We start from the raw sequence: 230686 nt of genomic DNA, 5'->3' as shown, positions 1-230686 counted from the left end.
CGTGCCACCAGCACCTGCGCGGCGGCCAGAGAGCGCTCCATCCGCGGCAGAAGGAACGGGATCAGCCGGTCGGAAATCTTCACTTGCCGATCGGCAAAGAGCTTTTCCAGAACGCCCGCAAGCAGCGCGTCATCGGGGGGGGTGAGCGCGACATGCTGCGCGGCCTGAAGGCGCGAGAGCAGATCGGGCAGGCGCAGGCCCCAGTCGCGTACCGGCCCCCGCGCTGCCAGCAACAGCCGCCCGCCGCGTTCGGCGAGCATGTTGTGCAGATGGAAGGCGGCGGTTTCCAGCGCCGGGGATGCGGCAAGCACATCGGCATTATCGAGCGCGACGGCCCCGGTTTCGGCGAGATCCGTGAGATCGGCGTCTGTGAGATCGGGGGCTGTCAGGTAACGCGCTCCTGTGGCCTTGGCCCAGATATGCAGCAGATGGGTCTTGCCAGACCCCTGCGGGCCAGTCAGCACCAGCTTGCCTGCGGGCCATGCTGCCCCGCTCCAGCCCTCTGCGCCGAGGGTGATCAGTGCCTGAGCGTTGCACGGAGCCGCGATGAAACTCTCACGCGCAAGATCGGCGGGCAGGGCCATCGGAATGGGCATCTGGCGCGGGTTGCGGGTCATGGTTTCGGGTCGTCCTGTGGCTCTGCTGCCGGGGGGGGCGGGCCGTAAAGTGCGCTGCTTTGGTATTGCTCCAGCCCGAAGCGCACCAGCACGCCCACCGAGGCCGCGACCGGAACCGCGACCAGCATGCCGGTAAAGCCGAACAGCATTCCAAAGGCCGAGACTGCAAAGAGAAGCCAGACTGGGTGCAGGCGCACGGAATTGCCGACGATGCGCGGCACGAGGATATTGCCTTCAAGTATCTGGCCAATGGCAAAGATCACCACCACTGCGCCGATGCTGGCGGGCATGCCCCAGAATTGCCAGAGCGCCACACCTATGGCGAGCGCCCCGCCCACGATCGCACCGATATAGGGGATGAAGGAGATCAGACCTGCGACAACCCCGATGGCCAGTCCGAATTGCAATCCGACCAGCCCCAGCGCTGTGGCATAATAGGCCGCAAGGATCAGGCAGACCGTGACCTGCCCGCGCACGAAACCGGCAATCGCGCGGTCGATATCTGCGGCCAGGCCGCGGATGGTCGGGGCGTGCTGGCGTGGCAGCAGGTCATCCGCGCCGGCAACGACGCGTGGCCAGTCGAGCATCAGATAGAATGCCACAACCGGGGTGATGATCAGAAACACGATCACGCTGACCAGACCCGAGACCGAGCGCCAGACGCCTTCGGCAAGCACCGCTCCGCGGTCGCGGATCGTCTCGCCCAGGGCGGCCAGAGACGTCTCAAGCGTATTGTCGAAGGCGGCGATTTCCGGAAAACGGCGGCTCAGGGTTTCCTGCAGGTCGCGCAGCAGTTCCGGGACGGTTTCAGTGAACTGCACCGCCTGAGAGATAACAGCCGGCACGATCAGCAGGAAGGCCAGCACGATCAATCCCAGAACAGAGGCCATGAGTGCTGTCACGGCAAGCGGGCGTGGCAGGCCCAGCGCGGTCAGCCGCAGGACCAGCGGGTTGAGGAAATAGGCGATGGCCGCGCCGGTGACAAAGGGCAGCAGTGCCGGGCCCAGCGCCCAGAGGATGAGTGCGAGGACAAGGGCCGCTATCGCCCAATATCGCAATTGCACCTCCGGGGACAGGACCATCTGCTTGCCTTTGTTCAGGATTCATTCAGAAGCGTGCGCGGTTACAACTGCATATGCCGTGCTCGCGCCCCGCGTTCAATGGCTGCCGCGTGCAAACGGTCGATTTGCAGTTCATGGCGGATTTCTTCGAGCAGGCGCAATTCGCTTTGTGCGAGTTTGCCGTCTGCCGCAGCCACATCACAGGCAAGCGCATAGGCGGTTTCGGTCAGCTTCTCGGGCAGGCTTTCGCGGATCAGGCCGAACAGGGCGTCAAGACCGTCTTCTTCTTCAAGCAGATCGAAAACTGTCTGCGCGATGGTTCTGATCCGGTCGGCGTCGTACTCGCCGAAAATGGGCAGATGATTGACCAGCGCCTGAATTGCGACCAATTCGGCGGTGCGGATCTGCATATCGGCGGCCGATACAGCGATCATCACGGCAACAAGGCTGTCCTGCGGAGAGAGAGGGTGTGGCAGAGGGGCCATCTGTATATCCTTCGGATGTGTTTGCGCGCGAGATTATTGACGGCACAGGGCGGGGGCAATAGGAAGCGAGCCTTATATCAACCCTCCACAGAGAAGTGACCCAAACCCATGTCCCGACTGCGTGACGCCGCCCAAAGCTCGAAAGCCTGGCCTTTTGAGGAAGCCCGCAAGCTGGTGGCGCGCTACAAGGGCAAGGTGCCGGAGAAGGGCTATGTTCTGTTCGAGACCGGCTATGGCCCCTCTGGTCTGCCGCATATCGGCACATTCGGCGAGGTGGCGCGCACGACGATGATCCGGCGCGCGTTCGAGGAATTGTGTGATATTCCCACCCGGCTGATCTGTTTCTCGGATGATGTGGATGGGATGCGCAAGGTGCCCGACAATGTGCCGGACCCTGTGGCGCTGCGCGAGCATTTGCAAAAGCCGCTGACCTCGGTGCCTGATCCGTTCGGCAAATATGAGAGCTTTGGGCATCATAACAACGCGATGCTGCGGCGGTTTCTGGATACGTTCGGGTTTCAGTATGAGTTCATCTCGGCGACCGAGTTCTACAAATCGGGCCAGTTTGACGAGATCCTGTTGCGCGCGGCGGAACGCTATGACGCGCTGATGAAGGTGATGCTGGCATCCTTGCGTGAAGAGCGGCAGCAGACCTATTCGATCTTCCTGCCGATCCACCCGGAAACCGGTCGCGTGCTCTATGTGCCGATGAAGCATGTGGATGGAGAGAAGGGCGAGATCACCTTCGACGACGAGGACGGCCGCGAATGGACGCTGCCTGTGACCGGCGGCAATGTGAAGCTGCAATGGAAGCCCGATTTCGGCGCGCGCTGGGCCGCGCTCGATGTGGATTTCGAGATGTATGGCAAGGATCACTCGACCAACACGCCGATCTATGACCGGATTTGCGAGATCCTTGGCGGCAAGAAGCCCGAGCATTTCGTCTATGAATTGTTTCTGGACGAGAATGGCGAGAAGATTTCGAAATCCAAGGGCAACGGGCTGACGATTGACGAATGGCTGACCTATGCCTCGACGGAATCGCTGTCCTATTACATGTATCTGAAGCCCAAGACCGCGAAGCGCCTGTCCTGGGATGTGATCCCGAAAGCGGTGGATGAGTATCACCAGCAATTGCGGGCCTATCCTGACCAGACACCAGAGCAACAGGCGGCCAATCCGGTCTGGCATATCCATGGCGGCGATGTGCCCGCGAGCGGGATGGTGGTCAGCTTCTCGCTTCTGCTGAATCTGGTGTCAGTCGCGCGGGCCGATGACAAGGCGACGCTCTGGGGGTTCATCCGCGCCTATGCGCCGGAAGCGGCCCCCGAGACGCATCCGGATCTGGATCAGGCCGCAGGATTTGCGGTGCGCTATTTCAAGGATTTCGTGGCGCCCAACCTGTCCTATCGTGCGCCGAGCGAGGCCGAGCGGGCCGCGCTGGAAGACTTGGCCGCGAAGCTGCGCGGGATTGCCGCGGATGGGCAGGTGCCTGCGGAATATGCGGCTGAGTTCAGCGCGTTGAGTGAGGAAGTCTTCATGTCGGTGGTGCGCGATACCGGCAAGGCGCATGGCTTCTCTTCGCTGCGCGACTGGTTCAAGGTGCTCTATGAGGTGCTGCTGGGGGCCGAACAGGGGCCGCGCTGGGGCAGTTTCATCGCGCTTTATGGCGTGGCTGAAACCGTCGCGCTGATCGAGAAAGGTCTGGCGGGCGAGTTGCGCTAGCCCTTGCGCCAGCGCTGCCACCAGCCGCGCCATTCGCCTGCCAGTGCATCGGCGGGCCTGCCCATGATCGGGCGGGCCTGATCAAGGGCCGCGCGCGCCAGCTTGTAGCGCCGCGCGGTGGCATGGCGGCGGAACAACTCGCGGGCATAGGCGTCATCGGGGGACAGGTCGGGCTGCGCATCGAGAAAAGCGATCAGCACATCAAGATCATTGTGATCGCCCAGTGTCTCGGTCAGCGCGTCGATCCGCGCGATATGGCGGGCCATGGATTTGGGTCTGATCTGCGCGAGAAACCGGGCCTGATACCAGTGGCGCTTGAGTGCCTTGCGCCAATCATGGAACGGCGCTGCGGTATATTCGTGGCCGAAGCTGGCTCTGGCTTTTTGCCATGCGTTGCGTGCCTGCCCCCATGTCCGGTGCAGACCATTCCAGACGACAAGATTGGCCTTGTCGGAGAGGGAAATCTGGGCAAGTTCGCGTTGCAGGGTCGTAAGGACTTCGGCCAACTGCTTCAGGGCCGCGCCCTCGATCTCCATGCGCCGTTGTTGCTGCGTTTCTATCAGCCGCCTACGCAGGCCATCGAAACGGGCGGGCTCGCGCAGCACTGCGGTGATGGCGTCGAAACCTGCCAGCATCGCCTCGGCGTCGCGCGCGGGCGCAAGCTGCTGTGCCGCGTCGCGCAGGGCCGCGTTCAATGGTCTGAACGCGGGTAAGCCCGGTCGCAACAGCTGCAACAGCCCGCGCAGCTCCTTGCTGCGCTTGCGCAGGTCATGCAGCGAGGCATCAGTACCCTGTTCGGAAATCTCGGTCAGCGCGTCCTGCAGGCATGTCTGCAGGACGCGTTCCAGCGCGGCTTTGGTCGACCTGTCGGTGCGGCGCGCGGCAAGATCTGTCATGGTTTGAGGATAGGAGAGGCAAGGCGGGCAGACAAGCCGGTTGCATCTGATCCGGTTTGCGGCTCTCTGCGTAGAGGTTGAGGGAGGACCGATCATGCGACGTGCAATCCTGTCTTTCATCGCCGCTTTCAGTCTGGGCCTGCCCGGACTTGCGCAGGATGGTCTTGCGCAGGGCAACCCGATCGCGCAGGTCATCGCGGATCAGATCGCGGCTTTGCGGGTAGATGATTTCGAGACAGCTTTCAGCTATGCCAGCCCCGGCATAAAGCACATCTTCGGCACGCCCGAGCGCTTTGGCCGGATGGTGCGCGAGGGCTATCCGATGGTGCACCGGCCCGCCGAGGTGGTGATGCTGGACCAGACCGCCCGCGGATCTGAGGTCATCCAGCGGGTGATGATGCGCGATGCGGGCGGTCGTCTGCATATTCTCGCCTATGCCATGGTGGAAACCCCTGAGGGCTGGCGCATCAATGGTGTGCAGATCCTGCAGGCGCCCGAGGTCGGTGCATAGGGGAGCGCGCGCTGACCTCAGCCGGGTTTAACCGCTCATTGGTACATCTTGTCCGATCCGGAAGGCCGGGCGCATGGCGCTGTCTGGCCGATCCCTGGGCTCAGATCGAAGGACAAGAGGGTTTTTCCATGAACATGGCCGTTACGCACGGGCTGGCGATCATGCCGCCGCCTTTCTCTGCCGGGCTGGATGTCTGGTCGCAATCAACGGGCCGCCCCGGCACGCCGACCTATGACAGCGCTGGCTTCGCGGCCTTCGTCCCGACCGATCCTGATTATGGCGGGTGTCTGGAAATCCAGAAGATCTCGGCCACCACCCGGTTGCGCTGGATGGGCGCGGCTCCGATCATGCCGGGCTGCTATCTGCGTATCCGCGCGCGGATCAAGGCAATGGGTGGTGTCCTGCCCAATGTGGCGATTGCGGCCTGGGCGGGGACAGCGGCAGGGGTGCAGGTGGGTGGTCTCACTACCACGGGCCCGGTGACCAGCCTGACCAGCTACGGCACGATTGTCGAGGTGTCGGCCATTGTCGGCACCGGCGTGCGGCCGGGTGTCGATATGGTCTGGCCGACAACTGTCGAAATTGCCCATTTCGGTATTGATCTGACCGGTCCCACCGGCGGCGTGGTGCGTGTCGATGATATCCTGATCGAGGATGTGACAAGCTACTACGCGGGCGAACTCCTGGGCGTGGTCGATGTGCGCGATTTTGGGGCTGTCGGGAATGGCAGTGCCGATGACCGACCCGCCTTTGTGGCGGCGATTGCGGCGGCGGGTATGCGGCGTCTGCTGGTGCCGGAGGGGGTCTTTCACATCGGCTCTGACCTGACGATCCCCAACCCCGTGACCTTTCGGGGCACGCTGAGCATGCCCGAAAGCGCGGTGCTCATCCTGCAGCAGGATTTCGATTTTCCGGCCTATGAGGCGGCCTTCGGCAATGGCGAGACCGGGTTTCGCAAGGGGTTGCAGGCGCTGTTTCATTCCTCGCAGCATATCATCTTCGATCTGAAAGGGCGTCGCATCGTCCTGAATGCGCCAATCGACATGCGCGCTTTGGTGGGGTTTGACGATATCTCCTCGCGCCGCGTTCTGGCCAATGGCCTGCTGGATGCCGCAGAGAGCACAGCCTGGAATACGGTCACGGTCACACGCACTGCCACCTACAATGTTTCAAACGCGCACCGGCTGGACGGGATCAGCAATGTGGCTGGCGTGCCGGTGGGCGCGCGTGTGTCCGGGGTCGGGGTCGGGCGCGAGGTCTATGTGCGCAGCCGCAGCATCTCGAACAATCGGGTGACGCTCAGCCAGCCATTGCATGGCGGGTCGGGGACGCAGAGCTACACCTTCGAGCGCTTTCAGTACATGCTGGATTTCTCGGGCTTTTCCAGCCTGCGCAATTTCGAGATGCGCAATGTCGAGCTGCGCGGTCGCGGGCGGTGTTCGGCGGTCATGCTGCCCGAAGGCGGGCGCATCTTCCGCTTTCTGGGCTGCCAGTTCGAGCGGCCGCGGGATCGTGCCATCACCTCTATCGGCGGGGGATGTCAGGGCATGTGGATCGAATCTTGCCAGTTCGAAAGCTCGCAGCAACCCTTCAATGCGCAGGACCGCACGGTGATTGCCTTCAATGTCAACGCGAATGACACCAAGATTCGCAACAACCGCGCCGTGCTCTGGGCGCATTTCGGCATTCTTGCCGGGTCCGGCCACCTGATCTCGGGCAATCATTTCTTTCAGGGCGACACCCAGAATCTGGGGATACGGCAGGCTGGTCTGATCCTGACCAACAAGAATTGCTCGACCAGCGTCACCGGCAATTATGTGGATAACTGTTTCCTGGAACTGACCAATGAGTATGACCCCCAGCCCGAGCATAGTTCCGGATTTTCCTTTGGCGGGCTGAGTGTCGAGGGCAATATCTTCTTTGCTATCAATGTGGCGAGTTCGTTCAATTTCATCGTGGTCAGACCGTTCGGGCCGGGGCATTTCCTGCAGGGGCTGCATGTCAGCGGCAATGTATTCCGCACTGTCGGGACGCGTATCGACCGGGCCGAAAGGATCGATACGACCTTTGCCACACTGGCATTCAACCGGTTCCGGAACGTCATTTTCGACAACAATGCCTATAACGGGATTGATTTCCCTGCGGAAAGTCCGGCCGTCATCGTGCATGATCAGAATTCCGAGGCGACCAACTGGACTGTGGGTACGGGCGACAAACTGCCCTTTGGCGGCTTTGCCCGGACCGTGACATCGGTTGTGATGGAAGGCCCGGCGCGCGACAGCAGCAACGCGACGCGTTATGACATGCCGTTTACCGAGGTGCAGCAAGGCGTCAACAACAACCAGGTCCGGTTGCGCTGGCCGCAGGCCGTGCGGGGCCGCGCGCTGGTCACAGTCAGGGTCGACCGACCGCTCTGAGTGCAATTCCGTTTCAGAAACGCAGACGCGCCATCATTCCCGATGGCGCGTTTTTCTGTCTGCGGGTCGCGTCTGCGTGATCGCGGTTCTTGGGTGCGCAGATGCGGGCCGGACCGGCAGTTTTTCTCAGGGTATGGGGGGCATCGGCAAGCGGTGCGAATCAGTTTGTGTCGCAGACCCGCATTCGCGCTTTACGAAAGTTTCGCGCGATGTTTGCGCTGTCACAGGTTTTCGCCTTTCGGGGCTTCTGCACAATGAACCCGCCGAGGGTTATACCGTAACGAGTCACAAAACCCCTGATTTTTCACAAGCTCTGCACCGCAGCGAAAATGTTTTGACCAAATTTACACCGACTTTGTGAATAAATTTACAGAAAAATCGTTATTTTAAAAAATGTTACCCATTTCTTGACGATTGTGTTACAAGGCCGCAGGGGAAGTGTGACGCTGCGTAATTCTGCGTCGGGAAATCTTGGGGGATGGCCGGGCGTCAGGCATTGATGCGCCCTCCCCTGCTACTGGAGGAGTATTCATGTCCGATCTTTATCCTGCATCTGATGAATTTGTCGTCAAGGCGCATGCCGATGCTGAGAAATACGAGGAGATGTATGCCGCATCCGTTGCTGACCCGGAAGCATTCTGGGCGGAGCAGGGCAAGCGGATCGACTGGATCAAGCCCTACAGCAAGGTCAAGAATACCTCTTTCGCGCCCGGCAATATCAGCATCAAATGGTTTGAAGATGGCACGCTGAATGTCTCGGCCAATTGCATTGACCGGCATATCCCGACCCGCGGTGATCAGACCGCAATCATCTGGGAGCCGGACGAGCCCACGACCCCGGCGCAGCATATCACCTATCGCGAATTGCTGGAGCAGACCTGCCGCATGGCCAATGTGCTGAAAGCGCAGGGTGTGGGCAAGGGCGACCGCGTGGTGCTTTATCTGCCGATGATCCCAGAGGCCGCTTATGCGATGCTGGCCTGTGCGCGGATCGGCGCGATTCATTCCATCGTTTTCGCCGGGTTCTCGCCGGATGCGCTGGCAGACCGGATCAATGGGTCCGAGGCCAAGGCCGTGATCACCGCCGATTTCGCACCGCGGGGCGGGCGTCGCACACCGCTCAAGAGCAATACCGACAAGGCGTTGCAGCATTGCTCGGACAAGGTGAAGTGCCTTGTTGTCAAGCATACCGGTGCGCAGACCACCTGGGTTGACGGGCGCGATGTGGATGTGAAGGCCGAAATGGCTGCCGCGAGCACGGACTGCGCGCCGGTCGAGATGGGCGCGGAAGATCCGCTGTTCATCCTCTATACCTCGGGGTCGACCGGCAAGCCGAAGGGCGTGGTGCACACATCGGGCGGCTATCTGGTCTATGCCGCGATGACGCAGCAATACACGTTCGACTATCACGATGGGGATATCTTCTGGTGCACCGCCGATGTGGGCTGGGTCACCGGGCACAGCTACATCATCTACGGCCCGCTTGCGAATGGCGCGACGACGCTCATGTTCGAGGGCGTGCCCACCTATCCCGATGCAGGGCGCTTCTGGGAAGTCTGCGCCAAGCACAAGGTCAATCAGTTCTATACTGCCCCCACCGCGATCCGCGCGCTGATGGGGCAGGGAACGGAATGGGTCGAGAAGCACGATCTGTCGTCGCTGAAACTCCTGGGCTCGGTCGGGGAGCCGATCAACCCGGAAGCCTGGAACTGGTACAACGCCCATGTCGGCAAGGGCAAATGCCCGATTGTCGATACGTTCTGGCAGACCGAGACCGGCGGGCATATGATCACCTCGCTGCCCGGCGCCATCCCTGCCAAGCCCGGTTCGGCCACGAAGCCCTTCTTCGGGGTGCAGCCGGAAATACTGGATGCCGCGACGGCTGAAGTGCAGACGGAAACCAAGGCCGAAGGTGTCTTGTGCATCAAGGATAGCTGGCCGGGACAGATGCGCACGCTCTGGGGTGATCATGCGCGGTTCGAGGAAGCCTATTTCAGCCAGTACAAGGGCTATTACTTCACCGGCGACGGCTGCCGCCGGGATGAGGATGGCTATTACTGGATCACGGGCCGCGTGGATGACGTGATCAATGTCTCGGGCCATCGTATGGGCACGGCGGAAGTGGAATCGGCGCTGGTGGCGCATGAAGCCGTCGCAGAGGCTGCTGTCGTAGGCTACCCGCACGACATCAAGGGGCAGGGGATCTATGCCTATGTCACGCTGATGAACGACGTTGAGCCCACAGACGAGTTGCGCAAGGAGCTTGTGAAATGGGTGCGGCAGGAAATCGGCCCGATTGCCAGCCCCGATCTGATCCAATGGGCGCCGGGCCTGCCCAAGACGCGCTCGGGCAAGATCATGCGCCGGATCCTGCGCAAGATTGCCGAGAATGATTTCGGCGCGCTGGGCGATACCTCGACGCTGGCGGAACCGGCGGTGGTTGATGACCTGATCGAAAACCGCATGAACCGGGCCTGAACGGGATGAGCGAGACGATGACGAAATCCGCTGTTCTGATTCTGCTCGGCCCTCCGGGGGCGGGCAAGGGCACGCAAGCGCGCATGCTGGAAGAGAAATTCGGTCTGGTGCAGCTTTCGACCGGCGATCTGTTGCGCGCGGCGGTCGCTGCCGGGACCGACGCAGGCAAGGCGGCGCAGGCGGTCATGTCCGCCGGTGGTCTGGTCAGCGACGAGATCGTGCTTGCGATCCTCAAGGACCGCATGGCCGAGCCCGATACCGCTAAGGGGGTCATCCTTGACGGGTTTCCCCGCACCGAGGGGCAGGCGGCGGCACTTGACGATCTGCTTGCTGCACAGGGCCAGAGCATCGGCGCGGCGATTTCTCTGGACGTCGATGATGCGGCGATGGTCGAGCGTGTCTCGGGGCGCTATACCTGCGCCAATTGTGGCGAAGGCTATCACGACAGTTTCAAGCAACCGGCCGTCGCCGGTGTGTGTGACAAATGTGGCAGCACCGAGTTCAAGCGCCGGGCAGATGACAATGCCGAAACCGTCACGGCGCGGCTGGAAGCCTATCACAAACAGACCGCACCATTGATCACTTACTATGAGGGCAAAGCCGTGCTGAGCCGCGTGGATGCCATGGGCGAGATCGACCGCGTTGCGGCCGATCTGGCCGCAATCGTCACGCGAGTGACAGGCTAGAGTTCCGGGCAACCGGTTTGGCACCAGCCGGTGCCCGAATGCAGACCTGCGCATAGCAGGGCTGCAAACATCCCCGGCTTGCGTCGCGGGGGACAAGGAGAGGAAGCTGCCCCGTTCCGGGGTGGCACAGGAGGAAAACTGGGAGACGTCACATGTCAGACAAGTCGACAGACGCCTACTGGAAGGCCAACGTGCGCATCATCACCATCTCCATGGTGATCTGGGCGCTGGTGTCCTTCGGGTTCGGCATCGTATTCCGCCCGCTTTTGGCGGGCATTCCGGTCGGGGGCACCGATCTTGGGTTCTGGTTCGCGCAGCAAGGCTCGATTCTGACCTTCATCGTGCTGATCTTTTTTTACCGCTCTTACATGAACAAACTCGACAAAGAGTTTGGCGTGGAAGAGTGAGGGAGGCTGCGTAATGGATCAGTTTATCATCAACCTCATCTTCGTGGGTGGCTCTTTCGCGCTCTATATCGGGATCGCGATCTGGGCGCGCGCCGGGACGACCTCGGATTTCTACGCCGCGTCGCGCGGCGTCAACCCGGTCGTGAACGGCGCGGCCACCGCTGCTGACTGGATGTCGGCGGCGTCCTTCATTTCGATGGCCGGTCTGATCGCCGCTGTCGGCTATGGCAACTCGACCTTCCTCATGGGCTGGACGGGCGGCTATGTGCTTCTGGCCATGCTTCTGGCGCCCTATCTGCGCAAGTTCGGCCGTTTCACCGTGCCTGACTTCATCGGCGACCGTTTCTACAGCCAGACCGCGCGCGTCGTGGCCGTGATCTCGCTGCTGGTCATGTCGATCACCTATGTGATCGGGCAGATGACCGGGGCGGGCGTGGCGTTTTCACGCTTCCTGGAAGTGGATAACACCACGGGCCTCTTCATCGCTTCGGGCGTCGTGTTCTGCTACGCCGTTCTGGGCGGGATGAAGGGCATCACCTATACCCAGCTTGCACAATATTGCGTGCTGATCGTTGCCTACACCATTCCGGCTGTGTTCATCTCGCTGCAACTGACCGGGAACCCGATTCCGCAGCTTGGTCTGTTCTCGACCCATACCGGTTCCGGCGAACCGCTTTTGCAGACGCTGAACAGCGTGCTGATGGATCTGGGCTTCAACGACTATACCGGAAACCACGGCTCGACCTTCAACATGGTGCTGTTCACCATGTCGCTGATGATCGGTACTGCCGGTCTGCCCCACGTCATCATCCGCTTCTTCACAGTGCCGCGCGTGGCCGATGCCCGTACTTCGGCCGGCTGGGCGCTGGTCTTCATCGCGCTGCTCTACACGGTTGCTCCGGCTGTCGGTGCAATGGCGCGTCTGAACATCATCACCACACTCTGGCCGCAAGGGATCGAAGGCGAACCGCTGGCCTTTGAAAACAAGCCCGACTGGATGCTGAACTGGGAACGCACGGGTCTCTTGCGCTTCGAGGACAAGAATGGCGATGGCCTGATCCAGTACTACAATGAGGCAAACCCGCCCGCCCGCGCGATCGAGGAAGGCTGGGAAGGCAATGAGATGGTGCTGTTCAACAACGACATCCTTGTTCTGGCCAACCCTGAAATTGCACAGCTTCCGGGCTGGGTGATCGGCCTGATCGCGGCTGGTGGTCTGGCAGCGGCACTCTCAACTGCGGCAGGTCTGCTTCTGGCCATTTCTTCGGCCATCAGTCATGACCTGATCAAATCGGTGATCAATCCGGCCATTTCGGAAAAAGGCGAGCTTCTGGCCGCCCGTATCTCGATGGCCTTTGCGATTGCCCTGGCGACCTATCTGGGTCTGAACCCGCCGGGCTTTGCCGCGCAGGTGGTGGCTTTAGCCTTCGGTCTGGCGGCTGCATCGCTCTTCCCGGCGATCATGATGGGCATCTTCTCGAAGAAGATGAACTCGACAGGTGCGATTGTGGGGATGCTGGTCGGTCTGCTGTCGACCGTGCTCTACATCTTCACCTATCTGGGCTGGTTCTTCATCCCCGGTACCAACATGCTGCCCAACACCCAGGATAACTGGATCCTCGGCATCTCGCCGCTGTCCTTCGGGACTGTGGGGGCGATCCTGAACTTCGCAGCTGCCTACATCACGCTGGCGCTGACCAAGGAAGCGCCTGCGGAAATCCAGGAGCTGGTCGAGTCGATCCGTGTGCCGAAAGGTGCAGGTGCGGCGGTCGATCACTGATCTGGCACGATGAAACTGGCCTGTCCCCGTGTTATGTCGGGGGCAGGCCGCCAATCCCAGCGGTGCAGTCAGGATGGATCAGATGACCCGGAGCGCCGAAAAGATCATGGATTTCCTGCACTCGGTGCACCCTTATGATACACTGCCGCAGGACGAACTGGTGCGTGTCGCCGGTTGCTTCAGCCGCAGTGAAGTGCCTGCGGGCACTGTCGTCTATTCCGAAGGCGATCCGATCGAGCATGTCTGGCTGATCAAATCCGGGACTGTCGAAGTGACCGATGCCAATGGCGCGCTGGTCTCGATGCTCAGCCCGCGCAATTCTTTCGGCGAGCGGGGGCTGTTGCGCGAGGGGCGGGCCGTGACCACGGCCACCACCTCCTCCGATGCGGTGCTGCTGGCCTTGCCGGGGGGGGAGTTGCGGCACATGATCGCGAATTTCCCTGCCTTCGAGCGGTTTTTCAGCCGTGGTCAGGGTCTGGGCGGCAAGCATGGGCGCCAGAACGATCTGGCGACGCTGAAAGTGGCCGACTTGATGGCGCGTAAACCCGTGATCGGCGCCTTGAACACTACGGCGAAAGAGGCCGCGCGGCTGATGCGGGACAACCGGATTTCCTGTGTGCCGGTCGTGAAGGACGGGGTGCTGCTGGGCATCGTCACGACGCGCGATCTCTCGGCGCGGGTGCTGGCGGAGGGGCGGTCGGTGGACACGCCGCTTTCCGAGATCATGACCCCGGACCCGCTCGCGTTGTCGCCGCAGGCGCTCGGCTCGGATATCCTGCATATGATGCTGGAGAACCGGATCGGGCATCTGCCGGTCGTGCGCGATGGCAGGCTTCTGGGCATGATCACCCAGACCGATCTGACGCGGTTTCAGGCGATCAGTTCGGGCCAGTTGGTGCGCGACGCGGCGGTGGCGAAATCCTACGAGGATCTGGCCCCTGTCACCGGGCGCATCCCGCAGCTTCTGGTGCAGCTTGTCGGCGCGCATAACGCCCATGATGTTGTCACGCGGCTGATCACCGATATCGCCGACACAGTGACGCGGCGCCTGCTGAAACTGGCAGAGGAAAAGCTTGGCCCCCCGCCCGCGCCCTATCTCTGGGCGGCCTGCGGCTCGCAGGGGCGGCAGGAACAGACCGGGGTCAGTGATCAGGACAATTGCATCATCATCGATGACAGCGTGTCGCCCGATGACATGGCCTATTACGCGGAACTGGCGCGGTTTGTCTCCGACGGGCTGGATGCCGCAGGGTATTTCTACTGCCCCGGCGACATGATGGCGACCAATCCGCGCTGGTGTCAGCCGCTCCAGGTCTGGCGGCGCTATTTCAGCGGCTGGATCAATACGCCATCGCCCGAGGCGCAGATGCTGGCCTCGGTGATGTTCGATCTGCGCCCTATCGGCGGGCAGGTCAGCCTGTTTAGGGATCTGCAGGAAGAGACACTTGCCGCCGCCAGCAGGAATTCGATCTTTGTGGCGCATATGATCTCGAACTCGGTCAAGCACACCCCGCCTCTGGGGCTGTTGCGCAGCTTTGCCACCATCCGGTCGGGCGAGCACAAGAATCATGTGGATATGAAGCTCGGCGGGGTGGTGCCGGTGACGGATCTGGCGCGCGTCTATGCGCTGCGCGGGCGGATAACGGCTGCGAATACCCGCGCGCGGCTGCTGGCGGCGGAAGAAAAGGGCATCATCTCGGTTTCGGGCGCGCGCGATCTGATCGAAGCCTATGACCTGATCGCCAATCTGCGGCTGGAAAATCAGGCCAATCTGGTCCGGATGGGCCGCAAGCCGGACAATTTCCTCGCGCCCTCCGACCTGTCGGATTTCGAGCGCAGCCATCTGCGCGACGCTTTCGTTGTCGTGCGCACCATGCAATCTGCGGTCGGCCAGATGGCCGGCACTCTGGGCTGAAAGGAACGCGCGTGCTACTGGAATTTCTGGCGGTCATTGTGGCGGGGTTTGGCGGTGGCGGCACGGCCATGATCCTGCGGCGTCTGAGCGGGCGGCGGCTGCCCGAATGGCTGACCCCGGCGGGGGCGGCGGCAGGGATGATCGCCATGGTCATCTATCTTGAATATTCCTGGGCCGCGCGCTTCGAGGCCGGGCTGCCCGAGGAGGTGGTGGTGGTCAGTCGCAACCAGCACCAGTCCTGGATGCGCCCCTGGACCTATGCCGTCCCGCTGACCAATCGCATCATCGCCGTGGATAACCGCGTGCGCCAGCGCAACAGGATCAATCCCGATCTGGTGCTGACCGGCGTGATCCTACAGGAGCGCTGGGCGCTGACCATGGGGTTCTCGTCGCTCTTTGATTGCGCCAATGCCCGCCGCGCCGATCTGACCGAAGCGACCGTGCTGGATGATCAGGGCTTGCCTGTAGACGCTGAATGGTACGCGCTGTCCCCTGATGACAGATTTCTGACGACTGCTTGTGAAGGAGGAGCACATGGAGGACACGTCCCGAACGGCTGAAATTCTGGTGGTCGAGGATGAGGATAACATCGCCATCGCCCTCAATTACCTTCTGACCCGCGAGGGCTATAATCAGACCCGTATCGCGACCGGGGAGGGCGCGGTGGATCTGATCCGCGAGAGCAAGCCCGATCTGGTGTTGCTTGATGTGATGCTGCCGGGGGTCTCGGGCTATGAAATATGCCAATCCGTGCGCGCGGATCCCGAATGCCAGTCCGTGCGCATCCTGATGATGACCGCGCGCGGCTCTGCCATGGAGCGGCGCAAGGGATTGGCGATGGGCGCGGACGGGTTCATCTCGAAACCCTTTGAGCTGAAGGAATTGCGCGAAGAGGTGCGCAAGATCCTTGCCGGAACGCCGGGCGCGCTGCCACAGACGGGCGCTGCGGATGCTTGACCGCCTCAGCCTGCGCATCCGCATCCTGCTGTTTTTTGCGATGCTTGCTGCAGGCGCGGTTCTGGCCATGGGGCTGGGCGGCTGGCTGGTGCTGTCGCGTGCCGACCAGCCTGAACTGGCAGGGCCGATGCTGCAGGCAGGCATCTTGGGCGGGTTCCTGATCCTGTTTCTGGTGACTGGAATCTGGTATCTTTTTGACGCCAATGTCGCCCGTGCGATTGATGCGCTGGCCAATGCGATCCGCACGCGCGCGGTGACCGATGTAACGGATGATATCGCCGCCGAGCGCGAGAAGGCGCGCTATCTGGGGGATCTTGCGCCTGCGGCTGCGGCGATCACGCGCTCGCTGGCCGAAACCCGTTCGGCACTGGCCGAGTCGGTGGCGCGCGAGACCTCGCGCCTTTCGGCCGAGAAATCTCGGCTTGAGAAGCTGCTTGCCGATGTGCCCGTGGCGGTCCTGCTGTGCACGGCGGAGTATCAGCTTGTGTTCTATAACGGGCAGGCAGTGACGGTGCTGGAAGCGGGCGGGGCGCCGGGGCTGGACCGCAATCTGCTGGACTATCTGCGCGAAGGCCCTGTGCGCCACGCCTATGAGCGGCTGAGCAAGCTCAATGACCCCGAGGCGGCCTCGGATCTGATCTGCGCGACCACCGGAACCGGGCGTCTGCTCTCGGGGCGGATGCGGGTGCTGCGCCGCACCGACAGCACCCGCCGCCCCGGCTTCGTGCTGACGCTGCGCGATGTGACGACCGATCTGGCCGCCCATGCTGCGCGCGAGGCCCTGCTGGCGGAAGTGTTCGACCGCGTGCGCCGTCCGGCCGCCAATCTGCAAACCGTGATCGGTGTTCTGTCCGAAGACAGCACGATGGCGCAGAATGACGAACTGACAAGCGCCATGATGGCAGAGGTGCGCATATTGTCCGCCGCGATCACCGAACTGGGCGCGCGCTATGACGCGGGTCGCAGTGACTGGCGCCCGCAAAGCCAGATCCGCGCGGCGGACCTGATGGATGCGGTCAGCGCGCAATTCGATGCCTCCGATCTCGCGCTGGAGGCCGATGGCCCCGACCTGATCCTGACCTGCGACGGGTTCGAACTGGCGCTGTTCTTTCGCTGGCTGGGCGAGAAACTGGCGGCGAGCGGTCATGCGCGCGCCTTCCGCTTGTGCCTGAGCGAAGAGGAGGGTCCGGGCGCGGTGTTTGACCTGCTCTGGCACGGTGCCGCGCTCCCCGTCGGCGAGTTCGATGCCTGGCTGGGCGAACAGATGGATCCCGATATTCCCGACCTGACCCCGCGCGCGGTCCTGAACGCGCATGCGACCGAGGCCTGGACCGAAGCGCGCCCCGATGGCATGGCCTCGGTGCGCCTGCCGATCCCTAATGCCCGTCGTGCCACCAGCCGCCCCGCGCCGATCCAGCGCGAGGTGGTCTATGATTTCGAGCTGCTGTCCAAGGAGCGCAACGCCGGAGTGCTGGAAAGCCGGCTGGAGGATCTGACCTATGTGGTCTTTGACACCGAGACGACGGGCCTGATGCCGTCCAGCGACGAGATCGTGCAGATCGCCGCCGTGCGCGTGGTCAATGGTCGTCGCGTGCAGCGCGAAGTCTTCGACACGCTGGTCGATCCGCAGCGCCCGATCCCGCAAAGCTCGACCGATGTGCATGGCATCACGCAAGACATGATCCGGGGAGCGCCGACCATTTCACAGGCGGGGAAGCGGTTTCACGAATTTGCGCGCGGAGCGGTGCTGGTGGCGCATAATGCGCCTTTCGACATGGAATTTCTGCGCCGTCACGAAGCGGATATCGGCGCCAGCTTCGATCACCCGGTGTTGGATACGGTGCTTTTGTCGGCGGTCGTTTACGGCCAGTTGGAGCAGCATTCGCTTGACGCGTTGACCGCCCGGCTGGGAATTACCATTCCCGAAGAGGCGCGGCACACCGCCATCGGCGATACGGTGGCGACGGCTGACGCCTTTCTGAAACTGATCCCGATCCTGAAATCCCGCGGGCTGGAAACATTCGGTGATGTGCTGAGCGAAGTGCGCAGGCATGGGCGGCTGCTCAAGGATCTGAACTGAGTTTGATCCGCATCTCTTAACACAAGCTTAACCAAAGCCTGCGAAGCTGTCCTCATGCATCTATGCGGCGAGGAGCTTGCGCATGTCGGACGCGATCTTGTTGAGCCTGACGATCGTGACCTCGGCCAGTCTGGTCGTGCTTGGATGTCTGGCAATATTCGCAGCCATGTCGCGCGAACATGCACATCCCGAAATCGCGTTCGGCCAGGGTGATCAGGATGCTGTTTTCATCTTTCGCGAGAGTGAAATGATCGATTGTTCGGATCAGGGGAGAAAGCTGCTCGACATGCTGGGCGAAGCAGGAGCAACCACCCGCAGGTCCGCAATCTGGGCGCGTCTGCGCGCCTATCTTGATCCACGGTTTCCGGAACTGGAGCAGGCGCTGAAGGGGCTGGCGGGAACCGGGCAGGCAGAGCTTCAGTCGAGCATGGATGACGGGCTGGTTCTCGGGCTGCGCTACCGCAGTGGGCTGACCCATCTGCGCCTGACCGATACTTCTGCCGAAGGGGCGCTCGTCGCCATCGACCGACTGAGTTTCAATGCCCTTCAGAATGAACTCAGGACATTGCGCCATGTCGCGCGCAACGTGCCCAGCCTGATCTGGAAGACCGAGGCTGACGGGCGCGTGGTCTGGGCCAATTCGGCCTATCTCAAGACGCTGGAGCAGATACGGCCTAAAGATGCGGAATTGACATGGCCCTTGCCGGATCTGTTCGGAGAAGACGACAGCGCCGACAAGGTCCGGCTTGCCTTGCGGCAGGATGAAGTTGTGCGCTGGTTCGCCCATTCCGAGGCCGCATGCGATGACCAGATCCTGCATTTTGCGGTCCCGATCGATTCGGCCGTGCAATCCGAGGCATCGAGACGTGAAACCCTTCAGACCTTGACCCGTACATTCGCCTGTCTTCCGATTGGTCTTGCCCTGTTTGATGCCGAGCGCCGATTGCAGGTTTTCAACCCGGCGCTTATTGATCTGACCGGGCTGGAGCCTCTGTTTCTGGCGGCGCGACCGAGTTTCGAGCAGGTTCTCTATGCCTTGCGCGAGACGCGGATGCTGCCGGAACCCAAGGATTTCCAGAACTGGCGTCGCGAGATCATCGAGATGGAGAAAGCCGCCGAGACCGGAGAATATGCGGAAGAATGGTGTCTGGACGGGGGGCGTATCTTCTATGTTACCGGGCGCCCGCAACCCAATGGCGCGATTGCGCTTTTCATCGAGGATGTGACGACCGAAGCCGCCCTGACGCGCAATTTCCGCAACGAGATCGAGACCGCGCATCATGTCCTGGATGCGCTGATTGACGGAATTGTCGTGTTTGGTCTGGCGGGGCAGGCGCTCCTGGCAAATGACGGATACAGGCAGCTTTGGAAAACGGATCCCTGCGCTGATCTTGCCGATGGGGGGCTGGCTCAGGCAATGGCACTGTGGTCGGATGCCTGTGTTCCGACAACCTTCTGGGCGCGGCTGGCGGAATTCGTGACCCGATCCGACGCGCGTGAGGAAATCAGCGGATCCGCTGCCTTGCGCACGGGTATCCCGCTGGCGCTGCGCGCGCGGCGGCTTGCCGGCGGGGCGGTGATGGTGATGTTTCAGCCGCTGGCGCAAGGGCTTTCGTTGCAGCGCCCAGATCTGGGCCTGCAGGGCGAGTTGATCCGCAGGCCTGATCAGGCCGGGCTATCGTCTGACCGGGCTGAACAGAGCAAGGCATCCGAGACTGCGGCGCAAATGCTGACCCCGCGCAAGCCGCGCAGCGCGCGACATTCCGGCAGCCGTATCCGCGTCTGAACAGGGTGTTGCTTCGCACTGGCGCAGACGCGGCAGTCGTGGCACAGTCCGCGCATGAATGATGCTTTCCACCTGACCGTCGATACCTTCGCACCGGACCAGACCGCGGAACTTGCGATACGGCTCGGGGCTGCGCTTGGGCCGGGCGACACGGTGTTGCTGGATGGTCCGGTCGGGGCAGGCAAGAGCCATTTCTCGCGCGCGCTGATCCAGTCGCGTCTGGCAGCCTTGGGCCGGATGGAGGATGTCCCGTCTCCGAGTTTCACCCTGGTCCAGACCTATGATCTGGAGGCGGTAGAGATATGGCATGCTGATCTCTACCGCCTCTCCGATCCGCAGGAAATAGTCGAACTTGGTCTGGAAGAGGCGTTCTCGACCGCGATCTGCCTTGTGGAATGGGCCGGGCACTTAGGTGACATGGCCCCAGCGGCAGCCTTGCATGTGAGCATCCTGCCGGGGGCCGCGCCCGAGGCGCGTCAGATCAGCTTCAGCGGCCCTGCCTCGTGGCAGGACCGGCTGAGTGCCGTTCTCGCCGCAGTCTGAGTGCACCGCATGTTCGCGCAGGATCCTGCTCCGCCCCGCCTGTTTGCCCTGCCGCCGGGAGTGGATTTTCCGCAGGCTTTTGCGCAGGGCTGCGCCGCCCGTCTGGCGGGGCTGCCGCCTGAAGTGCGCGCGCGTGTGACAGTGCTGGCCAATTCCGCCCGGATGCGTACCCGGCTGCGCGCAGAATTCGCCGCACAGGGGCCGGGTCTGCAGCCGCGCATCCGCCTGATCACGGACCCGCTGCTGTTCGAGGGGGCTGCGGCGCTTCCCACCGCGATTTCCCCGCTGCGGCGCAGGCTGGAACTTGCGCAACTGGTCGATCGGCTGTTGCGGGCCGCGCCCGATCTGGCCCCGCGCAGTGCGCTTTTTGACCTGTCGGACAGTCTGGCGCGCCTTTTCGCCGAAATGCAGGCCGAAGGCGTGCCGCCAGAGCGGCTGCGCGATCTTGATGTCAGTCGCCATTCCGGCCATTGGGCGCGCGCGCTTGCTTTTATCACATTGGCCGAACAGGTCGTGCATGCCGATGCCCCTGATGCGGAGGGCCGGTTGCGCGCACAGGCCGAGGCGCTGATCGCGCGCTGGCAGGACAGCCCGCCGCAAGACCCGATCCTGATTGCCGGATCGACCGGATCGCGCGGGACGACGGCGCTCCTGATGCAGGCGGTGGCGCGTCTGCCCTTGGGCGCCGTCGTGCTGCCGGGGTTTGATTTCGACATGCCAGCCGAGACATGGGCGGCGCTGCCCGATGGGGCCGCACCCGAGGATCACCCGCAATTCCGGTTCCTTCGATTGTGTCAGGCGCTCGATATCGCGCCTGGGCAGGTCCGGCCATGGGCCGAGGACGGTGCGCCCGAACCTGCACGCAATGCGCTGATCTCGCTTGCGCTGCGCCCCGCGCCGGTGACGGATCAGTGGATGCAGGATGGCCCGCGCCTGCGCGATCTGGACCGCGCCTGCGCCGGGATGACCCTGATCGAGGCACCATCGCCACGGTTGGAGGCACAGGCCATCGCGCTGCGTCTGCGCCATGCTGCCGAAGCCGGGCAGAGTGCGGCGCTGATCACGCCGGATCGCGACCTGACGCGGCGGGTGACGGCGGTGCTGGATCAGTGGCGCATCACGCCGGATGACAGTGCAGGCCGTCCGCTGGCGCTGTCGGCACCGGGGCGGTTCCTGCGCCATGTGGCGGGACTGATGGCGCAGCGGATGGACGGGCAGGCATTGCTGACGCTGCTGAAACATCCGCTGACCCATAGCGCGGGCGAGCGCGGCCCGCATCTGCTGCATACGCGTGATCTGGAATTGCGGATCCGGCGCAAGGGAGTGGCCTATCCCGAGCCGGATTTCCTGCGCGATTTTGCACAGAACAGTGATCGCGGCGACTGGATTGAATGGCTTTGTGCGACCCTGCCTTTCACACCGGACCCGGACCCGCGCCCGCTCAGCGAGCTTGTCACCGCCCATCTGGCGCTTTCCGAGGCGCTGGCAGCAGGACCAGATGGCGGCGAAAGTGAATTGTGGCAGGCCGCCGCCGGTGCAAAAGCGCTCGCGGCGGTGCGCGCGCTTGCGCGCGAGGCAGAGCACGGCGGGGCGCTTTCGCCGCGCGATTACGAGGCTTTCGTCACTTCCTATCTGCAGGGATTCGAGGTGCGCGAGCCGGTTTCCGCGCATCCCGGCATCATGATCTGGGGCACGCTGGAAGCGCGCGTGCAGGGGGCGGATCTGGTGATCCTTGCCGGGCTGAACGAAGGCGTCTGGCCCAAATCGCCCGACCCGGACCCATGGCTGAACCGCCGGATGCGCGCCGATGCAGGGCTTTTGTTGCCCGAACGCCAGATCGGTCTGTCCGCGCATGATTTCCAGCAGGCGATTGCGGCGCGCGAGGTGGTGCTGAGCCGCGCCGTGCGTGACGCCGAAGCGCAGACTGTGCCCTCGCGCTGGCTGAACCGACTGACCAACCTGCTGAACGGGTTGCCCGATCAGGGGGCCGGGGCATTGCAAGACATGCGTGTGCGCGGCAAGCACTGGCTGGCCATGGCCGAGGCATTTGACGCGCATTTTAACCATCTGCCTGTTGACCCGCCTGCCGCGCGCCCTGCGCCTGCGCCGCCGGTCGCGGCGCGTCCTCGCGAATTGCCGGTGACGGCGATCAGCCGCCTGATCCGTGACCCTTACGAGATTTACGCGAAATATGTGCTGGGGTTGCGCAAGCTGAATTCGCTGCACCCCTCGCCCGATGCGCTGTTACGCGGGACCGTGCTGCACAAGGTGCTTGAAGTCTTCACCAAAGCCGCGCCAGAGCCGGACCCGTTGGCACAACTCATGCAGATCGGTGCAGAAGTCTTGCAGAACGAAGTGCCCTGGCCTGCGGCGCGCGCGCTGTTTCAGGCGCGGCTGGCGCGTTCGGCGCAGGCTTTCCTGCAGTTTCATCTGGATCAGCCGGGCCGGGTACTGATGCTGGAGAAACGCGGCGCGATGAATTTTCGAGACCCGGCCTTCACCCTGATCGCCAAGCCCGACCGGGTGGATGAATGGCCGGACGGGCGGGTGCATATCATTGATTACAAGACCGGCACCCCGCCCACGAAAGCGCAGCAGCAGCATTTCGACAAGCAGCTTCTGTTGCAGGCGATGATGGCCGAGGAAGCGGCCTTCGAGGCGCTGGGACTGCGCGAGGTGGCGCGGATCACCTATCTGGGGCTTGGAGCAAAACCGAAGATCGAGGCGACCGAGATCACGCCCGCGCTTCTGGCGGAAACGCGGGATCAGTTCGAGCGGCTGATCCGTGCCTATCTGTCGCCGGATCGCGGCTTTGCCGCGCGGCGCTATCTGCTGAAAGAGCAGGAGGTTTCGGATTACGACCACCTGTCGCGTTTTGGCGAATGGGTGATGCAGGATGAACCCGTGACCCTGCCCGTGGGAGATGCGGATGCAGTTTGACGAGGCCACCCTGGCGCAGAACCGCGCGTCCAGCCCGCGCGACTCGACCTGGCTTTCGGCCAATGCGGGCTCGGGCAAGACCAAGGTTCTGACGGACCGCGTGGCGCGGCTGTTGCTGCGCGGGGTAGAGCCGCAGCGCATCCTGTGCCTGACCTATACCAAGGCGGCGGCCAGCGAGATGCAGAACCGGCTGTTTGCGCTTCTGGGCAAATGGGCGATGCTGCCCGAGGCTGGTTTGCGTGCGGAACTGGCAAAGATCGACGCGGAACCCGCGGGTGGGTTGGCAGAGGCGCGGCGTCTCTTTGCCCGCGCCATCGAGGCGCCGGGTGGGCTGAAGATCCAGACCATCCATTCTTTCTGCGCGGCGCTGCTGCGACGATTCCCGCTGGAAGCCGGGCTTTCCCCGGCCTTCACCGAGATGGATGACCGTTCGGCCCGCATCCTGCGCGCGGATGTGCTGGACAGGCTCGCGGAAGGCGAGGGGCGCGATGCGCTCGATGCCTTGGCAGCGGTGTTCACCGGGGCCGATCTGGACGAGTTGCTGCGCGATATCTGCGGGCAGGCGCAGGCATTCGAGGGGCCATTACCGCAAGCGGATTTGCTGGCGGCGCTGGATTTGCCGGAGGGCTATGATGCTACGACGCTCTTGGCCGATGTGTTCCTTGGCAGCGAATTTGCGCTGTTTGACGCGCTGGCGCCGATCCTCGCCGCAGGCAGCGTGACCGATGCGAAGAACGCGGAAAAGCTGCGTGCGATCGCGCAGGCCGCGCCGGACATAGCCGCGCTGGAGGCGCTGGAAGGGCTGTTTCTGACCGGCCCCGGCGCCAAGGAACCCTTCACGGCGAAAATCGGCAGTTTCCCGACCAAGGCCACGCAAAAAGCCCTCGGTCCGCTTCTTGACCCGCTCAATCACCTGATGGCGCGGGTGGAAAGCGCGCGCGCGCGCAGGCTGGCGCTGGCCTGTTTCACGCGCAGCCGGGCGCTGCATCAGTTTGCCCGCGCCTTTCTGCCCGCCTATGCCGAGGCCAAATCCGCGCGCGGATGGCTGGATTTCGACGATCTGATCGCGCGCGCGGGTCAGTTGCTGACCGACCCTTCGGTCGCGCAATGGGTGCTGTTCAAGCTGGATGGCGGGGTCGATCATATTCTGGTCGATGAGGCGCAGGACACCTCGCCCGGACAATGGCGGGTGATCGAGCATCTGGCGCAGGAATTCACCGCAGGGCTGGGCGCGCGCGATGCCAGCCGCACGCTCTTCGTGGTGGGGGACAAGAAACAGTCGATCTATTCCTTTCAGGGGGCCGATCTGCAGGTTTTCGACGCGATGCAGGCGCAGTTTCGCGACAAACTCGCCCATGTCGATCTGCGCCTGAATGAAGCCCTTCTCGCCCATTCCTTCCGCTCCTCCGACGCGATCCTGCGCATGGTCGATGCGACCTTTCGCCCGCCGCGCGATCGGGGGCTGGGGGGCGTGCCGCAGCATATCGCCTTCAATGCCGACCTGCCGGGGCGGGTGGATCTCTGGCCGGTGATCGAGAGCGGCGAGACCCCGAAGCCCCCCGAATGGTATGATCCGGTCGATGTGCTGCCCGAAGAACACCATTCGCGCCAGTTGGCCCGCGCGATTGCGCGCGAGTTGCGCCGGATGATCGACGCGCGGGTGATGATCCCGCATCGCGGTGGCGCGAAACCCCTGCATGAGGGGGATGTGCTGATCCTTGTGCGCCGCCGCAACGCGCTGTTTCACGAGATCATCGCCGCCTGCAAGGCCGAAGGCTTGCAGATGGCGGGCGCGGACCGGCTGCGGCTGGGGGGCGAAATGGCGGTGCGCGATCTGACTGCGCTGCTGGCCTTTCTTGCCACGCCCGAGGATGATCTGTCGCTGGCGGCTTGCCTGCGCTCGCCGCTTTTTGGCTGGTCCGAGGATCGCCTGTTCAGGCTGGCGCAGGGGCGTGCAGGGGCGTTCTTGTGGACGCGGCTGCGCGAAAGCGGCGAGGCGGCGACGCTGGAGATCATCAACGATCTGCGGCGTCAGACCGATTTCCTGCGTCCTTTCGATCTGATCGAACGGATGCTCACCCGCCATGACGGGCGCCGCCGCCTGATCGCGCGACTGGGACCAGAGGCCGAGGACGGGATCGACGCCTTTCTCGCGCAAGCGCTGGCCTATGAGCCGCTTGAAACCCCCAGCCTGACCGGGTTTCTGGCCTGGCTGGAACAGGGAGATGTGCAGATCAAGCGCGAGCTGGGCCGCGCGGATGGGCGGTTGCGGGTGATGACCGTGCATGGCGCGAAGGGGCTGGAAGCGCCGGTCGTGATCCTGCCGGACACGGCTGACCGCAACGCGCGCGACAGCGGGCAGATTGTGGATGTGGGCGGGCTGCCGCTCTGGCGGGCGTCCAAGGATGATGCGCCGGAGCGCCTGCGCGACAGTCTGGACGCCCGAGCGGTACGGAATGCCGAAGAAGATGCGCGGCTCCTCTATGTCGCGATGACGCGGGCCGAGCATTGGCTGATCGTGGCAGGCGCGGGCAAGGTGAACCAGCCGGAATGCTGGTATAATCGCATGGCCGAGGGGCTGGGGCAGATCGGTGCACTGCCCTGTGACATGCCCACCGGCCGCGGCTTGCGCTACCAGCATCTCGACTGGCCCGAGCAGGAGGATGCCGGATACGAGCCCGTGACCACGAGGGCGAGGGATCTGCCGGAGATGCTCTGGCAGGTGGTACCTGCCTCGGATCCCGCACCGGCGGTTTTGTCCCCTTCGGGGCTGGGCGGGGCCAAGGCGCTGCCGGGCGAGGCGGGTGCGCCTGCAGAAGTCGCATTGGCGCGCGGCACGCAGTTGCATCTTCTGCTGGAGCATCTGCCGCTCTGGCCCGAGGAACTCTGGCACGACCGCGCGCGCGATCTTCTGGCCAGCCATGAGGCCGGTCTGCCCGCAGATTTTGAGCAGCTTCTGGCTGAGGCCATGCGCGTTCTGGCGGCACCGGATCTAGCGCATCTCTTCGGGCCGGACAGTCTGGCCGAGGTCGAGATCACCGCCGAGCTTTTCGACCGTCCACTGTCAGGCACCATCGACCGGCTGCAGGTCGCGGCTGATCATGTGCTGGCTGTGGATTTCAAATCGAACCGCATCGTGCCTGCGCGGGTTGAAGAGGTGCCGGAAGGATTGCTGCGCCAGATGGGGGCCTACCGCGCAGCGCTTGCGCAGGTTTTTCCCGGACGCGAAATCCGGGTCGCACTCTTGTGGACAACGGTCGCCGAACTGATGGTCCTGCCCGCGCCGCTTGTCGATGCCGCAGTTGCGCGCGCGGCGCTTGAATCCCGCGCGCCACAGGCTTAGGTAAGTCGCAACATAACCCAGATTGGAGGGGCCGATGCCCACTGTTGCTGTCACCGATGCCACTTTTGACGCCGAAGTGCGCCAGTCCGATATTCCTGTTGTGGTCGATTTCTGGGCCGAATGGTGTGGCCCCTGCAAGCAGATCGGCCCGGCACTGGAAGAGCTGTCGGCCGAGTTCAATGGCCGGGTGAAGATCGCCAAGGTCAATGTGGATGAAAACCCGAATACGGCGGCCTCGATGGGGATTCGCGGGATCCCCGCATTGTTCCTGTTCAAGGATGGTCAGGTCGTGTCCAACAAGGTCGGCGCGGCGCCGAAATCGGCATTGCAAAGCTGGATCAGCGAGTCTGTCTGATCGGAGATAGGGCGCGAGCGGATCGCGCCCTTTTCCTATGGCACTCCGGGCCGAGAGATGCGCCTCCGGCGGGAGTATTTTCCGGCAAGAAAATGAGGCTGCGATGAGTGATTTTCCGGGCTGGCATGGCACCACAATTCTGGCCGTGCGGCGCGGCGGAGAAGTGGTCGTCGCAGGTGATGGTCAGGTCTCGCTGGGCCAGACCGTGATCAAGGGCACAGCGCGCAAGGTGCGCAGGCTTTCGCCGGGTGGCTATGATGTCGTGGCCGGCTTTGCCGGATCGACCGCCGATGCCTTCACTCTGCTGGAGCGGCTGGAGGCGAAGCTGGAGGCGACGCCGGGGCAGTTGGCGCGCGCATCAGTGGAGCTAGCGAAGGATTGGCGCACCGACAAATACTTGCAGAAGCTGGAAGCGATGCTGATCGTGACCGACGGGCGCGATCTGTTCGTGATCACCGGCGCGGGCGATGTGCTGGAGCCGGAACATGACGCGGCAGCGATCGGCTCGGGCGGGAATTTCGCTTTGGCGGCAGCACGCGGGTTGATGGCGAGCGAGATGTCCGCCGAAGAGGTGGCGCGGCGCGCGATGGCGATTGCGGCCGATATCTGCGTCTATACCAACGGAAACCTGACTGTGGAGAAGATCAGCGCATGACCGACCTGACCCCGCGCGAGATTGTCAGCGAACTTGATCGTTTCATCATCGGCCAGAGGGATGCCAAGCGCGCTGTGGCGGTCGCGTTGCGCAATCGCTGGCGGCGCAAGCAACTGCCGGCCGATCTGCAGGAAGAGGTCTATCCCAAGAATATCCTGATGATCGGCCCCACAGGTGTGGGCAAGACCGAGATCAGCCGCCGTCTGGCCAAGCTCGCGCGTGCGCCGTTTCTAAAGGTCGAAGCCACGAAATTCACCGAAGTGGGCTATGTCGGGCGCGATGTCGAGCAGATCATCCGTGATCTGGTGGACAGTGCCATCCTGATGACCCGCGAGCATATGCGCGAAGATGTGAAGGCGCGCGCCCAAGCTGCGGCCGAGGAACGGGTGATCGCGGCACTGGCGGGGGAGGGGGCACGCGAGGGCACGCGCGAGATGTTCCGCCGCAAGCTCTTGGCGGGAGAGCTGGACGACACGGTGATCGAGATCGAGGTGGCGGATAGTTCGAACCCGATGGGCGGCATGTTCGACATTCCGGGCCAGCCGGGCGGGCAGATGATCCACCTGGGCGAATTGTTCGGCAAGGCGCTGGGCGGGCGCATGACGCGCAAGAAAGTGACGGTTGCGGAAAGCCATGATCTGCTGGTTGCCGAAGAGGCCGACAAGCTTCTGGATGACGAGGCTGTGAAAGCCGCAGCGCTGGAAGCGGTCGAGCAGAACGGGATCGTGTTTCTGGACGAGATCGACAAGGTTTGCGCGCGCTCCGACATGCGCGGCGGTGATGTGAGCCGCGAAGGGGTGCAGCGCGACCTGTTGCCGCTGATCGAGGGCACGACCGTCAGCACCAAGCACGGGCCGGTCAAGACCGATCATATCCTGTTCATCGCCTCGGGCGCGTTTCATATTGCCAAGCCCTCGGACCTGCTGCCGGAATTGCAGGGGCGTTTGCCGATCCGGGTGGAGCTGCGCGCGCTGACCGAGGGCGATTTCGTGCGCATCCTGTCCGAGACCGACAATGCGCTGACCCGGCAATACACCGCGCTGATGGCGACTGAAGAGGTGACTGTCAGCTTCACCGAGGACGGGATTGCCGCGCTGGCGAAGATCGCGGCTGATGTGAATCAGTCGGTCGAAAACATCGGCGCGCGCAGGCTCTATACGGTCATGGAGCGGGTGTTCGAGGAACTGTCCTTTCATGCGCCGGATCGCGCGGGGCAGGCGGTCACGGTTGATGCCGCTTTTGTCGAGACGAATCTGGGCGATCTGGCGCGTTCGGCTGATCTGAGTCGTTATGTGTTGTAAGCCTGCCACTGGACGCGCGGGTTTCTTTTCTTATATAAGTTCTCAGGAATAGGCGGCTCGGAGGGCGCAAGGTATGAGCACGGCACAGAGTGAAGGGGATCTGCTGATCAAGCCCTCGACCACGGATCATGCGCTCTACGAGCCTGTGGTTGAAGCCTGCAAGACCGTGTTTGACCCGGAAATCCCGGTGAACATCTATGATCTGGGGCTGATCTACACGGTCACGATTTCAGAGGCGGGCGAGGTCGGGATCATCATGACCCTGACAGCGCCGGGCTGCCCGGTGGCCGGGGAAATGCCCGGCTGGGTGTCGGATGCTGTCGGCGCGGTTCCGGGGGTGCAGTCGGTCGAGGTCGAAATGACCTTCGATCCGCAATGGGGCATGGACATGATGTCCGATGAGGCACGGCTTGAGCTGGGGTTCATGTAAGTGTCGTATTCCTGCCGGATAAGCCGATGCACAGACGCAAGGTAGATTGAGATGTTCGCGATTCCTGGAAAATCTCCGGTCAGCATGACCCCTGCCGCCGTGCGCCAGATCCGGCGCCTGATGGAGCGCGAGGGGGCGTCCGGCCTGCGCGTGGGTGTCAAGAAGGGCGGCTGTGCGGGCATGGAATACACGATGGAAAGCGCGCAGGATATCCGCGAGCATGAAGAAGTGGTCGAGCAGGATGGTGCCCGCGTCATCATCGCGCCCATGGCGCAGATGTTCCTGTTCGGTACCGAGATTGATTATGAAACCGGATTGATCGAAAGCGCGTTCCGGTTCCGCAATCCGAATGTGACCGAAGCCTGCGGCTGCGGTGAGTCGATCAAGTTCGAGGATGTCGAGACCTTGACGGCCCGTCTGAACAGCGTGAAATCAACGGGCTGATTGCATCTGTAGGGCAGGCCGCGTATCCCTTGGCTCTGAAAGGGAGGACGCCATGACACAAGCCTGCAAACTTGCTGCCGGAAATTGGAAGATGAACGGGCTGCGCGCCGATATGGCAGAGGCGCGGGCACTGGCTACTGCGCTGACGGCCCCGAGTTGTGGCGTGTTGCTGTGTCCACCCGCGACGCTTGTCGCTGCAATGGCCGACGCATTGAGCGGCAGCGCCGTCATGGTGGGCGGACAGGATTGCCACGCCGCGGCGTCAGGCGCGCATACGGGTGATATCTCCGCGCAGATGCTGGCCGATAGCGGGGCAAGCTATGTCATCCTTGGCCATTCCGAGCGCCGCGCGGATCATGGCGAAAGCTCGGGCGATGTCGCGGCGAAGGCGCGGGCCGCCCATGCGGCGGGGCTGATCGCGATCATCTGCCTGGGCGAAACCGAAGCCGAGCGTGACGCCGGGCAGACGCTGGATGTTGTCTTGCGGCAACTGGCCGAGTCTGTCCCCGAGGGGGCAACTGCCGCCAATACCGTGATTGCTTACGAGCCTGTCTGGGCGATCGGGACAGGGCGCACACCGACGCTGGAGCAGATCAGCGAAGTGCATGATGCCCTGCGCGCCAACCTGCCGGACAGCGCGATCTCCTTGCTCTATGGGGGGTCGGTGAAACCCGGCAATGCCGCCGAGATTTTCGCGATTGCCAATGTCGATGGGGCGCTGGTCGGCGGGGCGTCGTTGAAAGCGGCAGATTTCGGGGCGATTGTTGCTGCACTGGATGCGGCTTAAGCGTTTCGGCTTTTCGTTGAATCGCCGAAACGCTTCAGCTTCTTGTCTTGTCACAATTTCGAACCGAACCGAAGGTCCGCGCGAGCGAAAAAGTCTATCAACTTTTTCTGAAATTGTTTCAGACGCGGTAGCGCAGCGTCGGGGTGACAATCGCGGCAAAGAGGACGCCGGCGACAAAGCCCCCCAGATGTGCCTCCCAGGCGACAAGCCCCGACAGGGCCAGCCACAGGATGAGATTGAGCAACACCAGCCCCAGAAGCGACCGCCACAGGGGGCGCATGGAACTGCGCAGATGCTGGCGAAGCTGCCATTCCCAGAATTTCCAGGCCCCGATCAGACCGAACACAGCCCCAGAGGCCCCCACCATCGGCGCCTCTGACCCTGACAGCAGCGCAAAACCTGCGCCGCCGCCAATCGCCGAGAGCGCATAAAGCAAGAGGAACCCCTTTTGCCCGACCCGCGCGACCGCGATACCGCCAAGGGCGAGCACCGCGATCATGTTGCCGATCAGATGCAACAGCCCGCCATGCAGAAAGGCGTAGGTCAGGAACATCGTTTCGCGCTGGAAGGGATATATTGGCTGCCAGCCTGACAAAAGACCGTTCCAGAACGCGCCATGCAGCAACATCTGTCGCCGCAATTCGCCGCCCCCGAACAGGCTGGATTCGAACAATGTCAGCAGGATTTCAGGCAGGCAGGTCAACCCGACAACCCAGATCACGGCTGGCGCATTGGCGCGGGTTGGAAGTGGTATATGCTGTGGACCCATGCGCGAGGAAGTGACACTCTCATCGACCCCATGCAAGCCCCGCGCATGACGCCCTCCCGAGCGGGCGGGCGGGCGCGACTTTTCGGTCACTTAATACCCCGTGCTGTACAGAACTGTACGCAAGGTTTTCCCGACCAGGCGCAGATCCGTCGCAAAGGAAAGATTGCGCGCGTATTCGATATCGAGTTCGGCACGACGCAGGAAATGTGAGTCGTTGCGCTCTGACACTTGCCATACACCGGAGATGCCGGGGCGCAGCGATGTGTAGACAGGCAGGGCAGGGCCGTAGAGATGCTGCTGTTCAGGCATCATGGGCCGCGGGCCAAGCAGACTCATCTGGCCGACAAGAACATTCCAAAGCTGCGGGAGCTCGTCGATTGAGGTCTTGCGCAGAAACAGACCGAAGGCGGTCACGCGGGGGTCATGCTTCAGCTTCTGCGTGGCTTCCCATTCTGCGCGCATGGACGGATCCGTGTCGAGAATATTCTGCAACAGCCTGTCCGCATCGGGATGCATGGTGCGGAATTTCCAGATCCTGAAAGTCGACCCATCCTTGCCGATCCGCGCTTGCGAGTAGAACGGGGCGACACCTTGTACAAGAAGGACGAGGGTCACGGCTATGATGAGAGGCAGAACGATAGGTGCGATCAGTACAACCAGGAACAGGTCGAACAAACGCTTGCCGAAGATACGATAGAATCCCCGAGGGGCGGCTTGCTGGCTTGACGGAGCGTCGTGATCCGCCGGGCACCCTGTGGTGCGCTCACCGTGATACAAAGCGCGTGTTGGCATGAAAAATCCCCCGAGACGTGCGAGTTGGTGCACCTACTGATAACAAGAAGTCCCCATTGGCAGCTACGGGACGTCCAGCGGCCAACTCTCCGCTGCACTATGGTTGTCATACCTTTAACCATTCTGGGTCGCAGTAAAATTCCGCCTTGTGACTCCGCGTTTTGCAAACTGCATCGGAATCTGTCTGCGAAATGTGAACAAATTGCGGTCTGGTTATGGTTTGTTTCTGTTGGGCGTGAGTCGGGAGCATTCATGAATGCGAATGTGGCGTTTCCGCCACAAGTTGGCGAATCACCGGATTGCCATCGCGCGTCAGATGCCACGACTTGGGCTTAATTTGGCTTGAATCCTGCCATCTCGCAGCAGTAACCACCTTTGCAGCGGGAAAAGTATCTTCCTGCTCTGTGGAATGAGGTCATGACCCAGGCATTCAACTCATATCTGGAGCATTTTGGCTTCAGGCAGCGTCCGTTTTCGCTGACGCCGGATCCGGAATTCCTGTTCTGGTCCGATGCGACCCGCGGAGCCTATACGATGCTGCAATACGGGTTGGCCACGCGCGCCCCGATTACCCTGATCACGGGCGAAATCGGTGCCGGAAAGACGGTCCTGCTGCAGCATTTCATCGAAGAGATCGAGGAAGATGACAGCCTTTCGATCGCGCTCGTGACCAATACGCGCCCCAATACGCGCGAAATCCTGCAATGGCTGCTGCCGGAACTGACCAAATCCGACATCAGCGAAGAAGCCAAATTCCTGCGCGTTCAGGAATTTCTGGTGCAGGAATACAATGAGGGGCGGCGCGTGCTTCTGGTCATCGACGAGGCGCAGAACCTGTCGCTTGAGGCGCTGGAAGAATTGCGGATGCTGACCAATATCAATCTGGGCAAGGAAGAGGTCTTGCAACTCTTCCTCATTGGACAGCCGGAGCTGCGTGACAATGTGCGCAGGCCGGAACTTGTGCAATTCGCGCAGCGGGTCGCGGCGAATTATCATCTGCCCTATATGGAATCGCAAACCGTGCTGAAATATATCGCGCATCGGTTGCGGGTGGCAGGCGGGACGCCGGGGACATTCAGCAAACAGGCCGCAGAACTGGTGCATGAGGCGACGGGAGGAATCCCGCGCCTGATCAACCAGCTTTGCGACATGTCGCTGACCTATGCCTTTGCCCAGCAGGAGAAGATGGTCAAACGCAGCACCGTTCAGGCCGTGATTGACGATGGCATCTTCTTTGCGCCGTTTCCGCGCAAGCTCTGATCTGCTTCACCAGTGACCGGTGCTCTCCATGCTGACCCATGGCTCTGCCGGGGGCAGGGCGCTGCCTTTTTGCAGCAACTCGATCGAGACATTATCCGGCGAGCGCACGAAAGCCATGTGCCCGTCGCGCGGCGGGCGGTTGATAGTGACACCGGCGGCCTGCAATTCTGCGCATTTTGCATAAATATCCTCGACCTCATAGGCGAGATGGCCGAAATGGCGGCTGTCCGAGGGCAGGCCGTCATCACCGTCCCAGTTATAGGTCAGCTCGACCGGGCATTCCGGTTGCCCCGGTGGCGCCATGAAGACCAGTGTGAACCGTCCGCCCTCGCTTTCATGGCGGCGGGTTTCTTCCAGTCCCAGCAGTTTGTAAAAGGCGATTGAGGCGTCGAGATCCTTCACCCGGACCATAGTGTGCAGATAGCGCATCCTGTTGCTCCTTGTTCTTGCGCTCAGAAGATAAGGACTTCCACGCGCGCTGCAATGGGGGTTTCAGAATCAATCCTATCCGTTCTATGCTGCGCGACACAGCATGTTGTATCGCGGGCAGGGCATGAAACAGTATCTGGACGGTTTGCGCTATATCCTTGAACATGGCACGTCGTCGGATGACCGCACGGGCACCGGCACGCTGTCGGTTTTCGGCATGCAGATGCGCTATGATCTGGCAGAGGGGTTCCCCTTGGTCACAACCAAGCGCGTACATCTGAAATCTGTCATTCATGAGCTGCTCTGGTTCCTTTCCGGCGATACAAATGTTGAATATCTGCAAGCGAACGGGGTCAGCATCTGGGACGAATGGGCGGATGAGACAGGGGATCTAGGGCCTGTCTATGGTCGCCAGTGGCGCGATTTCGGTGGCGTGGACCAGATCGCAGATCTGGTGTCACAGATCCGCAACGCCCCGGACAGCCGCCGCCTGATCGTCTCGGCCTGGAATCCGGTGGATGTGCCGCAGATGGCGCTGCCGCCCTGTCATACGCTCTGGCAGGTGCGCGTGCTCGGGGGCAAGCTGCATCTGCAGCTTTATCAGCGGTCGGCGGACATGTTTCTTGGCGTGCCGTTCAACATCGCGTCTTATGCGCTGCTGCAGATGATGCTGGCCAAGGTCACGGGCTTGGAGCCGGGAAGTTTCGTGCATACGCTGGGCGATGCGCATATCTACTCGAACCATATGGAACAGGTGCAGACCCAGCTTGCCCGCGACCCGCGCCCGCTGCCGCGCATGGAAATCCTGCGCGCTCCCGACACGATCTTCGACTTCACCTATGAGGATTTCCGCATCCATGACTATGACCCGCATCCCGCGATCAAGGCACCGGTGGCAGTCTGAATGCTGAGCCTGATTGTTGCGCGCGCACGGAACGGTGCCATTGGCCGGGACGGTACGATTCCCTGGCATGCGCCTGAAGATCTTGCCTTTTTCCAGCGTGAAACTCTGGGCGGGGCCATCATCATGGGGCGCAGGACCTGGGACAGCCTGCCGAAGCGTCCCTTGCCGCGTCGGCTGAACATCGTCGTGACCTCGACGCCGCGCGCCGCAGAGGATTCGACATTGTTTGTCTCGCTGGAAAACGCGCTTGATGCGGCCCGCGCGGCGGGGCATTTGCGTCTCTATGCGATTGGAGGTGCCGGGATCTATCGGGCGTTCCTGCCGCAGGCTGACCGGCTTCTGATCACCGAGGTCGATATTGACGTGCCGGATGCCGACACGTTTTTTCCGCCGATCATGCCGGAAGAGTGGCGGCTGGCGGCCAGCCTGCCCTTGCGGCAAGACAATCCGCGCTGCGTGCTGACCGAGTATCTTCGGCGCTGACAAAAGCGTCATTGTGATGCCGCGCCCCGCGACCTACATCTGCTGAAGTGTCAGATGGAGAGAGCGATGCATATTCAGGTCAATACTGACAACACGATTGCCGGGCGCGAGGATGTCATAACTTTTGTCGAGGGGGTAATCACCTCGAAACTGGGCGCGGTGTCGGGTTCGGTCACACGTGTCGAGGTGCATTTGCAGGACCAGAATGCCGAGAAGAAAGGCCCTGATGACAAGCGCTGCATGATCGAAGTGCGGCTTGAAGGGCGCCAGCCGGTCAGCACGACCCATATGGCCGACAATCTGCAATCTGCTGTGACGGGGGCGGTGGACAAGATGCGCAATCTGCTTGATCGCGAGCTTGGCAAGGCCCGCGCCCGCCGCTGAACCGCTGCGGATGCCCCGCAATGTGTCTTATCGGACACATTGCGCTCGCACGCTATTCTATGCGCCATTTGTGCTCGCGGCCAAAGCTATAGCAACATGTTGTGCGTTTTCGCGAAAGCTGTCCTACAGTTCCCGCTCTGATTGAGGCCTGGCCCGTCCGGTCGCGCCTTTTGCGCAATCAGGGCCTATGAATGCGCGCTGTCGTGCAGGAATGATTGTCAAATCGCTTTAATTTCAGTAAAGTTTGAGTGTTAATCCTGAAAACAGGAAACAAATGACCCTCCGGGAAAAAGAGAGGGCATTGAACAGAGGCATAGGCAAGATGGGCTGGTCTTTCGACCATCGCTTGAAGGATATGTCGTGCGAAGCCATAGGCTTGGCGCGCGATCTTCATGCGAGACATGCCCGAAGGGCGGATCATGGGCTTTGAGAACCAGCTGTTTCGGAACATCGTGGACTCCGCGCTCGTGCGCATGTCAACCGGCCTGCGCCTGGTGGCGGGTATCGCGCTGGCTGTCGGGGTAAGCGCCTGTCAGATGACCTCGCAAGGCGGGCAGAGCAGCCGTACCGAACTGGCAGAGGCGTTGTCAGAATACCGGATCGTACCGGCGGGGCGCGCTTTCATCACTGTACCCGACGCAATTCTGGTGATGGAACGCGACCTTGGCGTCGCGCTTGAGCAGCGCATTACCTTGCCGAACGCGACCACGCTTGCCGGGGAAAACACCATTCAGCTGCGGGCACAGACCAGCCGGTCCTCCAGCCCGACCCGGCTGCAACTGACCGAAGTCCTCGCGCAGTTCGGCGGCGTTCCATCGCCTTTCCGTGCATTGGACGACTCTGGGCTTAGCTCCAGCAGCGACCAGCATGGCGATGTGACCTATACGGTTCTGCGCCCCGGCGGGGATGTGACCTGCGTGCTGGCCTTTCGTCGCTCGCGTATCGGAGCGCGCCCCTTGCCGCGGGGCTCTTCGGCGCTGGACATGATGATGCGAAACTGCGTGGCGGGTTCCGTTCAGGATGCCCTTGCGCCGCTCGGGCCGCAGGCCTTCTCGCTTGGAGTGGCGCGATGATCGTGATTTTGAAAAAAGGCATGTTTCCATGAGTTTTCTGATTGCGACACGCAAGCTTCGCCTTGGCGAAATTGGCTTGTTCCTGCTTTGGGCAGCTTTGGTGGTGCCGCTTGCCATTCTGGCCAGCATACCGACCTCCACCGCCGTACAAGGGGCGCTGGGGCTCTTCGCCGTTCTGGTGGTCGCGCTGCTCAAGCCCTTTACCATGAAGAACATCGTGGCGCGCTTCGCGCTCCTGGCCGTCGCAAGCGCAATCGTGATGCGTTACTGGTCCTGGCGCGCGACGGAAACGCTGCCCCCGCTTGACAATCCGGTCTCTTTCGCGGTCGCGCTGGGTCTTTTCGCAGTCGAAACCTACGCGATCTGTGTCTTTTTCATCAGTTCCTTCATTACCGCCGATCCGATCAACCGCAACCTGCCGCCCAAGGTGGCCGCCGCCGATCTGCCGACTGTCGATATTCTGGTGCCCAGCTATAACGAGCCGACCGAGATGCTTGCGGTGACTCTCTCCGCCGCGAAGAACATGCATTATCCCGCCCATAAACGCACCGTGGTTCTGTGCGATGATGGCGGGACCGACCAACGCTGCAACCATGAAGACCCCGCCATCTCTGAAAAGGCGCGTAAGCGGCGGGCAGAGTTGCAGAATCTGTGTGCGGAGCTGGGGATCGTCTATTCGACCCGGCCGAAGAATGAGCATGCCAAGGCCGGGAACATGTCCGCCGCGCTGGAGCGGCTGAATGGGGATCTGGTGGTGGTTTTTGATGCCGACCATGTGCCCAGCCGTGACTTTCTCGCTCGGACGGTGGGGTATTTCGTCGAGGATCCGAAGCTGTTTTTGGTCCAGACGCCGCATTTCTTTCTCAATCCCGATCCGGTTGAACGCAATGTCGGCTTTCGCGCCGATTGCCCGCCGGAGAACGAGATGTTCTACCATTTGGGACATCGGGGGCTCGACCGCTGGGGTGGGGCCTTTTTCTGTGGTTCTGCGGCCCTGCTCCGGCGCGCTGCGCTGGATGATGTGGGGGGATTTGCTGGCGAGACCATTACCGAGGATGCCGAGACCGCGCTGGAGATCCATAGTCGGGGCTGGAAGAGCCTCTATGTCGATCATGCGATGATTGCGGGGCTGCAGCCCGAAACCTTTGTGTCATTCATCGAGCAGCGCGGACGCTGGGCGGCGGGGATGATGCAGCTTCTGCGTCTGAAAAACCCGTTGCGCCGCAAGGGGATGAGCCTGACACAGCGCCTGTGCTATCTGAACTCCATGACCTTCTGGCTGTTTCCGCTGGTGCGCATGGTCTTTCTGCTGGCGCCGCTGTCCTATCTTTTCTTCGGGATGCAGATCTTTGTCGCGACCATCGAGGAGGTGATGGTCTATATGGGCGCCTATATGGCCATCAGCTTCATGGTGCAGAACGCGCTTTATGCCCGGGTGCGCTGGCCCCTCATGTCCGAGATCTACGAGACAGCGCAGGCGCCTTACCTGTCGGGCGTTGTCCTCAAGACCCTGGTCAAACCGCGCGGCGCGAAATTCAACGTGACTGCCAAGGATGAGGTTCTGGAGGAAGATTACATCTCGCCGATCTTCAAGCCGCTCCTGGCGCTCTGGGTGATCGGTGCGCTGGGTGTTGCGGCGGCAGGTGTGCGCTGGGTGCTCTATCCGGGGGATCATACGATCCTGATGATCGTCGGCGGCTGGGCGGTGTTCAATTTCATCATCCTGTCGGCATCCTTGCGGGCGATTGCCGAGCGGCAGCAGCGTCGTGGCGTGCCACGGGTCGACATGAAGGTGCCTGCGGTCGCGGCCATCGGGCGCGATGGTCGGTTCAGCTTCACGGCGGCCACGATACTCAACTCATCGACCAGCGGGGCGCGGCTTCGGCTGGTGGCTGGTCCCGAAACGGATCCGGCGGAACTTGCCGCGATCGCACCGGGTTATGTGCTCTATTTTACGCCGGAATTCCCGAAATCGCCGCATCTGGAAAATGCCGTGCGGGTTCAGGTCAAGAATGTCGAGCGCACCAATACAGGCGTCATCGTCGGCGTGCGCTACGACCCCGACCAGCCGATGCTGGCGCGCGAGACGATTGCGCATCTGATCTTTGGCGACAGTGCGACATGGGAAACGGTGCGCGCGGGCAAGAACAAGCCCATGCCGATGCTCAAGGGCATGCTCTATGTTGCCGGTCTGGCCTGCAGCTCTGTCTATCATACAATGCGCGCGCTGGCTGCAGAACCCGCCCGCAGGCGGGCCGCAGAGGAACGCGCCCGCATGAACGAGATCATGGATCTGGAGCCCGCGCATATTCTGGCCTTCGGCGAGGCGTTCGACCCCGATATCGCCAATCCCGATTTTTCGTTCGAGCAGTATGGCGCGGGCGTGCCGGGGATAACGACGGCTGCCGCCGCCAATCGCCACGCCCGGATCCTCGCGCGCGGTCTGGAGACGAAGCCATGAGCTGCACAAAGCAGATGCGGCGGGCAGGGCCCCGGCTGCTTGCCGGTTTGCTTGCGCTTGCGATGCAATTCGCACCTGTTGCCGCGCAGGATGCCTCCGACAGTCTGATCCCCATGCCGGAGGGGGCGGGACCGGAACTGCCGACCGATGTTTCGCCCATTGATCTGCAGGAGCGCATTGATCCGACCCGCCGTGTCGTCGCGGCGCAGGATGCCACGGATGCTGATCGGCAGAGCTGGGTATCGCCTTTGCGCCTTCTGGATCTGGGATATCCGATGCGTGGCAGCGTGGCGCGTATCTCTGGCGAGCGCGAATGGGTCGCCTTCGATGTCTATGCCAGCGCGGGCGCGGATCAGCAGATTCTGCGCCTGACGACCGTTTCGGGGATCAACAATCTGCCCGAACGCTCTTATCTTCGCATCTCGCTCAACGGCACGGATCTCGGCAGGCGCAATCTGGAGCATGTCGAGTCTTTCGGGGCGATTGATTTTACGCTGCCGCCTGATGTCCTTGTGCCGGGACGCAATCGCGTTCAGATCGAGTTGCGTCAGCAGCACAGGATCTATTGCGGGCCTGAAGCCGCTTTCGATCTGTGGACCGATATTGACCTGTCGAAAAGCGGCCTGCTTATCCGCCGCGACTCTGAGAGTGTCGGTGTCGAGACCTTTCTGATGGCCTTGGCCGCGCAGGCAACCGGGGTGCGTCCGGTCGAAATCCGCGGGCTGGAGTCGCTGGGCGCAGATGCGGAGAACTGGCGGAAGTTCCTTGTCAGCCGACTCAATCAGGTGCTTTCAGGGGCGCCGGTGGCCTTCCGTTTCGAGGATTACTGGACCGCCGATCCTGGGGAGCGCGCGCATGCGCGCATCACGGTACTGCCCGCAGCGCAGAGCCGGATGCGTTTTGCCACCGGCGGAGATGGCGCGGTCGTTATGGTGCTGGAAGTGGCGCAGGGGGAAAATCCCGAAGATCTTCTGGCAGCGATCCCGCAATTCGAAAGGCGCTATCAGGATGCGCTTGCGCCCCTGGTGATGCCGGAGCGAAACATCCCCTTCGCGGAACTCGGGGCGAGAACCGAGGATTTTTCGCAGCATTATGCCATGCGCAACCATGTTTTCAGGTTGCCGCATGACTGGCTTGTACTGACCGCCGCCAAAGCCCGGATCGAACTGGATTATGCCTTCGCCACCAATCTGCCGGAAGGGGCCATGCTGCTTCTGAGCATGAATGGCACCGCGATCCGGCTACTGCCGCTGTGGCATGGTGGCGGTGCGCCGATTGAAGCCTTCCCCATCGATTTCGAAGCGCGACTGATGCATCCGGGGACGAATGTTCTTACGCTGCAGATGTTTGTGCCGGGCAATCCGCCCGATCTGCCCTGCCCGTCGGGGGAAAGCCCGGTGCTTCAGATATCGGAGAGCTCGACGCTGCATGTGCCTTACAGTCCTGCGATGGCCATTCCGGATATGGATCTGGCCTTTGCCACGCTTGGCGCAGACAGTCTGCGCAGGAATGAGCTTAGCGCGCGGGCCTTTTCCGATGCGGATGTTCTGACGCTTTCGGCGGCGCTGAGCCGTTCGCGTGAAACCCAGCATGCTTCGGTTCTGCATCTGATCGCGATTGACGATCTGGCCTCGATCCCGACCGGGCATCACCGCGCGGACCGCCGCCTGCTGGAAGATACGGTCCTGAGCGGACCGGGCGAGGCGGCTCTGTTCAACGAGAATACAGCGAGCATGGCGCAGGATCCGTTCATGGCCCGGCGGCCTGCATCCCAGCCTTTCACCGCGATGTTGACTGCGGGCTGGGACGAAGCTCTGGGCCGCGCGCGCTGGCTGCGCGACAGGGTTTTCCCGCATAGCGGCGATCAGCTTAATGCCTGGCTGGCCGAGCAGCGCGGTCACGCGGTCCTGTTCCAGCTTGACGCGGAGCGTCCGGGGGAAATCTGGATGCTGCGCAGCCCCGAGAGTGATATCCATACGATTGCCCTGGCAATCGCGGGCGCGCGTGCTTTTGGCGGTGGGCCGAAGGGGCAGGTTTCGGTGCTGACCGAAGAAGGTCACTGGAATAACTGGTTCGCGCCGGATCGCCGGCCTGTTCTGCTGGAGCCGTGGTCGCGGCAGAATTTCCGCGCCGCGATGGGCAATTTGGTCTCTGCACGACCGATCTTCTACACCATCCTGATGCTGGGGATTGCCCTGCTATCGGCGCTGGTCGCGCTGCGACTGGTCATCTCGACGAGGGAGCATAAGACATGAACAGGCGGGATTTCCTTGCCAGTGCCGGGGCGCTTGGACTGATGGGCTTGTCCCTGCCCGCGCAGGGCAGCATTCAGGGCGATCTGGCGCAGACCGGACGGGGCGTCTGGGAGAGCTGGAAAGCCGCGTTCCTGTCCGCCGACGGGCGCGTGATCGACGGGTTGCAGCAGCAGTCGAGCCATTCCGAAGGGCAGGGCTATGGCATGTTCCTGGCCACGGTCTTTGACGATGCGGCGAGTTTTCGCCAGATGTTCCAATGGACCGAGCGCCATCTTGCGATTCGACCGGATGCCTTGCTGGCCTGGCGCTGGCTGCCGGGACAGGCCAATCCGGTGCCCGACCGCAACAATGCATCGGATGGTGATCTGTTCTACGCCTGGGCACTGGTGCGGGCTGCTGCGCGTTTTCGGGATCGAACCTATCTGGAGCGCGCACAGGAGATCGCGGCGGCGCTGGCCGAGACCTGTATCCTGCCCATGCCGGGGCGCAGTGACCAGCTTGTGCTGTTGCCTGCGACCTATGGCTTCCAGCATGAGACACATCTGTCGCTGAACCCGTCCTATTACATGCCGCTTGCCATGCGAGAGGTGGCAGCAGCCACCGGAACCCCTGCACTGGCTGCCTGCGCGCTTTCCGGCGAGGCGCTGCTGCACGAGATTGCCAGCGAGGGGCTTGTGCCGGACTGGGTGGACGTCACGCAATCGGGGCTTCGCGCCTCGGAGGTGCTTTCGGCCAATGCAGGCTATGAGGCGTTGCGCGTGCCCCTGTTCCTGATCTGGTCGCGCGTTCCCGATCACATCGCCGTCCGACGCATGGCCGCAGTCTATGAGCGCACCGTCCAGCCGGGCATTGCGGTTCCCACTGTTATCGAGCCGCTGTCCGGGGTGGTGCTCGAAAGCAGTGCCGACCCCGGCTATCAGGCGCTGGCCGGGTTGACGATCTGCTCCAGCCAGCGCGGGCTGGGGGCCACGATCCCCCCGTTCTCGCCCGACCAGCCCTATTATCCTGCGACCCTGCAGCTGTTCGCGATGGTCGCGGTTCATGAAACCTTGCCCGAATGTGTGCCTCTATGACGATTGCAAAGACCCTGCCCTATGCATTGGGAGCGTTTTGCCTTGCCTTGACTTTGGGTGTCGGTGCGTCGCTTGCGCAGACGGCCTCGCATGAGGATCTGCGTGCGCTGCGCTATTATCTGCAACAGAATGATCAAGCCGCCGCGCAGGCCGAATTGCGGCGTTTGCGGGTGGCTTTTCCGGACTGGCGCCCGCCCGCCAATCTGAGTGAGCTACTGGCGGTCGAGACGACTGTGGGTGTCGATGAAGGGGCGATATGGCGCCTGATCGAGCGGCGCGACTATGCGGCTGCCCGGCAGGCGATCGAGCAGGGGCGGGGGCGCGTTGCGGGCTGGACACCCCCCTCCGACATGCTGCGGGTGCTTGAGACCAATGAGGCGCAGGACAATTTCAGCGCTGCCGTTTCCGCGCGGGACGCGACCAGAGCCATTTCGATTGCACGGGGTGCGCCGCAGCTGATGAGTTGCGACCGGATCAACAATGCCTGGCTGCTTGCGGATATGTATATCCTGTCCGGGCAGAACGGACATGCGCTGACGACCTATCGCAATACCGTGCAGTCCTGCCCGAGCTACAGCCAGATGCAGACCACATTGGAGAAATCCTCGGTCATCGCGTCGCAGGCGGAATTGCGCGATCTTTTCGGCGTGGCGCATCGTGCCAATCCGGGCGCGAAAGGGCAGCTTGACCAGCTTGCAGCGCGGCTGCTTGGCGGCGGTACAGCCCCCGCCACCAGCACCGCCGCCGCAGCGCCAGCGCGACCGGCCCCGGCGGCGGCACCTGCGCCTGCGATTGTTCCGGCCCCGGCGCCGGTTGCCGCAGCGCCCGCCAGCCCTGTGCGCGGCGCTTTGCCCCTGCGCGGCGATGGCCGGGTCGCAGAAGCGCGGCGTCTGAAGGAGCAGGAGCAATATGCGCGCTGTCTGGCAGCCTCGCAATCGCCGCGCTCGCTGGATCTGCTCTATGAGCGCTCATGGTGCGCCTTCAGTCACCAGCGCCCCACCGAGGCGCTGACGGGTTTTCAGGCGGCTGCGCAGGCAGGCGATTCGCTGGGTGCGAATGTGCGGCGTGATGCATATTTCGGGATGGCGCTGGCCTATCTGGCGATGAATATGACCGAGCAAGGCGCCGCAACCGCCGCGCAGGTGCGTCTGAGCGACGCGCAGCACAAGGAAATCGAGACCATTGTGCTGGATCAACGCGGGGTGAGAGCTTACCGCGCGGGGGATTACCGTCAGGCGATCGGGTATTTCGATGCGCTGGAGCGGCTCAGCGGCTCGTTGCGTCGCGATCTGGCGATCCTGCGGGCCTATGCCTATCTCAATACCGGCCAGCGCCCGACTGCGCGCGCAGAATTCGAGCGGTTGCATGCCCAACTGGCGACGGCCGAGACCCGGCAGGGGCTGAACGCGGCGCGCTAGGCTGCAGGGTTCGCGACATTAGCGAGCTGCCCTCAAGGGCGCGTGTCATTGGCACGCGCCCTTTCTGCATTCCATGGTGTGTTCGTTCATTCAATTGAAATATTTGCATTTTTCTTCATCCGGCGAGGCATAGATCCGGCTTTGATATCCGATAACACGCGCCCTGCAATCGCGTAGCGGTGCCCTGATATTGCTTGGCCGAACAGACCGGCAGCAGGTTGGCTCTGCGGATCACCCGCATCACACCACACACCACATGCACCACCATCGGGACAGTCCCGACATCACATACCAACCAGATCAACAGGAGTTCCTGATATGACCTTTTCTCTTCCCAGCACCTTGACCGGTACGGCACTCGCGCTTGTTGTGACCCTTGTTTCTCTGCCCGCGGATGCCGGATCGAACCGGGTCCAGGTCAATCAGTGGGGGCGTGACAACGGGGCCGCTGTCGCACAGACCGGCCACCGCCAGCGTGTTTCGGTCACGCAAAGCGGTCGCAGCAATCTGTCGCTGAACACGCAGGACGGTGCGCGCAACCGCGTTGTCGTGGGCCAGGTCGGCTGCAACAATGTGGCGGACACTGCTCAGAGCGGTCGGCGCAATATCGTCGGCGTCTCGCAGGTCGGCTGCCGCAATGACGCGACCGTGACCCAGACCGGAAGCCGCAATGCGGTCGGGGTTATCCAGACCGGCAATGGCAACACCGCCAACACCACGCAGCACGGCAACGGCAATGTGGTCCTGATCATCCAGGACTGATCCCGCCTTTTTTGCCGGGAGCAACCGCTCCCGGCGACAATCCCGAGAAAGGAGCCTTCTCATGTCCGCGATGACTTACACGATTGCTGCCCTTGTCATTACCGGTGCGGCCTGCACCGCCAGCCTTGCCACTTCGCAAAACGATGCATCCGCCAGCGAAGCTCTGGTCTGCGAGCTGCGCCTGACCGAGACCAACCGTCAGGTGACGATCGCTGCGGAAGCCAAGGCGCGTCAGGCCATGCGTGGCACTTACGAGCTGAATATCGACCAGCGCAGCGCTGCGGGCCGGTCCACAATCCGTCAGGGCGGCGAGTTCGACCTCAAGGCGGGTGAACGCAGCACGCTCGGTCAGGCCAGCTTCTCGGGCCGGGCGCGCGATTTCAATGCCGAACTGACGGTCAAGGCCAATGGCCAGACCAGAACCTGCCGCTCTGCGGCCTTGTAGAGGGGCCGCTCTCACTTTCACCCCACGCTTTCAGAAAGGAATACTGCCATGTTCCGCGTCACCGCCACGACCAGGCCCGCCCGTTTCTCAGCGCTTGCGGCCCTTGTGCTCACGCTTTCCCTGCCCGCTGCCGCTCTCGATGCGAAAACATTGTCACTTTCGATCAATGCCCGGAACGCCGATGAGGCCCGCGCCCTGAACACCGCGATCACGCTCTATTCCATTCACCGCGATATCCGCGCCGGTGCAGATGTGCGGCAGGTGGGGCGCAACCATGCTGCCCGCGTCCACCAGTCGGGCGGCGGCAATCAGGGCATCATCCGCCAGCGCGGGCAGGGGCATAGTGCCAATCTCACTCAGAAAGGCGGCAATAACGGGCAGGTGATCCTGCAATACGGCAACGGCGCGCATGCCAATGTGCATCAGAGTGGCGGACAGGCCGGTATCCTGATCCAGTTAGCCCCCTGATTTGCGGGCTTTCACTGACCAGCCAAACCCGGTAAGTCACGCCTCAGGATGCAAGGCCGTATGGACCAGTTTTGTCGGATAACACACAGACCCAACGCAAGACCCTGACGCGCAACGACCGGATCGTTGCGCGTTGGCTTTGGGACGGTTTCGTGCGCCACCGGATGAAGTTCATTTGGCTGGCAGTGGTGCTGATGATCATCGAGGCGCTGATGCTGGGCGCCTTCAGCTATCTCGTGCAGCCGATGTTCGATCAGGTCTTTATCGAGGGCGAAAGCGCGCGGGTCTATCTGGTAGCGCTCGCCATGGCGGGGGTGTTTTTCGGCCGCGGTCTGGCGCGGCTGGGCCACAAGGCGCTGATGGTCTGGCAGGCGGAATCCGCGACAGCCGATCTGCAGACCATGCTTCTGGCGCATCTGACACGGCTTGATCAGGGGTTTTTCAAACTGAACGCGCCGGGTGTGCTGATCGAGCGGGTGCGTGGCGATTCCGAGGCGCTGCGGCGCGTCTTTACCGGGTTGATTACCGGGGTAGGGCGCGACGGGGCGGCTGTGATCGTGCTGTTCGGGGTCGCGCTCTGGACCGACTGGCAATGGACGCTGGTGGCGATGGTCGGCATTCCGACACTTGCGCTGCCGCTTCTGGCGATCCAGCGGCTGATCCGGCGGCGCAGTCGCGATGCGCGGGTTGCGGCCGCGCAAAGTTCGAACCGGCTGGACGAGGCGTTTCACGGCATCGCCACCTTGCAACTGACCGGAACCGAAGCGCGCGAAGTGGGCCGCTTCCGCGACATCACCCGCCGCTATGTGCAGAAGGCAACGCGCGCGGCGATTGGCCATGCCGCTGTGCCCACGGTGATGGATTTCGGCGCCGCGATCGGGTTCGCGCTGGTGCTGATCTATGGCGGCTTCCAGATCATAGAAGGCACGCGCACCGTGGGGCAGTTCATGTCCTTTTTCACCGCGCTGGGGCTGCTTTTTGACCCGATGCGCCGGTTTACGGCCCTGACCGCGGAATGGCAGGCAGTTCTGGCCTCGTTGGAACGCACGCATGCGCTGTTGCAGGTGCAGGCAAAAGTGACCAATCCGGCCCCTCCGCATGCGCCTGTACCCGCGCGCGATCAGGCCAGTGTCGAATTGCGCAATGTGGATTTCGCCTATGGCAGCGAGCCGGTGTTGCGCAATCTGAGCTTCATCGCCCCGGCGGGCAAGACGACGGCCATCGTGGGCCCATCGGGCGCAGGCAAGACGACCGTGTTCGGCTTGCTGACGCGGCTTGCGGATGTCAATGCAGGTAGCGTGCTGATCGGCGGGCAGGATGTGCGCGCGATGGATCTGGGCGCGCTGCGCGGCCTTTTTGCCGTGGTCAGTCAGGATACGGCGCTGTTTGATGAATCGATCCGCGACAATATCCTGATGGGGGCCGAGAATGTCACGCCCGAGGCGTTGCAGGCGGCCCTGCACGCGGCGCATGTCGATGATTTCCTGCCGCTTCTGTCTGACGGGCTGGACAGTCTGGCCGGGCCGCGCGGATCGGCGCTCTCGGGTGGCCAGCGCCAGCGGGTTGCGATTGCGCGCGCGCTGTTGCGCGATGCGCCGATTCTGCTGCTGGATGAAGCCACAAGCGCGCTCGATGCGAAATCCGAATCCGTGGTGCAGGATGCGCTGGAGAAGCTCGCAAAGGGTCGCACGACACTGGTGATCGCGCATCGGCTGTCCACCGTGCGCAATGCCGATCAGATCATCGTCATGGATCACGGCACTGTGGTCGAGCAGGGCAGCCATGACGCGCTTCTGGCGCAGGGCGGGGTCTATGCCCGGCTGCATGCGCTGCAGTTCAAGGATAGCGCGCACGCGAAGTCGCCCTGACCGCATCCGCAATCGCCTCAGGCCAGGCAACAGCCCCGACCGCGCGCCCTGTGTGGTCAGCGAAAGTGCGCGACGGAACCTCGACCGGTTTTTCGCGCGATGGTCAGAATCGGGTCCATCGGCAGACCAGTGCCCGGTCCCGCGCCTGACCCGATTGCAAATTGGCCCGTCCTCGCGCATAAGCCCCTGCAAGTACCGAGGGAGCGTCCTGATGAACTATCTCGAATTCGAAAAGCCCTTGGCCGAGATCGAAGGCAAGGCGGCAGAGTTGCGCGCGATGGGCGCGGCCAACCCGGATATGGATGTCGAAAAGGAAGCCTCTGCGCTGGATGCGAAAGCGCAGAAGATGCTGGTCGATCTGTATCGCAATTTGTCGCCGTGGCGGAAATGTCAGGTGGCACGCCATCCCGACCGCCCGCATTGCCGCGATTATATTTCGGCGCTGTTTGACGAATTCACACCGCTGGCCGGGGATCGCGGCTTTGCCGAGGATGAGGCCGTCATCGGGGGGTTGGGGCGGCTGCGGGACCGGTCGGTCATGGTGATCGGTCAGGAAAAGGGCCATGACACGCAATCGCGCCTGCGGCGCAATTTCGGCATGGCGCGGCCTGAAGGCTATCGCAAGGCGATCCGGCTGATGGAAATGGCCGACCGCTTCGGCCTGCCGGTGATCACGCTGGTGGATACGCCCGGCGCTTATCCGGGAAAGGGCGCGGAAGAGCGCGGGCAGGCCGAGGCCATCGCGCGTTGCACACAGAAATGCCTCAGCCTTGGTGTCCCGCTGCTTTCGGTCATTATTGGCGAGGGCGGCTCGGGCGGGGCGGTGGCTTTTGCCACGGCGAACCGGATCGCGATGCTGGAGCATTCGGTCTATTCGGTGATCTCGCCCGAGGGCTGTGCCTCGATCCTGTGGAAGGATGCCGAGAAGATGCGCGAAGCCGCCGAGGCACTGCGCCTGACAGCGCAGGATCTGAAGAAACTGGAGGTGATCGACCGGATCATCCCCGAGCCGCTGGGCGGGGCGCAGCGTGACCCTGCGGTGATGATCAAGGCGGTCGGTGCGGCGCTGGGGGCGATGCTGGCGGAACTGGACGGCACGAGCCCGGATGCCCTGCGCAAGGCGCGGCGGCAGAAATTCCTCGATATGGGCTCCAAGGGACTTGCGGCCTGAGCAGCGGTGATCGCGCGGCGCGCGCCGCGCAGGTTACAGGCCGCAGGCTAATTTGCGGAGCGCCCCTGGCCGTGGTGGCGAAGGGGAGGCAAAGTCTGGTCAGGGACGTTGCAAATCGGCCATGTTGCCTGCAACAGATTGTCGGTCGGTGGCCTTTCGCCTTCGATGGCGGCAAGCAAATCTGCACAAATCGCCCATGTCGGCCGGTCCGAGGACAGGATGATCGCGTCATGATCCGGGCGCTGTTCGCGGCGGTTGCGGCGCAGGGCGGCGTCGAATCCGGCCGAGCCGGGCTTGTGGCCGATCGAATTGCGCGCGGCCAGTCGATCCGCGATCACCCGGTCCGGCGCGGTCAGGTGGAACGCCTGCCGGAAGGCATGACGATAGGGCGCCAGCGCCGCACCGAAACCGCCAATGACAAAGACCGCGGCTTTTTTCCTGCGCGCCGCCGCAAAGCACGCGCGCGCCCGTATCTCTGGCCAAAGCCAGCGGATATCGGCTTCGGCCTGAGGGAAGGCGCGCAGCAGGTCATAGCGAACGTCGCTGAACCGCCGCCCCAGACAGAAACTGGCGATTTCGGTATCGGCATCGATGATCGCATAGCCCATCGCCTGCAGGAACTGCCCGAGGGTTGATTTGCCGGTGCCGTTATTGCCACAGATGATGTAGAGCCCCGCAGCGAGCGTGGGGCGCGGTTTGCGCAGCATCTGGACGCCTGCACGGGCCATGTGCTTGCGCAATCTTTCAGCCTGTCTCTCAATCAACGCCTGTGCCGCGTCATGCTGCCCGCACAGGCGCAGGCAGGCCAATCGGCGCAGGATCGCATAGGGTCCCTGAACCCGGTGCTGGTCGAGCAGGATCTGCCAGACCTGTCCTGCCAGAGAATAGTCCCTGGCCAGCATGGCGAGTTCCGCCTGCATGCGTCGCAAGGCCAGATCCCCCGGCCAACGAAGCAGGGGTTCCTGCAACTGACACAGCGCCTCGCGATAGGCCCGGCAGCGCATCTGCATCTGCGCCTGCATCAGCGCGGTCGCGGGATCGGGCGCATCCGCCATCATGCGGCTCAGATAGACCACCGCCGCGCGAAAATCGCCGCGCTTGACGCGCTGCCGGAGCGCCTTCTCCAGCCCGGGTCGGTCCAGCAGCGCCGCCTGCCTGCGGTGCCAAGTCAGATCACGCTCCGGCAAGGGTCTGGCCTGATCCGGCATCCATCTGCCCTTTCGATTCCCCGGCGCCACCCTAGCGCTGACAGATTGCCAAATCGCTAATAGGACCGGCCCGGCGCGATAAACCTCTCGTTAATCTCACTGCGCGACAAGGGAGCAGAGGAGAACCAGCGAGGCGCGCGGCAATGGCAAGATTCGATCATCCGGAAGAGGGCTATGTTTTCGTCGTGACCTATGGGCGTTCGGGCTCGACCTTGCTGCAGAATCTGCTGAATGCGATTCCCGGCTATCAGATTCGCGGCGAGAACAACAATGCGCTCTTTGGTCTGTTCAAAAGCTGGCGGGCCATTGCGACAAGCCCGGATATTGCCTGCATGCAGCGCGAGGGGACAATCTCCGACGCCACGCATCCCTGGTTCGGGGCCGAGGATATTGATGCTGCGGCCTATCGCGCAGCCCTGTGCAAGCTGTTTTCGCGCCAGATCCTGCGCCCGGAGCCCGGTATTCGCGTCAGCGGGTTCAAGGAAATCCGCACGATTGCCGATCCTGATCTTTTCAAAGCCTATCTGGCTTTCCTTCAGGACGGTTTCCCCAAGGCGCGGCTGGTGTTCAACACGCGCGATCCCGAGGCCGTGTGCCGGTCATCCTGGTGGCGAAAGCATGACCAGCAGCAGGTCAGGGCGATGATCCGCTCTGCCGAATCCGTCTTTCAGGCCCATGTTGCCGCGCATCCTGCGCGTGCCGTGCTGCTGCGCCACGATGACTATGTGGCGGATCATGCCGCGCTGGACCCGCTCTTCGATCTGCTGGGCGCACGGCCCACGGCAGAGGCGTTGGGGCGCGTCATGCGCACAAGGCTCACCCATGCCACATGAGCCGCTGTCAGCGCGCAAGGGCGCAGCAAGGATGCCTGTGACCACAGGTGCGGAGCGCCCGCCCGAATTGCTCGCAGAGGCCGGGGCGCTGGCGATATCGGCGCCAGCGACACTCCTGCTGGAGGTTGATCTGCGCGCCCAGGCCGTCGTCAATCTGGATTTCCGCGATCACGCACAGGAGAGGATCCCGTTGCACCTGTCCTTGCGCCGCGATGCGGGCCGGGTTGTCGCGAATCGCTGGTGTGCCAGTGGCTGGCGGCGGGAGGTGAGTTTCCCTGCACCCCTGCGGCGCGCAGCGCATATGTTGCAACTGGACTTTCGCCGCAGCCTGGGGCGGGGCATCTGCGTGGCCCTGTCGCTGGATGGGTCGCGCCTGGGATCTCTCGATGCGCTGCCACGTCGTGATCCGGCTGGCCGTTTTGGCCTGCGGCGCGGCTTTCCCGGTCTTGGCGATATCGGGGCAATCACATGGCCTGAGGGGCTTTGCGCCCTGCGCGTGGTGCCGGGGAGTGGGGCCGGGGGAGCGCATCTGAATGCGCGGCTGGAACTGGTGCTGGAGAATCCGGGGATGGAGGCCGTGTTCGATCCCGGCAATGACATGACCGCGCGTCCGTTCATTCCGCTGCAGTCCGGAACTGGCGGCTGTAGCGCCGCCCTTGTGCCGGGTCGGGTCTGGCAGGGGCGCGAAGGCTCGCAGGTGATGCTTCTCGCGCGTGACCGGACGGGCCATGTGATTGCGCGCCACAAGCTGACCAAGGCGCATATTCTGGGGCTGCTGGTGCAGCCAGCGGTGCTCTGGCAGATACGCCATGACACGCTGGCACGGTTGCAGATGCTGGAGCATGTGCATTTCGCCGGTCTCTGGTCTGACCTACCGTCCGAGGCGCTGGAAGTGCTGGCGGCTGAAGCACAACGCCATCCCGCGGCCGGTTTTGCGCCCCCGCCAGAGATTGCCATGCCTGTCCTCGCCCCCCTCAGGCATTCCCCCGCTGCTGCTGCCTGCGATGCGTTTCATCGCAGCCGCGTTCTGCCGCGCCCGCGTGATCCCGTGGAGCAATTGCGCTTCCTGGTGCAGAGCGAAAAGCTTGATCCTGGGCAGATCCGCCAGCTTGGCTTGCTTCTGTCGGAATGGTTCTGCGTGAATGGCGATCCCTATGCGCTGGCGCGAAGCTTGCGCGATCTGGGCGTTCAGGACTGGGCGGATATTCAGGATGCGTGGGGCCGGATTGCGGCCTTGCCGCTGCTCTGGGCCGCTGGCGATTGGCAAACCTGCCTGCAAACCCTCAAATCCGCCCGCAATCAGCGCCCCGCCTGGGTTGTTACCCCGGCTCTGGCCTGGCTCGCCTCCGCTCTGGCCAGAGACATGCCGGACCTCGCGGGCAACAGGCCCGACTTGGCGCAGCGCGCTGCCATCTCGCTTGCGCTCCTTGAACTGATCGCAGCACTTGCTCCGGCGCATATGTCGCAAATGGGATGCCAGCGCCTGATTTCCGGGGTGCTGGACTTGCTCGCGGCAGCTTGCGCACTGCCAGACTGGTGTCAGCCGCGCTTTACTGATCTCGCGCTGCAAGCTTACGGGCTGAACATGGATTTCTGGCGGCGCGATCCCGCGCGCATGCCCGCGGCCTTGTTGCCATGGCGCAGTGCTTTTGCCAAGCTTCACGCAGCGGCGATGGAGGGTGACTGGCTGGCGCTGGGCCGCAGAGCACGTCCGTTCTTGACGCGGCCCATCGCCGGTGGCGACATGCTGCGCCGCCTTGCTCTGTCGCCCGAGGCATGGGGTCGCAATAGCGTCGGCCTGCCCGAAATGCGCGCATTGACCGGCATCGCGACGCCCCAGCAGGCCGGGGAAGCCGCGCTGCGCTGGCTGGCCTTTCCACGCAGTGCTGTGGCAAAGGCGGCGCTGCCGCTGGATACCTCCAGCGCGGTTCACCGTGCGGCCTGTTCCGCTATGCCGGTCGCCACCCCGGATGTGGAGCGCCCGCCAATGTCGCGTGCGCAACGTGCTCTAGGCAAGCAGGTGCAGAGCGTGCTCAAACCACTGCGCGAAGGCGCGCCCCTTGCGCGGGCGCAGTTGCTGGCTGCCGTAAGTGCCGCGCGCGGACTGATCCGGCCAGAGGCGGGGTTTCTGGGCGTCGCGGCCTTGCTGGCTCTGGCCGAGGCACTGGCCCGCCGTGGCTATCCCAAGGCCGCGCGGAGCTGCGTCGGATTTGTGACCGAAGCCACAGAACGTTTCCCCCCCGAGAGCATGCTGGCATGTCCCGCAGTGCCGCTTGCTCTCGCCCGTTTTGACGCCGCCAGCCCGGACCCGGCCTTGCGCGCCGAATTGCGGGCGCATTTGCCATATGACGCGCAGATGCGGCCCGGCCTTGCCGAGAATCCGCAGGCTGCGGCGCTGCGCGCGGCGTCCAGCCCTTTTGCGGATACCGTCGTGATGCTGATTTCCTGCCATGCAAACCTGGCCAGCCGCGTGCCCGAGATACGGGCGGCATGGGGAGAGCGGTTGGCGGAATGGGGGATTCCCCTGATCGTGGTGACCGGGCGCGCGCCTGGGCAGAAACCGGGCGCAGGGCCGCGTTTCGACGGGCAGTATCTGCAGCTCGATGCGCCCGACGATTATGAGGGACTGCCGCAGAAGATCCTCGCTTTGGCCGAATGGGCGCTGGCGCAGACCGGGTTTTCGCGCATCTACAAGATCGATGATGATTGCTTTCTGGATGTGGACGCCTTTTTCTCCGATCCGGCCTATCTGACACGCCCCTATTACGGGCGGCCCTTGCACCGCGCCCCCGGTGAGATGGATCGCGCCTGGCATATGGGCCGTGCGCAGACGGCGCGCGGGCGGCACGAACTCGACAAATCGCCAGAGCCGTCACGCTATGCTGATGGCGGATCGGGATATGTTCTGAACCGTCAGGCACTTGCAGCCCTTTGTGCGGCGCAGGCCACGCCGCAGGGGCGCGCGCTGGAGCAGCTGTCCTTTATGGAAGACAAGCTGGTGGGCGACCTGCTGGCCCGGTCGGGGATCGAGGTCGCGGGGCCGAATTACGATATCGCGATCTTTCGCGACACAGCGCGCGGACTGGCCGCTTTGCCACGCTATCACAGCGGGTTTCTGCCCTTCGCCGGTAGCCCGGTAAAGCTGGCGCATCTCGATTCCGGCGCGGCGCCGCGCAAGGCGCGCGATGCTTTGGCTTCCCCCTGGCCGATGCCGATGACGATCTGGCCGTGCCACCGTCCGGCGGGGTTGGGTTGGGCGCAGCATGGCCTGTCGCTGGTCAGCCCGCCCGAGCGGCTGGAGCAGGCGAAGGCCGCCGAGCTTGTGGTGATTTCGGTCATGCGCAATGAACGCGCTCTGCTGGATCATTTCCTGACCCATTACCGGCAATTGGGCGTGGGCGCGTTCCTGATCGTGGATAACGGGTCGGATGACGGCACGCTGGAGCATCTGGTCGCAGAACCCGATGTTTCGGTCTTCACCACGGATACGCCCTATCGTCAGTCGGCCTATGGTGTGATGTGGCAAGAGGCGCTGATGGCACAATTCCGGCTGGGGCGCTGGTCGCTTCTGGCCGATGCGGATGAGCTGGCCTTCTGGACGCTTCCCGATGCGGCGGGCGCGGTGCGGGCCGATCTGCCGCAATTGCTGCGCGGTGCCGATTTCCGGACCTGTGAGGCCGTGCGCCTGCTGATGTTCGATCTCTATCCGAAAGGCCCCTTGTCGGGCGCGCGTTTCGCTCTGTCGCCCTTCCTTGAGGCAAGCCATGTCGATCACGAGCCGTTCCGCGAGGACTGGCAGGGGCTTGGTCCTTGGTCGAATGGCAAGACCCTGACCAGCGCCTTGCGTCACCGTCTGATGGCAGAAGCGGGGCTGCCTGCGCGCGCCAATCTCTTCGTGGCCCAGAAACACGCGCTGCTGCGCTATCACCCGTTCATGCAGCTTTCGACGGGACTGCATTATATCGCCGGGGCCAGGGTCGCGGCGCGCGATCTGGCCTTCGGGCATTTCAAATATCATGCCGGATTTCATGCGAAGGCCCGGCGCGAGGCCGCGCGGGGGCAGCATTTCAACAATGCCGAGGAGTATCGCAGCTACCTCACGCTGCAGGCCGAAGGGCGAGAGCTGCTCTACCGTCCGGGCGTGTCGGTGCCGCTGGCCGCCTGTCCACACCTGCGCCGGATATGCGGCCTGCCCGAGACGCCGGATTTTGCGGCCCTGCGCGCAGCTATTCCGCCGGTGGTGGTCCGGCGGGTTCCGCGCCGCCGGTTTCCGGTTCGCGGGGCCCCGCCTGCGCCGCGCGCCGAAATCAGGGCGTCGTGAGGCGAAAGCCCTCGGGGATGGCGTCGCGCCCGTCGAGCACCAGATCGGCCATGATCGCAGCCAGCGCCGGGGCCATCGCAAAGCCGATCTTGAAGCCGCCATTGAACACGAAATGTCCTGCGCGCCCCGGCCATGCGCCCATCAGCGGCGCGCGGCTTTTTGCGCGTGGCCGGACACCGGCCCAGCGGCTGACCTCGGACGCGTCGCACAGGGCGGGGCAGATCCTCCGGGCTTGCGCGACCAATGCATCGCAGGCCGCATCGGTGCCGGACGGGTCATCGAAGGCGCGTTCGCTCGTCGATCCGATGGCCACGGTCCCGTCGGTATGGGGCACGATATGCAGCCCGTCGGCGAATATCTGCGGTGCATCCGGGCATGACAAGGCGAGGGCCACGGACTGGCCCTTGACGCCCGCCCCGAGATCCGCACCCAGATCGCGCGACAGATCCTGCAAGCCCTCGTAACCGGTCGCCCAGACCACCACGCCATCGGGGGCCGTGTCGCCGGTCTCGACCGATGCGCCCAGATGCTGCAAGGCGCCGACCAGCGCCGCGCCCGCCTTGCGCGGCTGCAGCCGCGCGCTGAGCGTGTCATGCACCACCCAGCCCGAGGGCGCATCAAGCGGAAGGCCCGGTGCTTCCGTCACGGGCAAGACCCGCCATTCTGCAAAGCCCTGCCACAGATCGCGCGCCTGCGCGGCGCGGCTATGGGCCAGATCGAGCTTGTCTGAGGCCAAAGGCTGCACGCGCCCCAGCCGTGCATAACCCGGATCGCGACCCGAAACTGCGGCCACCTCTGCCCAGAACCCACCAGCCATGCGCAACGCCTCGAACTGGAACGCTTTCTTGGTGTTCCAGTTTTCCGGCACATGCGGGGCCAAGGCCCCCACCAGCCCCCCGCTGGAGCCCGCGCCCGGGGCGCGTTTCTCGATCACCCGCACTCTGGCCCCGCGCTGTGCACAACTATAGGCCAGCGCAAGACCAAAGATGCCCGCGCCCATGATCGTCAGATCGGCCATTGTCATTTCCCCTGCGCCGCGACACAACTGCTGAACATGTGACATAAAGCAGAGTGCGATGCAGGACCAGCTTGCAGAATTGGCGTGGCGCGAGGGCCGCATCCCGGTCTCGACCCGGTTCGACGACCCGTATTTCTCGTTGCAAAGCGGACTGGAGGAGACGCGCCATGTCTTCCTGTCTGGCAATGGCTTGCCAGAGCGCCTTCGTCCGGGTTTCCGGATCGCCGAACTGGGCTTCGGCACCGGGCTGAACCTGCTGGCGACAGCGGCCATCGTGACCGAAGGTCCGGTATTCTACACCAGTTTCGAGGCCTTTCCGATGGCGCCCGACGACATGGCGCGCGCGCTTGCAGCCTTTCCAGAGCTTGACGCATCAGAGTTGATCGCGGCATGGGCGCGCGGTGCGCGGCAATTCTCGCTCGGGGCGCTGGAGGTCGACATCATTGTCGGCGATGCGCGCCAGACCTTGCCCGAGTGGCAGGGCAGGGCGGATGCCTGGTATCTCGACGGCTTCTCGCCCGCCAAGAACCCGGAACTCTGGTCCGAGGCGCTGATGGCGCAGGTCGGCGCCCATACCGCAGCGGGGGGGACATTCGCGACCTACACGGCAGCGGGTCATGTCCGGCGGGCATTGTCGCAGGCCGGATTCGCCGTGACGCGCAGCCCCGGCTACGGGCGCAAGCGGCATATGAGCCGGGGGGTCATGGCATGACACCGCAGAACAACACGCTGGGCATCTGGCTGATGATCGCCACCGCCTTTGTCTTTGCCATGCAGGACGGGCTGTCGCGCCATCTGGCGGGGGAATACAATGTCTTCATGATCATCATGATCCGCTACTGGTTCTTCGCCAGTTTCGTGATTGTGGTCGCCGCGCGCAAGGCAGGCGGTCTGCGGCAGGCCGTTGCGACGAAACAGCCTCTGCTCCAGATTTTCAGAGGCGTGCTTCTGGCGCTCGAAGTCTGCGTGATGGTCACGGCCTTCGTTCTGCTGGGGCTGGTTGAAAGTCATGCTGTGTTCGCCGTCTATCCGTTGCTGGTCGCGGCGCTGTCCGGTCCGATTCTGGGCGAGAAGGTCGGCTGGCGGCGCTGGGCGGCCATCGGCATCGGGTTTGTCGGTGTGATCATCATCCTGCAACCGGGCTTTGGCGTGTTCCAGCCTGCAGCACTGCTGGCTTTTCTGGCGTCCTTCATGTTCGCGCTCTACAGTCTGCTGACCCGCTATGCGGCGCGCAAGGACAGCGCCGCGGTCAGCTTTTTCTGGACCGGTACGACCGGTGCCATCACCATGACGCTGATCGGCATCTGGTTCTGGGAGCCGATGGTCTCGGGCGACTGGCTGTGGATGGCTCTTCTCTGCATGACATCGGCTTTCAGCCATTTTCTGCTGATCCGCGCCTATGAACTGGCCGAGGCAAGCGCGGTCCAGCCCTTCGCCTATCTGCAGCTGCCCTTCGCCGCAGCGCTGGGGGTGCTGGTGTTCAACGAGACGCTGCGCAGCAATGTGGTGATCGGCACCTGTGTGGTGGTGGGCGCAGGGCTGTTCACGCTCTGGCGCGCAAGGGTGAAAGCGGGCTGAGCGCATTGCGCCGGTCCCTGTGCCGCCCTAGAGTGATGCAAAAATCAGGGGAGGGGACATGCACAGGCTTTGGGTTTTGGTCGCGATTCAGGCCACAGTTGCTGCAGCCTCGCTGGTGGTCGAAATCGTGGCCGGGCGGATGCTGGCACCCTATGTCGGCATGTCGCTCTATACCTGGACATCGGTGATCGCGGTGGTTCTGGCAGGGTTTTCCGCCGGGCACTGGGTTGGCGGACGTCTGGCGGAATGGCCTTCGGACCGCGCGCTTCGGGCCAATGGCTGGGCCATGGTGCTGGCGGCCGTGACGACGGCGGGGGCGGTGTTCCTGCTGCGCGGCGTGGCCGGGCCGGTGATCACCGCCTTGCAGGATCCGGTCGCGGCCATCGTGGCGCTGACCATGCTGGTGTTTTTCCTGCCGTCCTTCTTCGCGGGCATTCCGGCACCGATCCTGTCGCAGATCGCGGTCCAGCGGCACCCGGAGCATTCGGGCCGTGCGCTTGGTGCGATGTTTGCCGCCGGGGCCTGGGGGGCCATCATCGGCACATTGGCTGCGGGGTTCCTGTTCATCTCGTGGCTGGGCTCGGTTGGCACGCTGACCGTGGTCACGGTGGTCTATGTCGCCGTCGCGCTCTACAGCTTTGTTGCCGCGCGCGCGACACGGCGCTGGGTGATCGAGGGGGCACTGGTGTCGCTGATCCCGATGATGCTGGCGGGCGCGGCGCTCTATCGCCCGGATCCCTGCACGCGCGAGAGCGATTATTTCTGCATTCGGGTGGTCGATATCTCGCCCGGCCCGGCGGAACCTGTGCGCCTGATGGTGCTGGATCATCTGGTGCATGGCATTTCCGATGGCATTGATGCTTCGGCTATGCTGACCCCGCATGGCATGATGCAGGACGGGCTGTCGCGGATGCGCATGGCCGGGCGCGAGCATTGGGACGGGTTCATCATCGGCGGCGGCACCTATACGGTGCCGCGCGCCTGGGTCGAGATGGGCGAGCCGGTCGCGGTGACTGTGGCCGAGGTCGACCCGGTGGTGACCGAGGTTGCCGCCGAAAGCTTCTGGTTCGATCCCGACAGCGTGCGTGTTGTCCATGCAGATGCGCGGATCGTTCTGGCGCGTGAAGACAGAAGCTATGACCTGATCCTTGGCGATGCCTTCACCGATATCGCGGCGCCGCCACATCTGATCACGCGCGAGTTCTTTGAACTGGCAGCATCGCGGCTGAACCCGGACGGGTCTTTCCTGATGACGATCATCGATCATATCGACCGGTTGGATGTGCTGGCCTCGCTGACACTCACCGCGCGCGAGGTTTTTGATGTGGTCGAAATCTGGGCCGATCCCAGCCATGATGAGAGCCAGTCGCGCCGGGTCTTCCTGATGGTGGCGGGCAATGCGCGCTCGCCGGTCAGCCGGATCCATCATGACGGGCCAGAGCCCCGGCAGGCGGTGCGGGTGTCCTCTGCCTCGCTGCAGGCGATCATCGATGAGCGCCGCGCGATCGTGCTGACGGATGACTACGCCCCGATCGACCGGTTGCTGGGCACGGGCGGGTAGGTTCTATAGCGGGTTGCATTCATTGGCATTCATGCACCCCGCTATAACTTATTGTGGTCGCATGTTTTGATGCGCAAAACCGGAGGCCACTTTTGCGCAACATGCTCTATCAGCCCCTTTTGTCGCCCTGGCCCGGTTCTCCGCCGCAAAATATCCGGGCACGCGCAAAACCGGCGACAGAAAAAGGGGCGGCGCATCCGCACCGCCCCTGTTTGTTGACGCAGGCAGGGCCTCAGCCGAAAATATCGGCCACGATCCCGTTATACCAGCCGATGCTCTCCTCATAGGTCTGGCGGCGCAGGTCGGCATCCTCTCCGGTCTGGCTGATGAAGCTTGACACGCTGGCGATCTTCTCGTCGGTCGGCTCGTAATTCGCGCCCACTTTCACACCGTCATCGGTGGCGATCAGCGACCAGCAGGTGTTGGAATAGCGCGCCGGGAAGATGCGGCTGCCGGTCAATTCGCCGCGGATCACATTGGCGACGACCTTGGCCTGCGAATTGGCCGAGAAACCCGATTTCGGCATATCGCCCTGTGCGCTGGCATCGCCCAGCACAAAGACATTCTCATCCACCCGCGAGCGCATGTCGGCAGGCATCACCGGGGCCCAGCCCGAATCGTTGGTCAGCCCTGCCAGTTCCGCGATCCTGCCGGCTTTCTGCGCCGGGATGACATTGCAGACATCAGCCTGTTCGACCTCGCCGTCGATAACGACTTCCATCGACTCGGGGCGTACTTCGAAATCGTCTCCGCCCATGTCGGGGCCGATGCGCGTGACCATGCCGGGATAGTGGCGTTCCCAGCCTTCCTCGAACAGGGCCTGTTTCGAGTAATTCTCTTTCGGGTCCACGATCAGGATTTTCGCCGTCGGGTTGGATTGCGTGAGCATATGCGCGACCATCGAAACCCGCTCGCCCGGTCCCGGCGGGCAGCGATAGGGGTTCGGCGGCGCGACCATGACGAACAGACCGCCTTCGCGCATGGTCTCGATCTGATGCTTCAGAAGCTGAACCTGCGTGCCGGATTTGTAGGCGTGCGGCATCAGGCTTTGCTGGCTGACATTCCAGCCCGGCACCGAGCCTTCGACGAAATCGATCCCCGGCGCGACCACCAACCGGTCATAGGATACCGAGTCACCCGAGGCCAAAGCGACGGTTTTCACGTCGCGGTCCACCCCCACGGCCCAGTCATGGATCACATTGACACCGGTGCGCGCGATAGTGCCATAGCCATGCCCCAGCGCGTCATAGTCCCAGAACCCGCCCAGATAGAGGTTCGAGAAATAGCAGGTGTAATAGCGTCGCGTGGGTTCGATCAGGGTGACATCGACGGCGCCGTTGCTGTCCTTTGCAATATAGCGCGCGACCGTGCCGCCGCCGGAACCGCCGCCGATCACCACAACCCGCGGGCGTGTCTGGCCCAGCACCGCCGGGGCGGACAGCGCGGCGGTGGCGAGCGTCGCAGTGCCCAGAAATCTGCGTCTGTTGAGTTTCATGGTGTTGTCTCTCCCAGTTGTGCCTCGAAAGGCAGGTGTCGCGCCATTCCTCCCACCTTGTCCAGATCCTTCTTGCGCAACGGGTTGATCCGGACGAAATACTGTTCCACGCGGCGCGAAACCTGCGAAACAGAGGTAGCCTTGCCCTGGCGCAGTCGTGCAGTCTGGCGTCGCCGGAGCATGTGGGACGCGACAGGGTTCTTATTCGCGCGCGAGTGCATGGAAATAGGCGGCCAGCGCCGCGATTTCCTCGTCATCCAGCCGCGCGGCCACGGATTGCATCACGGCATGGGGGCGCAGTTTCTGCTTATAGGCATGCATGGCGACGACGAAATCCTCTTCCGGCCAGCCGACAATGCCCGGAATACCTGCGTCAGAGCCGGTGCGCTGGTGGCAGGTCGTGCATTCGCTGCTCAGGAATTCACCATATTCGACATCGCCTTCGATTGCGAGCACAGACTCCGGCAGGTCAACCTCTCGGATGACAGCGGTGGGCGAGGCTTCGGGAATGTTCTGCGGCTGGTCGGAATAGACGCGCAGATATGCGATCAGATCAGCGCGGCGCTGGGCATCCTTCAGGCCGCGATAGGACATGCGGGTGCCAGAAACCAGCGCACGTGGATTCTCGATATAGGCATCAAGGCGACGCAGATCCCATTTCAGCCCGTCACGGCCCTGCCGAAGAAGCGCGTCGGAATAGCGGAAATCGCTGTGGCTGCCTGCGCCACGGTCGAATATGCGATTCAGATGCGGCCCGATCCGATGGACCGCGCCCTCCCCGATCTGGTGGCAACTCGCGCATTCGCGCCGGTAAACCTCTGCCCCGGTGGTCGCATCGCCGATCGGAGATGCCTGTGAGAGCGCCTCCATCGGGATCAGGGCGAGGCCGAGGCAGAAGGTCAGAACAAGACGCGGTTTCACCATCACTCCGATCAGTCTGAATGCGAGGCCAGATAGGCGATCAGCGCCGCCCGCTCGTCCACGCTGCGCACCCCCCGGAAGGACATGCGGTTGCGTGGGATCTTACCTGCCGGATTTTCAAGGAAGGCGTCAAGTGCTTCTTCGGTCCAGATCAGACCAGCGGCTGCTGCTTCGGTAATGGCCGGGGAATAGCGGAACCCATCGACCTGACCGGCAGCGGCACCAACAATCCCGTTCAGTTGCGGGCCGGTGCCATTGCGTGCGCCATCGCCAAGCTGGTGACAGGTCCGGCATTGGCGCCATGCAGTTTCGCCAGCCGCTACCAGCGCGGGATCGAGTGACGCGACCTGCACGTCTTCAGCAGCAGTTTCGGGCGCAGCAGCTTCCTCGACGGCCTCTGCGGCGCTGGCTTCGGTTGCCTCGATCACTGGTGCAGACCCGTCCGAATAGTGAAAGCGGATCACCGGGAATTCCGGGGTCACGTCAATATCGGTGGCACGCGCAGAAATCGACACGGCGTCACGGCAATCGCTCATGCAGGGCTCTTGCTGGAACGTCGGGAATTCCACCTCTGCACGGTCATCGAGATAGAAGCCGCCTTCGTTTGGAAGCCGGATCTCGGTGAAATTCTCGTGGCTGAGTTCGAAATCATCATCCACCAGCCCAGCCGAATAGAGGATATAGGCGGTGATCGCATAGACTTCGTCCGTTTCGAGCGTCTGTGCCGCACCGAAAGGCATCGAGCGGTTGATGTAATCCCAGACTGTCGAGAGATAGGGCCAGTAGGATTCGACCGTCTTCAGGGGGCGTTCGGCAGTCAGCGTGCCACGCCCGCCGACAATCGCGGGCCAAGCCCCGGCTCCTTCGGCGAAATCGCCGTGGCAGACCGCGCAACGGTCGATCCAGTGATCCTCGCCATCCATCACATTGCCGCGCCCTTCGGGCAGGCCGCGCCCATCCGGCATGACGGCCACATCCCAGGCGGCGATCTCTTCGGGCAGGGCCAGCCGCCCGATGCCCAGAGACTCGGCCAGCACAGGCGGGGCGATGAGCGTCAGCAGGGCGGTCCCTGCCAGCAGATTACGACACTTCGACATTTTCAGCGTCCCCGTTCTCATTGACATACCAGGTCTGGATGGCGTTGTTGTGATAGATCGAGTTCAGCCCGCGAATGGCGCGGAGCTGTTCCTTTGTGGGCTGGACATAGCCGGTTTCATCCATCGCGCGCGACTGCACGAACATGGGCTGCCCGTCCCAGACATGATCCAGATAGAAGCGCGTCACGGCCTTGTCGCCCGGTTCCGTGGCCAGGCGCGCGGTCTGCCAATTGACACCACCATCAAGCGAGACATCCACGCGCGCGATCTTGCCCAGACCTGACCATGCCAGCCCGGTAATCACCATCGGCCCCGGACCGTGGCCGATGGGCATTTGCGGCGAGGGCGAGGTGACGACGGATTTCGCATGCATGGCCCAGGTCCATTTGCGCGCGCGCCCGTCGGGCATGAGATCGGTGTATTTCGAGGTCTCTTCGCGGCTCTGCACCGGGCCATCCATCACGGCAATCCGGCGCAGCCATTTGACCCAGAGATTGCCCTCCCAGCCCGGCACGACCAGCCGCACTGGATAGCCATGCTCCATGCGCAATGCCTCGCCATTGGCGAAGAAGGCGATCATGCAGTCATCAAGCGCCTTTTCCATCGGGATCGAGCGGCCATTCGATGACGCATCATGCCCCTCGACATAGATCCACGATCCTTCAGGCTTCACGCCCGCCTCATTCAGCAGCGTGCGCAGGGTGACGCCGGTGTATTCCATATTATGGATCATACCATGGGTGAATTGCGCGCCATTGAGCTGCGCGCCGCCCCATTCCATGCCGCTATTGGCGGCGCATTCGCAGAAATGCACGCGGGTTTCGCGCGGCAGGCGCATCAGGTCGCCAAAGGTAAAGACCAGCGGACGCTCGACCAGCCCGTTGATCATCAGCCGGTATTCGTCCTTGCTGATCTCGATGGCGCCGGAATGGTGGCGCTCAAACGCGCAGCCCTGCGGCGTGATCGTGCCATCCAGCGCATGGATCGGGGTGAAATTGATCGAACTGATCGGATCTGCTGTCAGCCATTCCACATTGCGCCGCACCACATGATCCTCGAAACGGATCGGCATTCCGTAAGGCGTGGCATCCACCCCCTCACCGAGGAAAGAGGCGAAAGGCTGAACTTCCGTGATCAGCGGGTCCGGGGTCGAGGCGCTGGCCCCGACCCCGACCACAGCGCCCCCGGCGGCCAGACCAGCCGTGCGCAGAAAATCGCGGCGGGAGGGGCCGCGTGGCGTGTCGGGGGCGTCATTTGATGTATCTGACATGACGACGGTTCCTCTGGTTGTTCTTGTGGCTTACAGGCCGCTGACCTGAACCGAAGTGTTCGGCTCAAGGCTTACACGGCCAATCTTGCGGATATGGTTTTCAACGACATCCCAGATCTGGGGGCCTTCGGTTTCGGGGTTCACGGAGGCCCAACCGGCGACGACATAGTTGCGCGCAGGATCAATCGTCTCGCCTGTGCTCAGAAGCGTCATATTCGAGATGCGCGCATTCACCGGAGCCGAGACATCGACATGATAGCCAAGCCCGCCGATGCGCACCATATCGCCGCCCTGCTGGAAATAGGGATCGGGGTTGAAGATATTGTCGGCCACGTCTTCGAGGACAACCTTCAGGAACTCGCCGGTCATCTCGGTGCGGTAGCACTGGCCATAGGTCATCGAGGTGACATTGTGGATATCCTCGCGGGTGATCGCATCCCCCGGCAGAAGGCTCGCGCCCCAGCGCACCCCCGGCGACATGGCGATTTCGGCGTCGCGCTCCTCGATCATCGCCTCGCAGATCAGATCGTCCCAGGTGCCGTTGAAATTGCCGCGGCGATAGAGCAGTGAATCCGTATGACCGATGACCTCTTCAAGCTGGTCCTTGAAGGGCGCGCGCTCGGCCTCGATCAGGGTAGCCATATCGGCGTCAGGCGTGATCACATCGGCGAAGATCGGGATCAGCTTGTGGCGGAAGCCCATCATGCGCCCGTCACGCACATCCAGATCCAGCCGGGTTACGAACTTGCCATGGCTGCCCGAGGCGATCAGAAGTGTCTCGCCCACGATCACGGGTTCAGGCAGCGCGTCATGGGTATGGCCGGTCAGCACCACGTCAATGCCCTGAACGCGGCCCGCCATCTGGCGGTCCACATCGAAACCGTTATGCGACAGCACCACGACCAGTTCCGCACCCTGATCGCGCACCTCATTGACCATTTCCTGCATCCGGCTCTCGCGGATGCCGAAGCTGAAATCGGGGAACTTCCAGCCCGGATTGGCAATCGGCATATAGGGGAAAGCTTGCCCGATCACGGCGATCTTCACCCCACCGCGTTCAAACCAAGTATATGGTTCGAATTCTTCCGAGGGTTCATTCCATTCATTGTCAAAGATATTCTGGCCCAGGAAGGGGAAGGGCAGATCGGCCACGATCTCGCGGACGCGGTCCTGACCCAAGGTCCATTCCCAATGCGAGGTCATGGCCTCGACGCCGAGCGCGTTCATCACATTGACCACATCCTGCCCTTTGGTCAGGTAGCTGGTCATCGAGCCATGCCATGTATCGCCGCCATCAAGCAGCAGCGCATCAGGACGGTCGGCGCGGATCGCCTTGACCACGGTCGCCACACGGTCCATGCCGCCCATGCGCCCGTAGGTGCGTCCAAGGGCCTCGAAATCGACATAGGTCAGCGCATAGGCATCGGCGGAACCGGGGGTAAGATTGAACATCTCGATGAACTCTTTGCCCACGACATGCGGCGGCTTGCCCTTCACGCCGCCCACGCCGATATTCCACTCGGGTTCGCGGAACCAGATCGGTTTCAGCTGGGCATGAATATCGGTTATGTGGATCAGCGAGACATTCCCGAAAGTGTCGAAACGCAGCAGATCCTCCTGCGTCAATGCCTGCTGTGCGGCCAGTTTCGACCAGTTCCCGAAACCGGAAATGCCGTAAAGCGCCGAGGCCGCGATGGAGGCTTGCAGGAATTCGCGCCGGGATATCATGAGAGCTTCTCCTTGTGAGAGATGGCAGGGCGCGGGAGGGTGTTGCCACATGCCAATCTTCGAAAGTTTGAATATTCTAGGGCCAAAAAAAAGCCAGCCCGCTACGGGGCGCTGCCTCTGGCAGCGCCCCGTCAGACAGTTACTGACGCACTGATACACCCTCGATGGGCAGGCCGAGGCCGCGCGAGGATACATAGAGTTCCAGCGCGATGAACTCGGGCGAGCCTTCGCGGAAGGTTTCGCCGCGCGTGTCGCGGATACAGCCGCGGAAGCGCTGGTGCAGCGGCACGATGGTTGCGTTCTTCAGGCGATAGGTCGGAAAGCCGTTCGACATGCCCTGTGACAGATGGTCGGCGCGGATCATCCGGCCCCAGTTATCCTCGTGGCAATTGGCGCAGGACATCTCCAGCTGACCGAAGCGCGTGTAATACATCTCACGCCCTTGTTCCCAGAAGGGGGCATACTCGCCATCCATCTGAACCGCGACAGGCATCCCGCGCGATTGCAGCGAGATCAGCGCGGTCATATCCTTCATCGGCTCGCTGTTCCAGCCCCAGGCATCGGCCTCCATGCGCGCGGTGCGGCAGTTATTGATGTAATTCTCCAATGCCCAGAGTTCACCATCTTCGTTGATCTTGGGCATCACCGCCCGGACACCGGCCATCGACTCGATATCGCCGTGGCAATCCGCGCAGGATTGTCCGGCATTGCCATCGGCAGCGTCCCACCGATCCTGCCCGCGTTCAGTGAACAGAATGCCGGGATTATCGAAATCATCCATTTGCAGCGCACGGGTTTCATCCGTGCGGAACAGCCAGCCCGAATAGATCTCGGGAAACACGCCGCCCAGATGCTCTGCCGGTGCGGCGCGGGTCGCAAGGTGCAATTCACCCTCGATGATCAGTTCAGCATCGGGATGCGGGTCTGCCTGAGCCATGCCGGAAAGCATGGCCCCGCAGATGGCCGCAGTCGCCCAAAGCTTGGTGATGGTCTTCATGCGTGTCTCCTCCCAGACTGGCTGCGACCTAGAATATTACCCGACCTCGAAAGCCTGGGTTTCGGAATAGACCGAGCCGTCGTCATCGTACCAGGTGAAGACAAACTCTGCCGATTCCTCGACTTTCACATCGAATTCGACATAGGGGTTGGCCGAGATGGCCGGGTGCATTTCCATATCCACCACCATCTTGCCTGCATATTCGCAGGTGAAACGGTTGATGATCTGGCGCGGGATCACATTGCCCGAACCATCGCGGCGCTGGCCGGTTTCCATATTGTGGCTGATCAGGGTTTTCACCTCGACCACGTCGCCCGCTTTGGCGGAACGTGGCAGGCGGATGCGGGGTCTGACGTCAGACATAAGATGTCTCCTCGATTGAGTATTGGAAGGTCAGGGCAGGCCGGATCAGCCGCCACAGCCGCCGATGGTCACTTTCACTTCGACCGCGCCGCGCGCGAAGCTGCCATCCGCCAGTCTGGCGATGGCGATCACGTCCTGGGTGCCACCCAGACGAATGCGGGTCGCCGCGCGTGAGGTGCCTGCGCCTTCGCCGAAATTGAATGTCGCCACGCCCGGCGTCGGGTTGCCCGCGGCGAGCATCATGATCGACACGGCGCCTGCGGCCTCGACCTCGATCGGAACCGTGTTGCCATTCTCGGCGATCTCGGGGGCGTTGATGGTCACGCCGCCATCGGTCACGGCGGCGCCACCTGTGAATGCGGAAATCGCGTCCTCGATAGCCGAGGCGCTTGCCACGCCCGGAACCATCGCGACAGCAGCCACGCCAAGGCCAAGTGCCATGGTATCGCGTCTTGTCAGCATCTTGTCATCCTCTCATATGCTTGCATTTCAGGTCTCTTTCTACGCCGTGATCCTATGGCTCACCAATCGGTCAAGGTCGTCAGATAGGCCACGATATCTTCAATCTGCTGTGCTGACAGCAATGTGGAGAAAGTGTCGGGATCGTATGCATTGCCGGTATAGGCATCGCCCGGCCGCACATAATCCGCCGGATTGTCATGGTAGAATACCGGCATCATGGAATCGGGAAACACGCGCTTGGCATTCGCCACGATCCCGCGCAATTCTGCTTCACTCCAGCGCGCTCCTGCACCGTCAAGCGATGGGCCGATATTTCCCTGAAAATCATGTTCGGGCATCGCCGTGTTCTCATGGCAGGACAGGCAATTGCCGATGGACCGGCTGGAGAGGGCATTCGCGCCGGCAACCGGATCGCCGGGCGTGCCGCTCAGCGACACGGGGATGGCAATCTCGTCTTCCCAGACCACATCTGCGGGCGCGATTTCCGCGCCCGGGGCGCTGGCCCAGAGGGCAACCGAAACAGTGCAGGCTGCAGTAAGTGAACGTCGTGTCATGAATGCCCTCCCAGACGGTTTGACGGTGATGCGCTCTCCCAAGCTCACCGTGACCGCGACCATAGACCACAGTGTACGATTGCTGCAAATGAAAATTCGTTTTTTTGCATATTGTTTTTTGTGCATGTTCTGATAGCGGAAACCTGACCTTAAAAATATGAGGGCAGCCCATTGAATTTCCCAGAGAAACTTTCTCAGTTCGCGTTGTCACGCAGCATCCGCGCGACATAATGCTGGAAATGTTCCTCGCCATCATAGCCTTTTTCAAGCACCCATCGCAGCATCAGCCGGGTGGTTCCGCGCTCGAAGGCGCCGGGCATGATCATCACCGCCGCGTCGCGCATCGTGCCTGCGTCCGGGGGCGATTCGGGGGCGAAGATCAGGGTTGGCGTGAACACGACGCCCCAGCGGCGGGCCATGTCGCGCTCGTCCAGCGTAGTGCCGTCGAAATCCGTGATCGGGACATTGCCAAAGAGATTGATCTGGATGACCATGTAATCCTCGGTCAGCATCCGGGTGATTTCGGGATCGGGATAGACGTTTTCGTGCATCCGCGTGCAATAGATGCAGCCGCGTTGCTCGAACATCAGCAGCAGGCGTTTGCCTTGGGCGGCCGCGTCTTCGAGATCGTCGCGCATGTCGCGAAAGGTCTCTACGATCCAGTCAGGTTTGTGCAGACCGTCATCACCGACAGGCGTTGCATGGGCGGGCAGGGCCAGGAGCAGAGCGACAAGGGCCGCTTTCACTTTAGTCCGAAACATCACATCATCCTCCCATTGGTGTCAAAACTATCCGATGTTGCTGAAGGCGGGGAACGTCTCCAGCATCCATTCCGCAATATAGGCCACGCTGTCCGTCGCGATCAGCACCGCAAAGAGTACCAGCATCCCGCCCATGAGTATCTCGATATGCGCGAGCTTGCTGCGATGGCGGGCGACCCAGTTCAGGAAGGGCCGTGCAAACAGCGCGGCAATCACGAAGGGCAAGCTCATGGCCAGACCGTAGACGGCCAGTAGTGCTGCACCTTTCCAGATATCCCCCATGCCCGAAGCGATCATAAGAATCGCCGCCAGCGCCGGGCCGACACAGGGCGTCCAGCCAAAGCCGAAGGCCAGTCCCATGACATAGGAACCCAGCACCGATTTCGGCGCGGCCGAGGTTTCGATCCGTGCCTGTCGATAGAGCAGCGAGATCCGCAGCACGCCCAGAAAATGCAGCCCGAACACGAAGAGAACCGCCGCCGCGACCCATTTCAGCGTGTCGCGGTAAGCGATGAATGTCTGTCCCAGCGCCGTAGCCCCCATGCCAAGAAGCATGAAAATCGTCGTTACCCCCAGCGCAAAGGCAATCGAGGCGAGGACCAGACGTGTCTGCGCGCCCGGTGCCAGCCCCTGTTCGTCGCGCAGCTCCGCCATCGACAATCCCGCCATATAGCACAGGTAGAACGGGACGATCGGCAGGATACAGGGCGAGAGGAAGGACAGAAGCCCCGCCAGCGCTGCGCCACCGAAACTGATATCGAACATGCGGGGTAATCCTTGAAATCGAGCGCCGCCTGATATGCATGATGTTGCGTCGCCTGCACAAACATATTACATTGTTCATATGTTTATATGCTCCCGTCAATCCCTCGTCTTCGCCGCAGCGCAGCAGCTGCGCAGGCCGCTGATCGCGCTCTCGGTTCTTCTGGCCATGGCGGGCGGGGCGGGGGCGCAGGAGTTGCGGTTGCTGATGATCGAGCAGGCCGGGTGCTATTACTGCCGCATCTTCAATCGCGATATCGCGCCGGTCTATGAAGCCTCGCAGGAAGGTCAGATCGCGCCGCTGATCCATGCGCAGTTGCGCGGTCCGCTGCCAGAGGGGATCACGCTTTCCAGCACGCCCTTTGTGACGCCCACTTTCATCCTGATCGGGGCGGATGGTGTCGAAATCGAACGCCTGACAGGGTTTCCGGGAGAGGATTTCTTCTGGCCCTATATCGGTGACATGATCGCTGCGGCGCAGGGCGAGGCCCGCCAGGATGCAGGGCAGTAACACCACACTGAACCGGCGTTTCATCCGCGCGGCGCTATGTTTCGTTCGCAGCCTGTGGTATCGTCCCCGCAAAACGGGGGCGGTCGGCGTTCACGCATCCCTGCGTGACAGAGAGAACATTCATGCCGGACGGACAAAATCGCGAAACTGACCGGTCCGAGGAGGAGGAGGTCAGACTGTCAGTGCGGCCCGAGGGGGGCCGCGCTGCGAGTGTTGACGTGCCGCTGGAAGATTTGCAGGCCGAAGCGCGCGAGGCGTCCGATTTTCTGAAGGCGCTGGGCCATGAGGGCCGCCTGCTGATGCTGTATTTCCTGTGTGAACGCGATCATTCCGTGACAGAGTTGGAGCGGCTGATCATGTCGCGGCAGGCGGCGGTCAGTCAGCAACTGGCCCGGTTGCGCCACGAAAAACTCGTGACGACCCGGCGCGAAGGCAATCAGATCTTCTACTCGCTGGCGGATGAGCGTGTCCGCGAGGCGGTACTCTTGATGCAACGACTGTTCCGCGCCGCCCCGCCGGGGTGATCCAGATCAAGGCAGGTATATTCAAATCCCGGCATGTGAATGGCTGCAGCGCAGCTACTCAGTGAGGGCCGGGTGGATTTCTACGATATCATCGAGGCTTTGGGCGAAGGCAATATCGAAGCCCTGATGGGGCTGACGGTCGGACTGATTTTCGGGGTCGCGGCGCAGCGCTCTGGCTTCTGCCTGCGCGCGGCGACGGTCGAATTTGCCCGTGGCCGGGTGGGGCCGCGTCTGGCGATCTGGCTGCTGACTTTCTCGACCGCTGTGGTCTGGGTGCAAGGCGCGCAATATCTGGGCCTGTTCCGTGTCAGCGACGCGCGGATGATGGCCGTGCCCGGCTCGTGGTCCGGCGCCATCATCGGCGGGCTGACCTTCGGCGTCGGCATGGTGCTGGCGCGCGGCTGTTCCGGGCGGTTGCTGGTGCTGGCGGCGACGGGCAATCTGCGCTCGGTGATCGGCGGCATGGTTTTCGCCATCTTCGCGCAGATGAGCCTTTATGGCTGGCTTGCGCCGCTGCGCAACTGGCTGGCCGCGCTCTGGATCACGCCCGGGGGGCGCAATCTGCATCTGCTGGACATGCTGGGCCTGCCGCAGGGTGTCGCGCTCTGGATCGGGCTGGCGCTTGCGGGCTTCGCGATTGCCTTGGCCCTGCGCAACCGTCTTGGCCTGCGCCCGCTGGTCTTTGCCTCGGGCGTGGGCTTTGCCGTGGCGCTGGGCTGGGTCATGACCTGGACCCTGGCGCAGGCGAGTTTCGATCCGGTCAATGTGACCTCGGCCACCTTCACCGGCCCTTCGGCCAATACGCTGATGTTCTTTCTCAACCCCAATCCGGCGCTGCGCTTCGATGTGGGGCTGGTGCCCGGCGTTGTGCTCGGGGCCTTCCTCGCCGCACTGGTCTCGCGTGAGTTGAAATGGCAGGGCTATGACGGGGCCGATGCGATGCGACGCTCGTTGATCGGGGCGGCGCTGATGGGCTTTGGCGGTATGCTCGCGGGGGGCTGCGCGATCGGGGCCGGGGTCACGGGCGGGTCGATCTTTGCCGCAACGGCGCTCCTGGCCCTGACCTGCATGTGGATCGGCGCGGTTCTCACCGATCATCTCATGGATCAGCGCCGCCCGCGTCCCGCTCAGGCCTGAGCGGGCAAGGGTAGGGTGCGTGGTCACCACGCACCCTACGCCACCCCCGGCGCGACTTACGCGTCCAGATTCTCCACGCTCAGCGCATTGCGCTGGATGAACTCGCGACGCGGTTCCACCACATCGCCCATCAGCTTGGTGAAGATGTCATCGGCCTCGGCCAGATCGTCGATCTTGACCTGCAACAGCGTGCGCGCTTCCGGATCCAGCGTGGTTTCCCACAGCTGATCGGGGTTCATCTCGCCCAGACCCTTGTAGCGTTGCAGCGAGAGGCCCTTTTCCCCTTCGGTCAGAATCGCATTCAGCAGGTCGACCGGGCCGTAGATCTTCTGCTTGCGGTCGCGCCGCACCAGGTCCGCGGGCTGGCCATAGACTTCCTGCAGGCTCTGGGTATGCGACGCCAGCCGGCGCGCTTCGCCCGAGCGCAGCACGCCCCCATCCAGTCTGCGCACCTCCTCGACCCCGCGCAGCAGGCGCGAGAGCCGCAGCCCGCCATCCTGTGTGGGCCGCCCCTGCCAGCCGCGCTCATATTCGGCGGCGATCAGGTCCAGACGCTGCGCCACCGAATCCGCCAGTTCCTGCGGATGGGCGGCCAGCGCCTCGGTCAGCAAGGCACCTGCAATCGCGGCCTGTTCCAGAATATGCTGCGGGTAATGCGTCGGAAAGGCTTGCAGCGAGCGGCGCACTGCGCGCGCTTCGGTCACGATCCGGGCCAGATCGGCGCCCACGATCTCCTCACCTGTCGCAAGGCGCAACACCGCGCCTTCGACGCCCTGTTCGATCAGGTAATCCTCCAGCGCGGGCTTGTCTTTCAGATAGACCTCGGACTTTCCGCGCGCGACCTTGTAGAGCGGGGGCTCGGCGATATAGAGATGCCCCGCCTCGATCAGATCCGGCATCTGCCGGAAGAAGAAGGTCAAGAGCAGCGTGCGGATATGCGCGCCATCCACATCGGCATCGGTCATGATGACGATCTTGTGGTAGCGCAGCTTCGCGATGTCGAACTCATCGCGGCCGATGCCGGTGCCGAGTGCCGTGATCAGCGTGCCGATTTCCTGGCTCGACAGCATCCGGTCAAACCGCGCGCGCTCCACATTCAGGATTTTCCCGCGCAACGGCAGCACGGCCTGATTCTGCCGCGACCGGCCCTGCTTGGCCGATCCGCCCGCCGAGTCGCCCTCAACCAGAAACAGTTCTGACTTCGCCGGGTCACGTTCCTGGCAATCCGCCAGCTTGCCGGGCAGCGAGGCCACATCGAGCGCAGTCTTGCGCCGCGTCAGTTCGCGCGCCTTGCGCGCCGCTTCGCGGGCCAATGCGGCTTCGATGATCTTGCCGACAATGCTCTTGGCGTGAACCGGGTTCTCCTCGAACCATTCTGCCAGTTTCTCGTTCACTAGTGACTCGACCGCCGGACGCACTTCACTGGACACAAGCTTGTCCTTGGTCTGGCTGGAGAATTTCGGATCCGGCACTTTGACCGACAGCACGCAGGTCAGCCCTTCGCGGGCATCATCGCCGGTGAAATTCACTTTCTCTTTCTTGGCGATTCCCGAAGACTGCGCATAAGCATTGATCGTCCGGGTCAGCGCGCCGCGAAACCCCGCCATATGCGTGCCGCCATCGCGCTGGGGAATGTTGTTGGTGAAGGGCAGCACCGTCTCGTGGTAGCTGTCATTCCACCACATCGCGATCTCGACCCCGATCCCGTCGCGCTCGCCGTTGATATAGATCGGCTCGACCATGACCGGGGTCTTGGACCGGTCCAGATGGCGCACGAATTCGCGCACACCGCCCTCGTAGAACAGTTCAGATCTCAACATTTCGGCGGGGCGGTGGTCTTCGAGAATGATCCGCACCCCGGAATTCAGAAAAGCCAGTTCTCTCAGTCGGTTCTCAAGCGTCTTGAAGCTGTAGTCCAAGTTCGAGAACGTGTCTGTCGATGCCAGAAACCGAACCTCGGTGCCTTTCTTGCCATGCGCGTCGCCGACCACTTCCAGAGGCCGTACGGTGTCGCCGCGCTCAAACCGCGCCACATGTTCCTTGCCGTTTCGCCAGATGCGCAACTCCAGCCAGTCCGACAGGGCATTGACCACCGACACGCCCACACCATGCAAGCCGCCCGAAACCTTGTAACTGTTCTGGTCGAATTTGCCGCCGGCATGAAGCTGGGTCATGATGACCTCGGCTGCGGATACGCCTTCTTCGGCATGGATATCAGTGGGAATCCCGCGCCCGTTATCCATGACCGAAACCGAGTTATCTGCATGGATTGTGACACTCACGAAATCCGCATGGCCTGCAAGCGCCTCGTCGATCCCGTTATCGACCACTTCATAGACCATGTGATGCAGGCCGGAGCCGTCATCCGTATCGCCGATATACATGCCGGGACGCTTGCGAACAGCATCCAACCCCTTGAGAACCTTGATCGAATCCGCGCCATATTCTTCGCGCTTCAAAGCTTCAGCCGACATGCAGACCATTCCTCGTTTGACTGCCGATCTTATAGGCAGTTCTGGCAGGTTTGTCACGCGCCAGACACAATATTTAGCGGTTCCCCGCGCGATCAGTCTCCGCAGATTCAACCCGCGACTCGCGGTTGATGCTGTGTTAAGCTTTGTTAAGGGCGTAGTGCAATGGGACAGACCTAATATGCGACTTATGCGTGCCGCAGGCGGTTCAATCCTGGCTCTCGTCCTCTTCAGCGCCCATGCGTCGGCTTCGCCTCTTGCCGGTGCAAACAGCTTCACGCTGCATTTGCAATCGATCGACAGCTCTTTTTTCCGGGTTCAGCAGCGATGCTGCAAGATCTGCTCCAAGGGCAAGGCGTGCGGAGACAGCTGTATCTCCGCCACAAAGACCTGTCGTGCCGGGCTGGGATGCGCCTGCAACAAATAGGGCCGGTCAGCGCGTGTTTTCCAGCGCGATCCCCATCAGCGCATAGGTCAGTTGCGCGGCGGTGAAGTTCCACACATCCCAGCCGTTGATCGGCGCGAGTTCCACCACGTCGATGCCGACACAGCGCCGCCCCTTCAGGCCCGAACGCACAAGCGCCAGCGCCTGATAATACCCAAGCCCGCCCGGAACCGGTGTTCCCGTTGCAGGCATGATGGCCGCGTCCAGCCCGTCCACATCGAAGCTGACATAGACATCTTCGGGGAAATCCTCGGGCAGGGTGATGTCATGGATATTGCCCGTCACCAGATCTTCGGCATCAATGAAGATGACCTTGTTGCGCGCACGGCATTCAGCTTCTTCCTGACAAAGCGCCCGGACGCCGTATTGCGCGAGCGCGCAGCCTTCTTCCTCGACCAGCAACTGCATGACCGAAGCATGGCTGTGCCGGAAGTCCTGATAGGCGCGGCGCAGATCGGCATGTGCGTCGATCTGGATAATCCCGACCGGGCGACCAAGCGCGCGCTTCACGCCCCGCACTGCGCCCCATGTCAGGCTGTGCTCGCCCCCCAGCGTGACCGGGATATGGCCTGTGCGCACAATGCTTTCAGTACGCGCGGCCAGACTGTCCAGCGCGTATTCCAGCGGCACCGAGCAATCAATCGCCGGTGTGGTGTAGATCCCCGCGGCACAGGGCTCGAACCCGCGCCAGAGCCGTTCCAGCTGGTCCGACGCTTCGATCAGCGCCGCGGGGCCTGCCGCTGCGCCCGAGCCGTAGGAAACCGTTTTTTCCAGCGGCATCGGCACGATCTGGAAATGTGCATCCGGGCCGCGCTCGGCATTGGTCAGTTCGGAATTGAGAAAGATCACGAGAGACGCCCCTTGAAGTCCTGATAGTCGAATTGGCGGATCACGCGCAGCGCGTCCGTGTCGCTGTTCCACACTGCCAGCGCGGGCAGGCGGACGCCGTTGAAGGTGGTGGTCTTGACCATCGAGTAATGCGCCTGATCGAGGAAGGCGATGCGCTGGCCGATGGCGGGCGTTTCCGCGAAAGCATAGCGCCCGATCACATCCCCCGCGAGGCAGGATGGCCCGCCAAGCCGGACCTGCACGGGGCCATCTTCGCCCAGCAGGGCGGGGCGGTAAGGGGCTTCGATCACATCCGGCATGTGGCAGGTGGCCGAGATATCAAGGATCGCGTTGGGCCCGTCATTCTCGACCAGATCCAGCACTTCGCCCACGAGGATGCCGGAATCGAGTGCCACGGCTTCGCCGGGTTCGAGATAGCATTGCAGGTCGGTCTCGCTGCGCACGCGCTGAAGAAAGGCGATCAGCCCCTCGCGGTCGTAATCGGCCCGGGTGATATGATGGCCGCCGCCGAAATTGATCCATTTCAGATGCGGGGCCAGCGCCTTGATGCGCGGCGCGATATGATCCCAGATCGCCAGCAGCGGACCAAGATCCTGTTCGCAGAGCGTGTGCATATGCAGCCCGTCGACGCCTGCAAGCGCAGCCTCGTCGATCTGCTCCAGTGGCGTGCCCAGCCGAGAGCCCGGCGCGGCGGGGTCGTATTTCGCGTCTTCGCCCATCGGCAAGCCGGGGTTGAAGCGCAGGCCGACATGCACATCCTTGCCACTCTCGCGGATCAGGGGCAGGAAGCGATCCTTGGCGGCAGTTGTGTTGAACACGATATGGTCGGACAGGCGGATGATCTCGCCCATCTCATCGGCTTTATAGCCTGCCGCGAAGGTTTCCACGATCCCGCCATAATGCTCACGCCCAAGCCGCGCTTCCCAGAGGCCAGAGGCGCAGACCCCTGACAGGTAGCGGCTGACCAGCGGCGCAAGTTCCCACATCGAGAACGCCTTGAGCGCACAGAGAACGGTCGCGCCCGAGCGTTCCTGAATATCAGCCAGCACGCGCAGGTTCTGCTCCAGCCGCGCTTCATCCACCACGAAACAGGGTGACGGCACGCGCGACAGGTCGAACCGGGCAAAGGCGCCCGGATCGCCCGCATGGGTCTGCATCGCCATCAGAAATCAGCCGGGGCCGAGAGTTCCGTGATATTCCACGGCAATCCGTGCTGGTTCAGCAGATCCATGAATGCGTCAGGGTCAAGCTGTTCGGTGTTGAACACGCCCGCGCCCGACCATGTGCCATTCAGCATCAGCGCCGCGCCGATGAAGGCGGGCACCCCGGTCGTATAGCTGACCGCCTGACTGCCCACCTCGCGGAAGCATTCCTCATGATCGCAGATATTGTTGATGTAATAGGTCTTTTCGCCCGATCCATCCTTGGCAGGTCCGGTGATGATATCGCCGATATTGGTCTTGCCCTTGGTGCGCTCGCCCAAGTCCCCGGGATTGGGCAGCACCGCTTTCAGGAATTGCAGCGGGATGATCTGATGGCCTTCATATTCGACCGGCTCGATCGAGGTCATACCGACATTCTGCAGCACGGTGACATGGTTGATATAGGCATCGCCAAAGGTCATCCAGAAGCGCGCGCGCTCGATCTCGGGGAAATGGGTCACAAGCGACTCCAGTTCCTCGTGATACATCAGATACATGTTCTTGGGGCCGACCTGGTCGAAATCGAACTCGACCTTGGTGGACATCGCAGGCGATGTCACCCAGCCGCCATTCTCCCAGTGCCGCACTTCGGCGGTGACTTCGCGGATATTGATCTCCGGGTTGAAATTGGTCGCAAACGGGTGGCCGTGATCGCCGCCATTGCAGTCCAGAATGTCGATCAACCGGATGCCCGACAGGTAATGCTTGCGCACATAGGCTGCGAAAATGCTGGTCACACCGGGGTCAAAACCCACACCGAGCGCAGCCATCAGACCGGCCTCGCGGAACTGGTCATGAAGTTTCCACTGATGGGAATATTCGAACTTGGCTTCTTCCGGCGGCTCGTAATTCGCCGTGTCCAGATAATGCACGCCGGTTTTCAGGCAGGCTTCCATCAGCGCCAGATCCTGATAGGGCAGGGCGAGGTTCACCAGCAGCGCAGGCTTCACGGTTTCGATCAGCGCAACCGTCTGCGCCACATCATCGGCATCGACCTGATAGGTCTCGATCACCTGACCGGTGCGCGCTTTCACCGAAGCGGCAATCGCTTCGCATTTCGACAGCGTGCGGCTGGCAACAGCGATACGCCCCGGAAACAGGTCGCGATTCATCGCCATCTTGTGCAGCGTGACCGAGGCCACCCCGCCCGCGCCGATTACCAGAACATCCTTGTTAGCCATTCGTATGCTCCTCATGTTCGTAATAGGTGTAGCCGCCAAGCGCATGGCGGTAGGTTTCCATCAACATGCGCCGCTGCGAAGGGTTCAGGCTCCCCTCCTGCACGCCACGTTCGACAATGCGCTTGAAAGCGTCAAGGCATTGTTTCGGCTCGTATTCCACATAGGCCATGACTTCGGCCACAGTGTCGCCTTCAACCTCGTGCTGAATCTCCAGAACGCCATCCTCGTTGAAATCGACCGTCACGATATTGGTGTCGCCAAACAGGTTGTGCAGATCGCCCAAGGTTTCCTGATAGGCCCCGACCAGAAAGATGCCGATGAAATAGCGCTCGCCTTGGCGCAGCTCGTGAATGGGCAGCGCATTGCCCACGCCTTCGCCCAGCACGAACTGGTCAATCTTGCCGTCGCTGTCGCAGGTGATGTCCGACAGGACCGCGCGCCGCCCCGGCTGTTCATTCAGGCGCTGCAAGGGGGCAATCGGCACAAGCTGGTCGATCGCCCAGACATCGGGCAGGGACTGGAAGAGCGAGAAATTCGCCCGGTAGATATCGCGATGGGCCGAAAGCTCTTCGAGCACCTCTTGCGGCACATCCGGCGTCTGGGCGACCAGATCCTTGATGCGGCCCACGACATAGAGGAAAATCTGCTCGGCGCGGGCGACTTCCTCGATCCCGATCACACCACGGCGGAAGAGCGCGCGCAATTCCTCGCGGTAATATTCCGCGTCGTTCAGACATTCCTGCAGCCGCTTCGGCGTCAGGTAATCGACAATCGCGGCCATGTCCGACAGCATGTGGTGGTCATCGGCTTCCGGCGTGATCGGCGCGGAGCGGTCGAAATAGCTGGCTTCCAGAATGTCCGAGAGCAGCATCGAGGAATAGGCGACAATCGCGCGGCCCGATTCCGTGACCAGCGTGGGATGGGGCACTTCGGCCTCGTCCATCTGGTATTTCACGGTTTCCACGACATTGGCACAATATTCGTCCATCGTGTAATTGACCGAGTTTTCGCTCGCGCGCGCCTCGCCGGTATAGTCGATGCCCAGACCCCCGCCCAGATCCAGATATTCCAGCGGCACCCCAAGGCGGCGCAATTCGGTGTAAAAGCGGCAGGCTTCGTCCACGGCCTGACGGATATCCATCATCTGCGGCACCTGGCTGCCCAGATGGGCATGCTGCAGCACCAGACAATCCAGCATGTCGGCGTCGCGCAGCTTGTCGATCAGATCCACCACTTCCTTGGTGGTCAGGCCGAATGTCGAGCGGTCGCCGGAACTGTCCGCCCAGTTGCCGGTCACACGCCGCGTCAGCTTGATGCGCACGCCGAGCGCGGGTTTCTCGCCCAGACGCTTGGCTTCGGCGATCACAGTATCGGCCTCGGCAGGGGATTCGATGACAAGAACGCAGTTGATCCCGGCCTTGCGCGCGAGAATCCCAAGGCGGATGAATTCCGCATCCTTGATCCCGTTGCAGATCAGAAGCGCGCCTTTGGGCAGGTCGCGCGACAGCGCAAGGATCAGCTCGGGTTTTGACCCGGCCTCCAGTCCGAACTGGAAGGGGCGGCCATAATCCACGATCCGGTCGATCACCTCGGCCTGCTGGTTGACCTTGATCGGAAAGACGCCGCGATAGGGCGCGCGATAGTCATTGGCCTCGATGGCCTTGGCGAAGGCATGGTTCAGGGCTTCCAGCTGGCGCCTGAGGAACGCGCCCACACGGACCAGAACCGGCGTGTGGATGCCGCGTGCGTCAAGATCGTGCAAAAGCGCGGGCAGGCTTGCGGGGCGCGCGTCGGGGCGCGCGGGGTTGACCAGCCCCATATCGCCATTGGGAAGGCGGGCGAACATGCCCGCGCCCCAACGATGGATCCCGTAAGACTGGAAAATCTGATCCGGCATGTGGCGCTCCTGCTTCGTGTCCCCATGACATGAGGCGCCCGCATATGAAATCCATATGACAAACGCAAGAATAACCGTAGGGTTCCGCAGTATCCTGTCCGGCAGGGCAGACTGGCCACAGAGTATGTCAGCACGGAGAAATCCCGCATCCGGCGGATTGTGACGCAAGGTTTCGAGGCTACGCCGCGTAACGTCAGGACTTGCCCAATCAGGCAGGCTGGGGAATGGTGAAAGCCGGAGGCCCGCGCGAGAAGCGGGTATGGGAGGTAGCTTGTGACACATGATTTTCCCCGCCCCTGGCAGGCGGCCTACGGCTCAGAGATTGCGGTTGATCTTGCGCCCTCCGCGCATCGCTCACTCGCGCATCTGGTTGCGGCAAGTACGCAGAATTTCGGCAAGCGGCGTGCGTTTACCTGCGTCGTACCCAATGGCATGAACGGCTCGCTGAGCTATGCGCAGGTGGGCGCGATGTCGGATGCTTTTGCGTCCTTCCTGCGCCATCACTGCAAGCTTGCGCCGGGGGCGCGGGTTGCGGTGCAACTGCCGAACGGTCTGGCCTATCCGGTTGCCGTATTCGGGGCCTTCAAGGCGGGCTGCGTGCTGGTCAATACCAACCCGCTCTATACGCCTGACGAGATGATCCACCAGTTCCGCGACAGCGGGGCAGAGGTTCTCGTGATCTCGGATATGTTCGTCGACAAGCTGGCCGAGGTGATCCCCCAGACGCAAATCCGCCATGTGGTTCTGGCAGGCGTGCCCGAATTCTTCCCGCGCGTGCCCGAAGCCGTGGTGCGCGGGGTGCAGAAGGTCTGGACCCGTAGCCTGCCGCCGGTGCCGGAACTGAAGGTGCCGGTGCTGCGCATCCGCGCGGCGCTGAAGCTGGGGCGTGATTTGCCCAAGGTCACGGATTGGGACGCGCTGCGCCCCGATGATCTGGCACTGTTGCAATATACGGGGGGCACGACCGGGGTGGCCAAGGGGGCGATGCTGACGCATGGCAATATTCTGGCCAATATCGATCAGGTCAAGGCGATGGGCGCGCGCTACATGACCGGCGAGGATGTCATCCTCACGGCCTTGCCGCTCTATCACATCTTCGCCTTCACCGCGAATCTGATGGTGTTCTATGATCTGGGCGCGCGCAATATCCTCGTACCCTCGCCGCGCCCGGTGCAGAATATCCAACGCGCGCTGGAGAATTACCCGGTCACTTGGATCACCGGCGTCAACACATTGTTCAACGGGCTGATGAACGAGGAATGGTTCGCGGCCTATCCGCCGAAGCATCTGAAAGCCGCGATTGCGGGGGGGACGGCCCTGCACGAAGCCGTGGCCGAGAGATGGCAGGCGATCACCGGCACGCGCATCGCCGAAGGCTATGGTCTGACCGAAACCGCGCCGCTGGTCAGTTTCAACCCGCTTGACCAGCCGGTGCGGGTGGGCTCGATCGGCATTCCGGCGCCGGGAACCGATGTGGTGCTGGTCAATGATCAGGCCGAACCCGTCGCGCAGGGCGAGCCGGGTGAGTTGATCGTGCGCGGCCCGCAGGTGATGCGTGGCTACTGGAACCGGCCCGACGAGACGGAAAAGACGCTGCAGAACGGCTGGGTCTTTACCGGCGATGTCGCGGTGATGGATGCCGAGGGCTATCTCAGGATCGTGGATCGCAAGAAGGACATGGTTCTGGTCTCGGGCTTCAATGTCTATCCCAACGAGGTCGAGGATTGCCTGTCGAAGTTGGAGGCTGTGCTGGAAGCGGCCGTCATCGGAGTGCCGGACAAGGGCACAGGCGAGGCGGTGCGCGCTTATGTGGTGCAGAACCCGGATGTGAGCGCGCAGATCACGAAGGAGGATGTGATCGCGCATTGCCGCAAGCATCTGGCGGCCTACAAGGTGCCGCGCTCGGTGATCATTCGCGAGGAATTGCCGAAATCCCCCATCGGAAAGATCCTGCGCAAGGATCTGAAAGCCGAGGCGCGGACTGAATTTGCGAAAGGGGCATAAGCGATGCTGACCGAACTGGAGACGACGCTTCTGGGCGTCATGATGATGGTGATCATGCTGGGCATGGGGGCCTCGATGACGCCGCGCGATTTCCGCATCGCCTTTCGCAAGCCCAAGGGGATCCTGGTGGGGCTCTTGAGTCAGTTTGCGGTCATGCCTTTCCTCGGTTTCCTGCTGGCCGTGGGGCTTGGCCTGCCGCCCGCGCTGGTGGTGGGGCTTTTGTTGATCGCCTGTATGCCGGGGGGGACGACCTCGAATATCTTTGCCTATTTCTCGAAAGGCGTGCTGGCGCTGTCGATCATGATGACAGTGGTTTCGACGCTTGTGGCAGTGGTCATGGTGCCGCTCTTGCTCAGCTTTTATGGTGGGCTTGCCGGTGTGACCGGAGATTTCGCCATCCCGCCAGCCAATGTGGCGCAAATCCTGGTTGTTCTATTGATCCCCACGGTCCTCGGCATGGGGTTGCGCAAGCTCAACCCCAATATCGGCGCGACCATCGAGCTGATCGGGTCGTTCATGGGGGTGGTGGTGATCCTGTTCCTGATCGCAAGCTGGGTGCCGCGCAATTATCAGTTACTGCTCGATACCGGCTTTCCGATCTATTTCGCGACCATCGGCATCGGGCTGATCGGCATGCTGTTCGGCTATTGGGTGGCGCGCGGGCTGGGGCAGGACACGAACCGGTCGCGCACGATCAGTCTTGAAACCGGCATCCAGAACGGGCCATTGGCGGTTCTGGTGATCACCCTCAGTTTCACGGGCGCGATGCAGCAGGAGGTGCTGCTGATCCCGGTGCTCTACTCGCTGTTCATCGTCCTGAGTTCGACTGCGATCACGCTCTGGTATCGCCGCAACGCGACGCGCGAGGCATTGGCACGCGATGCGGCCAAGCTGGGGGTCGAGGCGCGGTAGGGTGCGTGCTTGTCACGCACCTTTGGTCGCCCGTTGAACACAGGTGCGTGCGAGAGCACGCACCCTACCGCAGATGCTGCGTTGCAAGCCTGCCTGCAAGCCGCTAACAGGGCCGCGAGATCTTGACTGTGAACGGAGCATCGCGACATGACCACCCCCTTGCGCCTTGGAATTGCCGGGCTTGGCACAGTCGGCACAGGTCTGGTGCGGATCGTGCAGACCAATGCTGATCTGCTCGCCCGCCGCGCCGGACGGCCCATCGAGGTCGTCGCGGTCTCGGCGCGGTCGCGCACCCGCAACCGGGGCGTGGATATTTCCGGCTATGACTGGGAAGATGACCCCGTTGCACTCGCGCGCCGCGCGGATATCGATGTCGTGGTGGAACTGATGGGCGGCGAGAATGGCCCGGCCAAGGCTCTGACCGAAGCCGCCATTGCGGCGGGCAAGCATATCGTGACCGCGAACAAGGCGCTTCTGGCGATCCATGGTCAGGCCCTGGCCGAAGCGGCAGAAGCTGCGGGTGTGGCGCTTCGCTTCGAAGCCGCTGTGGCTGGCGGGATCCCGGTGATCAAGGCATTGACCGAGGGGTTGGCCGGCAATCGCATCACCCGCGTCAAGGGCGTGATGAACGGCACCTGCAACTATATCCTGACCCGGATGGAAGATGCGGGGCTTCCCTATGAAACGGTATTCGAGGAGGCCAACCAGCTTGGCTATCTCGAAGCCGATCCGACGCTCGATGTCGGCGGGATCGATGCGGCGCATAAGCTGACGCTTCTGAGCGCCATTGCATTCGGCACGCGCCCCGATTTCGACGCCATCGCGCTCGAAGGAATCGAGCGCATCTCGATCGAGGATATCCGCGCCGCCGCGGATCTGGGCCTGCGCATCAAGCTTCTCGGAGTGGCGCAGATGACCGGCCGGGGTCTGGAGCAGTCGATGACGCCCTGCCTGGTGCCCGCCGACAGCCCGCTGGGGCAGCTCAAGGGCGGCACGAATATGATCGTCATCGAGGGCGACGCCGTGCAGCAGGTGATCCTGCGCGGCCCCGGCGCGGGCGAAGGGCCGACCGCCAGCGCCGTGATGGGCGATGTCATGGATATTGCGCGCGGCTTCCGCCTGCCGGTCTTTGGTCAGCCTGCGGAGACGCTGGAAACAGCGCCTTCGGCCAAGGCGATGGGCTCGAAGCCCTGGTATCTGCGCATGGGGCTGATGGACAAGCCCGGCGCCTTGGCCAAGGTGGCCGAAGCCCTGGGCAATGCCGGGGTCTCGATCAACCGGATGCGCCAATATGGCCATGAGGACACGCGCGCGCCGGTTCTGATCATTACCCACAAGACCACGCGTGATGCGATTGACCACGCGATTGCGCTCTCGATGAAAACCGGCGTCGTCGTGGGGGAACCGGTTGCGCTGGCGATCGAGGAAGACTGACTCCTTTCAGCCGCGCCTGGAGCGGCGTTTGCGCTGACATCGGCACAGAATGCGGAACGCGCCTTGTGCGAAGGCCGTTCCAGTCTGTAGAAGCAAGGCAAAGCATTTGTGAAGGGACAGCCCGATGACCACCACAACCCCGGAATTTCATGATCGCATGCTGTCATTGGGCCTTGCCCGTGTCAGCGAGGCGGCGGCGCTAGCCTCTGCCCGCCTTGTCGGACGCGGTGATGAGAAAGCGGCAGATCAGGCCGCGGTCGATGCGATGCGCCGACAACTCAACATGCTCGACATTCAGGGCCGCGTCGTGATCGGCGAGGGCGAGCGGGATGAGGCACCGATGCTCTATATCGGCGAGGAAGTCGGCACGGGGCAGGGGCCTGAGGTGGATATCGCGCTGGACCCGCTGGAAGGTACGACCCTGACCGCCAAGGATTTCCCCAATGCGCTGACCGTCATCGCCATGGCCCCGCGCGGGACAATGCTGCATGCACCGGATGTCTATATGGACAAGCTGGCCATCGGGCCGGGCTATGCGCCGGATACGGTCACGATGGACATGACGCCCGCCGAGCGCGTGCGGGCCCTGGCCAAGGCCAAGGGCTGCGAACCCGCAGATATCTCGGTCTGCGTGCTGGAACGCCCCCGGCATGAGGAGATGATCGCCGATCTGCGCTCCACCGGGGCTGCGATCCGGCTGATCATGGATGGCGATGTTGCCGGGGTGATCCATTGTGCCGAGCCTGTGCTGACCGGTATTGACATGTATATGGGGTCGGGCGGCGCCCCCGAGGGCGTGTTGGCGGCTGCGGCGCTGAAATGCATGGGCGGCCAGATCTTTGGTCGGCTGCTGTTTCGCAACGAGGATGAGAAATCCCGCGCCCGCCGTGCGGGGATCGAGGATTTCGACCGCATCTACACGCGCGACGACATGATCATGGGCGATGTGATCTTCGCGGCGACCGGGGTGACGGATGGGTCGGTCGTGAAGGGCATCAAGACCGAACCCGGCTGGGTGACGACCGACACGCTGCTGATGCGTTCGAAAACCGGATCGGTGCGCCGCATGAGCTACCGCTCGCCGCTCTGATCGGGGCGCGCGCCGCCAATGGCGCGCGCGCAGGACACTGGTTTGAGTATTTTAGGCAAGATGAACTGAAAGGGCAGGTCATGGAAGCTGCCTTTCTTGGGGTTGAAAGCTCGGCTCTCGGGCGGCGTTGGGTCGGTCCGGACCCGTTGCGCGCGCGACAGGCCGAAGCTCTGGTGCAGGCAACGCGCCTGCCGCCCTCTGTCTGTTCGGTGCTGGCGCGGGCGGGCGTGGAGCCGGATGGCGCGCTGGCCTATCTCAGCCCGGCCCTGCGTGATCTGCTGCCCGACCCGCGCAGCCTGCGTGACATGGAGCAGGCTGCGGCGCGGCTTCTCGAAGCGGTCGTGGCACGGGAAAAGATCGCGATCTTTGCAGATTACGATGTCGACGGGGGCGCCTCGGCGGCCCTGCTGATGTGCTGGCTGCGCGGGATGGGGCAGCAGGCAACGCTCTATATTCCTGACCGGATCGAGGAAGGATATGGGCCCAACGCGCCCGCGATGCGTGCGCTTGCACAGTCCCATGACCTGATCCTCTGCGTCGATTGCGGCACGCTCAGTCATGAGCCGATCGCGGCAGCCGCAGGCGCCGATGTGATCGTGCTGGATCATCACCTCGGGGCGGAAACCCTGCCGCCCGCTCTGGCCGTGGTCAATCCGAACCGGCAGGATGAAAGCGGGGATCTGGGCCATCTCTGCGCTGCGGGCGTTGTATTTCTGATGCTGGTGGAGGCCAATCGTCAGTTGCGCGGACGCGACCGGCAGGGGCCGGATCTGATGGCTCTGCTGGACCTTGTGGCGCTGGCGACCGTCGCGGATGTCGCCCCGCTGATCGGGGTGAACCGCGCCTTCGTGCGGCAGGGGCTGAAGGTCATGGCCATGCGCCAGCGTGTGGGCCTGCGCGCGCTGGCGGATGTGGCGCGGCTGGAGACCGCGCCTTCGGCCTATCATCTGGGTTTCGTTCTGGGGCCGCGTGTGAATGCGGGCGGGCGCATCGGGGCGGCGGATCTGGGTGCGCGCCTTCTGGCCTGCGAAGACCCGCAAGAGGCCGAGGCCCTCGCCGCGCGGCTTGACCAGCTCAATTCCGAGCGTCGCGAGATCGAATCCGCTGTCCGCGCGGCCGCCCTGAGCCAGGCAGAGACGCGCGGGGCCGAGGGCGCACTGGTCTGGGCCGCTGGTGATGGCTGGCACCCCGGCGTGATCGGGATTGCAGCGGCGCGTCTGAAAGAAGCCATGAACCGGCCCGCCATCGTGATCGGCCTGGAGGGGGCGCAGGGCAAGGGCTCGGGCAGATCGGTGCCGGGTGTCGATCTTGGGGCGGCAATCCACCGTCTGGTACAGGAAGGGCTTCTGGAAAAAGGCGGCGGGCACCGGATGGCGGCCGGTCTGACGGTGGCGCGTGACAAGCTCGACGCGGCAATGGCCCGGCTTGACGCGCTTCTGGCGCAGCAAGGGGCCGGGCAGACGGGGATGCGGGCGTTGCATCTGGATGGCGTGCTCATGCCGACGGCGGCCAGCGCAGATCTCGTGGCGCAGCTCGATGCCGCAGGGCCTTTCGGCGCATCTGCCCCAGCCCCGCGTTTCGCTTTTCCCGACATGCGCATCCAGTCGATTCGACGCATGGGCGAGACGCATCTGCGCGCCCGTTTCACGGATGGCCAGGGTGCAGCACTGGAGGCCATCGCTTTCGGGGCGTTCGACAGTGCGCTCGGGCCCCTGATTGCCGGCGCGCAGGGGCAAAGGCTGCATCTCGCAGGAAAGTTGGAGATAAATCAATGGGGTGGGCGCTCTACCGTCCAGCTCCGGCTGGATGATGCAGCGCGACCCGCAGGGGTGTGAATTTTTCTTTCGGCTTGATGCGAAAAACCTGACTTCCCCTCTTGCGCTGCAGTTTCGCTTTGCATAAAAGCCAGCACACGCCAAACGTGGCCCGTTCGTCTATCGGTTAGGACGCCAGGTTTTCAACCTGGAAAGAGGGGTTCGATTCCCCTACGGGCTGCCATTCTCTACGAGAATGTGGTAGTTTTCCTGTAGTGCAAAACCCTCCGACACGGCGATGGGTGTCGTCGTTTTTCGGAAACTCAGTTCATGCAATGCCGCTGTGTATTGAACCGGCGGTCAAATTGTCGGGTTTCTGTTCAGAAATTTCGTCCGCCCGCCGGATGCCCGCGAAAGCCATCAGCGTTTCCGCAGCCGCTTTCGCAAGTCCCTGACAAAACGCCATATTTTATTGGGTTTCTTGGTGACCCCGGCAGGATTCGAACCTGCAACCTGCCCCTTAGGAGGGATTCATTCATTTGTCTGATCTTTCTTTGTTTTCTTGTGCTTGGGCTTCTCGGTAAGGATCGGCTGTGCATAGTTTGTACGAAACCGCGCCCTGACATCGGCCTCGTCGGTCTCTGCATGGGCATAGATGCGCATGGGCAGATTGGGGTCTGACCAGCGACCTGCCTTGGCCGCCGTGACCGGATCGACACCCTGCCGCACCACCAGTTCGGTGAAAAACCCGTGCCGCCCGGCGGGGTGCGCCGACAGGTACGGGATGCCCGCGTGCTTGCAGATCGTCTTCCAGCGGTTGTTGTAGCCGGTCGGGCTGCCATAGCCGAACACGCGCGGCGACAGCAGTTGCCCCGTCTTCAGGTTCTTTGGCCGCTTGGGCTTCAACGCCACCAGCTCCGCCATCATTTGCGGCGAAACGGTAATCCAGCCTTCCGGGTGGCCCTTCTGCGCCTTGACGCGCACCTCGCAGGTAGCCGGTCGCAGGTCATCGGGTTCGATAGACACCGCCTGATCGATCCGCGCCGCCGTCTCGAACATGAAACGCACCATGGCTGCGTTGTAGGGATCAGCAGCGGCACAGAAGGCCTCGATCCAGTCGCGTGTCGCGGGGATGCGCTCGATCCGGCTGGGCTTGCGCCGCCGCTGGTCCTGCGCGATCCGCTCGAACTTGTCATAGCGCTTCACCCGCAGAAGCGGTGTGCCCTTGTGTTCATGCGCGTTGTTGATGACCGCCCGCGCGGGGGTCACGATCTCGCGCCACCAGGTATCGGTGCAGGCGTTCGGCTTCAGCTTGCGACCAAGGCTTTTCAGCAGTGCGCCCGTGATCGCCCCCAGCGGCATGTCCCCGATCTCGTCCAGGATCGGTAGAAGCTGCTTCGCGGTCTTGGCGGAGGGATGGTAGAAATCGACGGCATCGGCAAAGCGCAGGCTATGCTCTTCCCCGATCAGATACTTGCGGACCTGAAGCTGTGTTTCGTCGTTTATCCAGTCCCGCGCGCCAGCTTCAGTAGTCGCTCGCGTGCTTTGGCGGTATGGACCGGCGATCGGTCGGCCATTGTATTCGACCCAGCCCTTGACCCAGAAGACGGAGCCACGCTTGTAGATTTCGAGCGGCATGCCTGTCCTTCCTCGAAGATGGTGTCAATCTGCGCGGGCGTGATCAGCATGGTGCGACCCAGTCGGAAGAACGCACCGGTGTCGTTGGCCTTCTCGCGCAGGGTCCGCTCGGAAATCTCGATCCCGTGCGTGGCCATGATCTCGACCCACTGAGCGGGCGTCTTGCCGATTGAGAGGATCTGGGACTGCTCCGCATGTTCGGTGTTCATCATCGCCTCACCCTTTCCGGCCGCTACGGGCGGTCTTGCGTTCTGCCGTGACGGTGAACTGCGAGACATACTTCTCCCAGGCGCCGCTGGGGATCTTCGGGTTCCGTTTGCCCGGGGCGGTGAAGATGTGATCCAGCATGTCTTCGCGGATCAGATAGCGGATGTTGGTCACCGGGATGCCCACGCGGTCCGCCAGTTCCTTGGGTGTTTCGAGAAGTTTGGTCATGCTTCGCGCCCTTCTGTTCTGCTCACAAAACAAGGCGATAGATTTCGTTTTGCGTTCAGAAAGAAACAAAACTACGCTGATCTTGGATGAATCACGCGTGTCGCCATCGTTCGTGTCACTATCAGATAGATATGATTACAAATGAGGTCAACACAAATACAAACGAAAGTTGATCATGGCTGTAGTTGGCCTTGGAAACCGCCTTGCCGCCGTCCGAAACAAGTTCCGGCTCTCTCAAGAGGAGATGTCGCAGCGCCTTGGCATCAGTCGGAGCGCCTATCAGAACTACGAACGTGGCCAGCGGGACCTGACGGCCCAGCTGCTGTTGGTGATCTATGAAGAGTTCGACGTGGACCCGCTCTGGATGCTGGAGGGCGACACAGAGACCGGCAAGAGCCGCCACCATGAAGAGGCTGCCATTGCCTACCGCAGGATCGGCATCGCGGTCGAGCGTCGGATCATCGAACGCGGACTGACCGTAACCCCCGAGAAGAAGTGGGACGCGATCGAATTTCTGTTCGATGAGGCCCTGAACGCCGACACCCTGGGCCCCGAGACCGAGGGCCCGGACACAACAAGAATCGACAGCATTTTGAGGCTGGTGAGCTGATGTTAGACGATGAATTTCCGGAAGAAGTGAGAAGGCTGAAGCCGCGCAAGGTGCGGTTCAGTCGAGATGTCGAGCGGTTTCTGGGAAGCGCGCCCTCTTACCAGATGGATGACAAGTGCCCCCCAGAGCCTGCCTTACGGCCAGAACCCGGGAGCCAGAATTCGATCTGCTGCGCGGCTTGCGGACAGACGGAGTACCTGTCTCGCGCCTACTGCCGGTGCGGACACTATCTGCACGGTCAGATCGAAGATGAGTACTTGGCTTGGGAGCGTGACCTGCGCGGGAAACACGAGATCATTGCCCGCGACGCGGACCGGAAGCTCAAGCCCCTTCGATGGTTGCCGCTCGTCGCTATGCCCTTCATTTTGGGGCCATTGCTTGTTGCGATCTTTTCAACAACACTGTCTCTCACCACGTTCCTTTGGTGGATTCCGGGCTTTGCCATCGTCGGGGGCGCAGCTTTGGCAGATAAGTTCCTCGCGCGGCACAAGGCCGAAAGTGCCGCCTTCCTTGAAAACGCTGACTTTGAGACCTTTCTTCTGGCCCGCAAGGTGTAAGCTAATGCTTGACATGTGTAAGCGAACAGGCTACATGTATCGATGATAAAGACGTTCGCGAACAAGCAGCTGAAGGCCCTTTGGGAAACGGGAAAGTCCAAGATCGACGCACGGTTTCACAAGCGCATCCTGCGGCGGCTCGACGCCCTTGATGCCGCTACCGCGCCCGAGGACATGAACCTTCCCGGTTTCGACTTTCATGCGCTGCGAGGTCACAACCCCACGCGCTATACGGTCCATGTGAACGGACCATGGTGCATTACGTTCGAGTTCAGAGATGGCGATGCCTATGTGCTGGATTTCGAGCAATACCATTAGGAGGCGAGCATGAGCCGCAACCCCGACCGCTGTCCGACGCATCCGGGCGAATTGCTCCGAGAGGATGTGATCCCCGAGACGGGCAAATCTAAGGCAGAGATCGCGAGGATGTTGGGCATCTCGCGCCAGCATTTGCATGACGTCCTGGCAGAGCGCAAACCGGTCAGCCCCGAGGTCGCAGTGCGCCTAGCAAAGCTTTTCGGGAATGAACCGTTGCTTTGGATCAGGATGCAAGGTGCCTACGACGCTTGGCATGCCTCTCGGGAGGTAGATGTGTCCGACGTGCCGACGCTTTTTGCCGCAGAATAGCTGGGGTAAAGAAGTTGACTTTGCAGTTCACATTGTGCGCGACAGGCGGAGTGCGGTCTGCGGTTCTTGCTAAAACAAAAGTCAGCTGTTTGCTTCGGGAGCGCGACCGCGTACTTAGCAACACTCTGTTCTTAATCATGTTTTGCTCGTTCCACACAGTCCAAAATTTGGTTAGTTTAATACTATCAAATGCACTAAAAGATGGATAGAGGCTTGCAGTCCAAGGAAAGCTCTAGAAAAAAAGCACTTGGGGCATTCTACACCCACGATGGCCTAACCGATGTCATCTGTGAGTGGGCTATTGCGTCTGCTGACTGCATCGTCTTCGAACCCAGTTTTGGTGGCTGCGGATTCTTGCGTTCAGCGCGGGATCGCTTGGTATCGCTTGACGCGGCTACTCCCAATGGCCAAATCTTTGGCTGCGACATCGATCCAGAAGCTTTTGGTCACTTGGCAAATTTGTTCGAGGGCCCAGTGGATTTAACAAGATTCCACAAAGGAGACTTTTTGCAGCAAGATTTCCATGACTCATGGATAGGGAAATTTGACGCGGTCATAGGTAATCCTCCGTACCTTCCATATCGCAAGATTGACCCAACTAGGCGCGAAGCGGCGTTGCAGGCTTTGAAAGAATCCGGCCTGCAGCTCGATCGCCGAGCTAGCCTGTGGGCGTACTTCGTAGCGCTGTCCATTCACTTTGTACGAAATGGCGGGCGCATGGCATGGGTGCTTCCGAGCAGTTTTCTCTACGCCAACTACTCGCATAACCTGCGCCGCTACATTACATCTATGTTCTCTAATGTGCGTGCTTTCGAGCTTCAGGAACGCCAGTTTTTGCTCGAAGGCACTGAGGAAAAAACAGTTGTATTGCTAGCAGAGGGCAAGCTCGCTGATCGCTCAAACGGGTCGAATGAGGATATTCTGCTTTCTAGGTGTTCAGGTGTATCCGAGTTGTCTAGTGAGGTCCGCAAGTGGGTGGCTGGCAAGCTGACAAGCCCAGCAGTCTGCGGAACGTCTGTTTTTGATAATCTATCCAAAGCTCCTCGCGACCTTTATTTGCGTCTCGTATCTAACCAAAGTTATCATCAGATAGGCGACCATTTGAGGATTCAGATAGGTTTAGTGACGGGAGACAATAAATTCTTTCTGTGCAACGAAGAAGAAAGGATGGAATCCGACATCTCTATTGAGAATTTGGTACCAGTGCTGCCTAGGTTCATCTACGCAACTGGTCTAGAGTTCCAAGCTGACGATTTCGACAGTATGATCCAGGCGGGCGGCAAGGGATACTTGGTCAGCAGCAGTGATCCGAGGTTTGCGCCAAACGATATAAAGACCTACTTAGATTCATATCCTGACGAAAAGAAAAGAACCTGCTCAACCTTCAAGAAAAGAGCCGTGTGGAGCCAAACTGACGATGGTTCGGCGCCAGATGCTTTTTTCCCAGTAATGCAACACAATGGCCCGCGCCTTGTGCTAAATAGAGCCGGAGTGAACTGCACGAATTCTGTTCATCGCGGAAATTTCAAGAACTGCAAATCCGAAGTGGAGAAAAAGTTAATTTCCTTAACAACACTTTCGACCTTCTCGCAGTTATCTGCGGAGATTGTAGGCCGATCATATGGATCGGGCGCTTTGAAGCACGAACCGAGGGAGGCAGAGAGTGTGGGAATTCTTGTACCTAATATACATCAAAGGAAGGTGCTGTCTGCCTACCAAAAGGCAGATAAATTCTTGCGATGTGGAAACTTTAATGAAGCGAGTCAGATCGCAGATCATTTGATATTGGGCGCTTTGGGTTTCGATGATGTACCGACCCACGCAAGCATACTGCGTTCTGGCTTGATGCAAATTCGCAAGCACAGACAAAGATGACGGCAGGCTAATGAATTAACTATCTAGTTCCAGTTCGAAGCCCAGACATCTCGCAGAATAGTGGACCCCGACGGTGCATCCAGGCAACGTTGAAGTCTTTGCAGATAACTCTCGTAACACAGTTTTTGGAACAGATTAATGCTCGTACACCAACTGCGATCCTCCCTCAAATCCTGCCATGCCTCCTCGAAGAAGTTTGCAACTATCATCTCGCTTGCTAGTGCGAGTTCCATAGGCGGGTGGCACCATCTTGGTTCTTTCACCGGATGGTCTTGGCTGCGATTAAAGCCGTTACTTCTTCCGCCGAACTGAAGGTGAAACAACGGTCCTGCTTGGACAGCGCCGCCAGACGCGTTGGCTAGGTCAATGTGCCAGCGAGATAGCAAATTTTCAGTTTCGTCTTCCAGAACAATCGCCAGATCAAAGCAATCAAAAGGCGGTCGATCGACCAGAGCTTGGTTTACGTTAATACATGCATAATCAATTTTTGGCCGAACTTTTTTGCCATCTGAAGCCATGCCGACTTTGAAGCGTACAGGCATCCCGCGATCCACTTCTAGTCGCCAACCAGGGCTCCGTTTTCTCCCTTTCAAATCACGCGCAACCCTAAGAAGGGTATCCAAGCCTTCAGGCTCAAGAACTTTCGCTCCGTTCAGTTTACTTGCAATTGAGTGAAGCGCTTCACCAGCGTCGCGAGCTCGAATGTCTGTCACTACTTCACTCCGGAATCTGAAGCTTCTTCACGTCTTCAATGAGGCTTCTATCTGCTTCATCGATAGTGAAAGGAGGTACCGCAGCAAGATAGCTATCGTCGTGAATGCAGCGCCAACAAATTCTTCGACGAGTTGAATAACTTGGCAAATCCATTTCAAACACCCCAACAGAATGCCGCATTTCGGTGCCTCTACGACAGCAGGAACAAGCGAATGCGATCAGTTCGTCTGTCTTGCCTGTCCACGGAGATTTCGCAGGAGCCAATTCATTTCCGAAGGCCTTTGAAACATTCGCCGCTCGCTCCTCCGAGGGGATTCCCGTCGCTCGTCCACCGAAGACCCCTAGTGTGAAATCGTCCAATAGATGCGCCCAAAATCGGGGCCATCCATCAGAGAAGATACCCTCATAACTTAGGCCGCGCTCGCGAAGCGCGTCTGAGACTGTCGCGCCCTCATCTTTGCTCACACCAAGGCGCGCACAAGCATCATGTATATTGATCAAAGGGCCAGAGCGCCAAAGTAGCTGACGTAAGAAAATGGCGGCGACGAGATGAGGTGTCGTCGCTCTTTGCATTGCATGCCTTAGGTCTTGGTAATCGAGTACATAGTCGTCATCAGCTGCGAGACCTGCAAGCTCCAACACATTGAAGTCGCCAACTTTAGACCGAAGGACCTGATAGCCAGCACATAAGCTTATCAGTTCACGCCGAACGAGAGCACGCTCATTCGTCACATTTTCTTTCGAACAAACCTTGTCAAACAAATCATGAGATGTACGATCCGGAACAAACTGCTCACGAATTTTTTCCTCACTCGAAACCAGAACTATTGGGAAGTCATGCTCCGGTTCGCTGACAGCAAGGTCACGAATCTGTTGTGCCATAGCGCTACCCTTGTACGCCTCGCTGGCCTCCATTTCGCCCAAATCTATGTCGAGCCGGAAATCAAGGACCAGCATATCCGGGCGCCCTGCAAAGATATCCTTACTATGCTTAGACACTGGACGAGGGCGTTCGTGCTCAAGTTCTAGCACGCCCTTAGTAGACATCTGCCTAGCAAAAACCGCCTCTGTATCGTTGTCCTCAACAAAAATCCCTCTAAAGGTCATTTCTCGTCCTCGTTCGATAAGATTCGGAACTCAATTCGACAAGCAAATCCATCACTGGGTTCGCCGACAGACACGTCACCGCCATAACTCTTTGCGATGTCGGATACAATTTTCAGTCCCAAGCCTGTACCAGGGCCTGCCACCCCGTCATCCTCAGCCGTGAGAGTTGTAGTAAAAAAGGCATCAAAAATGCGATCATGTTGATTCTCGGGGATACCAACACCGTTATCTTCGAAGCCAATGACCACATGCTTCCCATGAAGCTTCGCGTCCATACGTATTCGTCGTTTCGGCACCTTTGCTTTCTTCATAGATTTTATTGAATTTGTTAGAAAGTTTAGCAGAACAGAGTCGAGCTCGCTTGCATGCATTTCGATTGTACGAAGGTTTGATGGAACAACGTTGATCGGGTCGAATTCGACACGTTGCTTGGACATATAACTCTCAAACTGCTCACTAAAACGCCTCAGTGCACCGGAGACTGAAAGCTCACGAAGATCGCGGCTCTCAGTCTTTGACATGAGTCCGGCGATATAGCCACCAATGTCGAACAGCCGTCTTGTTGAATCTTCGAGCTTTTCATGTTGACGACGAAGGTCTTCTCTCTGGTCGCCTTCAGGTAAAGCACCGATATCGTCTTCCAGAAGCTGCAGCCTTGCGCGGATCGCCTCTTGAGCACCTTTAACTTCGTGACCGAAAACACTGATCGACAGGCCTAATGATGCCAGCAGGCGAAGCATTGCTTCGTAGTGAAGAGAGGCTTGTCTTTGCCGCTCAAACTCTTCCTCTGTAGCCTTTGCATCCTTCTCTGCAGCCTTTAGAGCGCCAAGGATTTTTTCTTTAGGCGGTAGACTGGGCCTTGTTGAAGCGGTTTCATCACTCCCCTTTTCGGACTCCTCACCATTGCCCGGACCCTCATCTTCCAAGAGCTCAATGGCAGTTCTAATCGACTGCGAAGGTGGCCGGACCTGCGACACAAACCCTGGCTGAGATGCCGTTTGCTTCCGGTTTCGCGCTGCGGCAATTCTGGCTATCGCCCAAACTATGGACTTTTTGGAAAAGTCTTGGAGTTCGTCAAAAGCCTCATTCTCTACTAGGCCCTCTCGACTAGCGGTTTCTTCGAGCAAAGGGTTTTCGTCGCTGGCAATGCTGACCTGACCGAAAAAGTTCCGATTATTGCCCGGCGCTATGAATTCTCTCCGGGAGGCTGAAGAATCCATCCCCAGCCAATCATTGTTTGGTTCGCCATAAGGAAGAACTCAAAAGCCATTGCGGTACAAACGGATACCGCCGTACTTGCGGCCCATTTCCGTAGCATCAAACTGCTTCATACCAGACAGCGTTTCTGGCAAATAAATGAAATACTTAGATGTAAGTGAGACTGGTCCAACCAGAACATATCTATCGTCAAAGTCTTCAAAGTCATCCAAATCCAACTTTTTTGAGGTTACTCGTACGCGTGCATATCCATTTGCATCAATACTTGCCTCAATCGAAGCAATCGCTTGGCTCAGGAAGTCTTTTTCAATCGAAAATGAGTCAGCGCTCATGTCATTGGTTTCGCCGTTAACCCTTACAGTGAACCCAGGGTCAGCTTTCTTACCAACTTCTTTTCCAGATACATTTGCAACTTTAAAGGGCGGCTGTAGCAAAAGTACGGCCCGCCAAACTCTCGAAATTGAAGCTGTAGTCCACGCGTCGCGCATATATGTCATCTTGAGTTCAGTGCCCGATTCTTCTGGGGCCTTTTCGAACTTGTGGACGCGGTTGAAAACGTCGTTGAGGTCTTTTCCTGATGTAAACTCTGCATCCCAGTCGAAGAATACCGAATACCCATGGGTTTCGCCGATTGGACTTGTGCGGAGTTCCAGTTTTTTCGCGAGCCTTTGAACAGCGAAGCGACCAATTCCCTTCCGGCCAGCACGTCTGCGATAATATCGTGGCGAGAGTGGTTGTTCTGCCTTCGTGTCAGTTGATATCCTCATCCAACTGTTTCGTATGACATCCATAGTCATCCCGGAGCCATTGTCAGAAATTATAAGTGTGCCGCCTATCGCCCTGCTGTTTTCGAAGTTCAGATCGACTTCCGTAGCGTCTGCGTCAAATGCATTCTTTATAAGCTCGGATAGTGCAGTGTCTTTCTTGCCAACGAGTTCAACACCTAGTCTTTGGATGTGACCTGCGTCCACTGAGAAACGAACATTTGTTGGGTCTTGTGAAACTTCGTCACGGCTCAGGCTCTCGATTAGCCTCCAATCGGGGCTTTCTTTCTGAAGCTCTTTTTCGATTAAGACTTTTTTGGGTAGTTCGTTCATTTTTTTTTCGACCGAGTAAGAGCCGCAGAGCAAGTTTGAGATTTATGCCGACTTTTAGCTTTGGCAGTTCGATGGCTTTGGTAGGACCAGTTTATCGGGCCGATGAGAGCTTTGCTACCCTGGAAGTCTTCCGTTGCTTACAACTTACTTTGGCACCGCCTTTCGTGCCAGCCTCAATAAACGGCGTGCTATAGCCATACAGCTATAATTGCGTTATATAGCTGTTGGAGGATATTGACTGAGTATAGTCGGTGGGCTATCGGTCGGGCATGATCGACGCGCCTTCATACCCCGTCCGAAGTCTGCGACAAGCTGGAGCAGCGTTGCGTTCACGTCGGGCTGCGCGCCGCATTAGCCAGACGCAACTGGGCGAGATGACGGGCACGGCACAATCCACGATTTCAGACATCGAGAACGGCGTCGTATCTGTAAGCTTGGATGTCTATTTGCGCCTCCTCGAAGGCCTTGGCGCAGAGCTTTCTGTGACGAACCGTCTTGTCGACCGAGAACCGTCCTGAGATGGCGCGCATCGCCCGTGCTGGTCGCCGTGCAGACCATAGCAAGACAGCCGTTTGGTACGAGAGATCGAGGGTCGGCACGCTGACGCGTGGGACAGCTGCTGTCATCGGTTTCACTTATGATCTCGCTTGGTTGTCGTCCAACACCGCCTTTCCCGTGGCCAGTGCCCTGCCGCTGTCCAAGGCCAAATGGCAAGGCGACCTAGTTGCCGCGGCCTTCGATAACCTCCTCCCCGATGCGGAGGGAGAACTGCGCGAGAAGATCGCCGCGCGCTTGGATGCGCAGGGCAAGGATGTGTTTTCATTACTATCGGTGCTGGGGCGCGACTGTGTCGGTGCGCTGCAATTTCTACCGGTGGACGAGGCTCCGTCCGAGAAGAGCATGCAGTATCGCATCATCTCGAAAGAGGAGATGGTCGCCGATCTGCAGAACCTCGCCAGCGCGCCGCTCGCTCTGGGCGAGGATGAGGATTTCCGGATTGCCATTGCGGGGGCGCAGGATAAGACGGCCTATCTGCGCGTGGAAGGCCTCTGGGCCAAGCCGTGCGGCATCACACCTACCAGTCATATCTTCAAGACGCCCATGGGCATCCTGCCCGGCCCCGATCAGATCGAACTGAGCGACAGCGTCGAGAATGAATTGTTGTGCATGACACTGGCCCGCGAAATTGGGCTTCCTGCCGCGCATGTCGAAAAGATCACCCTTCCCGGGCAGGTGGTTCTATCGGTCGAGCGGTTTGACCGCGTCTGGCTGGGCGAGACGCTGAAACGCCTGCCGCAGGAGGATATCTGCCAGTCGCTGGGCTACCCCTCTGCGATGAAGTACCAGAGGCTCGGCGGCCCCGGCATCGGGCAGATCATGGAACTTCTGCGGGAATCCGACACGCCGATCGAGGATCGGGAGGCCTTCTTCCGGGCGCAGATATTCTTCTTTCTGATCGGCGCGTCAGACGGGCATGCCAAGAACTTCAGCTTGCGTCTAGGGCGTCGAGGACGGTTCAGGCTTGCGCCCCTCTATGACATCCTGAGCATCGCCCCAGTCGTGCGCGCTGGACGCCTACAGCGCAAGCGCTACCGGCTAGCCATGTCCATTGATGGCCATTACGGCATAGACGAGATCGTGCCTCGCCACTTTGAGGCTGAGGGTCGCGCTGCAGGTCTGCCCAAGGGGCGCGCATTAGAGCTGCTGCAGGACATGACGGATCGGCTAGGTCCTGCACTGGATCGGGCGCTGCTGGCGGTCGGTGTTCAGGTGCCGGAGGCGGTCAGCGGACCGATAGCTGCTGATGCGATGCAGCGGGCGGCGCAGATGAAAGAGCTGCTTTAGGGATCAGGCACCATTGTTGCCAACCCTGACAACGCCTTGTCGACTTCTCGCGTCATCTTGGTCTGCCTTGCCTCCCAGAGGGCTCGGAACTCTTCGACGAAAGCGACAAAGAATACCGCGAAGGCGCGGATCGTAGCCGCGTCCTCGGCCGTGTAAGGGATCGGGCGGCCGCGCAGTTTGGCCTCGTTCAATTTGCGGGCGATCTGGTTGATGGCGGCGCCCCGGGTTGAGATTTCCGCGCCCCAGTCCCGCATCTGGTCGATCACGCGCTGATCCGCCGGGCGCAGTAGTATGTCCGCCGCACCTATCAGACGGAGCAGGGCGGCGGGGTGGTCGGTGATGCCGCGTCTGGCCAGCCCGTCTCTGAAGCCCGCCAATTCGCGCGCGCTGACGCGTGTGCTGATCGTTCGGGTGCGGACCGAGCGCGCGCCTTTGGCCATGCCAAGCGTGTTGTAGATCGTCCGGCGCGAAACGCCGAAGCGGTTGGCCAGCGCAGCGGCAGAACTGCCTTTGGCGCGGGCTGCGACGATCTGGCGGCGTTCGTCGTCGGTCAGTTTGCGGTGGTGGCGCATGTGAAGTTTACGTTCCTATTTCTTGCCAACTTCCTCCAAGCTCCCCGCCTCCCAGCGTCAGCGGAGGCGGATCAGGGGCTTGGAGTCATTTCAGGTCGGCAGAGCGGTTGCCAATGAGCAGGTCGTCTCCTGTTGGGGATGACGGAAGCAGACGCCAATCGACGCGATGCAGAAGTCGCGAAGCGGGGTGCGTTTGACGCGATGCAAGTGACGCGATGCGGGGCGCATTGGGCGCGATGCAATCGACGGGATGCGTGGTGCGGGAGACGCTATGTACGGGACGCGATGCGCGATGCACTTGGCATTGCGCAGACGACATCCTACGGAAAATGCGATTGATCTGCGCACTCATGCGGCCAAACCCGCCGCATGTAGCTGCACCTTGGTCACCAAATTGGCCGCGACGAGCGCCGTCACTTGATGGGGCGTGATGTGCTTGCACATAGGGCTGCGGTCGCGAATCCAGCCGACCAACCGGGCGTGGTGATCTGCTTGTACGGCCTTCGCCGCTTCGCGTTCGGCCTCGAACTTTTCGAGGAAAGGCTGCCAGCGCCGCGTCTGGAACCAGTTGTCAGCGAAACAGACCTTGGACCTTGTGAAGCCAGCGCTCTCGGTCGCATAGGCCTGCACTGCGCGGAGCAGATCGTCTGGATCAACGCCCTCCTTCACGGCCTCCGCGATACGGGCTAGGCACGCAGCTTTGCCGCGTTGGCGGTCCTTCGAGTAGGCCGCCCAGATCTTCTCGAACCTTTCATCCTCGACCGCCGCCGCCTCCGCGCGCCTGCGCGTAGGTGGTTTATGGATGGTTTTAGGGTGGTTTGGGGTCCACCCTGGACCCCGTACCCCGTCCATGGTGGACCCCGTACCGGGTTCAGGCTGGACGGGGTCCAGGGTGGACCCCGTCCCGTCGTCGGGTTCGGCCATCGATTCCAACGCCATCACGCGCGCCAGCACGATGCGGTAGATCACGGTGAAACCGTTCTTGCAGGGGCGGCGCCCGGTCTCGATCAGGATGCCCTCGCGCAGGAAATCGCTGATCGTCCGCTTCACGGTGCTTTCGCCCAGCTCGGTGTGCCGCTGGATCGTGCCCTTGGAGCACCAGATGCCCGAGCCGTCATCGCTCGCCTTGTCGGCCAGGAACATGATGATCTGCTTGCGCGCGGCGCTGCCGAAGCGGCGTTCGGCGCATTCGTTCGCGACACGCCAGCTCATTGCCGCGCCCCGCGAAGGCCTAAACCGGCTTCGACTTGTACAGGTTTTGTACAGAAATCCTGTCTACCGCCCCAGATTTCCCCGGGAATCAAACGGGCGTTTTTGCAGCGCCCTTCGCAAGCATCTGACAAAACGCCATATTTTACTGAGTTTTTTGGTGACCCCGGCAGGATTCGAACCTGCAACCTGCCCCTTAGGAGGGGGCTGCTCTATCCAGTTGAGCCACGGGGCCGTGCCGATCACGCCTTTAGCGAGTTTTCGTAGTGCTGTCATCCCCTTGGCCCGCTTCACTGTCATCAGGGGCTTGGCCCCGGAGAAATGTGGCGCTAACGTGAAATCTGGTCTTGCCTGACAGGATATTGCCTTGCCCCCCTATCTGCCCCCCGAAGCCCAGCGTCCGCTTACATTGCGCGATGTCTCCGAAGCCAGCGGCGTCAGCGAGATGACGGTGAGCCGCGTGTTGCGCAACCGCGCCGATGTCTCTCCCGCCACGCGCGAAAAGGTGCTCGCGGCCGCCAAAGCGCTGGGATATGTGCCCAACAAGATCGCGGGCGCCTTGGCCAGCCAGCGGGTCAATCTGGTGGGGGTGGTCATTCCCTCGCTCTCGAACATGGTTTTCCCGGAGGTTCTGGGGGGGATTTCGGCCGCGCTGGAAGATTCGGGCCTGCAGCCCGTTTTCGGCGCCACCGACTACAAGGCAGAGCAGGAAGAGAATGTCATCTATGAGATGCTCTCCTGGCGACCGACAGGGATGATCGTGGCCGGGCTGGAGCATACCGAGGCGGCGACCGCGATGCTGGCCAATGCCGGGATCCCGGTGGTGGAGATCATGGATATCGACGGCGATCCGATCGATTCGGTCGTGGGGATATCCCACAAGCGCGCAGGTCGCGAAATGGCCGAGGCGATCCTCGCGGCGGGCTATCGCCGGATCGGGTTTCTGGGCTCGAAAATGCCCGATGACCACCGCGCGCGCAAACGGTTGGAGGGATTTTCAGAGGCGCTTCAGGCCGCAGGCGTGGAACTGGCCGCGACCGAGCATTACGCGGGCGGATCGTCGCTGGCCAAGGGGCGCGAGATGACGGCAGCGATCCTAGCGCGCCAGCCTGATCTGGATTTTCTGTATTACTCCAATGATATGATCGGGGCAGGGGGGCTGCTTTACTGTCTGGATCAGGGGCTGGATGTGCCGGGTCAGATCGGGCTTGCAGGGTTCAACGGTCTGGAATTGCTTGATGGTTTCAAGTTGCGGCTGGCCACGACCGATGCCTGTCGCCGTGAAATCGGCCTGCGTGCCGCCGAGATCGTTGCGGGCAAGGTGGTGGCCGGGGTGGTCGGCGGAAAACGGATCGAATTGTCGCCCATCGTGAACAAGGGCGATACGATCCGGGGTTAGAAACTGCCGAACACGGTGCCGAGCGTCACCAGAACGATCAGCGCCGCAATCGGGATCACCACGGCCACAACGGCAATATCCTTGTATGCCTCGCGATGGGTCAGGCCGCAGATGGTCAGAAGCGTGATCACGGCCCCATTATGCGGCAGTGCGTCCAGCCCGCCTGTTGCGACAGCGGTGACGCGGTGCATCAGCTCCGGCGAAATTCCGGCGGCGAGGCCAAGTTCCAGATAGGTCTCGCCCAGCGTGGCCAGCGCAATCGACATGCCGCCAGAGGCAGAGCCGGTCATCCCCGCCAGAAGGCTGGTGCCGATGGCCAGCGAAATCAGCGGGTTGTCGCCGCCCGCTGTGACCACCCAGTCGCGGATCAGCGCGAATGCCGAGAGCGAGGCGATCACAGCCCCGAAGCCCACGAGCGAGGCCGTGTTGAAGATCGGCAGCAGCGCGGATTTTGCGCCTGCGTCAAGTGTCTCGCTCAGCCCCTTGGCCAGCCGCGCCCGGTTCAACGCGACAAGCGCCAGCGAGGACAGCGTGAGCGCCGCAATCGTGGACCAGAGCCCGCGCAGCGCGCCGATATCAGTTGCGCCATAAAGGCTTTGGGCCAGATAGCCTGTGTCCAGACGCGGGATGACCAGAAAGGTGAAAATCAGGTTCAGCCCGAGGACCAGCACAAGCGGAGCGCTGGCGACCAAGAGGGACGGCAGGGCGCGGTCGTCCTGCGCGACGATATCCGCTTCTGCCCCATACCCCGGCCCCAGCGCCCGCGCGCGCCGTTCCAGCCAGAGCCAGCCGAGCGTGAACATGATCACGCCCGTGATCAGACCCAGCCCCGGTGCGGCAAAAGGCGTGGTGCCGAAATAGGGCATCGGGATCGCGTTCTGGATTGCGGGCGTGCCGGGCAGGGCGGACATGGTGAAGGTGAAGGCCCCGAGCGCAATCGTCGCCGGGATCAGCACTTTGGGCAGATCCGCATCGCGGAAAAGCGCGGCCGCGATGGGCCAGACCGCGAAGGCCACGACAAAGAGCGACACGCCGCCATAGGTCATGGCCGCGCAGGACAGGATCACCGCAAGGATCGCGCGACGGGGGCCAAGGCGGCGGATAATGCCCTGCGCCAATGCCTGCGCGCTGCCGGATGCCTCCATCAGCTTTCCAAAGACGGCGCCAAGCAGGAAAAGCGGGAAGAACTGGATGATGAAACCGCCGGTCCCGGCCATGAAGATCTGGGTGTAGCTGGCCAGAAGCGGCCCGCCTTCGGCCAGAAGCACGGCCAGCACGGCAAGGGCAGGGGTCAGAAGCAGCAGACTGACGCCGCGATAGGCAAGCCAGATCAGCGCGGTCAGGGCCAGCAGGATGACAAGGATACCCAGCATTTCGCCTCATTTTGCTGCAATGCAGCAAGGCTAGCCCGTGGGTGTGGCGGGTGCAAGCTGTCTTGCACATGTTCACCACTTGGCGCAGATATGAGGCATCAACTCGGGCGGGGACCAGAACCATGATTGCAGTACAGGGCCATGAAGGGCAGCAGGTGGCGGTGCTGGGGCTGGGGCGGTCGGGGCTGGCCACATGCGCCGCGCTCACGGCAGGCGGGGCGATCCCGCTCGCCTGGGACGAATCGCCCGAAGCCCGCGCCAAGGCGGAAGCGGACGGGATCGCGCTGACCGATCTGACCCGCGTGGACTGGGCGCAGGTCGCCACGCTGATCACCAGCCCCGGCATCCCGCATCTCTACCCCGCGCCCAATCGCATCATTGCCGCCGCACTGGCGGCGGGTGTGCCGGTGGACAACGATATCGGCTTGTTCTTCCGCTCGCTCTCGACGCTCGCGACGATGGAATTTGACCAGCCGCCCAAGGTCGTGGCGGTGACCGGATCGAATGGCAAATCCACCACCACCGCGCTGATCCACCATATCCTGCAGGAAACAGGCCGCCCTGCGCAGATGGCGGGGAATATCGGCAAGGGCGTGCTCTCCATTGACCCGCCGCGCGATGGCGAGGTGATTGTTCTGGAACTCTCCAGCTACCAGACCGAACTTGCCCGCGCGTTGACACCGGATATCGCGGTGTTCACGAATCTGTCGCCCGACCATCTCGACCGTCATCACGGCATGGGCGGCTATTTCGCCGCCAAGCGCAGGCTCTTTGCCGAGGGCGGGCCGGACCGCGCCGTGATCGGCGTCGATGAGGTCGAGGGGCAGTTTCTGGCGGGACAATTGAGCCAGGCGCCGGAAGATGCCCGCGTTATCCGTATCTCCTCGGGGCAAAAACTGGCAGGGCCGGGCTGGAATGTCTTTGCGCGCAAGGGGTTTTTGTCGGAATACCGGCGTGGCAAGCAGGTCGCATCCATTGACCTGCGGGCCATGCAGGGCCTGCCCGGCGCGCATAACCACCAGAATGCCTGCGCCGCCTATGCTGTTGCCCGCGCGCTGGGGCTGGCCCCGCGCCTCATCGAGGATGCGCTCTCCACCTTCAAGGGCCTGCCGCATCGCAGCCAGCTTGTCGCAGAAGCGAATGGCGTGCGCTATATCAACGATTCCAAGGCCACCAATGCCGACAGCGCCGCGCAGGCCCTGCAAGCCTTCGAGCGTATCCGCTGGATCGCGGGCGGTCTGGGCAAGGATGGCGGCATCGCGTCCCTTGCGCCGCATCTGCCCCGCCTGCGCAAAGCCTATCTGATCGGCCATTCGGCGCGCGAGTTCGCGCTGCAACTGGGCCAGACCCCGCATGAGATCAGCGAGACGATGGAGCGCGCTGTCGCGCAGGCCATGGCAGAGGCCGAACCGGGTGATGTCGTCCTCTTGGCCCCGGCAGCGGCCAGTTTCGACCAGTTTCCCGATTTCGAGAAACGCGGCGAGGCCTTCATGGCCGCCGTGCAGGCGGGCCTGAATGATGCATGAAGATACCCCACGCGGTTTCGCCTTTGCCGGGGCGGCCTTCTGCCTCTGGGGGCTGTTGCCGTTCTATTTCAGGGCTTTGGCGCATGTTCCGACAGTCGAGGTCGTGGCCCATCGTGTGATCTGGGCCGTACCGGTTGCGCTTGTGGTGCTGATCTGGCTGGGGCGCACAACGGATTTGCGCGCCGCCCTGCGCACCCCGAAGATGCTGGGCATGGCCTTTGTGACCGCATCGCTGATCTCGGTAAACTGGATGACCTATGTCTGGCTGATCCAGTCGGGCCAGGCGATGGAGGCCGCCCTTGGCTATTACATCAACCCGATTTTCGCGGTGGCACTTGGGGCCGGGCTTCTGGGCGACAAGCTCAGTTTGCGGCAATGGGGCGCGGTTGCTCTGGCCACAGCGGCGGTGCTGGTCCTGACGCTCGAAGCCGGATCGCTGCCCATGGGGGCGCTGCTTCTGGTCTTCAGCTGGGGGGGCTACGCCTATTTCAAGCGCGCGCTGCCGATCGGTCCCAATCAGGGATTCGCGCTGGAGGCGCTGATCCTGCTGCCCATCGCGCTGGGCTATCTGCTCTGGCTCTACGCGCAGGGCGCATTGTTCTTCGTACAGGCCGGTCCGCGTGACCTTGCGCTTCTGATAGGCGCGGGCGCGATCACGGCGATACCGCTGATGCTCTACGCCAACGGGGCCAAGGGGCTGACGCTGTCGACCATCGCGATTGCGGGCTATACCATTCCGACCTTGATCTTCCTGATCTCGGTTTTCATCTTCCGCGAGCCCTTTGAGGGGGCGCGGCAGGTGGCTTTCCCCATGATCTGGGGCGCGATGGTCCTCTATATCTGGGAGGTGCTGCGCAAGCGTCGCGCGGCCTTGGCACAGAAAACCTTGCCGCAGCAGGGCGCGGGCTAGATATAGCCCATGAACATCCTGATTTCTAAACCGTCTTTCTGGCTCGCGCTGATTGTCCTGCTTCTCGGCATCTGGCTGATGATTTCGCGCGCTCCGGTCTATTTGCCACGGCTGGACGCCAATGCGCCACCGCCGCCGGACGAGGACAGCTATGTGTTCGGCTTCGCCACACTGGCCAATCCGTTGGTGCGCTTCATCGTGATCGGGCGACCCGTGCCCGCAGAGCCTGCGCAGTTGCGCGGATGGCAACGCAACCGGCGTGACCTGCGCGGGGAACCTTCCATGGTGCTCGACGGGGTGCGCTTCCGCGTCAGCCCGGAAGAAATGGTGCGCCTGGACCGCTATGAGCGAACCGGCCGCAGATACCGCCGTGATTTGATGGTACTGGAGGACGGCACCTCGGCCTGGGTCTATCGTCTGAAGGCCGCCGAGGGGATCGAGGCCGTTCACGACTGACAGCGAACAGGAAAGGGCATCGTGATGCTGCATGACCGGATCGAGCGTCGCCGCTTCTGGCCGCTGCCGGACCATGCAGGGGAAAGCAGCGCTGCCCGGCGGACGGGCTTTGAAATCGAGTTCGCGGGGCTGGATGTGGGCGAGACAGCATCGCTGGTTCAAGCCCTCTGGGGGGGCACGATCCGCCCGTTGCATATACGCGCGTCTGTCATCGAAGGCGGTCTTCTCGGCGATGTGCAGGTCGAACTCGATATCTCCTTGCGGAAGGCATGGCTTGAGGAACTGGCCGCGCAGGCGCTGGGCGATCTTGTGCCGGTCGAGATCGTTACCGCGCCACTGCGACAGGACCAATTGTCGGAATTGACGCGACTGGTTGCGGTTCTGGCCGGAGCCGGGGCGATGGGCACACAGGCGCGGCTGGGCTTTGGCTTTGGCGTGCATCTGAATCCCGCATTGCCGCCAGGTGGGGCAGACAGCCTAATTGCCGTCATCCGCGCCTATGCGTTTCTGGAGGGCTGGCTGCGCGGCTCGGCACCGCTCGACCCCGCGCGTCGCGCGCTGCCTTTCGTCAAATCCTGGCCTGCCACGCTCGTCGATGCACTGGCCGATCAGGCGCGCTGGTCCCCGGCGGGTCTGGCGCGACTCTATGCCATGCTGGCCCCGGCGCGCGGCTACGGGCTCGATCTTCTGCCCGCTTTCGAATATTTGTGCCCCGAGGCTCTGAGCGACGTGCCGCACTCCCAGCTCAAGGGCGGACGGCCCGCCTTTCATTACCGTCTGGCAGAATCGCGCCTTGGCGATCCAGACTGGTCTTTGGCCTATGAATGGAACCGCTGGGTGCTGGTCGAGCGTGTTGCTGCCGATCTGCCCTTGCTGACCCAACTCGCAGCGGGTTGGCAGGCCCATCGCGACCGGGTCTTGGGCCACAGACAGGACTGGATCGCGTTTTGCGAGGACCTGTTATCGGGCGCAGATGGCCTGATGCCGGAATGACCGTTCAGCGCTTGGCCAGTGGGTGATGCTCCAGCACCAGCGTTTTCAGCCGTTCCTCCAGAACATGCGTATAAATCTCGGTGGTCGATACATCGGCATGCCCGAGCAGGGTCTGGATCGCGCGCAGATCGGCGCCGCCTGCCAGCAGATGCGTGGCAAAGGCATGGCGCAGCACATGCGGACTGATGCGGCTGGGATCAAGCCCCGCCTGAAGTGCCATCTCGCGCAGCATCAGAAAGAAGGCGACCCGGCTCAGATGCCCCTCGCGCCCCTTGGACGGAAACAGGAAACGCGGCTCGGGCAGGCGTTTGGCGCGCGCCTCGGACGCGCTTGCGTCCCAATGGGTCAGCCAGATCTGCAACGCCTCGCGGGCAGGCTCCGAGAGCGGCACCATGCGCTCCTTGCCGCCCTTGCCGCGCACAAGGATCATCTGCGGACCGCCACGCACAGCCGCGACTGGCAGGCTGACCAGTTCGGTAACGCGCAGGCCCGTGGCGTAAAGCAGTTCCATCAGGCAGGTGTTGCGCGCCCGCTCGGCCTCGGACCGGCCCAGTTTGCGCGCGGCGGCCAGAAGCGCCTCAACCTCGGAATGGCTGAGCGTGACGGGCAGTTTCTTCGATTTGCCCGGCCCGCTGATCCGGCTCGCCGGATCATCCTTGCGCCAGGCTTCGGCATAGGCGAAGCGGAAAAGCTGCCGGATCGCCGCCAGCCTGCGCGCGCGCGTTGATGCGGCCAGCCCCTGTGCATCGCAATGGACCAGATAGGCTTCGATATCCGACCGCGCCAGCGTCCCGACGCCAAGCCCCCTGTTCTCCGCCCAATCCGCGAAATCGCGCAGATCGCGCGCATAGGCCAGTTGCGTGTTGCGCGCCGCGCCCTGTTCGGCGGCATGGGCGTCCAGAAAGGTCGAAATCCAGCGCTGCGCCTGCGCGTCCATGCGCTCAGCCCCGCCGTTCCAGAAGCAAAAGCTCGATTGCGATCTGCCGCGCGGCGCTCTCAAGACCCACGGCACGCAGACGCTGCAGGCCGCGTGTTGCGGCCACAGGGTCACCAGCAGCGGCCTGCGCGATCTGGGTCAAGGCCTCCAGAACAATCAGGCCAAGGGCGCCTTCCTGCTTCTGCGCCTGTACCTGCTCCGACAGAGGGGCGTCCTGAAATCCCTGCCAGATGGCGCTTGCCATCTCCGGCGTGTCAATCTCGGGCAGGGGCGCGCCCCGCGCCAGCGCCATGACGAACTGCGCCGTGGGGGTGTCAGGGGCAAGCTCGGCAGCGCGGTCAAGCCGCTCCTGCGCCAGAAGCAGTGCGGCCCACAGGATTTCGGAGGCCTCCGCTGTCAGCGGCACATCCGCCAGCGCTGTTGCGTGGATCGTGGCAAAAGCGCCCTCCAGTTCCACCGCCGCAAAGAGGGGCCAGCCCTCCACAAGCTCCGCGCTGATCGCGTCGCTGTCCTTCGCGGCCAGCGCCCTGTCCAGCCCCTGCATGGCGCGCACGCGTTCCCACATCCCCCCAGAGGCGGCCGGACGGCGCTGTGTGTAAAGCCCGTGCAACCGGTTGGCCTGCAGGACTTCCATCCGGGTCAGTCGCTCGGCGGCGTCGAGCTGTGCCCGCCAGCCGGACACACCGCGCAGATCCGCATGGGCGAAAGCCACAGGCAGATGGGTTGTGGCCACGGGATCCCCGAGTGCCTCCAGGATCCGCCAGCCCAGCGGCGTGATGTTCTGCGGCGGTGGGGGCAGGAAATCGGCTTCTTCCTCGTCCAGAAAACGCATCAGCAGCCCGGCTTCGGCAGCATCGATCAGCCCAAGGCTTCGCGCGACCTTCAGGCTTGTCCAGGCCGCCTGCCATTCCCCGTGTCGCGCCATGCAGAAAATCTGTGCGGCCTGTCCTTCGGTCGCGCTGATCATACCGCTCATCCGGGCGCAGGCCCGATCCTCTTCGCCCAGCAGCAGCGATATGTCGAAGGCGCGGGCACGCAAAGCGGCGCTGGGTTCGGCGGCGGCATCAATCAACTGGCTGGCTTGTTCCAATGCGCCAAGGCTCACCAGCTTGTCGATCCGCGCAAGCAAAAGCGTGCCGCGCGTTTCAAGCGTCAGGCCATACGGGGCGGCGAACTCCGCCATCAACAGGCGCAGGCCGAGCCGGGCCGCACTGGGCAGCGTGTCGCCGGGAATCGCCTCTATCGCCGGAATGATCTCGGCCAGCGGACTTGGCCCCCAGAACTCGCGCGGCAATCCGATGCGCTCTGCGGTGAAAAGCCCGGTTGCGTCCAGTTCCGCGCCGGTCAGGGGGGCCACCGTGATGGTCTCGAAATGCGATTCCGGCAGGACCGGCGAAGGCTCGATCATCTGCGGCGGGGGCTCAGGCGCCACAGCCGGCGGCGGTGGCTCGCGCAACGCCTGTTCCAGCCAGTCGATCGCCGACAGCGGGGCACCATTCTCTTGGGCGGAAACAGCGGCCGGGGCAGAGGCAAGGCCCAGCACAAAGGCCAGACAATATCGCGCCGCCGGGGTCAATTCACCTCCAGCGTGACCGGAGTTTCTACAGTGCTGCGCGTCGCCGACAGGTCGCCTACGAAGGCAAAACCCACCACGGCAAGCGCCGCCAGCATCACAAGGATCAGCACCAAGCGGAAGATATATTTCATAACGGCCTGCCTTTCTCGCGCCTCCCCCTCTTTCGCGACCTGCATTCGGGGGGTTTTCCGGTCGACAATGCCGCATTAACACGACAATAAACAGACTGGCCAACAAAAGTTGAACAGCGCAAGGTTACGGGAGTCGCGATTGGCATGAAACTGCACAAGACAGTCGTGCTTGTTGGCATGATGGGCGCTGGCAAGACCGCTGTGGGTAAGGAACTGGCGCGCATGCTGTCCGTGCCCTTTCGCGATTCCGACGAGGAAATCGTCACCGCCTCCAGAATGACCATCGCCGAGATCTTCGCGCGCGATGGTGAGGAATTCTTCCGCGCCCGCGAGGCCGAGGTGATTGCCCGGTTGCTGCGGGACACGCCATCGGTGTTGTCCGTGGGGGGTGGGGCCTTCCTCAATGGCGAGACGCGCGCATTGATCACCGAACTGGGCGTTTCGGTCTGGCTGAAGGCCGATCTCGACCTGCTCTGGGCGCGGGTGCGCCACAAGACGACACGGCCCCTGCTGCGCACAGACAACCCGCGGCAGACGCTTTCGGATTTGTTAGACGCCCGCGCGCCGGTCTATGCGCTGGCCGATCTGGTGGTCGAGGCGCGTGTCAGCTATGCCATTCCCGACATGGCACGCGCGGTCATGGCGGAATTGCTCACCCGCCCGGATGTGCTGGAAGGACAAAAAACATGACACAGATCGACCGGGTTCATGTCCCGTTGGGGGAACGTGCCTATGACGTGGTGATCGGGCAGGGCCTTCTGGCGCAGGCCGGGGCGCTGATTGGCCCGCTCTTGCAGCGCAAACAGACCGCGATCCTGACCGAGACGCGTGTAGGCGCGTTGCATCTTGCGGCGCTGGAACAGGGGCTTGCCGCAGAGGGGATTGCAGCACAGTCCCATGCCCTGCCCCCCGGCGAGGCCACCAAGGGCTGGCAGGGGCTGACCGAGGCCGTCGAATGGCTGCTCGATGCGAAAGTTGAGCGCCGAGATATAGTGGTCGCGCTGGGCGGCGGGGTGATCGGCGATCTTGCGGGTTTTGCGGCCGCGATCCTGCGGCGCGGTGTGCGCTTCGTTCAGGTGCCGACCTCGCTTCTGGCACAGGTGGACAGTTCGGTCGGTGGCAAGACCGGGATCAACACGCGCCACGGCAAGAACCTTGTGGGCGCCTTCCACCAGCCAAGCCTCGTTCTGGCCGATATCGACCTGCTCGACAGCCTGCCTGTGCGTGATTTTCTCGCGGGCTATGGCGAGGTGGTGAAATACGGTCTGCTGGGGGATGCGGCTTTCTTCGACTGGCTGGAGCGCAACGGCCCCGCCATGGCGCGCGGCGACAAGGGCGCGCGCCACTACGCCGTGCGCCGCTCGGTCGAGATGAAGGCGGGCATCGTCGCACGGGATGAAACCGAACAGGGCGAGCGCGCGCTTCTGAACCTTGGCCATACGTTCTGCCATGCGCTGGAAGCCGCGACCGGCTATTCCGACCGCCTGCTGCATGGCGAAGGCGTGGCCATCGGCTGCGCGCTGGCCTATGAGCTTTCCGCGCGTATGGGGCTTTGCGCGCAGGAAACCCCCGGCCGGGTGCGGGCGCATCTGCGCGCGATGGGTATGACCACGGATCTTGCGGATATTCCCGGCGATCTGCCGGGCGCCGAGGCGCTGATCGGCCTGATGGGGCAGGACAAGAAAGTTCAGGATGGCCGGTTGCGCTTCATTCTCGCGCGCGATATCGGCGCGGCTTTTGTCTGCGATGATGTGCCTTCAGAGACGCTTCTGGCGGTGCTCAACGATGCCTTGGCCGCGCGCGGGTAAAGCAATTTCAGAAAAAGTTGATAGACTTTTGCGGTTCGAAATTGCGACAATACAAGAAGCTAAAGCGTTTCAGAGATTCACCGAAAAGTCGAAACGCTTTAGGCACGATCTGTCACACGCCATAGCCTGCCCGGAATGCGCTGGGGTATGTCAGGCTGACCGCCACTCGGACCAGAGCATTGTTGCCACCATGGTCAGGACAAGTGTCACCGCACCTGTCAGGCTATAGATCAGCAGCGCCATCCCGAAGCCGTAGTCACCGATGACTGCGGCAATCGCGAAAATCATCCCGGTACATATGGCCAGAGCGAACTGGATGATCAGCATGACGAACCTTCTCGCATCTACTGCATTTCACCTTCGGCACTGTTTCCCGATTCTTACCGAAAGCCAATGACCTAAGCGGGATTGTGGCATTATCTGCGACAAATGCAACTGTTAGTTGTGCGGTTAATTGATGTTCTCGCGCAAGGCAAGAAAGCCGCGATCAGAAGATAGTGTATATCCCGTGAGCGGCGCGCGGGATGGCGGTTTCTCGCCATTCAGCGGCATTCGGCTCCGGCGCAGACCCGCCAGGCGCCTTGTCCTGCGGATACTGGTGACGGTTTGGCGCTGGAACGCGGATATCAGGGAATGGCCACAGGATCGGCGCAGTCCTCGGATGCATTGCCCTCTTCAGATAACGGGATTTGCCTTGATGCCTGACCTGACGGATGGAGCATACAAGCGCGCTTCGCTTCCGTTACGGGCGAGATGCGGGTTCACCCGATAGCGTCGCCCCGCCGCGCGCCTGTTGCCATGGTCGTATAAACTTTGGTCCAATTTCCGTGCGGCCCCCGGCCAAGCTAACCTCCCGCCGGGCCGCAGTGGAGTGACCGCGATCAGGGGGCGGCCCGCTATACCGGAAAACGCGCATCGCAAACGCAACCCGCGTTTGAGGCGGGCCGCCTGTCGGTCTGCACCGGCAGCCTGCCGGTTGTGCATACAGCAATCAGGAGGGACTATACATGAATATCATCAACGCATTGGCGCTGTCCATCGGCGTTCTGGCGGCAGTGGCGACCTGGCTGTGCCTGGGCACGGATTTGGGGCTGCTGGTCTGGGCGCTGTTCATCGGCTGGGGCAGTTTCTACCATAGCGGTGGCAAGACCGACGGACTGGTGAAATCCGCCGTCAACCATGGCTGGGGCGTGGCCGTCGCGGCGGTGGCGCTGTTTGTGGTCGGCACCGTGGGCGGACCGGTTACGGTGGCCTCGATCATCGTCGGGGTATCGGTGGTGGTGCTGGTGCTGGGCGCCCATCTGCCGGCGCTGTCGACCATTCCGGCGGGGGTTTACGGCTATGCCTCGACGGCGGCCTTCCTGCTGCTGTCGGGTGTGGCCATAGGCCAGATCGGAGCGGTAATCCCGGCGGCGGCAATGGTGCTGGTGTCGCTGGTGCTCGGCAACCTGTTCGGCTTTGTCTCGGAAAAGGTCGCGGGCAGTGTTGCCAGGCCCGCCCCGGCTGCCGCCTGAGGCATTGTCTTCCCGATCCCGTGCCAAGGGACCGTTCCGCCGGAGCGGTCCTGCACCGGCAGGGCAAATCCCGCGTCCGGCCCCCTGCGGGCCGGATGCCTCGCGGCCCGCGCCGCACAGCAACTGCGCGTCCGGAAGCGTGGTCTCGGGCTCAGACCCGTTCGACCGTCACCTTGCCTGCGTCAAAGGCCAGATAATCGCGCACGGACTGGGCCTCTGCGGTCGGGTTGGTCAGGCTGTAGCCTGCATTCTGGATCAGTCCCTCGGGGCTTGAAACATGGTAGAATACCCCTTCGCCGCGATCATCGCAAAAGAGCGGGCGGTCAGACTGGTCCAGAACGACCGAGGCGATATCTTCGCGCGGGAAGTAGATCACGAAAGGATAGTCACGCTGGACCATCTCCAATGCGCGATTGCTTTCACCGATCACGGCGCCATTGGCGCGCACCACCCAGGTTCCCTTGGCAGGGTAGATCCTGACATTCGTCATGTTTCTGTCCTCTCGTCTTTGGCGGTACTCTGGCAGGTTTTGCCCTCAGGTGCAAAGTGGTCAAATGCGCGCGGGTAGATCAAAGTGGCTGGCAGGCCGCCTCCAGCCACCGTGCTGCCGGTTCCTTCAGCACCGGTCGCAGCAGCGTCAGCACGCGAGCGTGATAGCTGTCGAGCCAGTTCCGTTCGTCAGTCTCAAGCCGATCCGCGAGAATCAGGCGCCGGTCAATCGGCGCGAGGGTCAAAGTCTGGAATTCCAGCCAGTCGCGCGCATCGCCGCCTGCGGGCGGCGTCGCCTTGCGCACGGCGATCAGATTCTCCAGCCGGATGCCAAACCGCCCTTCAAGATAATAGCCCGGCTCATTCGACAGGATCATGCCCTCGGCCAGTGGCACGGTCGAGATGCGCGACAGCCGCTGCGGCCCTTCATGTACCGACAGAAACGCCCCCACACCATGCCCGGTGCCATGGTCATAATCCCGCCCCAGCAGCCAGAGCGGGTAGCGCGCCAGCGCATCCAGATGCCCGCCCGCCACCCCGCGCGGAAAACGCGCACGCGACATCGCGATCATGCCGCGCAGCACCGCGGTGAAACACTCTGCCTCCAGCGTTCCCACCGGACCGATGGCGATGGTGCGGGTAATATCGGTGGTCCCGTCCAGATATTGCCCGCCGGAATCGACCAGCATCAGATCGCCGGGGATCAGGCGGCGATTGCTGTCTTCGGTCACGCGGTAATGCACGATCGCGCCATTGGGACCAGAGCCCGCAATCGTGTCGAAACTCAGATCCTGCAGCGCGCCGGTCGCCGCGCGGCAGGATTCCAGATGGCGCGCAATCTCGATTTCCGTCAGAACATGCGCCGGGTCCGAGACGAGCTTCTCCGCCTCGCCGTCCAGCCAGGCCAGAAACTCCACCATCGCCGCCCCGTCGCGCAGATGCGCGGCCTGCGCGCCAGCGAGTTCCGCGTCGGTCTTGCGCGCCTTGGGCAGCAGGCAGGGATCTTGCATGAACACGGTCTCGACCGAGGCTTCCCGCAGCAGATCGACGATCTGCACCGGCACTGTCGCCTTGTCGAGCCGCACCGGCCCCTGCAGGGTGCGCAGCGCAGGCTCGAACGCCTCGACCGGGCGCAGATGCACCGCATCGTCAAACTGCAGCGCGGCGCATTTTTCCGGTGCGCAGAACAGATCAACCCGGCCGTCATCATGCAGGACTGCGAAACCCTGCATCACCGGAACGCGCGGCAAGTCACCGCCGCGAATATTCAAGAGCCAGCACAGGCTTTCCGGCTGGGTCAGGACACAGGCGCGCTGACCGGCCTCGCGCAGCGCCTTGGCGATGCCTGCGCGTTTTTCCAGCGTTGTCTTTCCCGCCAGCGCTTCGGGATAGGCGCGCGCCGGGACCATGGGCGGGGCAGGGCGGTCGGACCAGAGCGCGTCAACCGGGTTCGCGATGCGCTTCAGTGTAATCTCCGTGCCCGCCAGATCGCGCTCCAGCGCCTCGATCTCATCGGGCGTATGCAGCCAGGGATCAAAGCCGATCACCGCGCCGCTCTCGCAGGCCCCGCGCAGCCAGTCGGCGGGCTTGGTCTCGGGCCAGTTGACCGGGGTGAAGACATCGGCGCATTGCAGCCGCGCCTGCACGCGGTAGCGCCCGTCCACGAACAGCCCCGCCCGGTCAGGCAGCACGATGCAGAACCCCGCCGAACCGGTAAACCCCGTCAGCCAGGCCAGCCGCTCGTCACAGGCGGCGACATATTCGCCCATATGCGCGTCAGACCGCGGGATAATCACCCCGTCCAGCCTCTGTGCCTGCAGCGCGTCACGCAATGCAGACAGGCGCGGCGGCCCCTCCTCGGGCCGGGTGGTGGCGGAATAGCTCTGAAACATGGTTGGTCCTGCGCGCAAGCCTCACTTGCGCCCAGTGGTAAAGCCCTGCGTCAGAGCGGTCAATCGCGCGGCTTACCGTTTACGGTCGCGCCGGGTGCTCATGGGCTGGAATGCAACCGCGACATGCGCCTCGCAATACGGCTTGCCTGCCTGAACCGGCAATCCGCAGAACCAGAAATCATCGGTTGCCGGATCACCAATCGGCCATTTGCAGGTCCGTTCGGTCAGTTCTAGCAGCGTCAGCTTGCGCGCGGTCTTCTCGACCTCGCGCACCGTGGCCAGCGCCTCGGGGTCAATCTCATTGGCCGAAGGCTGCGGCGGCAGCGGCTGGCCTGCGGGAATGATCGGACGCGGCGTATAGGCTTGCGGTTCGGGCGCCTCGGCCTTGGGCGCCTCTGCCGCCTTGGCCTGCGCGGCGCGTTCTGCCTTGGCCTGCGCCAGATTGACCACGGGTGCGGCGGGCGCCGCAGCGACCGGTTCGGGCTTGGGGGCCTCTGCCACGGCCTTGGGCGCCTCTTCGGTTTCCGGGCCGTTGCGATTGGACAGGCCCAGACGATGCACCTTGCCGATCACGGCATTGCGCGTCACGCCACCCAGCTCCTTGGCGATCGTCGAGGCCGAATGGCCCTCGTTCCACATCTTCTTGAGCAATTCGACACGCTCATCAGTCCAGGACATGACGTCAACTCCGGTTGCGGGCTTTGCGACAGCGCTCCCCCATGGAAAAGCGCGAGAGGATGAAATACATGGCTATGGTGCGAAAGACAATCGCCCAGAGGCGTGAAACCACGCCCAAACGGGTAATAGAGAGGCGCAGAGCATGGGACAGAAGGTGAAAACAGGCTACCAGATGGGCATGCGCCGCTTCGGGCGCGTCAACTGGCTCGGCCTTGCCGCGCTGGCAGATCGCGAGATCAAGCGCTTTCTGGTGGTATGGACCCAGACGCTTGCCGCGCCGCTGGTCACGGCAGGGCTGTTCCTTGCAGTCTTTACCCTGGCCATAGGCCCGCAGCGCGGCGAGGTGCTGGGCGTGCCCTTCACCGCCTTTCTGGCCCCCGGCATCCTGATGATGACCGTGATCCAGAACAGTTTTGCCAATACCTCCTCCTCCATCGTCATTTCGAAGGTGCAGGGTAACATTGTCGATACCCTCATGCCGCCGCTTTCGGCCATGGAATTGCTGCTGGGCTATCTGGCAGGCGGCATCGTGCGCGGGCTGATGGTGGGCGCGGTCATTGCCGCCGCACTCTGGGCGCTTCTGGGGCAGGGGGTCGCGCATCCGCTCTGGCTGTTCCTGTTCCTGACGCTCGGCGCGGCGTTTCTTGGCGCGCTCGGGGTCGCTGCGGGGATCTTGTCCAACAAGTTCGACCAGATCGCGGCGATCACCAATTTCATCGTCGTGCCGCTCTCTTTCCTGTCAGGCACCTTCTATTCCATCGCCACACTGCCGCCTGCGCTGGAGACGGCCAGCCGCCTGAACCCGGTCTTCTACCTGATCGACGGGGCGCGCTTCGGCATGATCGGGGCCTCGGATGCCTCGCCGTGGCTGGGGCTTGCGGTGGTCTTCGGTGCGACAGCGGCCATCTCTGCACTGTGCTGGCGCTGGCTCCAGACCGGCTACCGGCTCAAGCCGTGATCCCGCAACAGTGCCGGGTTCGTGACCGCGCGCCCGTTGCGATCTGGCCAAATCACGCTTATATCACGGAAAAATCAGCATGAAGGCGTGCCGGGCATGAATATTCTTCCGACCCTTGCGACCGGAGTGGCTCTTGCCGCCAGCCTTGGCAGCGCTGTGGCGGATGAAGCGCGCTGGCGCGATTGCCGCACCTGTCACACGGTCGAAGCGCCCGATGGCAATGTGCTGGCACGCGGCGGGCGGTCGGGGCCGAACCTTTACGGGATTGCGCGCAGGCCGCTGGCCTCGGCTTCGGGTTTCGCCTTCTACTCCAATGATATGCGCGCGGCGGCTGCAACCGGCGCACGCTGGAGTGAAGAGAATTTCGTGGCCTATCTGGCTGGCCCTGACGAGTTCCTGCGCCGCGTGACCGGCGACGACAATGCCCAGAGCGGCATGCATGTCGAATTGCGCACCGGCGGGCGCGAATTGTATCGCTGGCTGGAAAGCCTGTCGAACTGAACCCGACAGGCTGGCAGACCGCAAGGCAGCACCACGCGGTCTGATCTGGTCTCACTCGCCCAGAGCAATTCCTTCACGGCGCGGATCAGCGCCGCCGCGCAAACTCTCGCCAATCGAGATCGCATGCAGGCCCGAGGTCAGCGCCGTCACATTGGTCTGGAACCCCATCTCTGAGAGCGGATCGACCAGATCCTCGGCCCATGTGCCTGCCTCGATCTGATAGGTGCCGAAACTGTTGACCAGATGCGGCATCGACACGGCCTCCTGCACATCCATGCCCCAGTCTAGATGCGCGATGATTGCCTGCGCGGTGAAGCCGATGATCGTGGCCCCGCCGGGGCTGCCGATGCTCAGCACGGGTTCGCCGTCGCGCAGCACAATCGTCGGTGACATCGACGAGCGCGGGCGCTTGCCGGGCTCGACGCGGTTCGCAATCGGCCAGCCCCCGGCATGGGTGCGGAAGGAGAAATCCGTCAGCTCATTGTTCAGCAGCAGACCGCGCGTGAAAATCCGCGCGCCAAACCCGCTTTCGATGGTCGTGGTCATCGACAGCACATTGCCCGCAGCGTCCACAATCGAGATATGCGAGGTCGCAGGCCGTTCCTCGCGCAGGTCATCGCCCCAGAGCGCCGCATGATCCCAGGCAGGTTCCCCCGGCGCGACTTCGGGCAGCGCATCATCGCCGCGCAGCAATTCGGCGCGCGCGGCCAGATAATCGCGGTCGGTCAACCCCTTGACCGGCACTGGCACGAAATCGCTATCGGCCAGATAGCGGCCCCGGTCCGCGAAAGCCAGCCGCGTGGCATCGCCCATCAGACGGCGCGTCTCGGGCGCTTGCGGGTCCATGGATGGCAGGTCGAAATGCTCCAGCTTGCCCAGAATCTGCGCAATCGCCACCGCCCCGGAGGAGGGTGGCCCCATTCCACAGACATCATGCGCGCGGTATTCATAGCAGATCGCCGGGCGCTCGATCACCTCGTAGCGCGCAAGATCGGTCAGCGACAGCAGCCCCGGATGCTCGTCTGTGCGCGTCGCGGCTACGATATCGGCCGCAATCTCGCCAGTGTAGAAGGCGGCAACGCCCCGCGCCGCGATCTGGCGCAGCGTGTCGGCATAATCCGGGTTGACCAGCCTATCCCCTGCGGCAAGCGGCGCGCCACCGGGCAGGAAATAATCTGCCGTCGCGGGGAAGACCGCCAGCGTTTCGGCGGCACCCGCGACCGAATCGGCCAGACGGGCCGAAACCGTGAACCCGTCCTCGGCCAGTCCGATCGCATCATCAAACAGGCTGCGCCAGTTGGCCTGCCCCCAGCGGCGATGCGCCTCTTCCATCAGGCGCGGGGTTCCGGGGGTTCCAACCGAGCGGCCAGAGACGACAGCAGTCTGGAAATCCAGTGGCTCGCCCTCGGCATCGAGAAAATAGCGCGGATCGGCGGCCAGGGGCGCGGTTTCGCGCCCGTCCAGCGTGGTGATCTCGCCGGTCGCGGCATCATGCCAGACCAGAAACGCCCCGCCCCCAAGGCCCGAGGATTGCGGCTCGACCAGCCCCAGAACCGCCTGCACCGCAACCATGGCATCGGCGGCAGTCCCGCCCTCGCGCAGCACCCGCGCCCCGGCCTCGACCGCCAGCGGATTGGCCGCGGCCACCATCCAGCTCTCGGCCTCGACGCTCTCGCCTGCGGCTTTCGCGTCAAGCGCGGCGCGGGCAGCATCGGAAATGCCGGGAAAATCCTGCGTGACCTCGGTCTGCGGCTCCGGCACCACCACATCCGATGTCTGTTGCGCCATGACCGGCCAGGCGGCCAGAAAAGCCCCTAAAGCCGTTGATGTAAAACGATAACTCTGGATCATCCGACCCTCCCTTGCTGCAAGGCCCTGTTGATCAGGGCAGGCAGCCCGCATGCTGCCGCGGGCCATTGCAACTCACGGTAGTATCGCAGGCAGGGTCTGGCAACCCGTTTCGGGCCGGGCGTTGCTCAGGCCATCGGCGTGGCGGTGAACAGGATCTGCCCGCGTGGCAGCATCCGTGTGCTGCGGGCCAGATGCCATCCGCAGGACTGCGCCATTTCTTCCAGTTCGCCTGCGATCAGATGATAGGGCGCGCGCTGGCCATGTGTCACGACGCCATCCGCCTGCCGATAGGGCATCGCCGCCGCCGCGTCAGGCGCCAGAAAGACTGTGAACAGGAATTTCTCCAGCCCGATGAAGCGGCGCAACCGGCTCAGGGCAAGCTGCAGGCGGCTGCGCGGAAGATGCGGAAACACCGCAAAGGCAATCGCATGGGTGATCCTCTCCGGCACGCCCGGAAAGGCGAAATCCGCATCCTCGATCAGCTGCGCCGGATCCAGCCGACCCGGGTCATCCAGTTCGGCATGATACCCCGCCAGCATCAGCGCGCGCGACGCATCCGTCGCCCAGTAATGCCCCGGTTCCAGATAGGGCACCGCCTTGCAGCCCAGACGCAGCGCCCCGGCACCGATGTCGAGCAGGTGATGATGCGGCGCAAGCCCGGCCTCGATCAGCGCCGCCAGTGCAATCCGCCCGGTTTCATCCCAGCGCCCGCCGACAATCGCTCGGTGCCGCCCTGCCGCCAGAGCAGCATCGTAGAAGCCATCCGTCTCATAGGGATTGATCGTCATCAGGCTCGCTTCTTCGGCAAAGAGACATCTGGCCGCACGCCCCGCACGGCGTTGCACCGCAATGCGAAAGGCAGAAGGCAAGCTTGGGAAAAGGTGAGAGGCTGGACAGCGACCCAGACGGGAAATGCTGCGGCTGCTTCCTTCCGGACCTGACCGGGTTGGCAAGGCGTCTGCCCGCGCCAACCTCTCGACGCTGCAGATAAGGGTTTCATGCAGCTTTTGCAAGCAGGCCCGATGCGGGGTTTGCAGTTTCCCATCGCAGCGGTTTGGCCTAGAGAAGGGATACGGGGCAGGGAGTAGCGCACCATCATGGCCAAACGCGGCTATCATCACGGCAATCTGAAACAGGCACTGGTCGAGGCCGCGCTCGATCTGATCGCCGAGAAGGGCCCGCAAGGTTTCACCATGGCCGAGGCCGCGAAGCTGGCCGATGTGTCTGCGGCCGCCCCTTACCGTCATTTTACCGGGCGCGAGGACCTGATCGTGGAACTTGCGCGGCAGGGGTTTGAGCTGTTCGCGGATCTGCTGGAATATGCCTATCGCGATGGCCAGCCCTCGCCCCTCGCGGCGTTCGAGGCCGTGGGCCGGGCCTATCTGGCCTTCGCGCGCAAGCATCCGGGGCATTATGTGGCGATGTTCGAATCCGGCATCTCGCCCAATGCGACGCGCGATCTGGCGACAGCCTGCGCGCGCGCCAACAAAGTTCTGGTGCGCGCCGCCGATGACCTGTCGCAACGCCTGCCCCCGGACCGACGCCCGCCGACCGAAATGTTCGCCGCCCATGTCAGCGCCATGAGCCACGGCATTGTCGAACTTTACGCGCGCGGCGCCCCCGGATCGCGCGGCCCCTTCACGCCAGAGGATCTGCTGGAAACCGGAATCGGGATCTATCTGCGGGGCCTGGGGTTTCTGGAGCCGGATCGCTGAACCGGCGCATTTTGCAGTCGCCCGTCACATCCGTTGCTGCGAATGGCGTCTCGTTTCAGGGCGGCCGCGCAGCTATCTATCTGAAACCGTGAGAAAATTCTTCTCACGCTACACGAAGCTCTGAAAATCGCCACACGCACCCTTGAACAATCCGGCTTGCCTCCCATTTATGTAAATGTTAATAACATTCACACCAAGGAAAGAGAGGGAAACGACATGACAACAGCGACTGCTCACCTGTCCTGGCCCCGGCGGGCGGAAAGCTGGCTTGACGGCTATGGCAAGCTCGGCTGGATCGCCGCGATGGTTCTGGGATTCATCCTGTTCTGGCCCATCGGGCTGGCACTATTGGCTTACATGATCTGGGGAAAACAGATGTTCGGAAAATCCTGCCGCTCGAAAATGCACCATGGCACGGCGGCCTGGCGCAGTTCTGGCAACAGCGCCTTTGACGCCTATAAATCGGACATGCTCAAGCGCCTCGAAGATGAACAGGCGGCTTTCGATGCCTTCCTCAAGCGCCTGCGCGAAGCCAAGGACAAATCGGAATTCGACATGTTCATGGATGAAAACCGCCGCCGCCGCGAGAATGAGGCGCGCGAAGAGGCGTGACGACAAACATATGACACCGCATGGCCGTCCTGATCCGGGCGGCCATAATCTTTTGTGGTCAGTGAAATATGCGGTTGGCAGAGCGCAGGGACTGACCTAGGGTGGCCATAGTTAAAAGAGGATCAGGACGCCCGATCATGGCCAGATCCCAATTTGGGGTGCAGACGCAGTTTTCCCGGCCCGTGCGCCAGATCGTGATGATGCTGGTTGTGCTCGTGCTTGTGGCCGTGGGCACATGGTTTGCCCTGCCGCGGGTGGCGGGCATCTTTCTTGCGAATATCTGGCTCAACGGCTTCATCTTTCTGGTCTTTGTGTTGGGGGTATTCGCGACCTTCTGGCAGGTGATCCAGCTCAACCGCTCGATCATCTGGATCGAAGGCTTCGCCGCCGACCGCCCCGGCCATGAAGCAACAATCCCGCCCGCCCTGCTTCTGCCGCTCGCGGCACTGCTGCGCGGGCGAGGACGGGGCAGCAAGATCAGCTCCAGCTCCGCCAGCTCCATCCTCGACTCGGTCGCAACCCGTCTGGACGAATTGCGCGACATCACGCGCTATATCATTTCTCTGCTGATCTTCCTTGGCCTGCTCGGCACATTCTACGGGCTGGCGACGACCGTGCCTGCCGTGGTTGACACGATCCGCTCGCTCGCGCCCGAAGACAACCAGACCGGGATTCAGGTCTTTGACAATCTGATGACCGGGCTGGAAGCGCAGCTTGGCGGCATGGGCACGGCGTTTTCCTCATCGCTTCTGGGGCTCGCGGGCTCGCTTGTGGTGGGGATGCTGGAGCTTTTCGCCGGGCATGGCCAGAATCGCTTTTACCGCCAGCTTGAAGAATGGCTCAGTTCGATCACCCGTCTGGGCGTTGCCGGTGACACCGAAGCCGGCGGCGAAATGGGGGCGATCATCCAGGTGCTGGACGGTATGGCCGAGCAGATGGAAGCCATGCACCGCCAGCAAATCGACGCCGACCGCGAACGCGCGCAGCTGGATCAGGCGCTGGGCTATCTGGTCGAGGCCATCGACAGGCTGGCTGCAAGCGGTGGTGTAGGGCAGGGGGCTGACGCGTCCGACACCGGCGCCGCGCTCGATCACGTCGCGCGCGGGCAGGAAGAGTTGCTGGCCCATTTCCGCGAACATGCCGCCGAATCCGGTCCTGCCGCGCAGGCCGAAATCCGTCTGCGCCTGCGCAATATGGACAGCCAGCTTCTGCGCATCGCCGAGGAAGTCTCTGCCGGACGCCTTGAAAGCACGACCGATCTGCGCTCGGATCTGGCCAATCTGACGCTTGCGGTGCGCCAGCTTGCCCGCACAGGAATTGGCGCGCGCCGGGACGAGGGCTAGGCCATGGCTCTGGCGCGCAAATCCGGGCAACGCCGCGATGTTTCGGGCGCGATCTGGCCGGGTTTCGTCGATGCGATGACCGCGCTGCTTCTGGTGCTGATGTTCGTGCTGTCGATCTTCATGATCGTGCAATTCGTGCTGCGCGACACGATATCGACACAGGATACCCAGCTGGAGGGGCTCAGCGCCGAAGTCGCAAGCCTCGCCAATGCGCTCGGGCTGTCGCGGGCGCGTGTGTCAGCGCTCGAAGGGCAGGTCGGCGATCTGACAGAGGATCTGGATCAGTCCCGCGCCCTTGCTGCCGCCCAACTGGCCCAGATCGCGGCGCTGGATCGTGACCTTGCCGCGCGGGGTGCCGAACTCGACGCCGCTCAGGCCCGCATCACCGATTTCGAAGCCCAGGTCGCGGCCCTGATTGCCGCGCGCGACGCCGCGATTGCGCAGGGTGAGGCGCTGGCGGCGGATGTCGCGGCGCTGGAAGAAGCGCAGGCCCAAGCGCTGTCGGAACAGGAAGCCCTGCAACTCGCGCTGGCCGCGCTGCGCGATGAACTCAGCGCCGAGGCCGAAGCCGCCCGTCTGGCCGCTGCCCGCGCCGATGCGGTCGAGGCCGCGCTTGCGCAGGCCCGTGCCGAGGCCGTGGCGCAAGAGGCGACACTCGCGCAGCTCTCCGCCGCCCTTGCCGAGGCTCAGGAGGACATGCGCAGCCGGGAAACCTCGCTGGCCGCGCTGGCCGCCGCCCTTGCCGAATCCGAAGACGCACGGCAGGAACTGGCGCAGGCCGATGCCGCATTGCGCGCCGAACTCAGCGCCGCCGAAGCGGAAGCTCTCGCCGAACAAGCCGCCGCCGAAGCCCTGCGCGCCCGTCTGGAAGATACCGAGGCGCAACTGAGCGAGGAGGAACGCCGCCGTCTGGCCGATCTCGCCGCGGCCGAAGCCCTGCGCGCGCAACTCGCCGATGCCCAAGCCCAACTCTCCGAGGAAGAAAGCCGCCGTCTGGCCGATGCCGCCGCCGCCGAGGCGCTGCGCGCGCGGCTTGAAGATGCCGATGCCGAACTGACCGCGATGACACTTGCGCTGGAAGAACAGCGCCGCCGCGCCGAGGAAACCCTGACGCTGCTGGCGGCAGCGCGGGCAGGGCAGGAAGAGCTTGAAGCCGCGCTGGCGGTGGAAATCAGCGAACGCGAACGCCTTGCCGCGCTGCGTGCACTGGCCGAATCCGCGCTGGCCGAGCGGGATGCGCAAAGCCTAGACGACCAGCGCCGTCTGGAACTGCTCAACCAGCAGGTCGCCGCCCTGCGCGGGCAGGTCGGGGGCTTGCAGGATCTGCTGGGCGAGGCGCGTGCCCGCGACGAGGCCGCCCAGACCCAGATCGAAAGCCTTGGCGCGGATCTGAACCTCGCGCTGGCACAGCTTGCCGCCGAGGAACGCCGCCGCGCCGATCTCGAAGCCGCCGAGCGCGAACGGCTGGAAAGCTTCCGTTCCGAGTTTTTCGGCCAGTTGCGGCAGGTGCTTGAAGGGCGGCAGGGGGTCGAGATCGTCGGCGACCGTTTCGTGTTTTCCTCCGAAGTGCTGTTCGAGCTTGGCTCTGCCGATCTCGCCGCCGAGGGGCGCGCGCAGATCGGCGATGTGGTCGCGATCCTCAATGACGTGGCCGACCGCATCCCGCCCGATATCGACTGGATCCTGCAGGTCGAGGGCCATACAGACAATCTGCCCATCGCGCCCGGCGCACGCTTTGCCGATAACTGGGCGCTGTCACAGGCCCGCGCGCTCTCGGTGGTACGCTACCTGACAGAAGAACGCGGCTTCCCGGCCTTCCGCCTGTCGGCTGCGGGTTTCGGCGAATACCGCCCCGTGGACCCGCGCAACACCTTTGAAGCCCGCTCGCGCAACCGCCGGATCGAGTTGAAACTGACCGAGCGGTGACGGGAAAGCCGGGAATTTCCCTCAGTCAGCGCGGCTCGCCGGTTTCCGGCAGTTCCGGCATCGGGCCGCGCTCCAGATAGGTGCCGAGCGCAACATAGCTTTGCGTCGCGCGCACGCCCTCGACCTCCTGAATCCGCGACAAGAGCTTCTCCAGACTCGCCGGGCTTGAACTGCGGACTTTCAGGATCAGGCAGGTGTCGCCGGTGACAGTGTGGATTTCCTCGACATCTGCCAGTTCCTGCAAGGCAAGGATCGGCCGGGTCATCCCCCAGCCCTCGGTCGTGACATGGATGAAGGCCAGAAGCGGGCAACCGATCTTCTCGCCATCGAGCTTCGCGACAACGCCCTGAATCACCCCGTCCCGTCGCAACCGCTTCACCCGTTCATGCACCGCCGGGGCCGAAAGATTGACCAGCTTCGAGAGTTCGGCATAGGGCCGGTCGGCGCGTTCGGCCAGCAGCCTTAACAGCTTTCGGTCCGTCTGATCGAGGCCCGAGGGATGCGGCTTGTCGCGCCGAATGGCATTCGTTTTCATCGGAGTGTTTCCTGATTTCATTTGCTTGGATCGCAAAATAGGCGCCATTTATGTCGCATGATATACCAAGAAAATATGATTCCGTCGAACCCTGTTCGGCACTTGCAGGTCGCAGCCTTGCTGGCAGCGGTGTTGCTGGTCGGTTCCAACGCCTTCGTCCTCAGCCCGATCCTGTCGGAAGTGGCGCAGGGGCTGGCGAGCGAGCCTTTCCGGATCGCCTGGGCGATCTCGGCATTCGGCGCGGCAACGGCAGTATCGGCGCTGACATTTGCCGGGGTGATCGACCGCATGCCCGCCGGTCGGGTTCTGGGCGGCGCGGCGCTGCTCTTGGCACTGGCGCAGGGCGCAAGCGCGATCAGCGGGAACTGGGTCCAGCTTTGCCTGTCGCAGGCCATGGCCGGGGTCGCGGTCGGCATTCTGTTGCCCGGCACCTATGCCACAGCTGCAGCAACGGCCCCGGCGGGGCGAGAAGCGGCGCGTCTGGGCCTTGTGCTGACCGGATGGGCGCTGTCGCTGGTTCTGGCGGTTCCCCTGGCCGCGCTGGTCGCGGGGCAATTCGGCTGGCGGATGGTCTATATCCTGCTGGCCGCGCTTTCCACAGTGGTTGGCCTTGGACTGTTCCTGTCGCTGCGCGGCGTGCTGGGCGAGAGCGTGATGCGGGTGTCCCCGTGGCGGGCCCTGCGCCTGCCGGGTATCGGGCCGCTGCTCGTGGTGATGTTCACCTTCATGACCGCCTTTTACGGCAGTTACGCTTTTTTCGGAGAAGGCATCCGCGCGGCCTTCGGCCTCTCGGTGCAGGGTGTGGGCCTGTTTGTACTGGCTTACGGACTTGGCTTCGGTCTGGCCGGGCTCGGGCTTGGCCTGATCGCGCCGACCATCACCCGAGGCTACTTGCTGCTGGTCCTGCTCGGGATCACGACAAGCTATGCCGGCTGGGGTCATGCCCTGACGGCGCCGGTGACGGCATTCATCGCCGCCATGATCTGGGGCATTCTGAATCAGCTTGGCCTGAACGCGCTGGTGGTGTCCCTGACCCGGCGCGCAACCGGCGCGCGCGGCGCGGTGATGGGGCTGAACAGCGCCGTGACCTATGCGGCGGTTTTCGCCGGGCCGGTCATCATGGGCCCAGTCCATGCGAGCGCGGGCTTTGTGGCGGTCTCCGGTGTTGCCGCGGTCCTGATCCTTGCCGGTGCGCTGGTCAGCCGCAAGGCCGGATAGGCAGCCTCCGCCGCATCCGCCTGGCCCCTTCCGCCCGCATCCCGTCAGCGCTACCAACCTTCTCCCCCGCGCCATGCTCTTGCAATACAGGCCCCAAGGCTCTAGGCACGTCGCGTCATAACCAACGATCCGGAGATCACTGATGGCCAGACCCAAGATAGCACTGATCGGCGCGGGACAGATTGGCGGCACGCTCGCCCATCTGGCCGCCATCAAGGAACTCGGCGATGTAATCCTGTTCGACATCGCTGAAGGTACGCCGCAGGGCAAGGCGCTCGATATCGCCGAATCCGGCCCTTCCGAGGGCTTCGATGGCCGTTTCAAGGGCACCAATGACTATGCCGATATCGCGGGCGCCGATGTCTGCATCGTCACCGCAGGCGTGCCGCGCAAGCCGGGCATGAGCCGCGACGATCTTCTTGGCATCAACCTCAAGGTGATGAAATCCGTGGGCGAGGGCATTGCCGCCCATGCCCCCGATGCCTTCGTCATCTGCATCACCAACCCGCTTGACGCGATGGTCTGGGCGCTGCGCGAGTTTTCCGGCCTGCCGCATGCCAAGGTCGTCGGCATGGCAGGCGTGCTCGACTCGGCGCGCTTCCGGCATTTCCTGTCGCTCGAATTCAACGTCTCCATGCGCGATGTCACGGCTTTCGTTCTGGGCGGGCATGGCGACACGATGGTGCCGCTGGTGCGCTACTCGACCGTGGCAGGCATCCCGCTGCCCGATCTGGTCGATATGGGCTGGACCACCAAGGACCGTCTGGACGCCATCGTGCAGCGCACCCGTGATGGTGGCGCGGAAATCGTGGGCCTGCTGAAAACCGGCTCGGCCTTCTACGCGCCTGCGACCAGCGCCATCGAGATGGCTGAAGCCTATCTCAAGGACCAGAAGCGCCTGCTGCCCTGTGCGGCCTGGTGCGATGGCGAATTTGGCCTGAAGGGCATGTATGTGGGCGTGCCGACGATCATCGGGGCCGGGGGCATCGAGAAGGTTGTCGATATCAAGATGACCAAGGATGAGCAGGCGATGTTTGATAAATCCGTCGACGCCGTGCGCGGTCTGGTCGAGGCCTGCAAGGGGATCGATTCCTCACTGACCTGAGCCCGTCCGCGACTCAACCGATCCAGAGGCCGCGCCGTCAGGTGCGGCCTTTTTCGTCGACGCGCCCTGTTTGCGGTCACATATCGCCGGGCTTCAACCCTCCGCGAGAATATGTGATCACACTTTTGAAAACTGTGATCACGAAGTCCCGATTTTCTGCCGATCGCCTCAATTTACGGCAGATTATCGTTGTTTTTCGCGCTCAGTCTGCCATGCACGGGGCGCAAGATATGACAGGAACGGGACAGGTCCATGAATATTCACGAATATCAGGCCAAGGGACTGCTGCGCTCTTACGGGGTGCCGGTCTCGGATGGCCGCATCGTTTTCAAGGCGGAAGAAGCGAAATCGGCAGCCGGTGAACTGGACGGCCCGCTCTGGGTGGTCAAGGCGCAGATCCATGCCGGCGGTCGCGGCAAGGGCAGCTTCAAGGAAGCCTCTGCCGGGGAAAAAGGCGGCGTGCGTCTGGCCAAATCCGTGGCCGAGGCCGAGGAGCACGCGAAAGCGATGCTGGGCCGCACGCTGGTCACGCATCAGACCGGTCCCGCTGGCAAGCAGGTCAACCGCATCTATATCGAGGATGGCTCGGATATTTCGCGCGAACTCTATCTCGCGCTGCTGGTGGACCGTGTGTCCTCGCGTATCAGCTTTGTCTGCTCGACCGAAGGCGGCATGGATATCGAAGAAGTCGCAGCACATACGCCCGAGAAAATCCTCTCCTTCTCCATTGACCCGGCAACGGGCATTCAGGGCTTTCACGGCCGCCGCGTGGCTTTCGCGCTGGGGCTGGAAGGCAAGCAGGTCAAGCAATGCGTCGATCTTCTGAACAAGCTCTACAAGCTCTTTGTCGAGCGCGACGCCGAAATGGTCGAGATCAACCCGCTGATCGTGACCACCGATGGCGACCTGAAATGCCTTGATGCGAAAATGGGCTTCGATTCCAATTCGCTGTATCGTCAGCCTGATATCCTCGCACTGCGCGACGAGACTGAGGAAGACCCCAAGGAACTCGCGGCCTCGAAATATGACCTGAACTATATCGCGCTCGATGGCGAAATCGGCTGCATGGTCAATGGCGCGGGTCTGGCGATGGCGACGATGGATATCATCAAGCTCTATGGCGCAGAGCCTGCCAACTTCCTCGATGTGGGCGGCGGCGCGACCAAGGAGAAAGTCACCGAGGCGTTCAAGATCATCACCTCCGACCCGAATGTGAAAGGCATCCTTGTCAATATCTTCGGCGGCATCATGCGCTGCGACATCATCGCCGAAGGCGTGATTGCCGCGGTCAAGGAAGTCGGTCTGCAAGTGCCGCTGGTGGTGCGTCTGGAAGGGACGAATGTCGATCTGGGCAAGGATATCATCCGCAATTCGGGCCTGAACGTCATCGCGGCGGACAACCTCAAGGATGGCGCCGAGAAGATCGTGAAAGCGGTCAAGGGCTAAGGCATCCGGCGCGGGAGAGGGACGTGATCGCAGCTTTCGACAGCTTTGGAGTGGCTTTTGTGGGGGTGCCGAAATGCATGTCCACATCGGTGCTGCGCAGCTTCTACAAGCTCGAACACGGGGCCGCGTTTGATCGCGCGGGGTTTGGCGGCAATATCCACCGCTTCTACCGTCAGCGCGTGGCCGACCGGATCGCAAGCGTGGAACCGCCCGATCTGGCGGCGCTCAGGGGGTTGTGGATCTTCACCATCATCCGCAACCCGATCCGCCGCCTGCTTTCGGTCTACACCAACCGCGTGCAGGATCATCGCGATATCGCCAAGGCGCTGGAAAAAGCGCCCGATGCCACGCTTGATCCGATGCCCTCTGCCGATGCTTTCTTCCGTGACCTGCCGCGCTACCGCGCGCAGGTGCCGTCAATCAAGCACCACACAGACAGTTTCGCGCAATTCCTTGGCCCCGATCTGGCACGCTATGACGCCGTATTCCGGGTCGAGGATGCAGGCGCGATGCAACAGACACTTTCGGAACGGCTGGGCCAGCCCTTCGTTCTGGAAAACGAACAGCGGTCCCGCGCCAGCCTCGCCCTTGACGATCTGTCATCCGAGGCCCGCGCGCAGATTGTCACCCATACTCATCCCGATTTCGAGCTGTTGGCCCCGTTCTACAGTTTCGAGACCAGTTTGCGCCCCGCACAGCGCGCCTAGATACACAGGAGTTCAGACCCCAATGGCCGTTCTTGTCGACAAACATACCAAAGTCATCTGTCAGGGCTTCACCGGCTCGCAGGGCACCTTCCATTCCGAACAGGCCATCGCTTACGGCACGCAGATGGTGGGCGGCGTGACGCCCGGCAAGGGCGGCAGCACGCATCTCGACCTGCCGGTGTTCAACTCAGTGCATGAAGCGAAAGCCAGGACCGAAGCCAATGCCAGCGTGATCTACGTTCCGCCCCCTTTCGCCGCAGATTCCATCCTTGAGGCCATCGACGCCGAAATGGAACTGATCGTCTGCATCACCGAGGGCATCCCGGTTCTCGACATGATGAAGGTGAAGCGCGCGCTGGAAGGGTCGAAATCGATCCTCGTTGGCCCGAACTGCCCCGGTGTCATCACGCCCGACGCCTGCAAGATCGGCATCATGCCCGGCCATATCCACCGACGCGGCTCGGTCGGTGTGGTCTCGCGTTCGGGCACCCTGACCTATGAGGCCGTCAAGCAAACGACCGATGTGGGCCTTGGCCAGTCCACCTGCGTGGGCATCGGCGGCGACCCGATCAAGGGGACAGAACATCTCGACGTGCTGGAATGGTTCCTCGCCGATGACGAAACCGAATCCATCATCATGATCGGCGAAATCGGCGGCAGCGCCGAGGAAGAAGCGGCACAATTCCTGAAAGACGAAGCCAAGCGCGGGCGCTCAAAACCGGTCGCAGGCTTCATCGCCGGGCGCACGGCCCCTCCGGGCCGTCGCATGGGCCATGCCGGCGCGATTGTCGCGGGCGGCAAGGGCGGCGCCGAAGACAAGATCGAAGCCATGAAATCGGCGGGCATCGTGGTCGCGGACAGTCCGGCAGGTCTGGGCGAGGCCGTGCTGAAAGCCATCGGCAAGTAACACGGGCAAGGCGTCAATCGCAGGAGGCGCAGGAATGACATTCGTGGACGCAGTGAAAAGCGGTTTCCAGAACGCCCTGAAATTTTCGGGGCGTTCGCGCCGCCCGGACTACTGGTGGTTTTTCCTGTTCGTCTTCGCCGGGGCATTCGTGGTCGGCCTGGTCGAGTTGCTGATCTTCGGTCAGGGCCGCGTCCTTCTGACACGGATCTTCCAGATCGTGGTGTTCCTGCCCTTCCTCGCGGTGGCCTGGCGCCGCCTGCAGGATACCGGCAAACCGGGCTGGTGGGTGCTGGTCCCGAGCGCGATCGTGATTGTCAGCGCCCTCATAGCGGGCTCGATGAGCCGTCAGCTCATGGGCCGGATGGTCCATATGGGCGAGACGCCCATGATGACCGGGGCGCAACCGGGCCTGATCGTGATCCTGTTGCTGGCGCAGATCCTCGCGGGGATCGTGATCATCTGGTGGATGTCCCGGCCCAGTCAGAAAGGGGCCAATGCCTACGGCCCCGAACCGCGCGTGCGCGGCAAGTAACGCAATCCAGTTTCTCTCTGTGACAGAGGTGCTAAAATGAACGACCACAGCCCAGGCCAGATGCAGGACGAAACCTTCCTCGAAGGGCAGAACGCGGCCTATGTCGAAGCGCTGCAGGCGCGCCACGCACAAGACCCGTCTTCGGTCGATGACGTCTGGTCCGAGTATTTCAAGGCCCTTGGCGAAGGCGCGCAGGACGCCGCCCGCGCCGCGAATGGTCCCAGCTGGGCGCGCCGCGACTGGCCGCGGCAGCCCACCGATGAACTGACTTCGGCACTGACCAGCGAATGGCCTGCCGCGCCCGCCGCCGAGAAGAAGGCCGCAGGTGACAAGATCGCCGCCAAGGCCGCCGAGAAGGGCATCTCGCTCTCGGATTCGCAGGTGCGCGCAGCGGTGATCGACAGCCTGCGGGCGCTGATGATCATCCGCGCCTACCGCATCCGGGGCCATCTGGTCGCTGATCTGGACCCGCTCGGCATGCGCAAGGAAGAACCGCATCCCGAACTGGATCCGCGCACCTACGGCTTCACCGAGGCCGATATGGACCGGCCGATCTTCATCGACAATGTGCTGGGGCTGGAAGTCGCCAGCCTGCGTCAGATCATCGACATTCTGCAACGCACCTATTGCGGCACCTTCGCGCTGCAATTCATGCATATCTCCGACCCCGAGCAGGTGGCCTGGCTCAAGGAACGGATCGAGGGCTATGGTAAGGAAATCCAGTTCACCAAACAGGGCCGCCGCGCGATCCTGAACAAGCTGGTCGAGGCCGAGGGTTTCGAGAAATTCCTGCATGTCAAATACATGGGCACCAAGCGCTTCGGGCTGGATGGCGGCGAGTCGCTGATCCCGGCGATGGAGCAGATCATCAAGCGCGGTGGTGCGCTGGGCCTGAAGGAAATCGCCATCGGCATGCCCCATAGGGGCCGGTTGTCGGTGCTCGCGAATGTGATGGGCAAACCTTACCGCGCAATCTTCAACGAATTTCAGGGCGGCAGTTTCAAGCCCGAGGATGTCGATGGTTCGGGCGATGTGAAATACCACCTTGGCGCCTCATCCGACCGGGAATTTGATGGCAACAAGGTGCATCTGTCGCTGACCGCGAACCCCTCGCATCTGGAAGCGGTGAACCCGGTCGTTCTGGGCAAGGTCCGCGCGAAACAGGACCAGATGCATGATGCCGAGCGCCGTCAGGTCATGGCCGTCTTGCTGCATGGCGATGCCGCCTTTGCCGGGCAGGGTGTCGTGGCCGAGGGGCTGGGCCTGTCGGGCCTGCGCGGCCATCGCACGGGCGGGACGATGCATATCATCGTCAACAACCAGATCGGCTTCACCACCGCCCCGCATTTCTCGCGCTCTTCACCCTATCCTACGGATATCGCGCTGATGGTGGAAGCACCGATCTTCCATGTGAATGGCGATGACCCCGAAGCCGTGGTCCATGCCGCGCGCGTGGCGACCGAATTCCGCCAGAAATTCCTCAAGGATGTGGTGCTCGACATCTTCTGCTACCGCCGCTTCGGTCACAACGAAGGCGATGAGCCGATGTTCACCAATCCGCAGATGTATACGCGGATCAAAAGGCACAAATCCACCCTGCAGCTCTATACCGAGCGGCTGGTTGCGGACGGGCTGATCCCGGAAGGCGAGATCGAGGATCTGAAAGCGGCGTTTCAGGCCTTCCTGAATGACGAATTCGAGGCCGGAAAGACCTATAAGCCCAACAAGGCCGACTGGCTGGACGGGCGCTGGTCGCATCTGAACCGCGAAGGGACGGACTACCAGCGCGGCGAGACATGGATCCCCAAACCCATGATGGAGGAAGTGGGCGCAGCGCTGAGCCGCGTGCCCGAAGGCTTCAATATCCACAAGACCGTCGCGCGCCAGCTTGAGGCGAAGAAAGCGATGTTCGAGAGCGGCAAGGGCTTTGACTGGGCCACGGCCGAAGCGCTGGCCTTCGGCTCGCTGGCCTCCGAGGGCTATCCCGTGCGGCTCGCCGGGCAGGATTCGACCCGCGGCACGTTCTCACAACGCCATTCTGCCTTCATCGACCAGCAGACCGAGGATCGCTACTATCCCCTGAACCATATCAAGGAAGGGCAGGCGCGCTACGAGGTCATCGACTCGATGCTCTCGGAATATGCGGTGCTCGGGTTTGAATATGGTTATTCGCTGGCCGAACCCAATGCGCTGGTGATGTGGGAAGCGCAATTCGGCGATTTTGCCAATGGCGCGCAGATCATGTTCGACCAGTTCATCTCCTCGGGCGAAAGCAAATGGCTGCGCATGTCGGGGCTGGTGATGCTTCTGCCGCACGGGTTCGAAGGGCAGGGGCCGGAGCATTCCTCGGCCCGGCTGGAGCGCTTCCTGCAGGGCTGCGCCCAGGATAACTGGATCGTCGCCAATTGCTCGACGCCCGCGAATTACTTCCACATCCTGCGCCGCCAGATCCACCGCAGCTTCCGCAAGCCGCTGGTGCTGATGACGCCGAAATCGCTGCTTCGGCACAAGTTCTGCATCTCGGAAGCCGAGGATTTCCTTGAGGGATCAAGCTTCCACCGCGTGCTCTGGGATGACGCGCAGAAGGGCAACAGCGACACAGAGCTTGCCGCCGATGACAAGATCCGCCGCGTGGTGATGTGCTCGGGCAAGGTCTATTTCGACCTGCTGGAAGAGCGCGATGCGCGCGGCATCGACGATATCTACCTGATGCGGGTGGAACAGTTCTACCCCTTCCCGGCCATGGCGCTGTTGAAGGAACTGGAACGGTTCCTGAATGCCGAAGTGGTCTGGTGTCAGGAAGAGCCCAAGAACCAGGGCGCCTGGTCTTTCATCGAGCCCAATATCGAATGGGTCCTGAACCGGCTGAACGGGGTCAGCAAACGGCCGCGCTATGTCGGTCGCGCCGCCGCAGCCTCTGTGGCCACCGGGCTTGCCAGCCAACATAAAGCACAACAAGAGGCGCTCGTGAATGAAGCGCTGACAATCGAGGGATAACAAGCACATGTCCACCGAAGTTCGAGTCCCCACCCTGGGCGAAAGCGTCTCGGAAGCCACCGTCGCCACCTGGTTCAAGAAGCCCGGCGATGCGGTCGCGGTCGATGAAATGCTCTGTGAGCTGGAAACCGACAAGGTGACGGTCGAAGTGCCGTCGCCGATGGCGGGCACCCTGACCGAAATCCTTGCCGATGAGGGCAGCACAGTCGCCGCAGGCGGGTTGCTGGCGATGATCAGCGAGGGCGGTGCCGCAGCGGCCCCGGCCCCCGCCAAGGCTGCAGAGCCTGCACCCGCGCCTGCTGAAGCCTCGGGCGCACGCGATACGGAAGACGCGCCCTCGGCCAAGAAGCTGATGGCCGAAAAGGGCCTCTCACCCGATCAGGTCACCGGCACCGGGCGCGACGGGCGCATCATGAAGGAAGATGTGCAGCGCGCCGCGGCGGCCCCAGCGGCTGCGCCGACTGTGCCCGCCCCGGCAGCCCAGCAGGCCCCGCGCGGCCCTGTCTCGGCGGATGACGCCTCGCGCGAAGAGCGCGTCAAGATGACCCGCCTGCGCCAGACCATCGCCCGCCGCCTGAAGGAAGCGCAGAACACCGCCGCCATGCTCACCACCTATAACGAGGCGGATATGGGCGGCATCATGGAGCTGCGCAACGAATACAAGGACGCTTTCGAGAAGAAGCATGGGGTGAAGATGGGCTTCATGTCCTTCTTCGTGAAAGCCTGCTGCCATGCGCTGATGGAAGTGCCCGAGGTCAATGCCGAGATTGACGGCACGGATGTGGTCTACAAGAACTATGTCCATATGGGCGTCGCGGTCGGCACGCCAACGGGGCTCGTGGTGCCGGTGCTGCGCGACGCGCATCAGATGGGCTTTGCCGAGATCGAGAAGCGGATCGGCGATTTCGGCCGCCGCGCGCGTGACGGGAAGCTCTCGATGGATGAGATGGCGGGCGGCTCCTTCACCATCTCGAACGGCGGCGTCTATGGCTCGCTGATGTCCTCGCCGATCCTGAACCCGCCGCAATCGGGGATCTTGGGCATGCACAAGATCCAGGAGCGCCCCATGGTGGTGAAGGGTCAGATCGTGGCCCGCCCGATGATGTATCTGGCGCTGAGCTATGATCACCGGATTGTGGATGGCAAGGGCGCCGTGACCTTCCTTGTGCGCGTGAAAGAGGCGCTGGAGGATCCGCGGCGGTTGTTGATGGATTTGTGATCCCGTCGTGACCGTGGGTGCGTGCAGAGCACGCACCCTACATCACTGCCTTTTTCGGAATGTCAGGGAATGGCCCAATGACCCCCGAACTCACCGCCCTCACCCTCGCAGCCCTTCTGCAAGCCGCGCAGTATATCCTCTATGCCATCCCCGCCAATCTCGAACTCGGGACACGCTACACGGGCGGCAGCCGCGACTATGCCCCTGATAAACCCATGTCCAAGCGCACCGCCCGGCTTGGCCGCGCGCTCGACAACCATTTTCAGGGGCTGATCCTTTTCGGCATCGCGACCACTGTCATCAGCATATCGGACCAGTCCAGCACGCTTACAGCCGTCTGCGCCTTCCTCTATCTCACCGCCCGCATCCTCTACATCCCGGCCTATGCTTACGGTCTGAACCCCTGGCGCTCGCTGATCTGGTTCGTGGGCTTTTTGTCCACAATGACCATTCTCTTGGTTGCACTCTTCTGATGCGCCTTTCATTCTTGTCCAAATATCCTCGGGGGGGTCGGGCCAAGGGCCCGACGGGGGCAGACAGCCCCCGACTTCTCCGCTCGAAAACAGGAGACATCTCATGTCCTATGATCTGATCGTCATCGGTGCCGGCCCCGGCGGCTATGTCTGCGCCATCCGCGCCGCGCAACTGGGCCTGAAAGTGGCCTGTGTCGAAGGCCGCGAGACCCTTGGCGGCACCTGCCTGAATGTCGGCTGCATCCCCTCGAAAGCGCTTTTGCATGCCACCCACCAGTTGCATGAGGCCGAGCATAATTTCGGCGCCATGGGCCTGACCGGCGCAAAACCCAAGGTCGATTGGAAGAAGATGCTCGGCTACAAGGCGGATGTGATCGGCCAGAACACCAAGGGCATCGAATTTCTGTTCAAGAAGAACAAGGTGGACTGGATCAAGGGCTGGGCCTCGATCCCCGCGCCGGGCAAGGTGCAGGTGGGCGAACAAAGCTATGAGACAAAGAATATCGTCATCGCCTCGGGGTCCGAATCCAGCCCCCTGAACGGGGTCGAGGTGGATGAAAGCACCATCGTCACCTCGACCGGCGCGCTGGAACTGGGCAAGATCCCGAAAAAGCTGATCGTGATCGGCGCAGGCGTGATCGGGCTGGAAATGGGCTCGGTCTATGCGCGTCTGGGCGCCGAAGTGACCGTGGTCGAATATCTCGATCGCATCATTCCCGGCAATGACGGCGAAGTGGCCAAGACCTTCCAGCGCATGCTGAGCAAACAGGGCATGAATTTCATCCTTGGCGCTGCGGTGCAATCGGCCACAGCCACGAAGGGCAAGGCGAAAGTCACCTACAGGCTGCGCAAGGATGACAGCGAACATACGCTCGATGCCGACACGGTCCTGCTGGCGACAGGGCGCCGTCCCTTCACCGACGGGCTGGGGCTGGACGCTCTGGGCGTCGAGATGACCGGGCGCGGCCAGATTGCGACCGACAAGCAGTACAAGACCAGCGTGGACGGGGTTTTTGCCATTGGCGACGCCATCGAGGGACCGATGCTCGCGCATAAGGCCGAGGATGAGGGCATGGCCGTGGCCGAAATCCTTGCCGGTCAGGCGGGCCATGTGAATTATGGCGTCATCCCCGGCGTGATCTATACCTGGCCCGAAGTGGCCTCGGTGGGCGAGACGGAAGAGAGCCTGAAAGAGGCAGGCCGCGCCTATAAGGTGGGCAAGTTCAGCTTCATGGGCAATGGCCGCGCGAAAGCCAATTTCGCGGGTGACGGCTTCGTGAAACTCCTTGCCGACAAAGACACTGACCGCATCCTTGGCGCGCATATCATCGGCCCCTATGCGGGCGATCTGATCCATGAGGTCTGTGTCGCAATGGAATTCGGGGCGGCTGCGGAAGATCTGGCGCGGACCTGCCATGCGCATCCGACCTATTCCGAGGCCGTGCGCGAAGCGGCGCTGGCCTGCGGCGATGGCGCGATCCACGCCTGAGTGGTTAACGCGGCGCGCTGTACTGGCGCGCCGAAAAACTGAATAAAATTAGATGTTTCGCGCGCGAAACATCGCCAGACGGAGGTTCATGATGACAGTTTCCCTCGATCAGGCCCGCAGCATCATCGCAGCCACACGGGCCAAGGGGCGCGAGATGGGGCTCAAGCCGCTCTCGGTCGTGGTGCTGGATGCAGGCGGGCATGTGCTGGCCTTTGAGCGCGAGGACGGCTCCGCTCCGGGCCGTTTCGGTATCGCGCAGGGCAAGGCCTATGGCGCGGTCATGCTGGGCATGGCAGGGCGCGCGCAGATGGCCCGCGCCGAAGCGCAGGCCTATTTCATGGCGGCGGTGAATGGCGTCTATGGCGGGCAGGTCGTTCCAGTGCCGGGCGGGGTGTTGCTGCGCAAGGACGGGGCCGTGATCGGGGCGGTAGGCGTGACAGGCGACACTTCGGACAATGACGCAGAAGCGGCGCTGGCGGGCATCGCCGCCGCCGGGCTGGAGGGCGAGGCTTAAGCCCGCCCGATACCGCCCGTCACGTCCTTGCCGATCAGAGGGCGCGCGGTGCAGATCAGCGCTGCGGCCCTTCATGCGGGTCGAAACCCGCCATCACCACTTCTTTCGTGCGGCAATCGTCGCACATGGTCAGCAGCGCGCGGCGCTCTGCGCCCGCATCCCCGCTGAACATCCAATGTCCGTCCAGCCGCGCCATCACCCGCTCGATGCTGGAGCGCGTGCCAAAGGGCTTGCCGCAGCAGGTGCAGGCGAAAGGCTCTTCCTCTTTCAGCACGCGCTTCGGGCTGGCCCAGGCGGCCAGATCGATCCGGGGCGCAATCGTGATCGCATCCTCGGGGCAGGTCGCCACGCAGATGCCGCATTGCACACAGGCGCTTTCGGTGAAGCGCAGCATCGGCTTGTCGGGATTGTCCGACAGCGCGCCTGTCGGGCAGGCCCCGACACAGGACAGGCACAGCGTGCAGGCAGCGGGATCCAGCGTGACCGTGCCGAAAGGGGCGCCGGCGGGCAGGGCGACTGTCTCAACAGGGGTTGGCGCCATGCGGATCATCTCTTCGACCGCCATCAGCAACAGCCCGCGCTTGTCCTCGGGCGGCAGGAACCCGGCGCGGCGCGCGCGGGGTTTCGGCGCAGGCTGCCAGAGCGCAGCCTCCAGCGCCTCGGGATCGTCGGTCTGGATCAAGGTGCAGGCATCGCCGTAGCCCGTGGCCGCAGCGATCGCGCGCATCAGATCAAGGCTTGCCGCCAGCCCGTCCAGATCATGCGCGGGCCGCGATTTCGCCAGCACCCGGACCCCGCCCGCGCCATAGGCCAGCGCGGTGGCCATGGTTTCGGGGCCGATCTGGGTCGGTTCATTCACCTGCACCGGGATCACATGCGCGGGCAACCCGCGCCCGAAACGGGCGCTCGCGTCGATCAGCGCCATTCCGTGGCCCTCATCATGGAACAGGATGACCGGCGCATCCTTCGCGCCCGCCTCAAACCATGCAGTCAGCCCGACCCGCAGCCGCGCGGCGATATTCTCGACCACCGGCAGCGCATAGGAGGCCGCGCCGGTCGGGCAGGCGGCCGCACATTGCCCGCAGCCCGCGCAGATATGGGGATCAATCGCGACAGTATCGCCCGCCGAGGTGATCGCCCCGGTGGGACACAGGTTCAGACAGCGCGTGCAGCCGGTCAGCGTGTTGCGCGAATGAGCGCAAAGCTCGGGCGCAAAATTGATAAATTTCGGTTTGTCGAACGTGCCGGTCATCTGCCCGGCCTGCGTGACCAGACGGGCGACCGCGACCGGATCGCGCGGATCAGCGCGGAAAAATCCGGGGCGGGTGTCATGAAACAGCGGCCCCGCGCCAGTCAGGTCAATCACCAGATCACAGCGCGAGACGGCCCCGTCGCGGCCCGCGTCGAAATCGAGCCTCGCGCGAGAGGATGGGGCGGGCGCCGCATAGGCATCCACCGTCAGCTCGAACGCCCCCAGATGCCCATGGCCCTTGCGGATGCGGCCCTGCAGCACCGGCCATGTCGTCTGGCGCGGCGGCTGGATCTCAGCGCCGGGCAGAATCAGCACAGTAATATCAAGGCTTTCCGAGAGTTTCTCGGCCACATCCAGCGCCACCTGATCACGCCCGAGAATCAGCGCGACCCCGCCGCTTTCCATGCTCACAATCTCGAAAGGCGTCGCAGCACTCTCGGCCATCGCCAGCAGCGCCGCCATCTTGGGCATGGCGCGTTTGCCATCTTCGGACCAGCCCGCGGTTTCGCGGATATTGACGAAATGCAATGCGCCATCATAGCCCGCATCCTCGGCGACTTCCGCGAAAAGCGGCGCTTCCTGCGTGCAGGCGACCGTAATCTCTGCAAACTGGCCCAAAGCCGCTTGAAAATGATCAAGCTGGGCGCGGCACAACTGGCTTGCGGGGCGGTCGTCCCCCGCAAGGCGGGGCGCGTCAAGCGTCATGGTGGCTTCGCAAGTGCAGATCAGGCGGGTCTTTGGCTGGGACATGGGGCTTTTCTCTTGCCTCTGGCGGAACTAGCTTATGCGGATATAAACCGACAAGGGCGCAAAGGGTAGCGCCCAAGGGATGAAACGTCAGGGGGAGACATGGACAGCATCACCGAGGCCGCGCGCGTGATCCATCTGCCGCCGCCCTACACGCTGCATCGGCTTGACGCAGGCGATGTCGTGGACGAGGCAACCCGTCTTGCCCCGGTCGAGGGCGCGGGAACGCTGGTGGTGCATCAATCGCCTGGCCTTCTCGCCTTCGCCGTGGTGCTGGAGCCAGACCAACCCCTGCGCGAGGCGCAAATGGCCTTCGCGCTGGGCATGGTGGCTTTGGGCGATGCGCTGGCCGCACATTGCCCGCCCGAACGCGCGGTGCGGCTGGTCTGGCCGGATGAAATCCGCTTCGACAAGGCGCGGCTCGGCGGCGGGCGATTCGCTGTTTCCCCCGGCACCGGGCCGGAGGATGTGCCCGATTGGCTGGTCTTCGGCGCAGAACTGATCGCAGATCGCGACCATCTGGAGGAGCCGGGCCTCTTCCCCGACTCGACCTCGCTGCAAGAAGAAGCCTTTGATCCGCCTGAAGATATCATCTCGACCTTCGCCAGCTACATGATGCTCTATTTCGACCGTTGGGCGCATGACGGAATCGAGGCGGTGACCAACCGCTACCTGATGCGCATCGACCCGCCGCTTCTGCGCGGTGTGCGCCGGATCGAAGGTGATCGGCTGGTGGAAATCACCCCTGCGGGTGGGGGCAAGCGCTCCGCGCCCCTGCTTGACGCGCTTGGCGCTACGGGCTGGCGCGATGCGACAGGGCCGATCCTGTGACCCGCCTGCCGCGCACGATCCGGCTGGACCCGTCCGACAAGGTGGTCTTCGCGCAGGCGGCTGAACCCGGCGAATGGGCCGTGACCGGCACCTTCCTCTTCTGGGGGCGCGCGCCTGACAGCCTGTCGCGCAAGGAACAGATCGCCTTCCGCTCGGGCTTTCTGGGGGTCGCGAGTTTCGGCTTCTCCACGCTGGTGACAGTGCAGGAGGCGCGGCCTGACGAACGCGCGGCGCTGGTCGAGCATCTGGCGCAGCAACTGGTGACGCATCTGGGCGCCCCCTCGCTGGATGCTGCGCGCCCGGCGGCGGAAGAAGAGGTCGCGCTCGCCGAAAGCCTCTGCTCGGGTCATCCGCTCAACACATTGCTTGCCCTGCACCGACGCTACGACAATGGCGCGATCCGCGAACAGTTCCGCACGCTCAAGCCGCGCGACGAGACCGCGTTCTCGGGCAGCCATTTGCAGGGCCATGACCGCGCCTTTCACTTTGTCGAGGAAGAGGTCGAGGATCATGTGGATATCTTCAGTCTGAGGGGGAGTGACTGATGCCGGAATTCTGGGTGGCTTCGGGCCATCATCTGACGCGATTGAACGGGCAGGGGCGGATGCTGGTCACGGATGAGCTGATCCTCGCTTGGCTGGCGCGGCCCGAGGTGTTGCCGCCTGCGGATGCCTGCGCGGCGGAACGGGCGCTGCACCACCGCCTGATGAAAAACCCGCGCGCGAAAGTGTCCGAGATGGAACTCACCGCGCTCAAAGACCCCGATGCGCGCGAGAACTGGCGTTTTCTGCTGTCCTTGCGCGACCGGCTGATCGCTGCAGGCACGATCGAGGACGGCTATGCGCAGATCGTGGCCGAGGGCGTGACCCTGCCGCAGGTCTTCATGTCGCAGCTTGTGCAGCTGATCCTGCGCAACGCGCTGGACGGGTGCGACGATGCCCAGACCCTGCGCGCCGCCGAGTGTTTCTTCCGCCCCCAGCGCAGCCATATCAAGGAGGACAAGCTGCTTCTGGCCGATGAGGAACTGGTGCAACTGCATGAACAGGAAATGCATGCCTCGCCCCTGACCGCGATGTTCTCCGGCGGGGTGAACAGTCTCGATGTGCTGGGCGGCGGCAATGACTGGACCTATTGGAGCCGTTCTGACGCGCATACGATGGTGCTGAATTTCGGCGGCGACCCGGAAGCCCGGCGCGGCATGGCCGATGCCATCGCCGCTTTCCTGCGCCATATGCTGGGGCTGGACTGCACGGTTGCGCCCGAGATGCGGGCCGAGAATATCGACCTGCGCTGGTTCATCGGGCTGGATCCTGCTGGTACCGCCATCGGCAATGCGCTCTGGAATGGCCAGCCCATGCCTGCGACGCTTGTGGGGCTGTTCCGACTGGAAACGCAGGATGCCCGCATCCGCCCCGAGTTGCGCGGCCAGCCGGTCTGGCTGATCCTCGGGCTTGGCACGGATGGCGCGATCCGCATGAAGCCGCAGAACCTGCTCACGGGCCTGCCTCTGGCCGAACCGGTGCTGAACTAGGGGGGAGAGATGCCACAGCTGACCCTGCGCGTTGGTGTTCTGGCGATCCGCCGCCCGCCCGTGACGAAATGGGGGGCAGGGGAGTTGCGCGCCTCTGGCGTGCTGCCGCAAGAGCCCGAGACCGCGCCGAACACGCGCCTCGCGACCGAGAACGGGGTCGAGACCTGGTATCTGGGCGGGCGCGATCTGGTGCTCTATTCGGGCGATACCGGCCATCATCGCGACAATCTCGCCTCGGGCCGGCCTTCGGTCTGGGTGGCGCTGCGCGGGGATGATCCGGCCCGCGCGCAGATCGTGAATGTGACTGTCGATCCCTATGAGGGCGAGGGCTACGCCTCTGATCTCGATCTGAAAGTCGAGGCGGTGCCGATGCCCGAACCGATCCGCGCGGCAGTCGCAGAGTTCATCGCGGCGCATCACGTCGAGATGCCTTTCAAGAAACGCAAGCGCCTGCCCGCCGACCCCAATGCCATGACCGCGCGCGCGCCGCGCGTGCTGGCAGAGCGGGACAAATGGGTCAACAACCCGCGCAAGAGGTGAGCCATGGCACAGCCCCCCGAAGGCGAGTCCTTCCTCGCGCGCTGGTCGAAGCGCAAACGTCTGGCCGAAGAGGAACCCGCGCCGGAATTGCCCCCGGAAGAGCCGCTGCCGCCCGAGGAAAGTGATTCGATTTCCGAGGAAGATCTGGCCGCGCTGCCCTCGCTGGAGGAATTTACCCCCCAGACCGATATCCGCCCCTTCCTGAAAAAGGGGGTGCCGCAGTCGCTGCGCAACGCCGCCTTGCGCAAGATCTGGCTGCTGACTCCGGCGATCCGTGATCACAAGGATCCGGCGGTGGATTACGCCTGGGACTGGAATACACCCGGCGGTGTGCCCGGTGACGGGGCCGCCCCGACGGCTGAACGCGCGGCGCAGATGCTGCGCGATCTGCTCTATCCTCGCCGCGATGCAGCACCGCAGGAGGGCCCAGAAACCAACGACACCAGCCCCGAAAACATGTCGGAAGAGCGGCCCGATTCTGCGCCGCAGCAGGGCGCGGAATCGGGCGTGGTGCCCCCGGATAAGCGCGGACTTGACCCGGTTGATCCGCCGAACACCGCCTCCCGCAAAAGTGAAGAAAAACAGTCAGCTACTGATCTTCCGGCGGCGCGCAGACGGCATGGCGGGGCGCTGCCGGATTAGATTTGAGTCGTAAATCGGGCGAGATCAAAAAACGAACGTTGGGACTGGACAGGTTCAGATCGCGAGGGTACATTTTACATACTGTTGCATATCTTTGCAGCAGCGCGAACAGGACACTGACAACGATGACAGCTAGCCAGCCCCATGCCGGGCGAGCAATCGATCCCCTCGACATCGCCCGATGCGAGCAATATCGCTTCATAGCGCGTATGCTGGCAGCGCCGCCCGATGCGGATCTGCTGAGGCAGGTCGCGCAGCTTCAGGGCGATGACAGCGCGATGGGGCAGGGGTTCCGCGCGCTGGCCCGGGTCGCGTCGCAGACCAGCCCCGAGAAAGTCGGGCGCGAATATTTCGAACTCTTTGTCGGTGTCGGGCGCGGCGAATTGCTGCCCTATGCGAGCTTCTATCTGACCGGTTTCCTCAACGAGCGTCCGCTGGCCGATCTGCGCAGCGATCTGGCGCGGCTGGGCGTTGCGCGCGCCGAGGGGCGTCATGAGCCCGAGGATCATATCGCGCTGCTGTTTGAGGTCATGGCCGATATGGCCGCAGGCGAGATTGATGCGGATGCGCCTGCGCAGGCAGCCTTTTTCGCACGCCATATCGCACCCTGGGCGGCGCAGTTCTTCGATGATCTGGCGATTGCGCCCAGCGCGAATTTCTACCGGCCACTGGCTGAAATCGGTCGGCTGCTGACAGATATCGAATCGCGAGCATTCTCGCTCGCGGCTTGAGGCAACCTTTAAGCAAATCCGGATGCTGCTCGATGGGGGGCGGCCGCATCCAACCACATGGGAGGACTCTGATGGCTCAGGACAAACACACTCCGATCAGTCGGCGCGCATTCTTCGGCGTCGCGGCGACGGGGGCAGCTTCGACAGTGGCGCTGACCGCAGGCAGCGCGCGGCCAGGTTTCGCGCAGCAGACCGGCAATGAGCGCACGCGCGCGCGGTACCAGAAAACCGAACATGTCGAGACCTATTACCGGACCAACCGCTACTATCCACGGGGGGAAAACTGATGCTTGTCAAACGCAGACATCGTGACGCGGCCACAACAGGCCGCCTGAGCCAGATGGCCGCTGGCATGGCCGCCAAACCCCTCGATCGGCGCAGCTTCCTGCGCGCCTCGGGTCTGACAGTCGGGGGGCTGGCGGCGATTTCGACACTGGGCGCAGGCATGACCCGCCGGGTCGAGGCCGCAGGCTTCACCGATATGAGCCAGCCCATCGAGATCCGCACCAATATGTGCACGCATTGCTCGGTCGGCTGCACGGTCAAGGCCGAGGTGCAGAATGGCGTCTGGGTGGGGCAGGAACCCGCCTATGGCAGCCCGATCAACCGCGGCACGCATTGCGCCAAGGGCGCGTCGGTGCGCGAGCTTGTGCATGGCGACCGGCGCATCAAATATCCGATGAAGAAGGTGGGCGGCGAATGGCAGCGCATCACATGGGATCAGGCGCTGGACGAGATCGCCGAGAAGATGACCGAGATCCGCAGCAACTCGGGCGCGGATTCGGTCTATCTCTTGGGATCGGCCAAATTCTCGAATGAGGGGGCCTATCTCTTCCGCAAATTCGCGGCCTTCTGGGGCACGAACAATGTGGACCATCAGGCGCGCATCTGCCACTCGACCACAGTGGCAGGCGTGGCAAATACCTGGGGCTATGGCGCGCAGACCAACAGCTATAACGACATCCGCAACGCCAAGACCGTGATCTTCATGGGCTCGAACGCGGCAGAGGCGCATCCGGTGTCGCTGCAGCACATCCTGGAAGGCAAGGAAACCCAGCGCGCCAATGTCGTGGTGCTGGATCCGCGCTTCACCCGCACCGCAGCCCATGCCACCGAATATGTCCGCTTCCGTCCCGGCACCGATATCGCCGTGATCAACGGGATGCTGTACCACATCTTCGAGAATGGCTGGGAAGACAGCGACTATATCGCGCAACGCGTCTGGGGCATGGATCAGGTCCGCGAAGTGGTCAAGGACTACACGCCCGATGTCGTCGAGGACATCACCGGTGTCGACGGCGAGACGCTCAAGCGCGTGGCGCAGAAATTCGCGCAGGAACGCCCCTCGACATTCATCTGGTGCATGGGCGGCACGCAGCACACGGTCGGCACGGCCAATGTGCGCGCCTATAACCTGCTTCTGCTTGCAACCGGCAATGTCGGCTATGAGGGGACCGGAGCCAATATTTTCCGTGGCCATTGCAACGTGCAAGGTGCCACGGATTTCGGCCTCGATGTGGGCAATCTGCCTTGCTATTATGGTCTGGCACCGGGCGCGTGGCGCCATTGGGCGCGTGTCTGGGATGTGCCTTACGAGTATTTCGTCAGCCGTTTCGACGCGATTCCGGCGAAGGGCGGGCGCGATGCGCGCACGGCCGAGCAGAATATGGAAGTCCCCGGCATCACCTCGACCCGCTGGTTCGATGCTGTCATGATCGACAGCGAAGAGATCGACCAGCAGGACAATATCAAGGCGATGATCGTCTTCGGGCATGGCGGCAACACGGTGCCCCGGATGCAGGATGCGCAGCGCGGCATGAACGCGCTCGACCTGCTGGTGGTCGCTGACCCGCACCCGACGACTTTCGCGGCGCTGCATTCGCGCACGGATAACACCTATCTGCTGCCGATCTGCACGCAATTCGAATGTTCCGGCTCGCGCACCGCGTCCAACCGCTCGATCCAATGGGGCGAGAAGATCGTCGATCCGATTTTCGAGTCCGACAATGACTATGCGGTGATCCATGCGCTGTCGGAGCGTCTCGGGTTCGCGGACGAAATGTTCAAGAATTACGAGATGGTGCAGGGCAAGTTCGGGATGGAGCCGACGGCGGAATCCATCCTGCGCGAGATCAATCGCGGCGGCTGGTCCACCGGCTATACCGGGCAGAGCCCGGAGCGTCTGAAAGCGCATATGGCCAATCAGGAGCATTTCGATCTGGTGACATTGCGCGCCAAGCCCGATGCCCCGGCCGAGATTCAGGGCGATTACTATGGCCTGCCCTGGCCCTGCTGGGGGACACCGGAACTGCGCCATCCCGGCACGCATATCCTCTACAACACCAACCTGCACCCGATGCAGGGCGGTGGTGCCTTCCGTCCACGCTTCGGGCTCGAACGCGATGGCGAGACGCTGCTGGCCGAGGGAAGCTGGCCGCAAGGGTCGGAAATTCAGGATGGCTATCCCGAGTTTACCTATGCGCTCCTGGAACAGCTTGGCTGGGAAGGCGATCTGAGCCCGCAGGAAATGGCGGTGATCGAGCGCATCGGCGGCGAGAATATCGGCGGCGTGAGCTGGTCCATCGACCTCTCGGGCGGGATTCAGCGCGTGGCGCTTGAACATGGCTGCGTGCCCTTCGGCAATGGCAAGGCCCGCGCAGTTGCCTGGAACCTGCCCGATCCGGTCCCGGTGCATCGCGAACCGATCTATACGGCACGTCCCGATCTGGTGGCGCAATATCCGACCAATACGGACCGGCGTCAGCAGCGCATGCCCAATATCGGGGCTGCAGTGCAGCAGGATGCCGTGGATCGTGGCGTCGCCAATGACTTCCCGATCATCCTCACCTCTGGCCGTCTGGTCGAATATGAGGGCGGCGGCGAGGAAACCCGCTCGAACCCGTGGCTTGCGGAGCTCAAGCAGGACATGTTCGTCGAGATCAACCCCGAGGACGCAGCCGCGCGCGGCATCGTCGATGGCGGCTGGGTCTGGGTGACAGGGGCCGAGGGGGGCTCTCGCGCCCGCGTCAAGGCGCTGGTCACCGAGCGGGTGAACCGCGGTCTGGCCTTCATGCCCTTCCACTTCGCGGGCTGGTTCCAAGGCGAGGATCAGCGGGGCAATTACCCGGCGGGCACCGACCCGATCGTCTTGGGTGAATCGGTCAATGTCATCACGACCTATGGCTATGATCCTGTGACCGGCATGCATGAAGGCAAGGTCACGCTTTGCCAGATCGCAGCGGCGTAAGGGAGGAAAACAAAAATGGCACGGATGAAATTCCTTTGCGACGCAGATCGCTGCATCGAATGTCAGGCCTGCGTCACCGCCTGCAAGAACGAGCATGAGGTGCCCTGGGGCATCAACCGCCGTCGGGTTGTGACCATCAATGATGGTCTGCCCGGCGAGCGGTCGGTCTCGATGGCTTGCATGCATTGCACCGACGCGCCCTGCGCGGCGGTCTGCCCGGTGGCGTGCTTCTACACCACCGATGACGGCGTGGTGCTGCACAACAAGGACACCTGCATCGGCTGCGGCTATTGCAGCTACGCCTGTCCCTTCGGGGCACCGCAATACCCGCAGACCGCCAATTTCGGCACGCGCGGCAAGATGGACAAATGCACCTATTGCTCGGGCGGGCCGGAGCCGGACATGTCGCAGGCCGAATATGTCAAATACGGGGCCAACCGTCTGGCCGAGGGCAAGCTGCCGCTTTGCGCCGAGATGTGCTCGACCAAGGCGCTGCTGGCGGGGGATGGCGATATCATCGCCGATATCTACCGCGAGCGCGTCGTGACGCGCGGCTATGGCTCGGGCGCCTGGGGCTGGCGCACGGCTTACGGCGAAACCGTGACAGTGTAAGGGGATAGCGATATGACCATATTTTCCAGACTGCTCACGGCCTTTTCGCTTGTCCTTGCCCTGTCACTGGCAGCCCCCGAGGCATCGGCGCAGGTCAATCCGACCCAAAGCTCGGTGACCGAAGATGCGCTGTTTCAGGCCCTTGGCACCGCGCCTGTCACGGGGCGGGTGACGATCCCGGATGCGAATGCCGGCTATCTGATCAAGCCCGAGAACAAGAGCTGGGCCGTGCTTCAGGGCCAGACGCTGCACACGCTCTCGATCGTCGCCGTGCTGGGGATGATCGCGCTTCTGCTGCTTTTCTACCTGATCCGGGGCCGGATCCGGGTTGAATCCGGGTTCTCGGGCCGCAAGATCCTGCGCTTCAACGCCATCGAGCGCTTCGCGCATTGGACGCTGGCCACGACCTTCATCATCCTTGCGCTGACCGGGCTGAACCTGATCATCGGCAAATCGGTGATCCTGCCGCTCTTTGGCGAAGCCGCCTTCGGCACGCTCTCGACCTGGGGCAAGATCGCGCATAATTACCTCGCTTGGCCCTTCATGGTGGCGCTGGTGATGATCCTGCTCTTGTGGATCGTCCACAATGTGCCGAACAAGGTTGATCTGGAATGGATCAAAAAGGGTGGTGGTCTGTTCTCGAAAGGGGTGCACCCCCCGGCGCGCAAGTTCAATGCCGGGCAGAAACTGATCTTCTGGTCGGTTGTTCTGGGCGGGGCCGCGCTGTCCTATACCGGGATCATGCTGCTTTTCCCGGCAGAGGCGGGCACAGCGGCGGATTGGCAGTTCTACCAGACCATCCATGCTCTGGTTGCGGCAGGGCTGTCGGCCATTGTGATCGCGCATATCTATATCGGCTCTGTCGGGATGGAAGGTGCGTTTGATGCCATGGGCTCGGGCGAGGTCGATGAGAACTGGGCCAAAGAGCATCACGGCCTCTGGGTCGAGGAGGTTCAGTCGACACAAGCGCGCAACACCGCGCAGGTGACGACACCGGCGGAATGATCGCGCGACACTGAGCAAGCACTTCAGACCCGGTGCCAGCAATGGGCCGGGTCTGTCTGACTGAAAGACAGGTCACGAATGAGCGGATCAGACAGGTTTGGGGATGCCGAACTGCGCGCTGTACTCGACAGCATTGCGCTGCCGGGCGGCGGGAGGCTGGGCGCCTCCGGGCGCGTGGCGGGCCTCAGCATCGCGGGTGGGCGCGTCAGCCTGTCGATCCAGATCGCCCCGCAAGAGGCACAGGCTTTCGCGCGGATCCGCGATCAGGCCGAGGCCGCCCTGCGCGCGCTGCCGGGGGTCACTTCCGTTTTCGCCGTCCTGACCGCAGAGCGGCCCGCGCCGCCGAAACTCACCCCGAACAAACCTATGAGGACCGATCCGCTGGCCGGGATCGGCCATGTCATCGCGGTGGCCTCGGGCAAGGGCGGGGTCGGCAAATCCACCACCACCGTCAATCTGGCGCTGGCACTCCGGGCGCAGGGGCTGCGCGTGGGGATACTCGATGCCGATATCTATGGTCCCTCGCTGCCCACACTGCTGGGCCTGCATGGCAAACCCGGCATGGGGCAGGGGCGCAAGCTGAAACCGATGCAGGCTTACGGGCTTAAGGCCATGTCGATGGGCCTCTTGGTCGAGCCGGAAACCGCAATGGTCTGGCGCGGCCCGATGGTCATGTCCGCGATCACGCAGATGATGGCCGATGTGGACTGGGGCGCGCTGGATGTGCTGCTGGTGGACATGCCCCCCGGCACGGGCGATGCCCAGCTTGCGCTGGCGCAGGGCACGCAGCTTGCAGGCGCGGTGATCGTCTCGACCCCGCAGGATCTGTCGCTGATCGACGCGCGGCGCGGGATCGCGATGTTTCGCAAGGTCGATGTGCCGATCCTTGGCATTATCGAAAATATGGCGCATTTCATCTGCCCCGATTGCGGCAGCAGCCACGCGATTTTCGGGCAGGGCGGGGCCGAAGCCGAGGCCGCGCGCCTCTCGGTGCCCTTCCTTGGCGCGGTGCCACTGACGATGGAATTGCGCGCAGGCTCTGATGCGGGCCAGCCCGTGACCGCGCGCGACCCCGATGGCCCCCTGGGCCGGATTTACCAACAGATCGCCCGGACCATGATGGCCGGGCTCACCAGATCGCCGCAGGCACAACGCCCCGGCCAACCCTGAGAAACAGGAGACACGACCATGAAAGCCTTTCTCGCTGCGATCATCTTTGCCGGAGTTCTTGCCTTCGGCGCGGCAACGGTTCTGGACGGCAGCTATCAGCAACCCTCGTACTCCGCCTTCACCACCGAAGGGGCACGGGTCGACAATCCAGGCCATAACCTGATCGGCAACTGACCGGCATGAGGCTGCTCTGCCTCGCAGCCTTGCTGGCCTTGGCCAGCCCGGCACCCGCGCAGGATCTGAGAGGTCATGGCGGGCCTGTCGGTGCGCTGGATGTTGCTGGCGACAGGCTGCTTTCGGGCAGTTTCGACACGCGCGCGATCCTGTGGGATCTGACCCGCGCCAGCGCGCGCAATGTCACGCGCTTTCACGAGGGCAATGTGACCGGCGTCGCGCTTCTGCCGGACGGGGGCTTTGTCACCGCCGGGCAGGACGGGCGCATCGCGCTCTGGCAGGCGGAAAGCCGCGCGCCCGATTTCGCGACAGACCCCGGTGTTTCGGCCATCGCGGCGCTGGCCATCTCCGAGGACGGGGCGCGCATCGCTGCCGGGTTCTGGGACGGGCAGGTGCAGGTGCTGGACCGCGCCACAGGTCAGGTGCACAGCCATCAGGCGCATAGCGAGCGGGTGACGGGGCTCGGGTTTCTACCCTCGGGCGATCTGGTCACGGTGGGCGGCGATTTGCGGCTGGTGCGCTGGGACGGCGCCTTTGCGCCGCTCGCCCGCGCGGATCTGCCCGATCTGCCCAATGGTCTGGCGATCAGCAAGGGGCGGATCGCGGTGATCTTCGCCGAAGGCGCGCTGCGGCTCTTTGCACCCTCGGGCGAGTTGCTGCCGGAACGGTTCCTGACCGACCGCCCGCTGGTGGCACTCGCGGCGCGGGGCAGCGATATCGCCGCTGCCGCGATTGACGGGACGGTCTGGTATCTGACGGCGGATGCCCTGACCCAGCGGGTCATGTTCAGCGCCGCGACAGGGCCGGTCTGGGCGCTCGCGCTTGCCTCTGGCCAGGCCTTCACCGCCGGGGCGGACGGGCTGATCCGCCGCTGGTCGCTGGAAGATGGTGCCGCCCTTGGCGGCGAGGACGGGCAAGCGCAGGCGGAATATACCGATGACAGCCGGGGCGCGGAAATCTGGCGGGCCTGCGCGGTCTGCCATTCGCTGATCCCCGATGACCATAGTCGCGCGGGCCCCAGCCTGCACGGCATTTTTGGTCAGCGGATCGCCACCCAGCCCGGCTATGACTATTCACCGGCGCTGGAAGCCCTCGATATCATCTGGTCGCCGCGCACGGTCGCAGAGCTTTTCGAGCATGGCCCCGAAGCCTATACGCCCGGATCGCGCATGCCCGAACAGCGAATCGCCGAGGCGGCGGATCGTGTGGCGCTGGTCGAATTTCTGGCCCGCGCCGCGGCAGAGTCTGGCCAATAGCGCGCCCTCTGCCCAAAGCGCTTGTTTTTCCGTATTTATTTGCGCGCGATTTGGGCCTATAGTCGGTGGACAAAAGAACAGGGCATCCATGCAAGATGCCCGAATGGGACGTGGGGAGTGTCACATGATCCGATCTGAACTGATTCAGATAATCGCGGACGAAAATCCGCATCTCTTTCAACGGGACGTGGAGCGGATCGTGAACACGGTCTTTGGCGAGATCACCGAGGCGCTGGCGCGCGGCGAGCGGGTCGAATTGCGCGGCTTCGGGGCCTTCTCGGTCAAGAAGCGCGACTCGCGGCTCGGGCGCAACCCGCGCACCGGCGAGAGCGTCGAGGTCGAGGCCAAGGCCGTCCCCTTTTTCAAGACCGGCAAGTTGTTGCGTGAACGGCTGAACGGAGCGGAAGGATAAAGACCCCATGATGGCCTATCTGCGCTATGGTTTCGCGGCCCTTGTGGCGGCAGTTTTCATCACGATTGCGCTGGCAAATCGTGCGCTGGTCGAGGTCAAGCTGCTGCCGGATGCGCTGGCCGCGCTGTTCGGCTTCAATCTCGATATCCGGCTGCCGTTGTTTCTGATGCTCGGGATCGCGATTGCCATAGGGCTCTTGCTGGGCTTCATCTGGGAATGGGTGCGCGAGCATGGCTATCGCGCCGAGGCGGCGCGCTTGCGCCGCGAGAAAGAGGCGATGCGCGACGAGTTGAAGCGCGTCGAGAAAATTGCCCCGCAGGCGCGCAAGGATGAAGTCCTTGCTCTGGTCGAAGGGAATTGAGAGCGCCCCCGATGGCTGACCCTGTTGCTGTCAAGATTTGCGGGCTGACCAGCGCGCAGGCCGTGTCCGCTGCGGTGGGCGCTGGTGCGCGCTATCTGGGTTTCGTGTTTTTCCCCCGCTCGCCGCGTCATCTTGAAATCCCGGTTGCCGCAGAACTGGCCCGCGCCGTGCCGATGGGAATCGCCAAGGTCGCGCTGACGGTGGATGCCGATGACGCGCTGCTCGACACCCTGCTGGCCGCTGTGCCGATCGACATGCTGCAATTGCATGGCCATGAAACGCCCGCGCGCGTGGCCGAGGTCAAGGCGCGCTACGGTCTGCCGGTGATGAAAGCCGTGGGGGTGGCCGAGCGCGCCGATCTGGCCGTGCTGGACAGCTACTTGCCAGTGGCGGATCAGATCCTGCTCGATGCGAAACCCGCGCAAGGGGCCGCTTTGCCGGGCGGCAACGGACTGGCCTTTGACTGGCGGCTGATCGCGGGGCGTGACTGGCCCAGACCCTGGATGCTGGCAGGCGGGCTGACCCCCGAGAATGTCGCAGAAGCCCTGCGCCTGACCGGCGCGCGGCAGGTCGATGTCTCCTCTGGTGTGGAAAGCGCGCCGGGCGTGAAAGACCCGGCGCGGGTCACGGCCTTCATTCAGGCCGCGAGCCGCGCTGCGGGCTGAGCCCGGAGCGGTCCGGCGCGGCGTCTTCCTAAGGGTCTCAGCCAGCTGCCGCAACCAGTCGGGCGGGGCTATCCGGCATGGCGTCGGCTGCCGCCTGCGTGGTGCAGGCTGCCGCGAAACGCGGGGCTTCCATGTTCAGGATCGCCTGCAGCCCGGCATTGCATTCGACGAGTTCCGACAGATAGACCTCGTCCAGCGCCGAATAGAAGGCTTCGACCGCGCGTGACAGATGCGGCCGCATCACGCAATGCGCCTTGAGCGGGCAGGTGTTGTTGGGTGAGAAACATTCCATGAAGGGCAGGCCGGATTCAAAGGCGCGGAACACTTCGCCCACGCTGATCGAGGATGCCGCGCGGGCCAGATGAAACCCGCCATGCCGCCCACGCTGGGTGATGATGAAGCCTTCCTGGCCCAGTTTGTTGATAACCTGCGCCAGATGGTTTTCCGAGGCATTGACCGCCTGTGCGGCATCCTGCTTGCGCACGAGGCTGTCCTTGTTGACAGCGCAGAACATCAGCGTGCGCAGGGCGAGATTCGTTCTAGTGGTCAGTCGCATGGCTGTCTCCTCGGTGCCGGGCTTGCCCGGATCCGCTTAAATGGTTCCCCTTGGATATGCATTATCGGGCGCAACCAATGGCGCGACATTGATCCGGATCAAATACTTGCCCGCTTTTTCGGGTCATAGTGTCGCAGCCGCCCGGCTGCTTCCGGAAATGTCTTGGATTAAAGATAGTATAATTTATATATGCGATTGTGAACATATGTATGCCGGAGGAGAAGGGAGCGTCTCATGTCCGATCTTGACCATTTCACTGCAAGTCGCAGGGGTTTTCTGGGCCTTGCCGGGGCAGGCGGTGCGGCCCTGGCCTTGGGCACAGGGGCCGCGCAGGCGCAAAAGCAGCGCACATCCGCGCGTATCCTGATCCTTGGCGCGGGCGCAGGCGGTGCGGCGATTGCCAATCGTCTGGCCGATCGGCTGGAAGGGGCGCAGATCACGGTGCTCGACGGCAAGCAGGAGCATTGGTATCAGCCGGGCTTCACCCTGATCGCGGCAGGTCTGAAACCGGCCAGCTATGCCACCTCATCGCTGGCGGGCTGGCTGCCGCGCGGAATCAGTTTCGTCAACGATTATGCCGCCGAACTGGACCCGGAAGCCAACCGCGTCACCACGACCGGCGGGCAGCGGATCGACTATGATTATCTGATCGTCGCGACCGGGCTGGTGCTGGACTGGGATGCGGTGGAGGGGTTCGACCTGAGCATGGTCGGCCCGGAAAACGGGATCTCGGCACATTATGCGAGCCCCGAACTGGCTGAGAAGAGCTGGCACGCGCTGGACAGATTCACCGATCAGGGTGGGGTCGGGATGTTCGGTCGCCCGGCCACGGAAATGAAATGCGCAGGCGCCCCTGTGAAGATCTGCTTTCTTGGCGAGGATATCGCCACCACCAAGGGCAATCGCGCGAAATGCGAATTCATCTATAATGCGCAGGCCCAGAACCTGTTCGGCGTCCCGGTCATTCATCACCGCGTGCGCCAGATCATGGATGAGCGCAACATCACCTATCGCTATCAGCATGTGCTGAAAGCGATTGATCCGGGCGCAAAGACCGCGACCTATATCACGCCCGAGGGCGAGATCACCGATGCCTGGGATTTCATCAATGTCATCCCGCCGCAGCGCGCCCCGCAGGTGATCCGCGATTCTGGCCTGTCCTGGGCGGATAAATGGGTCGATCAGGGCTGGATCGAGGTCGATCAGCAGACCCTGCGCCATGCCCGCTACAGCAATGTCTTCGGGATCGGGGATATCAATGGCGTGCCCAAGGGCAAGACCGCAGCTTCGGTGAAATTTCACCTGCCCGTGGTCGAGGATCACCTGATCGCCGAGATCGCCGGTCGCGAGGGGACCAAGCTCTATGGGGGCTATACCTCCTGCCCGCTGATCACCCGGATCGGGCGCGCGATGCTGGTCGAGTTCGATTACAATGATAATCTGGTGCCCTCTTTCCCCGGTCTGATCGCGCCGCTGGAAGAGCTGTGGATTTCCTGGCTGATGAAGGAAGTCGCGCTGAAAGCCACCTATAACGCCATGCTGCGCGGTCGCGCCTGACCCGAGCGGGGGCAGGGGGCTGCCGCCCCCTCGGCGGGCAGGCCCGCCTCACCCCTGCGAGTATTTCGGGCAAGAAAATGGCCCCTTGAAAGGATGAGAGAATGGAAGATTTCAGCTTCATGACACTTCTGGCCGTGTTCGAGGAAATCTTCGGGCGCGGGCTGTTCTGGACAATGGTGGCGGTCGCGGTCGCGATCACGCTCGCCTATCTCTATGTGCTGATCCGCGACCGCAGCATGTCGATGCGCAAATTCCTGCTGGCGCAATTGTCGATGCCCTTTGGCGGCGCAGCGGCGGTCTGGTTCGTGATGATCATGACCAGTTCGGGCTTTCGCGATATTGGCGGCCCGATTGACTGGATCGTGCTCCTGGGCGTCTTCGTGGCCGGTGCCGTGGGCTTTGCGATTCTGGTCTATGTGGCGCAATCGCTGATCCGGGGCAAAGCGCCCGAGGCCTGAGGCCCGCCTCTCGAACAGGGCGGCGCTGCTCCTCCCGGCAAGATGCCGCCCTTCTCTGCCCGTGCCCTTCCTCCCGAGGGCGCGGGCCCTTGTTTTTGCGCTTGGCAGCGCGCCGGATTTGCGGTTAGTGTCGCGCGCATGAAGACCTTGACCTGCATCATCACCTGCTGCATTTGCCGCTGAGTTTCTCGGCGGTTGGTCTTTTGGCATTCTCTTCTGTCTGACAGCACCTTCCGCCGGGCCACCCGCCCTGACGAGGACGCCATGACCGAGATCCGCCTGCATAATTCCCGCACCCGCCGGAAAGAGCCCTTCGCGCCTTTGGATGCGCAGAATGTGCGGATGTATGTCTGCGGCCCCACCGTCTATGACCGCGCGCATCTGGGCAATGCGCGGCCCGTGGTGGTCTTCGATGTGCTCTACCGCTTGCTGCGCCATGTTTACGGCGAAAACCATGTCACCTATGTGCGCAATTTCACGGACGTGGATGACAAGATCAATGCGCGGGCGCGGGCGATGCAGGAGGCGGGCGATACGCGGCCCCTGAACGCGATCATCCGCGCGCTGACCGATGAGACGATCGGCTGGTATCACGCCGATATGGACGCTTTGGGGGCGTTGCGGCCCAGCCATGAGCCGCGCGCGACCGAGTTCATCGTGCAGATGGTGGCGATGATCGAAGGGCTGATCGCGAAGGGCCATGCCTATGCGGCGGAAGGCCATGTGCTCTTCGATGTGCGGTCCTACCCCGATTATGGCAAGCTGTCGGGTCGGTCGGTAGATGACATGATCGCGGGCGCACGGGTCGAGGTCGCGCCCTATAAGCGCGATCCGATGGATTTCGTCTTGTGGAAGCCCTCGTCGGCGGAAGAACCGGGTTGGGACAGCCCTTGGGGTCGGGGGCGTCCGGGCTGGCATATCGAATGCTCGGCCATGGCGCATGAGCTGCTGGGGCCTGCGTTTGATATTCACGGTGGCGGGATCGACCTGCAATTTCCCCATCATGAGAACGAGATCGCGCAGTCCTGCTGCGCGCACCCGGAGGCGGATTTCGCGAATTTCTGGCTGCATAATGAAATGGTGCAGGTCGAGGGGAAGAAGATGTCCAAATCCTTGGGCAATTTCTTCACGGTGCGGGATTTGCTGGAGCAGGGCTGGCCGGGCGAGGTGATCCGCTTTGTGATGCTGTCGACGCATTACCGCAAGCCGATGGATTGGACCGAGGAGAAGGCGCGGGAGGCTATCGCTACATTACGCGACTGGGCTCACACTGTGCTGGGTGCCGCGCCTTCTCAGGTAGATGAAGACTTTCGGGATGCTCTGTCTGACGATCTGAACACTGCAGAAGCGATCGCAGTCCTGAGCGATCTGCACAGAAGGGAAGAGGCTGATCGGCTCTTAGCAAGCGCGGCAATGATTGGGTTAGACCTCAAATCTATTTCGGAAAAGCCTTGGGCAAAGCTATTCGAGTTTGAAGCTCTAGATGGAAGATTTCTCAAAGAAGGCATCGACTACCAACCAACTATTGCAGTCATAGGATGGGGCAGTGTTTCAGAAGACGAGCAAGATGCCGCTTCCGAACTGGTCCACCGTTGGCTTCGATGCAGGCGAGAGAGAGATTTCGTGAAAGCAGACACTCTCAGGGAAAGTGCTGCAATGCTGGGGGTCGAACTGCGAGCAACCCGTTCGAAGAGCGGCGTAAATGGCGGAACCGCATTCTTGGCCGGACAGATAGACCCCGCCAAACTAGAGGCCCTCAAATGACCAGAAGCGCCCCCATCGCGGCATGTCCGCCCGTGCGCCAGCACGGGCAGCGCCCGCCATTTCGGGGGCTTACGCCGCGCCACTGGCGCGACGGTCCCCCTCAATCCCAGGCGGGCGCTTCGCTTCCCGCCTCGGGCGTGCGCTGCCCGTGTTCCGACAGGGCACGCAGATACAAGAGACAGTCCAGATGACCCGCACCCGCCTCACCCTCTATGACACGACACTCCGCGACGGCCAGCAGACGCAGGGCGTGCAATTCTCGACCCCCGAGAAGCACCAGATCGCCGCCATGCTCGACGCACTCGGCATCGACTATATCGAGGGCGGCTGGCCCGGCGCGAACCCCACTGACAGCGAGTTTTTCGCCACCAGACCCCGGACCCGCGCCACGCTCACCGCCTTTGGCATGACCAAACGCGCGGGCCGGTCGGCGGAGAATGACGATGTGCTGGCCGCTGTCCTGAACGCAGGCACGCAAGCGGTCTGTCTGGTCGGCAAGACGCATGATTTCCACGTCACCACCGCGCTGGGCATCTCGCTTGCGGAGAACCTCGACAATATCAGCGCCTCGATTCGCCATTGTGTCGCGCAGTCGCGCGAGGCGCATTTCGACGCCGAGCATTTCTTCGACGGCTACAAGGCCAATCCCGATTACGCCCTGCAGGCGCTCCACGCTGCCCATGGCGCAGGCGCACGCTGGGTCGTGCTCTGCGACACCAATGGCGGCACCTTGCCCGGCGAAATCCGCGCGATCACTGAAGCCGTGATCGCAAGCGGCATTCCCGGCGAGCGCCTCGGTATCCATTGCCATGACGATACCGGGCAGGCGGTGGCCTGTTCGCTGGCGGCTGTGGAGGCAGGCGCGCGCCAGATTCAGGGCACGCTGAACGGGCTGGGAGAACGCTGCGGCAATGCCTCGCTCACAACGCTGATCCCGACGCTGCTGCTGAAACCCGCCTATGCGGAACGGTTTGAAACCGGGGTGAGCCATGATGCGCTCAGGGAACTCCTGAAAATCTCGCGCAGGCTCGATGATATCCTGAACCGCGTGCCGCTGCGCACCATGCCCTATGTGGGCGCCTCTGCCTTCGCGCATAAGGCGGGGTTGCATGCCAGCGCCATTCTGAAAGACCCTTCCACCTACGAGCATATCGACCCGGCCAGCGTCGGCAATGCCCGCGTGGTGCCGATGTCCAATCAGGCCGGGCAGTCGAACCTGCGGATGCGGCTGGAAGAGATGGGGATCACGGTAGAGAAAGGCGATACCCGGCTTGGCGCGATTCTGGAGGATGTGAAGGCGCGCGAGGATCAGGGCTATGCCTATGATTCCGCGCAGGCCAGTTTCGAGTTGCTCGCGCGGCGCGCTTTGGGGCAGGTGCCGGAGTATTTCGAGGTCAAGCGCTACCGCGTGACCGTCGAGCGGCGCAAGAACAAGTATAACGAGATGGTCACGCTGTCGGAAGCCGTGGTCGTGGTCAAGATCGGGGACGAGAAGAAGCTCTCGGTCTCGGAATCGATGGATGCCGAAGGCCATGATCGCGGCCCGGTCAATGCGCTCTCGAAAGCGCTGGCCAAGGATCTCGGCCCCTATCAGGCGGCGATTGACGATATGAAACTGGTGGATTTCAAGGTGCGCATCACCCAGGGCGGGACCGAGGCCGTCACCCGCGTGATCATCGACAGCGAGGACGGGCAGGGGCGGCGCTGGTCCACGGTCGGCGTCTCGCCCAACATCGTGGATGCCAGTTTCGAGGCGCTTCTCGATGCCGTGAACTGGAAATTCCTGCGTGACGGAGTAAGCCCATGTCGGACCTGACCCCCGAGGAAGCGTTTCTCACGCTCTATAGTGATCTGAACCGCGAAGGGCCGGGGGCGCCTGCGGATCTGGGCTGGGCGCTCTCGGTCGCGGCAACCCCGGTGCAGGCGCGGATCATGGATGCGGGCTGCGGCTCGGGCGCGGATACGGTGACGCTGGCCAAGAACCGGCCTCAGGCGCAGATCGACGCTGTGGACAAGATCGCGCAATTCGTCGCGACCGCGCAGCAGCGCACCGCGCCTTTCGGCCCGCGCGTGCGGGTCTGGCAGGGCGATATGGCGCAACTGACCGGCCCCTATGATCTGATCTGGTGCGCGGGCGCGCTTTATTTTCTGGGTGTGACCGAAGGGCTGAAAACATGGCGCTCGGCATTGGCCGCAGGGGGCGCGGTGGCCTTTTCCGAACCCTGCCTGCTGCCGCGCCCCTCCGCCGCCGCGCGCGCCTTCTGGGCGGAATACCCGGCCATCAGTGATGTGGCGGGCATCCGCGCGCGGGTTCATGCGGCGGGCTACCGGGTGCTGGGGGAACAGATGCAGGTGGGCGACGCATGGGAAGCCTATTACATCCCGATGGCGAAACGCATCGAGAAACTGCGCCCCGGCGCGACCGGCGCCTTGGCCGAGGCACTGGACGAGGCCGAGCGTGAAATCGCGCGCTGGCGGGCGGCGCCGTCGGAAATCGCCTATGCGCTGATGGTCGTGGCCCCCGAATGAGTGATCTGGCCGAGAAGGTCCGGCAGGGCGATCCCGACCGCCATGCCGCGACACTCGCCGCGCCCGAGAAGGCGCGCGAAAAACTCTGGCCGCTCTACGCCTTCAATCTGGAAATCGCGCGCGCGCCATGGGTGACGGCAGAGCCGGTCATCGCCGAGATGCGGCTGCAATTCTGGACCGACACACTGGACGGGATCGCGGCAGGCAGCGCGCCGCGCGCGCATGAGGTGGCCGAACCTCTGGCGAGGGTCTGGCGCGAGGCCGCTCTGCCTGTGGAACTGGGCCATGCGATGATCGCGGCGCGAAAACGCGACATTTATCGCGAGGGTTTCGCCGATCTGCAGGCGCTGGAGGCGCATCTTGACGCGACCAGCGGTCATCTGATGTGGCTTGCCGCGATGATCCTTGGCGCAGAGGGCGCGGCGGAAAAGCCGGTGCGCGACATGGCCCATGCGGCGGGGTTGGCGAACTGGTTTCTCGCACTGCCCGAACTCCGCGCGCGCAATCTCCCGGCCTTGCCCGAGGACAGTGACGCGGGTATTCGCGCGCTCGCGCAAAGGGGGCTTGACCGGCTCTCGCAGGCGCGCAAGGCGCGCGGGGCAGTGCCCGCCTCTGCCATGCCCGCGTTGCTGACCGGCTGGCAGGCGGGGCCAATCCTGCGTCACGCGCTGGCAGAGCCCGCGCTGGTGCGCGCGGGCGGGCTGGCGCTGTCCGAGTTTTCCCGGCGGGGCAGGCTGCTCGCGCGTGCGCTGTCCGGCCGCTGGTAGTCCGCTCGCGCGTTTTCGTCGCGGAAGCACCGCAAAGCCCCTGCCTGCGCCTTGCCAATATTTGCCCCTGCGACTAGGGTGCGCGCCAAATTGCCCCTTTTCGGGGCGGCAACGCATGCCCATGTGATGGGCAACTCAACTGACAGGAGCTTTCATGTTCGTCACGCCTGCCTATGCGCAAGATGCCGGTGCCGCCGGTGGCCTGATCTCGATCATCCCCTTCATCCTGATCTTCGTGATCATGTATTTCCTGCTGATCCGTCCGCAGCAGAAAAAGATGAAGGACCATCAGGCCATGGTCGCGGCGCTGCGTCGCGGGGATCAGGTGGTCACGCAGGGCGGCATCGTCGGCAAGATCTCGAAGGTCAAGGAAGATGGCGAGATCGAGGTCGAGATCGCCGAGGGCGTGCGCGTGCGCGTGGTCAAATCGACCATCGCCACGGTCCTGTCCAAGACCGAACCTGCCGCGAAAGAGTGATCTTTCCACGCCACTGACCTGACCTGAACGCGGGGGCCTTGCGCTGATGCTGCAAATACCGATGTGGAAACGCGTGCTGATCTGGGCGACCTGTGCCCTCGCGCTGCTTCTGGCCATGCCGAACCTGTTCTATGAGCGGGTCGAGCGGCATAATGACGCGGCATCGCTGATCGAGGCCGGGCAGAGCACCGCCCAGATCGAGGCCGACAAGGCGGGCTGGCCCTCGTTCATGCCCTCTTTCCTGGTCAATCTGGGCCTTGATCTGCGCGGCGGCGCGCATCTGCTGGCGGAAGTGCGGGTCTCGGATGTCTATGCCGACCGGATCGACAGCATGTGGCCGGTGGTGCGCGACCGTCTGGCGCAGGAACGTGCGACCGTGGGCGCGGTGCGCCGCATGCCATCGGATGATGCGGGCGAATTGCGGGTCCGGGTCGGGACCACGGGGGCAACCGAGCAGGCGGCCAGCATCGTGCGCGAACTGGCACAACCCACGCAATCGCTGACCGGCTTCACGCAGGCGCGCGATCTGGATGTGCGTGTCGAGGGCGAGGATATCGTCGTCACCCTGTCCGAGGCCGAACGTCTGGCCACGGATGAGCGCACCATGCGCCTGTCGCTGGAAATCATCCGCCGCCGCGTCGATGAGGCGGGCACACGCGAGCCGACGATCCAGCGTCAGGGCTCGGACCGCATCCTGATTCAGGTGCCCGGTATTGGCTCTGCCGAAGAGTTGAAGGCGCTGATCGGCACCACCGCGCGGCTGACCTTCCACCCGGTGATCAATGTCACCTCGAACCCCGATGAAATTCCGGGGCCGCGTCAGGTGATCTACCCGTCGATGGATGATCCGGGCACCTATTATGTGCTGGATCAGACCCCGGTGGTGACGGGTGAACAACTGGTCGATGCCCAGCCGGGCATGGACCAGAACAACCGCCCCGCCGTGAATTTCCGCTTCAACCCGGCAGGCGGACGGGCTTTCGGCCTCTATACCGCTGAAAACATTGGCAATCCCTTTGCCATCGTGCTGGATGGCGAGGTCGTCTCGGCCCCGGTGATCCAGAGCCATATTCCGGGCGGCTCGGGCATCATCACGGGCCGTTTCACGGTCGAGGAAACCAGCCGCCTTGCGGTCCTGCTGCGTGCAGGGGCCTTGCCTGCGGAGATGGATTTTCTGGAAGAACGCACCGTCGGGCCGGAACTCGGGCAGGACAGTATCGATGCAGGCCGGATTGCCGCGATTGTCGCCATGGTGGCAGTGCTGGCCTTCATGCTCGCCTCTTATGGTGCCTTCGGGGTGATCGCGAATATCGCGCTTCTGCTTAATATCTCGATGATCTTCGCGCTCTTGTCGCTGATCGGGGCCACGCTGACCCTGCCGGGGATTGCCGGGATCGTGCTGACCATCGGGATGGCGGTGGATGCGACGGTGCTGATCTTCGAGCGCATACGCGAGGAAATGCGCACGGCCAAGGGCCCGGCCCGCGCCATCGAGCTGGGCTATGAAAAGGCGCTCTCGGCCATTCTGGACGCGAATATCACGACCTTCATCACGGCCTTGATCCTGTTTGCGATGGGTTCTGGCCCGGTGCGCGGCTTCGCGGTCACGCTGGGGCTGGGGATCCTCACCTCGGTCTTCACGGCGCTTCTTGTCACCAAGCTGATGATCGTCATCTATTTCGAGCGCGCGCGCCCGAAAACTCTTGTGATCTGAAGGGGTTGGGAATGAGACTTAAACTGGTTCCGCAAGATACCTCGGTCGATTTCTTCCGTCATTGGCGGTTGACCTTCGGCGCCTCCGCGCTGGCGATGGTGCTGTCCATCGTTGCGTTCTTCGCGATGGGGCTGAATTTCGGCATCGACTTCCGGGGCGGCACCTCGATCCGGACTGAAGCGCAGGCGCCGGTCGATATCGGCGCCTATCGCTCGGCCATCATGCCCCTGGGCTTTGGCGATGTGGCCATCACCGAGGTCTTTGACCCGGCCTTCGGCGCAGATCGCAATGTCGCAATGGTCCGCATTCAGGCGCAGGAAGGCACCGAGGCGATCACGCCTGAGCAGATCAACGCGGTCCGCGAGGCGCTGGTCGCCGTGGATCCGACGCTGGTCTTTGCCGCCGTGGAATCGGTCGGGCCGAAAGTCTCGGGCGAATTGATCCGCTCGGCGGTGATCTCGGTCGTGCTGGCCTTGGCGGCGGTGCTCTTCTACATCTGGCTGCGGTTTGAATGGCAGTTCTCGGTCGGGGCCGTGGCCGCGCTGGTGCATGATGTGGTGCTGACCATCGGCATTTTCAGCGTATTGCAGATCCGCTTCGATCTGGCGATCATCGCAGCCCTTCTGACGATTGTGGGCTATTCGCTGAACGACACAGTGGTTGTGTTTGACCGGGTGCGCGAGAACCTGATCAAATACAAGAAACGCCCCCTGAAAGAACTGCTGACGCTCTCGATCAATGAAACGCTTTCGCGCACGGTCATGACCTCTGTCACGACGCTTCTGGCGCTGATCGCGCTCTTTGTGCTGGGCGGCGATGTGATCCGGGGGTTCGTCTTTGCGATGATCTGGGGCGTGATCGTGGGCACTTATTCCTCTGTCTTCGTGGCCTCGGCGGTCTTGTTGCGGCTGGGCGTCAAGCGCGACTGGTCGAAGAATTCGGGCGATACAGCGGGTACGCGCTTCGGGGTAAAGGAAAGCTGAGATGCGCATCTCCGAGGTCGATTTCGGCGCGAAACAACCGGTGGACGGTTATGGCCCCGATTTCTTCCGTCTGGGCGGGGTCGCGCATCCCGCGCCGCTGCTGGTGGCCCCCGGTATCGTGCAGGGCTGGGGCGGCTATGCGGATCACGAGACCCTGCTTGCGCTGGCCGGTCAGGTCGATGTGCTGCTGATTGGCACCGGCGGGCAGATCGCCCATATCCCGACAGAGCTGCGCGAGGTTCTGGAAGCGGCGGGACTGGGCGTCGAGGCGATGGACAGCCCGGCGGCCTGCCGCACCTATAATGTGCTTCTGTCGGAAGCGCGGCGCGTGGCCCTTGCTGTCCTGCCGGTGGGGTGAGGGCAGTATCTTGAGTATTTCTGGCAAGATGAATCCAGCGGGCCGGACATGCTGAGCGTGCAGGGGCTTGCCTGCGCACGCGGTGGGCTGCCCTTGCTGGAAGGTGTCAGCTTCGCGCTGCAGGCGGGTCAGGCGCTGGTGCTGCGCGGCCCCAATGGCTGCGGCAAGACCACGCTTCTGCGCACCGTGGCAGGGTTGCAGCCCGCGCTGGCGGGGGAGGTCTCGGCAAGCACCGACAGCATCGCTTATGCGGCCCATGCAGATGGGATCAAGGGCACGCTGAGCGTGCGCGAGAATCTTGAATTCTGGGCCGCGATCTATGGCACGCGCGGGATCGGGGCGGCGCTGGAGCAGATGAATCTGCGCGCGCTGGCGGATCGGGCGGCGCAGAACCTGTCGGCAGGGCAGAAGCGGCGGCTGGGGCTGGCGCGGCTGATCGTCACAGGTCGCCCGCTCTGGGTGCTGGATGAGCCGACAGTCTCGCTCGATGCGGCCTCGGTTGCACTGTTCGGGGCGGTGGTGCGCGCGCATCTGGCGCAGGGCGGCATGGCGCTGATGGCGACGCATATCGACCTTGGCCTGCCAGAGGCCGCGATTCTGGACCTGACGCCCTACAAGGCCCGCTTGCCGGAGCCGGGCGCGGGCGGGTTTGACGAGGCCTTTCTGTGATCGCGCTGTTGATACGCGATCTGCGACTGGCGCTGCGGGCCGGTGGCGGCTTCGGGCTGGGGCTGGCGTTCTTCCTGATCCTTGCGGTGCTGGTGCCGCTGGGCGTGGGGCCGGAGCCCGCGACACTGGCGCTGATCGCACCCGGTATCCTGTGGGTGGGGGCATTGCTGGCCTGTCTTTTATCGCTGGATCGCATTTTTGCGCTGGATTTCGAGGATGGCTCGCTTGACCTGCTGGCCACTGCCCCGGTGCCGCTGGAGGCCGTGGTCACGATCAAGGCACTCGCTCATTGGCTGACCACGGGGCTGCCGCTGGTGCTGATCTCGCCGGTTCTGGGCCTGCTGCTGTTCCTGCCTGCGGATGCCTATCTGTGGCTGATCCTGTCGCTGCTTCTGGGCACCCCGGCGCTGTCGGTGATCGGCACCTTTGGCGCGGCACTGACCGTCGGGCTGAAGCGCGGGGGGCTGTTGATGTCGCTGCTGGTGCTGCCACTTTACATTCCGACCTTGGTTTTCGGGGCAGAAGTGGTCAGTCGTGGCGCGCAGGGGCTGGCGGTGAACACACCGCTCGCTCTGTTAGCGGGGATTACAGCAGGGGCTGTGGCATTATTGCCCTTTGCATCGGCCCTTGTGCTGCGGATAAACCTTCGGTGAAGCAAGCCTGCAAAGGCTTGAGACAATGCGGCGCGAAAGGTAGGTGATCCCCATGGCGTCCTTCTGGGAATATGCGAATCCGCTGAAATTCATGCGCGTGACCGATTGGCTGTTGCCGATCGTGGCGGTGGCGGCTGTCGTGGTCACTGCCACAGGGCTGATCTGGGGGTTCTTCTTTACGCCCGATGATTTCCGGCAGGGCGCGACAGTGAAGATCGTGTTCCTGCATGTGCCCGCGGCGATGATGGCGATCAATGTCTGGGTGATGATGCTGGTGGCCTCGCTGATCTGGCTGATCCGGCGCCACCATGTCAGCGCGCTGGCCGCAAAAGCCGCAGCACCCATCGGGCTGACCATGACGCTGATCGGGCTGATCACCGGCGCGGTCTGGGGACAGCCGATGTGGGGGACGTGGTGGGCCTGGGACCCGCGCCTGACCAGCTTCTTGATATTATTCCTGTTTTATCTGGGCTATATCGCGCTTTGGGCGGCGATTGATGACCCGGATACGGGCGCGGATCTGACGGCGGTGCTGTGTCTGGTGGGGTCGGTTTTCGCGGTGCTGTCACGCTATGCGGCGCTCTTCTGGAATCAGGGATTGCATCAGGGCGCGTCCTTGTCGGTGCAGCCGGGGACGCGGATGGACTGGGCCTATAAGGCACCGCTCTATACCTGCATGCTGGGCTTTGGTCTTGTTTTCCTTGCGCTTTTGCTGGCCGGAACCCGCACGGAGATCCGCGCGCGGCGGATGAAGGCGCTGGTGGCACGGGAGCGGATGGCATGATACCGGATCTTGGCAGATACACGCTGGAAGTATCTTTGGCCTATGTAGTGTCGCTGGGGCTGATCGGCGTTCTGGCTTTTTTTTATTGGCTCAGAGGGCGTTCGGTGAAGCGCCAGCTGGCCGAGATCGAGACAGGTCGAGGGAAAAATGGGTAAATTCCGTCCACTGATGTTCCTGCCGCCGGTGATCTTTGCGGCGATTGCGGCCTTGTTTTTCGTGGGAAATTTCCGCGAGGACCGCGATGCGCTGCCTTCTGCGCGCGAGGGGCAGCCTGCGCCTGCGGTGGTGCTGACGCAGTTGGGCGATAATTTACTGTTTGATGACAGCAGCTTGCGCGATGGCGAGGTGAAGCTGGTCAATTACTGGGCCTCCTGGTGCGCGCCTTGCCGGGCGGAGCATCCGCTGTTGGAGGAACTGGCCGAGGATCTGCCGGTTTTTGGCGTCAATTACCGCGACCAGCCGGACCGGGCGCTTGATTTCCTTGACGAATTGGGCAATCCCTTCGCTGCGGTCGGGCAGGATCTGCCGGGGCGGATGGGGCTGGACTGGGGCCTTTATGGCGTGCCGGAAACCTATGTGGTGGCGGGTGACGGGACGGTCATGCTGCGATTCGCGGGGCCGATTACGCGCGATGTGATCGAGCGGCGGATCAGACCCGCGATTGAACAGGCGCGGGCGCGCTGAGCGTAAACTTACAGATTCGAGACATGAAAAAAGCCGCGGATTCCGCGGCTTGTTTCTTTTTTCATCCAGCAAAAAAGGCTTTCACGTTTTTCGCCGATTCTGCGGCGTTAACCATTTTCTTTTTTCGCAAGGCGAAAACGTTTTTCATTTCGCCCTGTGCCGCTCTGGCCCGCGTGACGGGGGCGCGGGGGACTATTCGCGGACGATGAAGGGCATGACCTCGCGCATTGTCCCGTCGCTCAGGACCAGCTCCCAGCGACCGGGGCGGGTCATCTGACCCGAGGCCGAGAGCGCGCCGTCACTATCGGCGCCCGCATCGAGCGGGATGGCCTGCCCGCCCGTGGGGCGCAGCGCGATTTGCGGGGTCTGGGTGACGGCATGGGTGACAGTCAGTTCCACCCGGTAGCCGCCGTCAATGGCGACAGCAGTGCGGATCTGCGGCGTGATCTCGGTCGAGTGCAAGAGCAGCGTCTGGTTCGCACCGACAATGGGCAGGGGGTCGCGCACGAAGAATGTGACCGAGGCCATCAGCAGGATGAAGCCCATGATCAGGCCGAGGATCGTCAGGGCGATGATGCGGGTGGACATGGGGGCTTCCTTCATGGGCTATGGGGGGTAAGTGCCATGAAGGGGGGCGGGGGGCAAGGGAGGGGAGGGTGGATGGTCGAGCGTCTCGAAGCTATTGATTGCCGCATTCCGATTACTCAGACTGATGTGGCGATAGCTTTCTTCTTAAGTAATATGGTGTTTGTGCCAATGCCTGCATATGCATAAGTTGACGCTGCAAGTTCACTGGCCCCTTGATCAAAGGTCACGAACCAATCGCACCGAGATGCTTCCTCGATATGCTGAGCATCACGAAATTGTGCTGCGAATTTTTGTGCCTGTCGAGGGCCAGAAAAAACTCCTTTGCGTTTAGTCAGACCTAGGCCAAAGAGAGCAAAAGCGAATCCTGTCAGTTCACCGGTTTCGAGACCACGAACCTGTGCAAATTTTTCTGGATACTCTTCTTCGAATTTGCATCGCTCTGTCTCGTCTAGTTTTGAAAGTAAGTGCTTCACCTTTTCAATTGGATCCATTTCCTTCATTGGGTCACCATGTCTTGCAGCCAAAACTTGGTCTTCTATCGCCCGCCAGCCTTCTGTGACATCAATGGATGAAAGGTTCATGGAGATCTCTTTCAAGGTGCTATGCAGTCCTGAAGAATCGCTATGAGGGTGTTCATGAAATAAGTGTTCCAAAGCTTCAGCTATTTCGTCTTGAGTTTCTTTAGCGATATGAATCATAGATTTTTCGCGAAAGCCGCCAAGAAAATGATGAATTGGCGCCAGCATAGCTTCAAAGGCATCATACACTGACGAAAGCTCCAGATAGGTGGCAAATCTTTCTTCTGGTTGGGCAGGATCCAAGGAACATATTTGGTTATGTCGATTATGGAGTTGGCCAGGATTTCTTACGAAAACTGCATCAAGTTCATTTATTAAATTCGTGTATTCCTCTTGGTTTGTCCACATCTCATGAATATGAACGTCAGAGAAAGCTATACGATGGTGAAAGGATGGAGCAGCAAAGCTTTTGCGCATTTCTTTGGCTTCTGGTTTTAGTAGTTCACTGAATACACAGTTGTCAAAGTATAGGACTAGTTGTCTATTCATGTTCTCTGCCCATCGAAAACCGCGATAGTATTTTATGAGCGTGACAGAATTTTACAAGTTTCAGTCACGTTTTTAGTCATAGTTTTCTTGTGGCTGTCGAAAGCATGCCGATGTTGCGCTACCACTGCTCTTCTATACTGGCTCGGATATCTTGCAAGCATCCGTTGTGCCGGCATCACTGCCGCCAGAACCAAATCCCCCCGCGCGGAATCAAGGCGCGCTTGCGCGCCGCCGCGCAGCGCCCGACCGCCCCCCCGCTGTCGGGCGCTGCGCGGCGGCGCGTCCCGCTGACGTGTTTGCGTTGGCTCTGCGGGGCGGCGGTGTGTTCCGCACCATAAACTGTCAGCCAGAACCGGTGTGAGCGCCCCCCCGCGGTCGGGCGCTGTGCGGCGGCGCTTTCTCTGCCGGTCTTAGCCACAAAAAACCCCGGCACAATGGCCGGGGTTTTTCCGTATCGCTCTGTGGGGGCGGGGTTACGCCGCGCCCGCCAGATCGCGCAGCACATAATGCAGCACGCCGCCATGTTCGACATATTCCTTCTCGATGGCGGTATCGATCCGGCATTTCAGCGTGATCACCTTTTCCGTCCCATCCGCATAGGTGATGGTGCAGGGCACTTCGGAGAGGGGTTTCAGATCGCCCTCCAGCCCGGTGATCGAGACTGTCTCATCGCCCTTGAGCCCCAGCGATTTGCGGGTGTCGCCGCCGGTGAATTCGAACGGGATCACACCCATGCCGACGAGGTTCGAGCGGTGGATGCGCTCGAAGCTTTCGGCCACCACGGCCTTGACGCCCAGAAGCGAGGTGCCCTTGGCCGCCCAGTCGCGCGAGGAGCCTGCGCCATATTCCTTGCCGCCGAAGATGACGAGCGGCACACCGGCTTCCTGATAGGCCATGGCGGCGTCATAGATCGAGGTTTGCTGCCCGTCCGGGCCTTTGGTATAGCCGCCTTCGACGCCATCGAGCATCTCGTTGCGGATACGGATATTGGCGAAAGTGCCGCGCATCATGACTTCGTGGTTGCCGCGACGCGAGCCGTAGGAGTTGAATTCGCGCACTGGCACCTGACGTTCTTCCAGATAGCGGCCTGCGGGCGTGGTCTGTTTGAAGCTGCCTGCGGGGCTGATATGGTCGGTGGTGATCATGTCGCCCAGGATCGCGAGGACGCGGGCGCCCTTCACATCGCTGATCACGCCCGGCTCTTTCGACATGCCCTGGAAATAGGGCGGGTTCTGGATATAGGTCGAAGATGCCGGCCAGTCATAGGTTTCGGCCTCTGGGATCTGGACGCCCCGCCATTTCTCGTCGCCTTTGAACACATCGGCGTATTTCGACTGGAACGCCTCGCGGGTGACAGTGCGCTCGACCAGTTCCGCGACTTCCTGCTGGGTGGGCCAGATGTCTTTCAGATAGACGTCGCGGCCTTCCGGTGTCTGGGCAATGGGGTCGCGGGTGATGTCGATATTCATGTCACCGGCGAGTGCATAGGCCACGACCAGCGGCGGCGAGGCGAGGTAATTGGCGCGCACGTCAGGCGAGATGCGGCCCTCGAAATTGCGGTTGCCGGAGAGCACGCTGGTCGCGATCAGGTCGTTCTCGTTGATCGCTTTCGAGATCTCTTCCTGCAGGGGCCCCGAATTGCCGATGCAGGTGGTGCAGCCATAGCCCACGAGGTTGAAGCCGATGGCGTCGAGATCCTCTTGCAGCTCGGCGGCTTCGAGATAGGCCGAGACGACCTGCGAGCCGGGGGCGAGGGAGGTTTTCACCCAGGGCTTGCGGGTCAGGCCCAGCGCGCGGGCCTTGCGGGCCACCAGACCGGCGCCGATCATGACATAGGGGTTCGAGGTGTTGGTGCAGGACGTGATCGAGGCGATCACGACCGAGCCGTCGCGCAGGCGGTAGTCTTCGCCTTCGACTGCCGCCGATTTGCGGATATCATTGCCGCTGGTGTTCAGCGCGCCCTCTGATGCCATATCGCGGGCTTCGGTAGTGACGTCAATGCCGCGATATTCGCCGACAACCTTGTAAAACCCATCGGCGGCCTGATCGAGGGGCGTATGATCCTGCGGGCGTTTGGGGCCGGAGATGGCAGGCACGACCGTGCCCATGTCCAGCTCAAGCGTGTCGGTATAGATAGGCGCGTAATCCGCACCACGCCAGAAGCCGTTTTCCTTGGCGTAAGCCTCGACCAGCGCGATCCGGTCCTCGTCGCGGCCGGTGCCGCGCAGGTAGCGCAGCGTTTCGTCATCGATCGGGAAGAAGCCGCAGGTTGCACCGTATTCGGGGGCCATATTGGCGATGGTCGCGCGGTCGGCGAGCGGCAGCTTGTCGAGACCGTCGCCGTAGAATTCCACGAATTTGCCGACAACGCCCTTGGCGCGCAGCATCTGCACGACTTTCAGCACCAGATCGGTGCCGGTGGTGCCCTCGACCATCTCGCCGGTCAGCTTGAAGCCCACCACTTCGGGGATCAGCATCGAGATCGGCTGGCCCAGCATCGCCGCTTCGGCCTCGATCCCGCCGACGCCCCAGCCGAGCACCGCCATGCCATTCACCATGGTGGTGTGGCTATCGGTGCCGACAAGCGTGTCGGGATAGGCCACGGTTTCGCCATTCTGGTCAGTGTCGGTCCAGACGGTCTGGGCCAGATATTCGAGGTTGACCTGATGGCAGATGCCGGTGCCGGGGGGCACGACGCGGAAATTGTTGAACGCGCCCTGACCCCATTTCAGGAAAGTGTAGCGCTCCATGTTGCGCTCATATTCGCGGTCCACATTCATCTGGAAGGCGCGCGGATTGCCGAATTCGTCGATCATGACTGAGTGGTCGATGACCAGATCGACCGGGTTCAGCGGGTTGATCTTCTGCGGATCGCCGCCCAATGCCTTGATCCCGTCGCGCATCGCGGCCAGATCGACCACTGCGGGGACGCCGGTGAAATCCTGCATCAAGACGCGGGCCGGGCGATAGGCGATCTCGCGCGGGTTCTTGCCGCCCTGCTTGCCCCAGTCGGAGAAGGCCTTGATGTCCTCCACGGTGACGGTCTTGCCATCCTCGAAACGCAGCATGTTTTCCAGCACGACCTTGAGCGCGGCGGGCAGATTGGCGAAATCGCCAAGCCCCGCGGCCTGCGCGGCGGGGATCGAGTAATAGGCAACGGATTTGCCGCCTGCGCTGAGAGTCTTGCGCGTGCCTGTGCTGTCTTTTCCGACGATGATGGTCATGGGGCTTGGCCTCCCTGATGGGTGAAAGGGGTCTTGCTGGGCCTGACTTACCCTCTTCCGACCCTGCCGATCAAGCAGATTCGCGCAATTTGTATACCATTGTGCACAAAAAAATTCCTCGGCGGGCGCGCAGGGCGGGTGTGGCCATGCTGCCGCGCCTTCCGGCTTCTCGCAAAACCTTGATTGGCCGCAGCGGGCATGCAAGGTTAGACCGGCGCTACGTTGCATCATCGGGGCATCATCGGGGATTTCATATGCGCTTTGCTTTGGGGTGGCGGGTCTTGCTGTGCATGATGCTCGGCTTTGTCACGCCCGCTTATGCGCAGAACGATCCTGTCGTGGTCGAACTGTTCACCTCGCAAGGCTGCGCGGCCTGCCCGCCTGCGGACCGGTTGCTGGAGACGCTGGCGGATCGTGACGATGTGATCGCGCTGGCGCTGCATGTCGATTACTGGGATTATATCGGCTGGACCGACAGTTTCGGTCAGGCCCAGTTCAGCAAGCGCCAGAAGGATTATGCGCGCTCCAAGGGGCGGTCCTCGGTCTATACGCCGCAGATGATCATCGGCGGTATTGATGAGGTGAAGGGCTCCTCGACGCCGCAGGTCATGGGCACGCTTGGCACGCATCTGAGCATGAATTTCGTGCGCAGCACGATCCGCATCGCGCTTTCGGGTGAGCGGGGGCGGGAGGTCACTATCGAGGCCACGGCTGATGGGGGTCTGCCCTTCGCGACCGAGGTGCAGCTTGTGCGCTACAAGGATGCCGAGAGCGTGGATATTCTGGCGGGCGAGAATGCCGGGCGGTCGGTGACCTACCGCAATATCGTGACCTCCTGGCGCACGCTTGGCACATGGGACGGAGTGCGCCCCTTCCGCCAGACGCTGCCTGCGGAAGGCAGTGAGGCGGTGGTGGTGCTGATTCAGGAGCAGGGTCTCGGGCCGATTGTCGCGGCGGCGCGGCGGCGGTGATTTCGGTTTTGTGACGGTGGTCAGGGCGCTGTGAGGGTGCGACTGATCCCGGCGGTCTGAGCGCCCGCTCATGGCCCTCCCGCCCGCCCTTGCCATTCGCGGGCGCTGCCCGCGCTGCCGCGCGGGCGGGCATTATGGCTACGGGTGTGCGCCGGATCTTCCTTGCACCAGCGGCTTTTCATCCGCGCCAAGCGGCGTTAATGTCTGCGCCGGGGTGACAGGGACAGAGTGCTGCGCGCGTGACAAGGATCGACCGATATCTGCTGGCCCAGCTTCTGATGGTCTTTGCCTTCTTCTCGCTGGTGCTTGTCTCGGTCTATTGGGTCAATCGTGCGGCGCGGCTGTTTGATGCGCTGATCGGGGACGGGCAGAGTTTCTGGGTGTTTCTGGAACTCTCGGCGCTGACCCTGCCCAATGTGATCCGCGTGGTGCTGCCGCTTTCGGCTTTCGCGGCCTCGGTCTATGTCGCGATCCGGCTGACGCGCGATCATGAAATGGTGGTGCTGCAGGGGATCGGGTTCTCTTATCTGCGGCTTTTGCGTCCGGTGTTGATGTTCGGGGTGATCGTGGCGCTGATGCTGGCGGCGCTGATGCATGTGCTGATGCCACTGTCGCGCGCGCAGCTTGCCGAGCGGCAGGTGCAGATCGCCGAGAATATCACCGCGCGGTTTTTGCGGGCGGGCGAGTTTCTGGACCCGGCCGAAGGGATCACCGTTTTTCTGCGCGAGGTGACGCCCGAGGGGCAGCTTCTGGATGTGTTCCTGTCGGACCGGCGCCGGGCCGGGCTGCGGGTGGATTACAGCGCGGCCTCGGCCTTGCTGGCGCCGGGCCCGCAGGGGCCGGTGCTGGTCATGCTGGAGGGGGTGGCGCTGGTCCATGATGACGCAACCGGGCGGCTGACCACGATCGGCTTTGATGATCTGACCTATGATGTGGGGGCGCTGATCGGTCCGGCGGGGCGCGGCACGGATGTGCGCGAATTGCCGACGCGGATGCTGGTCGAGGGAGATGCCGGGAGCTTCGAGGCGATGGGGCTGACGCTGGCCGAGGCGCGGTTCGAGCTGATGTCGCGCCATGCGCAGCCGCTGCTGGCGCTGGTCACGGCGCTGATCGGATTTGCGGCGGTCTATCTGGGCCAGTTCAGCCGTCTGGGCGCCTGGCGGCAGGTGCTGGGGGCGATTGTCGCGCTGGCGCTGATCCAGCTTGTGGGCAATGCGGCCTCTGGGGTGGCGCTGCGCGATGCGGGCCGCGCGATGCTGGCTTTCCTGCCGGTGGGCCTGGGGGTTCTGGTGGTGGTGGGGATGGTGTTCTGGGCCAGCCGCAGGCGCGGCCAGCGCCCGATGCAGCCGCAGGGGGCAGCATGATCCTGGAGCGTTATCTGATCCGGCGCGTGGCGCTGACCTTCCTGATGGTCTCGGGGGTGTTCCTGAGCATGCTTCTGCTGCTGGATATGGTCGAGCAGATGCGCAGGCTGGCGGCGCAATCGCCCGGTTTCGGGCAGATCCTGCGGCTGGCGGCGCTGAACCTGCCCGAGGGGTTTTACGAGATCGCGCCCTTGGTGCTGATGCTGGCGGCGATGTGGGTGGGGCTGGGCTGGTCGCGCTCTTCCGAATTCGTGGTGATACGCGCGACGGGCCGTTCGGTGCCGCGTTTGATGATCGTGCCGGCGCTGGTGGTGCTGGTGGCATCAGCCGGGTTTGTTGCAGTGATGAACCCGATGGTGGCCGGGGCCTCGCGCGAATATTCGCGCGTGCTGGCGCAGGTGCGGGGCACCTCGGCCAGTGTCGCGGCGCTGAGCGATCAGGGCCTGTGGTTGCGGCAGGCGGATGCGGCGGGGCAGACGGTCATCCATGCGCAGCGCGCCGAGGAGACCGGCACGATCCTGCATGACGTGACCTTTCTGGTCTTTCATGCGAATGCCGGGATCACGACGCGGCTGCGTGCGCAACGCGCGGATTTGCGCCCCGGCCTCTGGGCATTGAGCGAGGTCAAGCTCTGGGAGCTTTCGGAGCGCAATCCCGAGCAGGCGGCGCAGGTCAGTGCCACGATGGCCCTGCCCACGGATCTGACGCCCGAGCAGATTCGCGACAGTTTCGCGCAGGTGCGCGCGATCCCGCTGGCCCAGCTTCCCGGTTTCATCGCGACATTGGAGCGCGCCGGGTTTTCGGCGCTGGAGCACCGGATGCGGCTGAATATGGAACTGGCGCTGCCGGTTCTGCTGACCGGGATGATGCTGCTGGCACTGGCTTTGAGCATTCACCACATGCGCGCGGGCGGGGCGGGGATTCGGGCATTGATCACGATTCTGGCTGGATTCAGCCTGTTCTTTCTGCGTAACTTTGCGCAGGTTCTGGGGGAAAGCGGACAGATTCCTGTGCTTCTTGCAGCCTGGGGGCTGCCGGTTGCCACGGTCCTGTTCGCCGTCGGCATCATGTTGAATCTGGAGGAAGGGTGACGGGTTTGCAGCAACCCCTGCGGCAGGGACGGGCGCCGCGCGGCGCCGCCGTTCTGGCGCGTGCGGCAAGCCTGCTGCTGGTGCTGGTGCTGGCGGTGATGCCCGCGCGCGCCACAGCGCAATCCACGCCCGAATTCGCGACATTGATCGCCGACCGGCTGTTCATCGACGGGGCCACAAGGCTGGTGGCCGAAGGCAATGTCGAGGCGCTGTTCGGCACCACCCGGCTGCAGGCGCGGCGGGTCATCTATGACCGCGCGACCGGGGCGCTGTCGGTCGAGGGGCCGATGGTGCTGAATGACGGGCGCGACGTGATCATGCTGGCCGATGCGGCGGAGCTTTCGGACGGGATGCGGCGCGGGCTGATCCGTTCGGCGCGGGTGGTGTTTGACGAGCAGTTGCAGATTGCCGCCGCCACGGTCGAGCGGCTGGATGAGCGTTTCACCGAGATGACGGCGGTTGTGGCCTCATCCTGCGAGATCTGCGCGACCCGCCCGACGCCGCTGTGGGAGATCCGGGCGCGCCGGGTCGTGCATGATGACGAGGCCCGGCAGGTCTATTTCGAGAATGCGCAGTTTCGCCTGTTCGGGTTGCCGGTGCTTTATGTGCCGCGCCTGCGCGTGCCCGATCCGCGACTGGAGCGCGCGACCGGCTTTCTGAGCCCGCGTTTCACAGTCAATACCGGGCATGGGATCGGGCTGCGCACGCCCTATTTCATCGTGTTGTCACAGAGCCGCGATCTGACGCTGACGCCTTTTGTCTCGAACCGCGGCACCCGCGCGCTGGAATTGCGCTACCGGCAGGCTTTTGCGACGGGGCTGCTGGAGTTGGGTGGCACGGTTGCGCGCGACCCGATCCGGCCCGGCGAGACGCGCGGCATGGGTTATGCGACGGGGGATTTCGCGCTGGGGCGGAACACCCGGCTGAGTTTCAACCTGATCCAGCCCTCGGACCGGAGCTTTCTGGAAGATTACGGTCGCGACCAGCCCCGGCTGACCAGTGATATCACGCTTGAGCGGATCACGCGCGACACGCGCCAGCGCCTGCAATTGCTGCAATTCCGGTCGTTGCGGCTGGGGGATGTGAATGCGCGATTGCCCAATCAGGTGGGGCAGGCGGTGCTGGAGCATCGGCGCGATGTGCCGGGGCTGGGGGGCGTGGCCGGGCTGCGGCTGGAGACCGAGTTCCTGCGCCGCAGGCTGATGCTGCCGGGCAGTGAGGCCATGCCGGGGGTGAATGCCGACCGGCCGCGGCAGATGGGGCGGGTGAGTCTGGATCTGGACTGGCGGCGCGATGCGGTGCTGCCCGGCGGTGTGCTGGGGGCGGTGGGTCTGCATCTGGGGCTGGATCATTTCCGGCTGTCGGATACGGGCGGGGCTTTTGGCGCGCAGGTCTCGCGGGTCACGCCCAATGTGATGGCGGAATTGCGCTGGCCCTTGTTGCGCAGTGACAGTGACGGGGTGCGCCATGTCATCGAGCCGGTGGCGCAGGTGATCTGGGGCCGGGACCGGATGGCGGGGGTGCCGGTCGAGGCCGGACGCATGCCGGAATTTGACGAGGGCAATCTCTTCAGTCTGAACCGCTTTCCCGGCGCCGAGATCCGCGAGGCGGGGCTGCGCGCCAATCTGGGGGCGACCTGGACGCGGCATGATCCTGAAGGATGGACCAGCACCCTGACGCTGGGCCGGATCTGGCGGCAGCGCGATCTGGGGCAGTTTTCTGCGGCAACGCCGCTTTCGGGGGGCAGCTCGAACTGGCTGCTGGCGGGCAGTCTGGACATGATGGACGGGCTGAGCCTGAGCAACCGCTCGCATTTCACCTCGGATTTCAAGCTGGAGCGCACGGCGTTTGAACTGGACTGGGCGACAGAGACTTACAGTATTTCGACCAGCTATATGCGTATTCTCGCCAATCCCTTTGAGGAGCGGGCGGCCACAGCTTCGGAATGGAGTTTCGAGGGGACGCGGCAGTTGAGCGAGTATTGGACGGGCCGGGTGGGCTGGCGCTATGACATCGCCCAGAGCCGCGCGGCGCGGGCGCTGGTGGGCTTTAATTACCAGAATGAATGTCTGCGCGTCGAGATGGGGCTGGAGCGGCAATTCGCGTCAGCGACAACCCCCGCGGCGCGCACGAGTTTCGGGCTCAATCTGGATATTCTGGGGATCGGTGGCAATCCGTCGCGCGCGCGGCGGATGTGCAGTGATCTGTGAGGGGTGATGGCTTGCGCGCGGCCCGGCGACGGGGCAAAATCCGGCGAGGCGTGATGACATTGGCGGGTAAAGCGTGTAAGCCCGGATGAACCGCCCGGCATTTGGGGCAAGACAAGGAAACGGACTGATCTGATGCGCTTTTTCCAGACCTCTGCTTTTTCGCGATTTGCGCTTGCCACGGGGATCGTGCTGGGTCTTGTCTGTGCCAGCCTGCCGATGGCGCAGGCGCAAAGCCCGTTCTCGCCCGCGCGCAAGGTCAATGACCGGGTGATCAGCCAGTACGATGTTCAGCAGCGCATGCGGTTTCTGGAAGTGCTGAATTCCGGCGGCGCGGATCTGCGCGCGGATGCGTTGCAGCGGCTGACCGACGAGGCGGTGCAGCGCGATTATGCGCAGCGGCGGAATGTGCGGGTCAATCGCGACGAGATCAATGACGGGATCACGGAATTCGCCTCGCGTGCGGAGATGACGGCTGCGGAATTCATCGCGGCGCTGGGCGAGGCCGGGGTGGATCGCGAAACCATTGTCAGCTTCGTCGAGGCGGGGTTGCTGTGGCGCAAGCTGGTGGGGGCGGAACTGCCGATTCTGGTCGCGGTCAGCGGGTCGGACGCCGCGCGGGCGCGGGATACGGCGGCGATCGTGGGCACGCAGCGCGCGCTGCTGTCGGAAATCTTCCTGCCTATGGACCCGGAATTCGCCGAGGCGGTTCAGCAGATCATGGGAATGATCGAATCTGCCCGCAGCATCGAGGAATTTGCGCAGATCGCGCGTGAGTTCTCGCTGGCGGGGTCGCGCGATCAGGGCGGGCGGCTGCCCGACTGGGTGCCGGTCGAAAACCTGCCGGGGCAGCTTGGGGCTTTGGTGCGCGAGGGGCGCGCGGGGCAGATCATCGGGCCGCTGGAACTGAGCGGGGCGATTGCCTATTTCCAGATCCGCGCGCTTGACAGCCAGCGTGACATTCCGGCGGATCGGGTGAAGCTGACCTATCAGCGGCTGCTGCTGCCCGGCGGGCGCAGCGAAGCGAATCTGGCCCGCGTGGCGCAGATGCGCGCGCAGGTGACGAATTGCGCGAGCCTTGGCCCCTTTGCGCGCGGCCTGCCGGAGGCGGCGCTGGTCGAGCATGAGGCGCTGATGCAGTCGATCCCGCAATCCGATGCGGTGGAACTGGCGCGGCTGGACCGGGGCGAGATCTCTGCCAATACGACCGAGGGCGGCAATCTGGTGGTGCTGATGCTCTGCGCGCGGGAGCTGGAATTCGAGGATCGCCCCTCGGATTCGAGGCTGCGCGACATGATTTTCGAGGAGCGTCTGAGCGCGATGGCCGATGTGAAATTGCAGGAACTCGTCGCGGATGCGGAGATCATCGATTACTGAGCGCGCCGCGCGGTGAAGAAGAGAACCGATGGTCGCGCTATCCCCTTCTGACATGATGCAAAGCGGCGCGGCGCTGGCCACGCGCCTGTCTTTCCTAGCGGCAGGCTTCTGCATGGCGGCCTGGGCGCCGCTGATCCCCTATGCCAAGGCGCAGCTTGGGGCGAGTGATGCCGAGTTGGGTCTGTTGCTCTTGTGTCTGGGGATCGGCTCGCTGATCGCCATGCCCGTCACCGGCTATATCAGTGCGCAGAAAGGTGCGCGCGGCATGGTGCTGCTGGGCGGGGCCGGGTTGGTGCTGCTGTTGCCGGTGCTGATGCTGGCCGGGAGCGGGCTTGCGCTGGGCGGGGCCTTGTTCCTGTTCGGGGCGGCGCTGGGCACGATTGATGTGGCGATGAATGTGCATGGCGCCGAGGTCGAGCGCCGTTCCGCGCGCCCGATGATGTCAGGCTTTCATGCGATGTGGAGCGTGGGCGGGATTGCCGGGGCCGGGGCGATGACGCTGCTTCTGTCGCTGGGCCTGTCGCCCCTGATGGCGGCTTTGACCGGGGCGGGGATGGCCGGGGCGGCGCTGCTGCTGGCCGCGCCGCGGCTGTTGCGCGCGCGGGCCGGGGATACGCCTGCGGCTTTCGCCCTGCCGCGCGGGGTCGTGCTGCTGATCGCGGGGCTGACGGCGATTGTGTTTCTGGTCGAGGGCGCGATTCTGGACTGGGGCGCGCTGCTGAACATGGAGCGCGCGCTTTTGCCGAAAGAGCAGGCGGGGATCGGGTTTCTGCTGTTTTCGGTGGCGATGACCGCCGGGCGGCTGGTCGGCGACCGGCTGGTGGCGCGGATCGGCGGGTTCCGCACCTTGCTTGGCGGCGGGCTGATCGTGATCGCGGGGCTGGTGCTGATCGTGGCGGCGCCGGGGCTGACCCTGCCGATGGCGGGCTATCTCTTGGTGGGGGCGGGGGCGGCCAATCTGGTGCCGGTGCTGTTCAGTGCCGCCGGGCGGCAGACGGTCATGCCGCCGGCGCTGGCGATTGCGGCGGTCACGACCACCGGTTACGCGGGGATCCTGCTGGGGCCTGCGCTGATCGGATTTGCGGCGCAGGCCACATCGCTGGTGCTGGCATTTGCCGGGCTGGCGGTGCTGATGCTGGCGCTACCGCTTTGTGCTGGGCGGATCGCGCGGATCTGATCAGACGTCATCTTCGGGGGTCGCATGCGCCCCGCGCTCGCGGTAGGGTGTCGTGTCGTAATAGGCGCGGTAGCATTTCGAGAAATGCGAGGGCGAGGTGAAGCCGGTGGCCAGCGCCACGCTGATCACGCTCATATCGGTCTGCATGAGCAGGTTGCGCGCGCGCTCCAACCGCAGTTCCATATAGTAGCGTTTCGGGCTGCGGTTCAGGTAGCGGCGGAACAGCCGTTCAAGCTGGCGGGTGGACATGTCCACTTCCTGCGCCAGATCCGAGGGGCTGATCGGATCCTCGATATGGTTCTCCATGAATTCGATGACGCGGGCGAGTTTCGGATGGCGCACGCCGATGCGGGCCGGGATCGACAGGCGCTGTGTGTCGCGATTGGTGCGGATCGAGGAATAGATCAGCTGATCGGCCACGGCATGGGCGAGATCGGCGCCTTCGCTATTGGTGATCAGCGTCAGCATCATGTCCAGCGGCGCCGTGCCGCCCGCCGAGGTCAGCCGCTTGCCATGGATGACGAAAACCGATTTCGTCAGGTCAATCTCGGGGAAATCCTCGATCAGGGCATCGTGGTTTTCCCAATGGATCGTGGCGCGGTGCCTGTCCAGAAGCCCGGCCTTGGCCAGCGTCCAGGCCCCGGTGCAGACCCCTGCGATCACATTGCCGTGGCGCGCGCGCTTGCGCAGCCAGGCGAGAATCGGGGCGGTGGTCGCGCGCTGGACATCGACGCCGCCGCAGATCACGATCATTGCCTCACTGGGGATATCGTCGAGCCCGCCGGAGACGGTGACTTCGGTGCCGTTGGAGCAGGTGACGCTGCGCCCGTTTTCGCTGACCAGTTTCCATGCGTAGAGCGGTCGTCCCGCCACGCGATTGGCCAGCCGCAGGGGTTCGATCGCCGAGGCAAAGGCCATCAGCGTGAAACGGTCGAGCAGCAGGAACACGATCTGATGCTTGGCATCCGATGCGCTGCGCGATCTTGGGGTGGGGCTGGCTTGGCTCATGAGGCGCACGATCCGGGCTTGATTTCGGCGCACACAATCAATTTTTGCAGCCCTCCGCAAGGGCAATCCTGTTTGCATGCCGGGCGGGGCTTTTGTATAGAAGCAGCGGCGGAAATGAGATCGCTAACAATTGACCTGACGGACCCGGAGGCTCCCATGACAACGCATGGCTGGACGAAATCGACCTGGCGCTCGCGCCCGCGCATCCAGATGCCGGATTATCCCGATCAGGACGCGCTGAATGCTGTCGAGGCGCAGCTTGCGAAATACCCGCCGCTGGTCTTTGCCGGGGAAGTGCGCGCGCTCAAGCGCAAGCTGGGGGCTGCGGCCAAGGGCGAGGCGTTTCTGTTGCAGGGCGGGGATTGCGCCGAGAGTTTCTCGGAATTCACCGCCGACAGTATCCGCGACACGTTCAAGGTGCTGTTGCAGATGGCGATCGTACTGACCTATGGCGCGAAAGTGCCGGTGGTGAAAGTGGGCCGGATGGCCGGTCAGTTCGCCAAGCCGCGTTCCGCGCCGATGGAGAAGCTGGGCGATCAGGAGTTGCCGAGCTACCGGGGCGATATCATCAACGGGTTCGATTTCACCCCCGAGGCGCGGATCCCCGATCCGGCGCGGATGCTGCAGGCCTATACGCAGGCGGCGGCCAGTCTGAACCTGCTGCGCGCCTTCTCGAAAGGTGGCTATGCCGATATGCACCGGGTGCATTCCTGGACGCTGGGCTTTGCCGAGGGCGAGAAGGCCGAGCGCTATCGCGAGATGACGGATCGAATCACCGATACAATGGATTTCCTGACGGCGGCGGGGATCACCTCGCAGACCAGTCAGGATCTGGCGACGGTGGATTTCTACACCAGCCATGAGGCGCTGCTTCTGGAATATGAGGAAGCGCTGGCGCGGATCGATTCGACCTCTGGTCTGCCGGTGGCGGGGTCGGGGCATTTCATCTGGATCGGGGATCGCACGCGCCAGCCGGACGGGGCGCATGTCGAGTTCTGCCGGGGCGTGCAGAACCCCATCGGGCTGAAATGCGGGCCCTCGATCAGTGCGGATGATCTGAAGCGGCTGATGGCGACACTGAACCCCGAGAATGAGCCGGGCCGGTTGACGCTGATCGCGCGGTTTGGCGCGGGGAGCGTGGGCGATCATCTGCCGCGTCTGATCCGGGCGGTGGAGGAAGAGGGCGCGAATGTGCTCTGGACTTGCGATCCGATGCACGGCAACACGATCAAATCCTCGACCGGCTACAAGACGCGGCCTTTCGACTCGGTCCTGCGCGAAGTGCGCGAGTTCTTCGCGGTGCATAATGCCGAAGGGACGATCCCCGGCGGCGTGCATTTCGAGATGACCGGCAAGGATGTGACGGAATGCACCGGGGGGTTGCGCGCGGTGACGGATGAGGATCTGTCGCAGCGCTATCACACCGCCTGCGATCCGCGCCTGAATGCCAGCCAGTCGCTGGAACTGGCCTTCCTTGTGGCCGAGGAACTGGTGGGGCGTCGGGCGAAACTCGCTGCTGCTGTCTGATCCGGTTCTGGCTTGTCGATTATCCTTTGGGGCTTGAGGGGTTCCCCTCAGGCCCCCTTTGCGGCACTAATTACGGCGTTCACAGATGCTCACCCTGCGCGACGCGACCCCCGATGATGCGCCCGCTATCGCGGCGATCTGGAACCCGATCATCCGCGATACGGTGATCACCTTCTATCCGCTGGAGCGCAGCGCCGAGGAAATCGCAGCGATGATCACGGCACGGCAAAGCGCGGGAAGGGCGTTTCTGGTGGCGCAAGAGGGCGGCAGCTGCCTGGGCTTTGCGAGCTATGACCAGTTCCGCCCCGGCCCCGGCAATGCGCGCAGCATGGAGCATACGATCAATCTGGCCCCGGAGGCGCGTGGCAAGGGGGCAGGGCGGGCGCTTCTGCTGGCATTGGAGGATCACGCCCGCGCCGCGGGGCATCATCTGATGATCGCGGCGATTTCGGGCTGCAATACCGGCTCGATCAGTTTTCACGAGGCGCTGGACTATATCCATGTCGGCACCATGCCCCAGCTTGGCTGGAAATTCGGCAGATATCATGATCTTGTGCTGATGCAGAAATTCCTGTCGGTGGGATGATTTGTCCTACTGCAATCCCCTGCGCGCCCTGATAGGCTGGCCTGCATGTCGATCTGGACCCGCATAGCTGATGCGCTGAAGGCGCTTGCACAGGGAGAGCCGCTGAGTGCGGTTTTTGACCGGTTGCGCAGGCCGCCGGAGCGTACCGTGGCCTTTACCATTGCGGTGATCGCGCTGGGGGCGAAGCTTGCCAAAGCTGACGGGCAGGTGACGCGCGGCGAGGTCGCGGCCTTTCGCCGGGTCTTTACCATCCGGCCCGAGGATGAGGCCAATGCCGCGCGTGTCTTCAATCTGGCGCGGCAGGATGTGGCGGGGTTTGATCTTTATGCGCGCAAGATCGCGGCGATGTTTCCGCCCCGCGATCCGGTGCTGGTTGATCTGATGGAGGGGCTGTTCGAGGTCGCGATGGCGGATGATGGGTTTCATCCGCAGGAAGAGGCGTTTCTGGAAGAGGTGGCGCGGATTTTCGGCCTGACCGAGCGCTGTTTCAGCTGCCTGCGCGCGCGTTATGTGGGCGATGTGGCACCTGACCCCTATGATGTGCTGGAAGTGCCGCCCGATGCGCCGCTGGCCATTGTGCAGCAGGCGTATCGCGCGGCGGTGCGCGAGACCCATCCTGACCGGCTGGCCGCGCGTGGTGTTCCGCCCGAGGCCGTGGTGATTGCCGAGCATCGGTTGCGTGATCTGAACCGGGCCTGGGAAGAAATCCGCGCACGTCACGCGGCCTGAGCGCCCGGCTTGCGCGCAGCCTCTGGAATGGCGGTCGGGGACTGCCTATATCTCGCCCATGCGCCGGTTTCTGTTGCCTTTGCTGCTTGCTGCGTCGCTTGCCCTGCCGGTTCAGGCGCAGGACGGGCCGGAGCCGCGTATGGAAGAAGAGGCCCCTTCGGCGCCGTTATTTGAGTTCTTCGAGCGGATGCTGCGGGGGTTCATGACCGAGATCGAGCCGCAGATGCGGGATCTTGAGCGCGGATTCGAGGCGCTGGAGCCGGAATTGCAGGCCCTGCTGGAGCGGCTGCGCGGGATGGCGCAATATCATCCGCCCGAGGTGCTGCCCAATGGCGATATCCTGATCCGGCGGCGCGAGGCGGAGGAAGTGCCGCCCGAGGATGAGGAAGTGGATGGGGGATCAGAAATCCTTCCCTTCGAGCTCTGAGGCGGGGCCGCGGGAGTTGCGGCGCACCCGCACACTGGCCTCTGCGCCGATCTGATTGGCAAGGGCTGCGAATCGTTGCTCGGCCACTTCGGTAAACAGCGCCTGAGTTTCGCGTTCCAGCACCAGTTCGAGCACTTTCTTCTTCGGGTAGAAGCGCAATTCGCCGGCATTTTCCGGCCCGTCCATCGAGAACATGGCGCCGAAGCGCAGGGCCCGGCCCAGCATCTTGGCTTCCTTGACATCCCGTTCGTCCAGAAGCCGGGCCAGTTCCTTCATGCGCGGCCCGGTGCTGCCGGTCTTGTAGCGGTGCATCAGCGCGATGCCCAGATAGATCCGGCCCGGATGATCGAGCCCGCCGAGATTGGCGCGGGTGGTGATGTCGAAACAGGCATCGGCCCGGTAATCGGGATGGGCGCGCCAGTTCACATCATGCAGCAGGCAAGCCGCGCGGATCAGGCGCAGCCGTTCGGGCGGGCGGTTGCGATAGAGCGGCAGCAGGAAGTCATAGAGTTTCCTGCCGAAGCCGGGGATGCGGGCGCTGGAATATTCCATGAAATGGCAGGCTTCGATCAGCGGATCGCGCTTGCGTAGCGCATCGGGCATCTGCTCGTAGAGGATGCCCTCGCGAATTCCGTAGCTGGAGACATAGACCTGTCTGGGGCTGAACATATGCACCAGCTGGCGCAGAACCTGGGCGGCCAGCGGCACGAGGCTCATGCGTTCTTCGGAAATGCCGGTCAGGCTGCGCAGTTTCGCGATATCCTGCTCGCCGATCCAGTCGATGGTCTTGCGGATGGATTTCGGCGTCATGGCGTATTCATGCAGAACTTTCAGCGGGTAGTTGCGCCGCTCCATGTCGAGCCGGGCGATCGCGCGCCATGAGCCGCCGACCAGATAGAGCGCGTCGTGATGATTGCCGGTCTGGTCGCGCAAGCCGCCCAGCACCTGCGTCACATGGCTGCGCAGCCCTTTCTTGCCGCCGGGGATCTGTTGCAGGCGGAACGGACCCAGACCCGAGGTGACGGCGCGGTGCACGGTGCCGCCACCGATCACGGCGAGTTCCATGCTGTTGCCGCCGATATCGCACACGAGCCCTTCGGCCTCGGGCCAGCCGGTCAGCACGCCCTGCGCGGAAAGGCGCGCTTCCTCGGACCCGTCGATGATGCGCATTCTCAGGCCGGTTTCGCGCTCGATCTCGGCGCGGAATTCGGGGCCGTCCTCGGCCTCGCGCATGGCGGCGGTGGCGACCATGGTGAGATTGGTGAGTTTCATGCCGCGCGCGAGAAGCGCGAAGCGTTTGAGGGTTGCGAGGGCGCGGATACGGCCTTCGGGATGCAGCTTGCCGGTTTCGGCCAGTCCCCGGCCCAGACCGCAGAGCACTTTTTCGTTGAAGAAATAGGCCGGGCTGCGCGCCGCGCCGTCAAAGACGACCAGCCGGATCGAGTTCGAGCCCACGTCGATCACGCCCACATGCGCCAGCGCGCGGGCCTGCGGATCGGCAAAGAGGGGGGTGTCGAAAAAGCCCGCGCTGCGGGGATCTGATGTGCCCGACAGCTCTGTGAGCGAGTTGCCATCCATCGGGGTCTCTCCTGTCTGGCAGCGGTTGGCGGGAGATTAGCTTGCCGGTGCGGGCGAGGTCAATCTTTCGTGACGCGATGCCCCTGCGTCACCTTGGCCGGGGGCTACGGGAGTCCCGTTGACGTGGGGCGTTATGCAGAGGTTTTCCGGGGCCGAACGCGATTGCCCGGGGCCTGCGGGCGAGGGGCCTTCCGCCCCGGCGCGGGATGCGGCATAAGGGGCCTGCCTGTGACGGCTTGAGGAAAGAATACATGCACGATATCCGCGCCATTCGCGACAATCCCGATCTTTTTGATGCCGCCCTTGCGCGCCGTGGGCTTGACCCGCGCGCGGCCGAGATTCTGGCCATCGACCAGTCGCGTCGCTCTGCCATCGCGCAGGCCGAAGAGGCGAAGGCGGCGCAGAATGCGGCCTCGAAAGAGGTGGGGGCGGCGAAAGCGCGCGGGGATGAGGCCGAATTCGCGCGGCTGCGCGCGCTGGTGGGCGAGAAGAAGGCCGAGATCGCCGCGCTGGAGGAAGAAGCGCGCAAGGGCGATGCGGCCTTGACGGTGATCCTTGAGGGGTTGCCGAATACGCCCCTGGCCGATGTGCCGGAGGGGGCGGATGAGGCGGGTAATGTCGAGATGCGCCGCTGGGGCAATCCGCGCAATTTCTCGTTCCAGCCGGTCGAGCATTTCGAGATTGCGGGCGTGGCGCGGGACATGGATTTCGCCACCGCCGCGAAGTTGTCGGGGTCGCGATTCGTGGTGCTGCGCGGCGCAGTGGCGCGGGTGCATCGGGCGCTGGCGCAATTCATGCTGGATCTGCATGTCGAGGAACATGGGCTGCGCGAGGTGAACAGCCCGGTTCTGGTGCGTGATGAGGCGATGTATGGCACCGGGCAATTGCCGAAATTCGCCGAGGACAGCTATCAGACCACGAATGGCTGGTGGCTGATCCCGACATCGGAAGTGACGCTGACCAATTTCGCCGCCGGAGAGATTCTGGATGCAGGCCAACTGCCGCTGCGGTTCTGTTCGCATACGCTGTGTTTCCGCTCCGAGGCGGGCAGTGCGGGCAAGGACACCACCGGCATGCTGCGCCAGCATCAGTTCGAGAAGGTCGAGATGGTCTCGATCACCCATCCCGAGGAGAGCCTTGCCGAGCATGAGCGCATGACGCGCTGCGCCGAGACGGTGCTGGAGCGGCTGGGGTTGCCCTATCGGACGATCGTGCTCTGCACCGGCGATATGGGGTTCGGGGCGCAGAAGACCCATGATATCGAGGTCTGGGTGCCGGGGCAGGGGAAATATCGCGAGATCTCGTCCGTGTCGGTTTGCGGGGATTTTCAGGCGCGACGGATGAATGCGCGGTTCCGGCCCGAGGGTGGGGGTAAGCCCGAGTTCCTGCATACGCTGAACGGGTCCGGTGTGGCGGTGGGGCGCTGTCTGATCGCGGTGCTGGAGAACGGGCAGGAAGAGGATGGGTCGGTCACGCTACCGGCGGTGTTGCACCCTTATTTGCGCGGGCGCGGGCGGATCACGCCTGAGGGCGAGCTGGTCTGAGGGGGGAAAGGGCGCCTGTGGCGATCTGGCCGCAATTGGGGGAGAAGGGTTAACGAAACCTTCTCCGCGCCCGATTTCTGCCATGATTCGCAGGCCCACTGCTAGGGTTCGCAGCTTTTGAATGGAGAGATCCGATGCGCCCTACCGAGCCTACGACGCATCCGCGTCAAGCCCACCCCTATCGTCCCGGCAGCCAGCCCCGCCTGAGCGCGGATGCACGCCCCGGCCATCCGCGCAATCATGTGGCGCGTGACAAGCCCGTGCGTTTTACCGATTGGGGCCTGATCTGAGCCTGTTGCTTGCGCGGCAGGGGCCGCGCAATGGGCTGATTTTCGCCGATCAGACCCTCACCGCGCAGGACGTGCGGAATATTTTCTGGGCCAAGACGGCTTGAGCGAGTAGCAGGAAGGGTAACGCGCCTGTTACGGCGGCCACTTCCGCGAGCTCATGTCCAGCCCGATTTCCTCGATCCGCAATCTTGGCCCTGCGATGGAAGCTGCCTTTGTGGCAGTGGGCATCCCCAGCGCCGAAGCGCTGCGCGATCTGGGCACGGATGCCGCCTATGCCCGATTGCTGCGCGCCGGGCATCGTCCGCATTTCATCGCCTATTATGTGCTGGAAATGGGGTTGCAGGGGCGGCCCTGGAATGACTGCAAGGGCGAGGAGAAAGCCCGCCTGCGCGCGCGTTTCGACCGGCTGAAGGCCGAGAATATTCCCGACAAAGATCCGCTGGACGCCATTCTTGACGAGATTGGCGTTCTTCCTGCTGCGAGAGGGTGATCCCGCATGACACGATTCCTGCTTCCTGCCTGCCTTGCCCTTGGACTTGCCGCCTGTGGCGCGCCCGGCCCCGACGTGACCCGCGCGCCGAGCGCTGTCGCGCTCTATCCCGGCGAGACGCCGCAGATGCGGGCGCTGGTCCGGCAATATGCGGCGAAGCATGAGATTCCCGAGGCGCTGCTGCACCGGGTGATCCAGCGTGAAAGCGATTACCGGCCGGGGGCGCGCAACGGGCCCTATTGGGGGCTGATGCAGATCCTGCCGCAGACGGCGCGGCAGATGGGCTTTCAGGGCAGCCCCGAGCAGTTGCTGGATGCCGAGACCAACCTGAAATATGCGGGCCGCTATCTGAAAGGGGCCTGGCTGGTGTCGAATGGCGATATCGACCGGGCGGTGATGTGGTATGCGCGCGGCTATTACTATGAGGCGCGGGACCGGTGCCTGCTGGTGGCGACCGGGTTGCGCGCGAGCGAAGTGCGGCGGGATTGTCCGTCGCGGGCGGCGTCAGTGGCGGGGTAAGGGCGCGGCTGCGCCCGTCGCGATTCTTGCTGCGCCAATGGCGCAGACTGACGATACCCGCTGAGGATATTCGGACAAGACTGACCGCAGGGTCGGGCGGGGTGCGCTTATGTGCCGTCGCTCGCCCGCTCCAGCTCGTCAAAGTCGCCTGTCGCGCAAAAGAGGACACCAGTTTTCGCGCAACAGGCTGTGGCAGGGGGCAGGATTATTCCTGCCACCACCAGACATCGGGCTGGAAGCCGATCCAGTCGCCATAGATCGGCAATGTCTCGGGGAAGCGGAGTTCGCGTGCGTGCGCGATGCGGGCGCGGTCGTTGAACCAGAAGGGCACCACGAAGCGGCCCGCCATCAGCACGCGGTCAAGCGCCTGGGCTGCGGCGATGAAATCATCCTCTTCGGTCGAGTTCAGCAGCCGGTCGATCAGCGCGTCGATGGCGGGGCTTTCCACACCCATCCAGTTGCGCGACCCGGGTTGAGCGGCGGCCTCGGACCCCCAGTAGCTTTGCTGCTCGATGCCGGGGCTGAGCGACATGGCGCGGATCATATAGGTCATGTCGAAGTCAAAGGCATTGGTGCGTTCGGTATATTGCGCCGAATCGATCTGCGCGACATTCACCTCCATGCCCAGCCGTTTCAGGGCTTCGGTGTAAATCTCGGCAATCGACAGGATCTCGCTGGAGCCCTGACGCAGCAGAAGCGTGAAGCGGAAGGGCTCGCCCGCGCCATTGCGGAGCGTGCCGGCGCTGTCGGCTTCCCATCCGGCCTCGGCCAGCAGGCCGGTCGCGCGGCGCATATTGGCGCGATTGGCGACAGAACCGTCAGAGCTGGGCAGGGTGTAGCCTTCCAGCGTGCCGGGTAGCAGGTCATCTTCAAACGGGGCGAGGAATTCGGCCACGCGTCCAGTGGCAGGGCCGTCTTCCATCGCCAGGAAAGAATTGCCGAAATAGGAGGTGATGCGCGGGTCCACGCTGTCATTGATCACCTGCCAGACATATTCATAGTTGAAGGCGGTGATCATCGCCTCGCGCACGCGCCAGTCGACGAAGAGGGGATTGCGGGTGTTCATCACGAAACCGGCAATGCCCGAGGGGCGTTCGTGGGGGATTTCGGATTTCACGATCTCGCCGCTCTGCACGGCGGAGAAATTATAGCGCGTGTTCCAGCTATGGGCATTGGTTTCGCGCATCGTGGTCAGGAGACCCGAGGTGAAGGCTTCGAACATGGCATTGCCATCGCCGAAGAATTCCATGCGGATTTCATCCAGGTTAGCCTGTCCGCGCATGAAGGGCAGGTCGCGGCCCCAATAGTCGGGGTTGCGCTTGAGATAGACATAGCGGCCCGCCTCGAACCGGTCGATGACGTAAGGCGCAGAGGTGATCGGGATGACGGAGGTGCCGGATTCGGCGAAATCGAGCCCTTCCCATTGCGCTTTCTTCAGGATCGGGCGCAGGCCAAGGATGAGGGGCAATTCGCGGTCAGCTTCCGTGAAGGTGAAGCGAACGGAGCGCTCGCCGGTCGCTTCTGCTGTTTCCACGCGGGACCATGCACCGTGATAGCGGGGGGCGCCGATGGTGCCCAGCGTCTCGAAGGACCAGAGCACATCCTCGACCGTGACCGGAGTGCCGTCGGAGAATCGGGCCTCTTCGCGCAGGGTGAATTCGACCCATGAGCGTTCTTCATCCGTCTCGACCGATTCGGCCAGAAGTCCATAAAGCGTAAAGGGTTCGTTCCAGGACCGGCCCATCAGCGCCTCATGGGCTAGATATTGCAACTGCCAGGGAGCGCGGCCGCGCAGGATCAGGGGATTGAGCGAATCGAAGCTGCCGACCTCGCCCTGAATGATGCGCCCGCCCTTGGGGGCATCGGGATTGACATGCGGCAGATGCGCAAAATCTGGGGGGAGGGCGGGGTCACCATACATAGAAATGGCGTGGCGCGGTTCGGCATGGACCGTGAATGGCGCCGTGGCGCAAAGGGTGGCCAGGGCCATTGCGGTCGCAGAATGACGCAAAAGTGACAGCATTGCAGCTTCTCCGGGGTAATCTGGGGATGCGGTTTCTCCGGACGCTACAATGCGTTGCCAAGGTTTTCAAACTTTTAGCTTGGAAGGCCGGAGGGGAAGGGTTATATATGACTCACTGCTCGATAGGTTTCTTGCCTGTATGAAACCTGCCTCAATAACTGACGCCCGCCTTGTGCGGGCGTTTTTTTTGTGCCGCGCCCAGAGCATGTTACCCCGGATCAGCCCAATTCGCTCTGGCCTTCGCAGGTGCAGCGACTAATCTTGCCTGCAGATGCAGCAAGGTTTGAGGAGTGACAAGATGCAACTGGCGGGCAAACGCGCGATTGTGACCGGCTCGAATTCGGGAATTGGACTGGGCATTGCGAGGGAACTGGCGCGGGCCGGGGCGGAGCTGGTGGTCAATTCCTTTACCGATTCGGAGGAAGACCACGCGCTGGCGGCAGAGATCGCGCATGAGACCGGGGCGCGGGTGCGCTATATCGCGGCGGATATGTCGAAACCCGAGGACTGCCGGGCGCTGATCGAACAGGCCGGGGGCTGCGATATTCTGGTGAATAATGCGGGCATCCAGCATGTCGCGAAGATCGAGGAATTTCCGGGCGAGAAATGGGATGCGATTTTGGCGATCAATCTTTCATCCGCCTTTCACACCACCGCCGCCGCGCTGCCGGGGATGTATGCGGCGGGCTGGGGGCGGGTGGTCAATATCGCCTCGGCCCATGGGCTGACGGCGAGCCCCTATAAATCGGCCTATGTCGCGGCCAAGCACGGGATAGTCGGGCTGACCAAGGTGACGGCGCTGGAGGCGGCGGGCAAGGGCGTGACCTGCAATGCGATCTGTCCGGGCTATGTGCTGACGCCGATTGTGGAGAAGCAGATCCCCGATCAGATGAAGACGCATAATATGGACCGCGAGACGGTGATCCGGGAAGTGATGCTGTCGCGCCAGCCTTCGGGCGAGTTTGCCACCGTCGAGCAGATGGGGGGCACGGCGGTGTTTCTGTGCTCGGAGGCGGCGGCGCAGATCACGGGCACGACAATTTCGGTCGATGGCGGCTGGACCGCGCTTTGAGCGGGGCGCCGGGATATTGGCGGGATATTTGAGTATTTCTGGCAAGAAAATGGGGGCAGGGCGTGCCCTTTGGAAAATGGGGCGAAGATGGTGAAACGGATCAATCTGGCGCTTCAGGGCGGGGGCGCGCATGGGGCTTTTACCTGGGGGGTGCTGGACCGGCTGTTGCAGGAGACGGATATCGAGATTGCCGCGATTTCGGGCACTTCGGCGGGGGCGCTGAACGGGGCGGCGCTGAAGGCCGGGCTATCGCAGGGCGGCAGGCAGGGGGCGCGGGTGCTGCTGGACCGGATCTGGCATCAGGTGGGGTCGGTGCATGATCTGCGGCTGACCGGCTGGATCGCGCAGGCCCTGCCGCCGGTGGGGATGATCAATTCCTGGATGGAAAGCCTGATGCCGGTCTCGCCGATGAATGTGGCAGCACTTGTGACCAGCCCCTATAGCTATGGCCCGCTTTATCGCAATCCGCTGGAACCGGTCGTGCGCTCGCTGAATTTCGGCGCGGTCTGCGCGCAGGACGGGCCGGAGTTGCATATCGCCGCGACCAATGTGCGCAGCGGCAAGATCCGGGTGTTTTCGGGCGATGAGGTGACGGGGGAGGTGATCATGGCCTCGGCCTGTCTGCCGACGCTGTTTCAGGCGGTGGAATTCGTGGATCCGAGGACCGGCGAGATGGAAGCCTTCTGGGATGGCGGCTATACCGGCAATCCGGCGCTGTTTCCGCTCTACCGGCCGCATCTGCCTGCCGATGTGGTGATCGTGAATATCAACCCGCTGCGGCGCGAGGATGTGCCGCAGACGCCGCAGGATATTCAGAACCGGATCAATGAGATCAGTTTCAATTCCTCACTCCTGCGGGAATTGCGCGCGATCCAGTTCGTCAAGGAGCTGATCGCGGAAGGGCGGATGGAGCGCGGGGTGATGAAGGATGTGCTGGTGCATATGGTCGCGGATGATGCGATGATGACCTCGCTTTCGGTGACGAGCAAGGTGACGCCGACGCCCTATCTGCTGCACAGCCTGAAAGAGGCCGGGCGGGGGGCCTGCGAGGCTTTCCTTACGGCGCATAAGGCGGCGCTTAACGAGCGGGCGACTGTGGATCTGGAAGCGATGTTCGGCTGACGGGGCGGGGTTTGCGGGATTCCGGATAGACCAGCCCCGCCGAGATCACCAGTTTCGCGGCATCCTCGATGGTCATGTCAAGCTCGATCACATCGCGGCGCGGCACGAACAGCAGAAAGCCCGAGGTCGGGTTCGGGGTCGTGGGCAGGAAGACCGAGATCATCTCGCCATTCTCTTCAAGATGGTCGCCGATTTCGCCGCGGGTGGTGGAGGAGATGAAGGCCATCGCCCAGATGCCGGGGCGGGGATATTGCACGAGGCAGGCGCGGTTGAAGCTGGGCGTCTTGCGCGCGAGAATCGTGTCGGCGATCTGTTTCACGGCATTATAGATCGAGCGGACCACCGGCATGGCCTCGACGATGCGTTCGCCCCAATGGACCAGCGTGCGCCCGATCAGGCCCTTGGTGAAATAGCCCATGATCAGGGTGAAGGCGAAAAAGAGGATCACGCCGATACCGGGAATGTCCCAGCCGGTGAGTGCCACCGGGTGAAAGCGGCGCGGGATCATCGGCAGCACCAGCCCGTCGATCCAGGTGATGACATTCCACACCAGCCAGATGGTCAGCACGCCCGGCGCGATGACTGCGAGGCCCGCGAGAAAATTGCCGCGCAGCGAGGCGATCAGACCGCGTTTACCGGGTTCGGGGCTCATGTGATTCGGTGTCCTGTTGGTGCCGCGCGAAGATGGGGGTGGGGCGGGGGTTATGCAAGCGGGGTTTCGGCAAGGGCTGTGGCGATCCGGGCGGCAAGGCGGGCATTGTTGCGCACAAGTGCGAGATTGGCCTTGAGCGACGCGCCTTGGGTCAGGGTGAAGAGGCGTGCGAGCAGGAAGGGGGTGACGTCCTTTGCGGCGATGTTTTGCGCCTCGGCTTCGGTGATGGCCTGCGCGATCAGCGGGGCGAGGGTCGCGGCGGGGATCTCGTCGCTCGCCGGGATGGGGTTGGCGATCAACTGGCCGCCGGGCAGGCCAAGGCGGGCGCGCATGCGGTGGCTGGCGGCGATCTCTTCGGGCGTGTCAAGGCGCAGGGGCGCGCGCAGATCGCTGGTCCGCGACCAGAAGGCGGGCAGGCTGTCCTGACCATAGGCGATGACCGGCACGCCAAGGGTTTCGAGCACCTCAAAGGTTTTCGGCAGATCGAGAATGGCTTTGGCGCCTGCGGCCACCACACTCACGCGGGTGGCGGCGAGTTCCTGCAGATCGGCGGAAATGTCGAAGCTGGTTTCCGCGCCGCGATGCACGCCGCCGATGCCGCCGGTGGCAAAGACCTCGATCCCGGCCAGCGCCGCGCAGATCATGGTGGCGGCGACGGTGGTGGCCCCGGTGCGCCCGCTGGCCAGCGCCACCGCGAGATCGGCGCGGCTGAGTTTCATGGCGTTCTCGGTCTGCGCGAGGCTGCGCAACTGGTCCTCGGTCAGGCCGATATGGATATGGCCCGCCATGATGGCGATGGTGGCGGGCACGGCCCCGCCCGCGCGGATGTCGTTTTCCACGGTTTGCGCCATGTCCAGATTTTGCGGCCAGGGCATGCCATGGGTGATGATCGTCGATTCGAGCGCCACGATGGGACGTCCTGCGGCGCGGGCGGCCAGCACTTCGGGGGCATAGATCAGCGGGGGCATGGCGGTTCCTTCAGGCGTCAGTGGTGGTGATGTGATGGGCGGCGGCGTCGAGCGCATGGGCAAGCGCGCTATGGCGGTCCAGCCCGCGCAGTTCTGCGGCGAGATGGGCGGCGAGGAAGCTGTCACCTGCGCCGGTGACGCGCGCTGCGGCGACAGGGGGCGGGGGCAGGGTGAGGATCTGCGCCGCATCGGCATCCGTGGCCGGGTGCGGGCCATCGGTGATGATCGCGCGGGCGGCGCCTGCAGCGAGAAGCGCGCGGGCGGCGGTCATGCTGTCGGGCAGGGGGCGGTCGAGCAGGGTTGCGGCCTCTTGCCGGTTGAGCGCGAATGTGGCGCGGCTCTGCAGGAAGGGGCGCAGGCGGGGGGCCTTGGCGGGCGCGGCAGAGGTCAGGCGCAGGGGGGCGGCCAGTGCGATGCCGCTTCGGGCGAGATCTGCGAGAGTTTCCGGCGCGAAGCCGCTGTCGAGCACGACCGGGCCGCGCCATGCGCGCAGGGCGGGGGCCCGGAGCGCGGCGAGGATGTGCGCGCCTTCCTGCTCCAGCGCGGTGGATTCGGCGATGGCGGCGACCAGCCCCGCGGGGCCCTCGATGGCGAGGTAGCGGTCGGTCGGAAGGGTCGCGGGGCGGTGCAGGAAGCGCGTGTCGATGCCGTGGCGGTCCAGCCAGGCGACCAGCGCAGCACCTTCCGGGTCTTGCCCGATGGCCGACAGAAGTGCCGGGCGCAGGCCCTGCCCGGCAAGCGCATGCGCGATGTTGAGCGCCACGCCACCGGGGCGGGTGCGGATCACGCCGGGCAGGTCATCGCCCATCGCGACCGGCAGCGCGCTGCGCCCGATCACGTCCCAATGCGCTGCCCCGAGGCAGAGGATATCCGGCATCCTGCTCATGGCCCTGTCGTGGCCGAAAGCGCGCGGCTTGGCAAGGGCACCCGGCCCCTGCTAGGCAGTCGCCATGGATGATCTTTCAGAGCGGCTGTTTGCGCATTTCGTGGGGGGGCGCTGGCGGGTGCCTTTTGGCACCGGGCGCATGGCTGTCACGCGCGCGGATGGTCTGCGCGCCGGGTCGGTCGTGCTGGCAGAGGCGCAGGATTTCGCGCGGGCGCAGAGCGCATTGCGCGGCGCGGATGACGCGGCGCGCGCCCGGCTGGCTGCGCGGCTGGCGCCCTATGGCATGCGTGACGCGATCCTGAGCGCGCAACCGGCCCCGGCGCCCCTGATCCTGTGCGGGGGGGCAGCGGACGGCCATGCGCTGGGCACAGCACTGGGGGGCGGGCTGGGCCATGGGCTGATCTGGTGCCCGCCGCCCGATGCGGCGCTGCCTGCGACCGAGATCGCCCGGCAGGTGCAGGAGGCCGATCTGCCACCGGGATGTTTCGCGCTGCTGCACGCGTTTACCCCGCAGACCGCCCCCCTGATCCGCGCCACAGGTCTGGCGCGGGCAAGGTCGGATTAGAGATACATGCGCGCGCCAAAGACCTTTTGCACCACATCGGCGCGGGTCATGCCCATTTCGGCGAGCTCTTCGTCCGAGAGCGCGTTGTAATACTGGATCGCGCGGTATCTGGGCGTGAATTCGGCGATGAGAACCAGCAGGTTCAGCACGCCATTGCCGAAGGACCGCAGGTTCTGGCCCAGTTGTGACAGCACATTCGTGCCGGTGATATTCGTGTTCAGACTTGCCATCTGGAAACCCTTTCTTGCAAGGTGTTTCCCCCCTTGGCACCAATCTAGGTCATGGGTTCTGACATGACCACTGCAAAAGCCGAAACCCCGCCTTGCGCCGGATGCATCTGTCGCGCTCACTGAAATTTAACCATTTTCGCGCAAGAGTGAGTCGTCGGGCGCATAGAAAGTTCTCGCTTTGTGCCTGTTTCTGCGATATGGAACAATCATCGAACAAAGCTGCGATTGCCGCGCAAGGCGCGCTATGGAATAAGGGGCAGAGAAATGGCAACGGCGGACCTGCTGACAATGACCGACAAACGCACGGCGGAAAAACAGAAGGCGCTCGATTCGGCGCTGGCACAGATCGAGCGGCAATTCGGCAAGGGCTCGATCATGAAGCTTGGGGGCGATAATGTCCTCAAGGATATCGAGGCGACCTCGACCGGATCGCTGGGGCTGGATATCGCGCTGGGGATCGGCGGGTTGCCGAAAGGGCGGATCATCGAGATTTATGGCCCTGAATCCTCGGGCAAGACCACGCTGACGCTGCATGTCGTGGCCGAAGAACAGAAGAAAGGCGGGGTCTGCGCCTTTGTCGATGCCGAACATGCGCTGGACCCGCAATATGCCCGCAAGCTGGGGGTCGATCTGGATGAGCTGCTGATCTCGCAGCCCGATACCGGCGAACAGGCGCTGGAGATTGTGGATACGCTGGTGCGCTCGGGCGCGGTGTCGCTGGTCGTGGTCGATTCGGTGGCGGCGCTGACGCCCAAATCCGAGCTTGAGGGCGATATGGGCGACAGTTCGGTAGGGGTGCATGCGCGGCTGATGAGCCAGGCGATGCGCAAGCTCACCAGTTCCATTGCGCGCTCGAATTGCATGGTGATCTTCATCAACCAGATTCGCATGAAGATCGGGGTCATGTTCGGCTCGCCCGAGACCACCACGGGCGGCAATGCGCTGAAATTCTACGCCTCCGTGCGGCTGGATATCCGCCGGATCGGGGCGATCAAGGATCGCGAGGAGATTGTGGGCAACCAGACCCGCGTGAAGGTGGTCAAGAACAAGGTGGCGCCGCCCTTCAAGCAGGTCGAGTTCGACATCATGTATGGCGAAGGGATCTCGAAACGCGGGGAATTGCTGGATCTGGGGGTGAAGGCCGGGGTCGTGGAAAAATCCGGCGCCTGGTATTCCTATGGCGATGAGCGCATCGGTCAGGGGCGCGAGAATGCGAAGAATTTCCTGAAGGACAATCCGCAGATGGCCTTGCAGATCGAGGACAAGATCCGCGCCGCCCATGGGCTGGATTTCCATATGAGCGAGAATGACGACGCGCTGACTGAGGATTAGAGCATGTTGCGCAAAAGTGGTCTCCGGTTTTGCGCATCAAAACATGCGACCACAATAAGTTATAGCGGGGTGCATGAATGCCAATGAATGCAACCCGCTATAGACTGCATTCCGACCGGGGTCTGGATCGGGGAAATCGCATCCGGGGGCGTTCCTGCGATCCGTCGGCCCCGGTGATGCTGACGGGCGAGGGGCGCGGTATGCGCAAAACTGCGTACTGTACCTCGGGTAATGCTGACGGGCGAAGGGATAATGACATCATTGCAGGTCTCGCGCGCTGAACTGGATGCCGGCTTGCCGCATGTGCTGGCCGCGCCGAAGGATGGAGGCCGCGTGGAGATGCTGTGCCTGCGCCCGGATTATGGCCAGCGCCGGTTTGTGCCCGAGATCAAGGTGACCCGCGCGCAGGGGATCCCCGGCGAGCGCTGGGCGACACGGCCTTGGCTGCGGCTGCCCGATGGCAGGCCGCATCCGGGAATACAGGTCTCTATCCTGTCGCGCCGGGTGCTCGATCTGGTCTGGCGCGATCGCGCGACTATCGTGCATCCGGGCGATACATTCATCACCGATATGGACCTTTCAGAGGCGAATTTTCCCGCCGGTCAACGGCTTGCAGTCGGCTCGGCGGTGCTGGAAGTCTCGGAGATTTTCAACGATGCCTGTGTGAAATGGGCGGCGCGCTATGGCAAGCCCGCGCGCGAGTGGATCAACCTGCCCGGGCACCGGTCGCTGCGGTTGCGCGGGATCCTGTGCCGGGTGGCGCGTGACGGGGTGATCCGCGAGGGGGATGCGGTGATCAAGCTGCCATTTGGGGAGTCGCCCGCATGAGAGGGATGGCGCGTCCGTGCGCGAATGAAGCAGCGCTACGGTTCACCTTCTCTGGCGATTGGGTGGTCTTGGGGGCTGGCGTCTCGGGGCGGCGCGATCCGCGCCAGTGAGGTCATTGCCGGACAGCCCGCATTGACAGGTGTGGACACCTTCCCGACACGAAGTTAAACCATGCGCCAGCCTCTCATGCGCCGGAGACAGACCATGGCCAGCCTGAACGATATCCGCTCGACCTTTCTGAATTATTTTGCCCGGCAGGGCCATGCGGTCGTTGACAGCTCGCCCCTTGTCCCGCGCAACGATCCGACGCTGATGTTCACCAATTCCGGCATGGTGCAGTTCAAGAATGTCTTCACCGGGCTGGAGCATCGCGACTATAACCGCGCGACCACCAGCCAGAAATGCGTGCGCGCGGGTGGCAAGCATAATGATCTGGACAATGTGGGCTATACCGCGCGGCACCATACGTTTTTCGAGATGCTGGGGAATTTCAGCTTCGGGGATTATTTCAAATCCGACGCGATCCCCTTTGCCTGGGAATTGCTGACCCGCGATTTCGATATCCCGAAGGACCGGCTCCTGGTCACGGTCTATCATACCGATGACGAGGCCGCCGAGATCTGGAAGAAGGTGGCGGGGCTGCCCGATGACCGGATCATCCGTATCCCGACCGATGACAATTTCTGGCGCATGGGGCCGACCGGGCCTTGCGGTCCCTGTACCGAGATTTTCTTCGATCACGGGCCGTCGATCTGGGGTGGCCCTCCGGGGAGCCCGGAAGAAGATGGCGACCGTTTCATCGAGATCTGGAATCTGGTCTTCATGCAGAATGAACAGCATGAGGATGGAAGCCTGACCGACCTGCCGCGCCAGTCGATCGATACCGGCATGGGGTTGGAGCGGATCGGCGCGCTGTTGCAGGGCAAGCATGACAATTACGACACGGATCTGATGCGCGCGCTGATCGAGGCTTCGGCGCATGCCACGAGTTCCGACCCTGATGGCCCCGGCAAGACCCATCACCGCGTGATTGCGGATCATCTGCGCGCGACCTCTTTCCTGATCGCCGACGGGGTGATGCCCAGCAATGACGGGCGCGGCTATGTGCTGCGCCGGATCATGCGCCGGGCGATGCGGCATGCGCATATGCTGGGGGCGCAGGATCCGGTGATGTATCGGCTGGTCCCGGCGCTGGTGGCGCAGATGGGCGGGCATTATCAGGAACTCCGCGATGCGCAGGCGCTGATCACGGAGACGCTTCGCGCCGAGGAAACCCGCTTCCGCCAGACGCTGGATCGCGGGCTGAAGCTGTTGGATGCGGAGCTGGAGACGCTGCCCGAGGGGGCTGAGCTGCCCGGCGCGGCGGCGTTCAAGCTTTATGACACTTACGGATTTCCGCTCGATCTGACGCAGGATGCGCTGCGCGAGCGGGGCCGGGCGGTCGATGCGGCGGGGTTCGACGCGGCGATGGCCGAGCAGAAGGCGCGGGCGCGAGCGAGCTGGTCGGGTTCGGGCGAGGCGGCGGATGCGACGATCTGGTTCGATCTGGCCGACCGGTTCGGGGCGAGCGAGTTCCTGGGCTATGATATGGAAAGCGCCGAGGGGCAGGTGCTGGCGTTGGTCGCGGACGGCGCCGAGGTCGCATCGGCCAAAGGCGAGGTGCAGATCATCGTCAACCAGACCCCGTTCTATGCCGAATCCGGTGGGCAGGTGGGCGATACCGGGCTGATCCGTTCTGCCACCGGGCTGGCAGAGGTCACGGATACGCGCCGAACCGCGGGGGTAGTGATCCATATCGCCAAGGTGATCGAGGGCGAGATCAGCAAGGGCCAGCCGGTCAAGCTGGAAGTGGCGCATCAGCGGCGCTCTGCGATCCGCGCGAACCATTCGGCGACGCATCTTCTGCATGAGGCGCTGCGCCGGGCTTTGGGGGATCATGTGGCGCAGAAGGGCTCGCTCAATGCCCCCGACCGGCTGCGCTTTGATTTCAGCCATGGTGCGGGGCTGAGCGCGCAGGAACTGGCGCAGGTCGAGGCCGAGGTCAACGCTTTTATCCGCCAGAACACGGCTGTCGAGACCCGGATCATGACCCCGGATGAGGCGCGCGCGTTGGGGGCGCAGGCGCTTTTTGGCGAGAAATATGGCGAGGAAGTGCGGGTGGTCTCGATGGGCCAACTGCCGGGGTCGCAGAAGGGGCCGGACGGGGCGACCTATTCGCTGGAACTCTGCGGCGGCACCCATGTCGCGCGCACTGGCGATATCGGGGCCTTTGTCTGCCTTGGCGATAGCGCGTCCTCGGCAGGGGTGCGGCGGATCGAGGCGCTGACCGGGCAGGCGGCACTCGATCATCTGCGCGCGCAGGAGGCGCGGCTTTCCGGGCTGGCCACGCTCTTGAAAGCGCCCGCGCAGGATGTGCCCGAGCGCGTCAGGGCGCTGATGGAGGAGCGCCGGGCGCTGGCGAATGAGATCGCGCAGCTCAAGCGGCAGGTCGCCATGGGCGGGGGCGGGTCCGAGGATGCGCCGCAGGATGTGGCGGGGATCAAGCTGATCGCCAGGGTCATGACCGGGGTGACGGGCAAGGATCTGCCGCCTTTGATTGATGCGATGAAGGAGAAGCTTGGTTCCGGCGCGGTGGTGCTGATCGCCGATACCGGCGCGAAACCGGCGGTGGCGGCGGGGGTGACGCCGGATCTGACGGCGCGGATCTCGGCGGTTGATCTGGTGCGCGCGGCGGTGGAAGCGCTTGGCGGCAAGGGCGGCGGCGGGCGGCCTGACATGGCGCAGGGCGGTGGTGCGGATATCGCGGGGGCAGAGGCGGCGCTTCAGGCCGTGACCCGCACAATCGAAGGAGTGAAGGCATGAGCGCGCTTTGGATCGCCTCGGTCGAGGTCACGGATGCTGACGCCTATGGCGAATATGCCAAACGCGCGACGCCTGCGATTGCGGCGCATGGCGGTGTGTTTCTGGCGCGCGGGGGCCGCATGGTCGTGCTTGAGGGCAAGGCGCGCCCGCGCAATGTGGTGGCGCGTTTTCCTTCGGTGGAAGATGCGGTCGCCTGCTATAATTCGCCCGCATATCAGGAAGCGCTGAGTTTCGCCAAAGGGGCGTCCATCCGCGACCTTTATGTGGTCGAGGAAGTGGACTGATCCTCTCATTTTCTTGCTGAAAATACTCAATAAAGCGGCGGCTTACCCGGCGAAAGGGTCGCGTGCGTAGCCCACCCCGGTCAGATAGAGCCCGTCGGGCGGGCTGACCGGGCCGCAGGCGGCGCGGTCGCGCGCCTCCAGCGCGGTTTTCACATCTTCAGGCGCCCAGGCACCCGCGCCGACCCGTTCCAGCGTGCCCACGATGCTGCGCACCTGATTGTGCAGGAAGGACCGCGCGCGCAAACGGAACTGGATCTCCACGCCGGACAGACCCTCGACCAGTGCAATTTCCAGCGCGTCCAGTGTCTTGACTGGCGAGGCGGCCTGACATTGGCTGGCGCGGAAGGTGGTGAAGTCATGCAGGCCAATGAGATGCGCGGCCGCGTCGCGCATCGCGCCGAGATCCAGCTTGTGTTTGATATGCCAGACCCGGCCTGCGTCAAATGTGGGGGGCGCGCGGCGGGTGAGCAGGCGGAAGAGATAGCGCCGCTCATGCGCCGAAAAGCGGGCGTGAAATTCGCTATCTGCCAGCGCACAGGCGCGCACGGCCACGGGCAGCGGGCGCAGATGGTGGTTGAGCGCCTCCATCAGGCGGAAGGGGGACCAGTCGCGCGCCATGTCGCAATGCGCCACCTGTCCGGTGGCATGCACGCCGGTATCGGTGCGCCCGGCGGCGGCGATGCGGGGCAGGTCGGGCTCCAGACGCGCGAGTGCGGTCTCGATGGCGTCCTGCACGGCTGGCAGGCCCGCCTGCGCCTGCCAGCCGCAGAAGGGGCGTCCGTCATATTCGATCTGTAGCGCATAGCGAGGCATGGGCGCGTGCTAGCGCGGCGTGGCGGGCTTGGCAATCACCCTTCGCTGCGCAGGATCGCGGCGAGGCCGGTCTGGTAATCCGGGTGCATCAGTTTCAGCCCCAGATCGCGTTTGATCCGGTCATTGCGCACGCGTTTGCTGTCGGCATAGAAGCTGCGCGCCATGGGGGACATTTCGGCCTCGTCGATCGAGACTTCGGGCGGCGGGTCCATGCAAAGCAACTGGCTTGCATGGCGCAGCACATCCTGCGGCGGGGCGGGAGCGTCATCGCAGAGGTTCCAGATGCGCGAGGGCTGGTCCGAGCGGATCGCCAGTTCCAGCGCCTGTCCGATATCGTCGTAATGAATGCGCGAGAAATACTGGCCCGGCTTGATCACCATCTGCGCGCGACCCGAGCGCAGCTTCTCGAAAGGGCCGCGTCCGGGGCCGTAGATGCCTGCCAGCCGGAAGATATGCAGCCGCAGCCCGGCGCGGTCGCACAGCCTCTGCCATGCGGCTTCGGCGTCGCGTCGTGCGACGCTGCGAGGGGTTTTCGCGTCGAGCGTCGCGGTCTCGTCGACCCAGCCGCCCTGCCGGTCGCCATAGACGCCGACGGTGGAGAGATAGCCGACCCATTGCAGATGGGTGGCAGCGGCGACCTCATGGCCATGGGCGGCGAGCACCGGATCGCCTGCGCCCGGCGCACCCGGCGCGACCGAGGTCAGCAGATGGGTGGCCTGCGCCAGCGGCAGGGGCGATCCCGGCCAGATGAGCGGGGTGACGCCGCGCGCGGCCATGGCTTTGGCCTTGTCCGGGTTGCGGGTGGTGCCGATGATGGTCCAGCCTTGCGGCAGGAGCCGGTCTTCGAGCGCCCGCGCGCTATAGCCATGTCCGAGGGAAAGAAGTGTGCCTGTCATGGGGCTACTATCGGGGAGGGGCCGGGGCGATGCAAGGGCTGGCGCTCTCCCGTGGCTCGGCTAGAGTGGCGCAAATTGCAAGGACACTGCCGATGACGCCCGAGACGCTGAAATACGCCCTGATCATGCTTGCCGCCGGGGTGGGGGTGCCGGTGCTTGCAGCGTTGAATGCGCAGCTTGGCACGCGGATCGGCTCGGCTGCGGCGGCGGGGGCAGTGATGTTCCTGATCGCCGGGTTGGTGGCGGTGCTGGTGGCGGCGCTGGGCGGCCAAGGGGGCAGTTTCGCGCTGATCCCGGCGCAGCCCAAGCATCTGTTTCTGGCCGGGTTGCTGATTGCCTTTTACCTGTTGTCGATTTCATGGGTGGCGCCCCGGTTCGGGGTGGGCAATGCGGTGATGTTCGTCCTTCTGGGCCAGATCGTCGCGATCAGCGTGATTGATCATTTCGCGCTTTTCGGGGCGCGCCCGCGCCCGCTGGATCTGATCCGCGTGGCGGGGATTGTGCTGATGGGGCTGGGGGTCGTGCTGGCGCAGCGCCCGCCCTCGTGACGCGCGGTCAGAGAGCGGCCTGCAGCGCCATGACCAGCACGATATAGCGCCCGGCCTTGGCCGCTGTCACCACCAGCAGGAAGCGCCAGAGCGGTTCGCGCATGATGCCCGCCGCCAGTGTCAGCGGGTCGCCGATCACGGGCAGCCAGCTTCCGAACAGGCTGACCCAGCCCCTGCGGCCATACCAGTCCTGCGCGCGGGAGATCTGCGCGGGCGTGAAGGGGAAGCGCGGATGCGCCGAATAGGCCATCAGGAAGCGGCCCATGACCCAGTTGACCACCGAGCCGAGCACATTGCCGATGCTGGCCACAGTGACCAGCAGCCAGACCGGGTGTTGCCCGGCAAGGACCAGGGCTGCGAGCACGGCCTCGGATTGCGCGGGCAGCAGGGTCGCGGCGATGAAGGCTGCGAAGAACAATCCGGTCAGGGCGAGCACGGGCGGGGCAGTCCTTTCTGGCGGGTTGGCGTGAGGCAGGGCCGCATCGCCGCGCCGGGGTAGTGGAGCGGGCGGAGGAGCGCAAGATCAGCGCGGCGGGGCGGTGGTTGCGCGCTGTTTCAGGCTGACCGGAAAGCGGGAATGGGGGATCTGCGCGCTCTCTGGGGCGGCGATGCGCTCGACCAGCTTCTCCCCCGCCATCGCGCCGATTTCCTGCGCCGGGATGCGCACGGTGGTGAGGGCGGGGTAGCTGTCGCCGCTGCCCGCGAAATCACCGATACCGATGATCGAGATATCCTGCGGGATGCGCAGCCCCAGTTCCTGCGCGGCGGCACTGGCGCCCTGTGCGATCACGTCATTGCCGCAGATCAGCGCGGTCAGCGACAGATTGCGGGCGAGCAGGTCGCGACAGGCCTGTTTCGCCTGGGCGATGCTGTAGAGGGAGTGGGCGGTGTGATCCTCGGGGCAGGGGATGCCTGCCTGATGCAGCAGCGCGCGGGCCGCATTGAACCGGGCGCGGGCGCGGTCATTCTCGGCCATGGGCGGGAAGATGAAGCCGATCCGGCGATGGCCAAGCGACAGGATATGCTCTGCGGCAAGCATTCCGGCCTCGTGGTTATCCGCGCCGATCGAGGGGATGCGCGCAGTTTCGGAATAGCTCCAGACAGCGATGACCGGCACATTCTGGGATTTGAACAGGCGATAGATATCCTCGGCATGATCCAGCCCGATCAGGCCGATGCCATCGACGCGATGTTCCAGCAATTTACGGATGACGCGGTATTCGGTCTGCAGGTCATAGTTATGGGTCGCGAGAAGCAGGGTGAAGCCATGCTCGGCCACTGCATCGTTGAAGGATTGCACCAGTTCGGCAAAGATCGAGTGATTGACGGTCGGGACTACCAGACCGAGCGTGGCGCTGCGGCGGCCATACATCGCCTGTGCCGCGCGGTTGCGGATATAGCCGGTCTTGCGAATGGCCTTTTCGATCTTTTTGCGCGTGGCGGGGCTGACAAGATCGGGGTGATTCATCGTCCGCGATACGGTTGCGGGCGAGACACCCGCGACCTGCGCCACAGTGACGATATCTGCCTTATATGTCTGTTTTCCTGGCATTATTTTGTCATCCGGCGGCGAAAAATGAAAACATTTGCAATGCTGTTTTCATCACATAGGGTTGGGTTTGTAAACTGGCCGATACGGAGCGATGCGATGATGCTGCCGCGAGACAGCGATGCGGTGGAGGCGCTGGTCTTGCGCGCAAGGCAGGCGCAGGCCGCGTTTGAGGCGGCGGGCAGTCAGGCGCGCTATGACCGGGCGGCGCAGGCAGCGGCCTGGGCGATCATGGAGCCGGGACGCAATGCGGCGCTGGCGGAGCTTGCGGTGCGCAGCACCGGGCTGGGCAATGTCGCGGACAAGATCACCAAGAACCACCGCAAGACACTTGGGCTGATGCGCGATATCGCGGGGGTGCAGACCTACGGTATTCTCTCGGATGATCCTGCGACCGGGGTCACGGAAATCGCGCGCCCGCTGGGGGTGATCGGAGCGGTTGTGCCCTCGACCAACCCGGCGGCGACGCCTGCGAATAATGTGATCAATGCGCTGAAATGCGGCAATGCGATCATCCTGTCGCCCTCGCCCAAGGGGGTGGCCTGTTGCGAGATGCTGCTGGGGTTCATCCATGCGGAATTTGACAAGATCGGCGAGGACAAGGCGCTGGTGCAGATGATCCCGCCACCGGGCAGCAAGGCGGCGACACAGGGCTTGCTGGAACTGGTCGATCTGGCGGTGGTGACGGGCAGTCAGGACAATGTGCGCCGCGCCTATTCGAGCGGGACGCCTGCGATCGGGGTGGGGGCGGGCAATGTCACTGTGATCGTGGATGAAACCGCCGATCTGAGAGACGCCGCGCGCAAGATCGCGATGTCGAAATGCTTTGACAATGCGACCTCGTGCTCATCCGAGAATGCGCTGGTCGTGGTGGACAGTATCTATGCGGATTTTGTCGCGGCATTGGCGGCGGAAGGCGGCGCGCTGGTGCCCCAGGATCAGGCCGAGGGGGTGGTGGCGCGGCTCTGGCAGGGGGGGCATCTGAACCGCGAGGTCATCGCGCGGGATGCGGATGTGCTGATCGACAGGCTGGGGCTGACGGGCCGGGTGCCGCAGGACACGCGCTTTGTTGTTGTCGAGACGGAGGGCATCGGGCCGGATCATCCGCTGTCGGGCGAGAAGCTGAGCCGGGTTGTGGCATTGTATCGCGCGCGGGACTATGGTCATGCGGTCGAGATCACCCGAGCGGTGCTGCTGCATCAGGGGGCGGGACATTCGCTGGGGCTGCATACGCGCGATCCGGTGCGGCCGGTGCAACTGGGGTTTTCCATGCCGAGCTGTCGGGTGATCGTCAATCAGGCGCATTGTTTCGCTACCGGGGGATCGTTCGAGAACGGGCTGCCGTTCTCGTTGTCGATGGGCTGCGCCAGTTGGGGCGGAAATTCCATCGACGACAATCTGCATTGGCGCCATTTCCTGCAACGCGCCAGGGTCGTGCGCCCGGTTGCCCCGCGCGAACCGGCGCTGGAGGAGGTTTTCGCGGGCTATTGGGCAGAGGCCGGGCGCTGACAGAGGCCCCCGCCCGGAGCCTTGCGCGCGGCCCGAGCCGGTTTGCCCGGCATTATCCCTGAACCTGCTTCCGGCCCGCATCCTCGGATGCCCGTTCCAGAGCTTTTTCGGGACAAGCTTCCAGCGTGGATATAAGATCCTCGATAAAATATGTTGTCAGTTGCTGACGACTCGACAGGCCGGTCTTGAAATATATTGAGGTCAGTTGCGACTTGATTGTGGACTCTTTCGTGCCGCGCAATTGCGCGATTTCTGCATTGCTGAACCCCTTGATCACCAGAAGCGCGACGCTTCGTTCCGTGGGCGTGAGGTTCCATTCCTGGAACTGGCGCTCGATATATTCCTGAAACTTTCCGCTTAACGCGCCAATCTGGTCAGAAAGCCGGTCAATCCGGCGCGCAGAGAATATCATCAGCAATAGGCTGGTTCCGGCGCCCATCAGCAATCCGAAGCTTGCCACCATTTCGAGCAATTCCATCATCTCCCACGGGACGAATGGAAACGGGTAAAACAGAACGTCGGAGAGCATCTTCAGGATGAAGAAAGCAGCGCCGGCGCATTGTATTACGAGCGCGATCAAGAGCAGAGCGAAGACGCTCTTCTTCCGTGGATTCATAATGAAGACTGCATGATTTGCCATTCACGGTTGTTTCGAGTGTTGAAGGAAACCCGCTACACGTTTTAATTTGCGAACAAACCGGGATCAATGTCGAGAATATTGATGTCCGGAGGCGGCGCCTCATCGGTCCAGCGGCGCACGCTGGTATATTCTTCAACGATGATATCCCGCAAAATACTGCCAGACGCGCGACTCACGACAATTTCACGAAGGTGAACAGGGTTCTCGACACGGATCAGAACGCGGCGCAAAAACGTTTCGCGGACGGAGAGAATTCTGTAGCCTTGATTGCGCAGGGCCAGGATCACATCGAGATAGCGCGTTTCCGGGTGATCTGCCGCCAGCATGACAATATCGGTCGTATGACGTGTTTGTGCAACAGCAGGGCCGGGTAAAATGATGACAGATGCGACCAAGGCCAGCGCAATCGCTTCCGTGAACAGCCTGAGGCGCTGCAGTATCATGATGTGGCTCATTTGTCTTCAAGGCTCATGAATAGAGGATAGTCCATTTTTCTACAATAACGATAGCCCCGTGATTGAATTTTTCGTCCGGTTCAAATGCGACTCTTCTCCTAGTCCAAATACGACAAAAGCTGGAATTATTGGCGAAAACGGGCATGTTGCAGGAGCTGTGCGTGGCAATCCGTCGCGCATGCAGTCCGGCTGTCGTCGCGTCACCTGTCCGGTGGCCTCAAAATCGGGGGATCGTGGGGGGGGCGAATGCAGGGCAGGTCCGCGTGCTGGCCGCGCATGGCAGGCAGGCGCGCGCGCCGGATCACCTGTTGGTGCAAGCTGGGGAGCAGTTGCCGATGGGGGCGTTGCAGCCCGGAGGCCCGTCCGTCAGGGCGGCATGGCTCCGGGGCGATGTCGCCTGAGATGGGCCGACAGGGCAGGCTGCAAGCCTAAAGCGTTTCGGCTTTTTCTTGAGTCGCCGAAACGCTTTAACCTCTTGTTTTGTCGCAATTTCGAACCGAAAAAGTCTGTCAACTTTTTCTGAAATTGCTTTAGGTGCGGCGGCCAAACTCACAGACGGTCTTGCGCGCGGCGGAATGGTTCATCTGCGCGGTCAGAAGGCCATTGGCCAGCCTTGGGGTCGAGATGGGAAGCTTGAGCGTCGCATCGCAGATCATGGAACGTTCGCTGCCAAAGTCATCCCCGCCGACCATTTCGGAACAGGCCACAATGATCCGGTCGGGCACGTTGGGTCGGCAGGACATGAGCGCATCGACGCCGGAGGCCACATCCTCGAATGCGTCGAGATTGACGAAGATATGGGTAAAGCCGCGGCCCATGTCCAAAGCGTCCTGCAACTGCCGGACATCCATGGCCGCAGCCGTCGCTGCCACGTTCAGGACACGCAGTTTCGAGCGGATATCGGCAAGATGCACCGAGGAAAAGCCGACCAGCAGGACGCGGGCGCTCTGGAATATGCCGGAGGGTAGCCGCTCGGTGACTTTCATCTCCAGCCTGTCGATATCCAGATCGGCTGCGGCAAGCCGGGCCGCGCGCGCCGATACGCTTACGCTGCGCGGGGGCAGGGGGGGTCTCAGGATCGGCTGGTTTGCGTCATAGACCAGTTCAAGCTTCGGCTGCATGATGCACCTCGTATTCTGAAAGAATGCCGATACCCGCAGCCTGTGGGTTGTCATGCCCGAGATGCGAGGATGAGGCGCTATGCGCTGCGAGCAATCGTCCTGGCATTGCCGTTCTCCCCTGAAGCATCCTGTGACGCTGCGCTGTGAATCCGTTAAGTATGCAGAGAGTCAGAAGTGACGCGCTTCAGCCACGCTCGCTCGCTGCCAAGCTGTTGCGCGGAACCTGTAAGACACGATACAGCCTGGCAACTCGCGAAGCCACGAATGAAGCGGACCTCTGCGCTGACATTACAGGCCGGATCGGCCCGGCCACATTGCCGGAAGGGACGAAAAGCCCGCTTTACGACCAACCTCTGATCCCGAAAAACCGGGAGATTCGGAGCGGCTTTTCAGAAATTCTTCTTACATCGTTGTTTTTAAATATATTTATTTGCGAAGAAATTCTGTGGCGCAGCAGTTCACGAATGCTCGCGAAGACGCGAAATACCCCGTCATACCTTGGTACTACTGCATCCAAGGAACGATATCGCCCGGCCTGCTGCAGGTGAGATGATCGCCGGGTGGAGACGCGAAGGTGACCGGTGACGGTCGCTGGTGGCGACGGATGGCGATCTAGGAAGTGCCCATCAGCACCTTCTGTCTGCCCGGCCCCTCATCAGGCGAGGGCTCCGGCGTCTTCCACACCCTAGGGGCAGTTGTAGCGCCCTTGAGAACCTGTAGCAAACGGAGACTTCTAATGCAGAAAAATCATAATATTGCGTGTGGCGCACGCATGAGCACATCGGTGGCTGCTGCGGCGCTATTGTATTTTCTTCCTCTCGCTGACCCGGCATTCGCCGGGGGGCTGGGGGTGAATCTGGGTGGCGCTGTTTCGGTGGGGATCGGTCAGGATGCGGGCGATGCCGCCGTCTCGATCGGCATCGGCGGATCGGGAAGTGGTAGTGTCGCCGGTGTCGGTGTCGGTGGTTCCGGGTCTGGCGACGTTGCTGGCGTGGGTGTCGGTGGCTCGGGCACGGGTGGCGCGGCAGGCGTTGGTGTCGGTGGTTCCGGGACGGGCAGCGTCGGGGGTGTTGGCGTTGGTGGCTCGGGCACGGGCGGCGTCGCGGGTGTTGGCGTTGGTGGTTCGGGCACGGGCGGCGTTGCTGGCGTTGGTGTCGGTGGTTCGGGCACGGGCGGCGCGATCGGCGTTGGTGTCGGTGGTTCCGGTTCCGGTGGCCTTGTCGGGGTTGGCGTTGGCGGCGGCGGTAATGGTGGTGGCAACGGCGGTAACGGTGGCAACGGCGGTAACGGCGGCAACGGTGGCAACGGCGGTAACGGTGGCAATGGTGGCAATGGTGGCAATGGCGGTAATGGTGGCAATGGCGGTAACGGTGGCAATGGCGGCGGCAATGGCGGCAATGGGTCGACTGTAACCCCGCCGGGAATTCCGCCGCTGGCGGCTGTCAGCCAGATCCCAGGGCGGGCACGTTGTGCCTCGGATGGCAATATGCAGGCCTATAACGGAATGCCGGTACAAGACAGTTCCGGCGGGTTTATGGGGTATGTGCACGATGCCTGGGTTGATGATCAGAATCGGATTATCCGTGTCCGGTTTCAGGTGGCCGATCACCTGTCGGGAGGGCGGGCCTGTGCCGACGTCAGTCAGATCGCTGTCTCGCCGTCGAGCGGCGTTGTGGTGCTTCCCATCGCAACTAGCCGGGTAACGCAGCAGCTGCGCTGACGATGCCGCGCATGCCCCGGAGCCGCATTGTGCGGTTCCGGGGTGTCGCGGGTTACTTGAATGAGCCGGGATCCAGCCTGTGGGGAGGGTCTTCGTACCTGTCTGATCTGTAGATAATATCAGGAGCGAATAATAATGCAGAATACAGTTGAGAGTCTTCAGGCGACGCATGAGCTGCATCTGCCCTACAGGTCGGAAGAGCGTTCCATGGATGCCGGATCTCCGCAGGCATCAGCACCGCTTATCGCGGTGCTGATTGCTGCAGCGGCCCTTGCGAGTGTTCTCGCTTTGGCGCTTGGTATCCTGAATGAGAGTGTGATCGTTGGTATCGTCACCTATTTTGTGGTCGGGCTGGGGATGACGGGTTATTTCCTGCTTGGCATCGCGCGGAAGGATCGCACGGGATAAATGTGACCTGTCGCGCAGTTTCTGCGGGAACAGGCGGCGCGCCTTCGGCTTCGGCATGTCATGCTTTGCCGGTGCGTGAGCATATACCTGCCGGGATCAGGCATTCGGCCGATGCGCGGTCGCGCGGCAGGAGGGAAATATCATGATCGTGCAGAAATGATCCGCAGCTTGCCGGTAATCGGCTGGTCGGCATTCTGTGGTCTGACGCCGATAGAAGGGAAATCACCGGAGAACGGGGTTTCTGCCTCTGCGGGCCAATGGCTGCCAGGGTTTTTCCACTATGCGTCCGGTTCCGGTGACTTTTGGGATTCTGGCCCTGCGACAGGGTCCAGATGTCCGGGAGGGGTAGTTTTCGCGTCCTGCGAGAATTATCCCGGCGCATGGCAGGGCATGAATTTTCTGCCGCTGCGCGTGCATGCCGGCCCGGTATCGTCGCAAAAAGGCCGGGGACGGGGTTTTCCGACGATGAGGGACTGCGCCAATACTGTTTCCGAGCAGTGCGAATGACCGGTATGCGTGGCGGGCCGCAGGCGGCCGACCCGAATTCCGTGAGACAAAGCAAGACTTATTCACAGAAAGATATAACAAGTTGTTGTTCAACCAGAGGTAAGGCGATAGGGTTTCTGGTAAGCTTATAGTCAATTAAGCCGGTCAAGGCGGGAATGGAGCAAACATGCGGTCTGTATTCATCTTTGGCAAACAAGGCGCTCTTACCCGCGCTGTCGCTCCGGTTGCGCTGTCTCTTGGTGTTGCCATGGCATTTCCAGCCGCAGCGCTGAACCTCAATCTTGGTGGCAGTAATGGTGTGAGTGTCGGCATTGGTGGCAGTGGCGGTGGCCTTAGTGTCGATGCCAATCTTGGCGGAGAGTCAGGGGTCAGCGCGGGCGTCACGGCGGGCGGCGGCAGTGTTGCAGGCGTTGACGCATCGGTCGGCGGTTCGTCGGGTCTCAACGCTTCGGTGGGGGTCGGGGACGGGTCGCTGCTGGAGGCTGAGGTGAGCCTGGGAGGCGGCGGCACGCCGTCACCTGGCCCTGGCCCTGGGCCTGGCCCCGGCCCTGCTCCTGGACCTGGCGATGTGATTGACGGTGTCAGGACGGAGGCAATTTCAGCGGCACAACTCGCGGCGGCAAAACGGGTGCGGTGTCGCCGGGATGGCAACAGTACAAGCTATAATGGCTTCGTTGCCTTTGATCCTCAGGGGGTCGGTCTGGGCGTCGTGCAGGATGCTTCGGTTTCCGCCGATCTGACGCTGGAGCGTCTGCGGATTTCCACGATTCCGCGTGATGGTCTGCCATCGACCTGCGTGCTGATCCTTGCGCCTCAGGCGCGGATCGGCAATGGCGCGATGATCGTTCAGGCGAACTGGGCGCAAGTGTCCGGGTCAATTCCGCGCTAGGATCCGTGAGTTCCCTGCCCGTTGCGCCCTGTGTGGCGGGTAACCGATCCCGGTGCGAGTGGGGAATGTGGCGGATGGGGGTGAAATGCGAGGCGACGGACCAGAAGGGTTCACAGTGCTTCAGAGGGATCAGGCATCTCATTGGGAATGTTCGATAAAATTTCCCACGAGGGCGCAGAATGCCTCGGGGCGTGTTCGTTCAACCCATAGCCATTTGATACCCTTTCTGCATCGCGGTGGCACAGGAGAGCGCTGCGATGCCAATCCCAGTGAAACAGATCGAAGCCGCCCGTTTCGGCGTGGAGAAGGAGCGGCTTAGTGACAGGGGCGGGCTTTATCTGCGCCGGTTCCCCAATGGCGCAAAAAGGTTTCAGGCGCAGATCGCCCGGGCACAGGGGAGCAAGGCGCGCGGCTGGGTGACGCTCGGTGAGTATCCCGCGCTGAGCCTGAAAGCCGCAGGTGTGAATGCGTTGGTTGATGAAGGATCGACTAGCGATGCCAGTCGTGTTGATTGTCGCTGAAACCTGACCCGGCGGGCCAAATCTCAGTGGCAATCAACAGATGCGGCGACAAATCGTGCCAAAGCGCCGCATGACCGCGCAATCCCCTGCGGAAACACCGGCATGAACGGCGACATCTGCGGAGCCAATGCCGCCAGAGTGTGGCAATCGCACGCAGATCCAAGGCCGTGCCGCTCAGCATCGAGGGAGACGCCACATGACGACCCACCGCCTCGCCGCCATTCCGGGCGACGGAAACTGACGCCATGACCTTCCGCCCGAAATACATGACCTTTGGCTGCCACGGAACACTGATCAATCTCAACATCGTCGGCGCCGCCCATGTGATCGTCGGCATTCGCGCGGATCGGGCCGGGGTGGCGGTGGCCGACCTCGTCGACAGGGAGTGCGGCTATTGACCCGCCGGACGCCCCTTTACCGCAACGCTTCGACAACCGATGGGGGAACCATGGGAACTGGCAGCAGGAAACGCATTCTCGTGCTCGGCGGCGGTTTCGCCGGCATGTTCGCGGCGCGCGAATTGCAGCGGCGTGTCGGGCGCGTCGCCGAGATTGAGCTGATCAACGAGGTGAACTATTTCACCTTCCAGCCGCTCCTGCCCGAGGTGGCGGCGGGCAGCATCTCGGTGCGCGACGCGGTGGCGCCGCTACGGCGCCTCCTGCCGGGGGTACGGGTGCGCCAAGCGCAGATCTACGCCATCGATCTTGAGCGCAGGATCGTCACCATCTTCCAGGGGCTGCAGCGGCGCTACACCGAGGTCAGCTACGACCACCTCGTGCTCGCGCTCGGCCAGACGGTCGACCTTTCGCGCATTCCCGGCCTCGCTGCCCATGCCCTGACCATGAAAACGCTGAGCGACGCGCTGACCCTGCGCAATGCCGTCATCGACAAGCTCGAACACGCCGACATCACCGCCCTGCCGGAGGTCAAGAAGGAACTGCTGACCTTCACCGTCATCGGCGGCGGCTTCTCGGGTGTCGAGACCGCCGGCGAGATGAAGGAGCTGATCGACCGCTCGCTGGTCTTCTACCCGAACATCGACCGGAGTGAGGTCCGCGTGCTGCTTGTCGAATTCGCCGACCGACTGCTTGGCGAGCTGCCGGCTTCCCTCGGCGAATACACCCGCCGCTCGTTCGAGAAGCGCGGCATCGAGGTCCGGCTCCGGACCGGCATACGGGAGGCGACCGGCACCGCGATCGAGACCACCGACGGCGAGCTGATCGGGACCCGGACCCTGGTCGCCACCATCGGCAACGCGCCGTCGCCGCTCGTCGCCAGGCTCGCGCTGCCGAACGAGCGCGGCCGACTGCGGGCAGACCGCACCTTGCGCGTCGAGGGGCACGACAACGTCTGGGCGCTCGGCGACGCGGCGCTGATCCCGCTGGTCGAGACGCCGAGCGAGCGTAGTCACTATGCGCCGCCGACGGCGCAGTTCGCCGTCCGCGAGGCGCGGACGCTGGCGAAAAACATCGCCGCGGCGCTCGACGGCCGCCCTGGGGCACCGTTCGTTTACAAGTCGAAGGGGGCGCTCACCTCGCTCGGCGCGCGTCGCGGCGTTGCCGAGGTCTATGGGCTTCGGCTCTCGGGCCTGCCGGCCTGGCTGCTTTGGCGCGGCTACTACCTGTCCTTCGTACCCGGCTTCGCCACCAGGATGCGCGTCGCCGCCCAGTGGCTGCTCGATTCGATGGTCGGGCGCAGTACCGTGCAGACCGGCATGCGCCAGGGCCCCGGCACCCGCTACGTCCGCTACCGCGCCGGCGACCGGGTGTTCGAGGAAGGTAACCGCGCCGACGGGTTCTACGCCGTCGTCGAGGGAGCCTTCGAGCTCCGGTTCCGCGACGCCGATGGCAGTGAGACGCTGCGCCGCATCGGCCCGGGCGGCCATTTCGGCGAGCGCGTCCTTCTCGGAGAAGGTCTGCGAACCGGTACGGTCCGCGCGATCGAGGATTCTGTGGTGCTGGTGGTCGGGGCCGAGGATTTCGGGCGCCTGACCAAGGCGCTGCCGGCGCTCCGGGCCCATTTCGAACATGGCGTAGCAACCGGCCTGATCGCTTCAGATCTGGAAGATGCGATTGAGCGGCAGGTGCGGCTTGACGAAGGATGACTGCAAGACGACGAAGCTGAAAATACCTGTCGATCCCGGTCTCGGCGTGTGAGAGCCGTTCCATGATCTCCTGATCCGTCACGGCTCGCCAGGTGTCCGCCCATTTCGGCCAGACGCCAAGACGATAGCCGTCGGGCAAGAGGGACAATCCCGGGCGGATCTCAAAGGCGGGTGATCCTCAGGTCCGCACCGTGTTTACGCGGCAGCCAACGCCATGATGATGCGCGCCCTGGCCAGATCAGACTGCGAAAAGAAACGTGATCCGGATGAGAGACATCGATCCCACGCGTGAAAACAACAGGAAAAGAGCTTGACCCAAATGCCCTATTTGAGACGCCGATATTGTGCAGGAGCAAATTAGGCTTGCGCTGCGCGCAGAAATGTAGGTATACCGACCTACCTATCCTGGAGGAGATTCGTGACCATGCCAGATACCGTAGCGAAAAGCAGCGCACATGACCGCCTGATGCAAGCGGCGATGATCCTGTTCTACAACCATGGAATCGGCGGAACCGGCATCGATGCCATCGTGGAACGTGCCGGGGTGGCGAAGAAAAGCCTCTATAACAACTTCGCCTCAAAGGCGGATCTGGTGAACCAGTATCTTGAGGCGCGCCATGCGGAATGGCTGGCGCTTTACGATGCGCGTGTGTCGACGGCTGCCGATCCAAAGGAGGGCATTCTGGCGGTGTTCGACGCCTATCAGGATCACGCCGAATTTGCCTATGAACGTGGGTTTCGCGGGTGCGGGCTTTTGAATGCGGCAGCCGAGCTTGAGGCCGGTGATGTTGGCCGCGTTGCGGTCCGGCGGCACAAGGAACAGGTGGAAAGCATCCTCGCCCGGCATCTTTCCGAACTTGTCCCAGATGACGCGGGCCGGGTGGCCTCGCTTGCAGCGCACATAGCCTTTCTGCTGGAAGGTGCCATGGCGCGGGCGGGACTTGAGGGAAGCAGCGCACGGATTGTCACGGCGCGGGCCATCGTGGCCGACATGCTGAAAGCGCTCTGAGATGACACTGGGACATACTGGGGGCATCGCCGCGATCCTCTTCGCTGCTGTCATTTGGGGCACGACCGGAACCGCCGCAACCTTCGCGCCAGACGTGAGTGCCGCCGCCATCGGCGCAGCAGCCATGGGGATTGGCGGGATCGCTCAAGCCTTGATCGCCCTTCGAGGCATAAGCCACTCCCGTGCCGCGCTCTGGGACCATCGTCACCTGCTCGTGATTGGAGCAATGGCGGTGGCGGTCTATCCACTGGCCTTTTATGGCTCGATGCGGCTGGCAGGGGTGACGGTCGGGACGGTCATTACCATCGGTTCGGCCCCCCTGCTGTCGGCGCTCATAGAATATGTATTTGACCGAACACGTCTGAGCATGCGGTGGACTATCGGGGCATTGGTCGGCCTGAGCGGCATGGTTCTCATCTGTGTGGCAGAAAATGCCTTTCACGGCGAGGTGGTAGGGGGGGACTCAGTGCCTCTCGGTATAGCCCTCGGGCTTGTAGGAGGGCTGACCTACGCGCTCTATTCGTGGACAGCCCGCAGGATGATGCTTCAGGGTGTGCGGTCTTCCGTGGCAATGGGGGTGACCTTCGGCCTTGGCGGGCTGCTGCTTATGCCGGTGCTTGTTGCAACTGGTGGACCCTTCCTCGCCTCCTGGTCGAATGCGGCTGTCGGGATCTATATGGCCGCAGTGCCGGTGTTCCTGGGCTATCTGTGCTTCGGGTATGGGCTTGCCCGTGTGAAAGCGAGCATTGCAACGACGATCACGCTGATTGAGCCTGTTATCGCCGCAATGCTGGCCGTCATCATCGTGGGGGAGCGTTTGCCGGCACTTGGCTGGATCGGCGTGGCGCTGGTCATCGGTTGCCTGGCCATCATCACAATGCCTTTTGAGCTACCAAAGCGATCAAACCTAAAGCAGAGGGTCGTCACAGCCTGAACGGCACCGAAGGATCTAGGCTGTGTGGAAATTCCTCTTGGCGCAGGAGTTTCCACACAGCCTTGGCCGGACAGGTCGAGCTGGCCAAGCAAAATGCTGCTTCCGCAAGAGGGCGAGAAGCGGATTGTGAGTATGCGGCATAGGATACGCGGCGTATCTGAAAACCTGTCTTACAAAACCGCAAATACTGTCGGTGGCCAAGTCCAGAACGGTTTTGAAACTGGTCTGGCACAGTTGCGCACGGAGAAAGGCCCATGATCGCCGACAGTGTTGATACAGGGTCTTGCGCGCGCGACCAAATCATCACTTCGGCTGCGTGGAACTGCGTTGGTGATGACGTTCCCCGGCTTACATTGTCAGCGCAAACCCGCTCACGATGGCAAGGAAAATGGCGCCAAGGCCGAGCATCCGGGCTGTGCGCATACGATCCTGACGCGAGCGGGCGCCACCCGCATAGTCGAACCGTTCATAGATGACGTTGCGCATCGGCAGGCCGACGTCCAGCAACATATCCGAGACAGCGACCACCATCGGCCCGGGCCCACATATCAGAGCCTTGGTCGTGTCTTGAGGCAGCCCATTCACCATCTCGGACAGATGCGCCTGCGTCAGCCTTCCCCTGATCATGTCGGCGGTGTCGGATGGGTCTTCACTCAAGAGCCAGAGCTGCAGATCGAGGGTTTCAGTGGCTGCACGCAATTCGTCGAGACAGACGAAATTGTGAGCTGCGCCCACCGCATAGGCCAGCCGCACGGGGCGCTTGTCTCCGCGCGCCACCATATCGCGCAGGATGCCCAGGATCGGTGCGATTCCGACCCCGCCACCGATCAGAAGGACAGCATCAGTACCATGTGCCTCCAGCGTGAATTCGCCATAAGGCCCGTCAATGCCGATGATACGGCCCTCAGGCAAATTCCCGATCTGGCTGGTAAAATCGCCCGCTTCCTTGATCAGCAGACTCAGGCCTTCGCGTTTTGGACTGTCGGCAATCGAAAACGGATGGTCAAATAGAGGAAACCGGCGCCCGCCTTCGGTCATCCAGACAAATTGCCCGGCGTGATACGGTATCCTGGGCGTGCCGGGATCTGGCTGGATGTCGAGTTCCCACATGCGATCTGCGCGTTTGGTGACGGATTTCAGCCGCCACGGCCTGCGATGCAACAGCCACCAGCGCCAGCCATAGAGCACTGTCACCACGCCCAGTATGGCCAGAGCCACCAAGGCCCAGAACCACGCCAATGCTCCGTCGGCGCTGAACCTGCCCACTGCCGATGCATGATGCAAGCCCGTCAGCGCTGCGATCATTCCAAGCAGCAGATGCGTGCCGCGCCATGCCTCATAGGGCCATGGCAGCCGATCAAGCAGCAGGGATGTCACGATCAGGACTGTCACTGCGCCCAGACTGATGACACCGCTGCGATAGGCAGGGTCCGTCAGGTAAAACCGCAACCTGATCCAGCCAAGGTCTGGATCATCAAGCCATGTTGGCAAAACATAGATCAAAGTATGCAGTACCAGCGCCAGCAACACCCACAGAGCGGCGAGCTTGTGAAAGGCCATGATCTTGTCGATGCCGAGCCGACCCGAAATGGCCCCGAACCGGCCTGATGTCACAAATTGCACGGCCATGCCCCAAAGCGCGACGATGCCCATGGCGGCCGCAGCGTATTCCCATCGGTCCATCGGGGCTGCGGATTGCATCCGCGCCAGCACCAGCGGAAAGAGCGCCGCCAACAGATAGAGGCCGGCAAGAACGGGGCCACTCGGGCGCAGCGCGCTGGGCATGTCTGTCATGATCCGGGTCTCGCCAGCGTCGTCTCAGGTTGGACTTTGTTTCGATGATGTAGATCAAGGCATTTCTGGAATTTCAATGCAAGCCTTGCTGCTGTGACATTTCGAACAGGAGGACGGAGTGCATTATCTAGCCTTGCTTCTCGCTGCAGCACTTTTCATCCCCGCACCTGCCCGCGCAGACGGGTTGGACGGGTTGGAGCGGCTGATTGCAGCATGGCTGGAATCGCCGCACGGGAATTATCAGGCGCTGTCTTTCACCTATTGGAACGATCAGGGGTCTGTTCCCGAAAGCTGTGCCATGTGCCATTCGGAAACCGGTTTTCTGGATTTTCTGGGTGTAGGCGGCCATACTGCCGGTCAGGTGGACCACCCCGGCACTATCAACACCGTGATCGGCTGCGCCAGTTGCCACACGGCGGAGGCGCATGCGCTGGATGCCGTCACTTTCCCGTCAGGGGTGGAAGTTGCAGGGCTTGGGTCTTCGGCTACTTGCATGGTCTGCCATCAGGGTCGTCAGTCCAGCGATCATGTCGAAGTCCGCGTGGCAGGCAAGGCCGAGGATGACGTATCAGGCGATCTGGCCTTCGTGAATATCCACTACGCGGCCTCTGCCGCGACCATGCTGGGCTCGGAAGTGCGGCCGGGCTTTCAATATGAGGGCCGCAGCTATGCCGGGCGCTTCATGCATGTGCCGGGGGCGGATACTTGCGTTGCCTGCCACGAGCCGCACAGCACTGCAGTCGAGACCGATGGCTGTCTGGCCTGCCATCGCGGGGTGGATGAGTTGCGCGACATCCGCACCCAACACCGCGATTTCGCAGGGACTGGCGACCGCTCGGGGGGAATTCACAGTGAGATCGTTGCCCTGAAGAGCCAGTTGATGGATGCAATCCGGGCCTATGCTTCAGCGATCGCAGGCACGCCGATCGCCTATGCCAACAGTTTTCCCTATTTCTTCGCCGATCCCTCCGGCAGTGGCGAGTTGTCACCCGACCAGATCACCCGCGACAACCGCTACCAGAGCTGGACGCCGCGACTGCTGAAAGCTGCTTACAACTATCAGGTGGCCGCGAAAGACCCCGGCGGCTATGTCCATAACCCGCGCTACATGCTGCAAATCCTGCATGACAGTCTGGCGGATCTGGCGGGGGTCACAGGACTGGACGTGTCGCATATCTCCAGGCCCTGACGACGCTCGGGGGCAGCGTCAGGGCTGGAAGACATAGCTTCCGGGCGCCGCCATCAGCGGCGGATAGCCCTTGTCTGGCGCCCCCATCTGCGGCGCAGGCCCCACATCGCCGCTTCGCGACGCAAGCCATTCCGCCCATTCCGGCCACCATGATCCGGGCTTCGGCGGATGTTGCGCGAGCCACGCATCGGGGCCCATGTAGAGTGCCCCTTTGGGCCGGTGCGACAGGCGGTAATGTCGCCCTTTATGGCCCGGCTCGCTGAGGATGCCACCATTATGGCCGCCTTTGGTCAGCACGAAGGTCAGATTGGAATCGGTGAAAAGCTGCGTTTTATAGACCGAGCGCCATGGCGCGATATGGTCGGTTTCGGTGCCGATAACAAACAGCGGCGCGGCGATATCCTTCAGCGCGATCACCCTTCCCTCGACCGCGAAACGCCCGGCAGTCAGCCGGTTCTCCAGAAACAGGGCGCGCAGATATTCCGAATGCATCCGCGCGGGCATGCGTGTGGTATCGGCGTTCCAGACGCCTATATCGCTGGGCAGATCGTCGCGGCCCAAAAAATAGCGCTGGATATTACGGGTATAGATCAGATCCTCAGAGCGGATCGCGGCAAAGGCGCGGGCCATCTGCGGGCGGTCAAGATAGCCCTGCTCCCACATCAGATCTTCCAGAAAGGCGATCTGACTTTCATCCAGAAACATCAGCAATTCGCCGGCTTCCACGAAATCCACCTGCGCCGCCATCAGCGTGACCGAGCCCAGCCGGTGGTCGCCGTCGCGCGCCATGGTCGCAGCGGTGATCGCCAGTACCGTGCCGCCCAGACAATAGCCGACCGCATGCACCGGTACCTCGGGCACGATGGCGCAGACAGCTTCCAGCGCCGTCATGACACCGCGCTTGCGGTAATCTTCCAGCGACAATTCCGCCTGATCGGCAGTCGGGTTGCACCATGAAATCATGAAAACGGTCAAGCCCTGAGCGACCAGATAGCGCACCAGAGAGTTATGCGGCGACAGATCGAGAATGTAGTATTTCATGATCCATGCGGGCACGATCAGGATGGGCTGCGCCCGGACCTGCGCGGTTTGCGGGGCATATTGGATCAGTTCGAACAGATCATTGCGAAACACCACCTGCCCCGGAGTGCAGGCCAGATCCTTGCCGATTTCATACCCTTCTGGCGGCGGATCGCGATGGCCGCTGAGTGTCTTGAGCATGTCGCGGGAAAACCTGGTCATTCCCTCGGTCAGGTTACGGCCTGCCGTCTCGCGCGTGGCCGCGATGATTTCGGGGTTCAGCCAGGGGAAATTGGAGGGCGAGACCAGATCGAGAGTCTGGCGTGTCAGAAAGCGCGCGCGCTCGGTATCTTCGCGGCATAAGCCGCGCATGGGTTCGGTGGCGTGATCCCACCAGTCCTGCACCGCCAGAAACCCCTGCTGCCACATCCGAAAGGGGTGTTTCTGCCAGTCAGGATGGGTGAAACGGTGGTCATAGGGTTTGGGTGCGAAGGGTGTTTTTGCTTCGGGATCGATCAGGCCCGCCGTGAGTCTCAGCGCGTTTTGCTGCGCATGTTCGACCAGTTCCAGCTGGCGGCCCGGTGAGCGCGCCATATGCTGCGCCCAGTCGCCCCAGGCCTCAAGAAAGGCATGGGCGGATACGCCGCCGCAGAGCCGTGCCATCGCGCCTCGCGCGGCACGGTCGAAATTCCGATGCCTCGGCGCGGGAGGCTGCGTCAGCGGCACCTTCCGCAGTTCTGCGCTCGGCGGCGTGACCGCCGGCAGTTGCGCCGTGCCGGGCGGATCCAATATGCTTTCGGGTGTTTTGGGGCGACGAGGGGGCATGGCTTATGTCCTGCTCCTGGGAAGCGGCGTGATCTTTCTGTCCGGGTCGAGACATTGACGAATGGCCGGAAGATCAAGGGTTTCTTCGGCTTCCAGCCGCGCAACGAGGCGGGTGATCCGGTCACGATGCTCTTCAATCAAGGCCACAGCCTTGGCTTCGGCATCTTTTAGCAGCACCATCACGGCCTGATCAACCCGCGTGGCGGTTTCGTCCGAGTAGCTGCGCGGTTGCGCGATCCGTTGGCCGAGGAACGGGTGATCGTCGCTGTCGCGCAGGTCGACCGGGCCGATCTCCGGGTCCATCCCCCAGCGCGCCACCATCGAACGCGCCAGCACTGTCGCGCGGCGGATATCATCATCCGCGCCGGAACTGACCGAGCCCAGCAGCAGCTTTTCCGCCGCCCTTCCCGCCAGCAGCGTGACCAGTTGCGCGCGCAGATAGGCTTCGGACAGAGTATGGCGGTCATGCGCAGGCAGCATATGCGTGCTGCCAAGGCTGCGCCCGCGCGGGATGATCGTGACCTTGTAGATCGGATCCCCGCCGGGGTTGTAATAAGCCGCTGCGGTATGGCCCGCCTCGTGGACCGCCAGGCGGTGGCGTTCATCGGGCTGGATCGCCAAAGTGCGCACAGTGCCCATCATCACCTTGTCGCGGGCCTCGTCCAGATCGGCGGCAGTGATGTCAGCGGCCTGGCGGCGCGCGGCAGTTATTGCGGCCTCGTTCAGCAGGTTTTTCAGATCGGCCCCGGAAAAGCCGGGTGTGCCCGCCGCGATCTGATCCAGATCGACATCGTGGTGCAGGGGCAGCCCCTTGATATGCACCTCAAGGATCGCGCGCCGCGCGTCCTTGTCGGGCAGCGACAGGGTTACGTGCCGATCAAACCTTCCCGGACGCAGCAAAGCCGGGTCAAGCACATCGGGCCGGTTGGTGGCAGCGAGCACCACCACGGCCTCGCGCGCGCTGAACCCGTCGAGTTCGGCCAGTATCTGGTTCAGCGTCTGTTCGCGTTCATCATGGCCACCGCCCAGACCTGTGCCACGCGTGCGCCCGATACTGTCCAACTCGTCGATGAAGATGATCGCAGGCGCATGCTTGCGGGCAGCTTCGAACATCTTGCGCACGCGCCCCGCGCCGACACCCACGAACATTTCGACGAACTCCGATCCCGAAGTCGAGAAGAACGGCACATCTGCTTCGCCTGCCAGCGCGCGCGCCAGCAGCGTCTTGCCGGTCCCGGGCGGCCCCATCAGCAACACACCATGCGGCACAGTTGCGCCCACGCGCTGGAAACGGTCAGGATCGCGCAGAAACTCGACAAGCTCCGAGACTTCCCGCTTGGCTTCGTCCTGACCTGCGACATCGGCGAATGTGAGCTTGCTGGTCAGCTTGGCAGGTTTCGAGGCGCGGCCGCTGAGGAAATCGCCCATGCCGCCCACGCCCCCACCCAATCCGCCACCTAGCCCCCCCATCATCCGACGACTGAGCCAGAAATAGAAGGCGATGATCAGGATCCACGGCAGGAACCATATCAGGGTCGAAGGCGCGCGGGGGGCTTCGGCCGTGACAGTGACACCCATCTCTTCCAGAAGCGGCAAAAGCGTCGGATCGGGCTGCGCGGGCGTGATGGCCCGCATGCGAATGGCACCATCGGCCCTTTGCTCGTGCAGCAGGGCGATAATTGCCGTTTCCTGCAAGGTTACCTCGCGTACATCACCATGCCGGATCAGGATTTTGACGTCGCTGTAGGATGCGGTCTGTGTGGCGCCGGGCGCGTCTGGTTGCTGCGTGAGAAGGAACATCAACGCGAGCAGACCGAAAGCAACCAGCCAGAGCATCTGCACCGGTCCCGGTGTGTCAGGTTGTTCAGAGGGCGATGGTCTCTTGGGGGTGCTCATGACGCCTCCTCGGTACATTTGCCTGCGCGTTACGCACTCATGAAGCAAATGCGCACAGAAAGGCTTTCGTTTGAGGATAGCAATTGAGCGGCGGCGCGTCCTTGCGATGCATCAAGTTGTTGCGCCGCGCAAACGCACGCGCTTGACCACAAAAAGCGAGACGCACCAGTTGCCGCGAAGCATCGTCGCAAAGCCGAATGTCTGCTTTGGGCCGGACATGTCGATCCTGCAGTCGCCTTCGCAAGGGGCGGGAAGCGGCCCGACGGCGATGCGGCAAGGCAACTGCGGCATCAGCCTGTAGCGGCCACTCACTCTGCCCGAGACCATGCAGAGAGTTCGCTAATTCGGGATTTCGCTAACAGCCTGCGAGGCTGTGGTGCCGCCGGTGCTTCAGTGCGTCGCAATGATATCGCTTTCGGCGAGGTAGAGGTGGAGCTGCTAGAGCGGTTCTTGGAACGGCCCGACGCCGTCGGGCTTGAACTCCATGTCGATCCGGCTGACCGGTGGGGTCTGCATCCCGGTGGTGATACCGGCCCTGTCGGTGGCGGCGAACTCACTGGCCAAAACATGTATTCGACACAGACGACTCATCCTACGATCTCGCAGTAGATCGGCCCGAGTGGCAGGTTTGCCGGTTCGGCCCAATGCGCACCCATCTGTGGCGCATGTGTAACGCGCAAGGAACATGTCCCGGATCGAGGGTGCTGGCGGAATTTGTGGGAACATCTGGGAAGGCGTGGGAACTTGTGAAAATACAGCGTCTTAAAGAGAAGATGATCTGCCGAGTTTCACCACACACCGAAAGAAATCTGGAACATATTCATTGCGCGTCACAGTTACATCAGCCAACCGCTGAACAACCGGCAGATACCAAATGATACCCCGCTCGCTACCCTGACGAACAATGTGCCGGGTAAATCGCAACAAAATCAACGAGATACCGGAGGGTAAATGGCGGAGGGGATGGGTCTGCCGTCGAACCTTCTCTTCCTCATAAGCTATTGTTTTTATTAATTCTCTAAATAGTTTGAATGGCCATTTGGCGCAATCGCGACTGGCAGCGAAATGCGCTCGAAGCGTTGCGATTGGGTGCAGTCACGACACTGAGGCCCTGGCACACCCCCAATTCGCGTATGATGACGCAATTTGCCGATTTCGGCGTTTTGGCCCTTCCCTGGGAGCGGTGCCAAAATGTAAGCGAGGCCCATCACCCTTACAGAACAGTGTTTTTTGGGGGCCGTGGCGGAGCCCGGCAAGGTGAAGGCGTTCCTGAACCGGCCCCTCGAGGGCGATTGGTCCTATCTCTGGAGCGACGCCACCTACCTCAAGGTGCGGCGAGGGGGGTGGATCGTCTCGGTCGCCGTCATCATCGCCATCGGGGTGAACACGGACGGGCGGCGCGAGGTTCTGCGCCTGGAAATCGGCACTTCCGAGGCCGAACCGATCTGGACCGAGTTCCTGCGTAAGCTGACCCGCCGGGGACTGCACGGGGTGAAGCTGGTGATTCTGGACGCCCATGAAGGCATCAAGGCTGCCGTCGCGAAGGTTCTCAGCGCCACCTGGCAGCGCTGTCGCGCCCAATTCCAGCGAACCGCCCTTGCCCATGCCGGGAAGAGCGGGCGGCGCGTGGTCTCCGCCTTTATCACCACAGCCTTCGCTCAGGACACGGCCGAAGCCGAAAGCACCCAGCGGCGCGCTGTCGCCGATCAGATCACGCCCAAACTGCCGAAACTGGCAACGCTGATGGATGACGCAGAACACGACGTGCTGGCCTAAATGTCCTTTCCGAAGGAACATCGCACCAAGCTGCACTCGACGAACCCGATCGAGCGGCGGAACGGCGAGATCAAGCGCCGCCCCGACGTCGTCGGCATCTTCCCGAACGACGAAGCCATCGTCCGCCTCGTCGGCGCGTTGCTGCTCGAACAGGACGACGATGTGCCGTCCGGCGCGCCCGCTACATGACGCTGGGAACCATCGCGCCGATGGGCGATAATCCGATCATCAGCCTGCCCGCAGCGGCATCCTGTTCAAGCAGGCACGTGCCGAACATCACGGTGACGAACAGAGCAAGCCACACCACTTCATGGGACAGCATTCTTGACTGCCAGCCTCTGATCGATTACCTTAATGCAGTGCGCCGTATGCAGGTGCTGGCAACATCCGGGTTTGGCAAATTAGAGCCGCCGAACGACTCCAGATCCATCCATCAGTGCTTCAAAGTGGAAAAGAACGATGCCGCATCATGAAATGGAACTTAACGCCAATTGCACGGAAAGCAAAGTGTTCAGTGAGCGCCTGGCCTCACTCAAAGCACTCATTGAGAATGACCCGGAAATAATGAAAAAGATTTCAGAAATGGATGGTGGTGGAGGTTGTAAGGAAGGGACCTTTTCAGACTGGTCTGCGTGCCAGACTTACTAAATCTCCAAATGAGCGCAGGCGCAACTTACCCGCTGGAGCTTCTTGTGCTTCAGTTGAGTAGCTTTTGCAATATTGATTGCAAATACTGTTACTTGGACAGCAAAGATCGTCAACGTCAGAATCTAATGCCGGTCGCCGTCATGACTCGAGCAATCGAGTCAGCCAGCCGCTACCCCTTGCTAGCTAAGAACTTCGGCGTTCTGTTGCATGCCGGTGAACCGCTTGCCGCACCAAAGGAGCTTTTCGAGAAGGTTGCAATTTTGGTAAAACAGAGTTTCGCGGGCGCTCCTCTACTGCTCGTCCAGACTAACGCGACGCTCATTGATCAAGAGTGGTGCGACATATTCCGCAGGCATAACTTTCGGATTGGTGTTAGTGTTGACGGCCCCGAAGCGCTGCACGACGCGAAGCGCGTCCGCCGAAATGGCTCCGGCACCTTCAAAGATACTCTGCGCGGCATAGAGTTGCTACGCCGAAATGAGATCAACTTCAACGCGATATGCGTAGTCTCTAGCACTAATGTACAGCATCCACGAACCTTATACAGCTTCTTCAAGGGCCTCGGATGCAAAGTTGTCGGATTCTCGCCGGAGGAAGTGGATGGAGCGAACCCGAATTCTTCACTAGATGAAGTTGCGGTTGAGTCTTTGGACTTATTTTTCGAAGAGCTCTTCAAGTCCCTTCGAGAAGATGAGTCGCCGTTATTCTTTAGGGAAGCTAGAAATATTTTCGATTTCTTGAAGGTTGAGCACGTCGGGGGAAGATATCTCCTTGATAATCAGATGAATCGGCCCGGGAGAATCTTGTCGGTACTTGCTAACGGTTCGATATCAACATACTCCCCCGAACTTGCTTCTGTCGGCAGCAGATTTATCTACGGGAATATCAATGAAGTCGAGTTCACGGATATATTCAAATCGGATGCCCTTCAGAGCGATGATGCAGAGATACGTCGCGGAATTCAGAAGTGTAAAGCCGAATGTGAGATCTTTGAGTTTTGCGGCGGGGGCACACCATCATCTAAATTTTCGGAGCATGGAATTTTCAATGATTCATTCACCAATTGGTGTAGAAGATCTCGCGTTTCTCTAGTAAATGGCGCATTCAGGGGCTTGGGTAATGACAAGGAGTTTTGACTTCGGACCTGGATCGCTGCGCCTTATAAGTGCCGAACACTTGGTTGGCGACCTTATGAAGAGTGTTAGGTATATTGGTCGATCGCAGCCTGCGGAGCAGTACCCGCCCATGGAGCCAGCTTTTGATAGTGGTGCAATTGTTCCTGCCTTTGATTCAAGTGTACCTTGTCAAGATTGGCTCAGGTCTAATCCCAACCCCGCAGCCAAGAGTTCGTTTTGGGCTTGTAAGGCATATCTCGAACCCTACGTCAAAGCCCTTTATGATCTGGATGTTCTTTCGCCATCTAAGATTTCGGGGATTGAACAGAACGCCCAAATTGGCACTTGGGCGAAAGAGTTGCTCATTCCATTTTTCGCAGATGTGTTCGGTGAAAGTGCTGATCTCGTTCCATCTGGAGCCACGTTAGATCGTCCGAACCAAGTGACTACGTCGGTAAATAGAAAGACCGGATCACGCGTCGGTTTGCATGTTGATACGTTTCGGATGCAGCCAATTCGGAGTAGGGAGGGCGAGAAGTATAGGTGCGTTGTAAATATCGGTATGCAACCAAGAATGTTTGTTTTCGACCCTCGCCATTCAGCGGATATTTTGCGTGATGAAAGCGTAGGCGTAGTGCCAGACGAAACTGGTTCTTTTTCTCCCACTTCGGCAATCAGGAGGAAGTCAATGTTGGAGCCACTGCAACTTTTCGCCATGACTCTTCAGCCGGGGGAGGCGTATATTGCGCCAACTGAAGTCATCGTACATGATGGAAGTACTTTCGGAATTTCGGGGTTTGGGGCAATGTATACATTTCGTGGATGGTTTGATGAACGGCGGATCGGCAAGCTCGCTACGAAGATGGCTTAACTCTCAAGAGCTTTCGTTTGATCAATTCGCATCCTGGGTTGATACCTTTCCGCTTCTCAGCATCGACCGTCACGCCATTCTACAATATCACCCTCATGTTCCAGACAACAGAGAGGATGAGTCTTCGACAAAGAAGTTGGCGGCGAGAAGACTTGCGGCGTTGTTGAAGTATGCAAATAGCAACCGCGCGACAATGTCGGAGACCCAAATTGCGGGTTATCAGTTGATACTTGAAGAAATTCGGTCTAGGACCGGTGTTTTCTTCTGCGTTGATTGTACTGGCGACTTTACAGCTGGCGCAGGTCTATTAGTGATTCCCTCCAGCGCAGCGAAGTGCGAGAGCTTCTTTGGCCTCAATCGAATACTGGGTCCTGCTCGCACATATCTTCTACTTGAGTGGGCGGCCAGCGATAGGAGAATGGCAGGTTGGATCTTGACACGTGCGATACTCGGATGCATTGGGGCGAAAGCTCAGAGCGTCCAAATCCTTTACTCGACGAGATCGAAGATTCACGATCGGTACGCGCGTCGTCTTTCTGAAATTATTCGGAGATTGGTTCCGAATTGTAATATTTCCATAGAGCAGCATGAAGGCACTTGGTGCGAGCCCTATGTTGTTAGTATCGACGTCAGTTTTTAATGTGGTGTGCTTTGTGCGGATGGGATGGTTCTGAAATCGGACGTTCTCCACCATCTAAGGTATTGTTTTTATTGACATGATTTGTGGCTTGAATCGTCAACTGGTTCAGACGCGACTGGCAGCGAAACGCGCGCGAAGGCGCCAACATATCCCACGTTATGATTTTCCGCGGCCACATTCAGGCCCAAGCGTTTTTGCTCTTCCTGAGCGGGGTGCCAAAATGTAAGCGAGGCCCATCACGCTGAAATACCGGCAATTTTTTAAGCGCCGTGCTGGAGCCCTGCAAGATGAATTCGACCATCTCCCTGCTTATCGTCTTCCTGACCCAGCTTTTCATGCCCCGCCACAACGCGCAGATGCGGCTGCTCAAGGCCCAAATCCAGATCCTGAGCAACCGCATTCCAACGCAGCGGATCATCCTGGCTCCGGAAGAGAAAGCCGAGCTGCTGCGCATCGGAGCGGAATTCGGGCATGAGATCGACGGGCTGCTGAAATGGCAAAGCCCGCGACCTACAAGCGCTGGCTTGTGCAGATGCGCAGTGGACGCACCTTCAAGGCCGTGGGCAGGCCGCGCTTGACACAGGAGTTGCGCGACGTCGTCATTCGCATCGGGTCGGAAAACCTCCTCTGGGGCTACAAGCGGATCGCGGGGGAGTTGAAAAAGCTGGGGCTTTACGCTGGTGCCAATTCGGTGAAGCGCATCCTGAATGAGGCAGGCATCCACCCGAGCCCTGAAAAGCACAAAAAAAAGCCTGCCCTGCCATGGACCACCTTCGTCCAGGCACATATGGAGAGCATGGTTGCCTGCGACTTCTTCACCAAGACTGTGCTCACCGCCCGCGGACCGTTGACCGCTTATGTGCTGATCTTCATCCACCTCGGCAGTCGCCGCGTCTATTGCAGCGCGCCGACCCATGCCCCGGACTCGGCATGGGTGACACAACAGGCTCGCAACACGCTTATGTGGTGCTCCAAGCAGGGGATTGAGCCGGGCTTCCTCATCCGAGACGCCGACACCAAGTTCAGCGCCAGCTTCGATACTGTCTGGGCATCGGAAGGCGCCAGAGTCATCCAAATCCCGCACAGGGCGCCAGACGCCAATGCCTTCGCCGAATCCTTCATCGGCACCATCAAGCGCGAATGTCTGGACTTCTTCGTCTGTTTCAGTCGCTCGCAGCTCGACTACATCCTGCGAACCTGGGTGCGCCATTACAATACCGAGCGTCCACATCGTGGGCGGGGCATTGGCAACAACGTGCTGCAAGTCGATTTTCGTCCCGCCCGTGATGGCCCGATCCGTACGCGCCGCCAGCTCGGCGGCATTGTCACATCCTACACCCGCGACGCGGCGTGAGTGGCCTCTAGAGCGTGTCGCGTTTAATC

214 protein-coding genes, 2 tRNA genes, 1 other RNA gene and 1 pseudogene (1 of these 218 cut by a window edge) are annotated in these 230686 nt (G+C 62.6%); 149 read left to right on the top strand and 69 right to left on the bottom strand.

Annotation, left to right across the window (positions count from 1 at the left end; genetic code table 11):
- The 3 genes in view from BG457_RS03670 to BG457_RS03660 are tightly spaced (at most 41 nt apart) and all read right to left on the bottom strand, a layout consistent with a single transcriptional unit that may run on beyond the window.
- Positions 1–617: the 5' portion of a P-loop NTPase family protein gene (locus BG457_RS03670; RefSeq protein ID WP_245770920.1), read on the bottom strand. 88 nt of this gene lie to the left of the window's left edge; the window shows 617 of its 705 coding nt (coding positions 1–617); it begins with the start codon at positions 615–617; the stop codon falls past the left edge of the window.
- Positions 614–1699, bottom strand: coding sequence for an AI-2E family transporter (locus tag BG457_RS03665; RefSeq protein ID WP_071795652.1), 1086 nt, complete (start codon positions 1697–1699; stop codon positions 614–616). Before BG457_RS03665 ends, BG457_RS03670 begins: the two co-directional genes overlap by 4 nt.
- Positions 1700–1740: 41 nt before the next feature.
- The gene (locus BG457_RS03660) at positions 1741–2163 is read right to left on the bottom strand and encodes a tellurite resistance TerB family protein (RefSeq protein ID WP_071795651.1); all 423 of its coding nucleotides are present in this window, start codon (positions 2161–2163) and stop codon (positions 1741–1743) included.
- 108 nt (positions 2164–2271) lie between these two features.
- Between BG457_RS03660 and BG457_RS03655 the strand changes: the two genes are divergently transcribed.
- Positions 2272–3888 carry a lysine--tRNA ligase gene (locus BG457_RS03655; protein WP_071795650.1) on the top strand — a complete coding sequence of 539 codons (1617 nt, stop codon included), beginning with the start codon at positions 2272–2274 and terminating at the stop codon, positions 3886–3888.
- Here the strand turns inward: BG457_RS03655 and BG457_RS03650 are convergent.
- Positions 3885–4784, bottom strand: a complete 900-nt coding sequence (locus tag BG457_RS03650; RefSeq protein WP_071795649.1) for a CHAD domain-containing protein — start codon at positions 4782–4784, stop codon at positions 3885–3887. The genes BG457_RS03655 and BG457_RS03650 overlap by 4 nt on opposite strands.
- Positions 4785–4878: 94 nt before the next feature.
- Here BG457_RS03650 and BG457_RS03645 point away from each other — a divergent pair, with 94 nt between their 5' ends.
- From BG457_RS03645 to tpiA, 20 genes are all read left to right on the top strand, one after another.
- Positions 4879–5295, top strand: a complete 417-nt coding sequence (locus tag BG457_RS03645) for a DUF4864 domain-containing protein (protein ID WP_071795648.1) — start codon at positions 4879–4881, stop codon at positions 5293–5295.
- 128 nt (positions 5296–5423) lie between these two features.
- Positions 5424–7712 carry a polysaccharide lyase domain-containing protein gene (locus BG457_RS03640; RefSeq protein ID WP_071795647.1) on the top strand — a complete coding sequence of 763 codons (2289 nt, stop codon included), beginning with the start codon at positions 5424–5426 and terminating at the stop codon, positions 7710–7712.
- A 531-nt stretch (positions 7713–8243) separates the two neighbouring features.
- A complete protein-coding gene (gene acs / locus BG457_RS03635) occupies positions 8244–10190 on the top strand; it encodes an acetate--CoA ligase (protein WP_071795646.1) in 1947 nt (648 codons plus the stop codon).
- Between the two features lie 17 nt (positions 10191–10207).
- Positions 10208–10876, top strand: coding sequence for an adenylate kinase (locus tag BG457_RS03630; protein WP_084657481.1), 669 nt, complete (start codon positions 10208–10210; stop codon positions 10874–10876).
- Positions 10877–11028: 152 nt separating this feature from the next.
- Positions 11029–11283: a DUF4212 domain-containing protein gene (locus BG457_RS03625; protein WP_071795644.1), complete on the top strand. Its 255-nt coding sequence runs from the start codon at positions 11029–11031 to the stop codon at positions 11281–11283.
- A 13-nt stretch (positions 11284–11296) separates the two neighbouring features.
- Complete coding sequence (locus BG457_RS03620) at positions 11297–13063, top strand: sodium:solute symporter family protein (protein WP_071795643.1); 1767 nt, start codon at positions 11297–11299, stop codon at positions 13061–13063.
- Between the two features lie 82 nt (positions 13064–13145).
- Positions 13146–14978, top strand: a complete 1833-nt coding sequence (locus BG457_RS03615; protein WP_071796029.1) for a DUF294 nucleotidyltransferase-like domain-containing protein — start codon at positions 13146–13148, stop codon at positions 14976–14978.
- Between the two features lie 11 nt (positions 14979–14989).
- The gene (locus tag BG457_RS03610) at positions 14990–15538 is read left to right on the top strand and encodes a hypothetical protein (RefSeq protein WP_071795642.1); all 549 of its coding nucleotides are present in this window, start codon (positions 14990–14992) and stop codon (positions 15536–15538) included.
- Positions 15513–15935, top strand: coding sequence for a response regulator transcription factor (locus BG457_RS03605; protein ID WP_071795641.1), 423 nt, complete (start codon positions 15513–15515; stop codon positions 15933–15935). Before BG457_RS03610 ends, BG457_RS03605 begins: the two co-directional genes overlap by 26 nt.
- Positions 15928–18015 carry a 3'-5' exonuclease gene (locus tag BG457_RS03600; protein ID WP_071795640.1) on the top strand — a complete coding sequence of 696 codons (2088 nt, stop codon included), beginning with the start codon at positions 15928–15930 and terminating at the stop codon, positions 18013–18015. The genes BG457_RS03605 and BG457_RS03600 overlap by 8 nt, the downstream gene beginning before the upstream one ends.
- A gap of 82 nt (positions 18016–18097) precedes the next feature.
- Positions 18098–19801, top strand: a complete 1704-nt coding sequence (locus BG457_RS03595; RefSeq protein WP_071795639.1) for a PAS-domain containing protein — start codon at positions 18098–18100, stop codon at positions 19799–19801.
- 54 nt (positions 19802–19855) lie between these two features.
- Positions 19856–20344, top strand: a complete 489-nt coding sequence (gene tsaE, locus BG457_RS03590) for a tRNA (adenosine(37)-N6)-threonylcarbamoyltransferase complex ATPase subunit type 1 TsaE (RefSeq protein WP_071795638.1) — start codon at positions 19856–19858, stop codon at positions 20342–20344.
- A 9-nt stretch (positions 20345–20353) separates the two neighbouring features.
- On the top strand, positions 20354–23284 hold the full coding sequence (locus BG457_RS03585; RefSeq protein ID WP_071795637.1) for a PD-(D/E)XK nuclease family protein: 2931 nt from the start codon (positions 20354–20356) through the stop codon (positions 23282–23284).
- Positions 23274–26627: a double-strand break repair helicase AddA gene (gene addA, locus BG457_RS03580; protein ID WP_071796028.1), complete on the top strand. Its 3354-nt coding sequence runs from the start codon at positions 23274–23276 to the stop codon at positions 26625–26627. The genes BG457_RS03585 and addA overlap by 11 nt, the downstream gene beginning before the upstream one ends.
- Before the next feature lie 34 nt (positions 26628–26661).
- Positions 26662–26982, top strand: a complete 321-nt coding sequence (trxA, locus tag BG457_RS03575; protein ID WP_071795636.1) for a thioredoxin — start codon at positions 26662–26664, stop codon at positions 26980–26982.
- Between the two features lie 103 nt (positions 26983–27085).
- Entirely contained in the window at positions 27086–27637 is a 552-nt protein-coding gene (gene hslV / locus BG457_RS03570) for an ATP-dependent protease subunit HslV (protein ID WP_071795635.1), read from the top strand.
- Positions 27634–28938, top strand: a complete 1305-nt coding sequence (gene hslU, locus BG457_RS03565; protein WP_071795634.1) for an ATP-dependent protease ATPase subunit HslU — start codon at positions 27634–27636, stop codon at positions 28936–28938. Before hslV ends, hslU begins: the two co-directional genes overlap by 4 nt.
- Positions 28939–29011: 73 nt before the next feature.
- A complete protein-coding gene (locus tag BG457_RS03560) occupies positions 29012–29368 on the top strand; it encodes an SUF system Fe-S cluster assembly protein (protein WP_071795633.1) in 357 nt (118 codons plus the stop codon).
- A 51-nt stretch (positions 29369–29419) separates the two neighbouring features.
- The gene (locus BG457_RS03555) at positions 29420–29812 is read left to right on the top strand and encodes a HesB/IscA family protein (protein ID WP_071795632.1); all 393 of its coding nucleotides are present in this window, start codon (positions 29420–29422) and stop codon (positions 29810–29812) included.
- Between the two features lie 52 nt (positions 29813–29864).
- The gene (tpiA, locus tag BG457_RS03550; protein ID WP_071795631.1) at positions 29865–30599 is read left to right on the top strand and encodes a triose-phosphate isomerase; all 735 of its coding nucleotides are present in this window, start codon (positions 29865–29867) and stop codon (positions 30597–30599) included.
- Between the two features lie 118 nt (positions 30600–30717).
- Here tpiA and BG457_RS03545 read toward each other — a convergent pair whose 3' ends face one another.
- Complete coding sequence (locus tag BG457_RS03545; RefSeq protein ID WP_084657451.1) at positions 30718–31458, bottom strand: rhomboid family intramembrane serine protease; 741 nt, start codon at positions 31456–31458, stop codon at positions 30718–30720.
- A complete protein-coding gene (locus BG457_RS03540; protein ID WP_084657450.1) occupies positions 31459–32160 on the bottom strand; it encodes a sugar transferase in 702 nt (233 codons plus the stop codon).
- Between the two features lie 417 nt (positions 32161–32577).
- Between BG457_RS03540 and BG457_RS03535 the strand changes: the two genes are divergently transcribed.
- Positions 32578–33420 (top strand): ExeA family protein, encoded by an 843-nt coding sequence (locus BG457_RS03535; protein WP_071795629.1) that lies wholly within the window; start codon positions 32578–32580, stop codon positions 33418–33420.
- Positions 33421–33426: 6 nt separating this feature from the next.
- On the opposite strand, the gene BG457_RS03530 is transcribed toward BG457_RS03535, so the two are convergent.
- Entirely contained in the window at positions 33427–33849 is a 423-nt protein-coding gene (locus tag BG457_RS03530; RefSeq protein ID WP_071795628.1) for a VOC family protein, read from the bottom strand.
- Between the two features lie 124 nt (positions 33850–33973).
- On the opposite strand from BG457_RS03530, the gene BG457_RS03525 reads away from it, so the two are divergent.
- The 13 genes from BG457_RS03525 (at position 33974) to BG457_RS03465 (ending at position 48614) form a co-directional block, all read left to right on the top strand.
- The gene (locus BG457_RS03525; protein ID WP_071795627.1) at positions 33974–34753 is read left to right on the top strand and encodes a thymidylate synthase; all 780 of its coding nucleotides are present in this window, start codon (positions 33974–33976) and stop codon (positions 34751–34753) included.
- Complete coding sequence (locus tag BG457_RS03520; protein WP_071795626.1) at positions 34754–35236, top strand: dihydrofolate reductase; 483 nt, start codon at positions 34754–34756, stop codon at positions 35234–35236. It begins immediately after the preceding gene.
- Between the two features lie 66 nt (positions 35237–35302).
- Positions 35303–35620 carry an HPF/RaiA family ribosome-associated protein gene (locus BG457_RS03515; protein WP_071795625.1) on the top strand — a complete coding sequence of 106 codons (318 nt, stop codon included), beginning with the start codon at positions 35303–35305 and terminating at the stop codon, positions 35618–35620.
- A 419-nt stretch (positions 35621–36039) separates the two neighbouring features.
- A complete protein-coding gene (locus BG457_RS03510; RefSeq protein WP_139257533.1) occupies positions 36040–36693 on the top strand; it encodes a hypothetical protein in 654 nt (217 codons plus the stop codon).
- Between the two features lie 28 nt (positions 36694–36721).
- Positions 36722–39154: a UDP-forming cellulose synthase catalytic subunit gene (gene bcsA / locus BG457_RS03505; protein ID WP_071795623.1), complete on the top strand. Its 2433-nt coding sequence runs from the start codon at positions 36722–36724 to the stop codon at positions 39152–39154.
- Positions 39151–41409 carry a cellulose biosynthesis cyclic di-GMP-binding regulatory protein BcsB gene (locus tag BG457_RS03500; RefSeq protein WP_071795622.1) on the top strand — a complete coding sequence of 753 codons (2259 nt, stop codon included), beginning with the start codon at positions 39151–39153 and terminating at the stop codon, positions 41407–41409. The genes bcsA and BG457_RS03500 overlap by 4 nt, the downstream gene beginning before the upstream one ends.
- On the top strand, positions 41406–42482 hold the full coding sequence (locus tag BG457_RS03495; protein ID WP_071795621.1) for a family 8 glycosyl hydrolase: 1077 nt from the start codon (positions 41406–41408) through the stop codon (positions 42480–42482). The genes BG457_RS03500 and BG457_RS03495 overlap by 4 nt, the downstream gene beginning before the upstream one ends.
- Positions 42479–43900 carry an outer membrane protein assembly factor BamD gene (locus tag BG457_RS03490; protein WP_071795620.1) on the top strand — a complete coding sequence of 474 codons (1422 nt, stop codon included), beginning with the start codon at positions 42479–42481 and terminating at the stop codon, positions 43898–43900. Before BG457_RS03495 ends, BG457_RS03490 begins: the two co-directional genes overlap by 4 nt.
- Positions 43901–44218: 318 nt before the next feature.
- Positions 44219–44662, top strand: a complete 444-nt coding sequence (locus BG457_RS03485) for a hypothetical protein (protein ID WP_071795619.1) — start codon at positions 44219–44221, stop codon at positions 44660–44662.
- Positions 44663–44723: 61 nt separating this feature from the next.
- Positions 44724–45107, top strand: a complete 384-nt coding sequence (gene csgH, locus BG457_RS03480; RefSeq protein WP_139257532.1) for a curli-like amyloid fiber formation chaperone CsgH — start codon at positions 44724–44726, stop codon at positions 45105–45107.
- 48 nt (positions 45108–45155) lie between these two features.
- Entirely contained in the window at positions 45156–45575 is a 420-nt protein-coding gene (locus tag BG457_RS03475) for a hypothetical protein (RefSeq protein WP_071795617.1), read from the top strand.
- Positions 45576–45646: 71 nt separating this feature from the next.
- A complete protein-coding gene (locus BG457_RS03470; RefSeq protein ID WP_245770919.1) occupies positions 45647–47443 on the top strand; it encodes an ABC transporter ATP-binding protein in 1797 nt (598 codons plus the stop codon).
- A gap of 211 nt (positions 47444–47654) precedes the next feature.
- Positions 47655–48614 (top strand): acetyl-CoA carboxylase carboxyltransferase subunit alpha, encoded by a 960-nt coding sequence (locus BG457_RS03465; RefSeq protein ID WP_071795616.1) that lies wholly within the window; start codon positions 47655–47657, stop codon positions 48612–48614.
- Positions 48615–48661: 47 nt separating this feature from the next.
- Here BG457_RS03465 and BG457_RS03460 read toward each other — a convergent pair whose 3' ends face one another.
- Positions 48662–49822: an AAA family ATPase gene (locus tag BG457_RS03460; RefSeq protein WP_084657448.1), complete on the bottom strand. Its 1161-nt coding sequence runs from the start codon at positions 49820–49822 to the stop codon at positions 48662–48664.
- A gap of 143 nt (positions 49823–49965) precedes the next feature.
- Here BG457_RS03460 and BG457_RS03455 point away from each other — a divergent pair, with 143 nt between their 5' ends.
- Together BG457_RS03455 and BG457_RS03450 are read left to right on the top strand one after the other, a co-directional pair.
- The gene (locus BG457_RS03455) at positions 49966–50655 is read left to right on the top strand and encodes a sulfotransferase (protein ID WP_071795614.1); all 690 of its coding nucleotides are present in this window, start codon (positions 49966–49968) and stop codon (positions 50653–50655) included.
- A gap of 31 nt (positions 50656–50686) precedes the next feature.
- On the top strand, positions 50687–54976 hold the full coding sequence (locus tag BG457_RS03450) for a glycosyltransferase family 2 protein (protein WP_071795613.1): 4290 nt from the start codon (positions 50687–50689) through the stop codon (positions 54974–54976).
- On the opposite strand, the gene BG457_RS03445 is transcribed toward BG457_RS03450, so the two are convergent.
- A complete protein-coding gene (locus tag BG457_RS03445) occupies positions 54963–55994 on the bottom strand; it encodes an NAD(P)/FAD-dependent oxidoreductase (protein ID WP_342715361.1) in 1032 nt (343 codons plus the stop codon). The two genes, BG457_RS03450 and BG457_RS03445, sit on opposite strands and share 14 nt — an antisense overlap.
- Positions 55995–56052: 58 nt before the next feature.
- Between BG457_RS03445 and mnmC2 the strand changes: the two genes are divergently transcribed.
- From mnmC2 to BG457_RS03430, 3 genes are read left to right on the top strand one after another with little or no spacing between them, the layout of a single operon-like run.
- On the top strand, positions 56053–56706 hold the full coding sequence (mnmC2, locus tag BG457_RS03440; protein WP_071795611.1) for a tRNA (5-methylaminomethyl-2-thiouridine)(34)-methyltransferase MnmC2: 654 nt from the start codon (positions 56053–56055) through the stop codon (positions 56704–56706).
- Positions 56703–57572 (top strand): DMT family transporter, encoded by an 870-nt coding sequence (locus BG457_RS03435; RefSeq protein WP_071795610.1) that lies wholly within the window; start codon positions 56703–56705, stop codon positions 57570–57572. The genes mnmC2 and BG457_RS03435 overlap by 4 nt, the downstream gene beginning before the upstream one ends.
- Before the next feature lie 58 nt (positions 57573–57630).
- Positions 57631–59133 carry a fused MFS/spermidine synthase gene (locus BG457_RS03430; protein WP_071795609.1) on the top strand — a complete coding sequence of 501 codons (1503 nt, stop codon included), beginning with the start codon at positions 57631–57633 and terminating at the stop codon, positions 59131–59133.
- A gap of 232 nt (positions 59134–59365) precedes the next feature.
- Here BG457_RS03430 and BG457_RS03425 read toward each other — a convergent pair whose 3' ends face one another.
- The 11 genes from BG457_RS03425 to BG457_RS03375 all read right to left on the bottom strand — a co-directional run bounded on the left by BG457_RS03425 (position 59366) and on the right by BG457_RS03375 (position 69546).
- Positions 59366–60628: an NAD(P)/FAD-dependent oxidoreductase gene (locus BG457_RS03425; RefSeq protein WP_071795608.1), complete on the bottom strand. Its 1263-nt coding sequence runs from the start codon at positions 60626–60628 to the stop codon at positions 59366–59368.
- A 201-nt stretch (positions 60629–60829) separates the two neighbouring features.
- Positions 60830–61552 (bottom strand): c-type cytochrome, encoded by a 723-nt coding sequence (locus BG457_RS03420; RefSeq protein ID WP_071795607.1) that lies wholly within the window; start codon positions 61550–61552, stop codon positions 60830–60832.
- A gap of 8 nt (positions 61553–61560) precedes the next feature.
- The gene (locus BG457_RS03415; protein WP_071795606.1) at positions 61561–62646 is read right to left on the bottom strand and encodes a c-type cytochrome; all 1086 of its coding nucleotides are present in this window, start codon (positions 62644–62646) and stop codon (positions 61561–61563) included.
- Positions 62630–63916, bottom strand: a complete 1287-nt coding sequence (gene soxC / locus BG457_RS03410; RefSeq protein WP_071795605.1) for a sulfite dehydrogenase — start codon at positions 63914–63916, stop codon at positions 62630–62632. The genes BG457_RS03415 and soxC overlap by 17 nt, the downstream gene beginning before the upstream one ends.
- 30 nt (positions 63917–63946) lie before the next feature.
- Positions 63947–65644 (bottom strand): thiosulfohydrolase SoxB, encoded by a 1698-nt coding sequence (soxB, locus tag BG457_RS03405; RefSeq protein WP_071795604.1) that lies wholly within the window; start codon positions 65642–65644, stop codon positions 63947–63949.
- Between the two features lie 139 nt (positions 65645–65783).
- Positions 65784–66641 (bottom strand): sulfur oxidation c-type cytochrome SoxA, encoded by an 858-nt coding sequence (gene soxA / locus BG457_RS03400; RefSeq protein WP_071795603.1) that lies wholly within the window; start codon positions 66639–66641, stop codon positions 65784–65786.
- A gap of 36 nt (positions 66642–66677) precedes the next feature.
- Positions 66678–67004: a thiosulfate oxidation carrier complex protein SoxZ gene (soxZ, locus tag BG457_RS03395; protein ID WP_071795602.1), complete on the bottom strand. Its 327-nt coding sequence runs from the start codon at positions 67002–67004 to the stop codon at positions 66678–66680.
- A gap of 45 nt (positions 67005–67049) precedes the next feature.
- On the bottom strand, positions 67050–67466 hold the full coding sequence (gene soxY / locus BG457_RS03390; protein ID WP_071795601.1) for a thiosulfate oxidation carrier protein SoxY: 417 nt from the start codon (positions 67464–67466) through the stop codon (positions 67050–67052).
- A 59-nt stretch (positions 67467–67525) separates the two neighbouring features.
- A complete protein-coding gene (soxX, locus tag BG457_RS03385; protein WP_071796025.1) occupies positions 67526–68020 on the bottom strand; it encodes a sulfur oxidation c-type cytochrome SoxX in 495 nt (164 codons plus the stop codon).
- A gap of 194 nt (positions 68021–68214) precedes the next feature.
- Positions 68215–68781, bottom strand: coding sequence for a thioredoxin family protein (locus BG457_RS03380; RefSeq protein ID WP_071795600.1), 567 nt, complete (start codon positions 68779–68781; stop codon positions 68215–68217).
- A gap of 27 nt (positions 68782–68808) precedes the next feature.
- A complete protein-coding gene (locus BG457_RS03375; RefSeq protein WP_071795599.1) occupies positions 68809–69546 on the bottom strand; it encodes a cytochrome c biogenesis CcdA family protein in 738 nt (245 codons plus the stop codon).
- Positions 69547–69625: 79 nt separating this feature from the next.
- Here BG457_RS03375 and BG457_RS03370 point away from each other — a divergent pair, with 79 nt between their 5' ends.
- From BG457_RS03370 to BG457_RS03360, 3 genes are all read left to right on the top strand, one after another.
- Complete coding sequence (locus BG457_RS03370) at positions 69626–70054, top strand: thioredoxin domain-containing protein (RefSeq protein WP_071796024.1); 429 nt, start codon at positions 69626–69628, stop codon at positions 70052–70054.
- Between the two features lie 122 nt (positions 70055–70176).
- Positions 70177–70578: an ArsR/SmtB family transcription factor gene (locus BG457_RS03365; protein ID WP_084657446.1), complete on the top strand. Its 402-nt coding sequence runs from the start codon at positions 70177–70179 to the stop codon at positions 70576–70578.
- A gap of 72 nt (positions 70579–70650) precedes the next feature.
- Positions 70651–71715: a YeeE/YedE family protein gene (locus tag BG457_RS03360; RefSeq protein WP_071796022.1), complete on the top strand. Its 1065-nt coding sequence runs from the start codon at positions 70651–70653 to the stop codon at positions 71713–71715.
- A 56-nt stretch (positions 71716–71771) separates the two neighbouring features.
- Here BG457_RS03360 and gyrB read toward each other — a convergent pair whose 3' ends face one another.
- From gyrB to speA, 5 genes are all read right to left on the bottom strand, one after another.
- The gene (gene gyrB, locus BG457_RS03355; RefSeq protein ID WP_071796021.1) at positions 71772–74189 is read right to left on the bottom strand and encodes a DNA topoisomerase (ATP-hydrolyzing) subunit B; all 2418 of its coding nucleotides are present in this window, start codon (positions 74187–74189) and stop codon (positions 71772–71774) included.
- 430 nt (positions 74190–74619) lie between these two features.
- Positions 74620–75480: an agmatinase gene (gene speB / locus BG457_RS03350; protein ID WP_245770918.1), complete on the bottom strand. Its 861-nt coding sequence runs from the start codon at positions 75478–75480 to the stop codon at positions 74620–74622.
- Entirely contained in the window at positions 75477–76643 is a 1167-nt protein-coding gene (locus BG457_RS03345; RefSeq protein ID WP_071795598.1) for a carboxynorspermidine decarboxylase, read from the bottom strand. The genes speB and BG457_RS03345 overlap by 4 nt, the downstream gene beginning before the upstream one ends.
- A complete protein-coding gene (locus BG457_RS03340; protein ID WP_071795597.1) occupies positions 76643–77863 on the bottom strand; it encodes a saccharopine dehydrogenase family protein in 1221 nt (406 codons plus the stop codon). Before BG457_RS03340 ends, BG457_RS03345 begins: the two co-directional genes overlap by 1 nt.
- On the bottom strand, positions 77856–79760 hold the full coding sequence (gene speA, locus BG457_RS03335; RefSeq protein WP_071795596.1) for a biosynthetic arginine decarboxylase: 1905 nt from the start codon (positions 79758–79760) through the stop codon (positions 77856–77858). Before speA ends, BG457_RS03340 begins: the two co-directional genes overlap by 8 nt.
- Positions 79761–80033: 273 nt before the next feature.
- Between speA and BG457_RS03330 the strand changes: the two genes are divergently transcribed.
- The 6 genes from BG457_RS03330 (at position 80034) to BG457_RS03305 (ending at position 87198) form a co-directional block, all read left to right on the top strand.
- Positions 80034–81764, top strand: coding sequence for an AMP-binding protein (locus BG457_RS03330; RefSeq protein WP_071795595.1), 1731 nt, complete (start codon positions 80034–80036; stop codon positions 81762–81764).
- 3 nt (positions 81765–81767) lie between these two features.
- Positions 81768–82676 carry a bile acid:sodium symporter family protein gene (locus BG457_RS03325; protein ID WP_071795594.1) on the top strand — a complete coding sequence of 303 codons (909 nt, stop codon included), beginning with the start codon at positions 81768–81770 and terminating at the stop codon, positions 82674–82676.
- Positions 82677–82823: 147 nt separating this feature from the next.
- Positions 82824–84110 carry a homoserine dehydrogenase gene (locus BG457_RS03320; protein ID WP_071795593.1) on the top strand — a complete coding sequence of 429 codons (1287 nt, stop codon included), beginning with the start codon at positions 82824–82826 and terminating at the stop codon, positions 84108–84110.
- Positions 84111–84234: 124 nt separating this feature from the next.
- Entirely contained in the window at positions 84235–85200 is a 966-nt protein-coding gene (gene glpX, locus BG457_RS03315; protein WP_071795592.1) for a class II fructose-bisphosphatase, read from the top strand.
- A gap of 80 nt (positions 85201–85280) precedes the next feature.
- The gene (gene recJ, locus BG457_RS03310; protein ID WP_071795591.1) at positions 85281–87035 is read left to right on the top strand and encodes a single-stranded-DNA-specific exonuclease RecJ; all 1755 of its coding nucleotides are present in this window, start codon (positions 85281–85283) and stop codon (positions 87033–87035) included.
- An 88-nt stretch (positions 87036–87123) separates the two neighbouring features.
- A tRNA-Glu gene (locus tag BG457_RS03305) sits at positions 87124–87198 on the top strand.
- A gap of 287 nt (positions 87199–87485) precedes the next feature.
- On the opposite strand, the gene BG457_RS03300 is transcribed toward BG457_RS03305, so the two are convergent.
- Positions 87486–88592 carry a tyrosine-type recombinase/integrase gene (locus tag BG457_RS03300; RefSeq protein ID WP_071795590.1) on the bottom strand — a complete coding sequence of 369 codons (1107 nt, stop codon included), beginning with the start codon at positions 88590–88592 and terminating at the stop codon, positions 87486–87488.
- 216 nt (positions 88593–88808) lie between these two features.
- Entirely contained in the window at positions 88809–89027 is a 219-nt protein-coding gene (locus BG457_RS03295; protein ID WP_071795589.1) for a hypothetical protein, read from the bottom strand.
- A gap of 175 nt (positions 89028–89202) precedes the next feature.
- Here BG457_RS03295 and BG457_RS03290 point away from each other — a divergent pair, with 175 nt between their 5' ends.
- The 5 genes from BG457_RS03290 to BG457_RS03270 all read left to right on the top strand — a co-directional run bounded on the left by BG457_RS03290 (position 89203) and on the right by BG457_RS03270 (position 92696).
- Positions 89203–89637 (top strand): helix-turn-helix domain-containing protein, encoded by a 435-nt coding sequence (locus tag BG457_RS03290; RefSeq protein ID WP_139257531.1) that lies wholly within the window; start codon positions 89203–89205, stop codon positions 89635–89637.
- Positions 89637–90194, top strand: coding sequence for a hypothetical protein (locus BG457_RS03285; RefSeq protein ID WP_071795587.1), 558 nt, complete (start codon positions 89637–89639; stop codon positions 90192–90194). Before BG457_RS03290 ends, BG457_RS03285 begins: the two co-directional genes overlap by 1 nt.
- A gap of 42 nt (positions 90195–90236) precedes the next feature.
- A complete protein-coding gene (locus BG457_RS03280) occupies positions 90237–90512 on the top strand; it encodes a type II toxin-antitoxin system RelE/ParE family toxin (RefSeq protein WP_071795586.1) in 276 nt (91 codons plus the stop codon).
- A 9-nt stretch (positions 90513–90521) separates the two neighbouring features.
- Complete coding sequence (locus BG457_RS03275) at positions 90522–90821, top strand: HigA family addiction module antitoxin (RefSeq protein WP_071795585.1); 300 nt, start codon at positions 90522–90524, stop codon at positions 90819–90821.
- Between the two features lie 213 nt (positions 90822–91034).
- Positions 91035–92696 (top strand): Eco57I restriction-modification methylase domain-containing protein, encoded by a 1662-nt coding sequence (locus BG457_RS03270; protein WP_175546719.1) that lies wholly within the window; start codon positions 91035–91037, stop codon positions 92694–92696.
- Between the two features lie 23 nt (positions 92697–92719).
- Here BG457_RS03270 and BG457_RS19820 read toward each other — a convergent pair whose 3' ends face one another.
- Genes BG457_RS19820 through BG457_RS03255 form a run of 4 tightly spaced genes read right to left on the bottom strand, consistent with a single transcriptional unit; the run spans position 92720 to position 96832 of the window.
- Positions 92720–93409: a hypothetical protein gene (locus tag BG457_RS19820; RefSeq protein WP_139257530.1), complete on the bottom strand. Its 690-nt coding sequence runs from the start codon at positions 93407–93409 to the stop codon at positions 92720–92722.
- A 4-nt stretch (positions 93410–93413) separates the two neighbouring features.
- Entirely contained in the window at positions 93414–94517 is a 1104-nt protein-coding gene (locus BG457_RS19815; protein ID WP_139257529.1) for a winged helix DNA-binding domain-containing protein, read from the bottom strand.
- Positions 94514–95737: a sensor histidine kinase gene (locus tag BG457_RS03260; protein ID WP_071795582.1), complete on the bottom strand. Its 1224-nt coding sequence runs from the start codon at positions 95735–95737 to the stop codon at positions 94514–94516. Before BG457_RS03260 ends, BG457_RS19815 begins: the two co-directional genes overlap by 4 nt.
- 39 nt (positions 95738–95776) lie before the next feature.
- On the bottom strand, positions 95777–96832 hold the full coding sequence (locus BG457_RS03255) for an ATP-binding protein (RefSeq protein ID WP_071795581.1): 1056 nt from the start codon (positions 96830–96832) through the stop codon (positions 95777–95779).
- Between the two features lie 269 nt (positions 96833–97101).
- Between BG457_RS03255 and BG457_RS03250 the strand changes: the two genes are divergently transcribed.
- Positions 97102–97350 carry a helix-turn-helix domain-containing protein gene (locus tag BG457_RS03250; protein WP_071795580.1) on the top strand — a complete coding sequence of 83 codons (249 nt, stop codon included), beginning with the start codon at positions 97102–97104 and terminating at the stop codon, positions 97348–97350.
- A gap of 1 nt (position 97351) precedes the next feature.
- Entirely contained in the window at positions 97352–98677 is a 1326-nt protein-coding gene (locus BG457_RS03245) for a HipA domain-containing protein (RefSeq protein WP_071795579.1), read from the top strand.
- On the opposite strand, the gene BG457_RS03240 is transcribed toward BG457_RS03245, so the two are convergent.
- The 3 genes from BG457_RS03240 to BG457_RS03230 all read right to left on the bottom strand — a co-directional run bounded on the left by BG457_RS03240 (position 98674) and on the right by BG457_RS03230 (position 100693).
- On the bottom strand, positions 98674–99249 hold the full coding sequence (locus BG457_RS03240; RefSeq protein WP_071795578.1) for a helix-turn-helix domain-containing protein: 576 nt from the start codon (positions 99247–99249) through the stop codon (positions 98674–98676). The genes BG457_RS03245 and BG457_RS03240 overlap by 4 nt on opposite strands.
- A gap of 348 nt (positions 99250–99597) precedes the next feature.
- The gene (locus BG457_RS03235; RefSeq protein ID WP_071795577.1) at positions 99598–100461 is read right to left on the bottom strand and encodes a hypothetical protein; all 864 of its coding nucleotides are present in this window, start codon (positions 100459–100461) and stop codon (positions 99598–99600) included.
- A gap of 155 nt (positions 100462–100616) precedes the next feature.
- Positions 100617–100693, bottom strand: a tRNA-Arg gene (locus BG457_RS03230).
- Positions 100694–100825: 132 nt separating this feature from the next.
- On the opposite strand from BG457_RS03230, the gene BG457_RS03225 reads away from it, so the two are divergent.
- On the top strand, positions 100826–101857 hold the full coding sequence (locus tag BG457_RS03225) for a LacI family DNA-binding transcriptional regulator (RefSeq protein ID WP_245770917.1): 1032 nt from the start codon (positions 100826–100828) through the stop codon (positions 101855–101857).
- On the opposite strand, the gene BG457_RS03220 is transcribed toward BG457_RS03225, so the two are convergent.
- Entirely contained in the window at positions 101854–103230 is a 1377-nt protein-coding gene (locus tag BG457_RS03220; RefSeq protein WP_071795575.1) for a GntP family permease, read from the bottom strand. The two genes, BG457_RS03225 and BG457_RS03220, sit on opposite strands and share 4 nt — an antisense overlap.
- A 122-nt stretch (positions 103231–103352) precedes the next feature.
- Between BG457_RS03220 and murD the strand changes: the two genes are divergently transcribed.
- From murD to BG457_RS03200, 4 genes are read left to right on the top strand one after another with little or no spacing between them, the layout of a single operon-like run.
- The gene (gene murD, locus BG457_RS03215) at positions 103353–104756 is read left to right on the top strand and encodes a UDP-N-acetylmuramoyl-L-alanine--D-glutamate ligase (protein ID WP_071795574.1); all 1404 of its coding nucleotides are present in this window, start codon (positions 103353–103355) and stop codon (positions 104754–104756) included.
- The gene (gene rarD / locus BG457_RS03210) at positions 104746–105666 is read left to right on the top strand and encodes an EamA family transporter RarD (RefSeq protein WP_071795573.1); all 921 of its coding nucleotides are present in this window, start codon (positions 104746–104748) and stop codon (positions 105664–105666) included. The genes murD and rarD overlap by 11 nt, the downstream gene beginning before the upstream one ends.
- Before the next feature lie 9 nt (positions 105667–105675).
- Positions 105676–106122, top strand: a complete 447-nt coding sequence (locus tag BG457_RS03205; protein ID WP_071795572.1) for a gamma-glutamylcyclotransferase family protein — start codon at positions 105676–105678, stop codon at positions 106120–106122.
- Between the two features lie 24 nt (positions 106123–106146).
- Positions 106147–107115, top strand: coding sequence for an amidoligase family protein (locus BG457_RS03200; protein WP_071795571.1), 969 nt, complete (start codon positions 106147–106149; stop codon positions 107113–107115).
- Between the two features lie 4 nt (positions 107116–107119).
- Here BG457_RS03200 and BG457_RS03195 read toward each other — a convergent pair whose 3' ends face one another.
- The 3 genes from BG457_RS03195 to BG457_RS20630 are packed head-to-tail and all read right to left on the bottom strand — an operon-like array spanning position 107120 to position 109759.
- Positions 107120–108052 (bottom strand): site-specific tyrosine recombinase XerD, encoded by a 933-nt coding sequence (locus tag BG457_RS03195; protein WP_071795570.1) that lies wholly within the window; start codon positions 108050–108052, stop codon positions 107120–107122.
- Between the two features lie 4 nt (positions 108053–108056).
- Positions 108057–109628: a hypothetical protein gene (locus BG457_RS03190; protein ID WP_071795569.1), complete on the bottom strand. Its 1572-nt coding sequence runs from the start codon at positions 109626–109628 to the stop codon at positions 108057–108059.
- Positions 109625–109759, bottom strand: coding sequence for a hypothetical protein (locus tag BG457_RS20630; protein WP_281249211.1), 135 nt, complete (start codon positions 109757–109759; stop codon positions 109625–109627). The genes BG457_RS03190 and BG457_RS20630 overlap by 4 nt, the downstream gene beginning before the upstream one ends.
- A gap of 138 nt (positions 109760–109897) precedes the next feature.
- On the opposite strand from BG457_RS20630, the gene BG457_RS03180 reads away from it, so the two are divergent.
- Both BG457_RS03180 and aroB read left to right on the top strand, forming a co-directional pair.
- A complete protein-coding gene (locus BG457_RS03180; protein WP_175546727.1) occupies positions 109898–110449 on the top strand; it encodes a shikimate kinase in 552 nt (183 codons plus the stop codon).
- Positions 110446–111567 (top strand): 3-dehydroquinate synthase, encoded by a 1122-nt coding sequence (gene aroB, locus BG457_RS03175; protein WP_071795566.1) that lies wholly within the window; start codon positions 110446–110448, stop codon positions 111565–111567. The genes BG457_RS03180 and aroB overlap by 4 nt, the downstream gene beginning before the upstream one ends.
- A 150-nt stretch (positions 111568–111717) precedes the next feature.
- Here aroB and BG457_RS20135 read toward each other — a convergent pair whose 3' ends face one another.
- Positions 111718–111894, bottom strand: coding sequence for a hypothetical protein (locus tag BG457_RS20135; protein ID WP_175546718.1), 177 nt, complete (start codon positions 111892–111894; stop codon positions 111718–111720).
- A 680-nt stretch (positions 111895–112574) separates the two neighbouring features.
- Here BG457_RS20135 and BG457_RS03170 point away from each other — a divergent pair.
- Positions 112575–113081: a DUF1097 domain-containing protein gene (locus BG457_RS03170; protein WP_071795565.1), complete on the top strand. Its 507-nt coding sequence runs from the start codon at positions 112575–112577 to the stop codon at positions 113079–113081.
- Positions 113082–113232: 151 nt separating this feature from the next.
- On the opposite strand, the gene BG457_RS03165 is transcribed toward BG457_RS03170, so the two are convergent.
- From BG457_RS03165 to BG457_RS03155, 3 genes are all read right to left on the bottom strand, one after another.
- On the bottom strand, positions 113233–113571 hold the full coding sequence (locus tag BG457_RS03165) for a DUF427 domain-containing protein (RefSeq protein ID WP_071795564.1): 339 nt from the start codon (positions 113569–113571) through the stop codon (positions 113233–113235).
- A 79-nt stretch (positions 113572–113650) separates the two neighbouring features.
- Positions 113651–115462: an aminopeptidase P family protein gene (locus BG457_RS03160; RefSeq protein WP_071795563.1), complete on the bottom strand. Its 1812-nt coding sequence runs from the start codon at positions 115460–115462 to the stop codon at positions 113651–113653.
- Positions 115463–115534: 72 nt separating this feature from the next.
- Positions 115535–116140 carry a GcrA family cell cycle regulator gene (locus BG457_RS03155; RefSeq protein ID WP_071795562.1) on the bottom strand — a complete coding sequence of 202 codons (606 nt, stop codon included), beginning with the start codon at positions 116138–116140 and terminating at the stop codon, positions 115535–115537.
- A gap of 142 nt (positions 116141–116282) precedes the next feature.
- Here BG457_RS03155 and BG457_RS03150 point away from each other — a divergent pair, with 142 nt between their 5' ends.
- Both BG457_RS03150 and BG457_RS03145 read left to right on the top strand, forming a co-directional pair.
- Positions 116283–117098 carry an ABC transporter permease gene (locus BG457_RS03150; protein WP_071795561.1) on the top strand — a complete coding sequence of 272 codons (816 nt, stop codon included), beginning with the start codon at positions 116283–116285 and terminating at the stop codon, positions 117096–117098.
- 96 nt (positions 117099–117194) lie between these two features.
- Entirely contained in the window at positions 117195–117599 is a 405-nt protein-coding gene (locus BG457_RS03145; RefSeq protein WP_071795560.1) for a c-type cytochrome, read from the top strand.
- 51 nt (positions 117600–117650) lie between these two features.
- Here BG457_RS03145 and ggt read toward each other — a convergent pair whose 3' ends face one another.
- From ggt to ffs, 3 genes are all read right to left on the bottom strand, one after another.
- On the bottom strand, positions 117651–119450 hold the full coding sequence (gene ggt / locus BG457_RS03140; RefSeq protein WP_071795559.1) for a gamma-glutamyltransferase: 1800 nt from the start codon (positions 119448–119450) through the stop codon (positions 117651–117653).
- Between the two features lie 125 nt (positions 119451–119575).
- Positions 119576–120238, bottom strand: a complete 663-nt coding sequence (locus BG457_RS03135) for a class I SAM-dependent methyltransferase (protein WP_071795558.1) — start codon at positions 120236–120238, stop codon at positions 119576–119578.
- 92 nt (positions 120239–120330) lie between these two features.
- Positions 120331–120427: signal recognition particle sRNA small type (gene ffs, locus BG457_RS03130), an RNA gene on the bottom strand.
- A gap of 120 nt (positions 120428–120547) precedes the next feature.
- Between ffs and BG457_RS03125 the strand changes: the two genes are divergently transcribed.
- The 4 genes from BG457_RS03125 to BG457_RS03110 all read left to right on the top strand — a co-directional run bounded on the left by BG457_RS03125 (position 120548) and on the right by BG457_RS03110 (position 125046).
- Positions 120548–121165, top strand: a complete 618-nt coding sequence (locus tag BG457_RS03125) for a TetR/AcrR family transcriptional regulator (protein WP_071795557.1) — start codon at positions 120548–120550, stop codon at positions 121163–121165.
- 216 nt (positions 121166–121381) lie between these two features.
- Positions 121382–121777 (top strand): DUF2852 domain-containing protein, encoded by a 396-nt coding sequence (locus BG457_RS03120; RefSeq protein ID WP_071795556.1) that lies wholly within the window; start codon positions 121382–121384, stop codon positions 121775–121777.
- A 137-nt stretch (positions 121778–121914) separates the two neighbouring features.
- On the top strand, positions 121915–123120 hold the full coding sequence (locus BG457_RS03115) for a BAR domain-containing protein (protein ID WP_071795555.1): 1206 nt from the start codon (positions 121915–121917) through the stop codon (positions 123118–123120).
- Positions 123121–123123: 3 nt separating this feature from the next.
- Positions 123124–125046 (top strand): peptidoglycan -binding protein, encoded by a 1923-nt coding sequence (locus BG457_RS03110; RefSeq protein ID WP_071795554.1) that lies wholly within the window; start codon positions 123124–123126, stop codon positions 125044–125046.
- Between the two features lie 25 nt (positions 125047–125071).
- On the opposite strand, the gene BG457_RS03105 is transcribed toward BG457_RS03110, so the two are convergent.
- Positions 125072–125581: an Lrp/AsnC family transcriptional regulator gene (locus BG457_RS03105; RefSeq protein WP_175546717.1), complete on the bottom strand. Its 510-nt coding sequence runs from the start codon at positions 125579–125581 to the stop codon at positions 125072–125074.
- A 117-nt stretch (positions 125582–125698) separates the two neighbouring features.
- Here BG457_RS03105 and BG457_RS03100 point away from each other — a divergent pair, with 117 nt between their 5' ends.
- The 11 genes from BG457_RS03100 (at position 125699) to BG457_RS03050 (ending at position 138188) form a co-directional block, all read left to right on the top strand.
- Positions 125699–126799 carry an MFS transporter gene (locus BG457_RS03100; protein ID WP_245770916.1) on the top strand — a complete coding sequence of 367 codons (1101 nt, stop codon included), beginning with the start codon at positions 125699–125701 and terminating at the stop codon, positions 126797–126799.
- 142 nt (positions 126800–126941) lie between these two features.
- A complete protein-coding gene (gene mdh, locus BG457_RS03095; protein WP_071795551.1) occupies positions 126942–127904 on the top strand; it encodes a malate dehydrogenase in 963 nt (320 codons plus the stop codon).
- 252 nt (positions 127905–128156) lie between these two features.
- Entirely contained in the window at positions 128157–129350 is a 1194-nt protein-coding gene (gene sucC, locus BG457_RS03090) for an ADP-forming succinate--CoA ligase subunit beta (RefSeq protein ID WP_071795550.1), read from the top strand.
- A gap of 23 nt (positions 129351–129373) precedes the next feature.
- The gene (locus BG457_RS03085; protein ID WP_139257526.1) at positions 129374–130057 is read left to right on the top strand and encodes a sulfotransferase family 2 domain-containing protein; all 684 of its coding nucleotides are present in this window, start codon (positions 129374–129376) and stop codon (positions 130055–130057) included.
- A gap of 22 nt (positions 130058–130079) precedes the next feature.
- Positions 130080–130964 carry a succinate--CoA ligase subunit alpha gene (gene sucD, locus BG457_RS03080; RefSeq protein ID WP_071795548.1) on the top strand — a complete coding sequence of 295 codons (885 nt, stop codon included), beginning with the start codon at positions 130080–130082 and terminating at the stop codon, positions 130962–130964.
- 34 nt (positions 130965–130998) lie between these two features.
- Positions 130999–131496, top strand: a complete 498-nt coding sequence (locus BG457_RS03075; RefSeq protein ID WP_071795547.1) for a DUF805 domain-containing protein — start codon at positions 130999–131001, stop codon at positions 131494–131496.
- Between the two features lie 36 nt (positions 131497–131532).
- Positions 131533–134493, top strand: coding sequence for a 2-oxoglutarate dehydrogenase E1 component (locus BG457_RS03070; protein ID WP_071795546.1), 2961 nt, complete (start codon positions 131533–131535; stop codon positions 134491–134493).
- A 7-nt stretch (positions 134494–134500) separates the two neighbouring features.
- On the top strand, positions 134501–135712 hold the full coding sequence (gene odhB, locus BG457_RS03065; RefSeq protein ID WP_071795545.1) for a 2-oxoglutarate dehydrogenase complex dihydrolipoyllysine-residue succinyltransferase: 1212 nt from the start codon (positions 134501–134503) through the stop codon (positions 135710–135712).
- A gap of 77 nt (positions 135713–135789) precedes the next feature.
- Complete coding sequence (locus BG457_RS03060; RefSeq protein ID WP_071795544.1) at positions 135790–136185, top strand: MAPEG family protein; 396 nt, start codon at positions 135790–135792, stop codon at positions 136183–136185.
- Between the two features lie 103 nt (positions 136186–136288).
- Positions 136289–137674 carry a dihydrolipoyl dehydrogenase gene (lpdA, locus tag BG457_RS03055; protein ID WP_071795543.1) on the top strand — a complete coding sequence of 462 codons (1386 nt, stop codon included), beginning with the start codon at positions 136289–136291 and terminating at the stop codon, positions 137672–137674.
- Between the two features lie 91 nt (positions 137675–137765).
- Complete coding sequence (locus BG457_RS03050; RefSeq protein WP_071796019.1) at positions 137766–138188, top strand: GlcG/HbpS family heme-binding protein; 423 nt, start codon at positions 137766–137768, stop codon at positions 138186–138188.
- A gap of 55 nt (positions 138189–138243) precedes the next feature.
- On the opposite strand, the gene BG457_RS03045 is transcribed toward BG457_RS03050, so the two are convergent.
- Positions 138244–140190: a 4Fe-4S binding protein gene (locus tag BG457_RS03045; RefSeq protein ID WP_071795542.1), complete on the bottom strand. Its 1947-nt coding sequence runs from the start codon at positions 140188–140190 to the stop codon at positions 138244–138246.
- Positions 140191–140289: 99 nt separating this feature from the next.
- Here BG457_RS03045 and BG457_RS03040 point away from each other — a divergent pair, with 99 nt between their 5' ends.
- The 16 genes from BG457_RS03040 to BG457_RS02970 all read left to right on the top strand — a co-directional run bounded on the left by BG457_RS03040 (position 140290) and on the right by BG457_RS02970 (position 153364).
- Positions 140290–141018: a biotin/lipoate--protein ligase family protein gene (locus BG457_RS03040; RefSeq protein ID WP_071795541.1), complete on the top strand. Its 729-nt coding sequence runs from the start codon at positions 140290–140292 to the stop codon at positions 141016–141018.
- On the top strand, positions 141015–141563 hold the full coding sequence (locus BG457_RS03035) for a DUF6505 family protein (RefSeq protein ID WP_071795540.1): 549 nt from the start codon (positions 141015–141017) through the stop codon (positions 141561–141563). Before BG457_RS03040 ends, BG457_RS03035 begins: the two co-directional genes overlap by 4 nt.
- Positions 141563–142549, top strand: coding sequence for a DUF6352 family protein (locus tag BG457_RS03030; RefSeq protein WP_071795539.1), 987 nt, complete (start codon positions 141563–141565; stop codon positions 142547–142549). The genes BG457_RS03035 and BG457_RS03030 overlap by 1 nt, the downstream gene beginning before the upstream one ends.
- Before the next feature lie 9 nt (positions 142550–142558).
- The gene (locus BG457_RS03025) at positions 142559–143089 is read left to right on the top strand and encodes a DUF3305 domain-containing protein (protein WP_071795538.1); all 531 of its coding nucleotides are present in this window, start codon (positions 142559–142561) and stop codon (positions 143087–143089) included.
- A gap of 3 nt (positions 143090–143092) precedes the next feature.
- Positions 143093–143731 carry a DUF3306 domain-containing protein gene (locus BG457_RS03020; RefSeq protein ID WP_071795537.1) on the top strand — a complete coding sequence of 213 codons (639 nt, stop codon included), beginning with the start codon at positions 143093–143095 and terminating at the stop codon, positions 143729–143731.
- Between the two features lie 125 nt (positions 143732–143856).
- Complete coding sequence (locus BG457_RS03015; protein ID WP_245770915.1) at positions 143857–144462, top strand: TorD/DmsD family molecular chaperone; 606 nt, start codon at positions 143857–143859, stop codon at positions 144460–144462.
- Between the two features lie 71 nt (positions 144463–144533).
- Positions 144534–144749 carry a hypothetical protein gene (locus BG457_RS03010; RefSeq protein WP_071795535.1) on the top strand — a complete coding sequence of 72 codons (216 nt, stop codon included), beginning with the start codon at positions 144534–144536 and terminating at the stop codon, positions 144747–144749.
- Complete coding sequence (locus tag BG457_RS03005; RefSeq protein WP_071795534.1) at positions 144749–147709, top strand: formate dehydrogenase subunit alpha; 2961 nt, start codon at positions 144749–144751, stop codon at positions 147707–147709. Before BG457_RS03010 ends, BG457_RS03005 begins: the two co-directional genes overlap by 1 nt.
- 15 nt (positions 147710–147724) lie before the next feature.
- Positions 147725–148321 (top strand): formate dehydrogenase FDH3 subunit beta, encoded by a 597-nt coding sequence (fdh3B, locus tag BG457_RS03000; RefSeq protein WP_071795533.1) that lies wholly within the window; start codon positions 147725–147727, stop codon positions 148319–148321.
- A 12-nt stretch (positions 148322–148333) separates the two neighbouring features.
- A complete protein-coding gene (locus BG457_RS02995; protein ID WP_071795532.1) occupies positions 148334–149326 on the top strand; it encodes a formate dehydrogenase subunit gamma in 993 nt (330 codons plus the stop codon).
- A 78-nt stretch (positions 149327–149404) separates the two neighbouring features.
- Complete coding sequence (locus BG457_RS02990) at positions 149405–150496, top strand: Mrp/NBP35 family ATP-binding protein (RefSeq protein WP_084657443.1); 1092 nt, start codon at positions 149405–149407, stop codon at positions 150494–150496.
- An 18-nt stretch (positions 150497–150514) separates the two neighbouring features.
- The gene (locus BG457_RS20130) at positions 150515–150670 is read left to right on the top strand and encodes a hypothetical protein (protein ID WP_175546716.1); all 156 of its coding nucleotides are present in this window, start codon (positions 150515–150517) and stop codon (positions 150668–150670) included.
- 5 nt (positions 150671–150675) lie between these two features.
- Positions 150676–151926, top strand: a complete 1251-nt coding sequence (locus BG457_RS02985) for a c-type cytochrome (RefSeq protein ID WP_071795531.1) — start codon at positions 150676–150678, stop codon at positions 151924–151926.
- 124 nt (positions 151927–152050) lie between these two features.
- Entirely contained in the window at positions 152051–152338 is a 288-nt protein-coding gene (gene ihfB / locus BG457_RS02980; protein WP_071795530.1) for an integration host factor subunit beta, read from the top strand.
- Positions 152339–152345: 7 nt separating this feature from the next.
- Positions 152346–152699, top strand: a complete 354-nt coding sequence (locus BG457_RS02975) for a lipopolysaccharide assembly protein LapA domain-containing protein (protein ID WP_084657442.1) — start codon at positions 152346–152348, stop codon at positions 152697–152699.
- 11 nt (positions 152700–152710) lie between these two features.
- Positions 152711–153364 (top strand): phosphoribosylanthranilate isomerase, encoded by a 654-nt coding sequence (locus tag BG457_RS02970; RefSeq protein ID WP_071795529.1) that lies wholly within the window; start codon positions 152711–152713, stop codon positions 153362–153364.
- Positions 153365–153401: 37 nt separating this feature from the next.
- On the opposite strand, the gene BG457_RS02965 is transcribed toward BG457_RS02970, so the two are convergent.
- Positions 153402–153920 carry an RrF2 family transcriptional regulator gene (locus BG457_RS02965; RefSeq protein ID WP_071795528.1) on the bottom strand — a complete coding sequence of 173 codons (519 nt, stop codon included), beginning with the start codon at positions 153918–153920 and terminating at the stop codon, positions 153402–153404.
- A 234-nt stretch (positions 153921–154154) separates the two neighbouring features.
- On the opposite strand from BG457_RS02965, the gene BG457_RS02960 reads away from it, so the two are divergent.
- From BG457_RS02960 to BG457_RS19805, 16 genes are all read left to right on the top strand, one after another.
- A complete protein-coding gene (locus BG457_RS02960) occupies positions 154155–155477 on the top strand; it encodes an NAD(P)/FAD-dependent oxidoreductase (protein ID WP_071795527.1) in 1323 nt (440 codons plus the stop codon).
- Positions 155478–155578: 101 nt separating this feature from the next.
- Positions 155579–155935 carry a DUF5368 domain-containing protein gene (locus BG457_RS02955; RefSeq protein WP_071795526.1) on the top strand — a complete coding sequence of 119 codons (357 nt, stop codon included), beginning with the start codon at positions 155579–155581 and terminating at the stop codon, positions 155933–155935.
- Positions 155936–156199: 264 nt separating this feature from the next.
- Positions 156200–157699, top strand: a complete 1500-nt coding sequence (gene cysS, locus BG457_RS02950) for a cysteine--tRNA ligase (RefSeq protein ID WP_071796016.1) — start codon at positions 156200–156202, stop codon at positions 157697–157699.
- A 187-nt stretch (positions 157700–157886) separates the two neighbouring features.
- The gene (cimA, locus tag BG457_RS02945) at positions 157887–159515 is read left to right on the top strand and encodes a citramalate synthase (protein WP_071795525.1); all 1629 of its coding nucleotides are present in this window, start codon (positions 157887–157889) and stop codon (positions 159513–159515) included.
- On the top strand, positions 159503–160228 hold the full coding sequence (locus tag BG457_RS02940; RefSeq protein ID WP_071795524.1) for a class I SAM-dependent methyltransferase: 726 nt from the start codon (positions 159503–159505) through the stop codon (positions 160226–160228). Before cimA ends, BG457_RS02940 begins: the two co-directional genes overlap by 13 nt.
- Entirely contained in the window at positions 160225–160995 is a 771-nt protein-coding gene (locus BG457_RS02935) for a squalene/phytoene synthase family protein (protein WP_071795523.1), read from the top strand. Before BG457_RS02940 ends, BG457_RS02935 begins: the two co-directional genes overlap by 4 nt.
- A 154-nt stretch (positions 160996–161149) precedes the next feature.
- Complete coding sequence (gene yajC, locus BG457_RS02930) at positions 161150–161473, top strand: preprotein translocase subunit YajC (RefSeq protein WP_071795522.1); 324 nt, start codon at positions 161150–161152, stop codon at positions 161471–161473.
- 46 nt (positions 161474–161519) lie between these two features.
- Positions 161520–163187 (top strand): protein translocase subunit SecD, encoded by a 1668-nt coding sequence (gene secD, locus BG457_RS02925; RefSeq protein WP_071795521.1) that lies wholly within the window; start codon positions 161520–161522, stop codon positions 163185–163187.
- Between the two features lie 11 nt (positions 163188–163198).
- Entirely contained in the window at positions 163199–164170 is a 972-nt protein-coding gene (secF, locus tag BG457_RS02920; RefSeq protein ID WP_071795520.1) for a protein translocase subunit SecF, read from the top strand.
- 1 nt (position 164171) lies between these two features.
- Positions 164172–164528 carry an Mth938-like domain-containing protein gene (locus tag BG457_RS02915; protein ID WP_071795519.1) on the top strand — a complete coding sequence of 119 codons (357 nt, stop codon included), beginning with the start codon at positions 164172–164174 and terminating at the stop codon, positions 164526–164528.
- Between the two features lie 48 nt (positions 164529–164576).
- Positions 164577–165197 carry a heme ABC exporter ATP-binding protein CcmA gene (gene ccmA / locus BG457_RS02910; protein WP_071795518.1) on the top strand — a complete coding sequence of 207 codons (621 nt, stop codon included), beginning with the start codon at positions 164577–164579 and terminating at the stop codon, positions 165195–165197.
- Positions 165194–165850 (top strand): heme exporter protein CcmB, encoded by a 657-nt coding sequence (gene ccmB / locus BG457_RS02905; protein ID WP_071795517.1) that lies wholly within the window; start codon positions 165194–165196, stop codon positions 165848–165850. The genes ccmA and ccmB overlap by 4 nt, the downstream gene beginning before the upstream one ends.
- Positions 165851–165902: 52 nt before the next feature.
- Positions 165903–166634 carry a heme ABC transporter permease gene (locus tag BG457_RS02900; RefSeq protein WP_071795516.1) on the top strand — a complete coding sequence of 244 codons (732 nt, stop codon included), beginning with the start codon at positions 165903–165905 and terminating at the stop codon, positions 166632–166634.
- On the top strand, positions 166631–166789 hold the full coding sequence (locus tag BG457_RS19810; protein ID WP_139257525.1) for a heme exporter protein CcmD: 159 nt from the start codon (positions 166631–166633) through the stop codon (positions 166787–166789). Before BG457_RS02900 ends, BG457_RS19810 begins: the two co-directional genes overlap by 4 nt.
- Entirely contained in the window at positions 166782–167318 is a 537-nt protein-coding gene (locus BG457_RS02895) for a DsbE family thiol:disulfide interchange protein (RefSeq protein ID WP_071795515.1), read from the top strand. The genes BG457_RS19810 and BG457_RS02895 overlap by 8 nt, the downstream gene beginning before the upstream one ends.
- Positions 167319–167341: 23 nt before the next feature.
- Entirely contained in the window at positions 167342–167527 is a 186-nt protein-coding gene (locus BG457_RS19805; RefSeq protein WP_139257524.1) for a hypothetical protein, read from the top strand.
- Here the strand turns inward: BG457_RS19805 and BG457_RS02890 are convergent.
- The 3 genes from BG457_RS02890 to acnA form a co-directional block, all read right to left on the bottom strand.
- Positions 167511–167906: a hypothetical protein gene (locus BG457_RS02890; protein ID WP_139257523.1), complete on the bottom strand. Its 396-nt coding sequence runs from the start codon at positions 167904–167906 to the stop codon at positions 167511–167513. The two genes, BG457_RS19805 and BG457_RS02890, sit on opposite strands and share 17 nt — an antisense overlap.
- A 116-nt stretch (positions 167907–168022) precedes the next feature.
- Positions 168023–168973, bottom strand: a complete 951-nt coding sequence (locus BG457_RS19800; protein ID WP_139257522.1) for a hypothetical protein — start codon at positions 168971–168973, stop codon at positions 168023–168025.
- 473 nt (positions 168974–169446) lie between these two features.
- Complete coding sequence (gene acnA / locus BG457_RS02880) at positions 169447–172197, bottom strand: aconitate hydratase AcnA (RefSeq protein WP_071795512.1); 2751 nt, start codon at positions 172195–172197, stop codon at positions 169447–169449.
- A 254-nt stretch (positions 172198–172451) separates the two neighbouring features.
- On the opposite strand from acnA, the gene BG457_RS02875 reads away from it, so the two are divergent.
- The 6 genes from BG457_RS02875 to BG457_RS02850 all read left to right on the top strand — a co-directional run bounded on the left by BG457_RS02875 (position 172452) and on the right by BG457_RS02850 (position 180384).
- The gene (locus BG457_RS02875) at positions 172452–173168 is read left to right on the top strand and encodes a DUF1223 domain-containing protein (RefSeq protein WP_071795511.1); all 717 of its coding nucleotides are present in this window, start codon (positions 172452–172454) and stop codon (positions 173166–173168) included.
- A 239-nt stretch (positions 173169–173407) separates the two neighbouring features.
- Positions 173408–174532, top strand: a complete 1125-nt coding sequence (gene lptF / locus BG457_RS02870) for an LPS export ABC transporter permease LptF (protein WP_071795510.1) — start codon at positions 173408–173410, stop codon at positions 174530–174532.
- Positions 174529–175623, top strand: a complete 1095-nt coding sequence (gene lptG / locus BG457_RS02865; RefSeq protein ID WP_071795509.1) for an LPS export ABC transporter permease LptG — start codon at positions 174529–174531, stop codon at positions 175621–175623. The genes lptF and lptG overlap by 4 nt, the downstream gene beginning before the upstream one ends.
- Entirely contained in the window at positions 175620–177833 is a 2214-nt protein-coding gene (locus BG457_RS02860; RefSeq protein ID WP_084657441.1) for an LPS-assembly protein LptD, read from the top strand. Before lptG ends, BG457_RS02860 begins: the two co-directional genes overlap by 4 nt.
- Positions 177834–177965: 132 nt before the next feature.
- Positions 177966–179207, top strand: a complete 1242-nt coding sequence (locus tag BG457_RS02855; protein WP_071795508.1) for a peptidylprolyl isomerase — start codon at positions 177966–177968, stop codon at positions 179205–179207.
- A gap of 28 nt (positions 179208–179235) precedes the next feature.
- Positions 179236–180384, top strand: a complete 1149-nt coding sequence (locus BG457_RS02850) for an MFS transporter (protein ID WP_139257521.1) — start codon at positions 179236–179238, stop codon at positions 180382–180384.
- Here the strand turns inward: BG457_RS02850 and BG457_RS02845 are convergent, their stop codons facing one another.
- On the bottom strand, positions 180385–181392 hold the full coding sequence (locus tag BG457_RS02845) for a GlxA family transcriptional regulator (protein ID WP_071795507.1): 1008 nt from the start codon (positions 181390–181392) through the stop codon (positions 180385–180387).
- Between the two features lie 156 nt (positions 181393–181548).
- Between BG457_RS02845 and BG457_RS02840 the strand changes: the two genes are divergently transcribed.
- From BG457_RS02840 to BG457_RS02825, 4 genes are all read left to right on the top strand, one after another.
- Entirely contained in the window at positions 181549–182919 is a 1371-nt protein-coding gene (locus BG457_RS02840) for a class II 3-deoxy-7-phosphoheptulonate synthase (RefSeq protein ID WP_071795506.1), read from the top strand.
- 85 nt (positions 182920–183004) lie between these two features.
- Positions 183005–183505, top strand: coding sequence for a GNAT family N-acetyltransferase (locus BG457_RS02835; protein WP_071795505.1), 501 nt, complete (start codon positions 183005–183007; stop codon positions 183503–183505).
- Between the two features lie 45 nt (positions 183506–183550).
- A complete protein-coding gene (locus BG457_RS02830; protein WP_071795504.1) occupies positions 183551–184234 on the top strand; it encodes a molecular chaperone DjiA in 684 nt (227 codons plus the stop codon).
- Positions 184235–184292: 58 nt separating this feature from the next.
- Entirely contained in the window at positions 184293–184661 is a 369-nt protein-coding gene (locus tag BG457_RS02825; protein ID WP_071795503.1) for a hypothetical protein, read from the top strand.
- Here BG457_RS02825 and BG457_RS02820 read toward each other — a convergent pair.
- Positions 184635–186239, bottom strand: coding sequence for a Ppx/GppA family phosphatase (locus BG457_RS02820; RefSeq protein WP_084657440.1), 1605 nt, complete (start codon positions 186237–186239; stop codon positions 184635–184637). The genes BG457_RS02825 and BG457_RS02820 overlap by 27 nt on opposite strands.
- A 251-nt stretch (positions 186240–186490) precedes the next feature.
- On the opposite strand from BG457_RS02820, the gene serS reads away from it, so the two are divergent.
- The 4 genes from serS to BG457_RS02805 all read left to right on the top strand — a co-directional run bounded on the left by serS (position 186491) and on the right by BG457_RS02805 (position 189082).
- Positions 186491–187783, top strand: a complete 1293-nt coding sequence (gene serS, locus BG457_RS02815; protein WP_071795502.1) for a serine--tRNA ligase — start codon at positions 186491–186493, stop codon at positions 187781–187783.
- A gap of 134 nt (positions 187784–187917) precedes the next feature.
- A complete protein-coding gene (locus tag BG457_RS20125) occupies positions 187918–188073 on the top strand; it encodes a hypothetical protein (RefSeq protein ID WP_175546715.1) in 156 nt (51 codons plus the stop codon).
- A 157-nt stretch (positions 188074–188230) separates the two neighbouring features.
- Positions 188231–188563, top strand: coding sequence for a TfoX/Sxy family DNA transformation protein (locus BG457_RS02810; RefSeq protein WP_071795501.1), 333 nt, complete (start codon positions 188231–188233; stop codon positions 188561–188563).
- A gap of 6 nt (positions 188564–188569) precedes the next feature.
- Positions 188570–189082, top strand: coding sequence for a transglycosylase SLT domain-containing protein (locus tag BG457_RS02805; protein WP_071795500.1), 513 nt, complete (start codon positions 188570–188572; stop codon positions 189080–189082).
- Positions 189083–189287: 205 nt separating this feature from the next.
- Here the strand turns inward: BG457_RS02805 and BG457_RS02800 are convergent, their stop codons facing one another.
- Positions 189288–191072, bottom strand: a complete 1785-nt coding sequence (locus BG457_RS02800; RefSeq protein WP_245770914.1) for an extracellular solute-binding protein — start codon at positions 191070–191072, stop codon at positions 189288–189290.
- A gap of 331 nt (positions 191073–191403) precedes the next feature.
- Here BG457_RS02800 and BG457_RS02795 point away from each other — a divergent pair, with 331 nt between their 5' ends.
- Positions 191404–192177: a 3-hydroxybutyrate dehydrogenase gene (locus tag BG457_RS02795; RefSeq protein WP_071795498.1), complete on the top strand. Its 774-nt coding sequence runs from the start codon at positions 191404–191406 to the stop codon at positions 192175–192177.
- Between the two features lie 87 nt (positions 192178–192264).
- Complete coding sequence (locus tag BG457_RS02790; RefSeq protein ID WP_071796012.1) at positions 192265–193299, top strand: patatin-like phospholipase family protein; 1035 nt, start codon at positions 192265–192267, stop codon at positions 193297–193299.
- Here the strand turns inward: BG457_RS02790 and BG457_RS02785 are convergent.
- The 3 genes from BG457_RS02785 to BG457_RS02775 are packed head-to-tail and all read right to left on the bottom strand — an operon-like array spanning position 193256 to position 195805.
- Complete coding sequence (locus BG457_RS02785; RefSeq protein WP_071795497.1) at positions 193256–193951, bottom strand: DUF502 domain-containing protein; 696 nt, start codon at positions 193949–193951, stop codon at positions 193256–193258. The two genes, BG457_RS02790 and BG457_RS02785, sit on opposite strands and share 44 nt — an antisense overlap.
- Before the next feature lie 50 nt (positions 193952–194001).
- Complete coding sequence (locus tag BG457_RS02780) at positions 194002–194919, bottom strand: pseudouridine-5'-phosphate glycosidase (RefSeq protein WP_071795496.1); 918 nt, start codon at positions 194917–194919, stop codon at positions 194002–194004.
- Positions 194920–194929: 10 nt separating this feature from the next.
- Positions 194930–195805, bottom strand: a complete 876-nt coding sequence (locus BG457_RS02775; protein ID WP_071795495.1) for a PfkB family carbohydrate kinase — start codon at positions 195803–195805, stop codon at positions 194930–194932.
- 64 nt (positions 195806–195869) lie between these two features.
- Here BG457_RS02775 and BG457_RS02770 point away from each other — a divergent pair, with 64 nt between their 5' ends.
- Positions 195870–196370, top strand: coding sequence for a hypothetical protein (locus BG457_RS02770; RefSeq protein ID WP_071795494.1), 501 nt, complete (start codon positions 195870–195872; stop codon positions 196368–196370).
- Here BG457_RS02770 and BG457_RS02765 read toward each other — a convergent pair.
- The gene (locus BG457_RS02765) at positions 196367–196600 is read right to left on the bottom strand and encodes a DUF1127 domain-containing protein (RefSeq protein ID WP_071795493.1); all 234 of its coding nucleotides are present in this window, start codon (positions 196598–196600) and stop codon (positions 196367–196369) included. The genes BG457_RS02770 and BG457_RS02765 overlap by 4 nt on opposite strands.
- A gap of 264 nt (positions 196601–196864) precedes the next feature.
- Between BG457_RS02765 and recA the strand changes: the two genes are divergently transcribed.
- The 4 genes from recA (at position 196865) to BG457_RS02745 (ending at position 201906) form a co-directional block, all read left to right on the top strand.
- Positions 196865–197932 (top strand): recombinase RecA, encoded by a 1068-nt coding sequence (recA, locus tag BG457_RS02760; protein ID WP_071795492.1) that lies wholly within the window; start codon positions 196865–196867, stop codon positions 197930–197932.
- A 252-nt stretch (positions 197933–198184) separates the two neighbouring features.
- Positions 198185–198760, top strand: coding sequence for an MOSC domain-containing protein (locus tag BG457_RS02755; RefSeq protein ID WP_342715349.1), 576 nt, complete (start codon positions 198185–198187; stop codon positions 198758–198760).
- A gap of 204 nt (positions 198761–198964) precedes the next feature.
- Positions 198965–201622, top strand: coding sequence for an alanine--tRNA ligase (gene alaS, locus BG457_RS02750; RefSeq protein WP_071795491.1), 2658 nt, complete (start codon positions 198965–198967; stop codon positions 201620–201622).
- On the top strand, positions 201619–201906 hold the full coding sequence (locus tag BG457_RS02745) for a DUF1330 domain-containing protein (RefSeq protein ID WP_071795490.1): 288 nt from the start codon (positions 201619–201621) through the stop codon (positions 201904–201906). The genes alaS and BG457_RS02745 overlap by 4 nt, the downstream gene beginning before the upstream one ends.
- 42 nt (positions 201907–201948) lie before the next feature.
- Here BG457_RS02745 and truA read toward each other — a convergent pair whose 3' ends face one another.
- Together truA and BG457_RS02735 are read right to left on the bottom strand one after the other, a co-directional pair.
- Complete coding sequence (gene truA, locus BG457_RS02740) at positions 201949–202719, bottom strand: tRNA pseudouridine(38-40) synthase TruA (protein WP_071795489.1); 771 nt, start codon at positions 202717–202719, stop codon at positions 201949–201951.
- Between the two features lie 35 nt (positions 202720–202754).
- Positions 202755–203615, bottom strand: coding sequence for an SDR family oxidoreductase (locus tag BG457_RS02735; RefSeq protein WP_071795488.1), 861 nt, complete (start codon positions 203613–203615; stop codon positions 202755–202757).
- Positions 203616–203707: 92 nt separating this feature from the next.
- Here BG457_RS02735 and BG457_RS02730 point away from each other — a divergent pair, with 92 nt between their 5' ends.
- Positions 203708–204163, top strand: coding sequence for a DMT family transporter (locus BG457_RS02730; protein ID WP_071795487.1), 456 nt, complete (start codon positions 203708–203710; stop codon positions 204161–204163).
- A 7-nt stretch (positions 204164–204170) separates the two neighbouring features.
- Here BG457_RS02730 and BG457_RS02725 read toward each other — a convergent pair whose 3' ends face one another.
- Both BG457_RS02725 and BG457_RS02720 read right to left on the bottom strand, forming a co-directional pair.
- Positions 204171–204599, bottom strand: coding sequence for a YqaA family protein (locus BG457_RS02725; RefSeq protein WP_071795486.1), 429 nt, complete (start codon positions 204597–204599; stop codon positions 204171–204173).
- 87 nt (positions 204600–204686) lie between these two features.
- Positions 204687–205715: a LacI family DNA-binding transcriptional regulator gene (locus BG457_RS02720; RefSeq protein WP_071795485.1), complete on the bottom strand. Its 1029-nt coding sequence runs from the start codon at positions 205713–205715 to the stop codon at positions 204687–204689.
- Between the two features lie 96 nt (positions 205716–205811).
- On the opposite strand from BG457_RS02720, the gene sauS reads away from it, so the two are divergent.
- Positions 205812–207221, top strand: coding sequence for an acylating sulfoacetaldehyde dehydrogenase (gene sauS / locus BG457_RS02715; protein ID WP_071795484.1), 1410 nt, complete (start codon positions 205812–205814; stop codon positions 207219–207221).
- Between the two features lie 52 nt (positions 207222–207273).
- On the opposite strand, the gene BG457_RS02710 is transcribed toward sauS, so the two are convergent.
- From BG457_RS02710 to BG457_RS02690, 4 genes are all read right to left on the bottom strand, one after another.
- Entirely contained in the window at positions 207274–207861 is a 588-nt protein-coding gene (locus BG457_RS02710) for a helix-turn-helix transcriptional regulator (RefSeq protein WP_084657439.1), read from the bottom strand.
- Between the two features lie 41 nt (positions 207862–207902).
- Positions 207903–208304, bottom strand: a complete 402-nt coding sequence (locus BG457_RS02705) for a hypothetical protein (RefSeq protein ID WP_139257520.1) — start codon at positions 208302–208304, stop codon at positions 207903–207905.
- A 542-nt stretch (positions 208305–208846) separates the two neighbouring features.
- Positions 208847–209437 (bottom strand): hypothetical protein, encoded by a 591-nt coding sequence (locus BG457_RS02695; protein WP_071795481.1) that lies wholly within the window; start codon positions 209435–209437, stop codon positions 208847–208849.
- 799 nt (positions 209438–210236) lie between these two features.
- Positions 210237–211046 (bottom strand): hypothetical protein, encoded by an 810-nt coding sequence (locus BG457_RS02690; protein WP_071795480.1) that lies wholly within the window; start codon positions 211044–211046, stop codon positions 210237–210239.
- A 246-nt stretch (positions 211047–211292) separates the two neighbouring features.
- On the opposite strand from BG457_RS02690, the gene BG457_RS02685 reads away from it, so the two are divergent.
- From BG457_RS02685 to BG457_RS02660, 7 genes are all read left to right on the top strand, one after another.
- Positions 211293–211565: a hypothetical protein gene (locus BG457_RS02685; RefSeq protein ID WP_071795479.1), complete on the top strand. Its 273-nt coding sequence runs from the start codon at positions 211293–211295 to the stop codon at positions 211563–211565.
- A gap of 673 nt (positions 211566–212238) precedes the next feature.
- On the top strand, positions 212239–212961 hold the full coding sequence (locus tag BG457_RS19795) for a hypothetical protein (protein WP_139257519.1): 723 nt from the start codon (positions 212239–212241) through the stop codon (positions 212959–212961).
- A 269-nt stretch (positions 212962–213230) separates the two neighbouring features.
- Positions 213231–213482, top strand: a complete 252-nt coding sequence (locus tag BG457_RS02675; RefSeq protein WP_175546714.1) for an Arm DNA-binding domain-containing protein — start codon at positions 213231–213233, stop codon at positions 213480–213482.
- Positions 213483–213727: 245 nt separating this feature from the next.
- On the top strand, positions 213728–213880 hold the full coding sequence (locus tag BG457_RS20120; RefSeq protein WP_175546713.1) for a hypothetical protein: 153 nt from the start codon (positions 213728–213730) through the stop codon (positions 213878–213880).
- A gap of 50 nt (positions 213881–213930) precedes the next feature.
- The gene (locus BG457_RS02670) at positions 213931–215586 is read left to right on the top strand and encodes an FAD-dependent oxidoreductase (RefSeq protein ID WP_071795476.1); all 1656 of its coding nucleotides are present in this window, start codon (positions 213931–213933) and stop codon (positions 215584–215586) included.
- A 424-nt stretch (positions 215587–216010) separates the two neighbouring features.
- Complete coding sequence (locus BG457_RS02665) at positions 216011–216595, top strand: TetR/AcrR family transcriptional regulator (protein ID WP_071795475.1); 585 nt, start codon at positions 216011–216013, stop codon at positions 216593–216595.
- A 1-nt stretch (position 216596) separates the two neighbouring features.
- Positions 216597–217529, top strand: coding sequence for a DMT family transporter (locus BG457_RS02660; RefSeq protein WP_071795474.1), 933 nt, complete (start codon positions 216597–216599; stop codon positions 217527–217529).
- A 348-nt stretch (positions 217530–217877) separates the two neighbouring features.
- On the opposite strand, the gene BG457_RS02655 is transcribed toward BG457_RS02660, so the two are convergent.
- Positions 217878–219323 (bottom strand): ferredoxin reductase family protein, encoded by a 1446-nt coding sequence (locus tag BG457_RS02655; RefSeq protein WP_084657437.1) that lies wholly within the window; start codon positions 219321–219323, stop codon positions 217878–217880.
- A 118-nt stretch (positions 219324–219441) separates the two neighbouring features.
- On the opposite strand from BG457_RS02655, the gene BG457_RS02650 reads away from it, so the two are divergent.
- Entirely contained in the window at positions 219442–220512 is a 1071-nt protein-coding gene (locus BG457_RS02650; protein ID WP_071795472.1) for a polyheme membrane-associated cytochrome C, read from the top strand.
- An 18-nt stretch (positions 220513–220530) separates the two neighbouring features.
- Here the strand turns inward: BG457_RS02650 and BG457_RS02645 are convergent, their stop codons facing one another.
- Both BG457_RS02645 and ftsH read right to left on the bottom strand, forming a co-directional pair.
- Positions 220531–222357: a PHA/PHB synthase family protein gene (locus tag BG457_RS02645; protein WP_071795471.1), complete on the bottom strand. Its 1827-nt coding sequence runs from the start codon at positions 222355–222357 to the stop codon at positions 220531–220533.
- A 3-nt stretch (positions 222358–222360) separates the two neighbouring features.
- Positions 222361–224253, bottom strand: a complete 1893-nt coding sequence (gene ftsH / locus BG457_RS02640) for an ATP-dependent zinc metalloprotease FtsH (protein WP_071795470.1) — start codon at positions 224251–224253, stop codon at positions 222361–222363.
- A 1254-nt stretch (positions 224254–225507) separates the two neighbouring features.
- On the opposite strand from ftsH, the pseudogene BG457_RS20400 reads away from it, so the two are divergent.
- The 5 genes and pseudogenes from BG457_RS20400 to BG457_RS02615 form a co-directional block, all read left to right on the top strand.
- Positions 225508–226280, top strand: a pseudogene (locus BG457_RS20400) (IS256 family transposase); the annotation flags it as partial.
- Between the two features lie 405 nt (positions 226281–226685).
- A complete protein-coding gene (locus BG457_RS02625; RefSeq protein ID WP_071795468.1) occupies positions 226686–227813 on the top strand; it encodes a radical SAM protein in 1128 nt (375 codons plus the stop codon).
- 109 nt (positions 227814–227922) lie between these two features.
- Positions 227923–228663, top strand: a complete 741-nt coding sequence (locus tag BG457_RS19790) for a hypothetical protein (protein ID WP_139257518.1) — start codon at positions 227923–227925, stop codon at positions 228661–228663.
- Between the two features lie 927 nt (positions 228664–229590).
- The gene (locus BG457_RS20395; RefSeq protein ID WP_217649483.1) at positions 229591–229881 is read left to right on the top strand and encodes a hypothetical protein; all 291 of its coding nucleotides are present in this window, start codon (positions 229591–229593) and stop codon (positions 229879–229881) included.
- Positions 229797–230657: an integrase core domain-containing protein gene (locus BG457_RS02615; protein ID WP_245770912.1), complete on the top strand. Its 861-nt coding sequence runs from the start codon at positions 229797–229799 to the stop codon at positions 230655–230657. Before BG457_RS20395 ends, BG457_RS02615 begins: the two co-directional genes overlap by 85 nt.
- Positions 230658–230686 lie beyond the last annotated feature (29 nt).

Origin of the sequence: Natronohydrobacter thiooxidans, assembly GCF_001884735.1 — a bacterium.
Taxonomy (GTDB): Bacteria; Pseudomonadota; Alphaproteobacteria; order Rhodobacterales; family Rhodobacteraceae; genus Roseinatronobacter; species Roseinatronobacter thiooxidans_A.
Note: the sequence above shows the minus strand (reverse complement) of the source record. Positions and strands in the feature narration are given on the sequence as shown.

Bases quoted from the DNA above. Each gene is read 5' to 3' on its own strand.
- BG457_RS03370 (WP_071796024.1), top strand. From the start codon at position 69,626: ATGTTTATATGCTCCCGTCAATCCCTCGTCTTCGCCGCAGCGCAGCAG.
- BG457_RS03460 (WP_084657448.1), bottom strand. From the start codon at position 49,822: ATGCCGGATCAGGCCAGACCCTTGCCGGAGCGTGATCTGACTTGGCAC.
- BG457_RS03555 (WP_071795632.1), top strand. From the start codon at position 29,420: ATGTTCGCGATTCCTGGAAAATCTCCGGTCAGCATGACCCCTGCCGCC.
- BG457_RS02705 (WP_139257520.1), bottom strand. From the start codon at position 208,304: ATGATACTGCAGCGCCTCAGGCTGTTCACGGAAGCGATTGCGCTGGCC.
- BG457_RS03420 (WP_071795607.1), bottom strand. From the start codon at position 61,552: ATGGTGAAACCGCGTCTTGTTCTGACCTTCTGCCTCGGCCTCGCCCTG.
- BG457_RS02710 (WP_084657439.1), bottom strand. From the start codon at position 207,861: ATGGCAAATCATGCAGTCTTCATTATGAATCCACGGAAGAAGAGCGTC.
- BG457_RS03515 (WP_071795625.1), top strand. From the start codon at position 35,303: ATGCATATTCAGGTCAATACTGACAACACGATTGCCGGGCGCGAGGAT.
- yajC (WP_071795522.1), top strand. From the start codon at position 161,150: ATGTTCGTCACGCCTGCCTATGCGCAAGATGCCGGTGCCGCCGGTGGC.
- BG457_RS02670 (WP_071795476.1), top strand. From the start codon at position 213,931: ATGGGAACTGGCAGCAGGAAACGCATTCTCGTGCTCGGCGGCGGTTTC.
- BG457_RS02615 (WP_245770912.1), top strand. From the start codon at position 229,797: ATGGCAAAGCCCGCGACCTACAAGCGCTGGCTTGTGCAGATGCGCAGT.
- BG457_RS03195 (WP_071795570.1), bottom strand. From the start codon at position 108,052: ATGGACGCGCAGGCGCAGCGCTGGATTTCGACCTTTCTGGACGCCCAT.
- BG457_RS02985 (WP_071795531.1), top strand. From the start codon at position 150,676: ATGAGGCTGCTCTGCCTCGCAGCCTTGCTGGCCTTGGCCAGCCCGGCA.
- BG457_RS02970 (WP_071795529.1), top strand. From the start codon at position 152,711: ATGGCTGACCCTGTTGCTGTCAAGATTTGCGGGCTGACCAGCGCGCAG.
- BG457_RS02805 (WP_071795500.1), top strand. From the start codon at position 188,570: ATGACACGATTCCTGCTTCCTGCCTGCCTTGCCCTTGGACTTGCCGCC.
- fdh3B (WP_071795533.1), top strand. From the start codon at position 147,725: ATGGCACGGATGAAATTCCTTTGCGACGCAGATCGCTGCATCGAATGT.
- BG457_RS02850 (WP_139257521.1), top strand. From the start codon at position 179,236: ATGGTCGCGCTATCCCCTTCTGACATGATGCAAAGCGGCGCGGCGCTG.
- BG457_RS03495 (WP_071795621.1), top strand. From the start codon at position 41,406: ATGAACAGGCGGGATTTCCTTGCCAGTGCCGGGGCGCTTGGACTGATG.
- BG457_RS02855 (WP_071795508.1), top strand. From the start codon at position 177,966: ATGCGCTTTTTCCAGACCTCTGCTTTTTCGCGATTTGCGCTTGCCACG.
- acs (WP_071795646.1), top strand. From the start codon at position 8,244: ATGTCCGATCTTTATCCTGCATCTGATGAATTTGTCGTCAAGGCGCAT.
- BG457_RS03020 (WP_071795537.1), top strand. From the start codon at position 143,093: ATGGCACAGCCCCCCGAAGGCGAGTCCTTCCTCGCGCGCTGGTCGAAG.
- BG457_RS03535 (WP_071795629.1), top strand. From the start codon at position 32,578: ATGACCCAGGCATTCAACTCATATCTGGAGCATTTTGGCTTCAGGCAG.
- BG457_RS03110 (WP_071795554.1), top strand. From the start codon at position 123,124: ATGGCTCTGGCGCGCAAATCCGGGCAACGCCGCGATGTTTCGGGCGCG.
- BG457_RS02995 (WP_071795532.1), top strand. From the start codon at position 148,334: ATGACCATATTTTCCAGACTGCTCACGGCCTTTTCGCTTGTCCTTGCC.
- BG457_RS03135 (WP_071795558.1), bottom strand. From the start codon at position 120,238: ATGACGATCAATCCCTATGAGACGGATGGCTTCTACGATGCTGCTCTG.
- BG457_RS02745 (WP_071795490.1), top strand. From the start codon at position 201,619: ATGAGCGCGCTTTGGATCGCCTCGGTCGAGGTCACGGATGCTGACGCC.
- BG457_RS03660 (WP_071795651.1), bottom strand. From the start codon at position 2,163: ATGGCCCCTCTGCCACACCCTCTCTCTCCGCAGGACAGCCTTGTTGCC.
- rarD (WP_071795573.1), top strand. From the start codon at position 104,746: ATGATGCATGAAGATACCCCACGCGGTTTCGCCTTTGCCGGGGCGGCC.
- glpX (WP_071795592.1), top strand. From the start codon at position 84,235: ATGACCACCACAACCCCGGAATTTCATGATCGCATGCTGTCATTGGGC.
- BG457_RS02625 (WP_071795468.1), top strand. From the start codon at position 226,686: ATGAGCGCAGGCGCAACTTACCCGCTGGAGCTTCTTGTGCTTCAGTTG.
- BG457_RS03245 (WP_071795579.1), top strand. From the start codon at position 97,352: ATGGCGCGCATCGCCCGTGCTGGTCGCCGTGCAGACCATAGCAAGACA.
- BG457_RS02810 (WP_071795501.1), top strand. From the start codon at position 188,231: ATGTCCAGCCCGATTTCCTCGATCCGCAATCTTGGCCCTGCGATGGAA.
- secD (WP_071795521.1), top strand. From the start codon at position 161,520: ATGCTGCAAATACCGATGTGGAAACGCGTGCTGATCTGGGCGACCTGT.
- BG457_RS03585 (WP_071795637.1), top strand. From the start codon at position 20,354: ATGTTCGCGCAGGATCCTGCTCCGCCCCGCCTGTTTGCCCTGCCGCCG.
- BG457_RS03630 (WP_084657481.1), top strand. From the start codon at position 10,208: ATGACGAAATCCGCTGTTCTGATTCTGCTCGGCCCTCCGGGGGCGGGC.
- ccmA (WP_071795518.1), top strand. From the start codon at position 164,577: ATGCTGAGCGTGCAGGGGCTTGCCTGCGCACGCGGTGGGCTGCCCTTG.
- BG457_RS02875 (WP_071795511.1), top strand. From the start codon at position 172,452: ATGCGCTTTGCTTTGGGGTGGCGGGTCTTGCTGTGCATGATGCTCGGC.
- BG457_RS02915 (WP_071795519.1), top strand. From the start codon at position 164,172: ATGCGCATCTCCGAGGTCGATTTCGGCGCGAAACAACCGGTGGACGGT.
- BG457_RS03415 (WP_071795606.1), bottom strand. From the start codon at position 62,646: ATGTCGAAGTGTCGTAATCTGCTGGCAGGGACCGCCCTGCTGACGCTC.
- BG457_RS03050 (WP_071796019.1), top strand. From the start codon at position 137,766: ATGACAGTTTCCCTCGATCAGGCCCGCAGCATCATCGCAGCCACACGG.
- BG457_RS02935 (WP_071795523.1), top strand. From the start codon at position 160,225: ATGAGTGATCTGGCCGAGAAGGTCCGGCAGGGCGATCCCGACCGCCAT.
- BG457_RS02835 (WP_071795505.1), top strand. From the start codon at position 183,005: ATGCTCACCCTGCGCGACGCGACCCCCGATGATGCGCCCGCTATCGCG.
- secF (WP_071795520.1), top strand. From the start codon at position 163,199: ATGAGACTTAAACTGGTTCCGCAAGATACCTCGGTCGATTTCTTCCGT.
- cysS (WP_071796016.1), top strand. From the start codon at position 156,200: ATGACCGAGATCCGCCTGCATAATTCCCGCACCCGCCGGAAAGAGCCC.
- BG457_RS02655 (WP_084657437.1), bottom strand. From the start codon at position 219,323: ATGACAGACATGCCCAGCGCGCTGCGCCCGAGTGGCCCCGTTCTTGCC.
- BG457_RS03425 (WP_071795608.1), bottom strand. From the start codon at position 60,628: ATGAAACTCAACAGACGCAGATTTCTGGGCACTGCGACGCTCGCCACC.
- tsaE (WP_071795638.1), top strand. From the start codon at position 19,856: ATGAATGATGCTTTCCACCTGACCGTCGATACCTTCGCACCGGACCAG.
- BG457_RS03605 (WP_071795641.1), top strand. From the start codon at position 15,513: ATGGAGGACACGTCCCGAACGGCTGAAATTCTGGTGGTCGAGGATGAG.
- BG457_RS03115 (WP_071795555.1), top strand. From the start codon at position 121,915: ATGGCCAGATCCCAATTTGGGGTGCAGACGCAGTTTTCCCGGCCCGTG.
- BG457_RS03345 (WP_071795598.1), bottom strand. From the start codon at position 76,643: ATGGCGATGCAGACCCATGCGGGCGATCCGGGCGCCTTTGCCCGGTTC.
- soxY (WP_071795601.1), bottom strand. From the start codon at position 67,466: ATGCTGACAAGACGCGATACCATGGCACTTGGCCTTGGCGTGGCTGCT.
- BG457_RS03615 (WP_071796029.1), top strand. From the start codon at position 13,146: ATGACCCGGAGCGCCGAAAAGATCATGGATTTCCTGCACTCGGTGCAC.
- BG457_RS03170 (WP_071795565.1), top strand. From the start codon at position 112,575: ATGAATATCATCAACGCATTGGCGCTGTCCATCGGCGTTCTGGCGGCA.
- BG457_RS19815 (WP_139257529.1), bottom strand. From the start codon at position 94,517: ATGACCTTTAGAGGGATTTTTGTTGAGGACAACGATACAGAGGCGGTT.
- sauS (WP_071795484.1), top strand. From the start codon at position 205,812: ATGATGCTGCCGCGAGACAGCGATGCGGTGGAGGCGCTGGTCTTGCGC.
- BG457_RS02825 (WP_071795503.1), top strand. From the start codon at position 184,293: ATGCGCCGGTTTCTGTTGCCTTTGCTGCTTGCTGCGTCGCTTGCCCTG.
- BG457_RS02955 (WP_071795526.1), top strand. From the start codon at position 155,579: ATGGAAGATTTCAGCTTCATGACACTTCTGGCCGTGTTCGAGGAAATC.
- cimA (WP_071795525.1), top strand. From the start codon at position 157,887: ATGACCCGCACCCGCCTCACCCTCTATGACACGACACTCCGCGACGGC.
- BG457_RS03465 (WP_071795616.1), top strand. From the start codon at position 47,655: ATGAACTATCTCGAATTCGAAAAGCCCTTGGCCGAGATCGAAGGCAAG.
- odhB (WP_071795545.1), top strand. From the start codon at position 134,501: ATGTCCACCGAAGTTCGAGTCCCCACCCTGGGCGAAAGCGTCTCGGAA.
- BG457_RS19805 (WP_139257524.1), top strand. From the start codon at position 167,342: ATGAAAAAAGCCGCGGATTCCGCGGCTTGTTTCTTTTTTCATCCAGCA.
- BG457_RS03125 (WP_071795557.1), top strand. From the start codon at position 120,548: ATGGCCAAACGCGGCTATCATCACGGCAATCTGAAACAGGCACTGGTC.
- BG457_RS03070 (WP_071795546.1), top strand. From the start codon at position 131,533: ATGAACGACCACAGCCCAGGCCAGATGCAGGACGAAACCTTCCTCGAA.
- BG457_RS03625 (WP_071795644.1), top strand. From the start codon at position 11,029: ATGTCAGACAAGTCGACAGACGCCTACTGGAAGGCCAACGTGCGCATC.
- BG457_RS03645 (WP_071795648.1), top strand. From the start codon at position 4,879: ATGCGACGTGCAATCCTGTCTTTCATCGCCGCTTTCAGTCTGGGCCTG.
- BG457_RS02800 (WP_245770914.1), bottom strand. From the start codon at position 191,072: ATGGCCCTGGCCACCCTTTGCGCCACGGCGCCATTCACGGTCCATGCC.
- BG457_RS03200 (WP_071795571.1), top strand. From the start codon at position 106,147: ATGCTGCATGACCGGATCGAGCGTCGCCGCTTCTGGCCGCTGCCGGAC.
- mdh (WP_071795551.1), top strand. From the start codon at position 126,942: ATGGCCAGACCCAAGATAGCACTGATCGGCGCGGGACAGATTGGCGGC.
- alaS (WP_071795491.1), top strand. From the start codon at position 198,965: ATGGCCAGCCTGAACGATATCCGCTCGACCTTTCTGAATTATTTTGCC.
- BG457_RS20125 (WP_175546715.1), top strand. From the start codon at position 187,918: ATGCGCCCTACCGAGCCTACGACGCATCCGCGTCAAGCCCACCCCTAT.
- BG457_RS03490 (WP_071795620.1), top strand. From the start codon at position 42,479: ATGACGATTGCAAAGACCCTGCCCTATGCATTGGGAGCGTTTTGCCTT.
- BG457_RS03045 (WP_071795542.1), bottom strand. From the start codon at position 140,190: ATGTCCCAGCCAAAGACCCGCCTGATCTGCACTTGCGAAGCCACCATG.
- mnmC2 (WP_071795611.1), top strand. From the start codon at position 56,053: ATGCAGGACCAGCTTGCAGAATTGGCGTGGCGCGAGGGCCGCATCCCG.
- BG457_RS02775 (WP_071795495.1), bottom strand. From the start codon at position 195,805: ATGAGCAGGATGCCGGATATCCTCTGCCTCGGGGCAGCGCATTGGGAC.
- BG457_RS03040 (WP_071795541.1), top strand. From the start codon at position 140,290: ATGGACAGCATCACCGAGGCCGCGCGCGTGATCCATCTGCCGCCGCCC.
- BG457_RS03160 (WP_071795563.1), bottom strand. From the start codon at position 115,462: ATGTTTCAGAGCTATTCCGCCACCACCCGGCCCGAGGAGGGGCCGCCG.
- BG457_RS02785 (WP_071795497.1), bottom strand. From the start codon at position 193,951: ATGAGCCCCGAACCCGGTAAACGCGGTCTGATCGCCTCGCTGCGCGGC.
- BG457_RS03375 (WP_071795599.1), bottom strand. From the start codon at position 69,546: ATGTTCGATATCAGTTTCGGTGGCGCAGCGCTGGCGGGGCTTCTGTCC.
- ihfB (WP_071795530.1), top strand. From the start codon at position 152,051: ATGATCCGATCTGAACTGATTCAGATAATCGCGGACGAAAATCCGCAT.
- BG457_RS03280 (WP_071795586.1), top strand. From the start codon at position 90,237: ATGATAAAGACGTTCGCGAACAAGCAGCTGAAGGCCCTTTGGGAAACG.
- BG457_RS03365 (WP_084657446.1), top strand. From the start codon at position 70,177: ATGCCGGACGGACAAAATCGCGAAACTGACCGGTCCGAGGAGGAGGAG.
- BG457_RS03380 (WP_071795600.1), bottom strand. From the start codon at position 68,781: ATGTTTCGGACTAAAGTGAAAGCGGCCCTTGTCGCTCTGCTCCTGGCC.
- soxX (WP_071796025.1), bottom strand. From the start codon at position 68,020: ATGACACGACGTTCACTTACTGCAGCCTGCACTGTTTCGGTTGCCCTC.
- bcsA (WP_071795623.1), top strand. From the start codon at position 36,722: ATGAGTTTTCTGATTGCGACACGCAAGCTTCGCCTTGGCGAAATTGGC.
- trxA (WP_071795636.1), top strand. From the start codon at position 26,662: ATGCCCACTGTTGCTGTCACCGATGCCACTTTTGACGCCGAAGTGCGC.
- BG457_RS03430 (WP_071795609.1), top strand. From the start codon at position 57,631: ATGCACAGGCTTTGGGTTTTGGTCGCGATTCAGGCCACAGTTGCTGCA.
- BG457_RS03560 (WP_071795633.1), top strand. From the start codon at position 29,012: ATGAGCACGGCACAGAGTGAAGGGGATCTGCTGATCAAGCCCTCGACC.
- BG457_RS03445 (WP_342715361.1), bottom strand. From the start codon at position 55,994: ATGGCCGATCTGACGATCATGGGCGCGGGCATCTTTGGTCTTGCGCTG.
- BG457_RS19795 (WP_139257519.1), top strand. From the start codon at position 212,239: ATGCGGTCTGTATTCATCTTTGGCAAACAAGGCGCTCTTACCCGCGCT.
- BG457_RS20120 (WP_175546713.1), top strand. From the start codon at position 213,728: ATGACCTTCCGCCCGAAATACATGACCTTTGGCTGCCACGGAACACTG.
- BG457_RS02830 (WP_071795504.1), top strand. From the start codon at position 183,551: ATGTCGATCTGGACCCGCATAGCTGATGCGCTGAAGGCGCTTGCACAG.
- BG457_RS02765 (WP_071795493.1), bottom strand. From the start codon at position 196,600: ATGGCAAGTCTGAACACGAATATCACCGGCACGAATGTGCTGTCACAA.
- BG457_RS03075 (WP_071795547.1), top strand. From the start codon at position 130,999: ATGACATTCGTGGACGCAGTGAAAAGCGGTTTCCAGAACGCCCTGAAA.
- BG457_RS03540 (WP_084657450.1), bottom strand. From the start codon at position 32,160: ATGCCAACACGCGCTTTGTATCACGGTGAGCGCACCACAGGGTGCCCG.
- BG457_RS02960 (WP_071795527.1), top strand. From the start codon at position 154,155: ATGTCCGATCTTGACCATTTCACTGCAAGTCGCAGGGGTTTTCTGGGC.
- serS (WP_071795502.1), top strand. From the start codon at position 186,491: ATGCACGATATCCGCGCCATTCGCGACAATCCCGATCTTTTTGATGCC.
- BG457_RS02695 (WP_071795481.1), bottom strand. From the start codon at position 209,437: ATGCAGCCGAAGCTTGAACTGGTCTATGACGCAAACCAGCCGATCCTG.
- BG457_RS03655 (WP_071795650.1), top strand. From the start codon at position 2,272: ATGTCCCGACTGCGTGACGCCGCCCAAAGCTCGAAAGCCTGGCCTTTT.
- truA (WP_071795489.1), bottom strand. From the start codon at position 202,719: ATGCCTCGCTATGCGCTACAGATCGAATATGACGGACGCCCCTTCTGC.
- BG457_RS03155 (WP_071795562.1), bottom strand. From the start codon at position 116,140: ATGTCCTGGACTGATGAGCGTGTCGAATTGCTCAAGAAGATGTGGAAC.
- BG457_RS03295 (WP_071795589.1), bottom strand. From the start codon at position 89,027: ATGACCAAACTTCTCGAAACACCCAAGGAACTGGCGGACCGCGTGGGC.
- BG457_RS02645 (WP_071795471.1), bottom strand. From the start codon at position 222,357: ATGCCCCCTCGTCGCCCCAAAACACCCGAAAGCATATTGGATCCGCCC.
- BG457_RS03510 (WP_139257533.1), top strand. From the start codon at position 36,040: ATGGGCTTTGAGAACCAGCTGTTTCGGAACATCGTGGACTCCGCGCTC.
- BG457_RS03485 (WP_071795619.1), top strand. From the start codon at position 44,219: ATGACCTTTTCTCTTCCCAGCACCTTGACCGGTACGGCACTCGCGCTT.
- soxA (WP_071795603.1), bottom strand. From the start codon at position 66,641: ATGAAGACCATCACCAAGCTTTGGGCGACTGCGGCCATCTGCGGGGCC.
- BG457_RS02730 (WP_071795487.1), top strand. From the start codon at position 203,708: ATGACGCCCGAGACGCTGAAATACGCCCTGATCATGCTTGCCGCCGGG.
- BG457_RS03435 (WP_071795610.1), top strand. From the start codon at position 56,703: ATGACACCGCAGAACAACACGCTGGGCATCTGGCTGATGATCGCCACC.
- recJ (WP_071795591.1), top strand. From the start codon at position 85,281: ATGGAAGCTGCCTTTCTTGGGGTTGAAAGCTCGGCTCTCGGGCGGCGT.
- BG457_RS03105 (WP_175546717.1), bottom strand. From the start codon at position 125,581: ATGAAAACGAATGCCATTCGGCGCGACAAGCCGCATCCCTCGGGCCTC.
- BG457_RS03120 (WP_071795556.1), top strand. From the start codon at position 121,382: ATGACAACAGCGACTGCTCACCTGTCCTGGCCCCGGCGGGCGGAAAGC.
- BG457_RS20130 (WP_175546716.1), top strand. From the start codon at position 150,515: ATGAAAGCCTTTCTCGCTGCGATCATCTTTGCCGGAGTTCTTGCCTTC.
- BG457_RS03240 (WP_071795578.1), bottom strand. From the start codon at position 99,249: ATGCGCCACCACCGCAAACTGACCGACGACGAACGCCGCCAGATCGTC.
- BG457_RS03165 (WP_071795564.1), bottom strand. From the start codon at position 113,571: ATGACGAATGTCAGGATCTACCCTGCCAAGGGAACCTGGGTGGTGCGC.
- BG457_RS03450 (WP_071795613.1), top strand. From the start codon at position 50,687: ATGCCTGTGACCACAGGTGCGGAGCGCCCGCCCGAATTGCTCGCAGAG.
- BG457_RS20135 (WP_175546718.1), bottom strand. From the start codon at position 111,894: ATGCTGATCATCCAGTTCGCTCTGGCCATATGTACCGGGATGATTTTC.
- BG457_RS02890 (WP_139257523.1), bottom strand. From the start codon at position 167,906: ATGTCCACCCGCATCATCGCCCTGACGATCCTCGGCCTGATCATGGGC.
- BG457_RS03250 (WP_071795580.1), top strand. From the start codon at position 97,102: ATGATCGACGCGCCTTCATACCCCGTCCGAAGTCTGCGACAAGCTGGA.
- ggt (WP_071795559.1), bottom strand. From the start codon at position 119,450: ATGATCCAGAGTTATCGTTTTACATCAACGGCTTTAGGGGCTTTTCTG.
- BG457_RS20395 (WP_217649483.1), top strand. From the start codon at position 229,591: ATGAATTCGACCATCTCCCTGCTTATCGTCTTCCTGACCCAGCTTTTC.
- BG457_RS03220 (WP_071795575.1), bottom strand. From the start codon at position 103,230: ATGCTGGGTATCCTTGTCATCCTGCTGGCCCTGACCGCGCTGATCTGG.
- murD (WP_071795574.1), top strand. From the start codon at position 103,353: ATGATTGCAGTACAGGGCCATGAAGGGCAGCAGGTGGCGGTGCTGGGG.
- addA (WP_071796028.1), top strand. From the start codon at position 23,274: ATGCAGTTTGACGAGGCCACCCTGGCGCAGAACCGCGCGTCCAGCCCG.
- BG457_RS02685 (WP_071795479.1), top strand. From the start codon at position 211,293: ATGCAGAATACAGTTGAGAGTCTTCAGGCGACGCATGAGCTGCATCTG.
- BG457_RS02720 (WP_071795485.1), bottom strand. From the start codon at position 205,715: ATGCCAGGAAAACAGACATATAAGGCAGATATCGTCACTGTGGCGCAG.
- BG457_RS02755 (WP_342715349.1), top strand. From the start codon at position 198,185: ATGACATCATTGCAGGTCTCGCGCGCTGAACTGGATGCCGGCTTGCCG.
- BG457_RS03640 (WP_071795647.1), top strand. From the start codon at position 5,424: ATGAACATGGCCGTTACGCACGGGCTGGCGATCATGCCGCCGCCTTTC.
- BG457_RS02790 (WP_071796012.1), top strand. From the start codon at position 192,265: ATGGTGAAACGGATCAATCTGGCGCTTCAGGGCGGGGGCGCGCATGGG.
- BG457_RS19790 (WP_139257518.1), top strand. From the start codon at position 227,923: ATGGAGCCAGCTTTTGATAGTGGTGCAATTGTTCCTGCCTTTGATTCA.
- BG457_RS03285 (WP_071795587.1), top strand. From the start codon at position 89,637: ATGTTAGACGATGAATTTCCGGAAGAAGTGAGAAGGCTGAAGCCGCGC.
- sucD (WP_071795548.1), top strand. From the start codon at position 130,080: ATGGCCGTTCTTGTCGACAAACATACCAAAGTCATCTGTCAGGGCTTC.
- BG457_RS20630 (WP_281249211.1), bottom strand. From the start codon at position 109,759: ATGAAATATATCTTCCGCTTGGTGCTGATCCTTGTGATGCTGGCGGCG.
- BG457_RS02975 (WP_084657442.1), top strand. From the start codon at position 152,346: ATGATGGCCTATCTGCGCTATGGTTTCGCGGCCCTTGTGGCGGCAGTT.
- BG457_RS02820 (WP_084657440.1), bottom strand. From the start codon at position 186,239: ATGGATGGCAACTCGCTCACAGAGCTGTCGGGCACATCAGATCCCCGC.
- BG457_RS03595 (WP_071795639.1), top strand. From the start codon at position 18,098: ATGTCGGACGCGATCTTGTTGAGCCTGACGATCGTGACCTCGGCCAGT.
- BG457_RS03650 (WP_071795649.1), bottom strand. From the start codon at position 4,784: ATGACAGATCTTGCCGCGCGCCGCACCGACAGGTCGACCAAAGCCGCG.
- BG457_RS03005 (WP_071795534.1), top strand. From the start codon at position 144,749: ATGCTTGTCAAACGCAGACATCGTGACGCGGCCACAACAGGCCGCCTG.
- BG457_RS02965 (WP_071795528.1), bottom strand. From the start codon at position 153,920: ATGCGACTGACCACTAGAACGAATCTCGCCCTGCGCACGCTGATGTTC.
- BG457_RS02900 (WP_071795516.1), top strand. From the start codon at position 165,903: ATGGCGTCCTTCTGGGAATATGCGAATCCGCTGAAATTCATGCGCGTG.
- BG457_RS03300 (WP_071795590.1), bottom strand. From the start codon at position 88,592: ATGCCGCTCGAAATCTACAAGCGTGGCTCCGTCTTCTGGGTCAAGGGC.
- BG457_RS02840 (WP_071795506.1), top strand. From the start codon at position 181,549: ATGACAACGCATGGCTGGACGAAATCGACCTGGCGCTCGCGCCCGCGC.
- BG457_RS02940 (WP_071795524.1), top strand. From the start codon at position 159,503: ATGTCGGACCTGACCCCCGAGGAAGCGTTTCTCACGCTCTATAGTGAT.
- BG457_RS03205 (WP_071795572.1), top strand. From the start codon at position 105,676: ATGAACATCCTGATTTCTAAACCGTCTTTCTGGCTCGCGCTGATTGTC.
- BG457_RS03530 (WP_071795628.1), bottom strand. From the start codon at position 33,849: ATGCGCTATCTGCACACTATGGTCCGGGTGAAGGATCTCGACGCCTCA.
- acnA (WP_071795512.1), bottom strand. From the start codon at position 172,197: ATGACCATCATCGTCGGAAAAGACAGCACAGGCACGCGCAAGACTCTC.
- BG457_RS03235 (WP_071795577.1), bottom strand. From the start codon at position 100,461: ATGAGCTGGCGTGTCGCGAACGAATGCGCCGAACGCCGCTTCGGCAGC.
- BG457_RS03475 (WP_071795617.1), top strand. From the start codon at position 45,156: ATGTTCCGCGTCACCGCCACGACCAGGCCCGCCCGTTTCTCAGCGCTT.
- BG457_RS02895 (WP_071795515.1), top strand. From the start codon at position 166,782: ATGGGTAAATTCCGTCCACTGATGTTCCTGCCGCCGGTGATCTTTGCG.
- BG457_RS03015 (WP_245770915.1), top strand. From the start codon at position 143,857: ATGACAGCTAGCCAGCCCCATGCCGGGCGAGCAATCGATCCCCTCGAC.
- BG457_RS03275 (WP_071795585.1), top strand. From the start codon at position 90,522: ATGAGCCGCAACCCCGACCGCTGTCCGACGCATCCGGGCGAATTGCTC.
- gyrB (WP_071796021.1), bottom strand. From the start codon at position 74,189: ATGTCGGCTGAAGCTTTGAAGCGCGAAGAATATGGCGCGGATTCGATC.
- BG457_RS02770 (WP_071795494.1), top strand. From the start codon at position 195,870: ATGGATGATCTTTCAGAGCGGCTGTTTGCGCATTTCGTGGGGGGGCGC.
- BG457_RS02845 (WP_071795507.1), bottom strand. From the start codon at position 181,392: ATGAGCCAAGCCAGCCCCACCCCAAGATCGCGCAGCGCATCGGATGCC.
- BG457_RS02990 (WP_084657443.1), top strand. From the start codon at position 149,405: ATGAGCGGATCAGACAGGTTTGGGGATGCCGAACTGCGCGCTGTACTC.
- recA (WP_071795492.1), top strand. From the start codon at position 196,865: ATGGCAACGGCGGACCTGCTGACAATGACCGACAAACGCACGGCGGAA.
- BG457_RS19800 (WP_139257522.1), bottom strand. From the start codon at position 168,973: ATGAATAGACAACTAGTCCTATACTTTGACAACTGTGTATTCAGTGAA.
- soxZ (WP_071795602.1), bottom strand. From the start codon at position 67,004: ATGTCTGACGTCAGACCCCGCATCCGCCTGCCACGTTCCGCCAAAGCG.
- sucC (WP_071795550.1), top strand. From the start codon at position 128,157: ATGAATATTCACGAATATCAGGCCAAGGGACTGCTGCGCTCTTACGGG.
- BG457_RS03260 (WP_071795582.1), bottom strand. From the start codon at position 95,737: ATGGATTCTTCAGCCTCCCGGAGAGAATTCATAGCGCCGGGCAATAAT.
- BG457_RS03340 (WP_071795597.1), bottom strand. From the start codon at position 77,863: ATGGCTAACAAGGATGTTCTGGTAATCGGCGCGGGCGGGGTGGCCTCG.
- BG457_RS03025 (WP_071795538.1), top strand. From the start codon at position 142,559: ATGCCACAGCTGACCCTGCGCGTTGGTGTTCTGGCGATCCGCCGCCCG.
- BG457_RS03290 (WP_139257531.1), top strand. From the start codon at position 89,203: ATGGCTGTAGTTGGCCTTGGAAACCGCCTTGCCGCCGTCCGAAACAAG.
- BG457_RS02780 (WP_071795496.1), bottom strand. From the start codon at position 194,919: ATGCCCCCGCTGATCTATGCCCCCGAAGTGCTGGCCGCCCGCGCCGCA.
- hslV (WP_071795635.1), top strand. From the start codon at position 27,086: ATGAGTGATTTTCCGGGCTGGCATGGCACCACAATTCTGGCCGTGCGG.
- lptG (WP_071795509.1), top strand. From the start codon at position 174,529: ATGATCCTGGAGCGTTATCTGATCCGGCGCGTGGCGCTGACCTTCCTG.
- BG457_RS03030 (WP_071795539.1), top strand. From the start codon at position 141,563: ATGCCGGAATTCTGGGTGGCTTCGGGCCATCATCTGACGCGATTGAAC.
- speA (WP_071795596.1), bottom strand. From the start codon at position 79,760: ATGCCGGATCAGATTTTCCAGTCTTACGGGATCCATCGTTGGGGCGCG.
- ftsH (WP_071795470.1), bottom strand. From the start codon at position 224,253: ATGAGCACCCCCAAGAGACCATCGCCCTCTGAACAACCTGACACACCG.
- BG457_RS03520 (WP_071795626.1), top strand. From the start codon at position 34,754: ATGCTGAGCCTGATTGTTGCGCGCGCACGGAACGGTGCCATTGGCCGG.
- BG457_RS03500 (WP_071795622.1), top strand. From the start codon at position 39,151: ATGAGCTGCACAAAGCAGATGCGGCGGGCAGGGCCCCGGCTGCTTGCC.
- soxB (WP_071795604.1), bottom strand. From the start codon at position 65,644: ATGATATCCCGGCGCGAATTCCTGCAAGCCTCCATCGCGGCCTCGGCG.
- BG457_RS03325 (WP_071795594.1), top strand. From the start codon at position 81,768: ATGCTGACCGAACTGGAGACGACGCTTCTGGGCGTCATGATGATGGTG.
- soxC (WP_071795605.1), bottom strand. From the start codon at position 63,916: ATGTCAGATACATCAAATGACGCCCCCGACACGCCACGCGGCCCCTCC.
- BG457_RS03665 (WP_071795652.1), bottom strand. From the start codon at position 1,699: ATGGTCCTGTCCCCGGAGGTGCAATTGCGATATTGGGCGATAGCGGCC.
- BG457_RS03620 (WP_071795643.1), top strand. From the start codon at position 11,297: ATGGATCAGTTTATCATCAACCTCATCTTCGTGGGTGGCTCTTTCGCG.
- BG457_RS03320 (WP_071795593.1), top strand. From the start codon at position 82,824: ATGACCACCCCCTTGCGCCTTGGAATTGCCGGGCTTGGCACAGTCGGC.
- BG457_RS03455 (WP_071795614.1), top strand. From the start codon at position 49,966: ATGGCAAGATTCGATCATCCGGAAGAGGGCTATGTTTTCGTCGTGACC.
- BG457_RS19810 (WP_139257525.1), top strand. From the start codon at position 166,631: ATGATACCGGATCTTGGCAGATACACGCTGGAAGTATCTTTGGCCTAT.
- BG457_RS03060 (WP_071795544.1), top strand. From the start codon at position 135,790: ATGACCCCCGAACTCACCGCCCTCACCCTCGCAGCCCTTCTGCAAGCC.
- BG457_RS02660 (WP_071795474.1), top strand. From the start codon at position 216,597: ATGACACTGGGACATACTGGGGGCATCGCCGCGATCCTCTTCGCTGCT.
- BG457_RS02795 (WP_071795498.1), top strand. From the start codon at position 191,404: ATGCAACTGGCGGGCAAACGCGCGATTGTGACCGGCTCGAATTCGGGA.
- BG457_RS03150 (WP_071795561.1), top strand. From the start codon at position 116,283: ATGGGACAGAAGGTGAAAACAGGCTACCAGATGGGCATGCGCCGCTTC.
- BG457_RS03255 (WP_071795581.1), bottom strand. From the start codon at position 96,832: ATGAACGAACTACCCAAAAAAGTCTTAATCGAAAAAGAGCTTCAGAAA.
- BG457_RS02735 (WP_071795488.1), bottom strand. From the start codon at position 203,615: ATGACAGGCACACTTCTTTCCCTCGGACATGGCTATAGCGCGCGGGCG.
- BG457_RS03145 (WP_071795560.1), top strand. From the start codon at position 117,195: ATGAATATTCTTCCGACCCTTGCGACCGGAGTGGCTCTTGCCGCCAGC.
- lpdA (WP_071795543.1), top strand. From the start codon at position 136,289: ATGTCCTATGATCTGATCGTCATCGGTGCCGGCCCCGGCGGCTATGTC.
- aroB (WP_071795566.1), top strand. From the start codon at position 110,446: ATGACACAGATCGACCGGGTTCATGTCCCGTTGGGGGAACGTGCCTAT.
- tpiA (WP_071795631.1), top strand. From the start codon at position 29,865: ATGACACAAGCCTGCAAACTTGCTGCCGGAAATTGGAAGATGAACGGG.
- BG457_RS03525 (WP_071795627.1), top strand. From the start codon at position 33,974: ATGAAACAGTATCTGGACGGTTTGCGCTATATCCTTGAACATGGCACG.
- csgH (WP_139257532.1), top strand. From the start codon at position 44,724: ATGTCCGCGATGACTTACACGATTGCTGCCCTTGTCATTACCGGTGCG.
- BG457_RS02665 (WP_071795475.1), top strand. From the start codon at position 216,011: ATGCCAGATACCGTAGCGAAAAGCAGCGCACATGACCGCCTGATGCAA.
- BG457_RS03600 (WP_071795640.1), top strand. From the start codon at position 15,928: ATGCTTGACCGCCTCAGCCTGCGCATCCGCATCCTGCTGTTTTTTGCG.
- hslU (WP_071795634.1), top strand. From the start codon at position 27,634: ATGACCGACCTGACCCCGCGCGAGATTGTCAGCGAACTTGATCGTTTC.
- BG457_RS03010 (WP_071795535.1), top strand. From the start codon at position 144,534: ATGGCTCAGGACAAACACACTCCGATCAGTCGGCGCGCATTCTTCGGC.